Here is a 230,686-nt window from a genome sequence, read left to right on the forward strand (position 1 = left end):
GTATGCGGCGGCTTGCATCGCCGGCGTCCTTTCGATGCGCGATGCGATTTCGCTGGTCGCGATGCGCGGCAGGCTATTCGAAAAGCTGCCCCGTGGTGCGATGCTATCCATTCCGCTTCCCGAGGCGGAAGCGCGGGCATTCCTGTGCGATGAACTATCGATCGCCGCAGTCAATGGTCCGGCCCTGTGCGTCGCATCGGGTCCCGTTCGCGCGATCGCGAACCTCGAGCAGAAGCTATCTGCTGCGGAGGTCGAGTATACGCGCGTCCACATCGATGTCGCTGCGCACTCGGCGATGCTTGCGCCGATCCTGCCGGAGTTCGAACGCTACTGCCGCAAGATTGCGTTCCAGAAGCCGCGGATCCCGTTCGTTTCCAACTTGACGGGAACGTGGATCACAGACGACGAAGCAACCGACCCAACTTACTGGGTTCGCCATCTGCGCAGTACGGTGCGCTTCGACGAAGGCGCGGCAACGTTGTTGCAAACCCGTGGCATTGCGCTGATTGAGGTGGGTCCCGGACGCACGCTTTCGAGCCTCTGCCGGCAGCAGCCGGTAAAGGCCGCGGTCGTCGCCAATACGTTGCGCCATCCTCAGGAGAGCGTGTCCGACGTCGGGTTCCTGCTGGAAGCTGTCGGTAAGGTCTGGGCCGCTGGCGGCGACATCGATCTCAGCCGGTTGGACCGCGGTTCCCGAAGCCGGGTGCCGCTCCCCACGTATCCCTTCGAACGTCAGCGGTATTGGATCGAAAAAGGTCATGCTCCCTCCGCTCAGCCGACGCTGAAACGTAGGAGCGATCTAACAACGTGGTTCTCTGCGCCATCCTTCCATCGTTCTGTTCAGCCCAATCCGCTGTCGACGGAAGAGCTTGGAAAGCCATGGCTGATATTTACGGACGGCTCATCGTTGGCGAGCGCGCTCGTGACACGTCTTCGCCGGTCCGGCGCGACGGTGGCAACCGTGGAGCCCGCACCCCGCTTCGCCGTCCGTGGCGACCTGACCTTCGGCATCGATCCGTCGAATGCTGAAGACTACGCGCGCCTCAAGGTTGAGTTGCGGCAGGAAAACGCGAGCCCTGCACACGTCGTGCACCTGTGGGCTTTGGCGCAGCGTCCATGGCGGCTCTTCAGTTCCCCACCCGACGCTGATCTTGCCGCGTGGGATCGCGACATCGTTCGCTACTACGACAGCCTGTTTCACTTATCGCAAGCGTTTGCCTTGGGCGGGGACAGCTTCCGGCTGACTGCAATCGGCACGGCGATAGAAGCGCTCGAAGGCGAGCACGAGGTGCATCCCGAAAAGGCGACATTGGCTGGCGTCTGCAGAGTCTTGCCGCGCGAAACGCCTGAGGCCTCCTGCTCTGTTGTGGATGTGGTCGTCCCTCAAGCCGGCTCGGACGCCGAAGCCCAACTGGCGGACCGGCTTCTGGCCGAGGTGCAAGGCGACAATCGCAGCCCCCTCGTCGTCCTTCGCAAGAACGGACGTTGGGTGCAACGTTTCGAACAACTGCCGCTTGATCCGGCGCCGACGCCGCGTGCCTGGCTGCGGGAGCGCGGCGTCTATCTCATCACGGGCGGACTCGGCGGCATTGGCCTAGAAGTCATGGAGCATCTGGCGCGGCATGGGAAAGCTCGCCTCATAAGCGTCGGCCGCTCCGCGCTTCCCGAAGAATCGGCATGGGATTCCTGGCTGACAGACCACGGCGAGGATGACGATACCTCGCGCAAGATCAGAGGTGTCAGGAAGCTCCGTGCCATGGGAGCCGAGGTGATGCTGGCCGCGGCCGACGTCACGGATCGCAAAGCCATGGCTGGCGTGATTTCTGAGGCGCGACAGCGCTTCGGCCGGATCAATGGCGTCTTCCATAGTGCCGGCCTGCTGCAGGATCAGTTGATCGCGCTCAGGCCGCCGATTGCCCGCTCGCCGGTTCTCGATGTCAAGGCCAAGGGCGCGTTGGTGTTGCAATCGCTCTTCGGTGAAAGCGAATTAGATTTCCTGGTGCTGTTCTCGTCGGTCAGCTCCGTTCTCGGGCTGCCGGGACAGGTGGACTACACGGCCGCGAATGCTTTCCTCGACGCGCTCGCAAAAGCCCGCTCGGCACGCGGTTGCCGCACGCGCACCATCAGCATCGACTGGAACGCATGGAAAGTCGGCATGCTTGCGACACTGGTTCGCGAGCCGCAACAGCATGGCGCTAAAGCTATTGCCCGCACGGGTCCGCCGCTCGGCGATTGTCTGAGCGACGACGCGGAACAGTCACGTTTCCGCTCAGTGCTGAGCCGCAAGACGCACTGGCTGCTCGGGGATCATGTCGTCAAGGGCGGCCAATCGGTGATGCCGGGCACAGGCTACCTGGAGCTTGCACGCGCGGCATTGGCGCATCGGTCCGAAGACAGACCGATCGAGATCCGCGATCTCACTTTCCTGCAACCGTTCACTGTCGGCGTTGACGAGACGCGTACGTTGAATGTCACGCTGAGCCGCGACGGCGATCATACCTTCACGGCGTTCGGCGATTCCAAGGAGCAACCTTTTGCGACGGCTCACGTCGCGTATTTCGACGCGCCGGCAACGCCCCAGGAATCAGTGGCGGCCATCCGCCAGCGTTGCCCCCGTTCCGCCGAGGTTCCGAACGGTCGACTTGTGCAGCACTTCATGGATTTTGGTCCACGTTGGGCCAACATCCAATCGATCCAATTCGGAGAGAACGAGGCGCTGATCCACATCGCCTTGCCGGATGCCTACACTTCCGATCTCTCAGAAACTGCCCTGCACCCTGGTATGCTCGATATGGCAACGGGTGCAGCGCAGATGCTTATCCCGGGCTTCAACGCCCTCGAGGAATTCTACGTCCCGTTTTCATATGGCCGCGTTCTGGTGCGGCAGGGCCTTACCTCGAAGCTTTACAGCCACGTGAGATTGCGCTCTGCAGACGGCAAAAGCGCGATCTTCGATGCGACCTTGCTCGACGAGCATGGCAACGTGCTCGTCTCAGTCGAGCGCTACATCATGCGCCGCGCACAGTCGTTCGCTACGACCGGCGTCGCGGCTTCAGACGCCGCCGCTTCGACCAAGCCGCGGGCCGCGGAGAGCGCCGCGGAAGGTTACCTGCGTGAGGGCATGACGCCTTCAGAGGGACTGGAAGCGCTCGATCGCATTCTTGCCAACGACATTTCTCCCCAGGTCATCGCCTCAACGCTCGACGTCGAACTTTGGCTTTCGCGGCTGAATACCGGCGCTCATCGCGTATCTGCGGCGCAGACGACCACCGCCCAACCTGCGGCGGACGGTGCACGTATCGACGCCGATATCGTCGCGCCCCGCGACACGGTCGAGCGGGAGCTCGCAGCAATGTGGAAGGAGATGCTCGGCGTACCGCATATATCGATCACGGACGACTTCTTCGAACTCGGAGGTCAATCGCTGATCGCAGTCCGTCTCCTCAATCGGATTTGCAAGCATTACGCGGTCGAGTTGCCCCTATCCGTTCTGTTTCAGGCTCCGACGATTGCCGCGACGGCGGAACTGCTGCGCGGTCCTTTCAAACCGGACGAAGCAGAAGCTTCATCGCAGCCCGCCTTCGAGGACGTACCGCCAGCTACGGATTCTGCGACAAGCATCAAACCGTTGGAAGCGCCGGCCGGGGGTGGTGCTAGAACACAACCCGCGCCGAAGCGCTTCCAGTATCTGGTCAGCATCGCCAAAGGCGGAAACCGACCCGGCCTGTTCTGCGTCCATGGCGCCGGCGGCAACGTACTCAACTTCCGCGATATTTCCCGGGCGCTGCATAAGGAGCAGCCGTTCTTTGGTCTCCAGGCGCGCGGCATCGATGGCACCAACCCGCCGCACGCCTCCATACCGGAAATGGCTGCAGCCTATCTCGAGGAGATCCGTGCACAGCAACCGCACGGTCCCTATCTGCTGGCGGGCTATTCCGGCGGGGGCGTGGTCGCGTTCGAAATGGCGCGGCAGTTGACCGATCTCGGCGAGGACGTACCTCTCGTCGTCTTCTTCGATACCTATCACCCGCAAATGCCCCTCCAGACCGTAGGCTTCGCCCGCAAGGTTTCGCGTTTGCGTAATGAAGGTCTCGGCTACCTCAGCGAGATCGTTTCGGTCAGACTCGAATGGCTCCGGGAAGCACGTGAGCGCTGGCAGATCTCACGCTGTCTCCGGCAAAATAAGATTGTTCCGCTGCACCTGCGCAATCGTCATCTGACGGATAATTTTGGGCAAGCCGCTTCGAAATACCACCCGCAGCCGTGGGCTGGCCGAGCGATCCTTTTCCGGGCGGCAACCGCGAACTACGTCTTCAGCGGCGGAGGACTCTGCTATGGCTGGGACAAAGTGATCATGGGCGGTGTTGAAACCGTGGTTATCCCCGGCAATCACGATACCCTTATGCTCGGAGCCAATTCGCAAGAGCTGATGGGGCACCTCAACAAGGCTCTCGAAAGTGCGCTTGTCCAGCCGGGTGATCAACAGAGCGCGGTTGCGATTTTCGGATTTGGCAGCAAAGCCGAGCTTTCCGATGTGCGCGCGATTTGAGCGAGCTGACGCCGTAGCAGGTCAATGCCTTTCGCGCCGTCGCTCGCGCCACGCGGGAGCGGTGTTGCCTCGATCGTCTTAGGGTGAAGCGAAAGGGTTCTCGGGATCCTGTGCGCCAGCGTAGTCGCGCCTGCACGAATTGGTGACAAGCTGACGCCTTACTGCCCGCAGTACCGGCATGCCCGAGCCATGCAGAAAGGTTGCATAGGCCGGACAGACTTTCTCCTGCATCAGTTCCCGGCAGCCGGCCATGTCGCGCCCGGCGGCGGAATTGGCTCGCTCGCCGTATTGGACAGCATACTGCCAAGCCAGCGTCTGCATGTAGCGGCCCGTCTCCGGGGAGATTGACGCGGGAACAGCGGCGCCCTCGGGGCTCCGGCCAAAGAGAACCGCGTAGTGGACCAGCGCCAGATAGTAACGTCCGACATCGCTCAAATGCACGGTGTCGGAGAAAAGGAGGCGTACACGCGCACCGGGGGAAGTGGCCGCGATGCCCGGCACCTTGCCATCCCAAAGGGCCGCCGCCAATTCTGCCAAGGCGCCTGCTCCCGGCAACACGCGGACGCGCGGAACATCGCCGCGCGCGGGCAAGTCGAGGTTCGCACGGCTCGCGATGCACTCCCACATCAACGAAACCGTCCGCTCGTAATTGATCCAGGGCCAGGGCGCGTCAGGGTCCACGTTGAGCCAGGTGTGATAAAGCAGAACCTCGCCATCGGGATTGCCGGCCAATAGCTGCTTTGCCATCTCGGTCAAATAGAACGCCGTACGCTCTTTGCGCGCGATAGCCGGAAGGTCGTGACGTTCCGTGACAACCAGCACGTCGTACTTCTCGCCGGGCGACAGGCGCCGGGGGGACCGCAGCTCCTCGGCGACGTTCAAGCCTGCACCGTCCCGATTGTGGCCGGCGCTATACCCCGTCCACTCGGAGGCGGATGCCACCTCCCCTTTCGTCCGTTGGCGCAAAAGTGAGTAGCCGAGAACCTGCACCTCGAAATCCAAGCGGTTTCCGAGAGATCGCGCGATCTGCTCGACGGCCTCCGGAACACCGTCGCTGAGGCTGTGGCCCGAATAGAAGGCGCGCACGTGATCCTTGGGCGCCCATGCCTGCGTGCCGGGAGCGCCACGCGCCTCTTCGCTCATGGCCAAGCCTCCGTTGCCAGTGAAGATTATCAGGGCCGCTAGAACGACCAGCCAACCTCTACATGCCTGCCTCACGACGCGGGCTCCGACGTCACGACGACCGCGCTTGCGATATAACCGTCTCTGATGGCGAAGCGTCCGATAAGTCTATCGTGCATCTGGAACCCTGGCACGGCCCTCTTATACGTCGCCGCAAATGTACCGGCTTGAGCGTCGACGTCGACTGCGAAATCGGCGAACTCCAGCATTGCCCCGCTGAGAGGATACTGGCACTTGAAGGCCGCCTCCTTCATGCAGAAGATGAGGTGAGCTGCGACGCCCGGCGTCACACCGCAAATGGCAGCCAGCGTCTCTCGTTCCGCCGAATTGCAAACCGAATCCCATAGATCAAACGCGAGCTCGTCTGCCGGCTCGAGGTCGATGCCGATTGCGACGAAGCCCTGGTCGCGTCGCGCTACGGCCGCAGCCGCCCACCCGCCGGTATGCGTAATGCTGCCGACAAGATCGACCGGCCAGACCGGCATTCGATCGTGCCCCCGGGGCAAGGCCGCGTCCGCGTATCCGAGGGCCGTCATGGCTTTGCGCGCGCAATTCCGGCCGATTGCAAATTCCAAACGGCGGCGCGGAACGGCACGGGCAACGACGAGCGCTTCGCCGGCCTGCAGGTCCGGAGGTTCACCCGTCAGCGGGGCTTCGGCGATCGCAATCCTGGGATCGAGCAACTCTGCGAAGTAATTCACGGCATTAGTCCACACGACGCCCGGAGCGAGCCTCAAGTTCTTGGCGCCGTACCGCCGCGAGGTTGGCCACGGATGCGAGTTCAGCCGCAACGCTGGTTACCTCCGGAAAGCGACGGCGATCGGTGGCAACTAAGTCGAGCGAATTGCTGGCTTTAAGATTGCGGTTCGCGTTTAGCACCACCTGCGAGTGCCCGGGCAAATTAAAGACGTTATCGTTCACGCCCGCATCAAAGCCCCCCCATTCACCCGTTTCAACGTACGCGCGATATTTCGCAACGACACAACGGATTCATTCAAAACCACCGGCAGCGCCTATCGCCGGCGTAGGTGGTAATTCGTAATTTGCCAATTTTCTATCCCAATCCGCAATGCGCTTGGTCAGCTTTTGGCAGCGGGTTTTTCAGGCTTTTTTTTTTCAAATCACCAAGCCAAGCAATGAGTTAATAATTCGACTTTCGCTTTTCAGAGCCTGTGATCGTGAATCGAAGCGAACGACGGATGTTTCCGCATCCGACGCCAGTAATCCCATTGTACTTACGAGACACTGTTCAATTGAGGTGACGGGTGGCGAACCGACAAAGCGCTCAGCTCATATTCGAAAAGACGTCGAAAGAAAAACGACGAGCTATTCGGTTTGGCATCCGAGAGGGAGACCAATTGTCATAGTGCTTTAATCATAGCACCGACTAATGCTTGCGAAATGCCTAACAAAGGCTAAATATCGTCCCCAAAAATAACAGCATTCCCCGACAATTGATCGAGCATCAATTTCCAAGAGAGCGCATCGAGCCTCCTTACGACTCTTCCGATGATGATCTAAGTTTTGTTGTGTGGCGGCGTATATGGCTAACACGAGTGTCCGCGTTGAGCTTGGCGCCCTTCCTCGCCGGCAACTTTCCCGGCTTCCGCGCGCTTGGGCTTCCAAGTTTTCGAAGCTCGATACGTGCGTTTCTGTGTTGGGAATCTTTGAAGCTGCTGCGGTCATCTTGGCGGCAGCTGCTGCCAAATTTCTCTACATCGATCTCTTCATCGGCCGACTGCAGCCGTGGTGGCCATATTTGGCGCCGGCTCCCCTATTGGCGACCACGCTTTATCTATTCTTGAAGCGGGCCGACCTCTACGACACGAGTTCTGTCAGCCAACCGGCCGTGCCATATGGCCGGATCTTCGGTGCGTTGGTGACTTCGTTCCTTCTTCTTCTCGGAATTTTGTACATTCTCAAGGTTGCGGATTGGTACTCGAGAGGGTGGTTTCTCACGTGGTTCGCCATCAGTGCATTGCTCTTGATCACCGTACGGATCGTCGGAATGCATTATGTGCGCCGGATGGTGGCGCAGGGCAGAATTCGGCAGCGGATCGCAATGTTCGGCGATCCCGATTTCATTACCGCCATGAAAGCCAGCGTCGAAATCGCCGGTCCCGCACCCGGGATCGAAGGAATTTATCTGGCGCCGACGAGCGCTCGTTGCGAGGACCTTCATTCCGATGGCGGGCTCGACGAGCTTAAGAACGCGATTGAGCGGAGAAGGTACGATACAATAATAATAGGTTTCCCGGCCGAACACATTCAGTCCATCAAAGCGGCCGTGAACGATCTGGCGTCGTATTCCACGGAACTGCTTCTCTGCACGAAGCTGGAACGCGAACCACACATCATTCGCGGAGCACGACATATCGGAACGCTTCGGGCTGATATCGTCAATCTGGTGCCGTTGTCGGAAAGCAATCGCGTTCTCAAGGCGGCACTCGACTACATCTTGGCAGCGGTCGGCCTTTTCCTCTTGTCTCCCCTCTTCATTCTTATTGCGATCGCCATCAAACTCGATAGCCCGGGACCCGTGTTCTTCCGGCAGCGCCGATACGGTCAGAACAACCGCATTTTCCGGATATACAAATTCCGAACGATGTTCGTCACCGAAGATGGGCAGCACATCAAGCAGGCGGAACGCAACGATCCGAGAGTTACCCGCATCGGATGGTTTCTGCGCCGCACGAGCCTCGACGAGCTTCCGCAGCTGATCAACGTTTTGACTGGAGACATGTCGATCGTCGGGCCCCGTCCGCATGCCTTGGCTCACGATCAATTATTCGATCAGCAGCTCGATCTATTTTCGCTTCGCCGTCGCGTTCGTCCGGGCTTGACGGGATGGGCGCAGGTTCATGGCTTTCGGGGAGAGACAAAGACGACCTTGGATATCAGCAAGCGCGTGGAACATGATCTCTATTACATCGATAATTGGACGATATGGCTCGACGTCGAGATCATGATCCGCACCATTTTCGTTCTTTTTCGCGGAGCGTTTTGACTCCGTAATCGGCCCATCGCTAGCGAGCATCCGTTCCACGATCCAGCATCGAACGATGCGGCGAACCCGATCATCGGGCAAAGACGGCCGTGCGATGCTGCTCGAAGGAAAATTGATCAAGTGTGCACCAGTGGATCCGAGTAGCGGATCACTCGCCCAAGAAATTCGGTCCTCTGTCGATGACAGCGGCCTTGGACTATGCCATGGACCAAGCTAGCCATTGTTCTTTGGGGGAGAAGCACAGCCGATGCACCGCGTTGCTCTAGCAATCTTGCGGGGACCTCGAGCTAGACAGCCGCGCTTGGATGACCCCACTGGCGAGACAGCTCCACGCGGTCAAGTGTTTGACAACGCATTCTCTCCTGTTTGGGACGAAACGATCCTCGACAAGGCCCCATCGCCGGGAAAAGGACCGGAGTGGTGGCGCTTGGCATCGGAAATTCTGCGACGTGGCAGCGAGTATGATGCAGTCGTCACTTGGGGCGAGAGATTAACATTGGCCGTTGCAGCACAGCAGCGATTTGCGCGTAACCGAAAACGGCATATCGCCATGATGTACTACTTCGACAAGCCCAATATAAAATATCCAATGAGGCTGTTCGGGAATACGCTACACGGCGTCGTGACGTGGACGACGGTGCAGCGGAAGGTCCTGATTGACGACCTGCACTTTCCGTCCGAGCGTGCCTACCTCGTCCGGCACTATGTGGATCAACTGTTTTACAGTCCCCGGCCGGCCAACGAGGACATGATCTGCGCGGTCGGCGCGGAAATGCGCGACTACCCGACGTTTATAGAGGCCGTCCGGGGCACGGATCTGCGCTGTCACATTGCAACGGACCACGTGCGTATCCCAGGCAAGGTTCGTCTGATCAATGATCGGCGCTTGCCGATCAGCGACATCGTTGCCCAAACGGACGCGCAAATCACTTCAGGCCGGATGTCTCTACCCGAACTCCGCAAACTCTATGCGCGGTCGAGATTTGTCGTCGTACCTCTGCTCCCGTCTGATAGCGACAATGGCGTGACGGTCATTCTCGAGGCAATGGCGATGGGGAAGCCCGTCATCTGTTCTCGGACACGCGGACAGGTTGACGTCATCCAGGATGGAGTAACGGGCCTCTATGTGCCGGTTGGCGACGCGGCGGCGTTGCGCGCGGCGATGCTAGCCCTCTGGAATGACCCGCAGCGTTGTCAGGAGATGGGGCGTCGGGCTCGAGCTTATATCGAAGCGCACCACACGCTGGAGATGTTTACGTCCGGCGTGAGATCGGCAGTCGAAGCGTCGCTCGACGGCCGCCCTGCACCCGATACATGGTGGAAATGAAGGCCACTCTCGATCGGCGACGAACACGTCACGTGAAGTCCATCCTACTTCAATTTTACGCGCCACAAACCGGCGTTAAGGTTCGTCGAATAAAGAAAATGTCTGGTCGCATCTAGATGGAGTTCGGCGCCGCCGTTGCGCATCAGCGGGGAATCCATGGCGCTGAATTCGGCCGACGGATCTTCCGCTGCAAAGAAATAAGGTCGATACGGAGCGGCGCCGGGGGAATAGGATGGATAGGCTCGGCTGATGTAGAGGGTCTTGCCGTCGCCGATCAGCCCCATAATCAAGTTGCCCGAATTTGGGAGCGTGGTCCAGTTGGCACCATCGGCGCTATGCATCACGCCATTGGCCGTTCCAAAGTAGAACTCCATGTCTTTGGATCGATAAAGCTGACCGACGCCGTGCGATATGGATGCGCCGAGAACCCGTTGCCAAGACGCGCCGCGATCGACGGAGCGCCATAGGCCATTACTTTCCGAACTAAAGATCCATGTTTTGGCATTGAGAACCTGAAACCTTGTGCCTTCCGAGCCTTGCCACGATGCATCGCCATCGCGCATCTTCCAGCTATCTCCGCCATCTGTGGTTTCGGCATAACAAACTTTCGGATGCGGCGGAGGACACTCAGCGTGCCATCCGACGAGCAAGTGGCGCGCGTCGTCCGGATCGATGGAAACAGCTCCGATGAACCCGCCATAAGGCGCTACGCTGGTGATATTGGGCGTCAATATTTGATCCCAATCGACGCCACCGTTTGTGGATTTGAACAAGCCGCTCTGACCGTACCCCTGATTAGTATAAATAACTTTAGGGTTGCTGGGATCGATGACCATGGTCCAGCTACGTCCGCTGCTCATCGCTTCCGCGTTCCGCCCCGTGCTGATTTTCACCCAGCTCGCTCCGCAGTCGGTCGATTTGTAGATGCCACCCATCGCGCGACCGACATAGACCGTCGAAGGATCAGTCGGGTCTAGCGCCATCGCTTGCATGCCGAAAAAGTCACCTGTCGTCAGATCGACCTGGGACGGCGTAATATTTTTCCAGACACCGGTCTCGCTGCTGTTTGTGGCGCAGCCGGCTACCGGCTCTTGCACGACCAGCGCTGTACTCACCGGGTGCTCCGGGTCAGCTCGCGCAGTCGATACTATGTGGTAGGTGCCGCCCGTATTCGGCGCGGTGTAGACCCATTGCGGACCGGTATGTTGGGCGTCGGGATAGGTCGACGACAAGGCAATCGAACCACCCGCCGATCCCTCTTGCAAATGCCACGTGACCGTTTCGTCGGCCTTGCCGTTGACCTTCGCGGTCAGAAGAATTTTCTGTCCCGGCAAGACGACGGAGCTTGTCGCTTCGACCTCGATCGCCACTGCGCCTTGCTCGGATCCGGCAGTTAGCTTCCGAGTCAAGACTGCGGCTACAGCCAATGCTGTGGCAATCAGCACGCACACAAATCTGGCATGTTTCACGGAACATATCTTTCAGGATTGAGGGACCTCGAACTTGATGCGCGCGACCGGCATTAAACTTGGCCGCTCTGTTAGTCAGCTCGTCAAAGACCCTGATTACCAGAAAATATTGCGACTATTGCTGGGGTAATCCCCCCCCGATATGGTAGTCGACGGCTTATTGGCCCATTGCAAGTAATGGTTCCCCGAAAAGCCGCCTTGATAAATCACTTTCGTCCTCCCTACCGATAATGAGTAAATTTAACAGCGTTTATTGTCGGCGTTTGGGCTTTCCAAGCGAACGCTCAACTCAAACATACGCATTCGCCTAACGACAGTGGCCAATTGGCATGAGGTGACAATTGCAATCCTCTACAAGAGCTGCATGCAGCATATCGACCGCGGTCCTCATAGCGCTATTGGTAATACTTCAACTGTTCAGGACAAATATGTTGAGTGAGCCCCGCGTCACACTCGACATGTATCTCGATGGGGAGGCCCATCGTCCATTCGCATATAGGGTTTTGGTTCCGACCGTAATCCGGGAGCTAGACAATATAACTCCATCCTTTGTCTCTTCGCAGCTCGATCAGATCGCAACAAAACTCGAGGCATCGACCAGCGTTGCCGCAGGGATCACAAATAAGAATCCTCGCGCAATCCTCTGGCTCGGCCTCATACTCACAGTCTCTTTGGTCGGTTATGTGGTGGCCGGGCATCGGCTCTATTCTGAACTGTTTCCCGGCAGCGCGTCGCTTGCGTGTCTCGGAACCCTACAGCTCGCGATTATAGTGCCGTTTCTCGGCCAAAAGCTCGGGCACGTCTACGATTTCACGGTTCTATTTTTCATGATGATGCTTTTGCTGGCGATGCGTCTCGGCAACCGGCCATTATACATTGCCGTTTTCGCATTGGCTTGCTTGAACAAGGAAACAGCTATTCTCGCTGTGTTTGCGTACGGAGCCGTCTATTGGGGAAAGATTCCGTTTCGCCGATGGATATTCGATATTTCATGTCAATTGCTCGTATTCGCAATAACATATGGGATGGCCCGATGGATATTTCGGGATAATCCAGGTGCAGGCATGACACCATGGCTGTCCGATCAACTTCCCTATTACCGCGACCATATTGGCAGATTTTTTGTATTCGCTGCACTTGGGGTTTGGCTTGTATTTCGCTTGCCGGAATGCCCGTCATTCCTGCGCCGGGCCGCGGTTGCGATGATCGCACCTCAAGTTGTCCTGGTGCTCCTCGGAGCGAAACCCGGGGAGGTTCGAAACCTGTACGAGATATTGCCCATCGTCAGCATCGTCGTAATGCGAGACGTTGAGATCGCGATCTGTCGTTTAAGATATCGGCTTGATGCGGCGAAGTCATAGCAGGGCCGCTTCCGCACTATTTCGAACTCGGCAACGTTACAGTTCGACCGAGCTACTTGCTCGCTCCGAGCAAGATCAGTCCGAGTAGGATGATGCCTATGGCAAGTAAGCGCGAACCCGATACCGCTTCACCGAGCAGGAACCAACCGCCTAGCGTCGTCAGTACGATCCCAAGCCCGACGAACGGATAAGCCAGCGATACAGGCGTTCGACTCAACACGACGAGCCAAGTTCCTGCGCTCAACCCAAACAGCAGAAGTCCCGCAACGATATAGGGCGACCAGATCAGGAGATTGAGCTTTTCCCAAGCGCTACTCGATTTGGTCATTTCAGCTGCGAGCGATGTGTGCAGCATGCCGGCTCGTACGATGAGTTGGCTGCTGGCTGTCAAGCATACGCTCAGAATTATCGCCCCAAAGTTCCAAGCTTCTCCCTTCATTCGCGAAATCTACCTTTCGGTTAGGATGCACTTTCCGGTTGGAGCCCGTTATGGGCGGGCGACATATTCCTTATTGCAGCTTAACTGGCGCAAATCGCGTAATCGCAGGTCCATTTTGACGAAGCCAGAAGCAATATAACTGCGGTCACGAGGCATGTTATCCAACTTACCCGATCTTTGACGGCAAACACGATGGGATCGTCGTGAATGATCTTCCGCTGAGCCAGTGTAATTAAGCGGAACAGCCAAAAAATCATGATCGGGCATAACAAGTATAGAAACTTTGGATGAGCGTAGAGTCCCGCCGCACTGCTCGATGACAGGTAAAGCGCGAAGACCGTGACGGCATTCATGCTGGATGCCGCCGCAAGCGCGGTGACGGTTCCGACGTCAGAGGCGTAATAGCCCCTCGATGGGTAAGGATCTTTGCCCAAATGCGCATAGTCAACAAGTTCGATTGTTCTTTTTAGGAGTGCGAGGGAGGCAAAGACAAAAATTGAAAAGTACAGGAGCCACTCGGAGATTGGGACAGCTATGGCCACAGCCCCGCCGATTACCCGGATGGTATATAGCATGGCGAGTAGGACGACATCAGCAATGAGCTTTCTCTTTATGACGAACGTATATGCGGTCGTCATGACAAAATAGGCGGCGATAATTAGCGCGAAGAGTCCCGATATCGACAGCGCTATCCAAGCCGATGCGGTCAACAGAACCGGAATCGCGGCGAGTGCGTCGCGCACCTTAATCTTTCCGGCTGCGAGAGGCCGAAACTGCTTGGTTGGATGAGCGCGATCTGCCTGCAGATCCCACCAATCATTTAAAATGTACACAGCTGACGCGCACAACGAAAAGGCAGCGGCCGCCAAAAAGCTGCTTCTCAGAGCGTCGGCATTGAATTCATGAGCTGTGATCACCGGCACAAAGACAAGCAAGTTCTTGACGTACTGATACACGCGCAACTGCCTCAACCAGATGCGCAATTGTCTGCCAAGCTGGTGCGAAACCATCATCTAGGGAAATGGTGACCGAGATTGTTATGCCCTGATGATACTACTTGAAGTCGCGCCCTAGGCAAATCTATCAGCGTACTGAGGTTAAGCGGGCTCGTAAACGTCGTTCTTAATATTTGCGCCAATCGGGGCGCGAGGCGGGATCTGCTGGGGAGATCGACGCGGTTGCCAGCCGAAATCTGGTGGCGAGATTGAGCCGAGTTTGCAAGTAATGATTTTGGGGTCTTCGCAATCTAAATGAGAAAAACGATAAGACTGCGAAAGGCGAACCTGACACGACACCGCGTACCGTCGCGGCCGCCGAACGACTTCGATAAGACCGCTTAACTCTCCCTCGAATTAGAGATAGAGCCGGCGAATAACCAGATTCGATTTAGACATTGGGGAACAACGACCGATCAGGGCGCTGCTGCTCCGCCGACGACCAGAGCGGTGGCTGGGCCACCACCCCCGAGAATTTGAGCGCTTGTCAGGACAGTCGCGGCATTGCCGACGTAACCGGCTGCAGACGCACTCCAGAGGGTCATGTAATTAAGTGCCTTCCCGACCTCAACGGAATCCGCGTTGGCGACGTAGAGGATGTCCTTGTCCCGCATCTGGAACTTCTGGGCCATGAAGAAGGCCGACGGATCTCGGAAATTCACTCTGTAAACAGTTGGTATCAACTGTTGGTCGGGCGCGAACTTACTGAGGTTTACATCCAATTTCTCGAGCGTCTGACGTCGCTCTCCGCGGTAGACGAATATCTGCGATGGATTTGCGCGCTCGTCCAAGAGGCCGCCCGCCTTAGCAACCGCCTCGCTGAGTGCCAACCGCTCTTGACCAAACTGGAAGATGCCATCCAGTCCGGATACATCGCCTCCGCCGACTGTCGTCCCGCCCGTAGCATTTCCTAACGCGCCAAACGCTACGAACGTTCTTGGCCGTCGATGAACGTAAATAACGTCACCGGCGTTGACGAATATGTTTTCGCTCGGATTATCGATGATGCTCGATAGACGGACAGTTCCAATCCGATTTTTACGCTGTAGCGTTACTTCCAGGTCATATGGCGCAAGTTTGCCGCTACCTCCGGCTCCGGCTCCGCCTGCGCTACCTGCTTTCGAAATCATGTCCAATATGCGCTCGCCAGAGCCGGTCAGCTTAATTCTGCCTTGTCCAGCGTCGCCAATAACGATCGCCGCATCCGAATTTTGCTCGGTTATATTGATAACGACCTGAGGCTCGATAGCGCGAGTGGCAAGCTTAGCCTCGATATCTCGCTGAATTTCGTACGATGTTCGCCCGGCAGCTTTAACTTGGCCCGCGTAAGGGATCGAGATTGTCCCGTTGCCGGCGACTGTTTGGGGCGGGAGCGTTACGTAGTTGCCCACACGGCCTGTCGCATCCCCGGAAACAAAAAGGCCGCCTGCTGACGATTCAAAAATGGACGTCTGCACAACATCGCCTACCCCGACCCTAATCACAGGCACTGGGCCGCGCTGCGTACCAAATGTTCCGTGGAATGAATCCGGCGAAATTCCACTCAGGACACTTAGAACGGGCGGATTGAGATCGATGAGTGCGTAATTGAAATCCACTGCGTCCCGGCTCGTGTAGACCAGGAGCGGGTCTCGGCCATTGGACAATGTTGTGGCTGCACCACTCTTGATGTCGCGATAGCTGGGTCCGACCACGGGCAACTGGGTGCAACCGGACAACATGCCGACGATGGCAATTACCCCAACAGGCAGGATGATCCTCGGCCAGCTAATGATCATCGCCCCCTCTCGAACTTACCTATTGCGAACAAATACTAGAATGCGCGGCACGCAAGCCGGGCATAAGCTAGCCCCGATATAAATGATTCGACTACTGGGAATGCGGCTTTGACCGGATTGCGGCCAAAGTGTTGCTCAGAGGCGTCACAAGCTTCGAGCGGGGCGGCCGCCATAGCTGACCGACGCACAACCAAGGCCGGTCAGCTATTGCTGAATTGTATGTTTGTTTTCAATTCAGTACGGACGGATTTAAGATCCGATATTCCTTTGTAAAATCGCTACAACGCCGAGTGAGGCGTGGCGACTATGCTACCACCATGCGTTAACCGGATGCGTGCCGATCATTGTTAACAGATTGTTAAGAGGCGATAGAGGCTTCGAATGGAGAATCTCAATTCACTGAACGATATTCAGTGACGATTTCTCACTCTACGAAGTACTCCGCAATCCTCCGGCCTTTGTAGGATTCGATCGTACGCAGTGTGGCCGGGTCCGCCTTGTTGAGGATCATGCACGAAATACGATCGCGAATAACATCCGCTTCGGAGAGAGCTTCTTCGACAAGACTACGCTTCGTTTTTCCCCACTCGATGACGAAGATAAATTTATCGACCAGATGCTCAATCATCTTGATGTCGACCACTGACACGATCGGTGCAATCTCGATGATGATGAAATCGTAATTCTCGCGGGCGACAGCTATCAGTTTCTGCATCTGGGCCGAACCCAGCAACTCGGCCACGTTCGGATTACGTTCGGAAAGCGCGCACGGCAACACGTCCACCCCCGATCGCTCTCGTTTGGAAATATACTTTTCCAATTGAGAAGGGTCGTCCAAAGCTTCCAATAGGCCTTGGCGTGCGTCCGGCGCCAACTCGGCTGTGAGGTTACGCCGGTGCAGGTCGCAATCGATAATCAGCGTTTTGCATTTCGAATACGCACTCAAGAGAGATGCGAAATTATGGGCAACCGTCGTCTTGCCTTCATTCGCGACCGACGAAACGACACCGATTACCTTGTCGGCATTTGGACTCGGATAGGCTCGCATCGATGCCCGGACTTTGCGAATTGCCTCGGTATATCGCGAGTATGGCGCGTCGAGAACGTAATCGTCGAGACGCCCGCGTTTACGCATGTCGACTGTCGGAAGGATAACGCAATATGCGCCGGTATCCCGCGTCACCTGCTCGGGGGTGCGATACACACCAGCCGCCCATTCGCGCCCTATGACCAATCCGATGCCCGACAAGAACCCGAACACGATACCGCCGCCCAGCACCAGCATTGACTTATTGGAGTCCTTGCGCAAGGGCGGAGCTCCCTTGGTAATGATATGGGCGTCCTCGGTGTCGGGGCGAGTTTGGTTCAACTCGTCGAACTTGCGCAGATCGGTATGATACAGAACTCGCAACGTGTGCGCGGTGAAATCGAGATCCCGGTACTTGGCCTGCGCCGCGCTATCCAACTTTTGCAAACGAGCACGAAGCTCTTCGCTGGGCGCAGCCGGTGCAAGGTCCTCTTCGATGTTATGATATTCGGCTCTTGGGTCGACTATCGACAATTCTTCGGTCCCGCTAACCCGCTCTGTTTCTGCGCGGATCGCTGCATTCAGGGCATCCATTTGCTTGCGAAGCTTCGCAACCGCCATATGGTCCGGCCCGACGGCTTCGGCTATGTCGTTTGCCTTTCTCTCCAAGTCCACATACTCGGAACGCAGGCGTGAGATAAGTGGATTATCGACCGTCGCTACGCCCGTTAAATTGTTAGCTGCTTTGAATTCTTGCAGCGCCCGGTCCGCATTGATGGACTGCTGCTTCGTTTCCAGCAGCCGGTCCTCAAGAAATTGGTTGACCAGCTTGTTGGACGCAACTTTGCGCTCACCGGACTGCTCAATGTAGGTGGTCGCGATGGCGTTGGCTATTTTTGCGGCCTTCGTCGGATCTTCCGAACTGAAGCTGATGCTGATTACGTTATTGACGTCTCCCCGTTCGATCCTGAGCCGGCGGAGAAACGTTTCGGCAGCTGTCCTCTCAAGCAAGGTCTCCGGATCAAGTGGGGAGGCGGTCCTCCAACCGATCAGCCGCTTGAAGAAATTTTTCGCCTCGCCGATGGCGTATGAAATGCACGGACCACCGAAACTCGTTGCACACGGATTTTCGTCGGCTTCGCCGGCGGCGGCGCGCAGGGCAGACCGGCCAACAAATTCCGGGTCTCGAGTCAAATTCAACGAGCGGATGACCGGTATAATAATACTATCTGATGACAGAACGTAGAACTGGCCCGCCATATCAACATCGTCGAGAGTCGGCTGATCCAGAATTTTGGTGGATTGCAAAAATCGATTCACGCTCCGGTCTACGAGAATACGAGCCGTGCTCGTGTAAAGCTGCGGCATGAACGCCACAAACGTAAGAGCCAACATCAGCCCGATGAGCGCTCCAGCTATGGGGAACAGCCAACCTCGTCTCAGTATCCAGCGAATATCTGAGAGGCCAAACGGACCGATGCTCGACTTATGAGATTCCATCGGGATCGAAAAATTGTCGTCTGTTGCAAGCATGATGTCGGGTCTACCCTGGAAGCCCAGTGAATTGACTCGTGGCATTAGCGATTAAATCTCTATGTTTCTAGAATAACATGTAACAGTGGTTTACGTATAGAGCGGCAAATGCTCGAGCGGCCGCCCAAATAATTTCCTTCGAGTGTTTCGCCACAATCCACGCCGCATCGTCTTCGGACGGCTTCGGAATCAGCAGGACGAAGACGGCAAAGTTTTGGAAGCATATTTTTAATGGTTTTGTGATCGCGGGCCGCCCAAGTGCGATCATGTGATTTGTGTACCGCGCATCCGCGTAGCGCCCGCTCAGCAACCCCACAATAGGTTGTCACCCTGATCTACGCGGTGCCTCGCCCCTATGGCTAGGCCACTGATTTTATGACGCGTGCGGGCTGTCCGGCAGCAAAAGATCGAGGAGGGATATCGCGGGTGACCACACTTCCTGCGGCGATCACGCTATTGGCTCCGATCGTTACGCCGCTGAGCACGATTACACGTGCGCCGAGCCACACGTTCTCCTCCAGCACGATCGGCGCGGAGCTTGGTCGAATCCACCGTTTGTGAGGGTCTACCTGATGGAAATCGTTGTCCATCATCAGCACCTCCATCCCGACCTTGCAATCGGGGCCGATGCTGACGAGCTTCGTAGCCAAGATTGAGCACCCATAATTCATGAATGTGCGCGCACCAATTTCGAGCCGGCCATCTGGCTCGGTGGTGAGTTGAATAGGAATGGCTCCGGAGATCAGGCTCACTCGCTGATCAATTATCAGACTGCCTTCGTTACGAATTACAGGTCGTCCCCACACGCGGACCCGCTCGCCAACCGAAGTGGCGTTACGCAGATGCCATCGGGCCCGCGCCAGCGAGAGTGCGTCATCCCAGAGTTGCGTGGCCGACTTCTTTTTTCCAATCGCTTTCCTCGCCTCGGGAAGGATGCGCTCCGGGAGAGGGGTCATACATTCTTCCTTAGAGCGGAGGGATTGGCGGACATTTGGGCGGGCACTGCATCCCTCCGGCAAGCAAAGCCTACGCAAGATGTAGACGCCTGCACAATATGCAGGAGTGTCTCAGTCAGCTTATTTTCAGCTCATCACAGACGACGTCAATCGGACCCTCACTTATCTCCCCTTCCCCGTTTTGCGTCAGGCAGAACACTACAGAAAACGTCGCCGGCCTGCCGATCAGCTTCGAGAACGGCGGAGCTTCAACCGCGCAAAAGTCGTCGTTGCCGTCCCGGCATAATTACGCAACCAGGTTAGCGCCATCTCTACGTCCTTCGTCGACATTAATCCTGTGACCAGGGCAACCAAGGGGAATGCCACTGCAAAGAGCGGGGCAAGGATCCAAAGCTCGATGTGCGAGACGGTCGAGAAAAGAATCGCGATTAGAATTGAAGCTCCGCATGAGCGCAAAAGCGTAATTGGTATAGTCCAACCGACCGAACCGCGCGGCAGAAAGGCGGCAAATGCAATCAACACCCCTATTTCTGCAACGCCTGCAGTAATGACCAGGGCAATCGCTCCGTTGCCATAATGCGCTTGAAAAAACGGGATGCTGATCCAGTTCAAAATAGCGCCGACTAAGATGGCGGTACCGGTCACATACGCGATTACCATGTTTCTTCCGACGACCGTGAGCGCAGTCCCCATCAAAAATCCAAGAAACAGCAAGGGCAAGAAGAGAGCAGAGACTTTCAGAATCACGGCGGTCTGCTGGAAACGGTCGTATCCAAACATGATACCGACAATGTGATCGCTGAAGACATAGAGCGACGAGGAGGCGAAAGCGGCGGCGAGCAGCAACAGCTTTGCCATCGAACTCATCATCTTTTCGAATTCGGGAAGCGATAGCGACGCGCGGGACAGTTGAGGCAGCGAGGCTTGCGCCAGTATCAACGCCGGCGAAAGCACGATACCAAATATTGTGCGGGACGCGCCATACCAGCCGACGACCACCGGCTGGGCCAGAGCCGATAGCACCATCACCTCAACAAATGGCTGGAAATTAATTACTACCGAGAAAAGAAAAATCGGGAGTCCCGCCCTCGTCAGCTCTGAAACGATGGCTGAATTCGGTGGCCGAATTGTTATTCCGAGGCGCGCGGTGAAAAATATCGCCACCGCCACCATGCCGATGCCGCCGATAGCATTTGCAGCGATAACCTCCGCCACGCCTCCGCCGAGGAGAAGGGCTGCAAAAATCCCAGCAAGCGTCAACGCCTTTCCGACAACGGTCGCCACGGCGTCGAGATCCATTCGATCCGTTCCGCGGAAAACAAATCCGAACGCCAAATAAAGAGTGCTTGGCAAGCCGACCAGCATTCCCAAAACAATTAAAAAAACGATTCTGGAGTCATATCCCAATATCACTGCAATAATCGCAGCGATAACTGTGGCGCAAACCAATGCAAATGCACGCATTGATAATGCCGTTCCGAGCAACTCGGGTTGATCGGAGCGACCGCGAGCGACCTCCCTCACTACATAGTAGGTCTGGCCCCAATCCACCACGGTGCCCATAAATCCGGAAAAGGCGACGACAATATAGAGGACACCGAAATCCGAGGGCCCCAAGTACCGACTTGTGGCGACCGTACCCAAAATGCCGAGCACAGTAGTGGCAATTTGCGCTGCGCCCAGGTGCATAATATTTCTGAGCACGACGTTGGAGCTTCCGAGATTCACACGCGGCCTCTTCCAATAAGGCAAACAAAATGCGGGCTTCGCGGCGAGTGCGCTACGGGCACCGGCGACCTGAGCAGTCCGTAATTTGCTGCGTGCGGATGATTTTCCGACGGCCTGCGTTGCCTGTGCATTCGATGGTCTCGATCTAAAGAGGATGCGCGGCAGGGCGGCTTGAAGCACAGGCGCCCACTGATCGGCTTCGGCTAAAATCCCATTCGCAGCACAGCTTACGAATTCGAGACTGCCCGCGCAATGCCCGCACAAGCGTCATCGCGCTGCCAAGAAGTCGCTTCCTGCTGCGAAAGCAGTATTCACACATTGCTCCATACAACGCGTATCTTAGCGGGGCTAACCGTGTTAGATGAGTGTTGTCGCTTATCTGCATTTGCCGTCTATAATAAACAGAGGTGTTGGGCTGAATTTCGATATTGGGCCCCGTTTCCGTCAAAGATACTCCCATGAACTGCCGGAAGAACTATTAACTCCGTTCACGACGACCATTCAAAATTGTCGCCGCAATGTCGTGCTGACTGCTAACGCAAAGAAGGTTCATTGAATGTCGAAAAGGATACTGGTGACGGGCGGCGCTGGCTTCCTGGGCTCTCATTTGACGGAGCAACTGCTGGAAGCAGGTCATGAAGTGTTGTGTGTAGACAATTTCTTTACGGGAACACGCGGCAACATAAAGCATTTGCTCGGGCACAAAAACTTCGAAGTTCTCCGCCACGACGTAACAATGCCCCTCTACGTAGAAGTCGATGAAATTTACAATCTGGCTTGTCCTGCATCCCCCATTCACTATCAGCACGATCCCGTACAAACCACGAAGACCAGCGTTCATGGCGCGATCAACATGCTGGGCCTGGCAAAGCGGCTCAAGATAAAGATATTTCAGGCGTCGACTTCCGAGGTTTATGGCGATCCTTCCGTCCACCCGCAGCCGGAGGAATATTGGGGGCATGTCAATCCCGTAGGCGTGCGGTCGTGCTATGACGAAGGCAAGCGCTGCGCTGAAACCTTATTCTTCGATTATCACAGACAGCACGGGCTCAAGATCAAGGTTGCCCGGATCTTCAACACATACGGTCCGCGCATGCATCCGAACGACGGCCGGGTGGTTTCGAACTTCGTCGTTCAAGCTCTTCAAAATGCGGACATCACAATTTATGGCGATGGACTGCAGACAAGGTCATTCTGCTACGTCGACGACCTCATCGACGGCTTCATCAAATTAATGGGCTCGAGTGATAGCGTGACCGGCCCGATAAACCTCGGCAATCCCGCCGAGTTTACAGTGCTTCAGCTCGCACAGAAGGTCATCGAAATCACGGGGTCGCGCTCCAAGCTTGTCTTCAAGCCAATTCCGCATGACGACCCCAGACAGCGTCAGCCTGATATTGCAAAAGCGCGCGCGTTGCTGGGATGGGAGCCTAAAGTGCAGCTGACCGATGGCCTCGAGCGAATGATCAACTATTTCGAGCAACACCTTAAACAATACGCATGACGAATCGCGCTTGAGGCAGACGGAGTTCGCTGCGTGGCCCGCACCAGTTGTTTGACGATCCCTTGGCTCTTGCATCTGCGGCCGGCGCCATGAACGATCGAACGATCGCATGCGTGATGGAGCAAACGCTCGGCAATATCACGCACTATCTCAATCTGCGACGCCACGAAGACGCGTTGGCAGGTTTCGCACCACGCTGGCTCCCGGTAGAGTACAGCGCTGGCCCGATTGCGCGGGTCCCATGGACCGTGACAGGTGGCTTGGCGGCTCGGCGGGCGCTCAAACCCCACCTAAAGGACGTGGACGGCGTTTTCATTCACACGACTACGTTGGCCTTGCTCAACGCCGACAACTTCCGACGCAAACCAACGGTATTGTCTACGGACGGTACCCCTATGAACAAGCGCCACATGCGCGGAGACTACGGGCTCAAATCAGAGTCGAGTGCGCAAGAAAAAGGCAAGCGCCTGCTATATCGTCAACTCTTCGGCCAAGCGAGAGGGTTCGTCGGCTGGTCGAATTGGGCGAAGCAAAGCTTCGTCGAGGACTACGGCTGCCGTGATGAAGACGTCGTCGTCATTCCGCCAGGCATAGACCTCGATCAGTTTGTAGTGCCGGAGCGCAAGAACGAGTTGCCGCGCATTCTCTTCGTCGGGGGCGATTTTGAGCGCAAAGGCGGCGATCTGTTGCTGAACGTGTTCCGCCGGGGGTTGCTTGGCAAGGCTGAACTCGATCTGGTCACTCGCAGCAATATAGCTCCCGAACGGGGCGTCCGCGTTTACAATGACGTGGCGCCGAATTCTGATGCGCTGCTTAAGCTCTACCGTGACGCAGACATATTCGTTCTGCCGACGCGAGCCGATTGCTTCTCGCTCGTCTGCATGGAGGCGCTCGCCTCCGGCCTGCCTGTCGTCACCACCAGGGTCGGGGGCATTCCCGACATGCTGGAGGAAGGAAAGACGGGACACGTGCTCGATGTTGACGACGCCGATGCTCTGGCCGACGTTCTGACAGAGCTCGCCGAAAATCCGGGTAGGCGCCGCGAGATGGGATTGCTCGGCAGGCAAGCCGCGGAGACCCGCTTTGATGCTCGACAGAACGCGCGAGCATTGTTCGAGTTTGTCCGGTCGCGCTGCTGCTAGAAGCTGTTTCGTGCGGCCGTCGCACCATGAAGGTGCCGCTCCTCCTCGTTCAGTTGGCGAATGGCGACAGGGCCAGGATGTATGCCGCCTGATAGGCGGTGCTCGGCTCGGTCACAGCCCACGAATTTGCGGGCCAAGAATCATTGAACTGGAGGTAGGACTTGCTGGCGGGTTGATCCAAGGGCGGCGAGTACCCGCGACGGCACAGCGAAAAGGCAGCGGACATGTAGCATTTGTAGCTCGGCGTTCCGGACGCAGAAAAGCAACACGGGTCGACCGAATAGGAGGGATTTGCCCCCCCGACGAGATAGCCCGGCGCCGGGCCCGGATTTATTCCGCTGACTCTCGACCAGCGGCGGGAGCTGTTGGAGAACCAGGCGTGGTACATCGTTGCCGCCGAATTCTCGGCACCCGCAGCCTTCATATTCGTCAGGTAGACGAGCCCGAGCGGGTTCACGCCGTGGATGTAGTGAAGATATTCAGCCGCGGCGGATTTCGCGAGCGCCGCCACCTTCGGGTCGGGTGTGAAAGACGCGAGTAGTTCGTACAGTCTCGCCTGCGTTGCCTTGGATTGATTGCTACCCCAGGTAAAATCTTTCATCGGGGACCGGTACGGGTCCTTCTTGTCGATGACCATCGGCAACTGATCGGCGTTTTGCGTCATTCTGGTGACGAATTGCGAGATGATCGCCGATTTGACCACGTTGCTCGCATTCGGCAGTCGCGCGTAATGCAGCAAGACTTCCTGGCCGACGGCATCCCACTGCGATGGCCCCCATTGAGGCACGACGGAGGTGAAGTTTGCTTCCGCGAACTTTCCGTATTCCTCGTCGCCCGTGATTTCGAAGAGATAAACAGCGGCTTCAAACCGCGCGGCCAGACGATGGGCGTCATCCATTTCCTGTTGGCCGGATGCGAGACCCTGCGAACCGGGCTGCCTCGCGTTGTCGTTGTTGTAGTAGAGAACCTGCGGATTGGCCGTCGCCCAGGCCCATGCCGATTTTGCTCGCTTGGCGAGGTCCGCCGCATACGCTTGCAGTTCCGGTTCGGGGCGCGCCGAAAGCACTTTGGACGCGTAGGCGAATACGGCGGCTCCCATGAGGGTGGCGCTGGTGGTCGGCGGACCGTAAAAGCTCGGTCCCGTCGCCGCCGACGGTGGGCTCGCTTCAGACAGCGATTGAACGCAAAGCAAAGAACCATCGGCATTCTGCATGCGTACGAGCCAATCCAGGCCCCACTTCGCTTCGTCGAGAATGTCGGGAATGCCGTTGCCCGATTCCGGAATTTTATAGTCGTCGCCGAATGCGCTCGGGTTTCCGTCGTAGGAGCGCAGCAGGGAGATAATGTTGCGCGCGGTCCAGCTCGTATATTTGTTGTAGTCACCGGCGTCGAACCATCCACCTCTGAGGTCCTTGACCAGAGACGCGTCATCCTTGGCGAGCCACGAATGGGTATAGGGATCTTGTCCGGGACCGAGATGGCTCGCCCGGTCGGCCCATGATGCGCCGGCCGTCTCCGCCGTCTTTTCCATGCCGGCGCGCTGGTAGAAGAACATCCGGACGGCATGCTTCATGACACGTTGAAAGACATGATCGTCGATGTCGAACTCGGCGGACCGCAACTGACTCTCGACGTCAACGATCGCGTACGTTCCCGGCGTTTCGACGTCCGAAAAGTCGAACCACCAGACTTGATCGCCTGACCCGGCATCCGTCGCGCCGTTGTTCCACGGCGCCGGACTCCCACTTTTTACGATTTTGCCCGTGCTGCGTTCGACCACTTGGAATTCGCGGCCGGGCTTGAAAGATGCGTCTTTATCGTATCCCGCCTGGGGGTTTCTGATGACGGCAACCTTAAGGCTTTTCACCTGATAGCCGAACTGGTCAACGACGATTACGGGGATCGCGCCGTTGACGCCGAGCTTCAGTCCTTGGCTCCAGGACGTGTCGGTACTCGGCTTATCCGCCGATGTGGAGGTTGCAGACTGCGCATCCGTGGCCGAGGCTTCCCGGCTCGCTATGCTCCCAATCGAGATCCACAGCGCCAAACCGGAAAGCATCAACATTCTGGTCGATCTCGAAGTCATGAGCGCTTACCTCGCGAGCCGGCATTCAAGATTTGTCGATAGAAACCTTCGAGCTTCCGGGCCGCGCTGTTCCAGGAGTAGCGCTGTACCGCAAGCTCCCTCGCGGACTTGCCGATGCGCGCCGCCAGGCCGGGATCATTCAGCAAGCGGCCGACAGCGTCCGCGAAGGCCTTCGGCTCATCCTCAATCAAAAGATCACGCCCGGACTCAGCTTCAATTCCTTCGGCGCCGAGTTCCGTCGAGACGATGGCCTTGCCCATCGCCATGCCTTCAACGATCTTGAGGCGCGTGCCGCCGCCCAGCCGGAGCGGCACGATGACCACCGCTGCCGACGCAAGGTGTGGCCGCAGGTCCGGTACGAATCCGGTGAATTCGATCCGGGGCCCGGCCAGCGCCTTGAGCTGCGGCGGAGGGTTGGCGCCGACGATTTTCAGGCGCGCATTGGGATTGGCTTTGGCGATGTACGGCCAGATGTTCTCGACGAAATGCAACACGCCGTCGATATTGGGAACGTAGGAAAGAAGTCCGAAGAAAAGCAGTGTGCGGCCGTCCGACGGCGGGTCGCTCGGGCGCGGCTGGTAGTAGTCAACGTCAGCAGCGTTAGGAATGACTGCCGTGTTTGCGTCCGGAATCTCGGCGAGCACGCGCCGCTCATCTGCGGCGCTGCATAGGTAGACACCGTCGGCGTCGCGGTAGGTTCCAAGTTCCTCTCTTCGGAGCTTCCGCCAGTTGACCCCGGCGTAGAGGCGACGGATCAGGCTGCTGCCCGAACGCGCGTACTGTCTGGCCAGCTCGAAGTCGATGTTGTGCGAGTCCACGACGAGAGCGGGCAGCTTCTCGCCGGCCGGAGCCTGGCGCAGATTGCAATGGCCAAGAAATGAGAATTCGAGATTGACGATGTCAAACCGCTTTGTCCGCAGTGCTCGGTCAAGTGCGGACTGCAGGGCCGGGACCGTGGCCCGCAACCTCTCGAAACTTTGGGTAGAGACCAGCGACTGAAGCTGCTCTATTCGTTTGGTCGGGCCTTCGTGACTATGAGGGTTGGGAATAAGCGCCACCTCACGGCAATAGGCCTGCATGGCAGTGCGGCTTTCATTTGCGTCGAACTCATCGTCGACCAGCATCACTGCCGTAAGATCGTGGCGCTCAGCCAGTTGCGTCATCAGTCCATGTATCCGCGCTTGTGCACCAAAGCGCGGAGGACTGGCTGGCATCTGGGAGACGTAGAGAACGCTGAGGCGTTCTGGATTACTCATCCGGATTCTCGGTCATACGATCTCGGCTGGAAGACTGTGCGCAACTGGCTCGTACAATAGAACGTCAATGTCTTTACGATGAGTGTCAATGAGGTTGCATGACAAACTTCCAGTTGCCCGAATAAAATCCGTAAATACGCTTAAATAGAACGCGGTTCGATATTCGCTATCATTCGCGAGCATGCCATTGCCCACAAAAGAGCGGACATTCATCTAGCCCGCGACTCGGGAACGAGAGATGCCGGCGATGCGGTCTTCTTCATATCCGAATTCGCCCGTCTCTCGAGCTTGATGCGCTTGGCAAGCGCCAAACTCGGCCGCTCGATCAACCACCACATGCCCGCGGAAAACAGGATGCACCCCAGGATCACCACCACCCACCAGAAGGCCTCCGTTAAGGCCGAACGGCCCGTGAGGTCATAGCCGATGCGAAACAGGGCGCCGGAAACAGGATTATGGGTGAGGTATAGAGAGTAGGAGATGAGCCCCAGGAACTGCAACCAGCGCCAATTCAACCAACGATAAATTCCCCCCGTCGTGGTCGCATACCACAAGGCAACCGCTGTCAGCACGGAGGCCAACGTCACGTCGTCCATCCGCACGGCGGCGCTCAAAACGAGTATTGCGACGTAGGAAAAATAATAGACTGCCATCCGTGGGTATTGCCACGTCCAATAAGCCCCGGCGCCGAGCAGGAAGCAGTGCCATAGCGGAAGAAAGCTGCCGCGCCACGGCTCCCAAGTGACGATTCCGAGTGGCCACAGCAAACTGATCAGCGCAGCCACCGCGATGCCCACGGCGGTCGCTCGCCCCTGCATGTTTAGAGCCGGATCATTGCGTGTCACGGCAAGAAGAAGGGCATATATCAGGTAGAACTGGACCTCTTGGCAAAGCGTCCAGAAGATTGGACCGATTTCACGGTATCCAAGCACCTCCTGCAAATAGAAGACGTGCGCAACGAGCTGCCCTATCGAAATCGACAGTGGCTCCTTGGCTTGAATGAAGTGCGCAGAGACGGCGGCCATAGCGATCGTCAGTGCGATCGCGAACCAGTACGGCGGATCCAACCGGACGGATCTGCGAAGCAAAAATCTGCCTACGAGAGGAAATGTGACGGCAACTCCGCGCAACGAATGCGCAATGACAAATCCGCTGAGGACGAAAAAGATTGCGATGCCGAGGTGACCTCGGTGGATAGTCCATTCGACCCAAGCAGGAGCCGCCGCCATCAGCGATGTGAGTTGCTGACCTTCGTTGCAGTGAAAAAGAAAGACCGCGAGGGCGGCGACGCCCCGCAACCCGTCTATCATCGCAAAACGGACTTTGGCCGGTGCGCCGATTGAAATTGCTTTAGTCATGGGCCATGTGGCTGACACTATCCCTCGAATCCGACAGCCGTGGCGGGACAAGATGCACTCCTATTCTTCCTGTCACACAACGGGTATGGCCTTGTCCAGTTTTATGCTTGCCAGCGCTCGACATTTCATGGCGCTTTGCGTGACGGATATTTCGGAAAGGGATTCGGGCTCTGCTCATCTCGTCATGAGTGCGTCATAAGGCTCGCCCAACGCTGGCCGGCGGAATTTACGCGACGATCAGTTTGCGCGCGAAAAATGCTTCTGCATAACGCTCAGCTGCTCGACACTCTAAGCCCCGCAATCGCGCAAGCCCCCGAAACGTCTCGTCGTCAAACCAGTGCTTGGAACGCTGCGTGCCGAAATGCTTCATGAGAAGTTCGATTTTGCGGGCCAAGACGCCCGCCTCGAGAGGAACGTAAAGGTTCGGCTGGCCTAGATCGCCGTCCCACTTCGGGATCTCGTACTCGAGGATCAGGTGGTCGCGAAATGTATTCCACGTGTGACGGCAGACCTCCCGATGATCCTGATGTGCGTCGTCGCGCCGGTGCGTCAAAATCAGATCCGGACTGAAACGCGATTTCAGCGTTTCAAACATTTCCTTGATTTGCTCTCCCTGTGTAGGGAAGAACCCGTCCCTGAACGACATCACCTCGATGTTGCTGCCTGCCGCACCTTGCAGAAAAGACTCAGCCGATCCTCGTGCTTCGTCCGCCCGATCACCACTCGCGCTCAAGACGCACCAAATAATGTTCAGCCTGGCGCCTTCGGAAATCCATTGCAGCAGAGCGCCACCTGCGCCGATCTCGATGTCATCGGAATGCGCGCCAAGGCACAAAACGGGGAGCGGAGGCCCTGAGGCCGGCAGCTTGAGCGGAAGCATCTGGTGTCCTACTCGGCGGCGTTCGATTGAATACGCCAGGGCATGCTACCCTTCTCGACCATCTCTTCAAGCACGCGCTTATCCTGCAGCGTGTCCATGGCCCGCCAGAAACCTTCATGCTTGAAAGCGATGAGCCGCCGCTCCGCAATCAAACGATTGAACGGCTCTAGAACCAATTCGTCCCCGTCTTGTATGTAGTCGAAGATCTTATTGGAAAATACGAAGTATCCGCCATTGATCCATATGTCGCTTTGCTGGTTCGACCGCATGCGGTTGACCAAGCCGTCGTCGCCGAATTCCGCAAGGTGAAAGTTGAACGGCGGGCGAACGGCCACGAACAATCCCACGGCGCCACTTCTTTTCAAGCGATCGATCATTTCGGGGATCGGAGCGTCTGTCAGGCCGTCGCTGTAGTTTGCCAGAAAATATTCTTCGTTCTGAACGAGGTGCTTCACAGCCATCAAACGCTGCCCGATGTTGCGCCAAATCCCCGTGTCGACGAGTGAAATACGCCAGTCGGGCGGTCGGGGTCCGAGGACTTCGACTTTTTTTCCGAACTCCGAGATGATGCAGTCACTGTAAGCGGAGGGGTCGAAATCGCGAAAATATTCCCGGATAACGTTCGCCTTGTAACCGAGGCAAAGGACGAAATCGCGATGCCCGAAATTGCTGTAGTACTGCATGATATGTAATAATATCGGCTGATGGCCGACCGGGATCATCGGCTTCGGAATCGCTTCCGAATAGTCGCGGATGCGCGTGCCGAGCCCGCCGCAGAAAAGAACGACTTTCATTCTTGCCGCCCGCTTTTCGTAAGCATCTTTAAGCCTTCGCCTTCGCCCAACGATTTCACACCGGAACTAAATTCATCAGGCCGCGATCTTGAGCCGATCATCCAACCAGGTCTCGCCGCGGAAATGGCGATACTGCTCAGCACGCAGCCTATCCGCCAATCGATCCGGCGGCAGGATCACGTCATCGTAAGTCAGGACCTCATCCTTCTGGATGTCGCGTTTGAGCTTGCAGCCCTCGACCAGTCCTTCCGGCAGATATCTTCCACGGCTCATCTCATCGACATTCACCGCCTCGCCGTAGGTCATGTACATGCCGTAGCCGTCGAGCTCGGCGCCGGTTTTGAGATCCTGCTTCGCGACTGCGCAAACCTCGACCACGGGGCCAGCCAGAGGTGGCGCCAGTGAATCCCGGAAGAGAACAGCCCGAGCAATCGCATTCGGGACCTCGAAATGCACGAGATGATAGGGAACGAAGAAGGAGTACAGCGGCCCCTCACCCATCTTGTAGAGGTTCAGATAGTGCTGCTGCTTGAGGTCAGTGTGCTCCGCCAGAACGTATACTTTCGTCAGAGGCGTCCCAACCACGTAGTCGATAATACCGCCGATCTCGCGGATCTCGTCGATGTCGTAGATCTTGCCGATCTGCATGATGTCGCCACGGTATTCGAGACCGCGCGACATCCCGCGGGACTTCACCTTGAAACCCGTCGCGTTGGCGACGATCGTCTGTTCAAAGCTGATTTTCGACCCGTCGGCGAAGCTCGTCACCATCGCCGCGTTTTGACCCCAACGCTCGGCGAAGCCTTTCTGCGTCGTCGGATTGCGATAGGGATCTTGAAGGCCTTTGACATTCCCGATAACGCGCGGGATCAAACCAAGTCCGACGACCCAACGATAGAGATTCATCTGGACGCCGGGCTCGTCACCGTCGCAGGCGGAAAGCACAACGTTGTATTTCTTGGCGTAGACCTGGAGGATCGGACCGATCGTTGCGTCGACCTCGGCGTTCATCAGCACGACGTCTTTGCCGTGCTTGAACGCTTCCAGAATGACCCGGGCTCCAAACTCGACGGCGCCGGTCACCTCCACAATGACGTCGATATGAGGCGAACGAGCCAGCAGCATCGCATCTTCGGTTGCAGCCGGTATACCCGCCTCAATAGCCTCGTCGAGCTTTCGCTGTGTTTCGACGATCGCCGGGTTTTCGCGGCCGGAGTAGCGGAATACGTCGACGGCTCTGTTCACTTTGCGATTGGAGATCGCGACGACACGCATAGCCGGGACGCTATTCGTAATCTGGTTGGTCAGCCCCTGACACATGAAGCCAGCGCCGACGATGCCGACGCGGATCGGGCGTCCTTCCGCTTGCCGCTGTTTCAGTGCAGTATCGATAAGATACATGTGACCTTTCCTCCATCGCCGCCGTCGACCGGCTGCGAACTCTCCGATCTCAGCGCCGAGGTCAGGCTACATTCATCCGCTTCTTTACAGTCGCCTCGACGTCGTCGAAGGCTGCGAATTTCCGATCCTTTTCCGAGATAACGCTGACTTCCAGCGGCCATGACAAGCCCAACCGCGGGTCATTGTACATCAACCCGGACTCGTTTTCCGGCGAATAAAATTCGCCGACTTGATAACTCGTATCCGTGTTGTCGCGTAGAACCTGGTAGCCGTGCGCAAAGCGCTCCGGAACATAGAGCGCACGCTGATTGTCATCGTTCAATTCCACGGCAATATGCTGGAGGAATGTGGGGCTTTCCGGCCGTAGATCGACGATGATATCGAGAATGGCACCTCTCGTCGCGCGAACGAGCTTTGTCTCCGCGGCAGGCGGAAACTGGAAGTGCATGCCGCGAAGCGTTCCCTTTTTGAGATTCGAGGCAATGTTGGCCTGCGCGATATCCGGCTTCAGGCCGTGGTTTTCAAATTCCTTCCGGCAGAACCCGCGCGCAAAAAAACCTCGCGAATCCTCACGGCGCTCCAGATCGATGATGAACGCGCCTTTGAGCTTAGTTTCCGTGAAGATCATCCGTAATTCCCTCGGATCGCGACCGATAACCTGTTCCGAAAAGCGATGAACCGCCGTGCATTCCGGCCCCAGATCGCTCGTGCTGATTTATTGCGCCAGAGCCGTGTTTGCGTTCACATGGCGAAGGTCTTGATTAATGATGCCGTCCGCCAAGAGCCGTCTAATATGCGCGATGCGCTGGTAGCGCGGCCCCTCGAACTCTTCGAGGGTCAGGCGAGATTCCTTGAACGCCTCGTAAACCTGTTGAGCTCCAGCCCGCGCCGTCCATTGCGGTTTGAAATCCGGCAGCGCGCGGGTGATTTTATCAAAGTTCACACGGTAGCAGCGCTTGTCGGGACCTGCATCGGCCGCATATTCGACGCGGCAGCCCGGCACCACCTCGGCGACGATGTTTGCGATCTCGCTGATCCTGTAGTTTTCGGACGTGCTACCGACATTGAATGCTTGATTGAAGATCTTTTCTGCAGGTGCAGCCAGCGCGGCAACGAAGGCTCGCGAAATATCCTCTATATGCACGATCGGGCGCCAGGGTGTGCCATCCGACTTCAGGTAAATCAGTCCCTTTGTCACTGCCCAGGCAACGAGATTGTTGAGGACGATGTCGAAGCGCATTCTTGGCGAAAGTCCGTAGGCGGTGGCGGGGCGCAAGAACGTCGGGCAGAAATCGTCGCTCGCCAACTTCGAGATGTCGCGCTCGGACCAGACCTTCGATTCGCCATATGCCGTTACAGGATTGAGCGCAGCGGTCTCGTCAACGAAATCGTCGCCCGCCAATCCGTAATTGCTGCACGAAGAGGCCATGACAAAGCGGCCGACCCCTGCGTTCTTGGCAATCTGAGCAACGTGCACGCTGCCATGGTGATTGATGGCATACGTCGTATCGCGGTTGAGATCGCTCAACGGATCGTTGGAAAGGGCCGCAAGGTGAACGACGGCGTCGAATCCAACCAGGTTGCTCGGTTCAAGATCGCGGATGTCCTTTCGGATCGACGGAATATCGACGATCTTTCCACCGTCGGCGAACGTACAGCGCTCATAAAGATCGCTGTCGCAACCCGTAACACTGTGTCCTGCAGCGAGCAGGGCCGGCGTCATCACTGTGCCGATATAGCCCTTATGGCCGGTCAAAAAGATTTTCACGTTATTACTCTGGTACACTGATCGATGTTTACAAATGTCGTACCGTCCAGCCATGCAAATAGAATGCCGCCTGACGCTCGCAATAACAGCAGTAATGCCTTCCCGGGCCTTTACTCCCAGTTATAGATACCCTCCCGGGGCCGCGCCCGCGGAACCAGCGAGCCGGCAGCAACAAGCAGATCTTTCATTAAGCCTGGCGAGTAGCGCGCGACCCAGTGCACCATGCTCGCGCCGCAGCGCAGCTTCTCCCGCAACGGGATCGGCGCCGTCGCGATCGCGTTGCAGAAGCTGAACAGCTCGAGCCAGTTCGGGAACGAGACTTTGCCCTTGGCTTGCGGGTTGTACCAAGCCATCCGGTCCCGCCAATTCCCGACCCAGTTCTTCGGGTGGTAGCGCTTGTAGAACAGCGGCCGGTCGATGGACACGAAGGGCCCGCGGAACGCTAAGCGGCACAGGAACACCTTGTCGCCGTCGATGAAGTTCTCCATCGGCGGCACGCTGCGCAGAACGTCGCCGCGCATGACGCCATAGATGGCATCGCAATTGTGGTCGCGAAAAAGCAACTCGCGGAAGCGGCGCGACGGCGTGTCGGCCGTACCGCGCGTGGAGCGGTACCGTTTGTCTTCGACGCCTTCCTGGTCGATCACGATGGTGCCGGTGAAGGCGATGACGGCGTCTGGCCGCTGCTCTAGGACAGCAATACACTCTTCTATATGGGACGGCGCAACCGTGTCGTCGTGAGCCGAGAGCCGAATGTAGCGACCGCGAGAGAGCTGACAGGCGATCTCCTGGTTGCGGGCCCCACCGACGTTGCGAGCGTTACGGTGATATCGGACGCGGGGGTCGGCGGCGGCGAACCTACGACAGATTTCCTCCGTCCGGTCCGTGGATGCGTTATCGGTGATAATCAGTTCAAAGTCGGTGAACGTCTGCGCGAGCAGCGACTCGATCGCCTCGGCCACGTAATTCTCACCGTTGTAGACCGGCAGACAGATGCTGACGGTCGGCGCGGCCTCATCATATACGCTCATCGCTTCCGCTCGCCTCCCATTGCGTTGCAGCCGCCTCACCGCCTGGGCATTTTGCCGGTGCCCCACGACCGTGTTTTGAATTCGGCACGCCCGGCGGGTCGACGCGCTCCAGCCATGCCTCTCGCCAATACGGGTAGATCTTCCTCGGGCAGAAGAAGCGCCCAGTGCTGCGCTTTCCCGAGCAGACAGCGTCCTCCAGCTTGATGCATTCATTGCGGAAGCGCAGCATGCGGCCGGTATGCTCTTCGATGATTTGGGTGACTGTCCCCCGCACTTGCATCACTTGGTTGCAGAATGGAACCATCTCGATATCGAAATGTAGCCCGCGGTTGTTGCCCGTCGTCGTGAGCGTCGCCTCGATTGCCTCCTGTGACTTCACCCGCACCCATTCCCCGGGTTGCAAGTTCAGCGGCTCCGGCCGCGGCGGCGACTTCACGTTCGGCCCCTTGGGCCAGCGCAGGATCTTGAAGCGATGCATTGGCTGCATGTACGCCGCCCGCAACATAACCTCGACGAAGGTCAGTGGTCCGACGTTGCCCGAAAGAAGTTCGTTGAAGTAGGGACGTGGGTCGGTGTTCGATAGCGGCGCTGACGCTCTGTTGGCCTCGGTCACCTGGCACTTCCAGCGGACGTCGTCGCCTTCGCCCTCACCGGACGCCCTGACGTTCGGTTCAATGCGCGCCCGTAGTGCGGCGATGTCAGCAGCGTTCTGCGCGACGGCCGGAGCGCTGAGCTTGTCGACCTTCTTCAGCCACGCCTCTTTCCAGTAGATGCGGCACTCGGCCTGACAGCCGCCGTGAGCGGTCCCGTCGCAACGCAGGTCGTCGAGCAGCACGGTGTCGGTCATCCGCCGGCTCCGCAGCGTGCTGCCGATCGTATCGCAGATTTTGTCCGCCCGCGCCGAAACCGTGAAGCGTCGACCCAGGTAGGGTATCATTTCGGGCATGAAGGACATCGCGCCGAGCGCCCCCTGCTCGTCGAGCGTGGCGAGTATTTCGCGGCTGCTGCGCACTTCGACGATGTCGCCTCTGTACAGACTTCCTTCTTGCATGCCGTTGCCTCCTGACACCGTGGTCGATGATGACGGCCAGGAAAAATCAGGGCCGTCTACTCGACCTTTTAGGCGCCACTCCTCCCGGCTACCCAGGTCCGCATCGATGCGCCCAAGGCCGCGCAGCCGGAAGACTAGAGCTCGTCGTCGTCACGAGATTAATAGAAATTCGCCCCGAATTCGGCTGCTTATTTGTTATAATCCGACGATACGGCGTGTGCGTTTTTGAGTAAAGCCCGCCCCCAGAATATTGGTAACCGCGCCCGTTTCCTTTCGGCGTCGAAAATCTGTAATGGCGGCAATGCGTCATTTACATTTGCAGCATCATTCCGCGAATACGCCTTGAAACAAGGGTTTGCGCTGCACCACGCGCTGACCCACAAGGTCCCGCTGATGATTTGGCTCATTAGGCTTTCCAATGAGTTGTAGCGGACAGTGAATTATATACGCCACCTTTGGAATGCGCAGAGAAGATCTGCCTTAAATCAGTTTGCAAATGACTCGATCGGGATGGCACCAGATAACTATGCTCTTTCGACGACGAGGACCCAGTCGGCTGAACCGTCCGGATGGGCTTCCGGAAACGGGATTGGGCGGGTTTCCATTGCGGCTTCGGATTCAGAAATAAGGTAATATTTGCCGGTCGTTGGATCATACCAACTCAATTTCACGCTTATCGGCCCCGCAATCACAGTCGTATCGACCGTTACCGGACGCCCCGTCGGAAAGTAAGCAACCGCGGCGCGTTTCGAATATCCGGACGCGGCTTTCGTGTCGCCATCGCCAATGCCCAACTTGACGAAGTTGCCGTCATCGCGGCTCCAAGATGGATCGGCGACATACTTGTCGATCAAGGACCAAGCGTATTTGGCCTGAAGCTGCGGCGCTTCGTCGAGAATTTCGAGCCACCCCGCGCCACCATCGTAGATGCCGGCTGCACCAAACGGCCACCATTTTTCATGACCGAAATTGATCCCAATGCCGCCGCCCAGGAAAACCGAATAATTTCTTTCTCGGTACTGCTGGTCTTTGTTGCCGCCATAGTGAGGCGAATTGACGTAAGGTGGTTCGATGTCAATGACCCCGTATTTGCCGGCTCCTGCTTCTCCATATACGGCATCGAACAATTCAACAGAATTGCTGCCGTAGTTGTACAGCGTGTTGGCGCTTGGCTTGAACCACTGGTAGCCACCCTCTCCGTCTTGCGAGACAATGAACTGTTGGTAGCCGGTCAATCCGCCATGCTGTTCCGCGATCTGCAAGCGGTGGTTTGAGCCTTCCCCATCCGCTATGCCGTGGAATACCGCGTCAACTTGCCGACCCATCGGATCGCTCGCATACCATTCGAAATCGCCCATGACGTGCCAGACAATGTTGCGATACTTCGCGTATCGCAAAGCGAGCGTTTTGCCATAGTCGTAGGCTCCGGCTGAACCTGCACTGATCAATTCCGATGCCGTTCCGGTATCTTTAAAGCTAAGGAACATCGAAAACACGACGGTCATGTGCAGCCGCGTCGCTTCCTCGACGATCCAATCCATGGACGCCCAGGCCGGACCAAAAGACGATGCATATGGCGCGCCTAAAAAAAACTTCTGCCCTACATCGTTCACATAGCGGTCGCCGAAGGTGTTGTTCAAATGCACGCCGAACGGAGCCACGGTGACGGCGTTGAAACCGAGCGATTTCAATCGCTCCAAGGCGCTTGTAATCGCGGAGTTGGGGCATCTCTGCGCCAGCGCCCATGATGACATTGTCTTCAGCAGATAGACATTTCCGTTCTGGTCGACGAACCGGCGGCCGGATGCCTGAACTGGATAGGAGAAGGCCTTTGCATCTTCTTGGGAAGGCCGATGATCAGGTCTCGCGGCGGCCATCACTGGGCTGCATTCAACAGCAGAAAGTCGAAGGGCTATTCTAGATCCGAGGTTCATTACCCGAGTGGGTATGTTCGAGAGCAGCAACGAACACGCGGCAAAGGCGGCCAATAAAGCGATACAGTTTCGCTTATTTATCCAGCCACAACTAAGGCCGAGAGACATTTCTCTTTTCCCTCAACTATCAGCCGATCTTCCCACCCTCGTCCCGTCGCCGGACCGCTCAATCGCGAGCCCGGTGTTGAACCAATGGAATTGCTATAAGGGGCGTCCACGCCCCGCTGCTCCCCCAGGTATTAATTTCCGGGACATTATTCGTGCAGCTGCTCCTCCCGGAAGCGCACGCCTCCCAACATAGCCACTGGTTCGCGCCCGGCTGCCTCTGTTCTTCGCGAAAGGCGGCTCGCTAACTGCTGCCGGATAACGTGTGGTCTCGGCGACGACTAGCACGAAGAGAAGCCACAGCGCCTCATTTGTTCCCAACCACACGGTTTCGATCAAATTCGTGATGATGACGTAGAATGCCAATGAAAGCAGTATCCAAGCACGAACCGGGTCTCGCCGCCTTACGCGATCCAATGCGAAAAGCGTGGCCAGAATGAAAATAATGAACAACGTATAGCCAATCCTTCCTGTCTCGACTTTCACGTCGAGATAGCCGGAATGACTGCCGATAATGTGCTTTACCCAATACGGGGCCTGCGCCACGCTCGGCGCATCAGGTCCCACTTGCCAAAAGGAGTGGAACCCCCACCCGAACCAAGGCCTTTGCAAATATTGGCCCTGCACAAAATCCCAGATCACGGTGCGGTTCGACAGAGTAGAATCGCCATAGAACATATAGGAAATGCGGCCCGTCAGGTCGCTATTGGCGACCATGGATGCAGCAAAGAATGCTGCCGGGATGGCGGCGAGCACAATGAGCAAGGAGATGCGTAGCTTGCTGCTAACAATGATCGCCAGTCCTGCGAGAACTGGAGCAACAAGCGCAAATGCCAGTGCACCCTTCGATTGGCTGGCGAATATCAGGTAGACGGATGCGGGTATCACGATGAAGGGAAGGCACCGCCGCCAACCCCGAAATAGCAATTCGTAAAAAGACAATAATATTGCGACCGAGGCACACTGTCCAAGCCCTTGCTTGAACGAGAAAAGACCGAAATACGCGAAAATACTCCCGTCCGCATTTAGCGCTGGAGCTTGGATTTGGACGGCAATGACATTGGCAAAAATCGCGAATGCGTACCACAGATATGCCGTTCGCACGGTGTCCGTTACCGGCGATACTTGGGCGAAAGGCAGAATTAATGGCAGAAGAACCATTATCTGCAGGCAAACCCTGTTGAATGCTGCCTCCTGGCTATACGCCCAGGTGATGCTCGCCACGGCGAAGAGCATGAACGCAGCGAGAGCGACGATGGGAGGCGACGACCAGAGTCGCCTCATGTTCAATCGCGAGCGATTCACGATGGCGAGAGATAGCGTGGTCAATAGTAGGAGTAAGAGGAATATTCGGTTTTGCCAATCAGCTGCAGGCAGTCCGCCACCGCCCCCCACTACTGTAACGCCCGGGACGCCTTTGAGACCGGTTTCAGTCGAGCCGATCGTGTCGGCCAGTGAATGAATAACCAAGCACCAGCCGAGAAGGACGAAGGGTATGGATGCGAATATCCTGCTTGCCACCGTGGCGGGGATCGCGCGTCGCGAAGCTGTCACGCGATTTGCGCGCCCTGGCATTTTAGCTGCTCCCGACCAGCGGAGATTCATCCGTCAACTCTAATTTTCGCAGAGGCCCGTATAACGCGGTTATTTCCATAACAGCATAAAATTCCGTTCCCACAAGCGGAGTGTCTCTTTGAATTCTAAGCCCAAAGTACGCGCCTCCGCACCCGACAAGGCGAAGACCGGCAGAGTAGCTCAATTCATGAGGCGCCGACTCGTCCGGCCTCATCAAAGGTAAAGATAAACGGTCAACGCGCGCGATCGTGCGTGATGTTCATCTTCTTGTGCCCCCTATTCCGGCCATTCGACAACCCGTAGCCTAGATCCATTCTTTTTGGAGATGGTGACAGAGTGCTTCGTATTCTCCCTCGTTCAGGCGCGGGGCCTGAACATAGCGCAGGTTTTCGCTAAGATGACGCTCGGTGTGCATTCCGAGCAAAGTTACGCCGACGCCGGGCGTCGCACGGCAAAACTGTAGGGCAGTTTCCAAAACCGGCCGGCCGAAGCTTTCACTGAGCCTGCGCAAGGTCAGGATACGTTGCCACTTGGGTGTAGCAGCCTCCAATTGCGCTTCGTTCAGACCATCCTTAAGGAGCCCGCCGCCAAAGCAACCACGTGCGATCACGCCCAGGCCGCGCGACTCCGCGGCTGCTAAAATGCCCTGATCCAGCGCCTCGAGGTCGAGAAGTCCGAATCCAAGCTGCAAAGAGCCAATTCCGGGAGCCGACAAGCAAAGCTCAGCTTGCTCGGCCGCCTCGACCGCGACCCCGTAAAAGCGAAGCTTTCCCTGTGACTTCAGCTTCTCGAGTGTTTCGAGTGCCTCACCGAAAGCATCGCTGTGCAAGAAAGCCGGCGGAGGACTGTGCAGCTGGTAGATATCAATATAGTCCGTTTGCAGACGTTTCAGGCTCGCCTCCAGGGCCGCCGTCAAATACGACGGCGAGAAGTCCTGCGACAGAGCTCCGGAAACAAGCGAGGGCAATTTCGATCGCTTCAAGCCCAGCGCATGCACGATCGGGCGGACCAAAGGTTTGATACGCTGCATTAGCTTGCGCTGAGCTGGAAGGCAGTATCCGCCCTTTGTTGCCAGGACGACCTGCTGCCGCCGGCCCCGGAAGGCTTTCCCGATCAGGGCTTCGCTTTCTCCCTGCGCGTACATGTCGGCGGTATCGTAGAATGTGATACCCGAATCCAATGACTCCGGGAGAACCTTCAGCGCTTCCTGGCCGCCGTTCTTATTTGCGAAAAACCCGCCGATCCGCGATCCGCCAAAGCCGATCTCGGAAACTTGCATACCGGTTTTGCCGAATTCATTGATCTTCATGCGATGAAATCAGGTGTGCTTCAGATCGCGAGCGAGTCGCGTTGCCGCCCGCGCCGCAATCGCCATCACTGTCAGGGTTGGGTTCTTTTCAGCGGCCGTCGTGAAGCAAGCAGCATCGCAGACGAGCACATTCGGAGCGCGATAAACGCGATTCCAGGCATCCACGACGCCGTACTCCGGCTTTGCATGCATCCGGGCCGTTCCGCCATAGTGAGCGACGGTTCCCGGGAACAAAGTCGGGACGACATCTCCGATCGTTGCGCGGCAACCCGCCTCCTCCAACACCTTGAGGAGATGCTGGCGAGCACGCACGACATTGTCCACTTCGGCATCACTGTAGCGAATGCAAACATCGAGGACGGGAAGTCCGAATTCATCCTTCTTCGTTGCCGAGGGTTTCGCGACGCACGCCTCCGTCGGGATCATCGTCCCGATCATCTGTACGCCGACCGTCGTTCCAGTCTGACCGAAGCGGCTTCGAACACGATCACTGAGATTAGCCACCCCCAGTGTCCACGAGGTCGCCATGAGTGGCGGAGAGGTATCGTAGGGCAAGCGCGTCAGGTAAGCAGGAGGAGAGAGAAGCTTGCGGGGACGCTCCATCTCGAAGGCCCACCATTCACGCGGGTGATCGTGCAGGAAGCGTCCAAGTAATCCCTCCGAGTTTCCCAGCCCTTCCGGGAAGTCCTTGGAAACCGAGTTGTGTAAAAGCTTTGCCGTTCCGAGCGGACCGCACGCAACTATCACGGCTTCCGCTTCGATGCGTTTCGTCTCGCCCGTATGACGGTCGTGATAAAGCAGGCCGTCGACCTTCCCCTTTTCCGGAGACCACTCAAGAGACAAGGCGTGCGCGCCGATCACTAGCCGAAAATTCGACGACTTGAGCAGAGGGGACACAATGTTGGTGAAGCTATTGAAGGCCGTTCCCCGGCGGACGAGCATCGTCGGCGGGCCGTCCGCGAGAGGATAGACCGTGAAGCCCTGGCCATGGCGGTTCGCCGCCCGTTCCACAACTTCCCAATCCTCCGGGATGCGGCGGTCATAAGCAGCATACCCGCCGGGCAGCTGAGGCTTATCCCGGCGATCGGCCGTGATGTCGAGCGATCGCTCGACCTTTTCGTAATAGGGCGCAAGATCCGTGTATGTGATTGGCCACCGATAGCGTTCGTGCAGCCTCTCACCTTCGGTGAAATCCTCCGCAGCAAAGCGCGGCACCGCGCCGGTCCAGCAATTGGAGAGCCCTCCCGGTGCCAGCTTCGCAAAGCACAAGGTTTGCGGATCACCCGACACCGAATGGCCGGCCTCCTCCTGCAACGGGGGGGTACGACGGTAAAGATTCTTACCGCCCGACCGCACGAGCAGACCAGGCTCAAAGCGCGTGCCGGCCTCCAGCATCGTCACTGAGATTCCGGCTTCCACAAGTTCGCGGGCGGCCGCCGCGCCCGCCGGACCGCTGCCGACGACCACGACCTGTCGTTCATCCTGCATGGCTTTTGCTTAGTACTCTTTGTCCACGAGCGAACGGGCAAAGCGCAGCGCAGAATAGGTTACGGGCACCTTTACGAACAACTCCTCGCGAATTCGTCCCGCTCTGGTCGGCTTGAACCAGTTCGGGAGGAATCGGATCTTCCCACCGTCGGCTGCAAACGGATCTTCGAGGTTGTTGCCGCCATCCTCCCAAGTCATGGCGAGCATCGGGCGCGGAACCGAGGTGTGGTTCGCTGTCCCGCGATGCCATACGTTCGAGGTTCGAACCAACACGTCGCCCCGCTTCAACGGAACGCGCACGGCGTTGCGTGCAACACGCTCCAGGACGAACTGGGTATACTTATAAAATCGCTTGTGCGTGCCCGGGATTGCCTCCATGGCGCCGTTCTCGATAGTCGAGTCGACGACCGCGACGTTGGCGATCATGAAGTCGCGCGTGAACGGACGGTCGAGGTGGTAATGCTGCGTGTGGCTGCCGGGCAGATTGAAGTTGCACCCCACATTCGGCATGCGAACAACCCTGGGATCGATCTCCTTGATCAGGTCTATGATGCCCTTATCTTGCAGTGTGTCGTAGACGAACCGCGCACCTGCGCCAGGGAAGCAGTTGAGATGGCCGCTCTTGAGACCGCCTCCCGAAAACAGGGCGCCTGACTTCGATGCCGCGTCGAATTCCTGCTCGAGAGATTTGTGCAGTTCGGCCAGCCGCTCCGGCGAGACGACATTGCGAATGACAAAATAGCCGTCGCGAGCAAACGCCTGCTTCAGATCTTCTTTTTCAGCTGCGGTGAGTGGATTAGCTTTTTCACTTGCCGGGCGCGCACTGTCGTCAACTGTCAGCATCGTGGACCTCCATCAACTCCCAACGAATTCGGAATATTTCGTAATGCTTCGCCTCTGGAAGCAGCGACGATATTTTCGTAGCGCATCGCCACTTCGCGACATTGCTGGCGCGGCGAAAAACGCAGGCGGATCGTTTGCCGGGCGCGCTCTCCCAATCGCCGGCGGAGTTCGGGATCGCCCATCAACGTGGCAATTTCCCTCGCGACCGCCTCGGCATCGTGTTCCGGCACGAGCCGCCCGTCCACGCCATGCGTAATGATTTCGGGAACGCCTCCGGTGTCACAGGCTATGACCGGCTTTTGCATCGCCATCGCCTCGGCGATCGCCAGACCAAAGGGCTCGCCATACGAAGGATGAACGAACAGATCGAACGCGCGAAGAAACGGCCGGACATCCTTCTGAAATCCGCCGAAATGAACGCGGTCCGCGATGCCACCCTCGCGCGCCATCTTTTCGAAGTCGCGCCGGACGTCAGGCACATCGGAGCCGAGGATCATGATGTGCAGGTCGGGATGGGTTTCTCGCAGTCGCGCTACTGCGCCGATAAGCTCGAGCTGTCCCTTCCAGGGATTCATCCGCGCAGCAATGCCAAGGAGCGGTGCATTTTCAGGAATGCCGAACTCAGCGCAAATGGCCTCTGGGCTTTCAAGTTCTCTTTGCGGATCGAAGTGATCGGTATCGACCGCATTATAAATCGTATGGATCTTATTCAGATCCAATCCCATACGACCCAGTCCATTTCTTATGTAGTCTGAGATGGCGAATATCGCTTTGGCATTGCGCATTCCCCAAAGTGTCGGGCGCGTGTGATAATCGCCCAAGTGCGAATGCATATGTACGACAGACGCCGCCCCGGTCACACGCCCGAGCAGGCTCGCGTAACTGGCATCTCTCGGCCTGTCGGTGGCGTGAATGATTTGTATGCGGTTGCGCTTGATGAACGCGACAGCCTTCGCCAATGACGCAGCGCTCGGTCCATAGGCAAACGCTTTGCCCAGCATATTTCTGCTCGCCAGCGCGCCGGCCGGCTTTCCGAGCGGCAGAAACGCGCTCGAAACATGAGGCATTTCAGCGAAGCGAATTCGCATTTCGTCTGCATCCGCCGCCTCGCTGTTGGACAGAACAAAGACCTCAGCTTCGTCGGGAGCGAAGTTGGCCATGAGCATCAGATGCACAGCAACGTCCGCACCGCACTGATCGCGAGTATTTAAGAACAGCACACGGATTGGCATATACAGAGTCCGGCCGATCGATGAGTTTGGTTATTCCTATAAGACGTTTTCTTGACATTCCCTCAGCAGCAATGACGGTCTGCCTTGCGACTTCCCATCCGCCCGACGATAGCAATCTTCCGACCCGCCGTCGCCCCAATTGCGTTGGAGATGGTTGTCGAATGTCTTGTAGGTTTTTGCAGACGGCGGCGGCGTCAGATCCGCCAAGTTGCCAATCCAGCAGGCATCAGGCCACCAAATCCTATTCAGCGATACGCTCGCGAATCCAGTCGATGATTTGAAGTCTGATGATGGAACGAGAAATCCCGCTCCTTATTCTTCCAAACGCTTTTGCGGATTTCCTCTCCTCGTCGGCAGTTAGCAGCAAAAAGAATGAAGAAATGACTGTAAGCCCAATTTGCGGCGCCAAAGCGCCATTTCCTTCTGGAAAGTTAATTGCCCCAATGTCTGATCCTGGGCAGGGAATTCCAGTTTTTTAAGGGGCGGAGCCGGCAAGCGTCGCGGCATTACGGTGCGGTGAATAGCCGGTGCGATATGCAATGCCTAAAAGCAAAACCGGCGCGTTACGGCTCGACGTAGCGCCATAGTCCCGCGGCCCACATCGAGCCGACGAAGATGTTGTGCGTGCCGTCGGACGTGACCGCGACGCTGTTCGGGCCCCAGACGAGGCCCTCGGGCAGCGCCGTTTCCTTGGTCCAGGTGCCAGGATCGCCTGGCTGCGGTGCCATCTGCAGCTGTGGACCTCCCTCCTTGAGCCCACAGCTTGCACATGCCCAGCCCCACATGGCGTAGAGATTCTTCGCCGAGCCCCAAACGATGGCGGCGTCACCACTGGCAACGCGCGTCCAGTTGGCGCCGAGATCGACGCTGCGATAGACGCCGTAGCCCGCGGACGGCCGCCAGCCACCGATGAGCAGCGTTCGGCCCGTCTGGTGGAGCTGTGAACCACCGTGCGGATGCGTCAAGCCTTCGATGCCCTTGGGCGTCGTCCAGGTCGCGCCGCCGTCACTGGTCATAACGGCCGAGCCGCGGTCCTGCGGGATGGCGAACCAAGTCTTGCGTGTCGTCGCAGCGTCCCCCGTCTCGACGAAGAACGGGAACCACGATACGCCGCCCGTTGGCCAACCGGCGCCTGACACGAACCTCCATGTTTCGCCGCCGTCCGTCGACTCCGCGAGGCGGTCAGCTTCATGGAAACCCGTGATCAGGTGTGACGGATCGTGGGGGTCGACGACGATCGAGTAGAAGCTTGGATCGTATTTTTCCGGCAGCGATCCCGTGAGCCCAAATGTCAGGCCGCCGTCGATCGACTTGAACACTTTCTGATCGCCATGGACGTTCGCCATCCACAGCGTCGCGGGTGTCGTGCCCGCTACAGCCAGCACATGGCCAAGCGCCAGATACGGCGGGTTGGGCCGGCTGGGAAGCTGCGCCCAGGTCTTACCATAGTCCGTCGATTTCCAGATCGATCCATAGCCGCCGACGTAAAGATCGCTCGGCCGCGCGGGATCGACCACGATGTTGCCCACACCGAAGCCGTCGGTCCCTGTGAACAGCGATGCCGGCATCTCCGGCGAAGTCACATTCTCCCAGACGCCGCGCGCGGTCTGCGACTTCCCCTGACACGCGGTGACCCCGAAACAAATGAAGAGAATTGCCAGCCGCTGGATCAGGCGAGCAAATCGGTAATTGGCCATTTTGCTCTCCAAGAAGCGGACCATGAGTACGTGCTTCGATAGAACGTAGTTCTCGATCGTGACGAGAGCAATCAAGGCGCCGGGCCTAAGCCTCGAGGCGGCGCTCTGAAAACCCAAAGCAGATTGATGAAAAAATTGATGACGAACGCGGTACCGATGCCGATCACTTTAGAGGGCATCGGCGCGATGCCGATCATCGTGGCGCAGATCACCGTAACGCCGACGTTGATGGAAAGACCGGCGGCGGCGCCAAGCAGAAACTGCAGGAATCTGCCTCTGCTTGCGGCCTGCTCGAAGACAAACCGGCTCGTCAGGTGATAATTGACGAACGCGGCGATGAGCCAGCCGAGGCTTGCGGCAATTGCGATCGGAAGTCCTGCATTCAGCAGAACGTGAAAACCGGAAACGTCGACGATGGCTGCGACCCCTCCGGTTCCGATATAGCGCACGAATTTGGAGATCATCCCGACGGCCGATCGAAAAGAGGTGCGAACAGCGCATCCGAGTACGTCGAGAAGCGGAGCCAGCCGTCGAGCGGCCGGGCGGAACGGATAAGGGCCGTCGCTCCGGCGCGGCGTGCCGCTGCGCCATCTCTCTCGATCCGGTCGCCGATGAGGATCGTCTCGGCGGGGCTTGCTCCAGCCGCTTTCATGAGCACTTCGAGGCCCCGAGGATGTGGTTTAAGGATTCCGACATTGGCATCGCCCGCCGCAACCACGTGGTCAGCAGTAAGCTCCATCGCGCTCAGTTTGCTGATCGCAGGATAGTCCGAGAGGATCCCGATTGTCTTCCCCTTGAGATTCAATGCTGAGAACAACTCGACAATGTTCGGATAGCGACAGGCGCGAATGTGTGCGAGGGGGCGCTTCTCTATCCACTCGGCGACGATGGCGCGGACCGTTTCCGGGGCGACCCCGTTCGCCTCCGCCGTACGAGCGACCAAGACGTCATCGAAGCCGTCGATTTCATCATCGCCTATGCTCTCACGAAGCCGGCGATACGCGTGAAGGACGCGCAATGCCTTCAGGCTTCGCGTCTCAACCACGTTGCCAGCGATCTCGCGTAACATGCGCAAGCTCATAGCCCTCTGGTCGTATAAAGTTCCATCGACGTCGAAGGCGACGAGACGGATAGAACTCCAGTCGATCTTTGCGTCCATCATTGCAGCGTGATGTAGCGCTGTTGGGCGAGTTCTTCGAGGAACGGGATGTCGACAAAGCTCGTGAATACGAACATTGCGACCAGGGCCAATACGATCGCAATCAGGCCGGACTCCCGGAAAAGCTTTTCGGGCTTTTGAGCCGACGATCCCGGCAGGGTCGACATGGAGAGATAGGTTGTGAACAGCAGCACGACGATCGGGACGATGAGCACGAATTCGATGCGGTACTTCACAAGGAAGACGGTCAGAAAGAAGACCGAGAGCAACGAATAGGCGAAGCAAGAGGCGGTCAGCAATACTTCTGTATACTGAGCGAAGCTCGCACGATAGCGCACCAGGAGATTGACGCCGTGAGACGCGACGATTTCGCGATACTCGGAGAGGCGTTTCGCGGCCATGAGGAAGGCACCGCCGAACCAATACGACAGGATGATCGATCCCGGAGGCAGCGACGTCGGATCGATGATCGCCCAACCGATCACGAGACGGATGGGATTGTTGATCGATTCCGAAATCACATCGAGGTAGGCTTTATCTTTGCTTCTGAAAGGAGCGACATTGTAGACGATCCCCTGCAGAGCAAAGAGGCAAGCGACAAAGAACATGAGCTGGCTCGACAGCGCCGCGCAAGTGAGGCCGACCGTGACGAGGAGAGCCCATTCGACAGCGACGAGCTGGCCGCTCATGGCGCTTTGCACGGCCGAACGCTTCGACTTGTCCGGGTGGTGCTTGTCGAAATCGCGATCCAGCCACTCGTTGATGACGTAGTTGGCCGAGGCGATGCAGATCGCGGTCGCAAAACCGAGCACCAGGGACAGGAGAAGGTGATCTGTCCGGACTCCTCGCAGCAAGTACGCAAGAATGATGCCCGGCACGATGAAGATGTGCTTGGTGCTATGATCGAGCCGAGCGATCGCAAGGTATTCCCTGAAACCGGCCCGTTGCGGCGCGTCAACCGGTGAGCTTTCCGACAAGATCATGGATTGACAACTTTCCTTTCGTGCGCCGCTGAAGCCGATGACTGCCGTCATCGCGTCAGGCCAACGCCTCGGATGATCTAGGTCTTGAAGTGACAGTGCCTCGCCGGCTCAAGAGAGTGTCGACTCCGAACGCCGCCATAATCGTCAGCAACGGCAGTATCGGTACTGAATAGCGCCCCAAAGGTATCAACGTCGCCACGAACACGTTCATGACAACGATCGGAACCCAAAGCAGCCAGGCCGGCCGGCCTTCGCTGTGGGACCTCCGCCAACCGATGAACGCAAGCAGCCAGCCGATGATGGCCAAAGCGGCGGGCACCAGCGAATTCGGCAAGGATGTCATCTCGTACCAGAACGTGAAAAGTCCGACGGAGATCTTGCGGGCCGTGTCGAGGGGCTGGGTTGCAATCATATGCTTCACGACACGCTTGTTATTCTCCTCGTCGACAACCTCGTCGGCTTCCCATGTGGTTCCGGCGTCGCGGGCGATTTGCTCGAACCACGCGTTCGACTCGTTTTCGGCGTCGGTGAACGGAGGCTTTTGCAGCGTGGCGAACTCCATGCGCGTGAAGATGTAACCACGCAGGAAAGAGTCACTGAACCCCGGCGTCAGCAGAACAAACTTGCCCCCCGTAACTTGATAGTTCCGGTACGTCCAAGGTGCCAGAAGAAGCGCCATCGTCACAAAAATGGCGCCGACAGCCACGACTTCTTTCACCGAACGCCGCTTGATGGCGAATACCAAGCTGATGATGCCGAAGACGGCTACGAGGGGTAGAATCACCCCCTTCGTCAGCGTCCCGATCATGCCAACTGCACCGAGCAGGATACCGTTCACCACGGTTGGGTGTTCGTGAAAGCGAACGGATAGCCAGACCATTAACACGCATAGGAACGTTACGAGCGTTTCCATATGCAGGTCTGCCACGTAGCGCAAAAGCATTGGATGCAGAGCGCAAATCAGGCCGGCCAGCAATCCCGTTCGCGCGTTGTAGAGACGCTTGCCGAGCGAAAATGCGAGCAAGCACGTGCCCAGGTGCAGGAGACACTGCAGGAGCACGACCGTGAAATTGCTGCCGCCAAGCCGATAGACGACAGCGATGGCCTCCACGTAAAGCGAGGCGCCCCTGCGGGTCAATTTCGTGAACCCATGGTCGACAAGCGCGCGCGCGTATTCGCCATACTGATATGGGTCGCCAGCATTCGCGACAAAGGTTTGCAGGCGGAAGATGCCGAAGGCCATGGCCAGCGACGCAGCCAGCGCAACGACGGCAATGATGAATGGGTAATTGGCGTACAGGGGCCGGGTGTTCGTCGTGGCTATCATATCCATTTCGATGTTTCGACGATGCGTATGACCTCTGATGTCCGATACGTTTCCGGATCCTAAGACATCCGCCAACTTAAGGTCCCTTTGTCACAAGAATGAAACGCTTGCTAAGCGGGGCATTCATGAGCAATGCCCGCGACGGCTGCCCGTTTCTCAGCTCCGTTGATTATATAGGCCACGCGCTAGGCTATCGCCCGAGCAAAAGTGCAATAGCGTAAATAATTGTTCAGATTCAAACCCAATCGGCTCATTGCCAAATGGCCAGTAAAAACGCGCAAATGACTGCTCGAATTCACGGGCGCAACATCATTTACTTTGGCGATAAGACACGCAGATCCGCGTGTATAGACAATCGCCGCGGATCGCGCCGTTTACAATACGAGCGGACGACATGAGCGGAAGATGGGCAGAGTCAGCTCCGATCGGTCCTGACCCAGGTTGTAGCTCGGCTTCCCGTCAAAATGCGGACGTACTGGATCAGCTTCGAGTAAACGTAAGGAATTATCGACAGCAACGATCTCGGCGGCAACGCATCGCGGCCGTAGCGGAACCAGGCAATCACGATGCTCAGTGTCAGGGCCGCAACGGCAATGCAACTGATGTAAAAAGGAACGGCTGATTGGCCCGATGCGGCTGCCGTTGCGGTGATCGCGAAAACCGCCGACACCAATAGAGCGAGAAGGAAAATGGGCGGCACGGCCAAGTCCAGGGCCATCGCCATCAATCGCAAATCACGGCGAGAAATTGCTGACCACAAAACGCGTGGAACGGTCGAGAAAATCAGCTCCCGGTGGCCCTGCTCCCAACGCTGCTGTTGCGTATTGCGTCCCTGTGACGACGCAGCGAAGTGGCTTGTTACAACGGCCGACGGACAAAATAGCGGTAAGTGGCCTTTTAATGCGAGGTCGAGCCCGAGCTTCAGATCCTCGGTCAACGCGCCGGTTGCGAGATTGGCCGAGTTCAACGCGCTCCACGGAAATGCCATGCCTGTGCCCACCAACTGACACGGCAGACCGAGGTTCGCGAGACCAAGTGGACGCACCCAGTTCTTCAAGCGCCACGTAAATTCCGATACTTGATCGTTGACGGATGAATCATCCGGCGCATGCATCAGATAAAGGGCTTGAATTGGCCGGCCGGTCGAGACTGCACGTTCGGCCAGAATATCGACGACGCCCTTTTCCAGACGACAGTCTGCATCGACTACAATCACGACCTCGGGGGCTGCCGCTCCGAGATGGCGAATTCCATAGTCAAGCGCGTGGCCTTTTCCGCGGTTTTTGTCGTCTTGACGTTCGATGACTTCAGCCCCTGCCGAACGAGCGACCGCAGCCGTATCATCCGAACAATTGTCTGCGACGACCAGCAGGCGATTGCGCGGGCCGATCTCAGCCAAAATGTCAGTCAATGTCGGAAGAATGTTCGTTCCCTCATTGTGAGCGGGAACGAGTACGGCCAGAGAAGGGCTAATGGAATTGGGTTTGCGCTCGGCATTTCTTCTCGGAATGGCCGCGAGAACTTCGGTCAGAAGAACAAGGACGGGAATGCTTACGAGCAACGCAATCGCGCCTAAGGCTCCCGAAACCAACGCATTGGCGGCTACAGACATTTCGGGAAAAACCATCAAGCGCTATTCATTCACAAAGCCAGTGTACATATTATTTGCAAAGAGCCTAGAGCGAACGTTTCGCAATCATGAGCGAAATCGCGGACTCATCATTTGCGCGACGACGAGGCCGAATATTTTCGGGCATTTAACCAGGTATCGCTTCGCGAGGCGCTTGGGATCCGATAACAGGCGATGCGCCCATTCGAGCCCCCAATGCTGAACCCATAACGGCGCCCTCTGCTGTTTCCCGGTGAGAAAATCGATCGAAGCACCGATGCAAAGAGCCACTCCCCTCGCCTCCGGATTCTTAAGGAGCCGGTACGCCAAAATCTCCTGTTGCGGCGATCCAATAGCCAAGAACGTGATGTTCGCGCCGACACCCAATATGAACGCGATGCACTTCTCCACCTCGGCGTCGGAGGCAATGAAGCCCATCGGCGGCGTGTACGAGGCAATTTCGAGGCCGGGAAAACGACGGCCGACAATGGCGCAGTCCGAAGCGCTCGGCCCGACAATTGCGATTTTCCGTCCAAGTTCGGATGCTCGCGCTAAAAGGCCGGCGGTCAGATCGCTGCCTGTTACGACATCGAGCTTCGCCCCGCACAATCTGGCCAATTTCCCGAGCACGCGGCTATCGCAATAGGTTCGCCATGCCGCGGCATATTTGGCCCTTAGTACTTCTCCCTGCTCGTGAATTTCGACGACATGCTGCACATTCGGCGTCACGACGTATATGAACGGCGTTGCATTGGCGCCCAATATTTCTTCGATTGCGGTCTCGGTCGAACCACCGTCGAATTGGAGACCGAGAAAAGCCGCTCTGTTGGGCGCCGCCATACGTCTCCCCCACACGACGAATCGGTTATTTCTTCGCCTTTTCCCGACAAATTAACAAGAAGAAGATGGCTTTAAAATTGGCGACTTGCGCGACAGGTTAATTGGCCCCCGATGCCGGGCAATCCCGTTCGACATGAGGCTGCCGCAATAGAAGCGGCGTTTACGGAGCAAATGCCGGGCGGTTCGGATGTTTTTTGAGGGTTTATAGAGCGATCGCGCGCTATTTTCGTTTGGCGTCGCAACTCGGCGGATTGATCCGTGCCGGCGCGGCCATAAGATCTCAATTCAGCAAGCGCTGCACATACGCGGCAATTGCCAGCGCCGACGTGAGCCCGGGGCTTTCGATACCGTAAAGTCCCACGAAGCCTGGAATTCCGTGTTGCTGTTCACCGTGGATCGCAAAGTCGGCGGGCGGCATGCCATTCGAATAAATCTTCGGGCGGATTCCGGTATACGCGGGGACGAGCGCGCCTTCGGGGAGCGCCGGCCAATACCGCTTTATCTCTTTCGCGAAAATCTCGCGCCGCGCGTCCACGTCGACAAACGTGTAATCGATGTCGTCCTGCCAAAAGATGTCGGGCCCAAATCTTGCGCCGCCCGATATATCGAGCGTCAAATGGATGCCAAGGGCATCGGGCGTCGGCATCGGATAAATGAGATGCTTGAAGGGCGCCCGCGCCGGCAGTGCGAAGTAATGGCCTTTTGCCGGATAGAGGCCCGGCACCACGTATTCGGACTTCGTGGGCTCGAGCATTCGTCCGACGCGTGTCGCGCTCAATCCCGCTGCATTGATGAGGCGAGCACAGGAGAGTTCCGAGACCTCGTTCGCCGATAGGATCGACAGCCGGAATTCGCCATCCGTCATCGCTTTTACGCCGACGACTTCGGAGTTGAAGGCGATTTGGCCGCCGGCGTCGAGAAGGCGGGTTTCGAGCGCCGCCATGAAAAGGTGGCTATCGATTACTCCGGTCGACGGCGACAAGGTGGCGGCGACGCAGCGAATATCCGGTTCGAGCCGATGGGCTTCTGCTGCCGTCAATGGGGTGAGATCGTGGACACCGTTGCGGGCGGCCTTCACTTCGATGGCCGCGAGCTGTTCGATCTCCGCTTCGCTCGTTGCGACGAGAAGCTTGCCGCAGCGATTGAACGGCACCTTGTAGTCTTCAGCGAATGCATAGAGGCGCTCGCGGCCCTCGACGCAGAGTTTGGCTCGCAGCGACCCTTCCGGATAATAAATTCCGGCGTGGATCACCTCGGAATTTCTCGAAGACGTCTCAGTGCCGAACGTGTGGTGCCGCTCGAGGATAAGAACGTCCTTTCCGAGGCTCGCGAGTTCGGCTGCGATGGCGAGACCGACGACGCCGGCTCCGACGATCACCGTTTCGACTTCGACTGGCATTCTAGAAATGCCTTTCCCCGCTGCTCCGAACTGCCGCCGGATCGTGGATGGATTTGCTCGGGAATACAAACGGCTTTCGCGACTATCGTGAAGGGCGCTGATTCAAACCCAAAAACCAACGCTCAGGCGGGTCTGCTCCATCCACTTCATGCTCATGCTCATGCTCGCATTCGTCGCAAAGCGCACAACAACACGACGAGCATGTGCAGGCTCTTCTCGAGGCCAACTTCAGTCAACAGGTTTGCCGTTCAAAAACTTGAGGTGACCGTATCGATGAACTAGAAAAACAGCATCGACTTTTCACAGGTCGGACCGCACTCCACACTCACTGCACGAGAAATGTGAAACATGAAAATGCACGACGCCGACCTGATCCTTTTTCATGGCATGAAGCGCAGCGGCAATCACGCGGTGCTCGATTGGATGACGGACAACGTCCACGGAATCAGGCACTTCAACAATGTGTTTCCGCTTCGGATTGAATTAGAACAGCCCGGCTTTTACGAGTTCCCTGTGGCCCTTGGAGATTTCCTTCGCGAGCAGAAGCGGTGGTCGGACGTCTTTGCGAAAGCGCCGGCACACACGATTTGCAGCATCGAAGACTGGAACTTCGGCCACGAGTATTTTTCCGGCGCGGAGCGCACGCTCAACATTTTATTGCTGCGGTCGGCTGAAAACCTATTCGCGAGCCGGATCCATAAGGCATTCAAGATGCGCATGGCGGCTTATCCTCGCGAGTTGGACCACGTGATGCGCCGGGCGATGAACGTATGGGTCGATCACGTCGAAGCGTTGCTCGAAAATAGCGGTCAGCCTGATTTCGTCGTGATCGTGTTCGATGATTGGGTGACGAAGCCAGCGTATCGCGAGGCAGTCGCCAGCCGGCTAGGCTTCAAAGCCGTCGCGCAACCGAGAGTTTCGCGCGCCAAGGCGGGAGGCGGAAGCTCGTTCGACGGTCACGCGCATGTCGCCGGAACGGACCCAAGCTCACTCTTGCGACGCCCTGACCGGTTGGGCCCTGCGGAGCGCGATTTGTTGGAGCAGGTTCTGGCGGACGCGATGATCGTCGAAGCCCAGCGCAAGTTGGATGCTTTCCTGCCGAGCCAGGAATACCTCAAGGAGACGACGAGCGCCTGAGGTCGCGCACATGCGGTCGCGTCGAAATGGCTAGGAACAGGGCGGAGCCGTCGCGAGGATATTTGGCGCCGGGGGTTCTTCGTTCAGCCGCCAATCGACTTTCGCCAAAGGTTCGGCTTTCTGAGAATGTATTTGCGGTAGACCCTCGTTAATCGGCGCGAGAGCTTTGCCGGCGCCTCTGACAGGCGCCGGCGCGAGAGCTCCCATTTAGAGGAGAAAACGATCCTGCGAACCGCGTCGCGCAGTTCTTCGTGCCCAGCCCAATCGCCGCCACTGTCCAGAATGTCTCGATAGAGGGTCAAAACCGCCGGCTCATCGATTGCGAGGCGATCTATCTCCGAAGGCGTCGGCAAGTCACCCAGGCACGGAACGCGGCCAATCCCGGCGGCTATAAAATTCAGCTTCGTCCGGATGCACTTTTCGCAGCGGCCGCAGTTATGACCGTCTTCCGGACCGTGATAACACACCCTGAGATTCGAAAGGACGACCGAGTTGCCGCGGAATGCCTTCGCCTTGCTTGTCCTTGTATAGCCCCCACCTACATACTCGATCGGAAAGCCCGGATGGCTCATGAACGGGTTCGTTATGCTGTTGCCACCGCAGCCGGGAATTTCTCCATCGTAGGCTTCGTCTGAGGCGATTACGGCGCGCGACACGACACTGGAAAACTGGTGCATCACGCCAGACAGCGCGAACATGTAGACGGTGAACCAGGGCAGGCCGCGGATATCGCGCCAATTCGTTCGAACGATCGTCAGAGGCAGACCGTAGGACTCGAGGATTTTCGCACCAAGCTCGGATGACTTGCTGAAGATATCCGAACGATTCAACGGCACATCGAATCCGTGGACCATCACCCCTGCGCGCAGATTGTTCTGGCGGCGGCCTAGCAGGCCCTTGCAGTGCGCGTGAAGGGCGAACGTCGCGTCCAATCCGCCAGAGTATGCGAGTACAGCGTCTCGGTTCGCCGGCGGAGCGCTGTCGACTTCATCCTCGGCAAAAATCGAGATCTTGCGGAAGAGATCCGGGCGCCACATGACCCAGGCGTCCTGCGCTTCTTCAAGCCGTGCGAGCTGCTCGCGGAAAACTCGCCCCTCGCAACGCATATCAGCGCCGACCTTCATCGCGTGCGGTAACAGTGCGACAACGGCAAAGTCATCCGTCGACGGGGCGGAAGGCAAAAACCCGCCGGAAAATTCGTAAAATAAGGAAAAGTTCTCGCCTGTATGACCGCGAAATTTGATCGTCGAACGAACCCCATTCGACGTTTCGTCAAACGCGGTCCCGATCACAATTTCCTTTGCCATTTATTCCCTCTCACGCATTCCGCAGTCTCGTCGCATGTGTAGAAAAAATGCTCACGTGCTTCGTTACACGACTTTTTTTTGCTGAGCGACCGGAGGTCCGGCAGCTTGTCGGGACATGTCACGCGGACAGGGGCGCGGGTCTATGTGAAGCGAACGGAAAAACAGCGCGAGCAGGCCGCGATCAAGCGGCGCGCATCTGTCGATTCCTGAACGAGAGGGAACAGTGAAAACGGCCACGCGAGCGTTGCGTGGAAATGGCCTCGAAGCGCCGGCCTAAGTCATTGAAAATATTGGCTGGGATGCCAGGATTCGAACCTGGGAATGGAGGAATCAAAATCCTCTGCCTTACCACTTGGCGACATCCCAACGCGGAGACGGGGCGATAGCAGTGTTTAAGCCGGGTATCAAGGTGCAGTTGCGGGCGGCCATTTGATGCACAACGGGCAAACAATGCGATCCCGCGCCCGGCCGGTTGTTCAATCGTCCTCTACCGCAGCTGCACGCATGATCGCGGCCCTCTAGCTCGGCCGCGGTGGACCTATGGCATGATCATGTGCACGGGCTCCGCCGGAGCTTTTGACGCTGGTGGCCGCGAACCCTGGCTGTCGTTCAAGATGATTATTTTTTCCACACGGGCAGGGTCGCCGGGTTCCAAGACGATGACGTGATTCCAGTTCTTCAACAGGCGGGCGAGGACGTCCTTGAAGCTTCCTTGAAAGCTTCCGGTCATTGGTTCCGCTTTGGAGACGTGCTCGATGCCCTCGGTCTCGACGCCAAATTTCGTCGCCAACGCGTCGATGGTGTCGGCGAGGGGTTCGCTCTCGATGCTGACCTCGATTTCGCTCTGGTCATCGCCCTCGATGACGACTGCGGCCGAAGCGGGCTGATGCCCCATCAAGAGGATCAGAAGAGCGCACGCCAGTCCGATGGCTGCGAGCATCGAGCTCTTTCGGGCTCTCGCGACCGGCGCCGGCGCGAGGCGGAAGCAATCCGGATTTTCTGACACGATCACGTTCGTCACCCCGAATAGCTGGCCGAATAGCTGGCCGAATAGCTGGCGTGAAATCCGGTCTCAAAATCCGGCTGGCGAAGCATCCCTCGGTTACTTGACCGGCTTGACGTTCATGTCCCAGGCAGCAGGCTGCGGCGCCAACGAATGCATCGAGGCGCGCACCGCTTCGGCAACGTTGCTCGCGTCGCCAGGGTTGCGGATCACGCTCGGCCTCAGGAATATGACGAGCTCAGTTCTGGAGCGCGACCGTTCCGTGTTCGCACCCAGGACGTCGCCGAGATACGGGATCTTATCGACAACAGGAACTCGGCTCTTTTGCTGATCCGCCTGCTCGCTGATGAGGCCGCCAAGAACCACCATCTGGCCGCTTTGAACGGCAATCGTGCTGGTAATGCGCCGTTGCGAGATGGTCGGCGTCAGCGTGTCGCTGCTCGTCGAACGGGCGACCGCGCTGATCTCCTGCTCGACTTCCATCGTCACGAGACCATTCGAATTGATGCGCGGCGTTACATTGAGGATCACGCCGGTGTTCTTGAATTCGATTTCGTTGACGACGACCGGATCGGAAGCCGTCAAGTTGGTCGCCGACTTGGTCGACACAGGAACCTGGTCACCGACTTGGAGAGTTGCCGGCTGATTGTGCAGAACGACGACCGAAGGCGACGACACGATACGCACCGCCGTCTCTTTGGCGAGCGCGTCGAGAATGATCTTGGGGTTGGTCGCAACCGCTCCGACGATGAAGTTCAGTCCGGGGACTGCCGGCGCTATATCGATCGATTGCCCGTTGGTGAAGCCCAGCGCGCCGTCGAGCCCCTTGGTCTTCTGCAGGAAGAACTGCACGCCGTATTGCAGGTTGTCGTTCAGCGTCACTTCCGCGAGCGTAGCGTTGATGAGCACCTGCATCGGCGCGCGATCGATCTTGCGGAGCACCCCGAGGATCTCGCGGTATTTCCGGCCGGACGCTTTGATCAGCAGCGAGTTGTTGCGTTCGTCCGCCGTGATGCGGACGCCCGAGGCGTCGTTGCCGCCGCTCAATGTTGTATTGGCGTCGGAGGTATGGCCGGCATTGTCGTTGCGTGAGGATGCGAGCAGTCCGTCGGACGCAATACCCGAGCGCTTTTCGAGCGGACCGGCGGCGGCGCCGTCTCCGTTCAGGCTGGATTTGTTCGACGCATTGTTGAAATTGCTCGATGAGGACGTCTGCGATGCCGCCAAGGTTGGGGCAACCTCGCTTTCCTCCGCCGGCCTTTCCGTCGATGCTCCGCTTCCACCGGCAAAGGATGCGGTGAGAAGCGCCGCCAGATCCTTCGCGCGACCGTTTTCGACGCGATAGACGTAATACCCTTCGGCTTCCGCACCTCCGCGGTCGAGCCGCTGGACCCACGTAGCGGCATCCCTCAGGAGGGCCGGCTTATCGCTGAGAGCCAGAATCGCATTGAGGCGCGCGATCGGCTTGAAGCGAATGAGGCCCTTACCCTGTTCTTCCGCCCTGAAGACCTGCTGAAGCTCGCTGATGACTTCATCCGGCGCGGCGTTCGCCAGCGTGAAGATGGCAGCCGACTGGTTCTTCATCCAGTTGACGTCAAACGTCGCAGCGAGTTCGAGAAGCTGCTCGCGCTCCGCGGCCGTTCCCCGGATTATGAGCAGATTGTTGAAGATGCTTGCCCGCAAAACGTCCTGACCCGAGGACAACTGCTCGAGCATGGTCATCATCGTATCGGTCGAAACGTAATTGAGGGCCATGATCGAGACACCGTATCCGGGTCCGATCTCGCTGCGCTCCTTCTTGTAGTCAAAAATCGAAACGTTCTGCGTCGACTTCTCGGAGTCCGGAACGATCCGGTAGAGCGTGCCGTCGCTGATGAGAGCTGCCCTGTTCATCTGCAGCACAGCCTCGAAGACGGCAAGCAGCTCGTTGCGGGCCACCGGGCCGCCCGTTGAAATCGTCACGCGGCCCTGTACGCGCGTGTCGAACACGTACGGCTTATTGAGAGTGTCGCGAAAGATGACCTTCGCCAGCTCGGAGAGCTCGGCGTCGGCGAAGTTGAGCTCGTAATAGCCGTCTCTCGCTTCCGAAACGCCGGTGAACGCCTTTCGCTGCACCGGCACACTGGGGCTGCCGGGATAGATGTCGGTGCGCGTTTCGGAGCTCGGGGGGCGATCGCGGCCATTTATGCTCGCGGTCATGGGCGCAGCGGGACCGAGATCGGCGTTGGCCAACTGCCCCATCAAGTCAGGCGGCTCGAGATAGGGCGCTTTCGGGATTCCTTGCGAGCAGCCTGTCAGCATAAGGCCCGCGACGGACACGCAAAATACCAGCCAACACCAGCTTCTTGCCTTCATAACTTCTGCAGTTCCGCCGTGTGTAGGGCCCCTGGCTCAATTACCTGAAGCGAGCCAAGTAAACTGAACTCTGATTCTCGTGATCCGCAATATATCTGCGATTAACGATCAATAGCGCGCGGACATGCACCAATATTCCCGAAATAACATGCCGAGAGAGAACAACCTGGGCGCAGAGAGAACAGGCCTTGATCCGCATGGTCGCGCGTCCTTATTTCGCGCGTGTAAACAGTATATTAGCTCGTCGCATTGCAAAGCCTCGTAAGGGAATGGCTTGCTTGCACGGGTTCAACCCGGACCGTATGCTATGGATCACGACCTCTATATATATGTCCGTCTTCACTCCGGTTAACTTCACTTCTGCGTATAAGTCTTGAGTATTACTAAGATGAACATCGCTTATACGCCGACACTTGAAGAATACTTGCTCGATCGAAGTCTCGTTACTCGACCCCTCCTGGATAAGGTCGAGCGGCTGAAAAAGGAGACGGGATGCTCGACATGCTCCGCACTCCGGCGCCTGTCTGCGCTTCCGCCTGAGGCCTTGCTGAAGGCACTTTCCGATTTTCACGGCATACCTGTCTTGCAAGAGGCAGACTGGCAGCAACAATCGCCGCTGAGCGGCTCCATTGCGCCTGCATTCCTCCGGGAATGCCAAGTCTTCCCGGTCAGCGAGACTGCCGAAGGCGTGGTCCTCGCCATGCAGGATCCCGAAGACGCCTACGCCATCCAGGCCATTGCGCTCGCGCTCGGCCGGACCGTCATTCCGCGGCTCGCGTCGGCTGAGGATATTCAGTCTGCAATCGAACGATCGCTCCGCGACCGGGACGTGCCGAGCGTTTGGTCCGATGCCTCGGCGCCGGAAGCCAGCTCCGACGATATCGACGATCTTCGCGATATGGCGCTCGGCGCCCCGGTCGTGCGTTTCGTCAATCAGCTGATCCAGGACGCCGTCCATTCCCGCGCAACGGACATCCATATCGAGCCGTTCGAAGGACGCATCGCGGTGCGTTTGCGCGTCGACGGAATGTTGCGCGACGTTCCACCTCCTCCCGCCAGCAACGGGAAAGCGATCGCCTCACGCATCAAAATTCTCTCGGGCCTCAACATTGCCGAACGGCGCGTCCCGCAGGATGGCAGAGCGCGCGTCAGGATCAATCAGACCAAGCTCGATCTTCGCGTTGCGACGATGCCGACCGTTCATGGCGAAGCGATCGCCATTCGTCTTCTCGACAACGTGCGACGATCTCTGGACCTTGAAAAGCTCGGCTTCAATGCGCGCGACAAGGCCATCATCGGCAATCATCTCGCGGCTCCCTACGGTTTGATCCTTGTCACGGGCCCGACGGGCAGCGGAAAGACGACGACGCTTGCGACGGCGCTGGCGCTTCTCAACGGCGGCCAGCGCAAGATCGTGACCGTCGAAGATCCGATCGAATACGAAATCGACGGCGTGAACCAATCGCAGGTGAAGCCCGCCGTCGGGCTGACATTCGCATCTGCATTGCGCTCATTTCTCCGCCATGACCCCGATGTCATGATGGTTGGCGAAATGCGCGACGGCGAGACCGCCAGCATCGCCATTCACGCCGCCCTCACCGGTCACCTCGTGCTCAGCACGCTGCACACCAATACGGCGGCCGGCGCGGTGCCGCGGCTTCTCGACATGGGCATCGACGCCTTCCTCCTCGCGTCATCTCTGAGATGCGTCATCGGACAGCGGCTCGTCCGCGTCCTTTGCAATCATTGCAAGCGCCAGGTGGAAGGAGAGCCCGATCTCGCCCTCGTCCGGCGCATGGGCCTCGATCCGGCGAGCCGTGAGGCGCGGCTACAATGGCAACGCACCGGATGCGATCGCTGCTTCGGCACCGGATATACCGACCGCATCGTCATCTCCGAGGTGCTCGACATCGACGATACGATCCGATCTCTCATTCGCCCCGATGCGAACCCGGCGGAGATCGAAGCTGCGGCCTGCCGCAAAGGCATGACGCCCATGATCGTCGATGGCTACGACAAGTGCCTCAAAGGGCTGACGACGCCCGAGGAAGTCCGGCGGGTGGCGCTCGATGCGTAACGTTCTCAGCCAATCACATCGCGCACCGCATCCGCCGCGAGCTGTTGAAATATAACGGGCAACAGCAGCACGATGGCACGATATTCCTATACTGCAATCAGCCGAAGCGGCTCCCAACTCGCTGGCGAGATGGAGGCGGCTGCGCGTGAAAACGTTATCGATGCGCTCGTAAAGCTCGGCCATCTACCTGTCGAAGTGCACGAACGTTCGCAAACATCCGGCACCGCTGCGGGCGGCAAGGGCGGGCTTTTCTCGCGCCCGCCCTCCTCCAAGCAGATCACGCTCTTTACGCGCGAACTCGGCATCCTGCTCGCCGCCGGCCTGCCGATCGACCAATCGCTGGCGCTTCTCGAACAGGACAGCGTATCTGCAAAAATGCGCCAGCTGCTCGGCGCGATCGCCGCGCAGATCCGCGACGGCAAAAGCCTTCACGAGGCGCTCGCATCGCAGCCCGCCGCTTTCCCGCCCGTCTACGTCAACATGGTGCGCGTCGCTGAGACGAGCGGGACGCTCGAAGCCGTGCTGCTGCGGATCGCTCAATCGCGCGAGAAAACCGAAAAGCTCGCGAGCAAAGCGCTGTCGCAGATGCTTTACCCTTGCCTGCTCATACTGATGGCGATCGCTGCCGTCACGATCATGCTGACGTTCGTCGTTCCGCGCTTCAAAGACATGATCATGCAGCAAGGGAACGAAGTGCCCGAGCAAGCGCGCCTCGTGATCGGGGCATCCGATTGGCTGATCGCCAACGGCCAATTCATTCTCATCGCTCTTGCCGCGTTCATTCGTCTGATTTCGGTGGGCTGGACGCGCGGCTGGGGCCGCGAGGCTATCGAGAACGCGATCCTGCGTCTGCCGTTGATCGGTCATGTGGCCCGCCTGAATTTGACCGTCCGGTTTTGCCGCGTTCTCGGCGCCCTGCTCGAAAACGGCGTCGAGCTGCATTCCGCGATCAAGCTCGTACGCGACGTCATCGGCAATCAACTCGTCGGGCGCGTTCTCGACGAGTCCTACGACGCGTTGCGCAAGGGGCGCAGCTTTCTCGAGCCGCTCGCAAACTCAAAGCTCTTTCCTGCGGTCGTCATCAGTATGCTCCGCGTCGGCGAGGAAACGGGAAATCTCACGAACGCGTGCTCACACATGGCGGACATGTTCGAAGACAAGATGGAAACCGCAATACAGCGCACGTTCACGATCGTCGAACCAGCCGTGATCCTTCTTGTCAGCGCGTTCATCGGAGGGATCGTCGTTTCGATCTTCGGCGCCATCATCAGCATGAACGACTTGGCGATGTGAAGCGACACGATGCGAAAACGACACGATACGAAAACGACTTGGCGAAGTCAGAAACAATGGGAGGAATTTGAAGTGCGGCCCGTCGAACTAAGTGCGCTCGCTTCGCGATTGAAGGCAAGGATTTCCGCATCTCACCGCGATCGCCGGGGTGAAGCGGGCTTCACGCTCATCGAACTCCTGGTCGTCATGGTCATTCTCGTGCTGCTGGCCAGCCTCGTGGCGCCGCGCGTGATGGGCTATCTCGGCGGATCGCGGACAAAGGCCGCCAAAGTTCAGATTGAAAGTCTGGCGACGTCGCTCGAACTCTTCAAGCTCGACGCGGGCCGCTTCCCGACATCGAACGAGGGACTGGACGCACTCGTCAAAGCGCCTGCCGGATTGCGGAACTGGAACGGTCCCTATCTCAAGAAGTCGCAGGTTCCAGTCGATCCTTGGGGCCATCCCTATCGCTACCGCTATCCCGGCCAGAAAGGCGAATACGACATCTTTTCGCTCGGCGCCGACAATCGCGAAGGCGGCGACGGCGAGGACCGAGACGTTGCGAGCTGGCAGTGATACCGGCGGCGTCTTTAATCCCGCCCAGGGCCCGGCGGCCCAAAGAGGCGGGATTCACGCTCGTCGAAATTCTGGCCGTCATGTCGGTCGCCGTCGTCGCGGCGGGCGCGATCTCTTTCGCCTTCAGGAACCCGTCCCCGGGTCTCAAGGTGAAGAACGCGGCGATGATGACGGCATCGCGCTTGCGGGATCTGCGCGCGACGGCCATGGCGCGCGGCGAGGAGCGTGTGGTTCAGATCGAGCCAGTCCATCGTCTGATCCGCTTCGACGACGGACGTCCGGATCTTCGTCTCGATCCATCGATCGACATCGCGGTCACGTCGGCCGACGGCGAGCGAGGCTCGGCACAATCCGCAGGCATACGCTTCTTTCCAAACGGGAGTTCGACGGGCGCGACCATCAAGATGGGCTCGCAGAAAACGGTCTACGAGCTTCGCGTGAATTGGCTCACGGGTCGCGTATCGATGAGTGCACTGTGATGAGAGACGCCATCGACATTGCTCCGCGCGGCGATGGCGGCTTCACGCTTCTCGAGACGCTGACCGCCCTCGTCATCCTCGCGATCGGATTGACGGCATTGCTCCAGTCTCATGCCGGCGCCGCGCGCGTTACGGGCACGACCGAGGATTACGCCTATGCCAGGCTGATCGGCGAGAAAGTTCTCTCTGAAACACTCGGCACGTGGCGCGGGGGAACTTACGGCGCGAGCGGCACCGAGGGACGTTACGGCTGGGTCGCGGAAATCAAACCGGAAGCGGCGCCGTGGGCAAAGACGTCGACCGAAAAAGGCTGGGCGCTCTACCGGGTGGACGTCAAGGTCCACTGGCCCGGAGGCCGCAATCTGCAATTGGCGACATTGAAGCTCGGAGCGGCGAAATGAGCAGCGCCTTCGCCGGGCCGCGGCACGACGAAGCCGGCTTCACCCTCATCGAACTCATCGTCTGCCTGACGATCCTCGCTGGCATCCTCGCGCTTCTCGGCGGCGGGCTCAGATCACTATCGCACGGCGCGGACCGCAATAACGAGCGTATCCAAATGCTGGATATGATCTCGCGGGCGTTCGACATCCTGAAGCGCGACGTCAATGGACTGCAACGCATCGCGATCAACGACGGGACGAGCGGGCGCTATCTGTTTTCCGGAACGTCCGAGCATCTGCGTTTCGTGACGATCGAGCCGCCATACCCGGCCGCGGAAGGCCCCTATGTCGTCGACTACTCCGTTTCCGGGAAGCCGCAGAGCGTGCTCATCCGCGGGCGCGCACCATTGCAACCGGGGCAGTTCACCTATTCCGGCGCAACGCCCGCCAATCGCGTCAATCTACTCGAAGGACGCGTGAGCTATCGCTTCCGCTACGGAGCAAGGTCGGACAAAGGCATGAAGTGGTACGACACGTGGCCCTTCGCGACGCGCCTGCCGCAGGTCATCAGCCTCGACATCATCGACACGCGCACCAACCTGCCTGCATCTCCCGCCTTCTTGGTGCAACTGCGCGCCAATGCCGAAATCGGATGCCTGGACGAGACGCCGACCATGTGCTCGGCCAATCCCAATGGAGAGCTTGTAGCAACCGCCGATGGGAGCCAGCTCTAGTCGTGGAACGGCACAGCAGACATCTGCCCGAGGCGGCGAATAACGGAGAGCGCGGGTTCGCTCTCCTCGTCGTGCTGTGGGTCATTGCGACCGGCACTTTGCTCGTCGCAGCCTTCAACACGACGGTGCGGAGCGGAGCGTCCTTCATGTCTTCCGAAACGCAATTCTCGCGGGCGGAACATCTTCTGGATGCGGGACTTGAGATCGCTGCGGCGCGCCTCATCGACGAATCGTCGGCGCGGTGGCGTCCGGACGGAAAACCGCGCGCCATCTCGTTCGACGGAATGACCCTTCAAATCAACGTCAGCGATCCGAACGGGCTCATCGATCTCAACAAATCAGATGAAAAGTTGCTTGGTGAGTTCTTCCGCGCATTCGCGTCCGATGCGGGGGCGGCGGCGACCATCGTGAAAGGAATTCTCGACGCGCGCATAAAAGCCTCGGGACAATCGGGCGCCCCGGACTCGCGAAGCGGCGGAGGCTCGCCGGCCTTCGTCGATATCGGTCAATTACGCAAGGTCCCGGGCGTTTCGATGGCATTGTTCCGCCGCGTTCTCCCGTACGTGACCGTCCATAGCCGAGACGGGTCCGCAAACCTCGAGACGGCTCCTGCCGAACTGAGGGCTGCTTTTGCCAGAGCGCGCGGCACTCGCGACTTTCCCGGGCAACAGCATGCGATCTCAAAAAGCAACGGCGCCGCCGACGAGGACGACGAAGATCAATTCGGTCCCGCCTACATCGTCTCGGTCAAGGTGTCGGCGCCGAACTCGAAACGTACGGCGGCGAAGATTTACGTGATCGCGGTCGGCTTGGACGATGCCGCGCCTTACCGGCTTCTCTCACAACGACCGAGTGCCTGATCCAACCAATGCTCATTCGAAGAACACGGCCATGACCCCAACCGACCGCGCAAAGCAGTTATATTCGTGGTGGATCTCGTCCTTAAGCGAGATGCTGACCCGGCGCGGCGCACTCGGCGCGCGTTGGAGCACGCTTCTGAAACACACGCCGCAGGGTCTCGACATCTTCGTTCGGGAGAGGCGCGAGGCCAAGCTTATCGGTACTCTGACGCCCGACGCCAGCGACGAGCAGGCCGCCGTCCTGAAAACGATGCTGGAAGCGCACGCGAAGCGTGATCCGACGCGCATCGTGCTCCGGCTTTCACCTCAGGACGTGCTGCAACGGCCCTTCCGGATTCCGGTCACCGCGAAGGATGTCGTCGCGCAGATTCTCGAAAACCAAATCGATCGCATGGTGCCGTGGCCGCGAGAGGAAACACTGCACGGCCATCGCATCATGGGCGATGTCACGCCCTCAGCCGAGTTCGTCGACGTGCACATCGTCACCACCCGCACTGAAATTCTCGACGCTCTCTTGAAGCGGGCCAGCATGCTCGGAATAGCGCCCGCCGTCGCCGACTTCGCCACCTCGGACGACGAAGAGCCCGTCGAGATCAAATCGTTTCTTCCCGACGCGACGCGCAAGACCGCATCGACCATTCACGTGGCACTCATGTTTCTTGCGGGCTTCAGCCTCCTCTCCGCCGCGAGCGGGGTATATTTCGCCTGGAGCCGTCACCGCGCGTTGACTGAGCTCGAAGCTCGGTCAGATGCCGTGCGCGAGCGGCTCGCGACCCTGAGCAAGCTCGCCGCTGAAAACGACCACCTCCGCGGGCAACATGGCCTGCTGTTGCGCAAGAAGCAGGACGAGCCTCCCGTCATGTTTCTTCTCGAAGGCTTGAGCCGCGCGCTGCCGGACGCCGCCTATGTGACCGAACTCGAAATCCATGGGCGGGATGTTCGCATCGTGGGAAAATCCTCGAATGCAACGGGCCTCATTACGGACCTCGAAGCCTCACCGCAATTCGAGGGCGTTCATTTTTCGGCTCCGACGACTCGCGAGGCCAACGAAACGGTGGACTCGTTTGCAATCGTCGCCCGCGCCGAAGGCGGCGCCAACTTCGATCCAGACCAATGAAAGCTTCACCCTCGACACAGCGGAACATCGCCGCCGCGCTCCTGATCGGCGTCATTGCGATTTCGGCGGCGCTCGCAGCACTGCCCTGGGCTCAATGGTACGCGTTTGGCCAGGATGAAAAGATCCAGCAGAGCGAACTCAAGAGCCTCTTGTCGCAAACCAAGCGCGAGGCAGACTTGCGCAAGGAAAACGAGCGTCTCATTTCACCCGAGCAGTCCGCCGGCCTTCTCATCGCGGGCGATACGATGGGCATCGCGGGCGCCAATCTGCAGCGCCTGATCAATACGGTCGTGCAGACGCACGGCGGGCAGGCGACGAGCCTTCAGGTGCTTCCCGCAACGGAAGAAAGCAATCTCGTGCGAATGTCGGTGAGCCTGTCGATCAGCGCCGACATCGATAGCCTGCGCGGAATTCTCTACGAACTGGAGACCGGACAGCCGCTCGTTTTCGTCGACAGCATGTCCATCGCAACTTCGGACACCCTGTTCGGCTCAGCGAATCTTCACTACCTCGGCCCCCTGGAGGTGACGCTTCAAGTCAGCGCGTACTCCGCAAGAAAAGAACAGCCGCAATAATGTCTCAACTTCGCATCATCGGGCTGCTGCTGCTTTGTGTAGGCCTCGGCTATCTCGTTTGGCTGGACAACACTGCCGGCGGCGATACGGCGGCGAGCGTGACCACGGACGCGACCGCGACCGCCGGTGCGCGATCGGGGAATGGCGAGATCACCGGCTTGGATGATGACACTCCGGCAAATGAAGGTGAACTCGCTCATGTACGCGATGAAGAATCAGATCCGCCCGCACCTGAGGACGCAGAGGATCAAGCGGATGCCGAACCGGAGAACTTGAATCCGCTCAAGAGGATCGAGATCGACATTCTCAGCGATACAATCGAACGGCCTATCTTCGCCTCGAGCCGTCAACGTCCGCCGCAGGAGGCGAAACCGGCCTCGACGTCTGAAAATTCGCTCGCGACTTTCGAACTTGTCGGCGTGGCGCGCACGGGCGCTCGCGCAACCGCCGTGCTGCGCAAGCAGCCTCAGGGAGATCTCTTTCGTGTCGAGGCTGGCGATACATTCGGCAAGTGGCGCGTGAAGGCGATCGAACCACGATCGATTGTGCTATCGGATGGCAACGGCAACGAAGAAACCATCAAGTTGCTTCGCCCTTGAGCCATTCCCGGCCCGCGCGCAGCGTGATGTCAACCTGCTTCAGTAGCAGTCGCGCTCTAGCATGCAGTTGGTGTAACGCCAGTTGTCCGAGCCCCAGCTTTCATACTTCCAGCCGCCGATGCCTCGCCCATTCACAAAAATGCATCTGTGATGAACTTGCAGGCAGCGCTTATAATTTTCGCAGATGCCCGCGTGAGAATGCCGTCGAAAAATTCCGCTGCGCGGCTCCCAACCCAACTCGGGCCGGCAGTGAAATCCGTGCACCTTTTGGATGAGTGGTTGCGTCGTCTGCAACTTCACCGATCCTATCGCGTGAGCTGCGCCGGCGAATGGCAGAAGACACGTTAAACATGCGGCCATCGTCAGCTTTGAAGTGAAGCGGTGTCTCACATAACCTCCGTTGTTAAGCTGCGCACCGTATTGTTTCGAAGCACCGCGAGCAACGAAGATCTACTGTGTGATCCAACAGTTCGACTCAGTGCATCCAACATATTTGTGCTGCGGCATTCGCGTTCGTTGGCTATGGTGCCGGCGAAAGAAAACACGACGCTGACGAAGCGAAACACTGCGAGTGACTCGATGGAGCGATACGCCGATACGCCGACGGATCTGGTCGTCTGGGACACAGAATATTTTCCATCAAGACAAGCTCTGGATGTTTACAACAACGGAGTTCGCACGTCGTGCTTGCCTTGGAGCAATGACCTCACGGCGTCCTCCCAATTCTGCGGAAGAATCGAGTCGCGGCCGCACAGCTCGGGAACGATAAATCGCGTTCGCGTTACACCGCATTTCTGTCTGCGCTCAGCAGCCGACGTTCGCATGTCGTCGACGGAATGCGTTTACGCGAGCTACATCCTCGGCGGCGATGTGCAGATCGAGCAGGCTGGGTGGCAGACGACCGCTCGCAAAGGCGACATTGCTCTTTACCGGAGCGACCTACCAATCAGCATCAAGCTCCAACCCGATGCGCCGCACCAGGTTATGGTCATGCTGGTATCGAAAGACGCCGTCGACAAGGCGTTCCGCTCCGACAGCGACTATACGAACGTCGTTATACCGCGCGAGAAAATGGCGAAGCCTCTCGCCGCTTGCGCGTCGTTCCTTGCGCGCCAGTATCGTGTCTCGAAGCGCGAAGAACTCGATTCCGTCATTGACGCGTTGCTCCAGCTGCTGCCAACGGGGACCTCCGAGTCACAGCTTCGCGGGGAGGACGCAATCGATCTCGTTGACAACCCGCTCCGCACGAAGCTTGTCGCATTCGTGGAGGAGAATATTCAGAGCCGCAGCCTCACGCCGAGATTGGCAGCGGACCATCTGAATGTCTCCACGCGCTACATTCACAAGATGTTCGCGGCTACGGGGCAAACGTTTTCCACGTATGTCGCGTGCGAACGGCTCAAGCACATCGGTCGAGAGTTGGCCTCGGGAAGCGAGCAACGCCAGCCCATTTCATCGTTGGCCTACCGTTGGGGCTTCGACAGCATCTCGACGTTCAATCGCGCCTTCAGGCGGCATTTCGGCTGCTCGCCGAGCAGCTACAGAGAGAAGGCTTTGGGCCTGATTGCGTTCCTCTCGGCCGGCCTCCCCAGCGTCATTCAAATTGGCGGAATCTGCTTTTAATGTGCAGTAGCCTGAAGCCCGACATTCACTTCGACGAAATGACCATCGGCCCGGAAACCGTTTCGAAGGGAAACACTTTCGACGTCTTCCAGGAGGTGGTCGCGGACTTTCCCGTCCGCTGCACGTTCGAATATTCCGGCAGCGATCCATTCCAAACACAATGGATCAGCACCCAGTCGGGCAAAGGGTCCGCAATCCGGTGGTCGTGTGCGGCTCACACCACGAGGCGCACGGAAAACGATATCGCGGATTCGATTCCCTCGGGGTACGGCATTCTCTTTGCGGTCTCCGGAGGCGCGATGCTCACGCATAAGCGCGAAGAGATCCTGGTATCTCCCGGAAATGCCGTACTTTACAATCTGGATCAGCCGATGCAGGTCGACATGCTGAAGGCGGCCAAGCGGGACTTCCTGCTGATCACACTTCCGCATGACATCCTACCGGAGCCATTTTCGTCCAACGATGGCAGCTTTTCTCCCCGGCTCTTGTCTCACCATACGCCGCTCTTGCAGTGCGTCGATCATCTCGCGTGCATGATCGCCGAGAAAAATGCGGATGAGTTCCGTCACGTATTTCGTGCGTGCGAGCGGCTGATCACTGCCGAACTTCTCGCTAGAGATCACGCCGGTTTGGAGGCTGCACAACGTCCGTCGGTCGCGAACGATCTGTTCGAGCGGATTCTCAGCGTTATCGAAATGGAGATCGGAAACCCGGAGCTTTCTCCACAATGGCTCGCGGATAAATTCGGCATCTCGGTCCGGTATATCCACAAACTGTTCGCGAGCAGGGATCTTACCTGCCAGGGGTACATCACCACCGAGCGGCTCTCTCACGCGAAGCAGGATCTATCGGCCTCGGCCAATACCATCAGAATTTCCGCCCTCGCCTATCGATGGGGCTTTTCCGATTCTTCGTCGTTCGGACGCGCGTTCAAAAGCCGCTTCGGCTTGGCGCCCGGTCAATACCGAAGCAAACGCCGGGCATAGAGCCGTCTCTCGGCGCCGCCGAGCGTAGACTCTGCGACGCGCCTTTCCAGGCGCGTCGCATACCGGTTCTCGAGAGAACCAGAACTCACTTCTTCTGGTCCTTGTCGAGGCCGTACTTCTTCAGGAACCCGGAGACGAAATCTGCGATCTGCAGGCTGTTCGTGTCGAGGAACAGGAAGTGCGTGTTGCCACGGATTCCCCGCTCCTTGGTCCAGATGAACTGGGCCTTGCCGCCATTGGCGTTCAGAGCGTTCACGAAGCTGCGACCCTTCTCAGGGTTGAGCTGATGGCCGTCGCGGATCAGGTTCGGCATGGGGCAGGTGACGGTATTGTCACCGTACATGACGAGAATCGGAACCTGCGTAAGACGCGTGAAGTTTGCAACGCTCGTTGCCGAGCCCTGCGCGACGTCGTTGCCGGCACAGTTCTTCAGCGGAGCCGGAACATTGTTCTCGGGGAACACATAGCCACCCTCGAACGTGATGATGCCCTTCACCTTGTCAGACTTGTAGCGAGCCATCCAGCCGTGGATGCCCGACTGCGAGTGCGTCACGAGAATTGCCGGGCCGATCTTGTCGAGCAGCGCGACGATGCTGTCGGTGATGATGTCGTTGTTGTCACCGAACAGAGGAACGTTGCCCTGCAGGAAGTCGTCCATGACCCCAGCCGGGAACTTGGAGTTCGGGTCAAGGTTGGGATAGCTGGTCGTGCCAAGGCGCCAGCTGTAGTAGGCCTGCTTGTCGCCGACTGCAAACGACGTGGACGGGCCGATCTGCTGACCGTCGAGATCGCCGAGAGGACCAGTGAACGTCGGGATACCTGCGCGGCCGCGACGCGGGAAGTCGACGACGTAGGTCGGATGACCGCGACGTGCGAACTCGACTGCGAAGCCTTCACGGCCATCGGGAGTCGTTTCCCAGACCTTACCCGTGCCCGCGCCGCCGTGAATGAACACGATCGGGAGCTTCTTCGAGCCCTTCGGCTTCAGGTACTGCGCGTAGATCTGATCGATCTGGAAGCACTGGCCCTGGTTGCGCGAACCTGCGCCTGGGACGGTCGGATCGAACGCGCCCGGCGCGCAGACCTTGCGGCCGCCAGCGGTCAAGCTGCCGATGGCATCGAGCTGCAACGCCTTCTGGACGTTGTGGTGGCCATGGTGGCCATGGTTGCCGTCGTTGCCTGCCATGGCTGCGCCGGTCATGGCGGCCATGCCGACGAAGAGCGCCGCGGTTGCGGTACTCAGACGTGATTTCATAGGCGTTTCCTCCTGATGCCCTCAGGTTCGATCCCGAGGGCTTTGCTTTTTGCAACGGAGGAAAGCTCGCAGCCTCAGCTCGCATCAGCAATGATCGGACGTGCACAAGTTGCGCGTTCAGCGAACGCATTTGCGATCGCATCTCAGGCGGGACAAAAAGATCCGCAGGCGGCGCGATAAAAAAAACCGCGATCCTTACGGACCGCGGCATCAAGGTTCGGATGACTAATTGTTATCTTCTGGAGTTGGAGGCCTTGTAGGGGCTCTTCTTGTTCAGCCACTTGATGAGGTAGTCGGCAACCTTCAGGTTGTTCTTGTCCTGCATCAGCATGTGCGTGTGGCCGACGAGTCCGACGTCCGCGAGCTTGACGATGTCCGACTTCCCGCCGGCTGCGTTGATCTTATCAACCGTTACCTTGCGGCCGTCGTAGCGGCTTTGCCCGATGCCGGCGGTGCTGTGGAGGTTATCGCCGAACACGTCGATGGTCGGAATTTTCGTGTAGGCGGCGACCTGTGGGTTCGTCGGCGGGAGCCCTTCAAAGCCTTCGACATTGATGACTGCCTTCACGAGATTAGGCCGCGCCTCGACGACCGGATCAGGGAACGGACCCGATTGCGAGTGAACAACGAGGATCGCCGGGCCGATCTGATCCAGAAGATCGATCAGAGCTTCGGCGCCCCAAACGAAGGAGTTGCGGTCGGTGATCGTGCCGTCGGTGCTGTTGAAGCCCTGAGCGATCAAGCCGTCCATGGCTTCAACCGGGAACGCCGTGTTCGGAAATTTCACGCCGTCAGACGGACCGAAGCGGAAGGCCGGCCAGAGACGCTCCGCGCCGCTGCGCGAAAAGGTAGGAACGCCAGCCCAGTTCTGATTGTACCGCGCTTCGTGAAGTCCCGTCGGGTCAAATCCCGCACGGCCGCGCGTCGGGAAATCCACGACGTAGGTCGGGAAGCCCTTGCGTGCGAAGTACGTGGCCCAGCCCTCGCGGCCATCCGGCGTCGTCTCGTACGACTGGCCGGTGAGGCCACCGCCATGCACGAACACGATCGGATAGTTCTTCACCGTCGCCGGAATGCGATAGTGAACGTACATCTGCTCGACCATGATCGTCGCGGGTGCCGGAAGATTGGCTCCCGGCGTCACCGGACCTGTAAACGACGAGGTCTTCCTCTTGCCGTGCACGTAGAACGTGCCTTCGTCCTTGAGCGTGAGCTTGCCGCCCAACGACTGCTTCGGCTTTGCGACCTGCGCTTCTGCTGCCGAGCACACGGCGAGAGCCGCGAAGCCAACAGCGATGTTACGAAGAATGCGTTTCCCGCCCTGTAGTTTTGTTATTGTCATTGACTTACCTTTTTTTAGTGCACTTCCGGGGCGATCTTAAAATGTGGGTGGAGCAAATTGGTCGCAGAACTCTGCGCAAGGAGTGAACTTACTGGGCGCGGGAAGAACTTCCCCGGAGCGTTTCGCGGATGTTTACCAAGCATTCCGAAATGTGATTTCCAGACCCGCGATCGCTGCACGCGGCACCGTCGTTCTGATCGGTCGCGCGCGGCGCTCGTTTGAAGTTGCGGCCCTGCGCGCCGAGTGCATTCGCATCGCGCTACGAGCGGCGCCCATTGATGGGAACCTCCCACTTGCCGCCGAGTACTAGTCCGGCGGTCGCGACGCTTTGATGTTCCCTTGTGCCGCCCCCCAAAAAAGCTGTCCTGGTCGTTGCATGAGGAACCTGCAACATTCCGCGAAGAGGCGCTTGCGGGACGTGATCGGGGTCGCTATAACCCCGGTCTCCCTGGTGCCCCTGCGGTGCCGGGGGAAGCCTTTATTAGGCTGACGGTCGGGCGGAGCGTAGCGCAGCCTGGTAGCGCACTTGCTTCGGGAGCAAGGGGTCGGAGGTTCGAATCCTCTCGCTCCGACCAGTCTCCTTCGAACCATCCATATGGGTTCGTAAGATCGGCTTGCTGTGCGGGCCTGATGGGCTTTTCGGACCTCATTTATATCGTCGCGTGGCGGCTGCGATCCCCAGTGCGCGGTTTGCCTCCCCCTATCGGTGAATATCCGCATCTCACGTTGGCCGGTTCCGGGACGATCGCCATTTCTCTGTGATACCGTGAATACCGGCATACCCGCCGGGCCGCGCTAAGGATCACGCATGAGGGGGTTGATTTCCCGCCTAGCCCGGCAACTGCGCGGCCGGCGAAATTCGTGCGTCACGGTTTGCCTGATCATCAAGGATGAAGGCCGGTATCTACCGGAATGGATCGCTCACTACCTCGCGCTCGGGTTCGATCGCATCGTCATCTATGACAATAATTCCAGGCCCGAGACGCTGGCCATTGAACGCGTCTGCGCTCAACAGGACGCGCGGATCACCGTCATCCCCTGGCCCGACGTTCCGTCGCAGTTCGCGCAAATAGCGGCTTACGAAGATGCGCTCCGGCGCTGCGCGACCGATTGGATTGCGTTCTTCGACACAGACGAATTCCTCGTCCTCAAAAAGCACGCCTCGATCCAAAGCTATCTCAAATGTGCTCCGGTCGATGCCGGGGCTGTCTGCATCAACTGGGTCATATTCGGCTCCAGCGGAGAAGCTCGTTACCGGCCCGAGCTGGTCGCTCGACGGTTCCGCCGATGCTCACTGACGGCGGACATCAACCGACATGTCAAATGTATCGTGCGAAGGGCGGGCGCAAAGCGCATGTCCCATCCCCACTCGCCCAAATTGAGGAAACGCTACACATACGTCGATAGCGACCTGAAGCCCATCACGCTCGATCAGCGCGCTTTCAATGCGAACTACACGTACGAGACGGCGCAGCTCAATCATTACGTCTTGAGATCGCGTGAAGAGTACCAGTGGAAACTGGAACGCGGGACCCCAGAGCCGCGAGAGGGCGGATTCAAGAACCGAAAATTCGCCGATCCCGAGTCCTTCTGGGCGAAGCACGATTTCAACGACACCCTCGACCGATCCATCGATGTCTGGGTCGACAGGGCGAGCGAACTCAGGTCGACGTTCAGCAAAGTGCTCGGCGAGCAGGATCATGTCACCGAAGGACGCGCTGTTCCAATTTCCACTTAGGTCTTCCCGTGCGGGTTCGGCGCCCCTCTGCTTCTCGCGCGGTATCACGGGGAATTGGAAGCGCTCCTATGTCATATTTGGCAGCTTGATCCCAATTTCTTCTGCCGCCGCGATCAATTCTGAAGCACTTGCCGATCTGGCGGCGTTGAACCGTTGCGTTGCTCAGCGTATCGTCCACCCCGATTGTCAGGGGGAATACGCACACGATGACTGCACCGGTCGCGAAGACTTCGGCCAATAACGACGCCCTCCTAGAAGATTTCGTTCGGCTCCCCGGTTGCGAGCTTTTTCCGGGAGAAGGTGAAATTCGCGTCGGCTACCGCAGCTACGCCAATCCAGGAACAATAATCAGACCCTTTACCCAGATAGGCCGCTATTGCTCAATCGGCCGAAGGTGCTCGATCAATGCTGGCGCCCATTCTGTCGATCGGCTCTCTACACATCCATTTGTCAGTGTCGTGAACCGAAAGCCGTCTCCGTCTCCGTCCCCATCGCAACCAATTCCCCCTCGAATGACGCTGAGGATTGGGAACGATGTCTGGATCGGTGACCACGCCGTCATCGTATCTGGCGTCACGGTTGGCGACGGTGCGGTGATAGGAGCCGGTGCAGTCGTCACAAAAGATGTTCCTCCCTATGCAATCGTCGGCGGCATTCCCGCTCACATCATCCGGAAGCGGTTTTCCGATGCTATCATCGAAGATCTCTTGGAAATTAAATGGTGGGATTACGAGGAACGACTTTTTACGGACATCCCGATGACAGACATCACAAAAACCATCGATGTCCTGAAAGCGCGAGTTGCTACTGGCGATTACAGCAAGATCGCGCCTCATCACGCGCTTAAGCAATAGACGGTAGATTGAACCCGATCGATGCCGCTGCCTGATTGAGATTTCCGACCGCAGTTTCCAGGACCGATGCGTCTATGTTATTCAATGCGGCGATGCACTCGGCCTCGGTGAAGGTTCTCGATGGCGCGCCAACCGGATATTGCCGCGCGAGCACATCATACAGCTCCACTTCATTCGCGATTCTGGAGAGCCGGTCTGCCGGGTACTCAGTCACAAACGCACGCGCCGCGCTCGACCATGCTTTCGTCTCATCGCCTGCTACAATCCAAAACCAGTTCCTCGGATCAAATTCTGACATGCTGCCTCACTTATAAAGACCGTATGGGGAGTTTCCGGCGTTCGTGCCTGTTCCCGCGGTGCTACCGGGGAAATAGCTAGCGCCGCCGCCGCCCGTATTCAGGACGCCGTGATCGTTCGCATCGTATCGCTTTCCGGTCGCGGTATAAGTTCCCGCGAACACCAAGCTGAAGACATTTGCATAAGAGTTGCGCTGAGAAACGATGAACGTCGTGAACGCAAGAGTGCCGGATAGGGTCAGCGTTCTGGCTGCTATATTGGCCGTTGAGCCGTTTAGTGAGACGTGCTGATTAGCTCCGCCCGAAATGGCATAGTCAGTAGCCGTCCCGATCGACGAATAGTTTGAAGCGACCATGTGCCCGCCCGCACATGCGCCAAACTCCATATTGCTGTGAGTTATCGCGGCGCCGTTTTCGGCGGCAATGCAGTTGCCGCTCGTCGTCGTCTCAAGCTTGAATCCGTTGACGGTCAACGTTATCGGCACGGTCACGCGGATGGCGCTCGCCGATGTCGTGCTAATAATGCAATTGCCCGGCGATGACGCGTTGCCGACGAGAGTGACAAGACCGCCGACGGGCGGGGCAGCGATGAGCAAGCCAGTCGTATATGTCCCATCAGCGACCCGAATGGCCACCGTGAACCCGTTGAGGTCGAGCGTTTTAATTACGTCATAGGCCTTCTGGATCGTCAGAAACGCGCCACCCGTGGTGTTCGCAAGGCCTGTGTTGCTGTCGCTGCCATCGGTGCGGACGTAGTAGCTCCGGCCGGCTGTCAAAACTTCGCGCGGACCGCCCGATTGCGGGAACGAGACTTTTCCCGTGTTGCGATCGATCTTTATGGCTTCGCGCCACGTCGATCCGTCGGCGCTGACCTTGAAGTGAAAGTCGTCGTCGCCGGTCAGGCCAATTTCGGCGCGGCCCGAATAGTTCGTTTGATAGAGCTGGCTCGCCGTGTCGCTCGCTGCGGCCTTGTTGATTTTCTGCTGATGTCCGTTGCCGGCGTTATCGAAGAGGCTGGCCGCGCTTTTAATGGCGAGCTTGTTCGTTGCATCCGCGGTCGCGTTAACGCCGACGAGCGGGACATTGCTCAGGTCTTGCCACGTCCCATCCTCGCGTAAATATTTGGCAGTTCCGGCGGTCGCGCCGGGTGTGGGGACAAGACCTTTCTTGTGGCTCGCGCCGGAGCCCGTGAAGACATCGAGAAGTGCCGTTGCCTGCGCCGCGCTCAGGTCTTCCGGCGAACCGCTTCCGGCGCTCGCACGGCCCTTGATCGTGCCTGACGACACATTGGCGAGATCGGCGTTGGCGACGGGTCCCGTGAGGCCGCTGCCGCCGCCTGAACCCGCAAACAGCGACCAGGCCCCTGCGTCGTAGATAACGAGCGCGCTTTCGTCGGCGACCCAGGCGATCCAGCCGTCCTTCGGCCGATAGAAAGCCCACGCGCCGTCCTGAAATGCCGCGATCTCACCCGCATGGCCGGACCATGCGCCGGTCGGCGACACGGCTATCAGGAACCTGTCGCCATTGGTCGGGGCCGACGGCGGCGCCGTCAGCGCCCGGCTTTCGACGGATAGCTGAACGAGGCAATCGAGCGCGCGAATCGCCTCGTTGTGCGTGACATGCTTCTGCGCCTGGGCGGCAAGGATATAGGGCAGTGCGAGGTTCGGCGTATCGTTCATGTTCACGCTAATGTCTGCAACGAAGCTCCCACGCAGGAAGATAAGGGCCGGCCAATGGGCGGGGATAAGTTTTTTGAAGAGAGAGAGTTTTTGTTTGGTGCCGGCGACTCCCCTGCGGGGAGCCGGCCGCCGGCGCGGCGTTGTGGTGGCCGCGGCCCGGCGTTAAGGTTTGGGCATTGGGCGTGATTGACAGATTCAGCGGACCTACTAAACCGGGCTGTCGCTATCTCCCCGAGCCAGAAATCAGACAAGGATTCGCTCGCCAATGAAGTTTCTGGTCACTGGCGTTGCCGGCTTCATCGGCTATCACACGGCGGTTCGTCTGCTGGACCGCGGCGACGAAGTCGTCGGCGTCGACAACATCAACGGCTACTACGATCCGGCCCTCAAGAAAGCGCGATTGGCGAAGCTCGGGGGCCGAGAGGGCTTTTCGTTCCTGCATCTCGATATTGCCGATCGAGCGCCCATGAATGAGCTGTTCAGGGTGCAGCGGTTCGACAAGGTCATTCACCTCGCGGCACAGGCTGGCGTTCGCTACGGCAGCGAAAACCCGAGCGCGTATATCGATTCCAACATCGTCGGCACACAGAACGTTCTCGAAGGATGCCGCCATAACGGCGTGCAGCATCTCGTGTACGCGTCATCGAGTTCGGTGTACGGCGCCAATGCCAAGCTGCCGTTCAGCACGCACGACAATGTCGATCATCCTGTGAGCCTCTACGCCGCGACGAAAAAAGCCAATGAGCTTGCCGCGCACGCGTATGCTCATCTCTACCGCCTTCCCGTCACGGGCCTTCGCTTCTTCACGGTCTACGGGCCGTTCGGGCGGCCGGATATGGCGTACTTTAGCTTTACGCGGAAAATTCTCGCTGGCGAGCCGATCGAGGTTTTCAACAACGGCCATCATGCGCGCGATTTCACGTATATCGACGACATCGTGGAAGGCATCGTTCGCACAGCCGATCGGATTGCCGAGCCCGACCCGAATTGGAATGCCGTGCTCCCCGATCCCGCCAGTTCGAATGCGCCCTACCGGCTCTACAATATCGGCAACAACAATTCCGTCGGGCTGATGGATTTCATCGCCGCGATCGAAAAGGCGACAGGTCGCGAGGCGAAGAAAGTCTTTCTGCCGATGCAGCCCGGCGACGTCGCGAAGACGTACGCCGACATCGACGATCTCGCGCGTGATGTCGGTTTCCGGCCCTCGACACCACTTGCCGAGGGCATCGGCCGCTTCGTCGATTGGTATCGATCGTACTACGGCGTGTAAGCCGACGCTTTCGCCTCACACCGTCATGCCGACGGAGGTGCATACGCCAGAAACAATTGTCATCCCGGGCGAGCCTTCTTGCGAGACCCGGGACCCATCGTGGTCGCAGGTATTTGCGGCCCTGGGTCCCGGCTCTGCGCTACGCTCCGGCCGGGATGACAGCTGGCGTATCACAGGTTCGTACCGCCGGAGACTTCGAGGCGCTGAGCCGTCATCCAGCGGTTCTCGTCAGCCAGCAGCAATGCGATCATCGGTCCGATGTCGTCGGGAACGCCGACGCGCCCCAGCGCCGTCACCGATGCGATGTGCTTGTTGATATCGGCATTGTCTCGCACGAGGCCGCCGCCGAAATCGGTTTCGATTGCTCCCGGCGCCACCACGTTGACGGCGATGCCGCGCGGTCCGAACTCTTTCGCCATGAAGCGCGTCAGCACTTCGATCGCTCCCTTCATGGCAGCGTAAGCTGCGAAGCCCGGCATCGTGAAGCGCGCGAGGCCCGAGGACAGATTGACGATACGGCCGTTGTCGGCCATCAGCGGCAGTAGCTTCTGCGTCAGGAAGAACACGCCCTTCAGGTGAACATTATAGAGCTCGTCGAAATCGGCTTCCTTCATCTCCGCGATGGACCCGATCAACCCCATGCCGGCGTTGTTCACGAGATAATCGAACGTGTCCCGGCCCCATTCAGCCTTCAGCGCCTTGCGGACTTCGGCGACGAAGGCATCGAACGAGGCGACGTTGCCGGCGTCTAGTTGCAGGGCGACCGCCTTGCGGCGGCGCTTTTCGACTTCCGACACCGTCTTCTCGGCTTCTGCGCGATTGGAACGATAGGTGAAGATCACATCGACGCCCCGCTCCGCGAGGCTCACCACGGTGTTCTGTCCGAGCCCGCGGCTGCCGCCTGTGACGATGGCGATCTTCTGACCCGATGCGCTTTTTACCTGTGCCATTGCTTGCTCCTCAAACGAATATTTGTGAGCGGACTATCTATGCCGCGACGGCCGTTTCCTGAATACCGGAACTCTCAAATTTCTTGCCTAATCCTCCAAACGGGCTTGGGCCGTGGTCTCTCTTGCCCTAAGTTAACCTGCAGCCCGGCACGATATCGTCTGCAGAGGGAGAAGCTTCGAGATGCTCAATTTGAAGACGGCGCTCAGCACCTACGCCGATGCGAACGGTGGCGGCGAAGGCGTTTTCGACACGCCGATCCCGGGCTTCACCTTCATGCGCACGAGCCGCGCCACACTTCCGCGTCACATGGTCTACCGGCCATCGCTGTGCATCGTCGCGCAGGGCGAAAAGCAAGTTCTGTTCGGCGAAGAGACCCTCACCTACGGCGAGATGCAGGCGTTGGTCTTCAGCGTCGAAATTCCAGCGCTCGGGTGGGTCTCGAAGGCGAGCACGGAGAAGCCGCTGCTCGGGCTCATCCTCGAACTCGATCTCGGCATCATGCGCGAGGTGATGGAAGAACTCGAAACGCCGCCTCAGCCCAACGACGATGGCGGCGTCGGCGTCTTCGTCAGCAATCTCGAAGGACCGCTTTCCGATTGCACGGCGCGGCTCTCACGGTTGCTTGCGACGCCGAACGCCATTCCCGTTCTCTATCCCACGATCATGCGCGAGATCTCGTTCTGGCTGCTGACGGGCGAATACGGCGGCGAGTTCTGCAAGCTTGTCTTGCCCAACAGCCGGACGCGGCGGCTCGCTGAGGCGATCCAAGTCTTGCGCGAGGATTTCTCTCGTCCCATTCGCATCGAGCAGCTCGCGTCCGTCGCGCGAATGAGCACGTCGTCGTTTCATGCGCATTTCAAAATGCTGACGTCGATGACGCCGCTGCAATATCAAAAGCAGCTTCGGCTTCTCGAAGCGCGACGGCTTATGGCGGCTGGCGACATCAACGTCGCGGGCGCGGCATATCAGGTCGGCTACGAGAGCGCCTCTCAATTCAGCCGAGAATATGCGCGCATGTTCGGTACGTCACCAAAGCGCGACGTCGTCGATATCAAATCGTTGGCGCTCGGGAGCCCGGTATGATCCTTGAAGCGGGCGCTGCGCCTGTTCCGGAACCGTCAGAAAGCGAAGAGGACATGGCGGCGAACCGCGAGATCCACACGACGTGCGCCATCGTCGGCGCGGGACCTGCCGGTCTCATGCTCGGCCTTTTGCTCGCGCGTGCAGGCGTCGATGTGACCGTCGTCGAAAAGCATGGCGATTTCCTGCGCGATTTTCGCGGCGATACGATCCATCCGTCGACGTTGCAGGTGATGCACGAGCTCGGTCTTGCGGATGAACTCCTGAAGCTCCCGCACACGGAAGCGCGCACGCTCCATGCGGAGGTCGAGGGCAAGGACATCAAAATCGCGGATTTCTCCTGGCTGCCGACGCGGAACCGCTTCATCGCGTTCATGCCGCAATGGGACTTTCTCGATTTCCTCGCGCGCGAAGCGAAGCGTTATCCGAATTTCCGTCTGCTGATGCAGAGCGACGTGACGGACCTCATCATCGAAGGCGACCGGGTCACGGGGCTTCGTGCGGCGACAGCCGAGGGACCGCTGACACTCCATGCGTCGCTCGTCGTCGGCGCCGACGGCCGCAATTCGGTGACGCGCAAGCTCGCAGGGCTCGAAGTCGAAAGCTTCGGGAACCCAAGCGAAGTGCTCTGGATGAAGCTTTCGCACGCCGCCGGCGATCCGGTGCAGACCATGGGTCATGCGGGGCCGCAGCAGGGCTTCGTGATGATCGATCGCGGCGACTACTGGCAGTGCGGATATATCGTTCGCAAGGGAACCTATGAGGATATCAAGGCTGCGGGAATCGAGGCATTCCGCAAAACGGTCAGCGCGGTCTCGCCGCTGCCGCCGGAGCGGCTCGATGAAATTCGATCGTTCGACGACGTGCATCTTCTGAGCGTCAAGATCGATCGCTTGAAGCACTGGTGGCGGCCGGGCCTTCTCTGCATCGGCGATGCGGCGCATGCTATGTCGCCGATCGGGGGCGTCGGTGTTAACCTCGCCATTCAGGATGCGGTTGCGAGCGCGAACATACTGACGGCGCCGCTGAATGAACGACGTCTTTCCAATGCGCATCTCGCGGCTGTGGAAATGCGCCGCACGTTTCCCACCAAGGCCACACAAAAGTTGCAACTAATGATGCGCCGAGATCGTAGGAAGCGGGAAGCCGACGAACGTACGAGATCCGGTCCGCCGGGGTTTGTGCTCGGCATCGCCCGATGGCCGATCCTTGCGCATCTCGCGGGCCGTTTGATCGGTCTCGGGTTCCGTCCGGAACATGTGCGAAATCGCGCACGGCATTAACCTGCGTCGAATTTCGGGGTATTCGTCGTTTGCCGGTGTTCCCTATAAGCGGGCCATAATTCAACGAGGGGTCACGGGGTTTGGATTCACTTAATTTCAAAACAGAGATGGCATTCACCTACGGCGTACCGTCGCCGATGGGACCGGGGGTCATTCGCCTCGTCGCCGACAATCCGAGCCCTTTCACTTTCAAGGGCACGAACACTTATCTCGTCGGCTCAACGTCGCTCGCCGTCATCGATGCCGGACCCGATAGCGCCGAGCATCGCGCGGCCATTCTGAAAGCTGCGGGCGGCCGGCCGATCACGCACATCTTCTCGACGCATGCCCATCGCGACCACGTCGACGGTATCGCCAAGCTCAAGGCGAAAACCGGCGCCGTAACCGCCGCCTATGCGCGCGATCCCTCCACGGGGAAAATGGCGCTTGAGAACAGTCCTTCGGGAAGCTACTTCGTCGACTACGACTTCATGCCCGATATCGCGCTCAATGGCGGCGACACGATCGCGGGGGCGGATTGGGCGCTGACTGCGATCCACACGCCCGGGCACGCGCCGGATCATCTCTGCTTCGCGCTCGATGGCCGCCGCGTCGTCTTTTCCGGCGATCATGTGATGGCGTGGAATACGACCGTCATCGCGCCGCCCGAGGGGCGCATGGCCGACTACGTCTCATCGCTCGAAATTCTGCTCGATCGCAACGACGACGTCTTCCTGCCGGGCCACGGCGACCGTCTCAACGATCCGCAGCGGACCGTGAAAGCCTATCTCCTGCACCGGACGTGGCGCGAGAAATCCGTGCTCGATGCGCTAACCGGCGGCGCGACGACTATTCGTCGAATTGTCCCCGAGATTTACCGCGGCCTTGCCCCCCAGCTGATCCCGGCTGCGACGCTTTCCGTTCAGGCGCACGTCGAATATCTGATCGAGAAAGGTTTGGTCGCTTCCGATCTGCCTTTGACGCCTGACCGCGACCTTTCTCCGCTTTGAGCTTGTTCTTCTTCTCGACGGCGGCTTTGGTTTCCTTGTCGACGTCGGGAACGGAAGCTTCGAAGCGGCTCGCAACTTCCTTCAGGATCGCGCGCACGTGCGCGGCGTTGCGGCCGAAGTCGTTCGAGCCGTAGCGCGATGCCGATCTGATATCGACGCGAGACGCACCGTCCTCGCCCAGCACGCGAATGACGATGTCGTCGACGAGGCCGAGAACGGGCGATTGGTCGGCCAGCTCGATGAAGCCCGGCGCGTCCTGCTCGTCCTCCGGCGGGACTTCGAGCGTCGTCTTCAGCTTGAGCTTGGCGAGCGCCTGCAGCACCAGTTCGTAGCCTTCCTCGGTCGAGCGCGGAAGGATCAGGCTTTTGAGATCGGGATAATGTTCGCGCTGGAGCGCCGCGAACTCGTCTCCCGGATATTCGGTCGGATTGGCGTCGGCCGCGCGCTCATCCTTCGCCTCGGTGAACTCCGGCGGCTCGGCGAGATCGGTCGAGACGTCGTTGATCGGCGGCCACTTGAAGCTCATCGCCCAAACGCCCGCGGGAATGGCGAGCAGCCCCAGCGCCACGATCGCGCCGCAGAACACACGCGCCGCGCCGAGCCTTCCCGTCACCCAGATATCGAGACCGGCGACGAACGCCATCAGGAGCGACAGCCCAGCGCAGAAGATGACGATGTAGGCGATCGTCAGGGCGACCGGAGTCGGCAGCAAATGGAGGCGATGCAGAACCGCCGTCACGAGGGCCGCGACGGCTGCGAAGAGCGCGATGCGGCTCGTCCATTTCGCTAGAAAGGACGGCGGCCGACCGGCGGCGTAGTAGATCCGCGTCGACTGATAGCGGTCGCGCACCCGCCTTCTCGGGCGGCGTTCGTCGATGCGATCCGTTACCATTCAAGCCTCAAAACTCGAACCTCGCCACCGTACTTCCTTATGGCACAAGCGCTGCCTTTTGTGGTCACTCAAGGATAGAGCCGGGTTTTCTGCCAGGAGTCGCGCGGGGCGTCGCGGCGGAAAACGATGCGATCGTGCAGGCGATACGGCCGGCTCATCCAGAATTCGATCTCCACGGGAAGCACGCGGAACCCCGACCAGTAGGCGGGGCGCGGAATCGAATCTTCCGGGAACTTGGCTTCGAAATGATGAACCTTGGCTTCGAGGACGTCGCGCGACGACAGCGGCCGCGATTGATGCGACGCCCAGGCGCCGATGCGGCTCAGCCTCGGCCGCGTCGCGTAATAGGCGTCGGCCTCACCGTGGGAGACGAGGGAGACGGGACCACGAATCCGGACCTGCCGCTCCAGGCTCTTCCAATGAAAGAGCAGCGCGGCTTTCGGGTTTGCGAGCAGCTCGCGGCCCTTCGCGCTTTCGAAGTTCGTGTAGAAAACGAAGCCGCGATCGTTGCTCTCCGCCCCATCGAGGCCCTTCAGCAGCACCGTGCGCACGTTCGGCATGCCGCCGGCGTCGACGGTTGCGAGCGCCATCGCGTTCGGATCGTTCGGCTCGGATTTCTCGGCCTCCGACATCCACGCTTCGAACAGCAGGAACGGATCCTCGGCCGCTGAAAAATCCGGCGCCGCGATTGGGGACGCTGCTGGGGCCGATGTGGAGGCGCTTTCGCTATCACTCATGTTGCATGCTCAATGCTTGATCTTCGTTTCCGCGGCGCGCCGTTACAGCACACAACGATTGCACGTGTTTAGTACCTTTTAACCATACTGAGGCAGAGTACCCTTATCGTCTTGTTGGGCGAAAGATCGAGTTCAGTCCGCGTAAGAAAGTAGCGTCATGTCCACAAATGCGTCTCTTTTCTCACTAGCCGCGGCCGGCGCAACGGCTTTCGCGCTGGTTGCGGCGATTTTCGTACCTTACGGGCTTGCCTGGGCGGGAGACCAGCCCCTGGACCGGGCTCTCGCAGCGGCGGCTTGTCCGAAAACCGGCGAGACCGCCGAAAAACCCAATTTCATGGACGTCAAGGTCGCCCTCAATCAGGACGACGAATATGCGGCGCTCGAGAGCGTGCAGTTCGCCCTGACCGAGGTCGCAGACGGCTCGAGCTATGTCTGGCACCGCGCGCATGGCCGCCTCTCCGGCGTCGTCAAACCCATCTCGTCGTTCAAGGACACGCGCGGCAGCGTTTGCCGCCATGCCGTCGTCTCGCTGACCGGCCTCGACGCGACGAAGCAGACCGAAATCGTTGCCTGCCGTTTGCCGACGGGCATCTGGCAGCTCGAATCCTGAGTTTCCCCAAACTACGTTTACCGATCCTCCCAAACGAGAATGAAAAAGGCGGCGCAAGCTGCCTTTTTTGTTTGGCGCACGGCGACTCCCCTCCGGGGAGCCGGCCGCCGGCGCGGGCTTGGGGTGGCGTTCTGCGGAAATCAGCGTCGAGAGGAGGCGTGGAAGCTCGGGATGAAGTGATGTCCGGCGCGGCCGCCGGTGACGGCGTTGGCGATGAGCGTTCCGAGTACGGTGACGATGACGCCTATGACGATCTGCGAGAACCAACCCTGCATGGCCCGACGATGCCCGCTCAAAGTGCCCATTGTCCCAATTGCGCGCCCGGTGTTGAACCGGCGGCGACCGGGTTTCCGTCGCACGGCACGCGTGCTTTTGCGCGGCCGCGTCGCGGCGGAATTCGGGCACCCCTATTGGCGCGGGTTCTTCCGGCGCGGTTTATTCCGGCGCGTCTATTCCGGCTCGGGGGCCGCCGGCTTGCAGACGAGATCGATCTGCGTACACGTCGCGTTGCGCACGTCGATCAGCGGCTTGCACTCGGCGGCCGACTGCTCCTTCGTGCATTTCAGAGCCTTCGCCGTCGCTTCCTTGCAGAGCGCCTTCATGTCGTCGCAGCCGTCGGCGCGGGCCTCTCCTGCATGGAGCGCCAGCACTGCGATTGCCGCGAAGAGCGGCCGGGACCACTTCGTCTGCATTGCGCGTTCTCCCTCCCGTTGCTGCTCGTCAGCGGAGATTGGATTCGCTGCGCCCTTCAATTCGGCCGACCGGATCCAGCCGAATGGCCATGCGAGGCATTCGGGCCACTCGCGCGTTGCCATTGGCGCTGGCGAATGGGGATAACGCGGGGCGCGCTTGCGGAACGAGACAAGAACGTGTAGCGTACATACATGATTTGTACCGTCATTCAGCGGGGGTCCGATCGGTGGTCAGCGTTTCGGCCTGCGGTCCCCGCGCAGCCAAGGAAGGCTTGAGACGAAACGCGATGCTTACCGAGAAACAGAAAGACCTCCTGCTCTTCATCCATGCGCGCATGCAGGAACGCGGCGTGCCCCCATCCTTCGATGAAATGAAGGATGCGCTGGATCTGAGGTCGAAATCCGGCATTCACCGCCTGATCACGGCCCTGGTCGAACGCGGCTTCATCCGCCGGCTGCCGCACAGGGCGCGGGCGATCGAGGTCATCAAGCTGCCTGACAATCAGACCGGCGGGCAGACTGGCCAGAATGGCGGGCAGAACGTTGCACCAAATGCCGGCCAGCACGCGGGCCACAATTCAGGGGCGTCAGTCGCCTCAATGCCGCAACGCGGCGGCTTCCAGCCGAGCGTGATCGAAGGCTCCGGGCCGCGGGCGAGCGTTTCTCCCCCGCCGCCGTCGCACATCATCGATGCGCGGACGGTATCGATCCCCGTCATGGGCCGGATCGCTGCCGGTACGCCGATCAGCGCCATTCAAAACCACACCCACGACATCGCCGTGCCGCCCGATATCCTGACGAACGGCGAGCATTTCGCCCTCGAGGTCAAGGGCGACTCGATGATCGAGGCGGGTATCCACGACGGCGATACCGTCATCATCCGCCGCTGCAATAACGCCGAAAACGGGGACATCATCGTTGCTCTCGTCGAGGGCGAAGAAGCGACGTTGAAGCGGCTTCGCAAGAAGGGCTCAACGATTGCGCTCGAAGCGGCCAACCCCGAATTCAAGACGCGCATCTTCGGACCCGACCAGATCGACATCCAAGGCCGGCTCGTGGGGCTGTTGCGGCGCTACTGAGCTACTTGGCTCTAGTTGCGCGGGCGCTAGAGCACCCTACGGGGCGTCGCCGGCGACTGGCACGGCATTCGTGGACTCGGGCTCAAAGTCCGGCTCCTCGCCCGGATCGCTCTCGGCAAGGGTTCGCGGCTCGGCTTCGGCTTCGACTTCCGCAATTGACCGCGATGGCGCCCCGGCAGGTGGCGTTGCTCCGGGTGTCTCCAGGATGCGGGGTTTTGGAAGGCCGCCGGGCGTTTTCCGTTCGGGCATGACGCTCCACGGCCGCTCGCCGCGGTGGGATGCGACCGTCACAAGGTGCACGCGCGGCTCGGGGTTATCGTCGCTTCGATCGATGTAGAGGGCGTAGGCGCCGTTCCGCCAACGGTCGAAGACGTCGATGACGGTCGCCGGCACCGCGCAGTCCTCGGGCTTCGGGTCATTGATCACCAGCACATCGGCGTTGAGGCAATCGTCGGTCACGGCTGCCGGATGCCGGGCGACAGCAACCGTTGCGCCTTTGACGTGGGCAATGCAGCCGACCGCGTCACACGAGAACGCGTCACCGGACTGCGCCTCGCGCGCCGTCCGGCCGTCGCCGTCGTATTCGAGCCAGCGGTCCAGATCGTATTTTGCGCCCTTGTTCGGCAGTGCGGAGAGTTTTCCGGACGTATCGCGCACGGCGATCAGCCCTTTCTGGCCGATGAGGATATCCGGGCGTGACATCAAGGGCGCTCCGAGCACGCCCAGAACACAGAGCGCAATGCCGAAGAGCCGGATTCGCGTTTGCCAGAGCGAAAGCCAAATTCCGCCGGCGAGCATGAGAATGAACGCGAATGCCGGAATTTCCGGAAGGTGGCCGACGGCACCGGGCAGCGCGCCGACCTTGTTCGCGCACCAGGCCATGCCTTCGATGCCCCAGCCCATCGGCATCAGGGCGAACCATTCCAGTCCGAACGGCATCAGAACCATCGCCAGCAGGGCGGAGGGCAGGACGATGATGTTGCAGATCGGGATGGCGATCATATTGCCGAGCACGGCATACTGCTGACTCTGGTGAAAGTTGTAGGCGGCGAGCGGAGCGACGGCCACGCTCGCGATGAGCGTCGAGGCGACGATCTCGCCGAAGAATTTCAGCACCTTCATCGCCGGGTGCGGCCTCGACTGACGTCCCAGAAAATTACTCAACGTTTCGTGCGACGCGATCAGGGCCGTGACCGCCGCAAAGGACATCTGAAAGCCGGCGTCGAGCAGGCTTTCCGGATAGACGATGAGGATCAGGAATGCGGCGAGAGCGACGTTTCGCAACGCCAATGCAGGGCGATCGAGAAGGACGGCTCCGAATATGATGAGGATCATCAGCGCCGAACGGACAGTCGCAAATTGTCCGCCGGAAATGGCGAGGTAGGCAATTGCGCTCAGTATTCCCGCTACCGCCGCGATCTTCTTGATCGGCATCGTCAGCGCGATCAGTGGAACGGCCGCAAGCAGCAGGCGGACCGAATAGAATACGGCTCCGGCCGCGATCACCATATGCAGGCCCGATATCGACAGGATGTGAAAGAGGCCCGAATTCTTGAAGGCGTCATTCGTCGCGGTGGTTATCCCTCCTCGCTCTCCCGTGATCAGCGCCAGCGCGATCTCGCCGGTTTCTCCCGGCAGCGCCTGGCGAATGCGCGCGGCGATTGCTTGGCGAATGTTTTCGATTGAGCGGCGGTACCATTGTGAAAGCGTGCCGCTATCGCTCTGGCCCTCGATCTGAGGCGCTGCGAATGCGTAGCCGACGGCGCCGACGGAATCGAACCATGCCGTGCGGGCGTAGTCGAAGCCGCCGGGAAGCGGTGGTTTCGCGGGCGGCGACAGGTTTGCCTTTATCCGGATGAGGTCGCCGGGCGCCGCGGGCGAACGCGCCGACATCGTGCGCACGCGAATAACGGCCGGCGTTTGCTCGGGCGCGAGGCCTGCGATGCTCGGCGATTTGATCGTGAGGCGCTGGCCGCGCGGGATCTTCGCTTCGACCATCGTCACGGTGCCGGTGATCTCGACGCCGTGGAGCGCTTTCGTCAGAACCGGCGCACGCACCGCTTCGACGCGCAGTTTCGCGATTGCAAATCCGGCTCCGGCCAAAACGAAAGCCGTCACAATCGTTGCGGCCAGCGTTCCTCCGCGGACGGCCAGGCGCAAGATGAGCGCCAGCACGAACGGCACGCACGCGATGATCGTTGCAGGCTCGACGGGTAATGCGAAGTAGGCCGCGATGCCTACGCCCAGGCAAACCGGAGCCCATAGAAAAAAGCTTTCCCGCTCGGCTTCGAAAAGAAGCGCAGCGCGGCTGGTCCCGTGCTCGGGGAGCGCCGGAAATCCGGTCTCTCTTCCCGCGTCCCGACCTAATTCCGGTCCCGCCGCCTCGACCGACATGCCCCGCCCAACGCGCTGCCGAAGGCCGGTATTTCCGCCCTCTTAACTTGTCCCACCTCACATGCTACGAGCGGAACCTCATTCCCTCAATGGCAGGCGAGCAAAAAGGTCCAATGTCCGTGACCACTACACCGAGTGCGCCCATCGTACGATTTGCACCCTCTCCTACTGGGTATCTGCATATCGGGGGGGCCCGCACGGCGCTTTTCAATTGGCTCTACGCCCGCGGCCACGGTGGACGGTTCCTTCTGCGCATCGAGGATACCGATCGCGAGCGCAACAACGAGGCGGCGGTTGCCGCGATCCTCGACGGCGTCAAATGGCTCGGCCTCGACTGGGACGGCGATGTCGTTTCGCAGTTTTCGCGGGCCGACCGGCATCGCGAGGTTGCGAACGAACTCTTGAAGCGCGGGGCAGCCTACTACTGCTATTCATCGCCTGCCGAGATCGACGCGGCGCGTGAAAAGGCAAAGGCCGAGGGCCGGCCGCAGATCTTCCTTTCGCCCTGGCGGGATCGCGATCCGCAGGATGCACCAAAGGAGGTCAAGCCGACGATCCGCCTCAAGGCGCCGCGCGAGGGCGAGACGATCGTCAACGATCACGTGCAGGGCCGCGTCGCGTTTCCGAACAAGGATCTCGACGACCTGATCATTCTCCGATCGGACGGCAATCCGACGTACAATCTCGCCGTCGTCGTCGACGATCACGACATGGAGATTACGCACGTCATCCGCGGCGCCGATCATTTGACCAACGCCGCACGCCAGACGCAGATCTATCAGGGCATGGGGTGGACCGTTCCGGAATTCGCGCACGTGCCGCTCATTCACGGTGCGGACGGCGCGAAGCTCTCGAAGCGTCACGGCGCGCAAGGCGTCGAAGAATACCGCGATATGGGCTACCTGCCGGTCGCACTGCGCAATTATCTCGTGCGCCTCGGCTGGAGCCACGGCGACGACGAGATCATCTCGACCGACGATCTTATTCGCTGGTTCGACATCGACGGCATCAACAAGAGCCCGGCGCGGCTCGACTTCAAGAAGCTCGACGATCTGAACGGGCACTACATCCGCGCCTCGGGGGACGAAGAACTCGAAGCGCACGTGCGCGGAATGCTGCCTCATCTCAATTTTAAGGCGCTCGTGGAAATCCCGTCCGATCCGAAAGCGCCGGCACGCCCCGACATCGCACTCGCGCGCGAAGTGTTGCGGCAGCTTCCCGCCGTTTCGACGGGCAAAGAACTCGCAGATCTTTTCGCCGCCAAGGGATGGGGAAAATTCACGGCGGCCATTCCGTCCCTCAAAGAGCGCTCGAAGACTCTCGCAGAACTCGTTGGCGGAGCACTATTCATCGTTGCGGAGCGGCCGCTCAAACTCGAGGACAAGGCAGCGAAGCTTCTCGGGCCGGAAGGCCGCGCGTCGAACGCCGAAATTCTCAAGCTGCTTTCGGCCGTCTCGGAGCAGGAATGGTCGGCGCCCTTGCTGGAAGCGAAGGTAAAATCCTTCGCCGAGGAAAAGGGTTTGAAACTCGGCAACGTCGCGCAACCGCTGCGGGCAGCACTCACCGGACGCGCAGTTTCGCCGCCGGTATTCAATGTCCTGGAAGTGCTTGGCCGTGACGAGAGCCTCGGCCGCATCGGCGACGCCGCCGGTTAACCCGGAATCCGGATGTCTTAACGATCCCTTGCCGCACCGCAAAAAATCCGTTAAATCCTTCAATAGCCGACTGCTTTTGTGAAGGCCGCCGAACATTCTGCGGGCCGCCGACATCGCGACCTATATGACGGGGGAAGGCGATAGTTACTTCAGGCATCGGCGGTGTCTTCCGGGGCGAAGGTGGCGATCATGAATATTCACGACAAAGCTTCAAAGGGCGCGACCAAGCCCAGCGCGACATTGACGGTCGACAACAAGCAGGTTCAGCTCTCGGTGCGTTCCGGTACCATCGGCCCTGACGTCGTCGACGTCGGCAATCTCTACAAAGACACCGGCTGCTTCACGTACGATCCCGGCTTCACCTCGACGGCGAATTGCAAAAGCTCGATCACCTACATCGACGGCGATAAGGGCGAGCTGCTCTATCGCGGCTATCCGATCGATCAGCTCGCGGAAAATACCAATTTCCTGGCGGTCTGCTATCTGCTGCTCTACGGCGAGCTGCCGACGAACGGCGAGTTCATCAATTTCCGCAAGACCATCACGAACCACACGATGGTTCACGAGCAGATGACGCGGTTCTTCACCGGATACCGGCGTGACGCGCATCCCATGGCGGTCATGGTCGGAACGGTCGGCGCGCTGTCATCGTTCTATCACGACTCGACCGACATCAACGATCCGGCGCAGCGCGAAGTCGCGAGCCAGCGCATGATCGCCAAGATGCCGACGATGGCGGCAATGGCCTACAAATATTCGATGGGCCAGCCCTTCATCTATCCGCGCAACGATCTCGACTACACATCCAATTTCCTGCAGATGTGCTTCGCCGTTCCGTGCGAACCCTACGTCGTCAATCCGACCATCTCGCGGGCACTAGATCGTATCTTCATCCTGCATGCCGATCACGAGCAGAACGCCTCGACGTCGACGGTGCGGCTGGCCGGCTCCTCCGGCGCCAATCCTTTCGCGTGCATCTCGGCCGGCATCGCTTGCCTTTGGGGGCCCGCGCACGGCGGCGCCAACGAAGCTGCGCTGAACATGCTGAAGGAGATCGGCACGGTCGATCGCGTTCCTGAATTCGTGAAGCGCGCGAAGGACAAGACGTCCGGCTTCCGGCTCATGGGGTTCGGCCATCGCGTTTACAAGAACTACGATCCGCGCGCCAAGGTGATGCAGAAGACCTGCCACGAGGTGCTCGATGCCCTCGGCCACAGGGACGATCCCCTGCTCAAGGTCGCGATGGAGCTCGAGCGCATTGCGCTTCAGGACGAATATTTCATCGAGAAGAAGCTCTACCCGAACATCGACTTCTATTCCGGCATCACGCTCAGGGCGATGGGCTTCCCGGTCGATATGTTCACCGTGCTGTTCGCTGTCGCGCGCACGGTCGGATGGATCGCGCAGTGGAAGGAAATGATCGAAGATCCGGAGCAGCGCATCGGCCGCCCGCGCCAGCTCTACATCGGGCCGCCGCGCCGGGATTTCCCGGCCGCCTGACCCGCGACAACCGAAAGCACGACGTTAGCTGCCGCCTCGCTCGGACTCGAGGCGGTGAGGCGAAGCTTTTCCGGCGCCAAGCTTAGTCCATCGAGTTGCGCCGAGCGGGCATCGGTATCACCCAGAAGCGGCTCGATAGCGTTTGCCAGATTTTCGGCCGTGCACGCTTCCTGGAGATATTCGGGATAGACGTTCTTGCCGATCACAAGGTTGGCCAGAACCACGCTCGGCACTTTCAACAGGAATCGCAGGTTCGACATTATCGCGTCGACCTTGTAGGCGACGACCGATGGCGTGCCCGCGAGCGCAAGCTCGAGCGTTACGGTGCCCGATGCCGCGAGCGCTGCGCGCGCGAGGCGCATGGCGGCGTATTTATCGTCCGCGTCGATGATGTGCGGTTTCGGCGTCCATGTAGACGTCTTCGCGGCGATGCGGTCTCGCAGGTGGCGGACGGCCGGGATGACGACCTCGATCGGGCCCTTGGCGGATGAGACGCGCGCGACGGCCCCGCCGAACACGTCGATCAGCCGCTCGACCTCCGATGTCCGGCTTCCGGGCAAGACGAGAAGAACTGGGCGATCCTGCGCGATACCGAGGCGCGACGCGAGGCTGCTCGCATCGGCATTCTGGATATCATCGAGCTTCTCGATCAGCGGATGGCCGACATACGTGCACGCGGGGCCGCCGAGACGCGCGTGCGCTTCGGGCTCGAACGGCAGCAGCGCCAAAACATGATCCACGTAGGGGCGCATTTTCTTCGCGCGTCCCGGCCGCCAAGCCCAGACGCTGGGACTGACATAGTCGAGGATCGGAATGTTCGGTGCGCGCTTCCTGATGCGCTTCGCAATCGGGTGCGTGAATTCAGGGCTGTCGATGATGACGACGACGTCGGGCGCGAATGCGACAGCCGCGTCGACGGTCTGATAGACGCGCCGCAGGATGCGCGGAAGCTTCGGCAATATGGACAGCGGGCCCATGACGGCCACGTCCTCGATGGGAAAGAGTGAACGGACGCCCTGCTCCGCCATCTCCTCTCCGCCGACGCCTGAGAAGTCGATGGGACCCGAATGCTGCTTCTCGAGTGCGCCGATCAGCTTGGCGCCCAACGCGTCGCCCGAGTGCTCACCCGCCACGAGAAAGATTTTCAATGGCTTCGGTCCTGATCCGAGGTTTGAAGTGGCAACGAACATCGCGGACCTGTTTGCCAACTGAATGACTGGGGAAGATTTTCCGAGACCGGAGCCGTTCGCCGTGATTGCGAGCCCGATCAGGTGAGCGCGTTGAGCTGCACCGATCAGTGCTTCATCGAGCTGGTGCTCTGGTCCGACGACCAAGACGCCACGGCGTCGCGTATTGGTGCCGCGAAGCGTTCGGACGCGTTCGACGACGGTCGTCGGTTCTTCCGAGGCGCCGACTGCGAGGATGCGTCCGCCATCGATGACGACAGCCGAGCTGCCGCCGAACGATGTGAGTGCCGATAAGACGCCGCTCGCTCGTGCGATATCGGCTTCGGCTGAAGGATTGATTGGATGTTCGCCCGCGGCGCGGACGCCGAGCTTCTGAGCTTCCCGGGTGCCGGGCTTGGTTTCCTCGGCCCGTATGCCCTGGACGAACAACCCTCTCTCATCGGCGAGCGCGATCATCTCAGAACGGTTGGCGGTGAGGACGTGATCGGCCATGACGGCGATGCCGCAAAGCCCGGCTGCATCGGCCTGGGCGACCGTATTCGGTCCGATCGCCGGCAGATCGACGCGAAGATCCTGGCCGGGCTTCGGACGCTTGACGAGAACGCCGTAACGTTCGCGATCGCCCCTCGCGTGGCGCGCTTCGGCGACGCGCTTCAGCATGCGGTCAGTACCTTCGGCGCCTTCGATCGCCTCGATGCGGCCGCGGCTCACCACCACCGCTTGGCCGATATCGTACCGGCCGAGTGCGGCGACGAGATCGAAGCCGCGTGCGATGTCAGCTGCGTTTTCAGCCGAGGCGGAGGTTTTGGTCAGATTGCCGTCGCCGACGAGCAGCTCCGGCGCGACTTCATCGACGCCGACGATGCGAAGACCGAGCGCTTCGAATTGGGCGAGAACCCCGCGCAGTACGGCGTCGTCGCCGCCCGCTTTCAACAGCTTCACCACTGCCGGAGCGAGACGCAGAAAAGCGAGATCGGGGCGCGCGGTCAGAAACGAAGGACGGCGATAGCCGCCGAGCAGCAGCGCGTCACTGATGCCGGCCCGCCTGAACGCCGCCATCGCGCGTCCGGGCTGAGCCCAGTTGACGACCGTATGTGGAAACGCGCTGAGCGCCGGATCGGCGGCGCCCTCCACCATGACGATGTGAACCTCGCCGCCGCGGCGCGTAACACTTTGGGCGACTTCAAGAGGAAGCGAGCCTGCTCCAGCGATGATCCCGATGCGGTTCATCGGATCGACCATGGGCGGTTTCAGCTCTCTTCGCCGTTCTTCGGCGTGCACAGCGATCGCTTGCCGCCCTGGCGAATGAACGCGAGGATTTCCTGCACGGAGGCGTGGCCCGCGAACTCCTCGGCGACGTCTTCCATGCGCTCGACCAGCGTGCCTTCAGCGGCGAACAGCAGCCGGTAGGCGCGGCGAAGATCGTGAATATCGTTGCGGGAGAAGCCACGCCGCTGCAGGCCAACGATGTTGAGGCCCGAAAGATAAGCGCGATTGCCGAGCGCCATGCCGTAGGGAATGAGATCGTTCTCGAGGCCCGACATGCCGCCGACGAAGGCGTGATGGCCGACGCGGGCGTACTGAATGACTGCGGCCCCGCCGCCGATGATCGCGAAATCGCCGACGTTGCAATGGCCCGCGAGCATGACGTTGTTCGAGAAGATCACCCCGTTGCCGACGTGGCAATCGTGGCCGACGTGGCTGTTGGCGAGAAATGCGCAGCCATCGCCGACGACCGTCACCGAGCCGCCGCCGGCGGTGCCCGGGTTCATCGTCACGCCTTCGCGAATGATGCAGTCCGACCCGACAGTCAGCGAGCAGGGCTCGCCTTTGTATTTCAAATCCTGCGGCTGATGGCCGATCGACGCGAAGGGGAAAATGCGCGTGCCCGAGCCGATCTCCGTCGTTCCGGCGACGACGACATGGCTCACGAGCTCGACGCGCTCGCCGAGCGTGACGTCGCGGCCGACGACACAGAAGGGCCCGACCTTCACGCCTGCGGCTATCTTTGCCCCGTCTTCGACGACGGCCGTCGGATGGACTTCCACTTCAGCCATTTTGGCTCGCAAATGCGCGCGCGTCGGCGGTGTCTGCCAGCATGGCGCTGATTTCGGCCTCGGCCACGGTCTTGCCGTTGACCTTCGCTTCGCACTTGAAGCGCCACACGCGGCCGCGATTGCGGACCTTGCGTACGTGGTAGTGGAGCTGGTCGCCAGGGAGCACGGGTTTGCGGAACTTGGCGTTATCGATGCCCATGAAATAGACGAGCTCGGCCTTGTAGTCGTGGCCGACGTTCGAGACGCAGAGCGCGCCTGCCGTCTGCGCGAGGCCCTCGATGATGAGCACGCCCGGCATCACGGGAAACTGTGGGAAGTGACCTTGAAAGAACGGCTCGTTGATCGTGACGTTCTTGACGCCGACGCAGCTCTCGTCGGCATCCATATCGTACATCCGGTCGACCAGAAGGAACGGATAGCGATGCGGCAGGAGCTTCATCACCCGGTTGATATCCGCGGTGCCCAGGGTCTTGACCGCCGTTGCCTTGCCTTCCATCGTCGTGTGCTCCAAAAAAATTATGCTCGACCGATCGAGCCTGCCGGGCGTCAGCCTTCTTCAGGCTCCGGCGTACCGTCCTCATAGCTGTCTTTATCGCGCGCGACGAGCCGCTTGATCATGGCCTGTTCACGGGCGGATTCGCGCAGCGGCTTTGCCGGAGTGCCGAAATAACGGGCGCCCGGCGGCACATCGTGCGTCGGGTGCGAGGCCCCGCCGACTTGTGCGCCGCTTCCGATCTTGATGTGGCCCACAGTTCCCGATTGGCCGCCCATGACGACGAAGTCGCCAAGTTCGGTCGAGCCCGAGATGCCGCACATCGATACGATCACGCAATGGCGACCGATGATGACGTTGTGCCCGATCTGGACGAGATTATCAATTTTCGAGCCCTCGCCGATGATCGTATCCTTAAGGGCACCCCTGTCTATGGTTGTATTTGCCCCAATTTCCACGTCGTCCTGGATGATGACCCGGCCGATCTGCGGCACTTTGAGATGGCCCGTGCGCCCCATGGCGAAGCCGAAGCCGTCCTGGCCGATCCGGACGCCGGAATGGATGATAACCCGGTCGCCGACGAGCGCATGGGTCACGGTCGCCAGCGGGCCGATGAAGCAATCACGCCCGATTGTGACGCGCGCCCCAATGACCGCGCCAGCCGCGATGCGCGTTCCGGCCCCGATCTGAGCCTCACGGCCGATAACGGCCCCAGGCTCGATCATTACGCCTGCTTCGAGGACCGCCGTCGGATCGACCGGCGGTGCGCCGGCGGTCGCCACCATCGGCTGCATGGCGGCCGGATAGAACAGCGCCAGGGCGCGGGCAAAGCCGTGATAGGGCTGCTTGGTGATGAGCGCCGTCGTTCCGGCCGGAACGCGGTCCGCGATCGCCGGAATGACGAGACAGGCACCGGCCTTCGTCGCGTCGAGCTGGGTCAGATATTTCTTGTTGTCGATGAAGGAGATATGGCTCGGGCCTGCTTCGAAAAGCGGGCGCACGTCATCGATCTTGACCGCCGGGTCCGCGCCGTTCGCGATTTCCGCGCCTGCAGCCGTTGCGACTTCCGAGAGTGCATACGGCCCGGCACGTTCAAAGAATCCGGGATGCTCCATAACGCCGCCTCCGGTCCGCTTTTGTTTCAGATCTGTCAATTTTGGAAGCGTTGAATGAACGACGCGAGGGATGTTGGCAAGACCCTCAGGCAAATAGCCAGTTCAAGTAGGTGATAACTCAATGAAAAAGAGCGGCGCTTTTGACGCCGCTCTTCAAAACTCAAGTCGCTCGGCCGTTAGGCTCAGACGTTAGAACTTCGTCTGGGCGCCGAAGCGGAAGAACTGCGTCTCGTCGTAAGCCTGCTTCGTCAGGACCTTCGCGAAGTCCATGCGCAACGGGCCGACAGGCGAGTTCCACATCAAGCTGCCGCCAACCGACGAACGGACGGAGTCGCTGTCTCCAAGGATGTTGGGATCAGTGCCGAGGGCCTTCTTGGCACCGCCTGTCGCATCCCACAGCGAACCTGCGTCAGCGAAGACCGCGGCGCTGATGCCGAGATCGTCAGGAACGTAGGGGATCGGGAAGCGGACTTCGGCAGTCGCACCCCAGTACTTCTGGCCGCCAAGCGCGTCTTTGTTTTGTGAACTCAAGTCGCGCGGACCGTAGCCCGACCGGTCGAAGCCGCGGATCGTCTCGCCGCCTTTGAAGTAAGCGTCGAGCAGTCGAACATCCTCGCCACCCCAACCCTGAACCACGCCGCCTATCGCGCGGCCGACGAAGGTGATCTTTTCGGTGATCGGGTAGTAGAAGCGACCTTCCGCATTGACGCGCCAGTACTGAGCGTCGCCACCGAGGCCAGCGAAGTCGTTGGCGACCTCGATATAATAGCCGCGCGTCGGGTTCGCTCCATTGTTGCGCTTGTCGTAGCTGATCGTGGTGCCGACCAGCGACGTCCAGTAACCACTGTCGCGGCAGTTAGGAGGGCTATTAGGTGTGAGATCGGCGGCACCGCAAGCTTCCTTGATCGCAAGTGAGGCATTGTTCTGCACGTCGAAGATTTCGTCACGCGAGATCGAGTACGCCGTCTGCATCCAGAGGTTTTCGGCGATCGGGAAGCCGAGACGAACCTGACCGCCCATCTTCTTCTGCTGGAAGCCGGACTGCTGGGTGTAGTCGAGCTGTTTATAGAAGAGGTCGAAGCCTGCCGACAGGTTGCGGTCGAGGAAGCGCGGCTCGGTGAACGAGAAGTCCGCCTGCATACGCTCGAAGGAGCCTGCGAGTTTCAGTCGAACGAACTGGCCGTTGCCGAACAGGTTGCGCTCGGTGATCGACACGTCGCCGATCACGCCTTCACTCGTGGAGTAACCGGCGCCGAACGAGAGTTCGCCTGTCGACTGCTCTTCGACAACCACATCGAGAACGACGCGATCGGGTGCCGATCCGGGACGCCGCTTGACGTCGACGTTCTTGAACAAGCCGAGCGACTGCAATCGCTTCTTCGCGCGGTCGACCATGAGGCTGTTGAAGGCGTCGCCTTCAGCCAAACGGAATTCGCGACGGATGACGAAGTCTTTGGTGCGCGAGTTGCCGATGACGTTGATGCGCTCGATGTAAACTCGCGGACCTTCGTCGACAACGTAGGTGATCGCGATCGTGCGGCTCGCGGCATCCGGGATCGGGCGAGGACGAACACGCGCAAAGGCATAGCCCTTGTCCGCGATGTTGAGCGTCAACCTCTCGGACGTCTTGTCGATCTGCGAGGCGTCGTAGACGGCGCCGGCTTGCGTCAGCAGGTCACCCGTAAGCGAGCTGCCGTCGATGTCGGGCAAAGAGCTTTCGACGTTGATCGCGCCGAAGGTATATGGCTGGCCTTCGTCGATCGCGAACGTGATCAGGAAGCCCGAACCATCTGGATCGATCTCAGCATTAGCGGCCGTGACGGTCGCGTCGGGATAGCCGTTCTTGAGATAGTACTGACGGACGAGCTCGCGATCGAGATTCATGCGGTCAGGATCGTAGACCGAAGTGCCCTTCAGGAAGTCGAACCAGCCGACCTGCGTCGTCGAGATGATGTCGCGCAGCTGGCTATCGGAGAACGCGTGGTTGCCCACGAAGTTGATGCCCTTGACCTTGGTCGCGTTGCCTTCGTCGATTTCGAAGACGAGGTTCACGCGGTCTTGCTCGAGCTGAATGATTTTCGGCTCGACGCTGGCAGCGAAGCGGCCCTGCCTGCGGTAGACGTCCAGAATACGCTGCACGTCGCCCTGCGCCTTGGCGCGGGTGAAGACGGAGCGCGGCTTCAGCTGGACTTCACCAGTCAAGGTCGCGGTGTCGACCTCGCTGTTGCCTTCGAAGGCAACCTGATTGATGACCGGATTTTCTTTGACCGTGATAACGACGGTCGAGCCCTTGTAGTCCATCGAGACGTCGGCGAAGAGGCCGGTCCCGAACAGGGCTTTGATCGACGCGTCGATCTTCGAGGCGTTGTATGCGTCGCCTGCACTGAATTGCAGGTACGAGCGCACCGTTTCAGGCTCGACGCGCCGATTCCCGACGACCTCGATGTTCTTGATCACGCTTTGGGCGGACGCAGCACCTGAAATCCAGGCGGCGTCACCCATGGCGACCACCGGCGAGAGGACTAGAAGCGCCAAAACAAGGCGCAGTCCCGCCAAGATGATCTTAAATTTCTGCATACGCGGAATAGCCCCCGTGTGCCGCCGACCCCCAATTTCACATGCGCGCTGTCGGCGGCAGCGTCACACTCATGCGTAGTGTTGTTTTTCGAGTTTTTCTTGTTCTTGTCGTTCGTTTCTTATGGTCGTTAAGGCTCTTAGGTCCCACCGCAGCCCATCAAAGACTTCAACTCGGCCCCCCGATTCGAAGACTTAACATGCTGCGCACCATACCGCTTTTAACGATTCAGAAAGCCTCCGGAAAGTGGTAAGTTTACGTCACTCTACAGGGAATCTGCAGGCGTTCAACCGGTGCCGACCAAACGTCGCCAAACGTTCAAAATGTCGTTGAAATTGACGAAAACCATCAACATCATCAGCAGCGCCAAACCGACCTGGAAACCCATCTGCTGAAGGCGCTCGCTGGCGGGCTTTCTGCGGATCGCTTCGAAGGCGTAGAACATAAGGTGACCACCGTCGAGAACGGGAACCGGCAGCAGGTTCAGAAAACCAATGTTTGCCGAGATGAAGGCGATCCATCGCAGCATCGGCTCAATGCCAAGCTCGGCGACCTTGGCAGTCACCTCGGCCATCATGATCGGACCGCCCATTTGCTCGGCCGACTGGCGCCGCGTGACGATGTCCCGCAGCCCGGCGAGCGTCTGCGTTAAATTGCCATAGGTTTCGGAAACGCCGAGCGCTACCGCTTCCGGCAGGCTGACCTGGACCGTCTTGACCTTGTCCGGGGAAATCGCGCGCTGAATGCCGATAAGGCCACGCCTAAACGTCCGGCCCATCGCATCTTTTTGCTCGTCCACGTTTGGCGTCGCATTGAGCGTAATCGTGTCGCTGCCGCGTTGCACCGTAAACTTCAGCTCTTCGCCGGCGCTGGAGCCCACGATGCGCTGGAGGTCGTCGAACTTGTCGATTTTGGTGCCGTCGATCGCGAGGATCGTGTCGCCCGACTTGAAGCCTGCCCGCTCGGCCGGAGAATTGGCGACGACGGCATCAACGAGCGGAGGCAAAATGCGGATGCCGACCGTGGCGTTGATTGCCGAATAGAGCACAATGGCCAAGAGGAAGTTGGCGATCGGTCCGGCCGCGACGACAGCGGCACGTGCACCGACGGATTTCGAGTGAAAAGCCCCTGCCCGCTCGGCCGGTTTCAGTTGCTTCTCGCCGCCGAAAGACGACGCGTTTTCGTCGTCGATGAACTTGACGTAGCCGCCGAGGGGAATCCACGCGAAGCGCCAGCGCGTTCCGTGCTTGTCGAAAAACCCAAAGATTTCAGGCCCGAAACCGATCGAGAAGGTTTTGACAGTGACGCCGCACCAGCGCGCCACCAGAAAATGCCCAAGCTCGTGGATGAAAACGACGAGCGTCAGCACCAGGAGGAACATGATCCCGTATTGCCAAATCCCACCGGCGAGCGACGACAAAAATTCCATTTGAAAATCCCTTGAGTGCTGGTTCGAACAGCGGAAAACCCGACCCTAAGCGCGAGCCGTCCTAATAGCCACTGAGTTTGTCTTCCGAGAGATAGCGAGCGAGCTCATCCACGGCCAGTATATCGTCCAGTGTTTCTGCTGGGCAAATGGCACCCTGACGCTCTGCCGCATCGAGCGTGTCTTCGACCAGGGCGGCGATGTCCAAAAACTTGATCCGGCGGTCGAGGAAAGCCTTAACGGCGATCTCGTTTGCGGCATTCAGTACCGCGGGGGCCGTGTCGCCTCGCCGCATCGCTGCGCGGGCGACGCGAAGGGCCGGAAAACGGGTTTCATCGGGTGGCTCGAACGTCAACGTCGCGAGACGGGCGAGATCAAGCTTTTCGGTCGGCGCGATCATGCGGTCGGGCCATGCGAGTGCGACGGCGATGGGGGTGCGCATGTCTGGCGCGGCCAACTGGGCCAGCACCGATCCGTCGACGTAGCTCACAAGGCAATGAACGATCGATTGGGGGTGTACGATGCAATCGAGCGCATCGACCGAGACGGGGAAGAGGTGAAATGCCTCGATCAGCTCAAGGCCCTTGTTCATCAGGCTGGCGCTGTCGATGGTGATTTTCGCGCCCATCGACCAGTTGGGATGCTTCAAAGCCTGCTCGGGCGTTGCCGTCGCTATCTGTTCGTGGGTCCAGTTGCGAAAAGGGCCGCCCGACGCCGTCAGAACGATCTTCTCGATCGAATCCGGGTCGGCTCCCGCCAATGCCTGGAAGGCTGCAGAATGTTCGCTGTCGACGGGCAAAAGCTCAGCGCCGGAGCGCGCGACCGCGGAGGTGAAGACGTGGCCGGCGGAGACGAGACATTCCTTGTTAGCGAGTGCGACGCGGGAGCCCTGGGACGCGGCTGCAAATGTCGGCCGCAGCCCGGCCGCGCCGACGATTGCCGCCATTACGCAATCGGCTGGCTCCAGAGCCGCTTCCACGAGCGCCGAGGCGCCGCCCGCTGTCCGAATGCCGGTTCCCGCGAGTGCCTCCCTGAGCTCGCCCAAGCGGCTTTCGTCGCCGATGACAGCGAGCTTGGCTTTGTGAAGGCGCGCGAGGTCCGCCAGTTCCTGGGCGTTCGATTGCGCGGTCAGAGCGACGATCTCGAAGCGCTCCGGCGTGCGGCCGACGAGATCGAGCGTGCTCTTCCCGACGGACCCTGTGGCGCCGAGAACGGTTAGCCGCATAACCCCTGACGCGGCGGCCGAACCAAGTCGAGCCGCTGACGCTTTCTCAGGCAACCGGTAGGGAACGCTCGTTGTCACTGCCATTCGCTTATGACCCGTAAAGAAGAGCGCGCGCCGGCGCATAGGCATCAATCGCAAGGCCGATCAGGGCCGCCAGGACGCTCGCGGTCACGATGCCGTCCATGCGATCCATGAACCCGCCGTGGCCAGGTATCAAGCCGCCGGAGTCCTTCAATCCGAAGTGCCGCTTCAAGGCCGATTCCGCCAAATCACCGCACTGGGCCACCAATCCTGTGGCAAGACCGAGGCCCGCGAGCCAAAGCGGCGTGCCGGAACCGGTGAAAAACGAAAAAAGCAGGCCAGCAAAGCCAGCGGCGGTGATGCCGCCCAGAAGGCCCGACCAGGTCTTGTTCGGAGAAATCTCCGGCCAGAGCTTCGGTCCGCCGATCGTCCGCCCCGAGACGTAGGCTGCGATATCCGTCACCGCGACGGCGATCAAAACGAATAGCGTTGCGAGAAATCCCAAAGGTTCGTCCGATCTCAGCCAGACGAGCGCAACGACCGGCAGCGCTGTGTACATCACGCCGGCGCCAGAGAGCCGCGCCCGGCCGGATCCTATCGCCAGGGCCGCGACGACGGCGGCGCCTACGACTGCCGTCAGGACGCTCAGGCCGGCCATATCGTTGGTCACAAGGACAGCCGCGATGAAAACCGCGATGATGTGGACGACGAGGGCGCGGTCCGGCATTTCGCCTCGAACGATGCGGCCCCACTCCCAGCTCATCGCCGCCGCGATCAGAAACGTCAGCACAGCGAAGGCGGCGGGACTCCAGTAGAGCATGGCGAACGCGACGACGCCGATGGCGACGCCCGACGCGATGCGCAGCCTCAACTCGTACGGGATGAAATCGAGCGCGCCTCCGAGAAACGGCCGTTGATTGTCGGGATTATCGGCCGGCATTTTCCAAACCCTCAAGCTGTCGAGCGTTTGGACAAGCCGCCGAAGCGACGTTCGCGCGAGCGAAATTCTGCGAGGGCGACTTCGAACGCCGCCTTGTCGAAATCCGGCCAATAGCAGTCCAAAAACACAAATTCTGAATACGCCGTCTGCCACAGCAGGAAGTTGGAGAGGCGCATTTCGCCCGACGTCCGGATCAACAGGTCGGGATCGGGAATGCCGGACGTATCGAGCGCATTGGCGATCCGCTCGACGGTGATGTCGGAGGGATCGAGTTTGCCCGCCGCTACTTGCTCGGCGAGCTTTCGCGCCGCTCCCGCGATCTCGGTGCGCGAGCCGTAATTGAAGGCGATGACGAGTGTCAGAACATCGTTGCCGCGGGTCAGCTCGACGGCTTCATCGATCAACGTCGTCAGTTCGCTGTCGACGTGCTGGCGCTGGCCGATGACGCGAATGCAGACGCCCGCCTCATGCAGTTCGGCAAGATCGCGGCGGATGAAGCGCTTCATCAGCCCCATGAGATCGTCGACCTCTTCGACCGGCCGGTTCCAGTTCTCGGAAGAGAAGCTGAAGATCGTCAGGTAAGTGATTTTGAGTTCGATCGCTGCACGGACGGCGCGGCGAACGGCCTCGACGCCTTGGCGATGGCCCAACGCTCTCGGCAGCCCGCGCTCCCGCGCCCACCGCCCGTTTCCGTCCATGATGATCGCGACGTGACGCGGAGGGGCCAGTATGCCGGACCCATCGTCGGTAGGCTTCGCTGCTGGCGCCACTGTCGAATGGCCTCTGGGATCAAAATCTCAAAATCATTTACACGACTTACTGCGCCCAAAAGGGGCGGCAGATCAAACCTTCTGAATTTCGGCTTCTTTTGTGACGAGCGTAGCGTCGATCTCCTTGATGAGGCGATCTGTCAGCTCCTGGACCTTTTCGGAATTACCCCGATGGTCGTCCTGGCTCATTTTGCCGTCTTTCTCAAGTTTCTTCAGAAGGTCCATTGCCTCGCGCCGGACGTTGCGGATCGAGACCTTGCCCTGCTCGGCATACTTGTGCGCAAGCTTGACCAATTCCTGGCGGCGGTCGGCCGTCAGCGCCGGGATCGGAAGGCGGAGAATCTGGCCGTCAACAATCGGATTGAGACCGAGATTGGCTTCACGGATGCCCTTATCGACAGCCATGACGTTGCTGCGATCCCAGACCTGAACGCTAATCATTCGCGGCTCGGGCACCGAGACTGTCGCGACCTGATTGAGCGGCATCCGCGAGCCGTAGACCATCACCTGGACAGGGTCGAGCAGGTTGGCGCTGGCGCGCCCAGTCCGAAGCCCTGAAAACTCGCGCTTCAACGCGTCGATCGAGGCGCGCATGCGCGTTTCGATTTCTTTAATGTCGTGAACTGCCGATGCCATTTTCCTATTCCTCCCAGCGCGCGAAACCTCAAACCACAGCTGCCGTCAACCAGGCGGCGCGAGGATGGGTTTTCAGCGGCGTTCAACCGGTTCCCTCGATAAGGGTCTGGCGAGCTTCTCCGCGCAGAGCTTTCAAGAGGTTTCCCGGTTCGTCGATTGAAACCACAATTAGCGGAAGTCCATTATCCCGGGCAAGGGCAATGGCCGCACCATCCATCACTTTGAGATCCTTGGCCAAAACCTCCGAATAAGTCAGCTGGTCGTAGCGGACTGCGTCCTTGTGCTTCTTCGGGTCGGCCGAATATACGCCGTCGACCTGAGTGGCCTTCAGAACCGCGTTACAGTTCATCTCGATGCCGCGCAGAACGGCCGCCGTATCGGTCGTGAAAAAGGGGTTTCCGGTGCCTGCCGCAAATATGACGACGTTGCCTCGGCCGAGGTATGACAGGGCCTTCGGGCGAACATAGCTTTCGCAGACCGTCGGCATCGGAATTGCCGAGAGGACGCGCGCCTGGACGCCCCGATGATCCAGCGAATTCTGGAGGGCCAGCGCGTTCATCACGGTGGCGAGCATGCCCATGTAATCGGCCGTCGCGCGGTCCATCCCCTTGGCCGCACCACTGAGGCCGCGGAAGATGTTGCCACCGCCCACGACGATCGCGATCTCGGCGCCTTCAGCGACGGCCGCCGCGATATCGTTCGACAAGCGGTCGGCGACGCCCATGTCGATGCCATAGGGCTGCGCGCCCATCAGAGCTTCGCCGGAAAGCTTCACCAGCAGCCGCTTGTATTTGAGACCCTGCGCTCCACGCATCGGCGTCACTCCCATAGGCACTTTCCTTGGCACGACAATCTGAGATGGCACAAAAAACGGCCGGTCGCGAGGACCGGCCGGCTGATACCTAACGCTCTAGAGCGATTCCAGCTAGCGTCTAACCGGGCCATTCGGCCCGGCAAGAGCTTAGCCGCCGCTTGCGAGCTTGCGGACTTCCTCGCCGAAGTCCTCTTCCTTCTTGTCGATGCCTTCACCGAGCGCGAAGCGGACGAAGCCTGCGACCTTGATCGGAGCACCGGCCTTGCCCTCGGCTTCCTTGACGGCCTGTGCGACCGTCTTGGTGGTGTCGTGGATGTACTGCTGCTCGAGCAGGCAGTTTTCCTTAGCGAACGCCTTGATACCGCCGGAGATGATCTTCTCGAGAACGTCCGGCTTCTTGCCCTGGTTCTTGTCGGCGAGAATGGCTTTCTCGCGCTCGATCACGTCGGCCGGCACCTCGGAAATGTCGAGTGCGACGGGGCTTGCGGCCGCGACGTGCATCGCGATCATGCGCGCCAATTCGAACAGCGTCGGCTCATCGCCGGCACTTTCGAGAGCGACGAGAACGCCGATCTTGCCGAGGCCATCGGCCACGCGGTTATGGACATAGTCGGCGACGACGCCTTCCTTGACGGCAACCGCTGCCGTCCGGCGAACGGTCATGTTCTCGCCGATCGTCGCGACGGCTTCCTGGATCGTCGTTTCGACGCTGTTCTTGGTGCCGGGATAAGTTGCAGCCAAAAGCGCCTTGAGATCGCCCTTGGCGGCCGGAGCCAGCGCGGCGATCTCGCGGACGAGCGTCTGGAACTGCTCGTTACGCGCAACGAAGTCCGTCTCCGAGTTCACTTCGACAACGGCGCCCTCGCGGCCCTTCGCGACGATGCCGATGAGGCCATCGGCGGCGACGCGGCCGGACTTCTTCGCGGCCTTCGAGAGGCCCTTCTTACGCAGCCAATCGACGGCGGCTTCGATATCGCCGTTCGTCTCGGTCAGCGCCGTTTTGCAATCCATCATGCCGGCGCCGGTCATATCGCGCAGCTTCTTCACATCTGCAGCGGTGATCGTCGTCATTCTCTCACCTATGAGGTTCGAGGCGCCACGATGGGCGCCTCATATCAGTTCATTCACAGTCACGCTTCAGCAGCACGACAGTTCGATGTCGGACACCAACGCCGGAATTAGACGGTGGCTGCCTCAACGAGCTTCTTGGCCTGAGCGACCCAGTCTTCCTTGGCGATCTGCCCCCTCAGCTTCAGCTGACGGTCGAGCGACTCGACGTAGTCGGGCGTGAGGTCGGCGATCTGCCAGAAGTGGTAGACGCCGGCGTCGTTGAGGCGCTGCTCGATCTTCGGGTTGATGCCCGTGATCCGCTTGAGGTCATCAGCTTCGCCGCGCGGCGCTTCGATGCCCTTGAAGACGACCTTCGGCAGCTCTTCTGCCGGCGGCGTCTCGGATGCACCGATGTCGACGCCAGATGCGCCTTGCGAACGCTCGAGACCGTCAAGAGCTGCGCGAGCCATCAGATCGCAATAAAGGGTGATTGCGCGGCCGGCGTCGTCGTTGCCCGGAACCGGATAGTCAACGCCGTCCGGATCGCAGTTGGTGTCGACGATCGCGACGATCGGGATACCAAGCTTGCGCGCCTCCTGGATGGCGATCGCTTCCTTGTTGGTGTCGATGACAACGAGGAGATCGGGCGTGCCGCCCATGTCCTTGATGCCGCCGAGCGACTGGTTGAGCTTGTCGCGTTCGCGCGTGAGGTTCAGGATTTCTTTCTTCGTGCGGCCCTGCGGGTCGGCCAGGATCTCATCGAGCTGGCGGAGACGGCGGATCGACTGCGAAACGGTCTTCCAGTTGGTCAGCGTACCGCCGAGCCAACGGTGGTTGATGAAGTACTGGGCGCTGCGCTTTGCAGCGTCGGCGATGCCATCGGAAGCCTGGCGCTTCGTCGCGACGAAAAGAACGCGACCGCCGCCGGCGACCGTGTCGGAGACCTTGAGCAGCGCCTGATGCAACAGCGGCACCGTCTGCGTCAGATCGAGAATGTGGATTTTGTTGCGCGACCCATAGATGAACGGTGCCATCTTGGGGTTCCAGCGGTGTGCCTGGTGGCCGAAGTGAACGCCAGCTTCCAATAGCTGACGCATGTTGAAGGCAGGAAGTGCCATCGTATCGTTCCCTTTTCCGGTTAGACCTCCGCGAGACTTAAGAAGAGATTTGCCAGCCATTTCAGAGGCTTGAGCTAATCTCCACCGGAGCGCGATGCGGGGCTTTTCATCCGCATTGCGCGAGCGTCTCGCGTGTGAGATGGCGGCTATATACGGGGGATTGTCCGAATGCGCAACCCACGAGGATCATTTGGGCGGCCCTTGCATCCGGCGCGGGAGGACCGAGCCACCCTCCCCTCCTGTAAGCGGCCGAAAAGCAGAACGCACTGCAACCGGCCGACGTGGGGCGGATGGCAGTGCGTCCATGATTTGTCAGGGCATTTTATCAGCCGGCGCAGATCGCTCGCTGCGCTACCGGCTGCGTCTTCAGGTTTTGGCTGTTACTTGCACTTGCCGTCGAGCAACGCGACAGCCTCGTCCATCGCGCTTGCTTCAGGAGAACCGTCGGCCGCGTCCTGGCCTGCATCCCAGGCGTTCTCGAAATCGTCGCCAAGCGTTTTGAAGTAGCCGTCGATTTCGTCGCCAGCGGCTTCAGCCTTCTTCTCATCGTCGCCGATCTCGTCCATCTTTTTCGACATCGAGCAATAGGCTTTGAGCTTCGCGGGGTCGGATGCTGTCGCTTCGAGGTTCTTCTTGATATCGGGCGCGGCCATTTTCTGGTCGGCGGCATAAGCAGCGGGGGCAAGCAGCAAAGCAGCGACCAGGGCGGCGTAGAATTTCGACATGTTTTGCCTCTTATTTGGCTAGCTCAAAGGAGCGGAGCTATGGACGCAAACTGGGTCAGAAGAAGGCAGCGCTCGCGCGCTACCTTCGGTCGAGTTGCGGGCGCTTAGCGCCAAGCGCAGTGACGGTGACCATGACGGTAGCGGCAGACCCACTTCTTGTGGTGCCTGTGGTGGTGCGCATTGTAATGCCGCTTGTGATACCGCTTGTAGTACCGCTTTTTTCTGTAATCGACCTGTTCGATGACAGATTTTTCAGCGTGCGCGCCGATGCCTTTCAGGCCGGCACCGGCAACGCCGGCGTTAGCGCCGCCAGCAAGGCCGAGGGTGATAGCTGCGAGGGTCGCTGCAGCAATCAAGCTCTTTTTCATTGATAGGCTCCTATCGAAACTAGACGCGTCTCTCACGTCTGGTCCCTTAACGCCTATCCGAGGACAAAGCCGTCGCTAATTCGATTAAAATCTTCATTGGCCGGAGCAAGACAGCCAATCCGCAACCGCTGGTTTTAAATTTCAATGATTTCCGACACGATTGGCAGCGCTTCAATGCGAAGTGATTCGCGGGGAGAAACGTCATATCTGCCGGGCAAGACAAATTCCATTTCGCGATTGCGATCATCCAGCGCAAGCACAATGCGAATTTCGCCACCGCGCGCATTCGGCTTCAAATATTTTCCGACATCTGAAACCGGCGCAGCTTTTGCGACAACCGACCGGCGATCAAGCACAAGCTTCAGATTGCGCGGAACGGCGGCCGCGGCCTTGTCGAGTTCTTCGATCGATTGCACACGCAGTTTCATCGTGTCGCCATCACGCTCGGCTTCGACCGAAACAATGACGGGCGTTCCTGGCTCGAGAAGATGGCGGCTCGCTGCCAGCGTGTCCGAGAAAATGATGGCTTCGAATTGTCCGGTCGCGTCGGAGAATGTGGCGAACGCAAACTTGTTGCCTTTCTGGGAGCGCCGCTCGCGCGCCGCAATCACGATACCGGCAAGGCGCCCAGCGCTTGCTCCGCGCATCACCAGCGCCTCGAACTCGCTCACCCGCTTCACGCCGAGCTTCCCCAGCACCCGGTCGTACTGATCGAGGGGATGGCCGGAAAGATAGAAGCCGATGGCTTCGAATTCAGCCGACAGCTTCTCCATGCTGGTCCAGGCGGGCGTCGCCCGGAGCACCAGGTCGGCGGGCTTGCCGCCCGAGCCAAAAAGATCCGTGATGCCCTGCGCCGCGTCGGCGGTTCGGCGCTGAGCGGACGCAAGGATGGTGTCGGCGTTGGCTGCAACGAGGGCGCGATTGGAATTCAGAGAATCGAAAGCTCCGGCTTTGGCCATTGTTTCGACGGCGCGCTTATTCAAAGCCTTGGCATCGACACGGCTCGCGAAGTCGCCGAGGCCGCTATAGAGTCCACCGGCGGTTCGCTCGCTGACGATGGTTTCGACCGCGCCCGAGCCGATGTTCTTCAAAGCCGCGAGCGAATAGCGGATAGCGCCGAATTTGGAATCGCCCGACGGCGGCTCGACACCGAAATCGACACCCGATTGATTGACGCACGGGGGCAGCATCTTAATGCCGGACTTTCGCGCTTCGGACGCAAACATCGCGAGCTTGTCGGTATTGCCCATATCGAGCGTCATCGAGGCAGCAAAGAATTCCTCGCGGAAGTTCGCCTTCAAATAGGCGGTGTGATAGCTGACGAGCGCGTAAGCGGCGGCGTGCGATTTGTTGAAGCCGTAGCCCGCGAATTTATCGACCAGTTCGAAGATGTAGATCGCGTCTTCTTTCTTGACGCCGTTGGCGAGCGCGCCCTCGACGAAGCGCGCTTGCTGCTTCGCCATCTCGGCCTTGTCTTTCTTACCCATGGCGCGGCGGAGCAAGTCGGCTTGTCCGAGCGTGTAGCCGCCCATCACCTGAGCGATCTGAATGACCTGCTCCTGATAGATGATGACGCCGTACGTCTCCTTCAGGATGCCTTCGAGCATCGGATGGAGGCAGTCGACAGGCTCTTCGCCGTGCTTGCGGTTGATGTAGGTCGGGATGTTGTCCATCGGGCCCGGGCGATAGAGCGCCACCATGGCGATGATGTCCTCGAAACGGTCGGGCTTCAGCCGCTTCAAGCTTTCACGCATGCCCGTACTTTCGAGCTGGAACACGCCGGCCGTATCGGCCTTGGCCAGCATCTCGTAAGCCGGTTTATCGTCGAGCGGCAGTGCCGCCAGATCGATATCGATGCCGCGGCCGCGCTTGATCAGTTCGAGCGCCTTGGCGAGAACCGTCAGCGTCTTGAGGCCGAGGAAGTCGAACTTCACGAGGCCCGCCGCCTCGACCATTTTCCAGTTGTACTGGGTGATCGGGAAGTGGGACTTCGGATCGCGATAGAGCGGAACGAGCTCTTCGAGCGGTCTGTCGCCGATCACCATGCCGGCGGCGTGGGTCGAGGCGTGGCGATACAGGCCTTCGAGCTTCTCGGCGATTTCGAGCAGCCGGGCGACGATCGGTTCGCTGTCGCGCTCTTCCTGAAGCTTCGGCTCACCGTCGATCGCCTCGCGCAGCGTCACCGGATTAGCGGGGTTGTTCGGTACGAGCTTGCAGAGCCGGTCGACCTGACCGTAAGGCATTTGCAGCACGCGACCGACGTCGCGGAGCACGGCGCGGGCCTGCAGCTTTCCGTGCGTGATAATCTGCGCGACGCGATCGTCACCGTACTTCTTCTGCACGTAGTCGATGACGCGATCGCGTTTTTCCTGGCAGAAGTCGATGTCGAAGTCCGGCATCGAGACGCGCTCGGGATTGAGAAAGCGTTCGAAGAGCAAGCCGAAGCGAAGCGGATCGAGATCGGTGATGGTCAGCGCATAAGCGACGAGCGAGCCCGCGCCCGAACCGCGGCCCGGTCCGACCGGCACGCCGTTGGCTTTCGACCATTTGATGAAGTCGGCAACGATCAGAAAGTAGCCGGGGAACTTCATCTGCGTGATGACGTCCACCTCGTAGGCGAGGCGCTTCTCATAATCCTCGACCGTGAAGCCCTGCGCAGGACCGTGTGCCTCAAGGCGTACTTTGAGGCCCTCGATCGCCTGCCGCTTCAGCTCCGCAGCTTCGAGGCGAAAGTTCTCGATTTCGCTCAGACTATCGTCGGCGGCAACGAAGCGCGGCAGGATCGGCTTGCGGCCCTCGGGCCGGTAAGCGCAGCGGATGGCGATTTCGACGGTGTTCGCCAAAGCCTCGGGGAGATCGGCGAACAGTGCCGCCATCTCGTCTTCGCTTTTCAGATAGTGCTCGGGGCTCGCACGGCGGCGATTATCCTCGACCACGTAGCGCCCGTCCGCGATGCAAAGAAGCGCGTCGTGCGCTTCATAGTCGCCGCGCACCGCGAAATAGCATTCGTTCGTTGCAACGATCGGCAGGTTGCGCGCATAGGCGAGTTCGATGAGCTGCGGTTCGACTTCGGCTTCTTCCGGAAGGCCGTGGCGTTGCAGTTCAACGTAGAGCCGGTCGCCGAAAATCTTCTCGAGCGTCTTCAGTCGTTCGACGGCCTGCTCGTGCTGGCCGTCACGAAGGGCTGCATCAATCGGACCTTGCGGGCCGCCGGTGAGCGCGATGAGCCCCGCGGACAGTTCCTCCAGGCGCGCGATTTTGACGTGCAAAGGCTCATCCGCCGACGGTTCGAAATTCAAAGATTTCGAAAGGCGCATGAGGTTGGCGAAGCCTTCGGCGTTCATGGCGAGCAGCGCAATCTTACCGGCCGGCTTCACGCGCGGTTCGTTGCTCATCGCCTTGAGCACAACCGTACCGTTGTCTCGATTGTCGCCAAAATCGATATCGAGCGTCGTGCCCGAAATCGGCTGAACGCCCGCGCCCCACAGCTTCTCGGAAAATTCGAGAGCGCCGAACAGATTGTTCGTATCGGTCAATCCGAGCGCGGGAAGATTCATCGCTGTCGCGAGCTTGGCGAGCTTCGTTATCGGAAGCGCGCCTTCGAGCAGCGAGTAAGCCGAATGCACCTTGAGGTGAATGAACTTCGGGTTTCGCGCGGGTGGCCGAATCGGGTGTTCCATGTGCCTACGTTATGTACACGACGGCATGCCGCAAGTTAAACGCGCCGACGCCGCACAGCTCGGAACGAGCCGTGTTCTGCAGACCCGCAAATCCGTGGATTTTCAGCGCGTTTGTGCCAGCGAGATCTCGACAAGGCGGCCCTCATGAACCTGCAGAACGCGGTCCATGCGGCTTGCGAGCTCAAGATTGTGGGTCGCGATCAACGCTGCAACCCCTTGGCGGCGGATAACATCGATCAGCTGACGGAATACATGCTCGGACGTGTGCGGATCGAGGTTTCCGGTCGGCTCATCGGCGAGCAGAAGCCGCGGGCTGTTCGCCAGTCCACGGCAAATCGCGGTGCGCTGCTGCTCGCCGCCAGATAGTTCCGCGGGACGGTGCTCGGCTCGTCCGGCGAGACCAACACTTGCGAGAAGCTCGCGCGCGTGTTTGTCCGCCGCCTTACGGCTCGTGCCGAGGATCAGCTGCGGAATGACGACGTTTTCGAGGGCGCTGAATTCCGGTAACAGCTGATGAAACTGATAGACGAAGCCGATCTCTTTGCGACGGAGTTTCGTGCGCTCGGCTTCGGTGAGTGTCGCGCAGTCATGGCCGTTGATGATCACGCGGCCGCTCGTCGGAGATTCGAGCAATCCCGTTATGTGCAGAAGCGTAGACTTGCCCGCGCCGGAGGGTCCGACGAGCGCCACGGCCTGACCCGGCCATAGAACGGCGTCGACGCCCGTTAAAACCGTGATCTCTTTTTCGCCTTGGCGAAAGGATCGCGTGACGTTCTCGAGCTGCAGAATCGGAGCAATGGGTGTGGTGTCCATGGGTCTCACTCGTACCGCAAAGCTTCAACGGGATCGAGCTTCGAGGCTTTCCACGACGGGTAGAGCGTTGCGATGACCGACAGCACAAGCGCCATCAAGACGATGCCTCCCGTTTCGTGGACGTCGATCTCAGCGGGCAACTTCGTCAGATAATAGACGCTCGGATCGAAGACCGTCGTACCGGAGGCCCACGATACGAAGTTCTTGATGTTCTCGATGTTCCAGCAGAAGACGACGCCGAGCACCAATCCGGCGAGCGTGCCGACGATGCCGATGGATGCGCCGGTGATCAGGAATATCCGCATCACGGCGCCCTTGGTCGCGCCCATCGTCCGCAGGATGGCGATGTCGCGGCCCTTGTCCTTCACCAGCATCATCAGGCCGGAAATGATGTTCAACGCCGCGACGAGCACGATCAGCGAGAGGATGATGAACATGACGTTTCGTTCGACCGCGAGCACGTTGAAGAACGTCTCGTTGCGCTGACGCCAATCGTTGATGGTGATCGACGGCCCCGTTGCCTCCTGGATCAGCCTATTGTAACGATCGACATCTTCAGGATTATCGACGACGACTTCGACGACGTCGACTTCGCCGTTCTTCGAGAAATATTTCTGCGCTTCGGCAAGCGGCATGAAGATCATCATGCGGTCGTATTCGGACATGCCCAATTCGAAGATCGAGGTGACTTGATACGCTTTAGATCTCGGCGCCGTTCCGAACGGGGTCGCTGCACCGCGCGGCGAGACGAGCGTCACCGTATCGCCGAGACCGACGCGCAACTGGTTCGCAAGGCGCACGCCCATCGCGATGCCGGTCTGGTTGTCGAAGCCGTCGAGCGTGCCGGCGCGAACGTTGCTCGCAACGAGCTTCAACGATTTCAAATCGTTCTCTCGAACGCCACGCACGAGACCACCGAGCGCCTGCGAGGTCGAGGAGACCATCACCTGGCCCTCGATGACGGGCATCGCCGTCACGACGCCGGGCACGCGTGCAATCGTGTTGGAGATATCCGTGTAGTCGGTGAATGGGTCGCCGAGCTTCTGGACGATGACGTGGCCGTTGAGGCCCATGATCTTGCCGAACAGATCGTGCCGGAAGCCGTTCATCACCGCCATGACGATGATCAACGTCGCGACGCCGAGCATGATGCCGAGAAACGAGAACCCGGCAATGACGGAGATGAAGCCTTCCTTCCGCCTTGCGCGCAGATAGCGGCCGGCGATCATCCATTCGAAGGCGGAGAATGGCTTCGTCCCGCTGGACGCTGCCCGTTCGCCTGAAAATCCAGCCGACGCCTCGCTGTGCCCTGAAACAGTCATCGTGGCCTCACCGCCGTTACCCCAATCGCGCGCCGCATCGCAGCTCCCTGTGTCGCAGTTAAGGCCGATCGACCGAATTCCAGCCGTTTTAGTATGCGCGTGCGATCAACACGTATTCCTTCGCCGCTTCACCCGTGAAGAGACACGCCCCTGCGACCGCCTCCTGCGCCAGGGGCGCGTTGCGGATGGTGAGCTTCAACGCCTTCAGCCGATCGGCGATGGCGTCGAGTGTTGCACCTTCCGGACGCGACCATGGCACGCGCACCCAGCCCTTGAAAGCTCCGGCTTCGTCATCGCCTTCGGCGGCCGGCCCGAAGTACTCTTCGAGTTCCTTGAACGACTTAATGTTCGTGATGATGTTGCTGTCGAGGCGAGCCTTCGCCTCGCTATAGAGCGTCGACTGAATCTCTTTCAGAAGTGCCAGCGCCTCAGCCACGAAGTCGGCGCGCGGCTTTGTATCGGAGATGACTTTGTCGCCGTCGCGCAAGCGGTCGCGGCGCATGAACGTGACGTTGCCGCCGGTGGCATCGCGACCGCCGATCTCGACAATGACCGGCGCGCCACGGCGCACCCAGTTCCAGCGCTTCTCGGCGGACTTCGTCAGTTTCAAATCGACGAGCGTGCGGATGCCAACCGCCTTCAGTTCTTTTTCGAGCGACTTGCAGTATTCGATCAGCTCAGCATCTTCCGGCTTCTCGCGGAGCATCGGCACAATGACGATCTGACGCGGAGCAATCATGGGCGGCAAGCGCAGGCCGTCGTCGTCGCCGTGGGTCATGATCACGCCGCCGATCAGCCGCGTCGAGACACCCCAGCTCGTCGTGTGGCAATGCGTGAGCGCGCCTTGCGCGTTCTGGAATTGGATGTTCTGCGCTTCGGCGAAGTGCGTGCCGAGATAATGCGACGTTCCGGCTTGCAGGGCTTTACCGTCCTGCATCATCGCTTCGATCGAATAGGTGTTGTCGGCTCCGGGGAAGCGCTCGTTCGGCGGCTTCTCGCCCGCCACGACCGGCATCGCCAGCACGTCTTCCGCGAACGTGCGATAGACTTCGAGCATCTTCAGCGTCTCGGCAACTGCATCGTCGCGGTCGGCGTGGGCCGTATGGCCTTCCTGCCAAAGAAATTCGGTCGTGCGCAGGAACAGACGCGTGCGCATTTCCCAGCGCACGACGTTGGCCCACTGATTCACGAGCAGCGGCAGGTCGCGATAGCTCTTGATCCAGCGCTGGAACGCGTCGCCGATGATCGTCTCCGACGTCGGGCGGACGATCAGCGGTTCTTCGAGCTTGGCGTCGGGATCGACCACCAGCTTGCCGTCTTCGTTCTTCAGGCGATGATGGGTGACGACCGCCATCTCCTTAGCGAATCCCTCGACGTGCTCAGCCTCCTTGGCGATGAAGCTCATCGGGATGAACAGCGGGAAATAGCAGTTGTCGTGGCCCGTATCCTTGATGCGGGCATCGAGCTCGGCCTGGATGCGTTCCCAAACGCCCCAGCCCCACGGCTTGATGATCATGCAGCCGCGAACGGGGCTCGTCTCGGCCATGTCGCCGTCGCGAACGATTGCCTGGTACCAGTCCGGGAAGTTCTGCTCGCGGGTGACGGAAAGGGCGCGCTTGCTCATCGTGCCACCCCCGGCGCGCATGCGCGCGTGTGGGATGGATTGCACGGGAAGGCCTGTGAAATTCGCATTGCGAGCTCGCTCGTTAAATTCGCGCGGGCGAGCCGCGCCTCAAGTCTCTCGGCAGTCAGGAATTTAGCCCAAGCCGAATAGCCTTTTCATGCAAGCGTTGCAACGGAGCAAAGCCGGCGAGCAAAGGGATCATCCTCATCGACACTTGCGGCATCGGGCCCACGAGATCGATAGGGCGCAATAGCGGGTCGGCGCTAGCGTGGCAATCGGCGGTCACGTTGAAGTTGTGGGCATCGATCCCTGCGTGTGGGGATCCGAGACTGCGGATGATCTCAGATATTCGCGATCACCGCATAGACGCCTGCAAACGTGACGGCCGCGACCACCGTATTGACCCACAGAAGCTTGAAGACGTTGATCTTGTGAGGCGCGCTTTCAGGAGTACCGGGAATGACGTCGCCCGCCTCCTCCTGAGTTTTCGCGAAGAAGGGCAGCACTGCGAACAGCGTGATGAACCAAAGGCAAAAGAATGTTGCCACCGCTACCGACGTACGCATTACACCGCCCCTTGTTTTCTAGGTTTCGCCAGGGCCTCTTCAGACCTGCTCCAACTCCACGAGGGTGCCGCAGAAGTCCTTCGGATGAAGAAACAGCACGGGCTTGCCGTGCGCACCGATCTTCGGAGTGCCATCGCCGAGCACGCGAGCCCCCTGAGACTTCAACTGGTCGCGCGCCGCGATAATATCATCTACCTCGTAGCATACATGGTGAATCCCACCGTCGGGAGATTTTTCGAGGAATTTCGCGATCGGCGAACCTTCGCCGAGCGGTTCGAGCAGCTCGATCTTGGTGTTTGGAAGCTCGATGAAGACGACGGTAACGCCGTGCTCGGGCTGAGCCAGAGCGGGACCGACGTTTGCGCCGAGAGCATTTTTATAAACCGCCGAGGCCTTGGCGAGATCTTTGACGGCTATGGCGACGTGGTTAAGGCGTCCAATCATGCTTCGGTCTCCAGCACGGCAAGGGCGAGCGAATTGTTGAGGCGATCAGTTTCTGCCATCCACCACGGAGACAAGCACTTTGACAACCGGCTTCTTGCCCCAGGCCTCGTTGATGGCGGAGCGCACTGCGCGGAGCACTGCGTCCTGAACCATGCCGTGGTCGCCGCGCCGCTTCGGCGGAATTGAGCGGAGCGTTCCGTCGATGGCGTCGAGCACGATTTCGCGCATCGATTCGCCGTCGCGGTCGGCTGCCGGGATGCCCTCGAGGACCACGCCCGGTTCACCAATGATTTCGCCGCGCCGCGACAGCGCCATCGCTACCACCGCTATGCCGACGAACGACAGTTTACGGCGGCTCTTCACTGGTCCTTCGGCGTCCGGAACGATGAGGTTGCCGTCGCGATAGAGGCGGCCGACCGGCGCTTGATCGATGACGGCTGCAGGCCCCGGCCACAGCTTCAAGACGTCTCCGTCGACAATCGTGAACGTTTCACCGACACCGCAAGCTCGGGCGAGTTTCGCGTGCTCCCTCAGATGCCGCGCCTCGCCGTGCATCGGAATGGCGATCTTCGGGCGGATCCAGCCGTACATATCCTTGAGCTCATCGCGACGCGGATGGCCGGTGACGTGCACGAGCGCTTCGCTGTCGGTGATGATGTCGACGCCGAGGCGAGCCAGTCCGTTCTGGATGCGCGAAACGGCTTTTTCGTTTCCGGGAATGGTGCGCGAGGAAAAGATGACGATATCGCCCTTGTCGAGCGAGATGTCCGGATGTTCGTTTTCCGCGATGCGCGCCATCGCAGCGCGCGTCTCGCCCTGACTGCCGGTGCACAGAACGAGGACTTTATCGCGCGGCAGATCGGAAAACCGCTGCTGGTCGAGATACGTGAAACCCTTCGGGAGGTAGCCCGTTTCGATTGCTACCTCGATGATGCGATGAAGCGCCCGGCCGGCGACGACGAGCGTGCGGCCCGCGGCATGGGCAGCCGACGCGATCGAGGCAACGCGCGCCACGTTCGACGCGAAGAGCGTGACGGCGACACAGCGCGGCGCGTCGGCAATGAGCTTACGCAGCGTCTTGGCGACATCGGTTTCCGAGGCGGATCGGCCTTCCCGCATCGCGTTCGTCGAATCGCCGACCATCGCGAGCACGCCTTCGTCGCCGAGCGCCTCGAGCCTTCCGGCATCGTGCGGACGGCCGACGACCGGCGTCGGATCGAGTTTCCAGTCGCCGGTATGGAAGACGAGACCTGCGGGCGTTCGGATCGCGAGACCATTCGGCTCGGGGATCGAATGCGTGACGCTGACGAACTCGACTTCGAAGGGGCCGGCATTGAAGCGGCCGCTGAGCGGCACTTCCTTGATCGGCAGCGAGAGCGAGCCGCCATATTCACCGACCTTCATCTTCAACATTCCCGCCGTGAACGGCGTCGCGAAGATCGGGCATTCGAGTGACGGCCAGAGATCGATGATGGCGCCGACGTGATCCTCGTGCGCGTGGGTCAAGACGAGGCCGACGAGGTTTTTGCGTTCGGCAGTGATGAAGCGGAGGTCGGGCAGCACGACGTCGGCACCCGGCTCGCTTTCATGCGGAAAGGTTACGCCGAGATCGACCATCAGCCAGGAGCGCGCCCGCGGCGGCCCGAAGCCGTAGAGATAGACATTCATGCCGATCTCGCCGAGACCGCCGAGCGCCATGAATACGAGTTCGTCTGGTCTGGAACTTCCCGATCGCGAAGAGGGTGCGCGTTCGCTCATGGAGTTCCATCGCGCGCAATCTGGCCGACGAGCAAGACGTCGCCGTAGCTGATTTCTTTAATGGTGCCACCAACGTCGGCACGCAGCGCGCCGGTTTCGGAAAGGCCTTGATAGGTTGCAGATAGCTGGCCGGCGGCGGTGTTTATCGCGATGCGTTCACCCATGGCGCCTGCTCGCTCCATCCACGCCTCGCGGATCGCGGCGAAGCCCTCCCCCGCCTGCCAGCGGTCGAGCCAGAACGCGACCTTTTCGGCAAGCATCTCGAGGAAGACGAGCGGCTCGGGAGATTTGCCGTGTTGGCTGAGCGCCGTGACGGCACGACCGAGGCTGTCAGGTGCGCTGATCAAATTCAATCCAAAGCCTAATATTGCTAAAAAACCAGGGCCAGCACGAACGGAAGTGCTCTCGACCAGAATCCCCCCGGCTTTGGCGCTTCCGATCAAAATATCGTTCGGCCATTTGAGGCGAAGTTCGGTTCCCGGCGCAAGATCCATTGTGGCGCGAACGGCGTCTATCACCGCAATTCCAGCGAGTAGTGACAATTGGCCCGCCTTTTCCAGCGGGGCATCGGAGCGGAACGCGACGCTGGCATGAAGGTTACCGGGCTCTGATACCCAGGCCCGGCCGGAGCGTCCCCGGCCGCCGGTCTGAGTATCGGCGATCACCCAGAGGGGAAGCTCCTCGCCGCTCAGGCCGAGACGCATGGCGTCGGCGTTCGTCGACGCGGTCTCAGCGAGATGGACGATGCGCGGCATGATCAGGGATGGGCCGGCACGAGCACCGAAGCTGCAGCCGTTGCCGCGTCGACCACCGTTCCGCCGACGAAGGGCAGAACGAACGCCACGACGAAGGCCGCCGAAAGCGCCATGACTGCAAAGGTCCGGCCTTCAGGCGGCGAGAAGCCCTCAGCCGTCTCGTCGAAGAACATGATCTTCACGACCCGCAGATAGTAGTAAGCGCCGACGACGCTCGTTACGACGCCGATGACGGACAACGGATAGAGACCCGCCTTGATCGCCGGCAGGAAGACGTACCATTTCGCCCAGAAGCCGGCGAGCGGCGGGATACCCGCGAGCGAAAACATCAGAACGGCGAGGATCGTTGCGAACGTGAGGTTCGTTTTCGCGAGGCCCGAAAGGTCGGAGATGCTCTCGACGTTGCGGCCGTTGCGCTGCATCGCGAGGACGCAAGCAAACGCGCCGAGCGTCATCGCGACGTAGATCACGAGATAAATGAGTACGCCGGCGGTGCCTTCGGTGTTGTTCGCGGCAAGCCCGATCAAGGCGAAGCCGACGTTGCCGATCGACGAGTAAGCGAGCAGGCGTTTGATATTGTTCTGGCCGATCGCCGCGAAAGAGCCGAGCACCATCGAGGCAATCGCGAGGAAGATGACGATCTGCTGCCACTGGGGCGCAATGCCCGGAAGCGCTGCCTGTGTGAAGCGCAGCAGAAGCGCCATGGCGGCAATCTTCGGTGCGCCGGCGAAGAACGCGGTGACGGGGGTCGGCGCGCCCTGGTAGACGTCGGGCGTCCACATGTGGAACGGCACGGCTGCGACTTTGAACGCCAAGCCGACGAGGACGAACACGAGCCCGAAGGTCAGGCCGATATTCGTCGACATTTCCGGGATCGTCGCCGCGGCTGCTATCGTTGCGTAACTCGTCGAGCCGGTGACGCCGTAGAGCATCGAGGCGCCGTAGAGAAGCATGCCCGAGGACAACGCTCCGAGGACGAAATACTTGAGGCCCGCTTCGCTGGATTGCACGTCGTCGCGCTTGAACGCAGCGATGACGTAGAGCGCGAGGGACTGCAGCTCGAGGCCCAGATAGAGTGCGATGAGGTCATTCGCCGAGACCATCATCAGCATGCCGAGCGTCGCGAGCAGCACGAGCACCGGATATTCGAACTGCAGAAGCTTGGCGCGGCCGAAGTTGTCGAACGTCATCAGAAGCGTCAACGCCGCGCCGATGAGGATGACGATCTTCAGGAAGCGCGTGAAACCATCGGAGACGAACGCTCCGCCGAAAACAAGCGAGCTGCCGCTGCCCTGGAAAACAGCGATGGCGGTCGCGATCAATACGGCGATCGAAAGCCACGTGACGGTGCGGCCCGCCGCTTCGCCGTTGGATGTAAAGACGCCGAGCATCAGCAGCGAAATGGCGCCGATCGCGAGTATCAGCTCCGGCGCGACGACATATAGGACCGAGCTATCCATTATTGGGTTCCTTGAGGCGCCGCCGATGCGGCCGCCGTCCCCTGGGCGGATTGATAATTCTGCACGAGGTTCTTCACCGATGTCGCCGTCACGTCGAGGACGGGAGACGGATAGACGCCGTAGAAAATCGTGAGCAGCACGAGGGGCGCGAGGATCGCGATCTCGCGCGGAGAAAGATCGAGCAAGCCTTTAAGGTTTGCCTTTTCGAGCGCACCGAAAATGACCCGGCGATAGAGATAGAGCGCGTAGGCCGCCGAAAGAATGATGCCTGTCGTCGCCAGGATCGCGACCCAGGTGTTGGCCTTGAAGGCCGCCAGCAGCGTCAAGAATTCGCCAACGAAACCGCTTGTCCCGGGCAGGCCGACGTTCGCCATCGTGAAGACCATGAAGGCGACGGCGTATTTCGGCATGCGTTCGACGAGGCCGCCATAGGCCGCGATCTCGCGGGTATGCGTGCGATCATAGATGACGCCGACACAGAGGAAGAGAGCGGATGAAATGATGCCGTGCGACAGCATCTGGAAGATCGCGCCGTCAACGCCTTGCTGGGTCGCTGTGAAGATGCCCATCGTCACGAAGCCCATGTGCGCCACCGAAGAGTAGGCAATGAGCTTCTTGATGTCTTCCTGCACGAGAGCGACGAGCGAGGTGTAGATGATCGCGACGATTGAAAGCGTGAACACCAGAGGCGCGAGGTCGGCCGAGGCGTTCGGGAACATCGGCAGCGAGAAGCGCAGGAAGCCGTAGCCTCCCATCTTCAAGAGAATGCCGGCGAGAATGACCGAACCTGCAGTCGGCGCCTCGACGTGGGCGTCGGGAAGCCAAGTGTGGACGGGCCACATCGGCATCTTCACTGCGAACGATGCGAAGAACGCGATCCAAAGCCACCACTGCATATCCGGCGGGAATTTCGTCTGCAGAAGGGTCGGGATATCGGTCGTTCCGGCGTGCCAGTACATCGCCATCATGGCGAGCAGCATCAGCACCGAGCCGAGCAGCGTGTAGAGGAAGAACTTGAAGCTCGCGTAGACGCGCCGCTTGCCACCCCAAACTCCGATGATGATGAACATCGGAATGAGGCCGCCCTCGAAGAAGAGGTAGAAGAGAACCATATCGAGCGCCGAGAAGACGCCGAGCATCAGCGTTTCCAGAACGAGAAACGCGATCATGTATTCCTTGACGCGATCCTGCACCGACACCCAGCTCGCCAGAATGCAGAGCGGCATCAGGAACGTCGTCAGAATGACGAACAGCATCGAAATGCCGTCGACGCCCATTTTATATTTCAGCGGACCGAGCCACGCGTGCTCCTCGACGAACTGGAAGCCAGCCGTGTTCGTGTCGAAGTTGATCCAGATGAGAAGCGAGACAGCGAACGTGACGAGCGTCGTCCAGAGCGCGATCCAGCGCGCGTTGCCCTTGGCTTCCGAGTTGAGCGTCGCGATCAGCAGCGCTCCAACGAGCGGCAGGAACGTGGTGACCGAAAGAATGTTGCTCATTTGAGCACCCCGCCAAAGAGCCCGTTGTAGGTGAGCCATGTCAGGATGGCCGCGACGCCGATCAGCATCGCGAAGGCATAGTGGTACATGTAGCCCGTCTGCAGTTTGACGACGCGATCCGTAACGCGGACGACACCCGCCGCCGTGCCGTCGATGGCGCCATCGATGACGGCGCCGTCACCGCCCTTCCAGAGGAAGCGGCCGATCGCGAACGCGGGCCGCACGAAAATCAGATTGTAGAGCTCGTCGAAGTACCACTTGTTCAGCAGGAAGAGGTAGAGCGGGCGGAACGTGCGTGCCGTCGCCTCCGGCAGCCAAGGGGCTCCGATGTAGTAGACCCAAGCAATCGCAAAGCCCGCGAGCATCGCGATCAACGACGAATAGGGGACCCATCCCGGCACTTCGTGCATCTCGTGCAGGATATGATTGTGCTCGCCGCGGAAAATCGAAGCGCCCCAGAATTCACTCTGGTCATGCCCCATGAAATACGGCGCGAAAACGAGACCCGCGAGAACGGCTCCGAGCGACAGGACCGCAAGCGGCACCATCATCGTCGGCGGGCTTTCGTGGGCGTGGTCGAAGGTGTGATGGTCGGCGCGTGTTTCGCCGTAGAACGTCATGAAGATGAGACGCCAGGAATAGAACGACGTCATCAATGCCGCGACAACGAGGAGCCAGAAGGCGTAGTTGTTCGGCGTGTTGGCGGCATAGGCCGCCTCGATGATGGCGTCCTTCGAATAGAAGCCTGCAAAGCCCGCGAGATGCGGAATGCCGACGCCGGTCAACGCGAGCGTTCCAATCAGCATTGCAGCGAACGTCCACGGTATTTTCCGCCGGAGGCCGCCCATCGCGCGCATATCCTGCTCGTGATGCATGGCGTGAATGACGGAACCCGCGCCGAGGAACAAGAGCGCCTTGAAGAAGGCGTGCGTAAAGAGGTGGAAGATGCCGACCCCGTATGCGCCGATGCCGCATGCAACGAACATGTAGCCGAGCTGCGAGCACGTCGAATAGGCGATGACGCGCTTGATGTCGTTCTGGACGAGGCCGACGGTCGCGGCGAAGAAGGCGGTAATCGCGCCGATGAACGTCACGACGATGAGCGCATTGGGCGCCAGCTCGAAGATAGGCGACAGGCGAGCGACCATGAACACGCCGGCCGTCACCATCGTCGCGGCGTGGATGAGCGCGGAGACGGGCGTCGGGCCTTCCATCGCGTCAGGCAACCACGTGTGCAGCAGGAACTGAGCGGATTTGCCCATCGCGCCGACGAACAGCAACAGCGAGAGCGTCGTCAGGATATCGACTTCGTAACCCGCAAAGCTGAAGGTCTTGCCGACGGCGCTCGGCGCTGCTGCGAACAGCGCGTCGAGGTTCACGGTGTGAAAGACGAAGAAGAGGCCGAAGACGCCGAGCGAAAATCCGAAGTCGCCGACGCGGTTGACGATGAAGGCCTTGATGGCGGCGGCGTTGGCTTCGGGCTTCTTATACCAGAAGCCGATCAGCAAGTAGGACGCGAGGCCGACGCCTTCCCAGCCGAAGAACATCTGCACGAGGTTGCCGCTCGTGACGAGCATCAACATCGCGAAGGTGAAGAGCGAGAGATACGCGAAGAACCGCGGCCGCGAGTCATCCTCGTGCATGTAGCCAATCGAATAGAGATGCACGAGCGAAGAGACCGTCGTCACGACGACGAGCATGACGGACGTCAGCGTATCGATCTTGAGCGCCCATGAGACGTCGAGTTCGCCCGACGTAATCCAGCGCATCAGGGTGATTTCGCGGGTTTCGTGTCCGAGGCCGACCTGGACGAACACGACCCAGGACAGCACGGCGGCGATCATCAGGAACGCGGTCGTGATGATCTCGCTCGGGCGATCGCCGATGACACGGCCGAACAGCCCGGCAATCAGCGCGCCGGCAAGCGGCAGAAAAACGATGGCGGCGTAAATCATTCCCGCCTCACCCCTTCATCATGTTGATGTCTTCGACCGCGATGGAACCGCGGTTGCGGAAGTAGACGACCATGATCGCGAGGCCGATGGCGGATTCGGCCGCGGCGACGGTCAGCACGAACAGCGCGAAAATTTGCCCTACGAGGTCGCCGTTGAAGTGCGAGAACGCGACGAGGTTGATGTTGACTGCAAGCAGCATCAACTCGATCGACAGCAGGATGACGATGACGTTCTTCCGGTTCAGGAAGATGCCGAAGATGCCGAGCGTGAAGAGACACGCGGCGACGACCAGATAATGTCCAAGACCGATGGTCATTCCGCAGCCTCCGGATGTTTGGCGGGTGGCGGGATGACCGAGCCGCCGCTCGGGACTTTGACCACTTCGAGGCCGGTCGCCGGTCCGCGCGCAACCTGCGCGCTGATAGACTGGCGCTTGACGCCTTTGCGGTGCTTCAGCGTCAGGACGATGGCGCCGATCATTGCGACGAGCAGGATGAGGCCCGCTCCCTCGAAGTAGTAGACGTACTTCGTATAGAGAATTTCGCCGAGCGCGCGGGTGTTGGTGATGCCGGAGTCTGCCGCCGGCACGGGCGACGACGGGCTCATTACGGGCGAGACCGCGAGGCCCTTATAACCGACGAGCGCGAGAAGCTCGACCAGAACGAGACCGCCGATCAGTGCGCCGATCTTGGCGTTCTTGATGAAGCCGGCTTTCAGTTCGGCGAAGTCGACGTCGAGCATCATGACGACGAACAGGAAGAGCACGGAGACCGCGCCGACGTAGACGATGACGAGCAGCATCGCCAGGAATTCGGCGTTGAGCAGAACGAACAGACCCGCAGCGTTGAAGAACGCCAGGATCAGGAACAGGACTGCGTGAACCGGGTTCTTCGTCAGAATGACGGAAGCGCCCGATGCCACCGCGAGCACAGAGAAAAGATAGAAGAAGAGAGCCGATGCCATCGCCTTGCCTTCTATCGATACTTCGCGTCGAGCGCGATGTTCTTTGCGATTTCGCGTTCCCAGCGGTCGCCGTTCGCGAGCAGCCGGTCCTTGTCGTAGAAAAGTTCTTCGCGCGTCTCGGTCGCGAACTCGAAGTTCGGCCCTTCGACGATGGCGTCGACCGGGCAGGCTTCCTGACAGAGCCCGCAATAGATGCACTTCGTCATGTCGATGTCGTAGCGCGTTGTGCGGCGCGTACCGTCGTTGCGGCGCGGGCCGGCCTCGATCGTGATCGCCTGCGCCGGGCAGATCGCCTCGCAGAGCTTGCAGGCGATGCAGCGCTCTTCGCCGTTCGGATAACGGCGGAGCGCGTGCTCACCGCGGAAGCGCGGCGATAGCGGGCCCTTTTCGTAAGGATAGTTCAGCGTCTTCTTCGGCGAGAAGAAGTAACGCATCGTCAAGAAGAACGCCGAGACGAACTCCAAGAGGAAAAGCGATTTTGCTGCGCGCGCTACGCTCATGAGAGGAAGCCTCCGAATTGGAGCACGGCGGCCGTGATGACGACCATGACGAGCGACAACGGCAGGAACACCTTCCAGCCGAGGCGCATCAATTGATCGTAGCGATACCGCGGCACCATCGCCTTCACCATGGCAAACATGAAGAAGACGAATACGACTTTGATCAGGAACCAGAAAATGCCCGGGACGGCGTTGAGCGGCCAGATGTCCAGCGGCGGCAACCAGCCACCCAGGAAGAGGATGGTCGTCATCGCGCACATGGCCGTTATCGAGACGTACTCGCCGAGCATGTAAAGCAGGTAGGGGGTCGAGGAATATTCGACCATGAAGCCGGCGACGAGTTCGGATTCGGCTTCGACGAGGTCGAACGGGGGCCGGTTCGTTTCGGCGAGCGCCGAGATGAAGAACACGACGAACATCGGAAAGAGCGCGAACCAATTCCAGTCGAACAGCGAGTTCGTCAGGCCGATGTGCGTGCCGATGCCGGTCTTCTGCGAGTTGACGACGTCGGTCACGTTGAGAGAGCCGACGCACAGCAGCACGCAGATAATGACGAAGCCGATCGAGACCTCGTAGGAGACCATCTGCGCGGCGGAGCGTAGCGCGCCCATGAACGGGTACTTCGAGTTCGACGCCCAGCCGCCCATGATGATGCCGTAGACGCCGAGCGACGAGATCGCGAGCAGGTAAAGAATTCCGACGTTCATGTCGGAAATCACCCAGCGGCCCCAGCTGTTCTCGTTGACGGGGATGACGGCCCACGACGCCAAGGCGCACGTTGCCGTTGCGAGCGGCGCCAGCAAGAAGACGACCTTGTCGGAGCCCGATGGGATGATCGGCTCCTTCAGGACGAACTTCAGAAGGTCGGCAAAGGATTGCAACAGGCCGAATGGTCCGACGACGTTCGGGCCGCGGCGCATCTGGACTGCGGCCCACACCTTGCGATCCATCAGGAGCAGGAAAGCGATGATGACCAGGAGCACGACCAGCAAGAGCAGGGAAAAGCCGATCAGCACCAGCAAGTTCCAGCCGTAGTCGTTCATGAATGTCTGCAGCGTGTCGAGCATGTTCCCTATTCCGCTGCGCTGAGTTTCTGTTGGTGTGACGCTCGAAGCGCGCTCATGCCGGCCATTACGGCGGAAGATCGCGCGATCGGGTTCGTCATATAAAAGTCAGCGATCACCGGAGCGAATGGCGCTGATGACGGTTGTGCACCGAGCTTCGCAAGCGTCTCGAGCCCGGATACGGCGCGGACTTCGATCGTATCCAGGGCTGCGAGCTGCGGGCTCGTCCGGTACATCGCCGCGCGAAGCTCTTTCAAGCTATCGTAGGGCAGCTTGGTGCCGGCACGCTCAGAAAGCGCTCGGATGATCGTCCAGTCTTCCTTCGCGTCTCCCGGTGGAAACACGGCTTTCAGCGTCTGCTGCGCGCGGCCTTCGGTGTTGACGAAGGTTGCGCTCTTTTCAGTATAGGCGGCGCCGGGAAGAATGACATCGGCCCGTTCGGTGCCTTTGTCGCCGTGCGTTCCCTGATAGACGACGAACGCGGACGGGCTCACCTTCGACAGATCGCATTCATCGGCGCCGAGCAGATAGACGAACTCTGAATCGGGCCCGAGAATTCCGGCGGCATCCTTGCCGCCCTTCCCTGGAACGAAGCCGAGATCGAGACCTGCGACCCGGGCTGCTGCCGTGTGCAGAACGTTGAAGCCGTTCCACGCCGCGTCTTTCCCCGCAGATGCTGCGAGGACGATGCGCGCTGCGAGCGACAGCGCAGCGAGACCGTCTGCACGGGCGAAGGCGCCCTGCCCGACGATGACCATCGGCTTGCTCGCGGCTTTCAAAACTTCGGCGAACGGGTGCTTGCCGTTCGCGATCTCGGCCAAGGTATCGGGCCCGGCGCCCAGATATTCATATGGGTACGCGAGATCCACCTTGGTGCCGACAAGCGCGATTTTCGTCGGCGCACTGCGCCAGCGCTTGCGGATGCGTGAATTGAGAACCGCGGCTTCGAGGCGTGGGTTGGCTCCGACGATCAGAATCGCGTCGGCCTCCTCGATGCCTTCGATGCCGGAATTGAAAAGGTAGCTCGCACGGCCAAGCTTCGGATCGAGCTTGTCGCCTGCCTGGCGGCAATCGAGAGACGTTGCGCCCAAGCGCGTGAGAAGGTCCTTCAGCGCGAACATTTCCTCAGCGCCCGCGAGGTCGCCCGCGATTGCGCCGATCTTTTCCGCCGGCGCCGCTTTCAATTTCGCGGCAACGAGACCCAGCGCTTCATCCCAGCTTGCGGGTTCGAAGCGGCCGTTCTTGCGGATGTAGGGCTGATCGAGGCGCTGCGTTTTCAGGCCGTCGGCGACGTGACGCGTCTTGTCGGAGATCCACTCCTCGTTCACGGCGTCGTTGTTGCGCGGAAGGATGCGCATGACGGCGGCGCCGCGCACGTCGGCGCTGATCGAGGAGCCGACAGCGTCCATCACGTCGATGGTCTCGAAAGTTTCCATCTCCCACGGCCGGGCGGCAAAGGCCCACGGGCGATGCGTCAACGCGCCGACCGGGCAAAGATCGACGGCGTTGGCGCTCATTTCGGAAAGGATGCCTTGCTCGAGATAGGTCGTGATTTCCGCGTCTTCGCCGCGGCCGATCAGTCCGAGTTCCTCGACGCCTGCAACTTCCGTCATGTAACGAACGCAGCGCGTGCAATGAATGCAACGCGTCATCATCGTCTTGATCAGCGGACCGATGTGCTTTTCTTCGACGGCGCGCTTGTTCTCGGTATAGCGCGAGCCGCCCATGCCGAACGCCATCGCCTGATCTTGCAGATCGCATTCGCCGCCCTGATCGCAGATCGGGCAGTCGAGCGGGTGGTTGATGAGCAGAAACTCCATCACCCCTTCACGCGCCTTCTTCACCATCGGAGAGGCGGTGTTGACGACCTTCGGCGAGCCGTCCCTGTTCGGCGGCAGATCGTTGACGAGCATGGCGCAGGACGCGACCGGCTTCGGCGAACCCTCGACCTCGACCAGACACATGCGGCAGTTGCCGGCGATCGATAGCCGCTCGTGATAGCAGAAGCGCGGAATGACTGCGCCCGCCAATTCACAGGCGTGCATCAGTGTCGTGCCGTCCTCGACCTCAATCGGCTTGCCGTCGACAATAAGTTGCTTGGCCATCGTTTTTTTCCGCAGCCTACTCTGCCGCCATGCGTGAATGTTTTGCCTGGTAATCGTCGATACGTGCTTCGATCACCGAGCGGAAGTTGTTGATCAGACCTTGAACGGGCCATGCCGCCGCGTCGCCGAGCGCGCAGATGGTGTGGCCTTCTACCTGCTTCGTGACATCGAACAGCAGATCGATCTCGCGCTTTTCAGCTTCGCCGCGCTCCATACGCTCGAGGACGCGCCACATCCAGCCGGTGCCTTCGCGGCACGGCGTGCACTGGCCGCAGCTCTCGTGCTTATAGAAATAAGCGATGCGCCGGATTGCGCCGATGATGTCGGTCGATTTGTCCATCACGATCACGGCGGCCGTGCCGAGACCCGAGCCGAGCTTGCCCAGCGCGTCGAAATCCATCGTCACCGCTTCGGCCTGCTCTGCCGTGATGCAGCGGACGGACGATCCGCCCGGAATGACGGCGAGCAGATTATCCCAACCGCCGCGGATGCCGCCGCAATGCCTGTCGATCAGCTCTTTGAGGGGGATCCCCATCTCTTCTTCGACGACGCACGGGCGCTCGACGTGACCTGAGATCTGGAAGAGCTTGGTCCCGGTGTTGTTCGGCTTGCCGAGAGCTGCGAACCACGCCGATCCGCGACGCAGGATTTCGCCTGCGACGGCGATGCTTTCGACGTTATTGATGGTCGTCGGAGCGCCGTAAAGGCCGACGTTCGCCGGGAACGGCGGTTTCAGGCGCGGCTGGCCCTTTTTGCCTTCGAGGCTTTCGAGCATCGCCGTTTCTTCGCCGCAGATGTAAGCCCCGGCGCCGTGGTGCACGAAAATGTCGAAGTCCCAGCCGTGAACGTTATTCTTGCCGATGAGCTTGGCGTCGTAGGCTTCATCGATGGCGCGCTGGAGCGCTTCGCGCTCGCGGATGTATTCGCCGCGCACGTAAACGTAGCAGGTATGCGCGCGCATCGCGAAGGAGGCAAGCAACGCGCCTTCGATCATAAGATGTGCGTCGTGCCGAAGGATCTCGCGGTCCTTGCAGGAGCCGGGCTCGGATTCGTCGGCGTTGATGACGAGATAGCTCGGCCGCACATCGGCCTTCGGCATGAACGACCACTTGAGGCCTGTCGGGAAGCCCGCGCCACCGCGGCCGCGCAGACCCGACTTCTTCACCTCGTCGATGATGTAGTCGTGACCTTTGTCGATGAAGAACTTGGTGCCATCCCACACGCCGCGGCTCATCGCGCCTTTGAGACTGACGTCGTGGAGGCCGTAGATGTTGCGGAAAATGCGGTCGCGATCATGCAACATGCGCGCTACCCTTTCGGCCTTTTGCCGGCTTTGCTTTCCGGACGCGATCCGGATGCGAGCTTCTGCGCCTGCTCGATCCATTTGTCACGCGTTACGCGACCCATGAAGCCATCGAACTGGACTTCGAACCACGCGACGTTCTGCGGCGTCCACTTGGCGATCTGATCGAAATGCCAGATGCCCATTGCGCCAAGCTTATCGCGTAGGTCGGCGGTGATACCTGAGATCAGCGTAAAATCGTCGGCTTTGCCGCCGCGCGGCGCTTTCAAAAGCTCGGGCTCGACGGATCGGCTTGCGGCTGCACCCGCAATCGCCCTGTCGCGGATCATGTCCGCCTTGATCTTATCAAGTTCGCCCGCGGAAAGCGCCTTGCCGCCGCTCCGCTCTTCGAGCTCCTTGACGAGCCCGGCGTTCGCCATCGCGGTCAGCGCTGCAGGGTGAACCGGCGCAGGCTTTGGAGCCGCTGCTCCTCCCGGCGACGCCGGCGATGTTTCGTTGGCCTTGTCGGGGGCGCCCGACGTTTCTTCAAAACGCTTCTTCCAGGCGCCGATCGTCGAGCCATCGTAAAGCGCCGGATCGGTCAACGTGGTTGGGCCGGACACCGGGCAAGACGCAACGCGGCCGATCTGAGATCCGGCCTTCGGCTGCTTACCGGCAATGAAGCCATCAATAATCTTGTTCAGCTGCTCTGGCGTCAGGTCTTCGTAGGTATCCTTGCCGATCTGAACGACCGGAGCATTGGCGCAGACGCCGATGCATTCAACCTCTTCCCACGACGCCGTGCCATCGGCGTTCAGCGTGTGCGCATGCTCGTCGATCCGGCTCTTGCAAACGGCGATGAGATCGCGCGAGCCGCGGAGCATACACGGGGTGGTGCCGCAGACCTGAACGTGGAGTTTTGTTCCGACCGGCGAGAGCTGGAACATCGTATAGAAGGTGGCGACCTCCAGACCGCGAATGTGGGCCATTCCCAGCATATCGCAGACCAGTCTGATCGCGGGCTCCGGCAGCCAGCCGCCCGCCTGCTCTTGCGCACGCCAAAGCAGCGGAATGATCGCGGAAGCTTGCTTGCCTTCGGGATATTTCGCGATCACCTCGCTCGCCCACGCTAGATTTTCGGGCGTGAAAGCGAACTGTGCAGGTTGCACTGGATTTAGTCGGCGAACGCCCATCCACGGCTCCTCGAACGTCGGTCGTATGGCGCCGAATACACAACGTGGCCATGTCACAAACTGTGATTCGGCACGTCACGCAGCAATGTCGACTCTCAGAGTGACATTAAACCCTCAGCCACCAACGCGGTCCAGTACGAGGAATGCCGCGCCAAAGCAAGCATTTGCCGATCCCTATGAGGGAGCAAGCGCTGTTCGCAGTGGAGATTTAGGTGCGACGAAAAGCGCGAAGCTATGGAGCGGATTTCGGCGGCTGCGTTGGCGACGTCACGCCCGCATCCGGCGCGAGAATTCCGCGGCGCTGAAGTGTTTCGGAGGGGCGCTCCGTTGCCCACCTGCGTTCGGAAAAGCCGAGTGGCACGGCGAGCCAGCCGAGCAGCAAAAGAAACGTAGCGATAGGCGCGAGAAACAACGCAAGCTGCGAGCCGACGCGGAGAAAACCCGTCCAAAGAGCGGCGAACAGCAAACCCAGCGCAATGATCATCCAGCCGCCGTCGTCGGCGCCGCGCGCCGTCGCGAACAGCAAGCCGGCGAACAACCCGCCAAGCCCGATCAGAACCGGAATGAACGGCATGTCGGCTTGCAGCGCGCCCATCGGCCAGCTCCGCGTACGGGCGAAAAGCCTATAGGTCGCAAGGCTCAAGCCCCAGCCGACGGCGGCCACGGCGAGCAGGAACAGGTTGTCGACCATCGGCGCAGCACCGGGAAGCATACTCGGCTCCTTTGATTTGACGCTCGGCCCCGACCGCAATCTGCCAGGGCTTCGTGACAAGCGCCAGCGCGTTTCGCGGCGGCAACTCGGGCCACGACGACAGGCCGAAATGTCCGCTCACCGATTGGCAACGGGCCCACCACAAGTACGCCCTTATGGTGTGTCACGGCCCTAAAAACTGAAGGGGGACAGCCGCTTGCAAGCCGATATCACTATCGTTGCGACCCGCCGTCCCGAACTTCTACGGCAGATGATCGCAAGCTTTTCGAAGAACGTCTTTCCGAAGTTGGATATCGGCCACGTCTACGCCAACGTAGACCCGGCCTTCGGATCCAAAGACGATCAGGCGGAAGCCGTCCGCATCATCCGGCAGCGTTTCCCTACGGCGACGGTGTTCGAACCCGAGACACCGGGCTTCGCCGCAGCAGTGGTCCGCGTCTGGGCCGCGACCAGCTCCCCTTTCGTGCTGCATGCGGAAGAAGATTGGCTCGCCATCAAAGATGCGGGAGATTTCTGTGCGCCATTCGCCCGCCATCCGACGCTCGCGCAAGTCGTCCTCTCGATGCCCTTCCAGGAAAAGCGGTTGGGGATACGGCGCAAGTTCAAGTCCCGAAGGCTTATCGGACTGACGGTCCCCTTCACTCGCAAACCGTGCAACCATATCGGCACGTCGCCCGGCCTTTTTCGTGGCTTGTTCTGCCGCGAGGCGGCCCGAATGATGGACCCGGCACTCGATCCCGAAAAGCAGTTTTGCGGCGGCCACAACCCGCCGCTCGAGCAATATGCGAGAGGCTTCGACAGCTTCATTCATTCGCCCGACGGCGACTATGTTCTCGCCGATCTCGGCCGCGATTGGATGAAGGCGCACGGCCGCCGGAAGCAGATCGTCAACGGCGTCGTGAGTTGGCCTGAAGTATTGGCCTGAAATATAAGAGCCCGCCTGTGCCGGGGATAACCGAAGCGCTCGCCAGCGCGTTTCGCGGCAACTCCGTCCTGCCGTTACCGACCTTCGGACTTTGCCTTCAGCGCTTCGTTCATGGCTCGAAATCCGCGTTCCGTGGCGTCCAGAACACTGCCGACGAAGGGGATAAGCAGCCCTGAAAACTGTTCCGAATGCTCGAAGCGGGTGCTCGAACCGTCCGCGCTGAGGGCGAACCGATGCACACCGACAAAGAGACCTGGAATTGGGAGCGATCCGCGCCAGGAGAAAACCCGCTCGGGCTCGACCTCGACGACGACAGGCCGAAACGTCTGCGCTTTGAGCCCTGGGGGCTCGATACCGACCTCGAGCCTTGCACCCGTTCGCTGTTCACCCTTGATGGTGCGGATGAACGGGTTCCATGCGGGGTAGCCGTCGAAGTCCATCAACACGGACCAGACGCGCGAAGCGGGCGCCGCGATCAAAATCGATGTCTCGATCGCGCGGGCCATAGGCGTTTTCAGCGATCGATTTCGCCGAAGACGATGTCGAGGGATCCGAGGATCGCGGAGACGTCCGCCAACATGTGACCGCGGTTGATGAAATCCATTGCCGCGAGATGGGGGAATCCGGGAGCGCGGATCTTGCAGCGATACGGCTTGTTCGAGCCATCCGACACGAGATAGACGCCGAACTCGCCCTTTGGCGCTTCGACTGCGGCGTAGACTTCGCCGGGCGGCACGTGGAAGCCTTCGGTGTAGAGCTTGAAGTGGTGGATCAGCGCCTCCATCGAGCGCTTCATCTCACCGCGCTTCGGCGGCACGACCTTCTTGTTATCGGCGACGTGCGGGCCCTGGCCGCGCGCGGATTTCAGAAGCTCGCAGCACTGCTTCATGATCTTGGTCGATTCCCGCATCTCCTGCATCCGGATGAGGTAGCGGTCGTAGCAGTCGCCGTTCTTGCCGATCGGAATATCGAAATCGAGATCGGCGTAGCATTCGTAAGGCTGGGACTTGCGCAGGTCCCAGGCGGCGCCGGAGCCGCGGACCATGACGCCGGAAAAGCCCCAGGCGAAGGCTTCATCCAACGAGACGACGCCGATATCGACGTTGCGCTGCTTGAAGATACGGTTTTCCGTCAACAGCGCGTCAATGTCGTCGATGACTTTGTAGAACGGGTCACACCAGGCGTAGATGTCGTCGATCAACGCCTCGGGCAGGTCCTGGTGGACGCCACCCATGCGGAAGTATTTAGCGTGCATGCGCGAGCCTGAGGCGCGCTCGTAGAAAACCATCAGCTTTTCGCGTTCTTCGAAACCCCAGAGCGGCGGGGTCAACGCGCCGACGTCCATGGCTTGCGTCGTGACGTTCAAGAGATGCGACAGTAAACGGCCGATTTCCGAGTAGAGCACGCGGATCAGCTGGGCGCGGTAGGGGACTTCAAGCCCCAGCAGCTTTTCTGCAGCAAGGCAGAAGGAGTGCTCTTGGTTCATCGGGGCGACGTAATCGAGACGATCGAAGTAGCCGATCGCCTGCATGTACGTTTTGTGCTCGATGAGCTTCTCGGTGCCCCGGTGAAGAAGGCCGATATGCGGATCGACGCGCTCCACGACCTCGCCGTCGAGTTCGAGAACGAGGCGAAGCACTCCGTGCGCCGCCGGGTGCTGCGGCCCGAAGTTGATGTTGAAGTTGCGGATTTCAGTCTCGGCCATGGTTCAAACGGTCCCGCGGGTAATCGGTGCAAGTCTGGCGAGCTTCGCCTTGTCGTTCACTCGCTGCTCGAACTTATCCCAGTTGACGATAATACGCTGATGCTCGCCCTCGCCGATTAAATCAATCCCATCATGCGCTTTGACATGAAAGAAAAGCCGGCGGCCTGCGACCTTCGTGCACTCGGCGTCGACGGTGACCGTCTGCCCCGGCACGGTCGCGGCGGCGTGTGAAACATTGACGTGTACGCCGAGCGAGCCCTCTCCGTCGTCGAGGTGCGGCGCTATGATATGCAGGCAGGTCCATTCCATCAGCCCGACCATGAAGCCTGTGGCAAAGACGGTCGGCATCAGCTGGAATTCGTGCGCCTCGGGATAGAGGTGCGGCACAGTCTTCGTCGCCGGCACACGATAGGAAAATTGCGTTCTGGCGCCCGCGTGAAGCGTGTCTTTCACGGCCTCAGTCCTTACAGCCGGTCTTTAAGGTTGCGTATCGTAATATAGAGGCTCGAAGCGGTGCCCGCGACGGCAAAGAGACCGAAGAAAAAGCTCCAGAAATGCGGCTCCGTCGTGCGGCCGAACCAGGGATAGAGCAATTCCGCGGCACCTGAGACGAGGATGACGCCAACCGGAATGAAGATCGTTCCATAGGGCAGATACCGGCAGACGATGCCCAACGCCAGCCCTGCGACCGCACGCGGCCAATCCAGAATGAAGGCTCCGACCATGATTGCTGTCGCGATTGCGACGCTGACCTCGAATTGCATTGCGATTCTGGCCCCACGACTAAATCTGATTTCCCGGCCGACGCACCATTGAACGGCGACGACCCGGCGGGAAGCGAAGGTCGCGCCGAACCCATTGCACTCAAGGCCGATTCCCTCTTCGAATCATCCCCTTCGAACGACATCCCGCGTACGCCCGGCATACCGGCACCAGGAAAACGGGTTCAGAGGCCGTGCGCAGACCTACGAAAACTCACGACTTCGGGCCGGCTTTCTCGTCGCCCGGCAGGACGTGGCTCGGGCTCTCCCAAGGGCTCTCGAAATCGAAATCCCGAAATTCCTGCGTCAGCTTCACCGGCTCGTAGACGACGCGCTTCTTTTCATCGTCGTAGCGCACTTCGACGTAGCCGGTGAGCGGGAAATCCTTCCGCAACGGATGGCCCTGGAAGCCGTAGTCGGTCAGGATGCGGCGAAGATCGGGGTGGCCCGTGAACCGGATGCCGTAGAGGTCGTACGCTTCCCGCTCGTACCAATTGGCGGCCGGAAAAACGTCGTTGACGCTCGCGACGGGCGTCGCCTCGTCGGTCGAAATCTTGACCCGCAGCCGCTGGTTCAGGCGCGGCGACAGCAGGTGGTAGACCACATCGAACCGTTCGGCGCGTTCGGGATAGTCGACGCCGCAGATGTCGATCAGGACTTCAAACTGGCATTTCGGATCGTCGCGAAGCTTCGTGAGGATTTCGACGATATTTTCGCGGGCGACGGTAATCGTGAGCTCGTCATAGGAGACGCTGGCCTGTCGTAGGGCTCCGCCCGCGATCGCCTTCGCAGTGTCCTGCAGCGCGGTTAACTCCGTCATCTAGCGGCGATCTCCAAGAAACAGCTCGACTTAGCGCTCGATCGTGCCGGTGCGGCGTATCTTCCGCTGCAGCAACAGAATTCCGTAAAGGAGCGCCTCGGCGGTCGGCGGGCATCCAGGGACATAGACGTCGACCGGCACGATGCGATCGCAACCGCGCACGACAGCATAGGAATAGTGATAGTAGCCGCCGCCGTTGGCGCAGCTTCCCATCGAGATAACGTAGCGCGGCTCCGGCATCTGGTCGTAGACCTTGCGGAGCGCCGGGGCCATCTTGTTGGTCAACGTGCCGGCGACGATCATGACGTCCGACTGCCGCGGCGACGCGCGGGGAGCGAAGCCAAACCGCTCGACGTCGTAACGCGGCATTGATGCCTGCATCATCTCAACGGCGCAGCAAGCAAGGCCGAACGTCATCCACATCAGCGAGCCCGTCCGGGCCCAGGTGATCAGATCGTCGACGCTCGTGACGAGAAAGCCCTTATCGGCCAGTTCGTTCGAAACGTCGGTAAAGAAGGGGTCGGCGGCGGGCGCTACCAGGCCTGGCGAGCCTTCCTGAGCACGGTCGAAGACGCGATCGAAGAGAAGGCCACCCGGACGCTCGTCCTTAAGGATCAATCCCATTCCAGCGCGCCCTTCTTCCATTCATAGATGAAGCCGATGGTCAGCACGCCCAGAAACACCATCATCGACCAGAAGCCGAATACGCCGATTTCCCTGAACGCGGCGGCCCACGGGAAGAGAAATGCGATCTCGAGATCGAAGATGATGAAGAGAATCGACACGAGATAGAATCGCACATCGAATTTCATGCGCGCATCGTCGAAGGCGTTGAAGCCGCACTCGTAGGCGGACACCTTCTCCGGATCCGGGTTCCGAACCGCGACAAGAAACGGTGCAACCATCAGGGCGCCGCCAATGAACAGCGCGACGCCGATGAAAATCGCGATCGGAAGGTATTGGGAAGTAAGATCCATCATCGCCGTCAATCCGCTAGCGTGGGGAGACTCCGAGCGCTTTCGCAGCTACGGGGGTGTTAGCCCACGGCGTTCTAAGGCGCAACTCCCCACCCGCTCCTCTCCATCTGAAGACTATGGGAAGCGCAAGTGCCAACTTTTAGTCCCCAAGCTTAGCACCCGAGCCTGATGGCAATCTGTCACACGGCGGGGGTTGGCGGTGCCGGTGCCGTCACCGGGTGAATTGCCGGATAGGTCGCGGTTCAAATTGGGGCCGGCACCGGGCTCGTTGCACGGCGCGCCAAGTCACCCGACGCTCCGTCCCGGCTTTCTGGAAGAGGCGCGCCAAATGCGATTTGATGGCCGGGCGCGCGATCGCGCTCGACTCAGTTGCGTCCTTCTGGGACACGCCCCCCAACAAGTCGCCGTTAACAGTCCGCCCTCCGCGCGGGTGATCCCAGCGCAAAGCTTGCCGCCTCGAGTCTTCGGGATGACCAGCTCCATCGGGAAAGCACGCATCCGTCGCGCCGATTGTCCGAATGCAGACTGTGATGCGCACGGACTAGATCACAGTGAGATTGCGGGTATCAGTGTTGCGGAGCGGATTCATCCAAACGGCGAGTTTCATTCAACGCGACAAGCGCTATCGGATCGATCTCATTATTCTCCTGCAGGGACAATTCGCATTCGCGTGCGATAATCCAATGCGCGCCAATAAATGTTTCGCTGAACGTTTCGCCGAACGCCGTCGCAATAACTATGTTTTGAGCAATATTCTTAATACGGATCATCTCCGTCAACTTGACGTCATTCGTTCAGCATCCATTCACGGGTGGTGGCGCTTTTTAAATCGACTTCTGCAGGGAGCATTTTCATGAGAAATCTGATTTATGCACTTCCCGTGCTCGCCTTGGCGGCCTTCACGCCCCACGCGTCGAAAGCGGCGGATTTCGGCGGCGAGTGTTGCGAAGGACGTCCGGCCGTCGTCGAAGGTCCGCCGGTCTATCGAGACTATTACGAGGATGAACCCGTTTATTACGGCCGTCCTTATTACGGTCCCGCTTATTACGGTTATTACGCCCCGCGATATTATCGGCCATTCCCCTATCACGCTGGATATTACCCCTACCGTTGGGGACCGGGGCCAAGATGGTATGGCCGTCGCGGCGGCTGGGGCGGATGGCACGGCGGGTACGGACACCGGTTCGGCGGTCATCGCGGCTGGCGGTGACGGCCATTCAGGAGTTCGTCTGAACGAGCGCTTGACTGAAAGAATTCCCCGCGGGTTCTCCGTGCCGTGCGGGCGGCACGGAGAATGTCAGCGAATGAGGACGCTCATCCCCTCTTCTTTGCTGCCTGGATTGCGTTTTCGAGCGCCTGCAAAAACTGCGACCTGTCGCGTGGCGTGAACGAGGGATTGAAGCCGCGGCTTTCGCCGGTTTCACGCAAGTGGCGCTGCATCTCTCGCATCGCGACCGCCATGCCGATGTTGGCATCGCTGAATGCCTTGCCCGTCGGGCCGATACATTGCGCCCCTGCTTTGAGACAACGGGCAGCGAGCAAAATATCCGCGGTTACGGCGATGTCGGACGGACCGATGCGTTCTGCAATCCAGTCGTCAGCCGCGTCGGGGCCTTCTTCAACAACGACGAGTTTGACCAACGGGCTCGCGTCAATCCGCATCCAGCTGTTCGACACCATCTGCACGGGGAGGTCGTGCCGGGCGGCCACGCGCACCACTTCTGCTTTTACCGGGCAGGCGTCCGCGTCGACGTAGATTTGCATCGTGCATCATCTTTCCAAGCGCCGCAGCGCTCGACGCGCGCGCGGGATCGTTTTATTCACGAGTTGAGCTTAAGCGAGCCGTGAATGGCGAATCGGTGTGGAAATGATCGGATCCATCGGGACGGCCTCGCTCTTGCCCAGACTTTCGGGGTACGAGGGAGGTATGGACCATCTCTGCGCTACCGGGAACCAAGGGATGTACATATCGTGCCGTCGCGCACCGGAGTTCCGGGGGGAGCGGACGCGCGGATTCAAACGGATATCCCGGTTTCACGCTTATTCCAAAATGCCCATGGATCGCATGAAAGCAGCGCTGCTCGCAGCGCTCACCTGTCTCGTACTGATGTCGAATTACAGCCATGCGCAGCAACCGGCAAATGCGGACGCGAAAGCGGTAGCGGGCGCGGCGGCGGGTCAGATAGCCGACTTCTTCAGTGAGGTTGGCGATCAAATCTACGAAGACTGCATCTTCGAATTATCGCAGGAGCAGATTGAAGTTCAGCAGGCGCTGATCCTCGCCTACATCAAGGCGGGGGCCGAGAGCTCGGTTGCCCGTCGCTTAGCGGTGAAACAGATTCAGCCGCCGAAAGTCTCTGCCAAATGCGAGCAAATCCGGCACCTGCCGAAGGTCATCGCACCGGTGGTTCCCGATTTTCAGCCCCCGGTCATCCAGAAGCCGACGGTCGCGGTCGTGCCGCCGTCAAAAACGGTGCCTCCGCCGGTCGTCGTTGCGAACAAGAAAACCCTGCCGCAATGGGACTGCGCGCCCGGTGTCGATTACGTGACCATCCAGCTCAACGGCTATCCGCGAAAGCTGACGGGGGGCGAAATCTGCAACCCCTTCGATGATGTCGTCCACGAAGTTCCGCCGAACGTTCAGCGCTTCCGCCTCGGCTATACGATCCGGACCGGCCGGCTTTTCATCATATCCGATGACCCGGGTGTGCGTGGGCAAACGATCACCTGGGCAATTTCGGGCAGAGACGTGTGCAGGAACAATCCCGATCCCGACTGCCTCGCGACGCGCGCCGTCGGGCCGCTGCCGCCGGGCGAATATTCGTTCGGGTCGGATAAGGGCCCGCGCATTACCTGGGGCCCGAAGACGAAGCGCAACGTTGCAGGAATCTACCTGACGAAGCTCTGGAATAGAGACAAGTTCAGCCCGCAGCAGACGGCTCAGATCCTGGCGCGCGGCAACATTGCCATTCACGAGCGTCTCAAGGGCGAGATGTCGGAAGCGTGTCTCGGGCTCGAGCCGAAGGGCTGGGCTTACGTCGCATCGCTGATCAAGGAGATGCGCGCAACGGGCGTCAGCGTCTATATCGACGAACCCTATCCGCAGGTCGCTGAAAACCCGCCCATCGTGGTTGCGTCTTCATTCTCTCTTACGTCGCTGTTCAAGTGATCGTTTCGATCTCATGACGCAATAGGCGCGAGCGAACGCACGATCTCGAGTCGTTTCGCGTAATCCGGGATGATCGCATAATCAGCGCAGTATGAAAGATCCTCTTCAAGATCATCCCACTGCATGGCCTTGAGTTGATCGCGCGTGAACAGATCGCGGACGGAAGGGTCACCCATTTGAACAACCGGGTTGCATGCGCCAGCGGCCAACGACGCTGCTTTCGCGCCTTGCTCGCTCAATAGAAAACCGAGAAATGTCTCGACGACCGCGAGCGGCGCGCGTCCATCCTTGAGATGTCCATTGACCTCCACGAAGGCCACGGCTCCTTTGCCCTCGATGGGGCCGCTGCTTGGCGTGACGGCACGCACCTCGAGGTGGCCTGCAAGCCGCGCGGGCGAAGCCGTATAAATTCCACCGCTGATGTAAAAATCGATCTCTCTGCTGACGAGCGCGGCGTTCATGCGGTGATGATCGCCGGTGATGAGCCGCGCCGATTGAAAAATGGTCGCGGCCGTCCGGCGAAAGGTCGACTCCGCCTCATCGTCCATCGTCACGAACGGGTTCAAACCGGCAGCTATGGCAATGTGCATGACATTGAAATCCTCGTACGCGAGGATACCGAACCGGCCCTTGAGGCTCGATTCCATCGCGAGACGGAAACCTTCGTCCCTTGCGGTCGCAACCGACAATCCGTTTTGATTGACGACGAGATTGAACGGTCCACAGCGTTGCGGCAGGCCGATGAGCTGATAATCGGGGTCGCGCACTGCCGCTTCGAAGCGACTGAAGGGCGTCCTCAGATTGCTCACACGCTCGGAGAACGATGAATTCAGCGGGCGAATGGCGCCCGCCGGGTGCAACACGTCTCGAACGAACGGCGTGTTGATGTTGATGACGTCCCAGCGGCCGCGCTCGTCGAGGATCCTGCGGCTTGCCGCATCATCTGAAAGATGATCCTCGCCCGTTACCCTGAAGCCGCTCGCGCGAAGAAACGCCGACGGAAGGTCGCCCGCTGCGTAGCCTTCCCAACCGAGACACCGGAGATTCGTATCGCTGCGTGTTTCGCGTTTGACGGCGGCTTCCATTCGTTATCCTTATAGCTCCACGTCAGTTTAGCAGGCCGGCCGGCAAGAGGTCATTGCGCCGCTTCGACTAGCCCTTTCAACACGGTTGCGAGGTCGGTCGTACCTCTTTGCCGTGTTGACGGGCTGCCCTCGAACTCGATCCATCCTTCGTTGAAGCCATCGAGCATTTGGATGCGCGGGATTGGGTCCTTCATGCCTTGGGCTTTGAACCGCGGCCCCCAAGTGTCGCGCGGCACGACTTCCGCATTTACCGGATGACCGAGGATTTTCGCGAAAGTCGCTGCGACTTCGCTCGGAGTGTAGCGCTTCGCTGCTTCGAGTTCGACAACCCGCTTGCCCTGGTATTCGTCTTGTATGAGCGCCGCCGCCAAGCGACCGATGTCTGCCGTCGCGATCATGGGAAAGGCTTTGTCGAGCGGCTGAAGAAAAGACGCGATGACGCCGTTGTCGCGCGCGGACGCCACGTCCCATGAAAAGTTTTCCATGAACCAGGCGGGGCGCAAGAACGTCACCGGCATCGGTAGGCGACTTAGCTCCTTCTCCATGATGGTCCGCTGCGTGAGAAGATTGGGTTGCGCCGCCTGCGCACCGATCGTTGAAAGGCTTACGACATGGCGGGGTCGCGATTTTTCGAGAGCCGCTTTCACCGCGTTGATGACGGCTCGCGCCTCGGGAAAGCCAGGTGATGGATCGAATTCGCTTGGCGGCAAGATGAACACGCCGTCGGCGCCCCGGAAGGCTTCAGCGAGCGCTTCGGCGTCCAACATATCCGCGATTGCGATATCGCAGCCTTGCGACGCCCACGTTTTCCCCGTCACGGCATTCCGAACGACGGCGCGGACGGGCTTTCCGGCGCTCAGCATCGAGCGGGCGAGCGCTCCCCCGACTTGGCCGGTTATTCCGGTGATTGCGTACATTGCTGTTCTCCTGAGCCGCTTCTCCTGGATCAAACTCGATCATGGCGGCCACAACTTCGCATCGCGCCGAAGTTGACTGAAGTGCGTTCGTGTCCACATATTGATGACTGAAGATCAACTATGGGCTGGCCATGGCTTTCGACGGGCGGCTGCTTTCCGGCGTGACGGTTCTTTCCGCGGTTATCGAGGGCGGCAGCTTCGTGCGTGCCGCGGACTCGCTCGGCATCACGACGTCGGGGGTAAGCCGTGCGATTTCGCGGCTGGAGGAGCGGCTCGGCGCGCGCCTCCTCGACCGGACGACACGTTCGGTTTCGTTGACCGATGAGGGCCGGCGTTTCTACGAGAGGGTGAAGCCAAGCCTCGCCGACATCGAGGATGCGGCGACGATTGCTTCAGGCGCCGCCAATGTCGTGCGCGGGCGATTGCGAGTGAATATCGATCCGGTCGTTTCGCAGCTCATCTTGCCCGGGCGGCTCGGTAAGTTCCTGGAACTCTATCCGGAACTCTCGCTCGACTGTGTCACGCGCGAACAGGTCGGCGATCTCGTGGGTGACGGCATCGACGTTGCGGTGCGATTCGGCGAGCCTCCAACTTCGTCGCTCATCATCCGCAAGCTCGCGGAACTGCAGGTCGTTACCGTCGCCGCGCCGAGCTATTTGAAGCGCCGGGGGCGTCCGGAGCATCCGAACGACCTCGCCGGACACGCGTGTATCGATTTGCGCGATCCGCTTACGCGGCGGCCCTACGCGTGGGAATTCCACAAAGGCCGCAAGGTTCTTTCGGTGAAAACCGAGAGCCGGCTGCTATTGAGCGATGCCGGAACCATGCTCACGGAGACATTGGCCGGCACCGGGATCGCTCAGGTTTTCGAAGTGGTCGCCAGAGATCTCATTAAGAGCGGCAGGCTCGTCGACCTTTTTCCAGCGTGGGCCGACGAGCGATTCCCGCTCTATGCCTACTATCCTTCGCGGCACCATCCCGCAGCTAAGGTTCGCGCTTTCGTCGATTTCATTCTGACCGCGGTGCGCTGAGCGAGGCACGAGCGGTGCGGTGCGGCGCCATCCGGTAAATCCGGGATCTCTCGCTCTCCAACTGGACGCGGTCAGCCGCGCGAGTCGCGATTACGTACAGACGGCCTCTCCGCACGAGGCGTTGCACAAACGAAAGCCGCCGCACGGGGGCGTGCAGCGGCTATTCAGCTGGGCGTTGAGAGAGATCAAACTCCAGCGTCCTCGGCCGCGTGAGAGCGCGGCCGAAAGCTCGTTACGGAAGCAGGTTCACACCTGCCGAGAACACGAAGCGGGCATCGGAAAGGCCAGGGTCGATACCGGCCGAGCCAATGTCGGTGTCCGAATAGCGGAAGTCCATGAAGAACTTGTCGACGTTGACCTTAACGCCAGCGTTCCAATACGTGTAGGACTGCACACCATTCCAGTAACCGGATTGTGCGCCACCGTTATAAAATGCGTTGTCGCCTGCGTCCGTGTGACCGACCAAGGCCGTGAACTGCGGAGCGAACTGCGCGAACTTCGGAAGGTCGTAGGCAACTGTGCCTTCATACGAAATGTTGCTGGTGGCTGCAGCGCCCTGGTCCGGCGTCAGAAAGATGTTAGCACCCACCGTCAGGCCTTCGCGAAGCGTGGTCGTCGCGCCGATCTTGAATTCGAAATAGTCGATATCAGACGACGAGCCGTCGCGGTTGCCATAGGTGTAGTACAGCGCCTGCAGATCCCAATTGACCGGGCCAGTTACCGGACGAATACCGACATAGATATCCTGCTCCCACGGACCGTATGCCCCGTTATTGATGTTGGAGGTCCACGCCGCCGCATAGAGAATGCCGTAGCTGAGTTCCTGATAAGCGTTGACTGTCGGACCATTGTCCGTGAACGAGATACCGCGGAACAAGTAATCCGAAGCACCCGTGAGCGTCAGCGCGTAGCCGAACTGCCTGTCTTCTGCGGAAGCGATGCTGGCGGAGGCAAACAATGCCAAAGCCGCTACACAAGCCCCACCCGTGACCTTACGTCCGAACATCTAAATCCCCTATTCTGCAGAGGAAGCGGCCCCGCGCCCTCTGTCCCCGAATTCACCCATCACCCCGGACTGCGTATCGCCTTGGCGACTCGCCCCAGACCCGACATACTTTTTTGTAATGGTACGGGTGTCCCATTCAATCAAATAGTATGAATGTGCGTTGCACTCGGTACAGAGTGTGACGCCTCTGCAACAAAGCAGGTTCTTTTGCCTAAATACCGTTCGTTTTGCCCGCGTTCAGAGCCCAAAAGCAGGTCGCTTTGAGGGGTGGGAGCGCCCTCCGCGAATGGCGGCGCAGATCGGATTTGCGTGGAGGCGGGCTTGATGACCGCGTCCCAATATGTTCGACTGTATACTGATTATTAGCGACTCGGGGGGTCGCCCCCGATAACGTTCAGCGGTTCTTTTATTGCCCGTCAGGGCCGTCACTTGGTTTGCGCGATAGCCTCTTCTTTCGAGCGGCTTGGAATTAGCACTCATTTATTTCGCCAAGAGAACAAATGGATCAGTCATTTATTCGACCAGAAGGCGCAACTGCGGTCCTTGACCTGCTGGCTAAAAGCCTAGGTGGCCTAACGCCCGAACTGAGGAAGGCCGCCACGCACGTTCTGGAGCACTCCAACCTCATCAGCGTCAGCTCCATTCGCGAGATGGCCGAGCAGGCGAACGTAAAGCCAAACACCCTCGTGAGGATGGCCCGAGCCATTGGCTTCGAGGGATACGAAGATTTCCGCAAGCCATTCCGGGAAAAGGTCATCAAGGGCCAGGAAGATTTCCCCGACCGCGTCCGCTGGCTTCAATCCCTCGCTCAAGACGGCAAGCTCGCGGGGCTTTATTCCGAGATCGCCACAGCCTCGATCGCCAACATCGAACGGCAATTTTCAGGGACGACATCAGTCGCCATCAAGGCCGCGGCAGACGATATCGTCCATGCGCCAACGACCTACGTTTTGGGTACGGGGATGGCCAATTCGATTGCCGCGTATTTCGCCTTCATCGCGAGCGTGGCCATCGGTAAAGTCACCGCCATCCCGCGTGATGGCCTGCTGCCTGCTGATGGCCTGGCTCGGGCGGCGACGAGCGACGTGCTCCTTGCCATGGCATTCAAGCCCTATCAGCACGAAGTCATCGACGCCGTGGAGCTGGCGGTTTCGCGGGGCATCACGGTCATTGGCATTTCGGACAGCCCTGCCTCCCCCATTCTGGCGGGGGCGGGTCACCGGTTCGTCGTTCCGATGATTACGACGCAATTCTTCGCTTCGAGCGTCGCGCTGATGTCGCTTCTGGAAACGATCATTGCGTTCGTGATCGCGGCGGCCAGCCCGGAAGCCGTCAAGACCATCGACATGCTCCAGCACCGGCACGAACTCCATCGCTCTTGGAGCGACGGCGAGCGATGATTGATTTCTTCCGTTGACCGCCACCAATGCGCACGACCGGTCGACGGGTGCCAACTTGGCAAAGCCATGCGTGCGGCTTCGAACGGAGATCTAAGCTTTCGCGGTGTCGGGATGGTCTTGGGCGGCTCCACCGAGGGGCTCGCCAGGATTGAAGCGCCATCTCCATTCAGAAAGGAAATGGCGCGAGAGACGGGACTTGAACCCGCGGCCTCCGCCGTGACAGGGCGGCGCTCTAACCAACTGAGCTACTCCCGCAATCCAGAAAGTGACGGGCGCCGAAGCGCCCGCCGTCACGACGCTGGGAATACGTGATGGCCGTCCGGCCGTCAAGCCGGAGATCGCATTCCAAAGACAACAAAAAATCGCGGTTCGGCCCTGCAGTTGCTCACGTTCGGCCGAGAAAATCCCGCTTGCCTACCTCGAGGCCGTTGTGTCGCAGGATGTCGTAGGCGGTGGTGCAGTGAAAATAGAAATTCGGCAATGCGACGTGGAGCAGGTAATCGCGCCCGCTCAACGTCACATCGGCGCCGCCGAGCTTGAGCGTCAATTGCTTGGTATCGGAGCCTTCGAGCTGCTCGGGCTTGTAGGCGGCCAGGAGAGCCTGGATCTTCGCGATGCGCCCCTTGAGCTCGGGAAGCGTCGTTTCCGTATCAGGGAAGCTCGGAACCTCGATACCGGCCAGCCGGGCCGGCGCCGCCTTGGCGAAGTCGGTTGCGAGCTGCACCTGCCGGGTGAGGTTGAACATATCGGGATAGAGCCGCGCGGCGAGCAGCACCGCGATATCGATTTTTTTTGCCGCGGCGTAGGCCTCGGCTTTGTCGAGAATCGCATCGAGGGCGCTCAGCTGCTTCTGAAACGTCGGGATCGCAATGTCGTACATCGAGACGGACATGGGTGCTCTTTCTTCGTTGGACGGGACGGACGCACGGAATACGCGAGTAGCCGCTTCACTTGGGAGGTTTAGTTCGAATTAAAAGATGCGTGGCGACGCGCAGCTGAAGCGAGCCGTGGCGCTTTGCGCCGCTGTTATCCACCTTATCTGATCGAACGAACATCCACCGACCGGCCTAGTAACGTGCCGTTGTGCGGTGGAGCGCAAAAAGTGCCCGCAATTACGGGACACATCGAAGCCGACAGCAATTTCATTGAAAACATGGTGGGCGGTGAGAGGGTCGAACTCCCGACATCCTCGGTGTAAACGAGGCGCTCTACCACTGAGCTAACCGCCCGAAGCGCCTTTGCTAATCGGTCTGCAAAGGCCTGTCAAAAACAAACACGCGCGCCGCTCACGCGACGCGCGCAAAAAAATTGCCGATGCGGCCTAGTTCAAGTTCAGCGCGTCCTTAAGACCCTTTGCCGGCGTGAACTTCGGCACGCGCGAAGCCGGGATCTGAATGGTTTTGCCCGTTGCGGGGTTGCGGCCTTCGCGCGCCTTACGGGCTGCGACCTTGAAGGTGCCGAAATCGGGGATGCGCACTTCGTGGCCATCCTTCATCGCCGCGCGAATGTGTGCGAGAACGGCGTCAACCACGCCACCCGCCTTTTCTTTCGTCAGCTCGCAATCTCTCGCAACGGCATCAATCAAATCTTTCTTGCTCATCTCGTCTTTCCTCTAATGTGGGAGATGGGTTTCAGCTCAGGGCGCGAAGCCCGAGGCGGCCACATCGGGGAGTAGCCGGCCGCGCATGTTCGGCTAGAAGCGCCCAATCGCCCCTTCCGTCAAGCAGAAAACGCCCGTGTTTCCGGACAAAAGCACATCAAAGTGCTCAATCGGTGCCTAAGAAAATGCCCCTGCACGGTTACCGCGCAGAGGCTTCTATTTCGATAAATTTTTCTGTTCAGGGGGCTTAGTGGGCGGTGATCCGCGCACTGGCTTTTCCTGACTCCTTCGCCTCGAGCGCCTCGGCTTCCGCCGCCTCGTCCCAGGTAATGGGTTCCGGCACGCGAACGAGAGCGATCTTCAAGACTTCATCGAGACGCGAGACCGGGATGATATCGATCTTGGTCTGCACCTCGGCCGGAATTTCCGCCAAATCCTTGGCGTTTTCTTCCGGAATGATGACCGTCTTGATGCCGCCACGGAGGGCCGCAAGGAGCTTTTCCTTGAGGCCGCCGATCGGCAGCACGCGACCGCGCAGCGTGATCTCGCCCGTCATCGCCACATCCTTGCGGACGGGAATGCCGGTCAAAACCGAGATGATCGCCGTCGTCATTGCGATACCTGCGGAAGGTCCATCCTTCGGCGTCGCGCCTTCCGGCACGTGCACGTGGATGTCGCGCTTCTCGAACAAGCTCGGATGAATGCCGAAGTCGATCGAGTGCGAGCGCACATAGGCGTTCGCGGCCTGAATCGATTCCTTCATCACATCGCGCAGGTTGCCGGTGACGCTCATTCTGCCTTTGCCCGGCATCATGACGCCTTCGATCGTGAGCAGCTCGCCGCCGACCTCGGTCCAGGCAAGGCCCGTCACGATACCGACCTGATCCTCGAGCTCGGCTTCGCCGTAGCGATACTTCGGCACGCCGAGGAAGTCGTGGACGTTCTCGGCCGTGACGACGATCGAGGTCTTCGACGACGTCAGGATTTCCTTCACCGCCTTACGTGCAAGCTTGGCGATTTCACGCTCGAGAGAGCGCACGCCTGCTTCGCGCGTGTAACGGCGAATGACTTCCTTCAACGCTCCGTCTTCGACCGACCACTCGCCCTGCTCGAGCCCGTGAGCAGAGTACTGCTCGGGGATCAAGTGGCGCTTGGCGATCTCAAGCTTCTCGTCTTCCGTGTAGCCCGCAAGACGAATGATCTCCATACGGTCCATCAGGGCCGGCGGGATGTTGAGCGTGTTGGCGGTCGTCACGAACATCACGTTCGAGAGGTCATAGTCGACCTCAAGATAGTGATCGTTGAACGTGCCGTTCTGCTCGGGGTCCAACACTTCGAGCAGCGCCGCTGCCGGATCGCCGCGGAAGTCCTGACCCATCTTGTCGATCTCGTCCAAGAGGAAGAGCGGATTGGTCCGCTTTGCCTTCTTCATGGACTGAATGACCTTGCCCGGCATGGAGCCGATGTAGGTCCGGCGGTGACCGCGGATTTCCGCTTCGTCACGAACGCCGCCAAGCGACATGCGCACGAACTCGCGACCGGTCGCGTTCGCGATCGACTTTCCAAGCGACGTCTTACCGACGCCGGGAGGCCCGACGAGGCACAGGATCGGCCCTTTCAGCTTATTCGTACGCGCCTGCACGGCGAGATACTCGAGGATGCGTTCCTTGACCTTCTCGAGGCCGTAGTGCTCCTGATCGAGAATCGTCTGGGCTTCGGCAATGTCCTTCTTGACCTTGCCCTTGATGCCCCACGGGATCGACAAGAGCCAATCGAGGTAGTTGCGAACGACCGTCGCTTCAGCCGACATCGGCGACATCTGCTTGAGCTTCTTCAGCTCAGCCAGCGCCTTGTCCTTGGCTTCCTTCGACAGCTTCGTGTTCTCGATCTTTTCCTCGAACTCGGCGATGTCATCGCGTTCGTCGGAATCGCCAAGCTCCTTCTGAATGGCCTTCATCTGCTCATTCAGATAGTACTCGCGCTGCGTCTTCTCCATCTGGCGCTTGACGCGCGAGCGGATCTTTCTCTCGACCTGGAGAACGGAAATCTCGCTCTCCATGAGCGTGTAGACGCGTTCCAGCCGCTCGGAGATGCTGGCGGTTTCCAGCACGTCCTGCTTCTCGGAGATCTTCACAGCGAGGTGCGAGGCGATCGTGTCGGCGAGCTTCGCGTAGTCCTCGATCTGGCCGACGTTGCTCAGAACCTCGGGCGAGACCTTCTTGTTGAGCTTCACATAGCTCTCGAACTGCGTGACGACGGAACGCGCAAGCGCCTCCAGCTCGTCCTTTGCGCCCGGAACTTCCGCGACGCGCTCGACTTCGGCTTCGAAGTAATTGGCGTTGGTGGTGTAGCGCACGATTTTCGCGCGCGCGTTGCCCTCGACGAGGACCTTCACGGTGCCGTCGGGAAGCTTCAAAAGCTGCAGCACGGAGGCAAGCGTGCCGATCTCGTAAATGGCGTCGGGGGCCGGATCGTCGTCGCCTGCGTTCTTCTGCGCGGCGAGCAGGATCTGCTTGTCGGCGCGCATGACTTCTTCGAGCGCCGCTATCGATTTCTCGCGACCGACGAAGAGCGGCACGACCATGTACGGGAATACGACGATGTCACGAAGCGGCAGAACCGGAAACAGCTCTTTGCCGCCGGCTTTCTCTTTGGTCTTTTTGTCTTCGCTCATTTCACTACCTATTCGCCGTGCGACGGAAGACTGTCATAGCCTTCCGATGCATTCCACACTCGTTCCACTTAGGAGCCACGCTTCCCGCCCCTTTTGTGGCGGCGGTCGGCATGCTCGTGAGCGCGAGCGCGGGGTGAGACCCAAGCTCAAGACACCGGTTTCAGGATTTCCTCGGCTGGCCGCTTGATGCCACTCCCTCCGAACAAATGGGGACCGGCGTCCCGCAAACAAGTCCCGGGACCAAGCCCCCGGAAGGCCGTTATTGTCGCGATGGGCTAAGCCGTCGAGCCCTTTTCCTCGGCGCGGTCGGAGTAAATTCTGAGCGGCTTGGCCGAGCCTTCGACGACTTCCGGCCCAATGACAACCTCTTCAACGCCCTTCAGCGTCGGGAGATCGTACATCGTGTCGAGCAGGATGCCTTCCATGATCGACCGGAGACCGCGAGCACCCGTCTTGCGCTCGATTGCCTTGCGCGAGATGGCCCTCAGTGCGTCGAGCGTGATCGTCAGCTTCACATCTTCCATTTCGAAGAGGCGCTGATACTGCTTGACGATGGCGTTCTTCGGCTCGGTCAGGATCTGGACGAGGGCTGCCTCATCGAGGTCTTCCAGCGTCGCGATGACGGGCAGACGGCCGATGAATTCGGGAATGAGGCCGAACTTCAGCAGATCTTCCGGTTCGACGTTGCGCAGGATTTCACCCGTGCGACGTTCGTCGGGGCCTGTGACCTTCGCGGAGAAGCCGATCGACGAGCCTTTGCCGCGACGTGAGATGATCTTCTCGAGACCGGCGAACGCGCCGCCGCAGATGAACAGGATGTTCGTCGTGTCGACCTGCAGGAATTCCTGCTGCGGATGCTTGCGGCCACCCTGAGGCGGAACGGAAGCGACCGTGCCTTCCATGATCTTCAGAAGCGCCTGCTGCACGCCCTCGCCCGATACATCACGGGTGATCGAGGGATTGTCAGACTTGCGGCTGATCTTGTCTACCTCGTCGATGTAGACGATGCCGCGCTGCGCCCGCTCGACGTTGTAGTCGGCCGACTGCAGGAGCTTCAGTATGATGTTCTCGACATCCTCGCCGACGTAGCCCGCTTCCGTGAGCGTCGTCGCATCGGCCATCGTGAACGGCACATCGAGGATGCGCGCCAACGTCTGCGCGAGCAGCGTCTTGCCGGAGCCCGTCGGGCCGACCAGCAGGATGTTCGACTTCGCGAGTTCGACGTCGTTGTTCTTCGAAGCGTGGTTGAGGCGCTTGTAGTGGTTGTGGACCGCGACGGAGAGAACGCGCTTCGCGTGGAACTGCCCGATGACGTAGCTGTCGAGCACGTTGCAAATCTCTTGCGGCGTCGGAACGCCGTCGCGAGATTTCACGAGAGTGTTCTTGTTCTCTTCGCGGATAATATCCATGCACAGTTCGACGCATTCATCGCAGATGAACACCGTCGGACCGGCTATTAGTTTACGGACCTCATGCTGGCTCTTGCCGCAGAAAGAGCAGTAGAGAGTGTTCTTCTCTTGAGCCATTTGTTCTCACCTTCCGTGCAAGACCCATCAATGCGATGTTCTTGCTTTGGCCCGCCATTCACGTCCGGCACTGAGCCGATTCTACGGCGACGTGAACCTCATAACCAATCTGAGCACGCTAACGTTCGCGAGATCAAGATTGGATTAATGGAGCCCAGGCCGCCATGGGCCGCAAGCGGCGCTATTGCCACAGTTGATAAATGATCAGGCAACTACGCCAATTCAATGCGATAATTTACCTAAACGCCCCAGCGGCGTGCCGCGTTTGTTCTTAGCCGTCCCGGCGTGCGCTCTGTCCAAAGAACTCTGCGCACGCGACGGGCGACTTAAGTGTTGTCGCTGCACTCGTCAACCTGACGATTTGCTCTCGAATACGCCGGCGTCGACCTCGTCGCGGTTTTCGAGGACCTTGTCGATGATGCCGAAATCGCGGGCCTGGTCGGCGGTCATGAAGTAATCGCGGTCGAGAGTTTTATCGATCATCTCGTAGGTCTGACCTGTGTGTTTCACATAGGTCTCGTTGAGACGGCGCTTCATCTTGATGATGTCCTCGGCGTGGCGCTCGATATCGGACGCCTGCCCGGAGAACCCGCCCGACGGCTGATGCACCATGATGCGCGCGTTCGGGAGCGCATAGCGCATACCCTTCGCACCGGCGCAGAGCAGAAGCGAGCCCATCGACGCAGCTTGACCGATGCACAGCGTTGCGACCTGCGGCTTCACGAACTGCATCGTGTCGTAGATCGCCATTCCCGCCGTCACCACGCCACCCGGCGAGTTGATGTACATCGAGATCTCTTTTTTCGGGTTCTCGGATTCGAGGAACAAAAGCTGCATGCAGATCGATGCAGCCATGTGGTCTTCGACCGGTCCCGTTACGAAGATGATCCGCTCTTTCAAGAGGCGCGAAGGCAGGTCGTAGCCGCGCTCGCCGCGCGTCGTCTGCTCGACGACCATCGGCCAGAATGTATTCGTCAAAGTACTTACCGGATCGCGCATCGCCTTCGTCTTTCCTAATTTCGGCCGGCCCGTTCAGCAGACCGGCCAGACTCGCACGCTTCAGTCTCTAGCTTTCACCGCTCTGCAGATGAAGGCAATCAGCGTTCGGTCGCTTCTTCGACGGCCTTCAACAATTCGTCCCGCGTGACTTTCTTCTCCACCGGCTTTGCGGTTTCGATGACGTGGTCGATGACCTTGTCTTCGAAGATCGGAGCGCGAAGCTCGGCCAGGGCGCCCGGCGTCTTCTCGTAGTATTCGTAGACCTGCTTTTCCCGGCCCGGGTAGCGCCGAGCTTGCTCTACGAGCGCGCGACGCAACTCATCCTGGGAAACGGTCAGATTGTTCTTTTCTCCGATCTCGCCGATCACGAGGCCAAGGCGAACCCGGCGTTCGGCAATACCACGGTACTCGGCGCGAGCCTCGTCCTCGGTTTTGCCTTCGTCGGCGAGCGTCTTGTTCGTGGCTTTGAGATTGTTCTCGAGCTGTGTCCATATATTGTTGAATTCGAAATCAACAAGAGAGGCGGGAAGCTCGAACGTGTGCGCCGTATCGAGGGCGTCGAGAATCTCACGCTTCAGCTTCGCCCGCGACGCTTGGTCATACTCGCGCTTGATCTGCTCGGTTACGAAACCGCGCAGCTGCTCGAGACTTTCAGCGCCCAGGCCCTTTGCGAAGTCTTCGTCGATCTCCGGTGTCCGGGGCTTCGCGACCGCCGTCACCTTCACGTCGAACTGCGCCGTTTTTCCGGCCAACGCCTGCATCGGGTAATCTTCGGGGAACGTCGCGTCCACGACCTTCTCGTCGCCGGCCTTCAGGCCGACGAGGCCTTCCTCAAAGCCCGGAATAAACTGCTTTTTCCCGATGACGAGGCTTTGGCCTTCGGCGGAACCGCCTTCGAAGGCTTCGCCATCGATCTTGCCGACGAAGTTCATCGTCACGAGGTCGCCCTCGGAGGCTGCGCGGCCATCTTCGGGATCGTAGGCCGTGTTGCGCTCGGCGAGGCTCGTCAGCGCCTTCTCGATTGCGGCATCATCGACTTCGGCGACGAGGCGCTCGAGCTTCAGCGACGACAGGTCTGCGAGCGGAATTGGCGGCAGAACCTCGAACGACATTTTGTAGGCGAGATCGCCTTCGCCGTTGGCGATCTTCTCGAACGTCTGCTCGTTGAAATCGACAAGCTCGACCTTCGGCTGTTGCGCCGGGCGCTCGTTGCGATCCTTGATGGCCTGAGCGCTCGTGTCGTTGAGCGTCTGCTCCATCACTTCCTGCATCAACGACTTGCCGTAGACCTTTTTCAGGTGCGTCAGCGGGACCTTGCCGCGACGAAAACCTTTGATCTGCACACGGTCTTTGAGTTCATCAAGGCGAGATGTGAAGCGCTCGTTGAGCTCTGCGCGACCGACAACCACCTCGAGGGTGCGCTTCAATCCGTCTCGTGCCGTTTCCGTGACTTGCATCGCCGTATCCTATTGCAGGTGCAGGCCACTGCACCTCGCCGTTCAACTATTTGGGGAGACGCCGGCGCGTCTACAAAGCGCTAGCGCCGCCGGCTGCGCAATACCGGTGCGGGCAGACGTTGCCCTCCAGCTATTGCGTTGAATTTGCTACGTTTTTTAAACCACCGCGTGCCGCGGATTCATAACAGTCCCTGGAGGGGTGCCAGCATCGCGCGCCTGGAAGCCTAAGGGAGGCCTTAAACAGCCTTTCAGCGAGATTGGCAATACGCTGTCGCGATTGCTTCAAATTTTGAAGTCCGCGCCCGATCGCGGCACGGATCGACGGTGACCAATCCTCCTCGCCGCGGCCGGTCGCGTGATCACGGAGATGTAAAAAGTTTTATGTAAGACCCAGAGGATACTAGAAATTTTTCGGCAACCTTCCCCGTTTCTGGTATGTTGTTCATGCACGACGGCGTTTTGCACGCATGAAACGGAGTGCCGGCATGACTCTGACACGCAGAGGCTTCATCAAGCTGTCCGGCGCGACACTCGCGTCATCGAGCATGAGCGCGATGGGTTTTGGGGGCTGTGGCGCTGCGCTTGCCGAATCCGTCCGGCCCTACAAGCTCGCCGCCGCCAAAGAGACGCGTAATACTTGCACCTACTGCTCGGTCGCCTGCGGCATTCTGATCTACACCTCAGGTGACGGCGCCAAGAACGCGCACTCCAACATCATGCACATCGAGGGCGACCCGGATCACCCGGTGAACCGGGGCACGCTTTGCCCCAAAGGTTCAGCACTCCTCGACGTCGTGCATTCGCCCGGGCGGCTGCAGGTCCCGAAATATCGCGCGCCGGGAAGTAACGAATTCAAGGAAGTCACGTGGGACTTCGCGCTCGATCGCATCGCCCGGCTGATGAAAGACGATCGCGATGCGAATTTCATCGCCAAGAACGAGAAAGGCCAGACCGTCAACCGGTGGCTCACGACCGGCATGCTGGCGGCCTCGGCCACATCGAACGAAACCGCGCTGTTGACATGGAAGGTGGCCCGATCCTTCGGAATGCTCGTCTTCGATAATCAGGCGCGTGTCTGACACGCGCCGACGGTAGCCAGTCTGGCTCCAACATACGGCCGCGGTGCAATGACCAACACTTGGCAGGATATCAAGAATGCCAATCTGGTCCTCGTCATGGGCGGCAATGCCGCCGAAGCGCATCCGTGCGGTTTCAAGTGGGTGATCGAAGCCAAGATCCAGAACGCCGCCAGGCTGATCGTCGTCGATCCGCGCTTTAACCGCACCGCTGCGGTCGCGGACTACCATGCGCCGATCAGGCCAGGAACGGACATCGCGTTCCTGTCGGGCGTCATCCGGTATCTGTTGGAAACAGACCAAGTGCAGCACGAATACGTGCGCGCCTTTACGAACGCGAGCCTGATCGTCAAAGAGGGCTACAGTTTTGCCGACGGTCTTTTCAACGGTTACGATGCCGAGACCCACAGCTACGACAAGACGGATTGGGCCTACGAACTCGACGATCAGGGCTTCGCGAAAATCGACGACACGTGGCAAAATCCGCGTTGCGTCATCAATCTCATGCGCAAGCACGTCGACCGCTACACGCCCGAGATGGTGTCGCGGATCTGCGGAACTCCAATCGATAAATATCTGTACGTTTGCCAACAGATCGCGTCGACATGCCTTCCCGACAAGGCGATGACGAGCCTCTTCGCGCTCGGCTGGACGCAACATTCCATCGGTTCGCAGAACATCCGCACGATGGCGATGGTTCAGCTTCTGCTCGGCAACATTGGCGTTGCGGGCGGCGGCATGAATGCCTTGCGCGGTCATTCCAACATTCAGGGACTTACCGACGTCGGGCTGCTATCGAACCAGCTACCCGGCTATCTGACGATGCCCAAAGATGAGGAGCAAACGTTCGACGACTACATGAAGACGCGGCAGTTCAAGCCGCTGCGTCCGAACCAGATGAGCTACTGGCAGAACTATCGCAAGTTCTTCGTCAGCTTCCAGAAGACGATGTTCGGCGACGCCGCGACGGCCGAGAACAACTGGGCTTACGATTACCTGCCCAAGCTCAATCTTCCAATGTACGACATCATCAGGGCCTTCGAGATGATGGTCCATGGCGAGATCAACGGATATATCTGCCAGGGCTTCAATCCGCTGCAGGCGTTTCCGGAAAAAAACAAGATCCGGCGTGGGCTGAGCAAGCTCAAGTATCTGATCGTCATGGACCCGCTCGACACGGAGACGGCGCGCTTCTGGGAAGACGTCGGGCCGCTCAATCCATCCGACCCGTCCAAAATTCCGACGGAAGTTTTCCAGCTGCCGACAGCGTGCTTCGCCGAGGAAGACGGATCACTCGTCAATTCCGCGCGCTGGCTGCAGTGGCACTGGAAAGCGGCGAACTCACCGGCCCAGGCAAAATCCGATATCTGGATCATGTCCGCGATCTTCCACCGAATCCGGGAGCTATATCGCAAAGAAGGCGGCGCCTTCCCCGATCCCATTCTCAATCTCTCGTGGAAATACACCGATCCCACGAATCCAAGCCCTGACGAATTGGCGAAGGACTTGAACGGTAAAACTCTCGCCGACATCAAAGATCCGTCTGGAGCGGTTGTGCTCAAGGCTGGCCAACAGCTCGATAGCTTCGGGCAACTTCGCGACGACGGCACGACCGAAAGCGGCTGCTGGGTCTTCACGGGTTGCTACACGGAGAAGGGCAACATGATGGCCCGCCGCGATACGTACGATCCGCGCGACCAGGGCATCACGCCGGATTGGGCGTGGGCTTGGCCGGCCAACCGCCGCATTCTCTACAATCGCGCCAGCGCCGACGTTGCCGGCAATCCGTGGAACCCGGCCAAGCCCATCATCCAATGGAACGGCGATCGCTGGGTCGGTATCGACGTTCCCGATTACGGGCCAACAATCAAACCGTCCGAAGGCGTTGGCCCCTTCATCATGAACGCCGAGGGCACGGGCCGTTTCTTCGCGCTCGATCAGATGGTGGACGGACCATTCCCCGAGCATTACGAGCCGTTTGAATCGCCGGTGGAAAATCTTCTGCATCCAAAGGTTCAGAACAACCCGGCAGCCCGCGTCTTTCCGGACGATCGCGCCGACTTCGGAACGTCCGCGGACTTCCCGTATGTGGGCACCACCTACCGGCTGACCGAGCACTTCCACTTTTGGACGAAGCACGCGCTGATCAATGCGATCCTGCAGCCGCAGGAATTCATCGAGATCGGAGAAGTGCTGGCGAACGAAAAAGGTATCGCGAACAACAGCTGGGTACGCCTCAGCTCGAAGCGCGGATACATGATTTGCAAGGCTTTGGTGACCAAGCGGATCAAACCGATGATGGTCGCGGGAAAGCCCACGCACGTCATCGGCGTTCCGATCCACTGGGGTTTCACGGGTCTGGCGAAGAAGGGCTATGGCGCCAACATACTCACGCCGTCAGTCGGCGACGCCAACACCCAGACGCCGGAATTCAAGGCGTTTCTCGTAAATGTCGAGCCGAGCAACGGACCTGAAGGCGAGGTCTGACGGAGTAGCCGATGACGAACTATCAATCGCAGAACTACATCCGGATCTCGGCGACGACGATTACGCCGCCTGTTGCACGCAACTACGAAGCTTCCATGGCGAAGCTCATCGATGTCTCGCGGTGCATCGGCTGCAAGGCGTGCCAAGCGGCATGCATGGAATGGAACAACCTTCGCCAGCCGGTCGGGTTGTTCGACGGCACGTTGAAGAACCCCCCGGACCTCGATCCCGAAGTTTGGACGCTCATGAGGTTTGCAGAATATGAGGACGACAAAGGCAATCTTGAATGGCTGATCCGGAAGGACGGCTGCATGCATTGCGAAGATCCCGGTTGCCTCAAGGCCTGCCCCGCGCCCGGCGCCATCGTCCAGTACGAGAATGGCATCGTCGACTTCATCAGCGAGAACTGCATCGGCTGCGGCTATTGCCTGAAGGGGTGCCCGTTCAACATTCCACGCATCAGCGAGGTCGATCTCAAGTCGTATAAATGTACGCTGTGTTCGGATCGCGTAGCCGTCAACCTGGAGCCTGCGTGCGTGAAAGCTTGCCCCACTGGCGCGATCCTGTTCGGCACGAAGAAGAACATGACGGACTGGGCCGGCGAGCGCGTCGAGGATTTGAAATCGCGCGGGTACGAACATGCCGGCCTCTATGATCCGCCGGGCGTCAGCGGTACGCACGTCATGTACGTTCTGCAGCATGCCGATAAGCCGACGATCTACTCGAACCTGCCTGACAATCCCAGGATCAGCCCGACGGTTGATTTCTGGAAGGGGCTCATCAAACCGGTTTCGCTTGCTGGAATAGCGGCTGCCGCCATTGCGGGCTTCATGCATTGGGTCATCGCCGGTCCGAACGAAGCGCAGCCGGAAGATGAAGACGCAGCCGAGCACCTCATCGAAGCCAAGGCGAAGTCTCCGCCACCGCCCGGAGGCGGCGGGAAACCGCAGCGGACAGAGCCAGTGGAGCCTCCAGTATGACCAGACCGCCCGGAGCATTGACGCGAAACGATACAGTGACGCGGATCAACCACTGGATCACCGCGGCCTGTTTCATATTATTGACGGTTTCCGGACTGTCGATGTTTGATCCGCTGCTCTATTGGATGTCCAACCTGTTCGGAAGCGGTCAATGGGCACGCGGTGCACATCCGTGGATTGGGATCGTTCTGTTCGTCAGCTACACCGGCCTCGTCATCCAGTTCTGGCGCGACAACATGTGGAACAGAGACGATATCGCCTGGATGAAGAAGATCGATCGTGTTCTCGCCAATGACGAGGAAGATGTTCCGGAAGTCGGGCGCTTCAACGCCGGTCAGAAGTTCGTCTTCTGGTCGATGGCGCTGTTGATTCCCATCCTCCTCATTACGGGCCTCATCATTTGGCAAACTTATTTCTGGACATGGACGTCCATCCCGACCCAACGTGCCGGCCTCCTCATTCATTCGTTGTGCGCGATCGCCGCGATCCTTATCTGGATCGTACACGTCTACGCCGCTATATGGGTCCGCGGATCGATGCGGGCGATGACCCAAGGCTACGTGACGCCCGGCTGGGCGTGGCGTCATCATCGCAAATGGTTTCGTTCGCTGGTGGCAACGGGGTCCAACGGGCCAAGGCCGAACGTGGTAACGCGAGAGACGCGCGAATGAGGTTGCGTTCATGAAACAAGGTGGAACGCCGCCAACCGGCAAGTGGGTCGGCAACCCGCAGGGCGGCGTCAAAACTCCCGAGGCGTTGTTTTTGCCCAATCCGATGTTGCGTTTTTCCGCAACTGCCGATCGGCTGAGAGCGTTGTCGGGCGATCATCCCATGGCCGAATGGCTGACGTTCATGGCCGATCTTTCGGATGCGCAATACATCGCGGCGACGGCGCTCGCGCCAATGGCGCCCATCGACCGCTCGCTGATCGACCGCTCGGTGGCGGGGCGGATTCCGCCACTCGCTGCCGACGGGCATCACCGCAATTCAGCGTGGCGTGACGGTCTGGCGCTCATGCTCGATGCGCTCGAAGGAAGCTCGCTTCCGGCGCCCGCGCGCGAGACGATCATCAAAGTGCGCAGCTCGACGACCGAGACAATCGAAGATCTGGCGGATGGTTTCCTTCGCGATACTGTCCGCGGCGCCGACGCCGGCCCCGCTCTCTATGTGGCTGCGGCACTTCAAGTTTATTTCACGCGGCTCGCAGGGTCACTCGACGCTTCGGCGTTGCGACTCCTGCCGCAGCGTGGGCTTTGCCCGTGCTGCGGCTCGACGTCCGTTTCGGGATTGATCACTGCATCGGGAGACGCGCCCGGAATTCGCTACCTCTATTGTTCGCTGTGCTCGACGGCCTGGAACCACGTGCGCGCGATATGCATCACCTGCGAGAGTTCCCGCAAAGTTTCACTCCAGGAGATCGAGGGCGGCCCGGGCATTGTCAAAGCAGAGGTCTGCGACGACTGCCAGACGTATGCAAAGATGATCTATCAGATCAAGGATACGAAGGCCGATCCTTACGCCGACGACCTCGCGACGCTCGGCCTCGACATCATGGTTTCCGAAGCGGGCTGGGCACGGCACGCACCCAATCCGATGCTTCTCGTCGGGTAGATGAATCTTATAATTTGAGACTTATAATTTGAGGCCGGCGGCAATCAGTCCGGCGATGATGCCAAACACGACGACTCCGCCCGCCACCGTGAGAAGCGTTTGCGTCCGGAACGATCCGCTGACCATCGCGAGAGATGGCAGGCTCACCGGCGGCAGCGTCAGCAACAGGGCCGCTGCGGGTCCCGCCCCCATGCCGAGCGCGAGCATGGCTTGAACGATCGGCACCTCGCCTGCTGTCGGGATCACAAACAGCATTCCGGCGACCGCGAATGCCACGATCCAACCGATGTTGTTGTCGACGGCGGGGCCGATCTCGGGAAATAGCCATGCGCGGGCCGCTCCCAGCAGCAAGACCAGGATTATGTACTCCGGGATCAGGCGCACCGACATCCGCACGAAAATTTCTATCCAGCGGACGAACGCGTTCGGGCCCGTCGATCCCGATGTCGCCGAGTTGGCCGTCAGCTCTGCAATGCGCGCTTCGGCTGCTGCGGCCTCCTTCGGCGTGACCATCAGATTGACGAGGTAGCCGAGACCGAACACCATAGGCACCCCCAAGAGGATGCGGAGAGCTGTCCAATTCCAGCCGAGGACAAACCCCATGAACACGAGCGTCGCGGGATTGAGCACCGTATTGCCGAGCCAAAAGGCGATCGCCGCGCCGGGAGACGCCTGACGTTCACGCAGTCCGACGACGACGGGGGCCGCACAGCACGTGCACATCATGCTCGGCACTGAGAGTATTCCGGCGGTCGCAACAGTGCCGAAGCCTGTCTTGCCCAGCACGCGCGCCACCCAATCGGCCGGCAGGAGTGCTTGAATTGCCGAGCCTAGCAGAAGGCCGAGCACCATGGCCTGCCAGATGGCTTTGCCGTAAGCCAAGGCGTAGCTGAACGCCGCGTCCCACGATGGAGCGGGCGGTGCCGCTGCCGTTCCCATCAATATTGAATTTCCGATCGAATGGTTCTCCGCCGCGACGAACGCACGGTTATAGTATGGAAACCATTTTACGTAGAAAAGCCCAACGACAGCCAACGTCAGAAAGATGATCCACCTCAGCGTCATCTCGGATTGGCGAGTGGCGTTCATCCATTCCTCCAACTGACATTTCGGTTGGCAATGCGGGTGACGTAATTCTGCCGTGGCGTATACGGATCGTCTACCTATATCCTGGCATGAGGCAAACAGTTTTGTGTCATATTCGGTTTTCCTATGAACCTGCGCTCCGCAACGAGGCATGAGACATGCTGGGTCCCGTAATTCGCTTGACAGATCTGGCGCATGGCGGCGGCTGCGGGTGCAAGCTCGTTCCTTCCGTCCTCCAGCAGCTGCTGGCTGGGCAGCCGGGAGCTGGCCCGTTTGCGCAACTGCTCGTCGGAACGGAAACCGGCGACGACGCCGCCGTCTGGCGTGTCGACGACGATCAATGCGTTATCGCGACGACCGATTTTTTCATGCCGATGGTCGATGATGCGCGCGACTTCGGCCGCATCGCCGCGGCCAATGCCATTTCCGACGTATACGCCATGGGCGGGCGGCCGATCATGGCGCTGGCGATCCTCGGAATGCCGCTCGACAAGCTTCCCGTCGAGACCGTGCGTGAGATCCTTGCGGGTGGCGCGTCCGTTTGTGCGGAAGCAGGAATTCCCGTGGCCGGCGGCCACTCGATCGATACGCCGGAGCCGATCTATGGGCTGGCGGTGATCGGGCTCACGAAGCATCAAAACGTGCGCCGGAATTCCGGCGCGATGCCGGGAGATGCGGTCATCCTGACGAAGGGGATCGGCGTCGGCATCTATTCGGCGGCTTTCAAGAAGCGCTCGCTGCCCGCGGATGCCTACGCCGAAATGATGGCGTCGACGACCTTGTTGAACCGCATCGGCCAGACGCTCGGCGAAGTTCCGTCCGTGCACGCCATGACGGACGTGACCGGCTTCGGACTTCTCGGACACGCTCTCGAGGTGGCGCGCGGGAGCGGCGTCAGCATCGATATCGCGTATGATCGCATTCCATTTCTATCGTCCGCCGAAGCCCTGGCGGAAGCGGGGTTTGCAACGGGCGCATCGGCGCGCAATTGGGCAAGCTATGGGCACGAGGTTGTTCTGCCGGCGAGCCTGCCGGCTACTGGACGAACGCTGCTGAGCGATCCGCAGACGTCGGGCGGCCTCTTGATCGCATGTGCCGACGAGCATGCCGAGGATATCCGCAGCACGATCGAAGAAGCCGGTTATCCATCGGCGCGCATCATCGGCCTGGTCAGAACCGGCGAACCGCGGATCAATATTTTCTAGTGCGATTGCTGGTGCGATTTCGGGCTGGCGTCACGGGTGCTTTTTCGGTGATGTTGGCGGAGGCGAGTGGGAGTCGAACCCACCTGGGACAGGCTCGCTGCCCCACTCGGATTTGAAGTCCGAACGCCCCACCGGGGACGCTTCACCTCCGTGCACGTCAGTCGACGAAAGCACGACACTTCCGAACAAGTCCAGCCGATGGACGTTCATGCGTCTGAGATCGCCCTTGCGCAGCGTCACGCCATGCCGGTCCAGGAACTCCAGAATCTGGATCGCGACCTTGCGCCCGTTGTCGAGGCGATCGCGGAGGTCGGCGGCGTTGAACGATTTGCTTTCTGCCCGCGCCGCTATGCCGGCCGCGATGGCCACGATCTCGCGGATGGTCTCTCGCAGGAAAAAGTGGTCGTGCGCCACCTCATCGACCCATCCCAGCCGGCCTGCGAGTTTCAGCAGGCGGCGAACGTCGCGCTCAGGGTTTCCCGTCGCCGCCGCGATATCGCGCACGCGCGGCGGACGAAAGCGCTCATCGCCGCCAAGAAGCTCCGCGGTGGCAATCCAGGCCGCCTCGTCGCCGGGCGCAAGGCGGACGTTGTGGGACGTGAGGCGAACGAATGCGCCGTCGAGCGCGATGCCCCCTGCCTCCGACAATTTCTGAAGTGCCACTGCGGATGCCGGCTTGCCGAGACGCGGCTGCAGCATGAGGCGGAGCTGCTCGCGTCCGATGCCCTGGAGATCGGGGTTCGCAGCGTGATATTCCGCGACCTTCTCGCTCAGGCTCCCTGCAAACAACTTCCATCGAAGCGGCGACAGGGCCGTGCGGGTATCACGGGATTCCAGGATCGTCAGTCCGAGGCTGGAAGCGAGCCGTCCCATTTGCACGCTGGAAAGCGCCCTATCGCGCGCGAACGCCGTGAGCTCGACAAAAAACGGCGCCACTTCAAGAAGCGCAGATAGCGACGCCGACGGATCATCTATCGCCGATGCTTCGCGTTGCGCATGCCGTTCCGGCGTTCGCCGCTTTCGGGACGGCGCGCGGAGATCGATAAACCTGCCGCCGCCGATGGTGCGTCGTGCGGAGACATCCCGCAAAACGAAGCGATCGTGCACACCTGCGGCGATCGGCTGATCGAGAACGAGTTGGACGTCGGCTGCGGCTCCGGGCTCAAGAGATTTGTCGTCGAGCAGAACGATACGTGCCCCGACTTCGGTTGCCGCGTGATGCAAACGCACAGGAAACCATTGTCCAATCGGCTTTTCTTCCGACGGCAACACTCGCAATACCGCGTCGATGCGATCGGTCGGCGCGTGCAGTGCCGGGTCGAGCACGACGTCACCGCGATGAATTGCATCCTTGGAGATATCCGCTCCGCTCAGGTTGAGCGCGCTGCGGTCGCCGGCTTTTGCGAACTCGGCGGGTGTGTTTTGAGCGTGTATCGAACGTACGCGCGCCGGTAATCCCGATGGGCTCAGTTGCACCTGATCGCCGAGGCGCACGATGCCGGAGAGCACGGTTCCGGTTACGACGACGCCGACGCCCGGCAATGTGAAAACGCGGTCGACTGCGAGGCGAAAGCGCCCTTCTGCCGATCGCGCATGGATCACAGAGGCCGCTGCAATAAGATATTTCCGCAGTTCGCCGATGCCGCGTCCGGTGATGGCCGAGACGGCCATGACATCGGCATTCGCGAACGCCGTATCGGCAATCATCTCTTTGATTTGGCCCGTGACTTCGGCTATGCGCTCGTCGCTCGCGAGATCGGCCTTCGTTATAACAGCGACGCCCTTGCTGACGCCGAGGAGATCGAGGATCGCAAGATGTTCGAACGTCTGCGGTTTGCTCCCGTCGTCGGCGGCGACCGTGAGCAGAGCAAAGTCGATGCCGCTTGCGCCTGCCAGCATCGTATGCACGAAGCGCTCGTGACCGGGCACATCGATGAAGCCGAGGATTTGTCCCTCCGGAGAAGGCAGATATGCGAAGCCCAGATCGATCGTGATCCCGCGCGCTTTTTCTTCCTTCAGGCGATCGCCGTCGACGCCGGTCAGCGCTTTGACCAGCGCCGTCTTTCCGTGATCGATGTGGCCAGCGGTGCCGATGATCATCTGTTTTATCGGCTGCGTTGCCCGTTCCCGGATTGGGCCGGGGCGCTGCGGTCGAGGGTATTCAAAACAGATAGAAATGCGGCTTCATCGGTCAAGCATCTGAGATCGAGAATGAGGGCGCCGTCGTCCAATCTGCCGATGACGGGGCGAGACAAGCCGCGCAACGCAGCTGCCAGATGCTCGAGCGCACTGCCCCCGGCATTCGATGCGATGGCGAGGCCCGCGCTCGGTATCGTATCGAGCGGCAGCGCACCTGAGCCGATCTGGCTTTCGCATTGGCAAATAGTCACGGTGAAGGCTCGTCCGACTGCGCGCCCCACCGCAGGCAGAAGACGCCGCGCTTGATCTTCGATTTCAGAGCGCGGGCGCGCGAGCAGCCGGAGCGTCGGCATGCGTTCGGCAAGGCGATCCGGATCGCGATAAAGCCTCAGCGTCGCTTCGATCGCCGCAAGGCGGATCTTGTCGACGCGAAGCGCACGTTTCATCGGGTTGCGATTGATCGCTTCGATGAGGGCGCGCTTGCCCACAATGAACCCCGCTTGCGGGCCACCGAGAAGCTTGTCGCCAGAGAACGTGACCACGTCCGCGCCTTGCGCGACGGCCTCGCGCACCGTCGGCTCCTTCTTCAGGCCGTAGCGGGACAAATCCACGAGCGTGCCCGATCCGAGATCGTTCATCAGCGCGACGTTTGCCTCCGCCGCAATGCGGGCGAGTTCAGCGCCGCCGACTTCGGACGTAAATCCGAGAATGCGATAGTTCGAGGTGTGGACCTTCAGAATGACGCCGGTCGCTTCGGAGAGGGCGGCCGTATAGTCCTTCGCGTGCGTGCGGTTGGTGGTTCCGACTTCGACGAGCGTTGCGCCGGCTCTGGCCATGATGTCCGGCATGCGGAAAGCGCCGCCGATCTCGATCAACTCGCCCCGGGAGACGATGGCTTCGCGTCCGCCCGCAAGGGTGTTGAGCGCGAGGAGAACGGCGGCGGCATTGTTGTTGACGACGGTTGCATCTTCCGCGCCGGTCAACGCGCAGAGAAGCTCTCTCACGTGATCATCGCGCTCGCCGCGTTTGCCGGTCGCCAGGTCGAATTCCAGAGCGACCGGTTCGCGCATCGCTTCGATTGCGGCCTCGATCGCGGCTTCGGCGAGTACCGCGCGCCCGAGGTTGGTGTGGAGCACGGTGCCGGTGAGATTGAAGAGCGGGCGCAGACCGGAGCGATCCTCGTCCGCGAGGCGCGCCAGCGCCAGGGTTGCCACCTGTTCGACCGTCGGGACGACTGATGAGCCGGATTTGAGCGCTACCCGGGTTTCCGCCAGCACGCTGCGGATCGTCTCGGTCGACGCGGCACGTCCGAAACGCTCCACGAGCGTCGCGGCGGTCACGCTATTCAGAACGGCATCGACGGACGGTAATTCGCGGAGGGCTGCACTCGAAATTTCCACTTGGACCTCAAGGGAAGAGATTCAACATCCGCCCGCTGTTAATCCGTCAGCCGTCGAGCCCGAAGCGGCCGGAGGCGGTGGCTTCCAAGGCCGCGACGATGGCTTCAACATCCCGCGGACCATCGAAACGCTGCCCATTAACGAACAAGCAGGGGGTTCCGTTCACGCCGCTGCGGACGCCGCCGCGAAAATCGCGCTTGATATGATCGGCAAAGCGGCCGGCGAACGCCTGTTGGACGGCGCTGTCGCTCAGCCCAATTGCGCTGGCGTCAACCAGCAGGTCGTCATCCGCGAGCGCCTTTTGGTTCTCGAAGAGAATATCGTGCATTTCCCAAAAGCGGTCGATCGCGCCGGCGGCTTCAGAAATTTCGGCCGCGTGCAGCGCGTGCGGGTGAAGCCGAATGAGCGGGAAATGCCGGTAGACGAACCGCAGCTCGTCGCCCATGGACTCTTGCACCGCCTTGATGACCGAATAGGCGTCACCGCAGTAGGGACATTCGAAATCACCGTATTCAACCAAGGTCATTGGCGCATTCGGTGAACCTTCGATGTGATCTTCGCCGGAAACCGGTACGGATAATTGGCCCATGATTTGCCTCTCATATGCCAACGTTCAGTGGACTGCACTTCTGACCAGTAAAGCGCTTTCGCAATCGCAAGACAACAGAGCACCCGCGCCTAACACGGCGTTCACAGGTCCACGGCAATTCGGGGCCGACCGTTAACGATTTTGGGCTGATGGCGAGCGGCGCGCGCTATTTGCGGGAAGCTGCAAGGCGGCCTTGCCACAGGCGTTTGCCTTCCGCGAAGTGCCACGCCAGGAGACCCGGAACGCCGGAGATTATCTCGCGGGCGCGTTTCAACAGCGATAGGGCAAGAGCGACATCGGGGCCGAGCCCGAACAGCGCGCCGACAACGACATAGCCGCCCTCCTGCACACCCGCAGCCCAAGGAACAATGAAGGCCGCCGTTCGAAGCGCGAAGACGAGGCTTTCGAGAGCAAGGACGTCTCCTGCCGAAAGCGTGTGGTTCATGAACCAAAGAGCGATCCACGTTTCCGCTGCACCCGCGAGCCAGCCCAGCAGGTGCAGGAAGGTCGACGCGATCACCGCCCCCTTCTTGCGATAGATCGCCTGGACCGCTGCGTGAACGCTGTCGCTGTCGGAGAGTCCTTCCCAGGCGCGCGTGAAGCCAAGCTTTGCGGGTAACGTTTCGAGAAAGAGTATCAGGCCCTTGTTCTGCGCGATGAGGAATCCGACGACCGCGATGGTTGCGATGCAAAGTCCGGCGGCCGCCCACCACGCGGCGGCTTCATCCGGATGGTAGAGAAAAAGCAGCGCCAGCCCCATGAACGTATAGATGAGCTGGCTCAGCATCTCCGTCGTCATGTCGGTAATGGTCGTCGCGGCCGCAACGTTCACCCGCAGGCCGTGCTTGCTCAATTCCCGAGCGCCGGCAGCCTCGCCGGCTCCGGGTATGATGGCGAGCAGGTTGCCGATGCTGTCGCGGATCCAGCGCGCCCATAGGAATAGGAGTCCGCTGTGCGCGGGAGGGCTCTCGACCAGCAGCACGCGCCAAGCCCACGCGCAGAACACGAGCGAGGCGAGATAGGCCGCGAGGATTGCCGCCATGCCGCGCAAGCCTGCCGTCGCGATGGCGTCCCAGACCCCGGAGATGCCGAAATAAACGACGAGGGAAATCGCGACTGCAATTCCCGCCATCGCGGCGATGAGAAACGCGACGCGCGAGCTAGGCGGACCTGAGGCCGGCTCGGCGCTCATCGCTTGTCTCCGAGCGATACGGCCTCGCGATTAGAGCCGGCGGCGCGGACGTTACGGCCGTCGGCGATGAGTTTTCGGAAGGCTTCGTAGGTGAAGATATTCTTACCCCAGCGCACTTTGTTGCCGAACAGGCCGAAAGCCCACGCGAAGAAGCAGACGCATTCGCGCAACGGGACCAGCCAAGGCTGAGGCGGCGTGTTCATCCGGAAGCTTTGGCGGACTTGGTAATGGAGCGCGATGCGAAGCGCTATCTCCAAGCCGATGATCGAAAGTCCGACGATGGACGGCCACGGAAGCAACAGAACGAGAAGCAATGGCAGCGGCCAGGTGATCACCGACATGAAGTGGTCGGCCGGGCGGCAGAAGCGTTCCATCCGCTGCCACAGGATTTCGTGGCGGAACAACTCGCTGAAACTCGTCTCCGCGACGATGGTGTCGCAACAATAGGATGACAGAACGACCTCGTAGCCGCGCTGAGCCGTGAGGTTTCCGAGCGCGAAGTCGTCGGGAAAGAAATTGGAGAGATGATCGAAGCCGCCGAACGAGTCGAGAGCCTCGCGGCGAACGCTGCACATCGCGAATGCGAAATCGATACCGCGAAGCCCGACGTCCACCAGGACCGACGGCGCGAACCAGTCGCTGATATTCAGGGTACCGAAATCGGCGGCTGCGGCTCCGCCATAGGGAAGCCCTTTGTAGATGGACGCAACCGCGCCCACCTTCAGATCGACGAACGGCGCGGCCATCGACGCGATGCAATTCCTGTCGACGCGAAGGTCGGCGTCGGCGACAAGCAAAATGTCGTAGCGCGCGGCCTTGTAAATGTTGGCGAGGTTGGACGCCCGCGGATTGGGTCCGACGAGATTGGCATCGACGACGAGCCTGAGATTGCGATCGGGGAACTCGGCGATCAGGCGCTTGACGACCGCGACGGCCGGATCGCTCTCCGAGTGTGCGCCGAATATGACCTCGTACTCCGGCCAATCCTGATCGCAGAACGTGCGGAGGCAATCGTAAAGGAATGGCTGGGCGCCGTGGACAGGCTTCAACACCGAGACAGGCGGGCGCCAGCCTTCGACCGAGACCGGACGTTCACGGAAGCGCCGCGTGAAATACAGCGCGAGTACAAGATAGGCCAAGGCCGCAAGACCCAGGATGATACCGGCGATCACCGCGGGATTGAGGACCACGATTGGCAAGTGCATGCGGTAGAAGTCCCCCCAGGCGATGAGATCAGGCGGCTAACGCGCGGCGACGATTATTTCCGCTCGGCGTAGCACATGCTGCAGCTTTCGACACCTCAGGCCGAGAAGGCTGCTTTGAATGTCAGAGGCTGCAACCCAAGGGCTGCAACTTTGGCGCGGACAACCGGGCTGACCATTCCACTGTATTCCTCGGCTGAACCGTAGGTTTGGGGCTGATTTTCCATGCGCTTCGCGGGGTGCGCATAAAGCTCCGTCACGCCATCGGGCAGGTGGTCGAGGTAGGCCAGAATGCGCTTTTCGGTCATGGCGCCCGTGTCGTTTACGCCGAAGATGTGATCGTTGAGCTTCAACCCGGCGCTCTTAAGCTTTCGACGCATCCTTGATGTCAACCCGGCATAGAGCGCCCAGTTGAAGAGCCGCCGAACAGGTTTGTCGGCGCCCGCTTCCCACGATGGAAAAAATGGCTCGACCGGATATCTAACCGGCGGCGATCCGTAGCGCGGGGCGAACTTCGCGATGGCATCCGTCACGGCGGGGTGCATGTGGAAATGGTGATGGCCATTGATGTGATCCATCACGAGGCCGGTGCCTTCGAAACGCTGGAACTGCGCTTCGATCTCGGCTTCGGCCTGACGCCGCATCTCGCCCGAGAAGTACAGATTGAAGCCGAACCACTCAGGGTTATTCGAGAAGCATCCGTCGCGATCGACGAGCAGCGGTATCTTTTCGGGCGGCAGGACCGGGCGACTGTCCACCAAGTGGATGTGCAGGCCGACGCCGAGGTTCGGCAGGCGCTTCGCGCGTTCGACGGCATCGGAAAATGCATCGCCTCCGCACATCAAGCTCGTCGCCGAGAGAATTCCGTCGCTGTGGGAGGCTTCGATGCCTTCGTTGACGGGAATCGACATTCCGAAGTCGTCGGCCGTCACAATCAATGATTTCATGCGGCGGCCTCCTCTCATCCGGTCAGCGCTTCGACCGTAGTTAACGCGGAGCTAATCGAATCTTCCATGCCCACATAATCCCATAATCCATACCGGCCGATGGGATGAATTCCTGCCGCGTTCAGCCGCGAGAGAATGTCGCGCACGAGCTGATCGCGTTCCGGCGTGTGATGAACGTAGGCGCAGCGGATGACATGCGCCACCGTGCAGACGATGTCTTCGCTTTTCACCCATCCGAGTTTTTCAAGCGCCGCGATGACGTCGGTCTGAAGTTTACTCGCGATGTCGGTGCGGTCGATGTCCTCACCCGGCACGCCGACCTCGACGTATACGGCGTTATAGCCGTTCGAGCACATGGCCGCGCTGATGTTCGAATAGCAGCCGAACCGATAGAAAGGGACGTCGCGGTCGGGAACATAGACCCAATGCGCATCCTTGAGTGCGCCCGGCAATTTTCCCCGAACGCCGAAGTTGAAGCTGATGGTGGAGCTGTGGCTCAGCCGTTCGGCCGCCACCGTCAACTCTCGGTCCCGCGTCAGCTTGCAGAGCGCCTTCAGAGGAATGCTCGGCAGCATGTTTTCCCATTCGACGCTGCGGCCCGCGCTCGTCGTGACGACGCGGCGTTCGAGATCGATGCCGATAATCTCTTCGTTCGTCGCAACGCTCTTTAAACCTTGGGCGAGGCCGCGTGTCAGAACATCGATGCCGCCGCGCTTCGGATACCAGAACGTCGAATTGTACTCGGCGGTCTCCACCGCTTCGTTCGCGAATCCGGCGCGGATGCGCTTTTCGTCCGGCAGCGGGAAAAATCTTTTGACGGCGCCGATCGAGAGACGGCCGAGCGGCGTCGCCATCGTCTTCTCGTTTTGCGGAATGAGAAACCGATCGGCAACGGCCTGGCCGAAGCCTGAAACAATGAACTCGCGAAAGCCTTCGATTTTGTCGCCGGCTGCGGGTCTCGCGTCGTAGGATGTCTCGCACTCTTGGCGCAGCTCGTCCGGCAATTGGCCGAGATGGTATTGGATGGGCGCATCGACGAGACGGCCACCCGCGTAGAAATAGGACTTCCTCTCGACCGTCTCCCAGTCCTCGTCGTTCAAATGGGCATGGGGAATCTGCGATGGCGATGGAAAGCGGCGAAGATGAAGAAAGTGGCCGGTGTAGTCGAAGCAGAAGTCCTCGACTTGCGTCGTGCGCGTCAGGCCGCCGACAGCGGGGCAGCGCTCGAGCAAGAGGTAATCGAGGCCTCTCTCCTGGAGAGCTTGAGCTGCCGCGAGACCCGAGATGCCTCCCCCGGCTACGAGCCATTTACGAGACATCTCAGTCAGTATCCGAAGTTGTTGGTCCGAGAGTTATTGGTCCGAGGCTGGCGCCGACGCGAGGCATCAATCGAGAGCGATTTTCGCGTTTGCGTAATGGGGCGGCAGAACGGGCTCCCTTTAGATGCGCAGCAGCAAATCTGCAAGCATGCAACGCTCAGGTTGAAGCAATTGCCGAAAGGTGGCGTTTTTTCAGCGCTCAAAAGAAAAGCTGGTGCGGGCGGAGGGATTTGAACCCCCACGACTTGCGCCGCTGGAACCTAAATCCAGTGCGTCTACCAGTTCCGCCACGCCCGCACGTGCTTCCAACCATCGAGACTTATCCCGCCGGCTGGTTGCGAAGGGCGTCTCATACTGAAAACTGCATCCGAAAACAACGCGTAAACGGATCGCCCCCAATGCGCAGATGCCGCAAAATGCGCCAGCGGCTTGCCGTTGCATCAGCCCTGCTCCAATTCGCCGCTTCAACTTGCGGGCGGGCCAAGATTTGCCTATGTGCTTCAGGCCGCAAAACAAAGCCGTGATCAGCAAACCGTGGGAAATTTCCTTGCCTGTGACAGCGAAGAACTGGATCGTTGAGACGGATTGGCTCGCTGAGCACCTCTCCTCGCCCGATTTGATCATCCTCGACGGCAGTTGGCACCTTCCGACTGCCAACCGCGACGCGAAGAAAGAGTATCTCGCCGAGCACATTCCCGGCGCCTTATTCTTCGACATCGACGATCTGTCGGACGAAAAGTCACCGCTGCCCCACATGCTTCCGTCGACCGTGAAGTTCGCGTCGCGGATGAAGAAGATGGGCATCGGCGACGGCGCCCGCATCGTGGTTTACGATACGACCGGCATTTTTTCGGCAGCCCGCGTGTGGTGGACATTCCGCGCCATGGGGCATCGCGATGTAGCCGTTTTGAACGGGGGCTTGCGCAAGTGGAAGGCCGAAGGGCGGGCGCTTGAGGATGGGCTGCCGCCGAAGCGATCGGAACGGCACTATTCACCGCTTCAGAACACCGAGATCATCCGCGACCTCGACGATATGAAGGCGCTACTGAAGAAGAACGGCGTCCAGCTTGTCGACGCGCGTCCCGCAGGGCGTTTCGAAGGCACCGAGGCCGAGCCGCGTCCCGGCTTGCGTCAGGGGCACATTCCCGGTTCGAAGAACATTCCCTCGCAGCAGCTGCTGAACTCAGACGGCACGTATAAGTCGCCGGAGGAGATCGTCACCCTCTTCAAGAATGTCGGCATCGATGTTTCGAAGCCCGTGGTGACGACGTGCGGATCGGGCGTGACGGCCTCGATGCTGGCGCTCGCGCTTGCCGTCGTCGGCCAGACGAACGCGTCCGTCTACGACGGCAGCTGGGCGGAATGGGGCCAGGAGAACGGACTTCCCATCGAGACGGGGCCGGCGAAGTAACGTTGGTCCTACGGAGACGCGCGTCGCGCCATCGGCGTCTGATGCGCGTCTGCCACCTATTCCCCACACACCATCGGTGCGGACTTAGGCCGACGCCGGAAAGTGCTGATAGAGCCACGTCTCGGTCAGGGCGGTGTCGCCTTTGCGCAGATAGGCGCGGAGATCTATCGGTTCGGCTCCCTGCTCCTTGAGATCGAACATCGCGCGCCAGCGATGGCGCTGGCCGACTACCGGGTATGTCGCAATGCCCGAAATCGATCCGCGAGAGCAATTGACGATGAGTTCGACGCCGCTGTCGCGGCCTAGCCCTTCGAATACGTCTCCGGCAAAATCGATCACGAACTTCCGCGTCGCTGCCGGGCGCGCGTTGAAGCTCAACCCCGGAGGTCCGCCAATGCCGGACCAGGTTCCGATCGTGCGTCCGAGCGTGGCGGGAAATGGAATGTCGTCCAGCCACGAAAGGCGATAGCGAAACACGCGGCGTTGGCCGGCCTTGCATTTTTCTTTCGGCACCCAGCAGGCGACGATGTTGTCCCAGGTCTCCGTATCGGTGTGCAGTTCGACGAGATGCACGGCGCCCTCGCCCCAGGCATCCAGCGGTTCGACCCAAACGGACGGTCGCCGTTCGTAGAAAATTCCGTCGTCCAGATAGTGTACGAAATCGCGGTCACGTTGGAGCAGCCCGAAGCCTTTCGGGTCGCGATCGGAAAAGGCGTTCGTCATGGCGTGCGGCGGATTGATGATCGGCCGCCAAATGCGTTCGCCGTTGCCGGTCAGAATAGCCAATCCATCGCTGTCGTGAATTTCCGGCCGCCAGTCGCGCGGTTCGATGTGCGAATCTTCGCCGTACCAGAACATGCTCGAGAACGGCGCTATGCCAATACGATCGATATCTGCACGAATGTGCAGGCGCGCCTCGATTTCCATGTCGCAGCGATATGAGCCGTTGGGCTGCGTCACGCGCTTGGTCGCCATGCGGTAAGCGCCAGCGATGCTTGGCCCATCGAGCAGCGCATATATGACGACCGGCCCATCGGGCTCGGGCGATGCTTCAAGCCAATAATGCGTGAAGCGTGGAAATTCCTCGCGCTTCGACATCGCCGTGTCGATGGCGATGCCACGCGCCGACAATCCGTATTGGTTGTAGGGACCGGAGCTTCTGAAATAGGAAGCGCCCATGGCGGCGAACCAATCGGTCTTGCGATCTTCGGCCATGATGCGAAAGCCCGCGAACCCAGCCCCCGCGCGGAGCCCTTCGGCCGGATGGCCTGTGGGGATTTCGAACAGATCCTGATTGTAGATGAGCTCGCGTGCTTCTCCGCCTTCCACAAGACTGATGCGGACAGGATCGGACGCGTATTTGTTCATATGGAAGAACTGGACCGGGTAATGTCCCGCGCCGTCGAGATCCACGGTGCGGTCGGTCCGGTAGCGGATGCGTTGAGATTGATCGTAATCTATTTCGGCCAGGACGTTCGGTGACGGCGTGATCGGCGGCTCGTAGCTGTAGCGGGCGAGGCGCTGCGCTTCCTGGTCGAGGATATCGAACGAGAATGGTTCCGGCGCCTTGAACTCATTTTGAGGAATGCCGGAGGCGGCCATCGCCTTGAGCGGGTTGCCGGCGAGCACCCAAGCCAGCCCCAACCCTCCTCCGGACTTCAAAAGTGAACGGCGGCTTGTCATCATTATCCGCCCTTTGCGATCGTCTATCGGTGTCATTTGCGTTCCTGCCCTTGAACCGGGCCTGAACACCAACGCGCGACGATCAATTTAGTGCGGTCGAAACAGAAACTTTTTTCTCAAGCGCTTTCTCAATCCAGGAGATCATTTCGGCGGATGTGGGCGCCAGTTTGGCCGGAAACGAACGCAGCAGGTGGCCATCGCGGCCCACGAGATATTTGTGGAAGTTCCAGGCGGGCGTGCCAGCGGGTCCCATGACTTCGGCCGCCCATTTGTAAAACGGATGCGCCTCCGGCCCGACGACGGAGTGTTTGGCAGTCAGCGGAAACGAGACACCGAACACGCCCTGACAGAAGGTCTGGATCTCGCCCTCGAGCGCCGGTTCCTGTTCACCGAAGTCGTTCGACGGAACGGCAATGATGGTGAGGCCTTCTTTCTCGTAGCGCGTCCACAGCTCCTGCAGTCCCGCGTATTGCTTGGTAAAGCCGCAAAGCGATGCCGAATTCACAACCAGCAGGGCCCGGCCTTGCCAATCAGAAAGCTTCATCGGGCTGCCATCGATACTGACGAATTCAAAGTCGTAGGCTGAGCCGGCCACATCCGCCACAGGTGCTATGCTCGGCGGCGCCCGCCAGACCGACCAGAGATTGCGACCGGTCTTCCAAAGATTTCGCAACTTGTGTGCCTCACGATTTCAGGTGCTTACTGATGTTTTGATATAGTGCGCCATACTACTACCCGGATACCTGCCATCAAGAGTGCGCGACATCGTGGGCTCGTGAATGGCGTGTTCCGCCCGTAACAGCCTTCGGCGCTCATCGCGCCTAGGTTGCCTCCATCAACTCACGAGCCCTGAGGCTCACCCAAGGAGGAATTGGCAATGTCGAAATTCAGCTTCACGTACGCCGCGGGCGCAACTTTCGCCATTCTGGCCGGTGCGATTTCGTTCAACACCTCGGCCGCATATGCCGGCGGCGGCGCGAAAGAGGTCTTTGTTCAAGACTATAATTTCTCGAAGCCGATGCACGGCTATTCGGGACACTCGGGCAATTACTATTGCGATTATCAGCGCCTTCCGACCCGCAAGTGCGTGACGAACGCCAATGGCTCCGAGAGCTGCAAGATCGTCGGCTGGACGCTCCGCGAAATGTGCCAGTAGGACGTCGGCTCAGCGTTCAAATACTTCCCCCGACTGCGATACCAAAAGCTCCGGATATTTCCGGAGCTTTTTTCGTCTCCGCTCATGTTCTCGTTGCTGGATTTGAACTGCTAAAATCCATCAGCGCTCCGCCTATGATATTCACCGAATTTAGGCCCTGTTCCGCCCGAAACAGCAAAGACGGGATAGGATCGATAGTGTCGCTCGTGATGTTGGTGCGGATTCAAGCTCCGGCCAGCTTTGCATTTTTAAGGAGGACTATGACATGAGCACTGACGAAACCTATCACCCGCGCAGGGGAGGCTTTCTCGGGAAGCTTCTCTTTCTGCTCGTTGCGGTCGGCATCGGCGCGTTTGGCGCAATCGCCATCTCGCGCAGCGATTTGCTGGATGCAAAGACCGACACCAGCGACACCATCAAAAACGAGGAAACAGCGGCAAAAATCGACTGGGTGGCCGCAGCGCCCGGCCGGATCGAGCCGAAGTCCGGACTTGTGCGCGTCGGCGCTCAGCTTCTCGGCCGCATCGCCGAGGTCAACGTAAAGCTCAACGACAACGTCGAAGAAGGCGAGCTTCTGATCCGGCTCGACGACGACGAAGCACGGGCTCGCTTGCAGGCTGCCGAGACGGAGGCCGCGTCCCGCAAACGCGAGCGCGACGCCCAGCCTCTCGACAAGGCCCGCGATGACCTTCGCAACGCGGAAGACAACGTCTTCACCGCCGAACGGGCGCTGACGAACGCACGCTTCGGGCTTGAATATGAACTTCAGGCCCAGCGCCAGGGCAACGGAAGCGCCGACCGCGTCAACGATGCGCGCAAGTATCTGACCAAGGCGAAAGCCAAGCTGCAAAAGGAGCGGGCCACTTACGCTTCGGCGCAGTCGAAGGCCGATATTCCGGCGCCCAATCGCCTTGAATCGGCGTTGCAGGCGGCGCGCTCGGACGTCTCGGTTGCCGAGGCATTGCTCGAAAAAACGCGCATTCGTGCGCCGGTTGCCGGAACGATTCTGCAGCTTCCGGCGAAGGCCGGCGAGATGGTTGCGCCCTCTCCCGACCAGGCTCTCGCCGTTCTCGGCGATATGTCGGTGGTGCGTCTCAAGGCCGAAGTCGACGAGACCGATGTCTCGAAGATCAAAGTCGGAAGCAAGGTGACGGTGAAGAGCAACGCCTATCCAGGCAAGGAATTCGCAGGCACGGTTGCGGCGCTCGCTCCGTCGCTGTCTTCGCCGCAGTTCGCACTTCGCGGTGCGCGCCGTCCGACCGACGTCGAAGTTCTTGAAGTCACCATCGACCTCGACGGCAATCCTCCGCTGCTGCCTGGAATGCGAGCCGACGCTTTTTTCAAGTGAGGGGGAAGACGAATGCTCCTGAGGGAAAACGCCGGCGCGTAATGCTCGCGAAGGACTTCTAAAAGCGGAGCCCAGGAAAGACCAGCGGCGGCCAGCTTCCTCCTTAGTGAAGCCGTCGCCGGTCCTGAAGGCGGGGAGGAATGTGCTGAATGGGAATGCGGTCCCGATCAGCACGCCTCCCCGCCGGCGTTTCAGACGTTCGTTTTCGGCGCCGCCGATAGGCTCGCTGCGACCCAAACTTTCTCTTCCACAAATATTATCCGCGTAAGTCGTGTCTCGCTAGGAACAGCGTAGAATCAATACTTTTTGCATGATGCAGACATTGGACAGCAACGCCGCCAAGGCTCACTCAGGGAGAGACGAATGTACGGAGAGATCAAAAAATTCCGCCGCGATCTCGGAGTCGGGGTCATTCGCGCCGAGGATGGCCGTGCCTATCGTTTCGAGGGCACCGACATTCGCAATCGCTTCGAAGATCTCGAAGGGCAGGAAGTGCACTTTCAGCTTGGTGAGCTCAAGGCTCGCGACATCATCGTGCTCGCGGGTTCGCCATGGTCGGCTTTCGGCAGCATCGGCATTTGATCAGCGTGTGAGGAGAAAGTGTCATGCGTGCGAACATCGATCTCGCGGACGTACCGATGGTCGAAGCGAGAGAGCTTCACTTCGTCATGGATATGCTGATCAGAAGCGGGCAAGGACTGGCGCTCCTCAGAGGTCTCAAAGAGGAAGAGATCCGATCCCTCGAAGCACGCATCTGGGCTGACTTCGAAGGCTCGGACGTTGCCCGCCTGGCTGTCGCCTTGCGCTTTCGCGCGCTGCTCGACGTGTTTGCCAGCCGGCGTCTCAAGGCTCTGTTCCTCGACCGCGGCTTCCGCCTTCTGGCATCGGCGGCGCGGGAAGCTGCACGGCGTCCACTGAACATCCGTTTCGGGTTCAATGCGCAGCAATTGCTTTTGGCGCTCGACGCAGGAACCGCTGCCACGCTCAGCGGCGTTGGCGAAGACACGTTGCTGGCGATGGCTGCGTAATCGGGATCGAAAAAAGCGAGACCGTGCGCGGGAAGCACTCGTGCCGCCATCCAACAAGTCATTGATTAACCTGCCTAAAATCTAAAAATCCCGAAGCCATCTGCACTGTTCCGGCAGGAACAGCCGCAGACGGGGCGATGAGGCATTCTCCTCTCATAGCCGGTGAGGACCGGCGACGAGATAGAAACAAAAGATCACCGCTGGAGGCTCACATGACCAAGATCGCTTTCGCCCTCGCCGCCGCCGTTCTGGCCGGCGCGACGATGACTAACGCAGCGAATGCCGGCGTTCGCCTCGGCTTCGGTTTCCCACTCGGTTCTTTCGTCGCGCACTCGAATGAGAATTACGGCGGCAACGACTATCGGCGTAGCGAGCGTCCCCGCACTGTGCGCCGCGATTATCAGGATGATGCTCAGGCCCGGAAAGTTGCAAAGATCAAGCGCGCTCCGAAGGTTGAGGTTGCGGACGCGCCGGTGGTGAAGGCTCCCGCCGCCCCGGCCGTTCAGACTGCTAAGCTCGAGGACAAGCTCTCTTCCGATCCCGCGACGACAACCGAGATCGAGAAGACGCCGGCATCCACGTCGGCGAACGAAACGACGACGGGTTCGATCAAGCAGGCTTCGACGACGACGGACAAGACCGACACTTCTGTGAAGGCCGATACCGGGACGACCGCTGCTGCCACCGAGACGAAGCACGTCTGCCGCCGCTACTCTGCGGCCATTGCCGGGCTCGTCGATGTTCCTTGCGAATAAAGCCTAACGACATTCGCCAGGGCCAGCCAACAGCTCGGCCCTGGGAAAGCTGAAAACGAGACGCTATCGTTGAAATCTCGACCATTGCCTCAAGGAGGGGAAAAGGGTCATGGAACTTGCAGCCTCAGCGCCCGCACTGGCGAAAGCGCGAACCGCGAAGTCACCCCGCCCCCGGTCGGGCAAGCGCACAGTGCCGATGGTGGTCAAGCTCGCTTACCGCAATCTCTTCCATGACCGCTTGAGCTTTTTCGTTACCGTCGTCGGCATCATGTTCTCGGTCGTGCTCGTCGCCGTGCAATCCGGCATCTATCTCGGCTCTGCGAACAAGATCGCTGCCATCATCGATGCGGCGCCTGCTGATCTTTGGGTGGTTCCGCTTGGGACGAAGAGCTACGACGATCCGTCGTTTCTGTCGGGCCGCGAGCGCTACATGGCATTGTCGGCGCCGGGCGTCGCGGACTCTGAAGATATGCTCGTTTCGTTCGCCCGTTGGCGCAAACCTCTCGGCGGAGAGACGACGGTTCTGCTGATCGGCACCGCCGGCGAGAGCCCGAAAGCGCTGCCGCTGAATATCACCGACGGAAGCCGCGCAGCGCTCGAAGCGCCGAACACGGTCGCAATCGACCGGAGCTATTTCAACGATCTCGGTGTCAACGAGCTCAATGACGTGGCCGAACTCAACGGCACGACGGTCAAGCTCGTTGCGATCACCAAACGGGTGCGTTCGTTCACCACGCTGCCTTTTGTCTTCACGTCGCTCGAAGAGTCGCGCCGCCTCGCTGGCGCCAATCAGGATCAAGCGAGCTATCAGCGCGTTACGCTCCTGCCCGGTGCAAATATCGAGACCGTGCGCAAGGAAATCGAAGCGCGACTACCCGACACGGAGGTATTGACGCAGGCGCAATTCCGCACACGCAGCCAGGATTATTGGCTGAAGCAGACAGGCGCGGGTGCGGCACTCGATGCAGGCAAGTTGCTTGGTCTGATCGTCGGTATTGTCATCGTTGCCCAGACGCTTTATTCGAGCACCAAGGATCACATCAACGAGTTTGCCACGTTGCGTGCGCTCGGTGCCGGAGCGGGCTACATCGTCAAAGTCATCCTCATCCAGGCCATTTTGTCCGGCCTTATCGGCTACACACTCGGCATGAGCCTGGCACTCATCGCCATCCAAGCCGCACAGGATACGAAGCTGACAATCATCATGACGACGCCGCTCGCGGTGCAGCTCTTCGCGATCACGATCGGCATGTGCATCTTCGCTGCGACTAGCGCCATCATCAAGGTCGTCCGTATCGACCCGGCCGTCGTGTTCAGCCGCTAACCGAATTCTGGAGACCAAACATGACCGAGCCGAGCAACAGCAAAGTGATCGTCGAGGCCGAAGGCATCGTGAAGGTGCTCGGGACGGCGCCGAATGAGATCAAGGTTCTCAAAGGCATCGACCTCGAGCTTCAGACCGGCGAGTTGACGCTGATGATGGGCCCTTCGGGTTCCGGCAAGACGACGCTGCTCTCGATCCTTGGGTGCATCCTTTCGCCGACGCAGGGACAGCTGACGGTCGCGGGCCTCAAGACGCAGAACATGAGCAAAGAGCAGCTCGCCAATCTCAGACGCAAGCACGTCGGGTTCGTGTTCCAGTCGTACAATCTCGTCCCCACCCTATCGGCGGTCGAGAACGTCATGCTGGCGCTCGATCTGCGCGATATCAACGGTCCGGGCGCATACGACCAAGCCGCCGAGGCTCTCGAGTCCGTCGGCCTTGGCCATCGCATCAACGCCATGCCCTCGAAAATGTCGGGCGGCGAAAAACAGCGGGTTTCGATCGCTCGCGCCCTGGCGGGCTCGCCCTCGGTCATTCTGGCCGATGAGCCGACGGCGGCACTCGACGCTAAAAACGGCATGGCGGTCATGGAGTTGCTCGCGCAAGTCGCTCAGGACACGCGTCGCGCCGTTCTCGCGGTCACCCACGACCACCGCACGCTCCAATTTGCCGACCGCATCATAACGATCGACGACGGGCGGATTGCGGGCTCGGAAAGGCCCAAGATTTCCGGCAAGGCGGTCGAGATGGCCGCTCACTAGGCCCTGGAGCCCGATTCCGGCACACGAAACGGCCCCCGGGGCGCCTCCGGGGCCCAGGCCCTGCCCCCGGGCCAATGGCCGCGCATTCAACCCAACCGGGCATCTGGACCAGGAGGGGCATTTGTGTAGGATGCGCCCAAACTCACCAATCCCAAATTGGAATAATTAAGGAAATAGCGCCCATGGCGGGGCCTCAGCCGAACACGTCCATTTCCCCAGGCCAGCTGATGGCGGGCAAGCGCGGCTTGATCATGGGTGTCGCGAACAACCGATCGATCGCCTGGGGCATTGCGAAGGCCTGTGCGGCGCAGGGCGCGGAAATTGCCCTGACATACCAAGGGGATGCCCTCAAGAAGCGCGTCGAGCCGCTGGCCGCCGAATTGGGCACGAAAACCGTTCTGCACTGTGACGTGACCGATGGCGCATCTATCGACAACGTGTTCGATACCCTCGCCAAAGAATGGGGCAGCCTGGACTTCCTCATTCACGCCATTGCTTTTTCCGACAAGAACGAGCTCGACGGCCGCTACGTCGACACCACGGAAAAGAACTTCACGCAGAGCCTGCTGATCTCCTGCTATTCGTTTACCGCGCTCGCCAAGCGCGCCGAAAAGCTGATGCCCAACGGCGGGTCGCTGGTAACGCTGACCTACTACGGCGCCGAAAAGGTGATGCCGCACTATAACGTCATGGGTGTCGCGAAGGCGGCTCTCGAGGCGAGCGTGCGTTATCTGGCGGCCGATCTTGGCCGTACGGGCATCCGCGTCAACGCCATCTCGGCGGGCCCCATCAAGACGCTCGCCGCGTCCGGTATCGCGGACTTCCGCTACATCCTGAAGTGGAACGAATACAATTCGGCGCTTCGGCGCAACGTGACGATCGACGACGTCGGTAACGCCGGGCTTTACCTCGTTTCCGATCTATCGCGCGGCGTGAGCGGCGAAATCCATCACGTGGACAGCGGCTATCATATCCAGGGCATGAAGAACGAAGACGCCCCGGATATCTCTGTCGTCAAGAGCGACGAAGCTTGAGCGACGGGGCGCCAGCTACTGTCTCGTTGAAGCCCGGCATCACGCTCTATTTCATTCGTCATGGCGAGACCGATTGGAATCGGGAATCCCGCTATCAGGGCCAGCGCGACATCCCGTTGAATGAGACGGGGTTGGCGCAGGCGCGCCGTCACGGCGAAGTCTTGAAAGAAATCCTGCCCTCCGTCGCCGGCTTCGATTTCGTATCGAGCCCGCTTGGGCGCGCCGTCGAGACGATGCGGCTGACGCGCTCGGCGCTCGGGCTTGATCCCAATGACTTTCGCATCGCTCCCGAGATCTCCGAACTCAGCTACGGCCATTGGGAAGGCGAGCTTGCCGCCGAGCTTCCGGCAAAGGATCCTGAAGGCGTCGCCGGAAAGTCGTCCGACCCTTACGGATGGCGCCCTCGCGGGGGCGAAAGCTACCACGACCTCGAGCAGCGCGTTTCCGCTTGGTTGGCTCGCCTCACGACCGATACCGTCGCAGTCAGCCATGGCGGCGTCAGCCGGGTCGCCCGGGGCGCGCTTCTCGGCATCGAGAGAGGCATCGTGCCGTTTCTCGAAGTTCCGCAGGACAGGATCCTGAAGCTTTCCGGCGGTCGGATGCAGTGGCTCTAAGGGTTTCGGCCTAGATCGCGAGCTTCGCCCAAATGACGGATGAGCCGCGAGCACCAGGATGCGTGTCGCATCCACCGTCATGCCGACGCAGGCCGGCACTAGGCAACGATCCGCACACGCGATACCGAAGCCCCTCTCCAAGCATCGTCATCCCCGCGAAGGCGGGGATCCGTCCAGACGTCCGTCCATTATGAATTTCCGGCTCGGATGGATCCCCGCCTTCGCCGGGATGACGGAACAGGGATCGGCCTTCGCCGGGATGGCGGGAGCGGCGAGAGTCGGCCGATGCGGAGCGAAACGAAAAAGAGCCGGAGATGCGGCTCTCCGGCTCTTCCACACTCAATCAAGAGTGCATGATGAAAGACCCCTCGACCACGGACGCTCAATCCGGGAAGAACGGTCTTTTAGGAGCCTGTAGCGGACTTCTTGCGAGACGACGCGACACGGCTTGAGACCGCCGTTCAATGAGAACGGATGATCCGCATTGCCGCCACCTGCGATCTCTCGATGCGCCGCGAGCTGCGGTCGGGCAGCGGACGCGGGCTCGGCCGAGTTGTCGATCCAATACGGATACGTTGGTCTCGCCTTGTCCCGTCATCAGCTGAAGGACGTACCGGCGAACGCGTACTGTGGCTGAGTTAATCTGCGTCGCCGGAGCTTGTCACGTAGCTTTGCGGGCGATGCGGTCTTGCCCCCTCCCGCGACCGCTCCTAAGAAGAACGGTGACGCAGCCCGGCAACAATCGTTGCAGAGCCACCAAATTCGCTCATCGGGCACCACTCCGAATATTCAGGCAATGTCTCACAACACCTTCGGCCATCTTTTTCGCGTGACGACCTGGGGCGAAAGCCATGGTCCGGCTATCGGCGCTGTCGTCGACGGTTGTCCGCCAGGCATCGGGCTCGAAGAAGCAGATATCCAGGCCTACCTCGATAAGCGTAAGCCCGGGCAATCGCGCTTCACGACCCAGCGCCAGGAAGCCGACGCCGTCAAAATTCTTTCCGGCGTCTTCCCGGATGCATCGGGCAAGCAGGTGACGACCGGCACGCCGATTGCGCTCGAAATCCAAAATACCGATCAGCGCTCGAAGGACTACGGTGACATCAAGGAGTCGTACCGGCCGGGTCATGCCGACTTCAGTTACGACGCGAAGTACGGCATTCGCGACTATCGCGGCGGTGGACGTTCGTCGGCGCGCGAGACAGCATCCCGAGTGGCCGCCGGTGCCGTCGCGCGCCGGATCATTCCCGGCGTCAAAATCCGCGGCGCGCTCATTCAGATCGGGCAGATCAAAATCGATCGCGCCAACTGGAATTGGGACGAGGTCAACAACAATCCGTTTTTCTCTCCTGACGCGACGGCTGCCGGGCATTGGGCGGATTATCTCGACAAGATCCGCAAGTCCGGCTCGTCCGTCGGCGCAATCATCGAGGTGGTTGCCGAGGGCGTTCCGGCGGGTTGGGGCGCGCCGCTTTACGGCAAGCTCGACCAGGATCTTGCCAGCGCGATGATGTCGATCAACGCCGTCAAAGGCGTCGAGATCGGCGCGGGCATGGGCGCCGCAGAGCTGACCGGCGAACAGAACGCCGATGAAATCCGCATCGGCAATGACGGCGCTCCGGATTTTCTGTCGAACAATGCGGGCGGCGTTCTCGGCGGCATCTCGACCGGACAGCCCGTCGTTTGCCGCTTCGCGGTGAAGCCGACCTCGTCAATTCTCGCGTCGCGCCGGACGATCGACCGGCAGGGACACGAGACCGAGATCATCACCAAGGGCCGGCACGATCCGTGCGTCGGCATCCGCGCCGTTCCAGTGGGCGAAGCTATGATGGCGATCGTGCTTGCCGACCATTTCCTGCGGCACCGGGGGCAAATCGGCGTTTAGCCCGGAGGCGACACCATCGCGCGTTTTCGGAACATCGTCGTTCTTACCGGCGCGGGGCTTTCGGCGGAAAGCGGACTTTCGACATTTCGCGATCCGGACGGCATCTGGTCGAAGTACGATTTGCGGGATGTCGCGACGCCAGAGGGCTTCCTGCGCAATCCGATCCTCGTCCACGATTTCTATAATGCCCGCCGGCACGCGCATCGAGACATCAAACCGAACGCCGCGCACATCGCGCTCGCGCGCCTCGAGGCGGAACACGGCGGCGTGACGATCGTCACGCAGAACATCGACGCGCTGCATGAAGCTGCAGGTTCGAAGTCGCTGATCCATATGCACGGCGAGCTGCTCAAGGCGCTTTGTACGTTTTGTTCCCATCGCACGATGTGGCGGGACGATCTTCGCGTCGACATGGCTTGTCCGTTTTGCGGACTTCCCGGCGGCATGCGGCCGGACGTCGTCTGGTTCGGCGAGATGCCGTACGAGATGGGGCGGATCAACGCTCTGCTGGCGAAAGCCGATTTGTTCGTCTCGATCGGCACGAGCGGGAACGTCTATCCGGCGGCCGGTTTCGTCGCGGAGGCGGCGGCGCATGGGGCGCATACGGTCGAGCTCAATCTCGAACCCTCCGAGGGCGCAAGCCTTTTCGAGGAAGCGCACTACGGGCGCGCGACGGAAATCGTTCCGGCTTTCGTCGACCGCATTCTTCGCGACGGCTAGCGGCGGAAAATCGCGACGACCTCGACGTGCGCGGAATAGAGAAACTGATCGATCGGCGTGACGGATTCGATCTTGTATCCACCGTCGACGAGATGGCGGGCATCGCGTGCGAGAGTTGCCGGATTGCAGGACACGGCGACGACGGTTTTCACTTTCGATTTCGTCAGTCTTTGCGACTGCGCTTCCGCGCCAGCGCGTGGCGGATCGAAGACGACGGCGTCGTGCTCGTTGAGTTCAAGCGGCGAGAGCGGCTCGCGAAAAAGGTCGCGAACGGTTGCCGTAATCGGCTTCAGGCCCGACGTCTTTTTCGCGGCCGATGCGAGTGCGGCGACGGCGGCTTTGTCTCCGTCGAAGGCCGAGACGCGGGAGCGCGCGGCCAAGGGGAACGTGAATGCGCCCATGCCGGAGAAAAGGTCCGCCACTGCTTTGGCCTTGCCGATGGCTGCAACCACGCGGCGCGCGATCTCTGTTTCCGCTTCTTCCACCGCTTGCACGAAGACGCCGGGCGGCAAGATCACATCCGCCGTGCCGAAGGTCATGAACGGATGGAGCGTTTCGACAACGAGTTCCGTGCCGACGATGAGACGCGAAAGCTTCATATCGCTTGCCTTCGACGCGAGCACGCTTCTTACTGCGGGCGTCAATTGCCGCTCGGTTCCGGTGATCTCAACGTCGAGGCCGGATTTCGTCAGCGTGATCGCGACGCGCGCTTCCCCGCGCTTCGAGAGGAGCGGTGAAATCAGGTTGCCGATGTCGGGAAATGCCGCAACGATCTTCGGCTCTAGAACAGGACATTCCTCGATCTCTACGAGGTCGTGCGACGAGGCCTCATAGAAGCCCAAGGCAACACCTGATGGCGTGCGCACTGCGCGCATCACGGCGCGGCGGCGTTTGCCTGCCGTTCTTTGCAATTCATCGACGACGGGTTCGAGGCCACGCGAGCGAAACGCATCGACGACGAGATTCCGCTTCCATTCGGCATAGGTGTCGGACGCCATATGCTGAACGCTGCAGCCGCCGCACTTGCCGAAGTGCTTGCAGACCGGTGCGATGCGTTCCGGGCTCGGCACCAACACACGCTCCAGGCGTGCGCGTTCGCCATCGACTTCCGCTTCGATCCGCTCTCCCGGCAGCGTAAACGGCACGAAGACGGGCTCACCATCGAGGTCAGCTACTCCGTCGCCTTGCGCGCCGATGCGGCGGATCAAGAGTTCGCGCGCGTTAGTCATTGCGAAGTGCTCCAAGTAGAAATTCCGAATTGCCGGAGCCACCGAGAATGGGCGACGGCATCTCACCGACGACGGTCCACGCGGGCTGGCTTTCGATCCACGCGCGAACGCTTTCAAGTGCGCCCTGACGCGCTGCCTCATCGCGCACGATGCCGCCGCTGCCGATGTTGTCGCGTCCAACCTCGAATTGCGGCTTCACCAGTACGACCATCCACGCGCCCGGAGCCGCGAGTTGTAGTGCCGGAGCCAGCAGCTTCGTGACGGAGATAAAACTGACATCGACGGTGATCGCCGAGATCTGATCTGGCACTTCTGCGGGCGACAACCGGCGCGCGTCGAAATTTTCGAGCGAGACCACACGAGCATCGTCTCGCACGCGCGCGTGGAGCTGCGCCGTGCCAACATCGACGGCGTAGACGCGAGCGGCGCCCCTTTCGAGCAAAGCTTCCGTAAAGCCGCCGGTCGAGGCTCCGACATCGAGACAGGTGCGCTTCGAAGGGTCGAAACCAAAGCGATCGAGCGCCGCCAGAAGCTTTTCCGCTCCGCGCGAAACGTAGGCTGGAGCTGCGGAAGAAATCTCGATCGTCAGATGATCTTTCACATCCTGCGCCGGCTTATCGCAAACGCTGCCGCCAACGTGCACGAAGCCGCGCTTGATCAGATCCTGCGCACGGGCGCGCGATGGCGCCAGTCCGCGCGTCACGAGCATCTGATCCAAACGCATGATCCTTTGCCAACCTAATTGACGTCGCCCAGCATCGGCCCCATCTCTGTCGACGGGAAACGATGGAGAGCACACACATGAAACCTGCAATCTTCGCAGCGCTCGTTGCGCTGACGCTGCCGATGGCTGCCCTGGCGGACAGCGGGCGCACGCCGTCTCCAGCGGGTGCGAAGGTCTTTATCATCGAGCCGAAGGACGGCGCGACCGTTTCGAGCCCGGTTACCATAAAATTCGGCATCGAGGGCATGGAGGTTGCTCCTGCCGGCTCCGAAACGCCGAATAGCGGCCACCATCATCTCTTGATCGACGCGGCGGTGCCCGACGTTGGCGAGGCGATCCCGAAGGACGATCACCACGTTCACTACGGCAAGGGCCAGACGGAAGCGTCCGTCGAACTCAAGGCCGGGAAACATACGCTGCAGCTCTTGCTCGGCGACAAGAACCACATTCCGCACGATCCGCCGGTGAAATCGGACGTCGTGACCATCACGGTCGAGTGAGAAGCAACGCGGGGCCCGGCTTTCAGTCGGGCCTCAGCGCGTAACGGCCGGAGCCGTTGGCGAAGAGCAGCAAAAAGCCGCCGGCCATGCAGATGTTCTTCATGAAGTTCGTCGCCTGGGCCTGATCGGCAAAATTGAAGTGAAAGATGAAGGCTGACGCGATGCAGAATGCTGCGAGTGCGAGGCCTGCCCATCGCGACAAGACACCCAAGAGAACGGCGAGGCCGCCAATCACCTCGAGGGCGATGACGAGAGGAAGAAGGCCGCCGGGCAGGCCGTGAGATTCCATGTAGGCCTGAGTGCCCTCGTAACCAGAGATCTTGTTCACGCCCGCCGTAACGAAGATTGCCGAGAGAAGTATCCGCGCAACAAGGCTCACGATCGAATGCATGTCATTCCCTCCGAGTCCGTCCCCTGAGCCGTTGCGGCCCGCTTCTAATTCTACGCGCGTTCTCCCACGGCAGCGGCACGGCCGAGAGCGGCGAAAACCGTCTCGACGATGCCTGACGCATTAAGGCGAGCTGCTTCGTACATGGCTTCCGGCTTGCCGTGATCGATGAAGACATCCGGCAGCACTTTCGAGCGCACCCGGAGGCCGCCATCGAGCAAGCCTTCGTCGGACAAGAACTGCAGAACGTGGCTGCCGAAGCCGCCAATGGACCCTTCTTCGACGGTGACCAGCACCTCGTGTTTCGTGGCCAGCTCGCGGATCATCTCTCCATCGAGGGGCTTGGCGAAGCGCGCGTCGGCGACCGTCGTCGAAAGCCCCGCGGCCGCGAGTTGATCGGCAGCCTTCAGGCATTCTGCAAGCCGCGTTCCGAGCGAGAGAAGAGCGACCTTCGATCCCTGGCGGACGATGCGGCCCTTGCCGATCGGCAGCGGTATGCCCTCTTCGGGCAACTCGACACCGACGCCTTCGCCGCGAGGATAGCGGAGCGCGCTCGGCCGGTCGTCGATTTGCGCTTGCGTCGCAACCATGTGGACGAGTTCGGCCTCGTCTGCCGCGGCCATCACGACAAAGTCCGGCAGGCAGGTGAGATAGGCGACGTCGAACGATCCGGCGTGCGTTGCGCCGTCCGCGCCGACGAGGCCCGCGCGATCGATCGCAAAGCGCACCGGCAGCTTCTGAATTGCGACGTCGTGAACGACCTGGTCATACGCGCGCTGCAGGAACGTCGAGTAGATCGTCGCGAAGGGTTTGTAGCCTTCGGTCGCGAGACCGGCGGCGAAAGTCACTGCGTGCTGCTCGGCGATGCCGACGTCGAAGGTGCGATCGGGGAATTCTTTCCCGAAGTGGTCGAGACCCGTACCCGACGGCATCGCCGCCGTGATCGCGACAACGCGTTTGTCTTTCCGGGCTTCCGCGATCAGAGCGTCAGCGAATACCTTCGTGTAGCTCGGCGCATTGGGCTTCGGTTTGACCTGCGCGCCGGTGATGACATTGAACTTGTTGACGCCGTGGTACTTGTCGTCAGCGGCTTCCGCCGGTGCGTAGCCCTTGCCCTTCTTCGTCACGACATGCACCAGGATCGGGCCCTGCTGGAGATCGCGCACGTTTTTCAAGACGGGAAGAAGCTGATTCAGGTCATGGCCGTCGAGCGGGCCAACGTAATAGAAGCCCAACTCTTCGAACCAAGCGCCGCCTTGCCAGAGGTGGCGCGTATACTCTTCGACGCGCGCCGCACGGCGTTCCCACGCCTTGGGCAGAAGCTTCGCGAGTTGTTTTGCATAATCGCGCAGATGCACGTATGTGCCGCTCGACGTGACGCGCGCGAGGTAAGCGGAGAGCGCTCCCGTCGGCGGGGCGATCGACATGTCGTTGTCGTTCAGAACGACGATCAGCCGCTCATCGCGAGCGCCGGCGTTGTTCATCGCCTCGTAGGCCATGCCCGCGCTCATCGCGCCATCACCGATGACGGCGATGACGTTGTTCGATTTGTTGCTGAGATCGCGCGCGACGGCCATGCCGAGCGCGGCGGAAATCGAGGTTGATGAGTGTCCCGCGCCGAACGGATCGTAGGGACTTTCCTCACGGTTGGTGAAGCCTGCGAGACCGCCCGGCTGGCGCAGGGTGCGAATCCGCTCGCGGCGCCCCGTCAAAATCTTGTGCGGATACGCCTGATGACCGACGTCCCAGATCAGGCGGTCGTCCGGTGTATTGAAGACCCAATGCAGGGCGACCGTCAGCTCGATTACGCCGAGGCCCGCGCCCAAATGGCCGCCGGTTTCCGAAACTGCGCTGATCGTCTCGTCGCGAAGCTCCGCTGCAAGCTGCGGCAGCTGATCTTCCGTCAATCGGCGCAGATCGTGCGGCGTTTGAATTCGATCAAGTAACGGTGTCTGGCTCACGGTAATACCTTGATGCGGCGGCTATTAATTGCCGTTGTGGAAGCGTGCGGTAAACAATGATCCCTCAAAGCACGCTTGCCTTCATAACGCCTATCTTCGATCGCCCCAACTGCGTAGGCTCGTAGATGACATAATGCGCTTGCGTGCCGCAGAGTAGTTAATGCCTGGCGTTGCCCCTGTCATCGCCGTGGCTCGGCAGTGTCAGGCGCCCTCATCAGGCGCCGTTCGGCTCAAAAGGGCGCATTTCCGTCCTTGTCCAGCGGCGTCGTGCCCGTCGGTGCGCCGTCGGCTCCGAGCGTCAATTTCTCGACCTTGGCCTCCGCCGCCTTCAACAGGCGATCGCAATGGTCGCGAAGCGCTTCCCCGCGCTCGTAAATGCTGATGCTCTCCTCGAGCTCGACATCGCCGCGCTCAAGCTTGCCGACGATGGCTTCAAGCTCTTTCAGCGCACGCTCGAACGTCATGTCCTTGATGTCGGCGAAGTTTTTTTCCGGTGCTTTCGTATTCATATTGTCCTGCTTCCGGGCGTGTGGATCGGTTTGCCGCTCAATGGCCTCGGTCAATCAACGCCTTTACGTGGGCCGCAACGGATTGAGCAAGCCCCGTGAGATCATATCCGCCCTCAAGCATTGAGACTATTCGCCCTTTGCCATGGCGCCGAGCCACCTCTGAAAGGGATTCGGTCGCCCATTGGAAGTCCTGTGCGACAAGATTGAGCCCGGCGAGCGGATCTCGCTGATGGGCGTCGAAACCTGCCGAGATCAATAGCACGTCGGGGGCAAAGTCGTGCAACGGCCCCAGGATCCGGCTCCTGAACGCTTCCTCGAACTGTTCGCGTCCGTCGCCCGCACGCAGCGGCGCGTTGAATATATTGCCCACGCCGGTTTCCCGCAACGCACCTGTGCCGGGATAGAGCGGCATCTGATGCGTCGATCCGTAGAACAGATCCTTATCGGACCAGAAGATTTCCTGCGTACCGTTGCCGTGGTGCACGTCAAAATCGACAACGGCTACGCGCTCGGCTCCATATTTTTTCCGCGCGTAATGTGCGGCGATCGCCACGTTGTTGAAGATGCAAAAGCCCATGGCCCGCTCGCTCTCCGCGTGATGTCCAGGCGGGCGAACCTGACAGAAGACATTCGCGGCCTCGCCGGTCAACACCATATCGACGGCGTCGAGCCCTGCGCCGACGGCTCGGCGGGAGGCTTCCCATGTGCCCTGCGATGCGACCGTATCGGCGTCGAGGTATTTATGGCCCTGTTCGATGTGCTCGATCGCCCCGGTGAGGCCGGCGATATGCTTCGCGCCGTGCGCCATGGCGATGTAGATCTTGTCATCTTCCCTGAGCGGCGCTTCCCGGCGTTCCAGGAGCGCGAAGCTCTCATGCGACAACGCCTCGTCGATGGCCCGCATCCGGTCTGGCCGCTCGGGATGACTATTGCCGGTATCGTGATTGAGGAAAGCGTGATGGGTGATCAATGCTGTCGTCATATGCTTCCGTCACCTGCTTCCGTCACCGCTCTGGTGTGAGCCTCACGCCAATTCCGACAGCCGTGCGATCTGAACGCCAGGAGGCGGCTTGCTTTCAGCCGGGACAAAGAAGTCCGGCGCCAACGGCATCGACTTATCGACGCGATAGCTCTCAAAATCGCGCACCGTCCCGGTCTCGTAAAGAAACGTATCATCGATCAGGAAATGACCGGAGAACGTTTTCGCCCGTTGACTGAAAACGAGATATGCGGCGTCCGCGACGATATCGGGCGTGCGGCTCATCCGCATGAGCTTGTCGCCGCCGAGAATGTTCTGCACGGCCGCCGTCGCGATCGTCGTTCGCGGCCAGAGTGCGTTGACGGCGATGCCGTCCTTCTTCAGTTCGTCGGAAAGCCCCAGAACACAGAGGCTCATGCCGTATTTCGCGATCGAATAGGCAACGTGCCCGGAGAACCATTTGGCATGCATGTCGAGGGGCGGCGACAACGTCAGAATGTGTGGGTTCTCGGCGCGCTTCAAATGCGGCAGGCACAGCTTGGACGTCAGGAACGTGCCGCGCGTATTGACCGCGAACATCAGATCGAAGCGCTTCAGTTCCGTTTTCTCGATCGGCGTCAACGAAAGCGCACTGGCGTTGTTGACGCAAACGTCGATGCCGCCGAAGCGTTCGACTGTTTCCGCGACGGCGCGCTCGACTTCGTCCTCGTTGCGAATATCGCACTCGAGCGCGAGCGCGGCTCCGCCCGCGTCCTCGATCTCCTTGGCGGCGGAATGGATCGTGCCTTCGAGCTTGGGATTTGGATCGACCGTCTTGGCGGCGATTGCGATGTTCGCGCCGTCCCTCGCCGCTCGCTTCGCGATCGCCAGCCCGATGCCGCGGCTCGCTCCAGTGATGAAGAGGGTCTTGCCCTTGAGTGACGCCATTGCCGCTGCTTTCATTCCATGCCGGACAGGGAGGTCACCCTAATATCTTGACCGCGATTACGTAAGGGGCGTCTCAATCGGGTATAGGAAGCGCACCGGACCAGCTATACCGATTTGTTGAAATTCGGAGTACGTTTTTCGAAAAAGGCCGTGAACGCTTCGATCGCTTCAGGAGACCGGAGCCGCTCACGAAAAACAGCCACCTCCTCGTCGGTCCGCTTCAGCACCTCGGCTGGATCGCCGCGCATCAGGCGTCGCGCCAAAGCCAATGCTTCGGGTGGCTTCTTTGCCAAGCGGCGCGCCGCATCGAGCGCCGCCTGTTCGAGATCGGCGGCCGGAACGATCGCATTCACAAAGCCGGCGGCGACCGCGTCATCAGCCGACATCGGATCGCCGAGTGCCAGCATTGCGAAGGCGCGCGCGTAGCCCATCCGCTGCGTCATGAGCAGGCTGGAGGCTGCCTCTGGCGTCACTCCGAGATCGAGAAAGGGCGTCGCAAACATCGCGTCAGGCGCTGCGTAAACGAGATCGCAATGAAAGAGCATCGTCGTGCCGATGCCAATCGCGTTGCCACCGACAGCCGCAATCAACGGCTTCTTGATGACGGGCAACAGCTTGATGAAACGCACCACGTCCTTGCCGAGATCGCCGGTGCCACGCGACGTCGCGAGAAAATCGGCGATGTCGTTGCCTGCGGTGAAAACTCCGTCCGATCCCGTTACAATGTGGGCAGCGATAGAACCGTCTGCGTCGGCGGCTTCGAGCGCGTCGCAGAGTGCCCGATACATGGCGCCGGTCAGCGCGTTCTTCTTCTCCGGCCGCGCGATGCGAAGAACTTGAACACCGCCGTCGCGCCATATTGCGATTTCAGATGTCATGCGAACACCGCGCCATGGGCATCGACGAGCACCGAGTCGGCGCCGTGCTGGACGGATTCCGAGAGGCTTTTGACTTCCGTCAGCAGATTTTCGGCGAAGAACCGCGCAATCGCGACGCGCGGCGACCCTTCGGGTTCCGTCAGTGCGCCCTTCGCCAAATACGTGCCGCCGGCCGTCAAGCTCATGAGGCGCAGGAATGGCGTTGCCGATGCGAGGGCCTTTTCGGGATTCCCCGGCAGCGTTTGCGCCATCCACAGTGTCGCTGACTGCAGACCACTCAGGGCTTCCGTCAGGCGTTCGGCTGTATGGCCAAAATCGCTGCGTCTCGCGGCGCGCACCTTGGCGATCGTCTCGCCAAGTCCCGCGAGAAACGCCGTCACCGTCGTGCCGCCATCGAGCGTGAGCTTTCGCGTCACGAGGTCGATGGCCTGAATGCCGTTGGTGCCTTCGTAGATCGGCAGAATGCGCGCATCGCGCAGATATTGCGCGGCGCCCGTTTCTTCGACGAAGCCCATGCCGCCGTGAACCTGGACACCGAGGGACGCGACTTCGTTGGCGATATCCGTCGAGAATGCCTTGGCCAGCGGCGTCAACAGCGCGGCGCGATTGAGAGCGTCCTTGCGCGTCCTCTCATCGCTACCTCGATGGCCGATATCGAGTTCTTTCGCCGTCGCGTAGCAGATCATGCGCGCGGCTTGGGTGAGCGCTTTCATCGTCAACAGCATGCGCCGGATATCGGCGTGCTCGATGATCGGGCTCATGCCGCCTGTCCCATTCGCCGTAAAGCTCTTGCCCTGGCGCCGCTCCTTCGCATAGGCGACTGCGTGTTGTGTCGCCCGCTCGGCCACGCCGACGCCCTGGGCGCCGACGCCGAGGCGAGCCGCATTCATCATAATGAACATGCTTGCGAGACCGCGGTTTTCCTCACCGACGAGATAACCCGTCGCGCCGCCATTCTCGCCGAATTTCATCACGCACGTCGGGCTCGCCATAATGCCGAGCTTATGCTCGACACCGGCGCAAATGACGTCGTTGCGATCGCCGAGCGATCCGTCCCCGTTGACGAGGAATTTCGGAACCAAAAAGAGCGAAATGCCGCGCGTTCCCGGCGGGGCATCGGGCAAACGGGCGAGGACGAGATGGACGATGTTCTCCGCCATATCGTGCTCGCCGTAGGTGATGAAGATCTTCGTGCCGGTGATGCGGTACGTTCCATCGGGCTGGCGCTCGGCGCGGGTCGAAAGTGGCCCGAGATCGGAGCCCGCTTGAGGTTCCGTCAAATTCATCGTGCCGGTCCACGCGCCTGCGACCATTTTCGGCAGGAATTTGGCCTTCAGAGCCTCGCTGCCGCCGGCCTCGATGGCGTGGATCGCGCCCTGCGTCAAAAGCGGACAAAGCCCGAACGAGACGTTCGCTGCGTTCCATATCTCGCCGACCGGCGTTGCAACGAGTTCGGGAAGGCCCTGTCCGCCATACGTGCCCGAACAGGGGAGCGCGCTCCAGCCGCCTTCGACGAACCGGCGGTAGGCGTCGGCGAAGCCCGGCGGGGTTATCACTTTTCCGTCAGATAATTTCGAGCCGATCCGGTCGCCGATCGCGTTCAAAGGTGCTAGGACCTCGGCGCCGAACTTTCCCGCCTCTTCGATGACGGCCACGACGGTGTCGGCGTCAAGCTCCGGGTAGAGTCCGCTCGTTTCCATTCCGTCGAGGGCAGCCACGGTCTTAAGCGCAAAGACGATGTCGTCTACTGGAGCCTGATAGGTCATGGATCGTCTCTCAATATTTCTCGGGAACTGGCTGCGGACACTATGCCGAACAGAGGTGCGAGCAAACCGGGTGGAAAATTAATGCAGGGCAGGATTGTCCCCGCCAACGCCGAATGGATCGCCGAAGCGGGACAAATGATCAGGTCGGGTGCGCTCGTCGCATTTCCCACCGAAACAGTCTATGGCCTCGGCGCAGACGCGACGAACGGCGAAGCTGTCGCACGTGTATTCGAGGCGAAAAACCGGCCGACGTTCAATCCGCTCATCGTCCATGTTCTGGGGCTGGAGCAGGCCATCATCATCGGGACGTTTTCGCCGGTCGCACGGCGGCTGACCGAGGCTTTCTGGCCCGGCCCGCTGACGCTCGTCGTGCCGCGCACAGCGAACTCCGAGGTCAGCGATCTCGTCTCGGCCGGCCTGCCGACGGTTGCGCTGCGTTCTCCCGATCATCCCGTCGCGCGCGCACTCCTCGCGGAGGCCCAGCGCCCGCTCGCGGCGCCATCGGCCAACCGGTCGGGTCATGTGAGCGCGACACGCGCCGAGCATGTTGCGGCGGACCTCGGCGGCAAGGCCGCGCTCATTCTCGACGGCGGCCCCACGACACTCGGTCTTGAATCGACGGTGATCAGCCTTGTCGATGACACACCTGTGCTGCTCCGGCCGGGTGCGGTGACGGTCGAGGCGATCGAAGAGGTTCTGGGCACCCGCCTCGCGCGCGAGGACGGTTCAACAGACCGGCCCATGTCCCCTGGCCAGCTGCAGAGCCATTACGCACCGCGTGCAGGTTTGCGGCTCGACGCGTATGACTGGGGGCCGGACGAAGCGGTTCTGGCGTTCGGTGGAATTGCCGGAAAACCGGCGCGAACCTTCATCAATCTCAGCCCGTCGGGCGACTTGGTCGAAGCGGCGGCGAACCTCTTTTCGGCGTTGCGCACGCTCGACGCCTCCGGCGCCTCGACAATCGCCGCGACGCCGATTCCACGGCATGGCTTGGGTGAAGCGATCAACGATCGGTTGAAGCGGGCAGCCGCGCCGCGCGAATAGGCTGGCGCGCTCTCGAAACTTAGAGGGCGCTGGTGACGAGGATGATCTTATTCAGGAGCGGACCGAGCATCGGGCTTTGCATGACGAAGCCTTCGAAACCGGCCCGGATGGAGTCCAGCAGGTGCAACGATGATGGGGTGAAGGCATAGGCCGCGCCGTAAAGGACCGCCGTCGTCACGCCGTTGACAATCACGTATCGCTGCAACATGTCCGCCTCAACGCCCGTTTACGCTTCGTTAAGGAAAGCACGGACGCGGCGGCAGGCTCAAGGTCTTTCGGCAGACCTTGGTGAACGGAGCGGGGAAAGACCGGTCAAATCAGGTTGCGGGCAGCGGCGCAACCGGCTCGCGCTTCCGCAGTCTCGCGGTAATCAGCGATCTCAGCTTCATGGCCGGTTTCTCGATCACGATCCACGAGACGATGGCCGTCGGCAGGACGATGGCGAAGGCTACGAGGGACAGCCATACGGGTGGCAGGCCTGGCATGAGCCACAGCAGCGTCTGCTGCGTCGGGCCGGCAAAGATGTAGATGCCGTACGAGGCGTCGAATTTGTTGCAAACGGCCCGCAGCAGTCCGAGCGCCTTGGTCGCCAGCCAGAGGGCCGCGTAGCCAAGAAAGAGCGCGGCGCTGATTTCCGCCAGGGGCGTTTTGGCCAAGCAAACAAAAAGAACGGCCAGAGGCGCAAGCGCGGCACCGTGGATAATGAGATGCCTACGGGCGATATACGCAAGCACGCCGCTGAAGAAGAAGACGATGAAGTAGCGAAGATTGTCGGAGAAGCCGTAGGCTTCGGCTTCGGCGGGCAGTCCCAGCGTCACGGTTCCCACGAGAACGGCGAGACCGGCGATCGCGAGCTTGCGCCAGCGCTCTTCGAACAGGCCCGCGACGCCCAGCGCCGCCAGGATGACATAGCAAAGGACCTCGTACTTCAACGTCCAGAGCGAAGAGTTGACGTAACCGGCGTACGGCAGAGTTTCGAAGACGCCGGGCAGCGGTGCTGCGCCAGTCGTCAGAGCGAGCGTTTTGGCGACGTACGCATAAAGGCCGATGTCGGCGAAGTATTCACCAACCGTCAGCCGCGAGACCATCGGTCCGAGAACGAACGCTGTTACGGCGACGCAGACGATGAGCGCCGGAAAAATTCGAAGCACGCGGGCGGCTGCGAAGTTCAGAATGCTGCGGCTGCGGTCGAAGCTTTGAGCCACCAGCACGCCGCTCAAAATGAAGAATACCTGCACGGCATATTCGCCGAGCGACCGGCCAAGCCACGGCTGCAGCGGCTCTGCGGCGTCGGTTCCGGCGGCATACAGATAGCTGTGGGAGATCAGCACGAACGTCGCCATCAGCAGGCGCAAAACGCCGAAGCTGTTGGCCTCGGGCGACATGATATCCGCGAGACGCAGGAAGGGGCGATGTTGTGATTGCATGGCGAAAGGTGCTGGCTTTCCGACGGGATGACGCCGCACCAATTAAGCCAAAGGGGTAAACACTAACCTCTCAGTCATGTTAACGAACGATTGCGCCGAGTGTCCGTTTGAAGCGGCCCGTCGCTCAAGCACCGGCTTCCTTGAGGCGCTGCTCTTCGGCCGCGACCGTTGCTTTCGTCGACGGCCAACTGGCGCTGATCCAATCGTCGGTTCCAAAAAGCCAATACATGAAGCGATGGCGGCGATGATACCGCTCGATGATGAAGCGGTTCGTCGCCTCCATGTGATTGTTCAGCGCGGCGAGCGTTTCAGCGGGCAAGGCGGCGTCGCGATCGATGCCCGCCAGACGGTTCAGGATATTGGCGACGTCGGTCGCCGATTCCGTGCGCCACTGATCCATGGAGCCAGCGAGGGTGTGTTGGTTCTCGTTGACCTTCAGAAGGGCCTCGTGGACTTCGGTGAGGTCGTGCGCGTACGCTTGGTGCTTCGCGGCCGCCGTTTCGATCTCGGCCGCGACGGCGCGTTCGACCTCGCTCATGCGTTCGGCGAGACCGACGGCGAGTTCATTCAACGATCCGTTGTGCGTATCGAGCTTGCTCGACAAGCCGTCGATTTTATCGAAGCCGCCGAGCAACGCATCGGCTCTTCCGGCATCCGTCGACGTTGCGAGCACCCGGCCGATATCATCCTCGAGTTTCGCGAGCCGGTCGGCGAGGTCGCCGATGCCGCGATGCTGATCGTGGCCGAGCACCGCCTCCTCAATGATGTCGAGACGATCGGTGACGGGCTTCAGATCCACGCCATCGGGCACCGGACGCGCCCGCACCGATGCCTCGAGTTCCTGAAGCCGGGTCGAGAGGACCGCCCAGGATTGCGACATCTCCTGGAGGCGAAGCTCCAGCGCCGCTTCGATGTTCTCAAGTTTTGAAACAAGTGGAAGTGTTTCGACTGAGCCGGCTCCGCCGTCGCGGAGCGCCGCTTCGAGGGCTCCGATGCGCTCGATCAACACGGCCTGCCCGCGCCCCTGATCATCCTGGTGCGCGAGCGTATCGCGGGTCAGATCGCGGATGAGCCCGGTGATGATGTGGCGCTCGTTCGAGAAATCGTGGCTCAGTCCCCGCAGCATTTGCTCGAGTGCATCGATGCGGGAATTCTGGAGTGCGTCAGCCGGTGTTCCCAAATACTCGTTGCGATAGGCGGGCCGCCCGTAGTCGGCGGAATAGCGGAGGCTGCTTGGCTGATAACGGCTATCGGCGCGCGTCAACGGCGGCAGAGGCTCGGGCATTTCTCTCGGCATGTCCCTCGGGCCGACGCGCGAGGAAAAGCGGAAAAGCAATTCGGACTGTGCGAAATCCGATCTCTGATCGGACAGCACATGCAGGAGGTCGTCGACGCTGACCGCAGCATTTCTTCGCGCAGCGAACGACGCCGAGAGCCGCAGGAGTTCCGCCAATTCATCCGAGCGTCGCGGTGAGACGGCGCCGCTTCCAGGAGCAGCCGGAATGTCGCCTGCGATGATGGTCGCGGTCTCGCGCTTCAGAGCGACAACGCGCACGCCATGCGTCTCGAGCGCAACCGCGGCCGGGTCGACGCGGGTCATCGCGTTCAGCAGATGCTCGACGCGGACTTCAATCGCGCGATGCGCGGATGCGATGTCGTAAGCCTGGTTGAAGCAGGCGAGCACCGTATCCTCGACGAGAACCGGTCCTGCCTGAAAGGGTCCGCGCTTGCCGTTCGAGGATGGGGCGTTGGGCTCTGACGAAACATCAGCGGGCGTCCAAGTCTGCTGCGTTCTGAGGTCGAGATCCTCGCCGTGATACGCCATCGCGCTCTCCCCATATGTCCCCTTGGCGCCGACCGGGCCCAAGCCACGCGGCCGCAAAAGCCGGCCGTTCCCTTGCTAGCTATCTACACTTGGATAACAAATAGGTCTTCACTTTAAGGGTAATCTTTAGGTTAGCGCCGATTTTGGACCGTTACGAGCGGCGCTGAACGGGCTGCTACAGCAGCGTCGAAAACTCCGGCTGTTGGAGTTCCGGTCCCTCCGCACGCGCATCGTTTAGCTTGGGATTAACGGCGGTCGCGGAGAGGCGCCCGGCGCCATAAGGTTTGAGAAGGTCGAGCACACCTTCGGCGGATCCCGGCCGGCAGTCGAGCCAACGATCGAAGTCCGCTTGGTCAAGGATCACCGGCATGCGGTCGTGCAGACGCGCCATCTCGTCGTTCGCGGCGGTCGTCAGGATCGCCATCGTCTCGATCTCGCTGCCATCGGCGCCGAGCCATCCTTCCCAAATGCCAGCGAGCGCAAAAAGCTCTTGGTCTTTCAGTCGGATGAGGTGCGGGCGGCGGGCGCCTCGCTGACCGGTCCATTCGTAGAAGCCGGTCGTCGGCACAAGGCACCGGCGATGGCGCATGCCACCTCGGAAGGCGGGTTTCTCGGCTGCCGTTTCAGCCCGCGCGTTGATCAGCGGCGAGCCCAGTGTCTTCGGATCTCTCAACCAGGACGGGATGAGGCCCCAGCGCACCAGCTGCAGCTCGGGGCGGTTATGCACGTCGTTTCGGGCAATAAGGACCGGCTGCGACGGCGCAATATTATAGCGCGGCGGGAAATCCTCGACGCTCGGCGCCCTGAAGAAAGCCCGTACGGCCTCGGCCGGAGAGGTCAAACTGTATCGTGCGCACAAACCCGGTTGGTCCTTTTGATGCAGAACGAAACTTGAATATAAGCGTTCGCTGCTCGGCCGCCCAGAATCTGGTTTAAGCAAGTCGACATGGGGCCGACATGAGGCCGACACGAGAAAGCCGGACCGAATAGTGGAACGTCGCACACCCTACATTTGGCGAAATCTTGGGTCGCCTCTTCTGGCCTTGATGATGCTTTGGGCAGCCGCCAGCGGTCCGGCCATGGCCGCATCCGACTCGAAGCCCTACGACGACAGGCTGCTCCGGCTGTCAGAGATCCTCGGCGCCGTTCACTATCTCCGCGAGCTTTGCGGCGCCAACGAAGGCCAGTATTGGCGCGACCGCATGCGCGACCTTATGGACGCGGAAGGATCGACCGCGCTCAGGCGCGCGAAGCTGACCCGCGCGTTCAACCAGGGGTATCGCAGCTATAGCCGCACTTATAATACGTGCAGCCCCTCGGCCCAGACGGCCATCAATCGATTTCTCTCTGAAGGCTCCGAACTCTCGGACGGCCTCTTGAAAGCGTTTCCAAACTGATCCCGCGAAATCTCGCTTAACGCCGGGCCGCTCCTTTTCACAAGGTTTACTGTGAATAGTGGCAGCTTCGACCTATCGCAAAAGGTCGTGCTAGGTGACAACCGGTGGGAGCCGCTCGGATAAGCGACGGCCAGGGATGAGGGAAGATTGGGACCGGCATGGAGTGCTTCGAGGACATCGATACTAAGAATCCGACACTGAAGGCGCTGGACCTCATCCTCGCCGCTTGGGACGAGGGCGTCGATACGGGGGTCGAGCCGCAGCAGATGGCCTACGCTGCACTTTTCACCGCACTTACCGATCTGGTGGCGATCTACGGCGAAGACGCCGTTATCCATTTGACGCGCGGATTGGAAAAGCGCGTCGTCGAGGGCGAATTCACGCTGACGCGCCGCGACCAATAATCAGTCGCGGCTTCCGCTAGAAATTTCCGGATTTCATGATGACTTCGGCGATCAATACGCCGCCGAAGAGGGCGAGCAGCAAACCCGCCACCCTGTTGACGATCTGCAGCACGTGCAGGTCGATGCGGTGCCGATAGCGGCTGATGATGTTCGACAGCGTAATCCACCACAGCATGCTGCCAGCGATGATGGCCGCAACCAGCAGCAGGACGTCGATCGTCGAATGGACTTCGACGAATGTGGTGACGCCGCCGAAAACGGCGAAGAGACCGAGGACGGCCCCGGGGTTCGTAATCGTCAGGAAGAATGTCTGCGGGATATCCCAGACGAAGTCCTTCAGGCGGGCGGTCTGCGCATCCGCCTCAGACGTCATCTTCAAACGGGGCGCGCTGTAGTAGAGGCGCAGGCCAAAGGCGATGAGCGCCAAGCCGCCGATGACCTGGATTGTCGCGCGATGTTCCTGGACGACACCGGAAACCGTGCCGACGCCCAGGCCCGCGCAAAGCGCAATCAGGCCATCGCCCATTACCGAACCGATCCCGGCTGCGACCCCGCCCCAGAAGCCGCGCTCGATGGCGCGCTGGATGCACAGGACATTGACAGGCCCGACTGGGGCGGCAATGAGCATCCCAACGATCAGGCCAATCGGGATGATGAGAGGGTTCGGGATATAACTCAGCAATGGGTATGAGCTCGGTGTCGGAGTTGGGAGCATGTTGTGCTAGGCGGCGTTCGCAAATTCACCAGTGCTCCTGGCAACACGGCCATTGGCGCGACGGCTACAGGGATCAACGGAAGGCGCAACTGCAATGTGGGAAATCCCTCGAGCAACATGCAAAAGGCGACTTAGGTCTGTCCGGCAGGTGCTCCTTCAGAGAACGGGCCTGCTTGGGATACTCATAGTACTCGTAGTGGCGGGAGCCGCACTTGTCCACGTTACAGCGGCGGGGGCCAATGAAGCCGGCAACAACGTGAAGCTGCCGCCTCACGTCGAAGACCTTCGCGATGTGATCCTGACGGCTGCCCATTCGGGCAATATCGAGGAACTCAAGACTGCGTTTGAAGTCAGCGGGGTCGTACCGGACCTCGGCTTCGACGCAGCGGGCGATCCGATCAAAGCGCTGAAGGACCACTCAGAGGATCACGAGGGCCGGGAAATTCTCGCGGCGCTCATTCAGGCTTTCGAGATGCCGCCGGTTGCCCTGCCGCTCGGCGACGATATCGAGAACAATCTGATCTATGTCTGGCCCTATCTTGCCGAGCGTCCGATCGACAAGCTCACGCCTGCCGAGGAAGTCGATCTCTACCGTCTCGTCACGCCAGCCAAGGCTGCCGAAATGCGGGAAAAAAAGCGCTGGTTGTGGTGGCGCCTCGTCATCGCGGCTGACGGGTCTTGGACTTCGTTCAAAAAAGCAGACTGAACTTCAGCGCATTGCTCCGATGCGTTCGTCTTGCATCGCCAATTGCCGCAGCTGGGTATTCAAGCTCCGACGGAAAGGGTTATTCCGCTCGTTACAAGTTAAACGAAGAGCGAGGGATTTCGTCGATGAAGAGTATGTCGCTTTTGGCAGCAGCCGTTCTGAGCTGCGCCATCGCTGCGCCGGCTTATGCCTTTCATCCTTCCGAAGAGAGCTACGGATACGTCGCCCCCAAAAAGCTGGATCGCAAGCAGCGCGAGAGTGCCCGCAGAGACGGGCAGCAGCTTTTCGGAATGGGGTGGGATTGGGATTGGCCCCAATCGAACCCCGTCGAACGCAAAGCCCCGAGCCTTTTGACGGGCGGCGGAACACCTCGCATCGCTCCCAAAGCGCCGCCGACGGTGACGTTCAATAGCGGCTACGAACCCGGCTCGATCGTGATCGATACCGCGGGACGGCGTCTCTACTACGTGCTCGATGCCTCGACGGCCTATCGCTATCCGATCGCCGTCGGCAAGCAGGGTTTTGCCTGGACGGGCACGGAAAAGATCACGCGTAAGGTTGCGTGGCCTGACTGGATTCCGCCGGCGGAAATGCGCAAGCGGAAGCCGGAACTGCCGCTCCGGATGTCGGGCGGCGTCCGCAATCCGCTTGGAGCGATGGCGCTTTATCTCGGTGATACGCTCTACCGCATCCACGGCACGAACGAAGCTTCCTCAATCGGAACGGCGACATCATCGGGCTGCATTCGCATGACCAACGGCAACGTCATGCACCTTGCGAGCCTCGCCGAGGTCGGCACGACCGTCTACGTGCTGAAGCAGTTGCCGCCGGACCTGTCGCGCGTCGCCAAAACCGGCAGCGAAGGCTGACCGGCAGCAGGTTCAGCATCAGTTTTCGGCCTCAGCCGGCGAAGCCCTCGAGAAAACCGACGGGCTCTCCGCCGGCTGGGCCGATGATCTCCCCCTCCCACATCACCTTCCGGCCGCGAACGATAGTTCCGACCGGCCAGCCCTTGACCTTCACGCCGTCGTAAGGCGTCCAGTTGGCGCGGCTTTCGATCCATTTGTTCGTGATGGTTGCCGTCCGGTGCAGATCGACGACGGTCAGGTCGGCGTCATAGCCGACGGCGATGCGCCCCTTCGAGCGAATTCCGAACAGGCGTTGCGGGCCGTGGCTCGTCAGATCAACGAAGCGCTGCAAGGACAAGCGTCCCGCATTGACGTGATCAAGCATGATCGGAACGAGCGTCTGCACCCCGGTCATTCCGGAATGGGTGTCGGGATAGACGTGATCCTTCTCCTCACGCGTATGCGGCGCGTGATCGGAGCCTAGAATGTCGACGACCCCTGACTGGAGCGCGGCCCAGATTGCCGAGCGGTGCCGCGCATCCCGAACGGGCGGGTTCATCTGAACGTAGGCACCGAGGCGTTCGTAGCACTCGGGTCCTTCCAGAGTCAGATGATGGGGCGTCACCTCGACCGTCGCGTAAGTTTTGTGATCCCTCAGGAATTCCATCTCCTCGGCCGTCGAGACATGCAGCACGTGGACGCGCTTCCCGTGTTTCTCGGCCAAGCCGACGAGCCGCTTGGTCGCGATGAGGGCCGCCTCCGGATCGCGCCATTCGGGGTGCGACGAGGGATCGCCCTTCCGCCGCAAATGCATCCGCGACTTGAGCCTTGCTTCGTCTTCGGCATGAAAGGACGCCCGGCGCGAGATCTTGGCGATGATCCGGTCAAGGGTCACGCCGTCGTCGACGAGGAGGTCGCCCGTAGACGACCCCATGAACACTTTCATGCCCGCCGAGCCTTCGAGCTTCTCGAATTCGGGGATGTCCTCCACATTGTCTCGCGTTCCGCCGACGAAGAACGCGAAATCGCAGAACATGCGGTGGCGCGCACGGCGAACTTTGTCGGCGAGGGTTTGGGCGCTCGTCGTCAGCGGCTTCGTGTTGGGCATCTCGAAGACTGCCGTCACCCCGCCTGCGACGGCCGCCCGGCTGCCGGTCGCGAGGTCTTCCTTATGCTCAAGGCCGGGTTCACGGAAATGCACTTGCGTATCGATGACGCCGGGAAGTATGTGCAGGCCCTTCGCCTCGATGATCTCCGGGGCTGAGGCCGAGCTGCCGAGATCGCCGACGGCCGCGATCCTTCCGCTCCGAATTGCGATATCGCGGACGCCTTCTCCATCATGGTTGACGACCGTCGCGCCCCTAATAATGACGTCGAACGTCTCAACCATCTTGCGGTGCTCCTTAGGCTTGCATACGAGAAAAGCCCCGCATACGTAACTCTTCCCCCATTTGCAACCGAGGCGTGAATTTCATGTCTGCCGCAAAGCTAGTGCGCCTTGCAGATCGTGGTGTTGTCAGCGTAACCGGCAAGGACAGCGAAAAGCTGCTGCAAGGGCTGGTGACGAACGATATCGAGGGCCTCGCCCAAGGTGAAGCGCGTCACGCGGCGCTCCTTTCGCCGCAAGGCAAAATCCTTTTCGACTTTTTTGTCGTCCGTCACGGGGATGGATTTCTTCTCGATGTCCTTCGCGCGAGCACCGGCGATCTCGTAAAGCGGCTCTCGATGTACAAGCTTCGCGCCGATGTCATCATCACCGACATTTCGGAGTCGTTTCGTATCGAAGCCGCTTGGGGCGACGGTACGACGAGTTTTCAACGCAATTCCGCCATGCATTTTTCGGACCCCAGGCATTCACTTCTAGGCGTTCGCCACCTCATCGACGCCCGATCGGCCGACGATTCCGCGACCGGATTCGAGCTTCGCGATTACGATGCGCTTCGCGTTTCGCTCGGCGTGCCTGAGGGCGGACGCGACTACAATTTCGGCGACGCATATCCGCACGAGGCGGATTTCGATCTGCTCAACGGGGTGTCGTTCTCCAAGGGCTGTTACGTCGGACAAGAGATCGTTGCGCGGATGCAGAACAAGACTGTCGTACGCAAACGCGCCGTCAAAATTTCCGGCGCATCATCTCTCACATCAAACGACGATGTGCTGATCGGAGACGTTGCGATCGGACGCGTCGGCACCGTCGACGGTCGCGATGCGATCGCCATGCTTCGGCTCGACCGAGCGCTCGAAGCGCAGGAAAAAAATCAGACGCTCACGGCGGGCGGCGTCGCGATCACTGTCGACCATATCGCGCTCGAGAATTACCGCGCATCGGCAGCGGCGCGATCGTCAGCGGCTCTACCTTCGTCATGATCACATCAAAGGAGATCGAACGCTGCCCGTGGGCCGGCGCGGACGCCACCTACATTCGTTATCACGACGAAGAATGGGGCGTGCCGATGACGGATGATCGCGCGCTCTTCGAGAAGCTGATGCTCGAAGGTTTTCAAGCTGGACTCTCGTGGATCACAATTCTCCGCAAGCGCGAAAATTTCAGAAAGGCGTTCCACAATTTCGACGCGGCGCGCATCGCCTCGTACTCAGCGCGGGACATCGAGCGCCTACTCAAAAACGAAGGCATCATCCGGAACCGCGCCAAGATCGAGGCGACGATCTCGAATGCGAAGACCTATCTCGAAATTTCCGAGCGGATGCCGTTTGCCCAATATATATGGGGTTTTGTCGAGGGTCGCCCGATTATCAACGCGCTCGCGTCAACGAAAGACATCAAGCCCGAAACCGAAGTTTCCAAGAGAATGAGCAAAGCACTCAAAGCCGACGGCTTCCGCTTTGTCGGGTCGACGACGCTCTACGCATTCATGCAATCGACGGGCATGGTCAACGATCATCTCGTCTCGTGCTTCAGGCACGGCGCATGTGCCAAACTTCAAAAGAAGCTGAAGATCGCAGGACTATGAATCCATCGCGCACGAAAATGCCGAGAGCCTGGCAGCGCATGCTGTCGGGACGCCGGCTCGATCTACTCTCGCCGGAGCCTCGCGACATCGAGATCGAGGATATCGCGCACGGGCTCGCGCGCGTTGCGCGATGGAACGGACAGACGAAGGGCGACCACGCTTTCTCCGTCGCTCAGCATAGCCTCGTCGTCACCGACATCTTCGAAGCGCTGTGGCCGGAGTCGACATCGAATGAGCGTCTCGCTGCGTTGCTTCACGACGCGCCCGAATACGTCATCGGCGATCTTATCAGCCCTTTCAAAACTGCCATCGGACTCGACTACAAAGCGTTCGAACTCAATCTGCTCGACGCGATCCATCGGCGGTTCGGTGTTGGGCAATTAAGTGTCGCCGCTGCGGCGGCAATCAAGGATGCGGATACGGTCGCGGCCTACTACGAAGCGACGCTGCTCGCCGGCTTCGAGACAGCCGAGGCGGAAATGTTTTTTGGAATTCCAAAGCTGCCGAGGGAACTTCATAGCGCGCTCTCCGTTCTCCACCCCGTATCGGCGAAGGATGCTCAAACTCAGTTTCTTTCGAGATTTGAGAAATTGTCACCGTACTGACAATCTGGCAATTTTGGGGCTACTTCGCGGTTTTCATTTGGGGCGCCTATCTGAAAATCGCCATGATCGCCCTCTAGCTCGCCTCATGGGGAGCACGGGGAAGACAAACATGAACATGGAACTTTCTGGCAGGAGAAAACCGACGCCTGAAAAGTCTCAACTCGCACCAGAAGACGATCACGAGTTAGAGCCTTCTCTCGGCATCGGACTAAATGCGGCGATCGTCGCCGTATCCGATAACGAACCAGTCGCACTTGTCGTCCGGGGCGATCCGGACAGCATGGGCGCAACAGATGTATTGCCGTTCGGGCCTTTTAATCCGCGCGAGCACAGAACATTGGAGAGCGGCTTACGAGCCTGGGTTCAAGACCAGACCGGTTTGGACCTCGGCTATGCCGAGCAACTTTATACATTTGCTGATCGCGGCCGGCACGCCACCCCAGGCGATGCTGCGCCGAATTATGTTTCCATTGGTTATCTTGCATTGACGCAGGCCGTCGGACACCATGGATTAACCAATGGTCTCTGGCGGAGTTGGTACCAATATTTTCCTTGGGAAGACTGGCGTCGCGGGCGGCCCGAAATCATCGCCCGGGACATTGAACCCCGTCTCAAAGCATGGGCCGAGAAGCCTGCGCTGACGACGACGGGCACCCAGCCTTCGATCGCCCGAGGCGATCGAGCACGTATCTGCTTTGGCCTAGACGGCACGGCGTGGGACGAAGAGAAAGTTCTCGAGCGTTTCGAGCTTCTCTACGAAGCGGGTCTTGCCGACGAAGCTGCACGGGACGGACGCAACGGCGCCGACGAATGGACCGACAGGCCCAAACTCGGTCTACCGATGCAAGCCGATCACCGTCGGATACTTGCGACTGCGATCAGCCGCACGCGTGCCAAGATCAAATACCGGCCCGTCGTCTTCGAGTTGATGCCCGACGAGTTCACACTCTACGAGCTTCAGAAGACTGTCGAAGCCATTCTTGGTCCGCATCTCCATAAGCAGAACTTCCGACGACTCGTCGAAGGCGCAGGCCTCGTCGAACCGACTGGAGAAGTCAAAACGCGGACAGGTGGACGCCCGGCGAAACTTTTCCGTTTCCGCCGCGAAGTCCTTCTCGAGAGACCGGCACCCGGCGTCAGGGTCTCGGCTCCTCCGAGCCGTAGCTAACGACCAGTGGTCGAAATTCCAGGGCGGAACCTCCGCCCTGGAAATTTGTTCGAACTTCCACTATTTTATCAGTGTTCAGGAGTGCTCGCGGCGAGCATTTCGATGCACGGTGTGAGCGGCGAATGTGCCGGCGTAATCCACACCCCGAATATGCTCGAAACGAGCATATATGGAGGGCGACTACAATGGCTGTTTCTGACTCAGGCTTGGCGACGCCGGTTTCGCCCCGTGTTCGGGCGAAAACGGCGCCCCTGTTCACTTGGTCCCCCGCTCTCGAGGCGGAGATGGCGCCTCTTTATGCCCGAGTTAAGCACATCATCACCCCGATGGAGTGGCCGCACTACGCGCCGCTCATCAAGTCGATCAATGCGCTGAAGGCGCAGCGCAACGCGGTCATACTGGCGCATAACTACATGACGCCGGAGATCTTCCATTGCGTCGCCGATTTCCGCGGGGACTCGCTGCAGCTCGCCAAGGAAGCCGCGCGCACCAACGCGAAGGTCATCGTGCAGGCCGGCGTGCACTTCATGGCCGAGACGTCGAAACTGCTCTCGCCCGAGAAAACCGTTCTCATTCCGGACATGCGTGCGGGTTGTTCGCTCGCCTCGTCGATCACGCCCGAAGACGTTCGCATGCTGCGCGAGGCTTATCCCGGCGTGCCCATTGTCACGTACGTGAACACATCGGCTGCGGTAAAAGCCGAATGCGATATCACGTGCACGTCGTCCAATGCCGTCCAGGTTGTAGAGAGCCTCGGCGTGCCGCGCGTGCTTTGCATTCCGGACCAGTATTTGGCGAAGTGGGTACAATCGCAGACCAAGGTTCAGGTGATTGCCTGGAAGGGCGCGTGCGAGGTGCACGAGCGCTTCACCGGCGAAGAGCTTCGCGCGATGCGCGCCGACGAGCCGGGCCTCAAGATCATCGCGCATCCGGAATGCCCGCCTGATGTGATCGAAGCCGCCGACTTCACCGGCTCTACGTCCGGAATGATAAACTGGGTGAAAGACAAGCGGCCCCGGAAGGTCATGCTCGTCACCGAATGCTCGATGGCGTCCAACGTCGCCGTCGAAGTTCCGGACGTCGAGTTCATCCGGCCTTGCAATCTTTGCCCGCACATGAAGCGCATCAGCCTTGAAAACATCTACGAGAGCCTCGTGCACATGCAGTACGAGGTGACCGTCGATCCGGATGTCGCCGAGCGCGCGCGTCGCGCCGTCGAACGTATGGTCAACCTCACCAACTAGCTCTTCGGGACCACATGCCCCAGGAGGGCAATCTCATGGCCGCATCGACGAAACGTCGCGCCGCTACAGAGTTCAAGGGCTTCAAAGGCGAACCAGGCCCCGGAGACGTCGTCATTATCGGCGCCGGCCTCGCGGGACTTTTCACCGCGCTGAAGCTTGCGCCCCTGCCGGTAACGGTGATTGCCGCCGCGCCGCTCGGCGAAGGCGCCTCGAGCATGTGGGCGCAGGGCGGCATCGCCGCCGCTGTCGGCGAGGGCGATAGCACGGCCAAGCATGCCGCCGACACGATCGAGGCGGGAGCCGGCATCGTCGACCCCGACGTCGCGCGGTTGGTTGCCGAAGAGGGCCCAGACCGCATCCGCGATCTTCTCGCCTATGGCGTGCCCTTCGACCGCGATCTCAAAGGTCACTACATTCTGTCCAAGGAAGCGGCGCATTCCGAGAAGCGCGTCGTCCGCGTGTCGGGCGACAAGGCGGGCGCGGCGATCATGCAAGCGCTTATCGCAGCTGTGCGCGCAACGCCGTCGATACGCGTGCTCGAAGGATACGAAGCCGATGATCTCATCGTTGCGAACGACCGGATTGAAGGCGTCCGGCTGATCCGGCCGACGGCTCTCGGCAATGGCCGGTATGCTTTCGTTCCGGCATCTGCGGTCGTCGTCGCGACGGGCGGGGTCGGCGCGCTGTTCGCGCTGACAACGAATCCCTCTTATGCAAAGGGCGAAGCGCTTGCGATGGCCGCACGCGCGGGCGCGGTGATCGCGGACCCGGAGTTCGTGCAATTCCATCCGACCGCTATCGACGCGGGCATCGATCCGGCACCGCTCGCGACGGAAGCCCTTCGCGGCGAAGGAGCAACGCTCGTCAATTCGGACGGCGAGCGCTTCATGCTGGCGATCGACCCACGGGGCGAACTCGCGCCGCGCGATGTCGTTGCGCGCGGCGTTTACAACGAACTCAACGCAGGGCGCGGCGTTTATCTCGATTGCCGCACGGCGATCGGCGCTAATTTCGAAAAAGAATATCCGACCGTCTGGGGCCACTGTCAGCGCGCGGGCATCGACCCGTCGAAGGAGCTGATCCCGGTGGCGCCGGCCGAGCATTATCACATGGGCGGAATCGCGACCGACGCCAGCGGACGCACGAGCCTCACGGGACTTTGGGCCGTCGGCGAAGTCGCTTCGACGGGACTTCACGGCGCCAATCGGCTCGCATCGAATTCGCTGCTCGAGGCCGTCGTTTTCGGTGCGCGCGTCGCGAGCGACATTCGCAACCTTCTCCCGCACGATCGCGTGGGCCACTTCGTCGTGCCGCACCGTATTCCGGGGAGCGGCCGCGCGGCCGATACGGCGTCGCGGCAAGAGGCCATGGACGCGTTGCGCAGCATCATGACGAAGTACGTCGGCGTTCAGCGCTCCGGAAAAGGTCTGAAAACGGCGCTTTCGGAGCTCAGAACGCTTAGCGCCGCAAGTTCGAACGATCGCGTCCTCTCGAACATGCTTCTCGCCGCGCAATTGATCGCGGCGGCGGCGCTGCTTCGGAAGGAAAGTCGCGGCGGTCATTACCGCACCGATTATCCGAAAACGAACCCGGCGCTTGCGCGACGCACGTTCATCACGATCGCCGATCTGGAAGCGGTTGGCGAAAAGCCAAAAAAAACTCATTGCGAACCACCGGCCCTAGCTCCATGCGGGACATGACAGCCCCCTCTTCTTCGTTCGCGACACTCCTTCCCAATCTTGTTCTTGCCGCCGTACGAAACGCGCTCGAAGAAGACCTCGGGCTCAGCGGCGACATCACCACAGACGCAACGGTTGCGCCGGACGCACGCACGGAAGCTCTGCTTGCGGCCCGCAAGCCCGGCATCGTGTCCGGCTTAGCGTTAGCGGAAGCTGCGTTCCGGGAACTCGATCCGGAATGTGCCTTCACAATCGAGATCGAAGACGGCACCGCGGTGGCGGCCGGCGGCACGATTGCCCGCATTTCGGGGAACGCGCGCGCCATTCTTTCTGCGGAGCGCGTCGCGTTGAATTTCATGGGCCGCATGTGCGGGATTGCGACCCTCACGCGCCGTTATGTCGATGCGGTAGCGGGTACCCGCGCCAGAATCGTCGATACGCGCAAGACGACGCCCGGATTGAGAGCGTTTGAAAAATATGCCGTGCGATGCGGCGGCGGTCACAATCACCGCTTCGGTTTGTTCGACGCGGTCCTCATCAAGGACAATCACATCGTTGCGGCGGGCGGCATCGAAGCCGCGATCAAAGCCGCGAAGGCGACGGCCGGGCACATGACGAAAATCGAGGTCGAAGTCGACACTCTCGATCAGCTTGAAATCGTCATGCGGGAGAAGATCGACTGCGTGCTTCTCGACAACATGGCTCCGGCGGAGCTGCGGAAAGCTGTCGCCATCGTTGCCGGGCGTTGCCTGACGGAAGCCAGCGGCGGCGTTAACCTCGATACGGTCAGAGACATTGCCGCGAGCGGCGTCGACATGATTTCGGTCGGCGCGCTCACCCATTCGGCGCCTGTTCTCGATCTCGGGCTGGATTTTGTGACGCCCGTGAAAAAGTCACCGGCCCGCAAAGCTTGAATTCGCCATAGTCACTGCGCATTTGGCACTGCGCGCTTGCCAGTTCGCATTGGGCCGTTCGCGTCGGGCAACTCGCATTTGGCAGGATGTGCTAAAATAGGAGTGTCCGGTTGGACATGGAGGGAAATTCCATGGCGATGCAGTGGATCGTGCTTTGGGGCGGGACCGCAATCGCCGCTTCAATTCTCGCGGGCATTTTGGCCGGCATCAAAAATCGCGACCTTTCCTACTGGATCGGCTGGAGCTTCGTCGTGCCGCCGGCCGTCATCTGGTTACTGTTCCTGCCGAAGAACAAGGGTCCCCGTCCGCGCCAGCCTCGGCTCGATGAAATCGACCGGCGCGAGAATGGTCCTTACTAGGAAGCCTTCTGTTCGCGGCGCCTTCGGCGAATAGCAGCTTGCGCCGCCGAGAGACGTGCGATCGGCACGCGATAGGGCGAGCAAGAAATGTAGTCGAGGTCGACCGTCTCGAAGAAGCCGATCGATCGCGGATCGCCGCCGTGCTCACCGCAAATGCCGGTCTTGAGATTGGGCTTCGCTGAACGGCCGCGCTCAACGCCGATCTTGACGAGTTCGCCAACTCCCGCCTGATCGATCGACACGAACGGATCGATCGCGATCACCTCGTGCTCGAGGTAGTTCGACAGAATGGGCGCCGCGTCGTCGCGCGAGAGGCCGAGCACCGTTTGCGTCATGTCGTTCGTGCCGAATGAGAAGAAGTCGGCGCCCAACGGTCCAGCTGCGATGTCGGCCGCGCGCAGAGCCGCCCGGGGCAGCTCGATCATCGTGCCGATATCGTAGGGTATGGCGATGCCTGACTCCCTTTCGACGGCCTTTGCCGTCTCGGCGATCACCTCGCGCAAAATGTCGAACTCGCGCCGGTAGGCGATGAACGGGATCATGACCTCGGGCCGGATCGCCTCGCCCGTTTTCTTTCGCGCGTTGACGGCCGCTTCGAAAATCGCCCGCGTCTGCATGCGCGTGATCTCGGGAAATTTGATGCCGAGGCGGCAGCCGCGGAAGCCGAGCATCGGATTGAATTCCTCAAGCTCGGCGACGCGCGCCTTGAGCCGCATGAGATCCATGCCGAGTGCCGCCGCGACTTGCGCCGCCTCGCGATCCTCGTGGGGGAGGAATTCGTGTAGCGGCGGATCGAGCAGACGGATCGTTACCGGCAGCCCGGCCATGATCTCGAACAGTTCCTCGAAGTCGGCGCGCTGAACGGGCAGAAGTTTGTCGAGCGCCTGCTGGCGCCCCTCCTCGTCCTCCGCGCAAATCATTTCGCGCACGGCGAGAATACGCTTTTCCTCAAAGAACATATGCTCGGTCCGGCAGAGGCCGATGCCTTCGGCGCCGAACGATCTTGCCTGGCGCGCATCGCGCGGTGTGTCGGCGTTGGTGCGCACCTTCATGCGGCGCGTGGCGTCCGCCCATTCCATGATCGTCGCGAACGTGCCGGAAAGCTGCGGCGGCAACATCTTCGCCTTGCCGGCATAGACGCGGCCGGTGCTGCCATCAATCGAGACGATGTCACCGGATTTGAACGTGCGCGCACCCGCCCGCATGATGCCGGCATTGGCGTCGATCCTGAGCGTTCCCGCGCCCGATACGCAGGGCCGCCCCATGCCGCGCGCGACGACGGCCGCGTGACTGGTCATACCTCCTCGCGCGGTCAGAATGCCGACGGCCGCGTGCATTCCGTGCACGTCCTCAGGGCTCGTCTCGGAACGGACGAGGATGACTTCCCGGCCTTTGGCTTTCAGCGCTTCCGCCATCTCCGAATGGAACACGATCTCGCCGGACGCCGCGCCGGGCGACGCGGGCAGGCCTTTGGCGATGAGGTCGTGCTCGGCTACGGGGTCGATCGCGGGGTGCAACAGCTGGTCAAGCTGAGACGGCTCAATTCTCAGAATGGCTTCATCCTGCGAGATCAGGCCTTCCGCGGCGAGGTCGACCGCGACTTTAAGCGCCGCTTCCGTCGTTCGCTTGCCCGAGCGCGTCTGCAGAATCCAAAGCTTTCCGAGCTGGACGGTGAACTCCACGTCCTGCATGTCGCGATAGTGCCGTTCGAGGCGATCGAAGATTTTTCTCAGCTCCGTGAACACTTCCGGCATCGCAACCTCGAGCGAAGCCTCGGATGTTTCGCCCGTGCTTTTCTTTGTCAAAGCGTGGGGCGTCCGGATACCGGCGACAACGTCTTCGCCTTGCGCATTCGGAAGATATTCGCCGAAGATTTCCTTCTCGCCAGTCGACGGATTGCGGGTGAAGGCGACGCCGGTCGCGGAGTTGTCGCCAAGGTTGCCAAAGACCATCGCCTGAACCGTGACGGCTGTTCCCCAGGCGTCCGGAATGTCATGCAGCCGGCGATAGGTTTCGGCGCGCGGGTTGTGCCAGGAATCGAACACCGCGGCGATCGCGCCCCAAAGCTGCTCGCTCGTATCTTGCGGAAACGGCGCGCCGTGCTCACGCTCGATCGCAGCCTTATAGTCCGCGATGATCTCGTGCCATGCTTCGGCGTCGAGGTCCGTATCGGCCGCGAAACCGTTCAGGTTCTTGAAATTCTCGAGAATGTCCTCGAACGCCCCGTGATCGACGCCGAGCACGACGTCGCCGTACATCTGGATGAAGCGGCGATAGCTGTCGAACGCAAAGCGCGCGTCGCCCGTCAGCTCTGCCAGGCCCTCGACCGTCTTGTCGTTGAGACCTAGGTTCAAGATCGTGTCCATCATGCCCGGCATCGAGGCTCGCGAGCCTGATCGCACCGAAACGAGGAGCGGACGTTTTTCGTCGCCGAATTTCGCCGAAACGGTGTTGCCGATGGCTTCCAGCGCCTGCATGACCTCGCCCTTCAGGGCTTCGGGCAGCTTGTGGTCCGCGGCAAAGAAGGCTTCACAAACCTCGGTCGTAATTGTGAAGCCCGGTGGCACGGGCAAGTCCAGGGATGCCATCTCGGCAAGATTGGCGCCCTTTCCACCCAGCAGTTCGGCCATGCTGGCGCTGCCCTCGGCCTTACCCGGCACAAAGGCATAAACCCATTTCTTTTTGCCGTCGGCGTTCGGCTGTGCCATCAGACCTCCAATGCGGTCTTCTTGCCGCCTATCATTCTCGTCAGGACTGACCGGCGCAGGGAGAGGTGGCATAGCAAATGAGACCCGCTATTCCTAGCTTGGGAACCAAGTTACCCCGCCGCAGGCCAGCAACCCGGAAAGACTAGCACGATGAGCACGCTTGAAACGGTTCTCGATACCCTCGGCCAATCGAAGTCGGCCGGTCTCGATCGCCTGTTCGAACTTTTGCGCATCGACAGCGTATCGACCGACCCGGCCTACAAGGCGAGCTGCGTCAAGGCCGCGGAATGGTGCGCGGCGACGCTTCGAGACATCGGGTTCGCCGAGGCCAAGGTTGTGCCGACAAGCGGTCATCCGATGGTGGTGGCCCATGATCGGCTCGATCGCGGTCCGAATATGCCGCACGTCCTTTTCTACGGCCATTACGACGTGCAGCCGCCGGATCCGCTGGATCTCTGGAAGACCCCGCCGTTCGAGCCCAGCATTGCCAATGAGCCGGGGAATGGCGACGTGATCGTCGCTCGCGGCGCCGAAGACAACAAGGGCCAGCTGATGACCTTCTTCGAGGCGGCAAGGGCCTGGAAAAAGGTTGCGGGCAATCTCCCGATCGCCGTTTCCGTGTTGATCGAGGGGGAAGAAGAGTGCGGTTCGCCGTCTCTCCCGGATTTCCTGGCCAAGTATGGCGACGAACTCAAAGCAGATCTCGTGCTCGTTTGCGACACCGGCCAATGGGACAAGGATACGCCCGCCATCACGACGATGCTGCGTGGCCTCGCCGGCGACGAGCTCACGATTACAGGCCCGACGCGCGACCTCCACTCGGGCATCTATGGCGGTCCGGTTGCGAACCCCATTCGCGTGCTCGCCAAGGTCATGGCCGCTCTGCACGACGATACCGGCAAGGTGGCCGTTCCCGGCTTTTATGACGGCGTCAAGGAGCCGACGGCGGAACAGCTCGCGCAGTGGCAGTCGCTGAATGTCAGGGCCGATACGTTTCTGGGCTCCGTGGGGCTCAAGGTTCCCGCGGGGGAAGAAGGCCGCTCCGTCATCGAGCAGCTGTGGTCGAGGCCGACGCTCGAGTTCAACGGAGTGGCCGGCGGATACCAGGGCGCCGGCACAAAAACCGTCATTCCGGCCAAGGCATCGGTGAAGATCACCTGCCGCCTCGTTCCCGGCCAAAATCCCGATCACGTGCTGAAGGCCATTCACGACTACGTCGAGAAGCTTATTCCGGCCGATTGCAAAGCGACGTGGCTCGGCCATCGGGGTGGGTCAGGCGCGATCATGTTCGATACCAGCGATCCATCGATGCGGGCCGCGGCGCAGGCGCTCGAAGAGGAATGGGGCAAGCCTGCCGTGCTGATGGGAAGCGGCGCGTCCATTCCCATCGTCTCGTCTTTCCGCGACGCGCTCGGCATGGACAGCCTGCTGATCGGGTTCGGCCTCGATGACGACCGCATTCATTCGCCGAACGAAAAATACAATGTCCGAAGCTTCGAGAAGGGCGCCCGCAGCTGGGCACGCATTCTTGCGGCGCTCGCAAAGCAGTCCGCGTAGGCTGCGGCGCCATCGCCGTGGCGCGACATCGCATGTAACCCGACCGGGACGATGAAATGCTGAGACCGCATATCCTTCTCACGACTTTGGTCTTCGCTCTGCTTGGCGTGTACATCGCGCATTTCGCCCTCGAGCAACGGACGGCGCTGTCTCCCGGCACTGTCACAAGCGGGAACACCGGCGCGAGTAACGGCTCGAGCGGTTCAAACTCGAGCGGTTCAAATAGGCGCGCCGATAACGGAGATTACGGCTCTCGTTCGAACGACAACGGCTACGGCGGGTATGGCCGAAACGTGCCGGGCGAATTCGATTATTATGCGCTCGTTCTGTCGTGGAGCCCGACCTACTGCGCCGGCGAGGGCCGCGACCGGGACGACGACACGCAATGCAATCGCCGCGACGGCCGCCGCTACTCGTTTGTGCTGCACGGCCTCTGGCCGCAATATGAAAACGGCTACCCGTCGAATTGCCGATTGCCGCGACGCCCGTTCGTACCCGACCCTGTCATCTCGAGCATGCTCGACGTCATGCCGAGCCGTGGACTCGTGATCCACGAGTACCGGACGCACGGGACATGCTCGGGGATGGACCCAGCGCAGTACTTCGCGACGGCCCATCGGCTGTTCGACAGCATCAACATTCCCGACCGCTTTCGTAATCCATTCGAGTCGCAGGTCGTCTCGGCCGCCGATGTGGAGCGGGAGTTCCTGCGGGCCAACCCGCAGTTCCGGCCGGATATGATCGCCGTCGTTTGCGGCGGTCCGGGCGCAAGCCTGAGGGAAGTCCGGTTCTGCCTGTCGAGAGACGGCAAGCCGCGCTCGTGCGGCCAGAATGAAACCCGGCGCAAGCTCTGCACGGCCAACCAGGTTTTCATTCCTCCGGCACGTTCGGCGACGGATAGTCAGCCATCGGGCCAGCGGTCGGGATCCGCGAACGGAAGTCCCGCCGGAACCGATCGATCGTCGCCGCTTCCAGGGCCGCGGATGGATTACGACTACGGCCGCCACGCCCAGTGAGTCCGCTCAGCGAAGCTCCATCGAGCGAGGGCCGCACAGTGACGGCGGACTGAGGTCTCTTCCGGGTATCGAAATCCGCGGTCAGGCCACTCTTCGGGCTCGCTCGGGCCGCCATGACCGCGGAGCGTCCGCAATCCAGCCGACGCCGCGGGGATGCTTGAAACCCTCCAGCGTCATCGGATTGAGGCTCCAACCGGCGGCGACGGCAAAGACGTTCTCCTCGGTCGGATGCAGCAGCAGCTGTCCGCCGACATCGCCGTGGCGCTCCGTGATCCCCCTCACCTCGACGTAGGATAGGCCGAGCCGCCGCTCCTCAGACGTCGGCTTCCCCAAATCCCAGATGATCCCCGCCTCGCCTATTGCGAACGCTCTTTTGGGACGTCCCTTGTCCACGCGCGCCCACGCGTAGAAGTCGATGATCGGGAACGACGCGAAGTATTGGACGCTGCGAAACTGCTTTCCGAGATGTTTCAGCAGCGGCGTCATCTTGTCGATGAACGGAGATCCAGCCGGTACCGGCAGCGCTTCGCCAGCGACGATCGTCCAGCCGCGCACGGGGGGCGAAATGAAGAGAAGTCCGTCCGAGACTTCCGGGTCATAGATCGCGCCGATGCCAGAATCCCAGTTTGCGGGACGCAAGCCGGTCAAACCCAGCGCGGCAGCAACGGCGTCACTGTCATCGGTTTGGATGGCAAGCCAAGCCATGTCACGGCCGAATGCGCGCGGCTGGTCAGGCGCATTCGCCAGCCGGACGTGGTGCGTGAGGAAACGCGGCACCAGGACCGTGCCGGCGATCACCGTGGTCAGGATTACGAGCGCGAAGACCGATATGAGCACGGATTGAGCCGCAGATGATCAGGGAACCCTCGCATCAATCTCTGACGTGAGTTGCGGAATTTCTCAAGTCAGGGCGTCAAGGCCGTTGGTGAAAACTTGAGGTTTGAATTGCAACGGCATCCAAACAAAAAACCGGGGCCCGCACAGGCCCCGGCTCAATACTGCGACGGGATTAGGTGGTCCGATTATGGAAGGTTCACGCCAGCCGTGAAGACGAAACGAGCATCCGACAGGTTCGTATCAATCGCGTCAGAGCTGGTGAGGTTCGTATCCCAGTAGCGGAAGTCCATGAAGTACTTGTCGACTGTGAGCTTAAGACCGGCGTTCCAATAGACGTAGTTCTGGGCTTCGCAGGCGCAGATGGAGAAGTTGCCCGCCTCGTTGCGTGAACCCGCTGTGTAACCGACAACACCGCTGATAACCGGTACGAAGTTGTGGAACGTCGGCAGCGTGTAGGCAGCGTTGCCTTCGAACGTCCAGGTCTCGCCGTAGTTGAAGCCTTGATCCGGCGTGAAGTAAGCCGTGACGCCGGTGGTCAGGTTCGTTACAGGCGTGATCGAAGCAGCGATCTTAAACTCGACGTAGTCGCCGTTGTTGTCGGGACCAGGGAATTTCGCACTACCGATCTGGTTTTCCGGATACGTGTAGTACAGGACGCCGAGATCCCAGCTGACCGGACCGGTGACGGGCCGAACGCCGGCATACATGTCGACTTCGAACGGGCCGAACGGCTCAGCAATATTGGATCCCCAGAAATCCAAGTACCACGTCAGGCTTGGCGTTCCGTAGGTGAATTCGATGAACGGCTGGAATGCCGGATCCTGATTGTTGAACGATATACCGCGGAAGATATAATCGCTCGTGCCGGTGATGCTGATCGAGTAGCCGAACTTCCGCTCACCGTCCCCCGCATCGTCAGCAAGTGCCGCCGAGGACATGCCAAGCGCAGCAATCGCCGCGACACCAGCCGCCCCCAAGAAACTTTTGATATTCTTCATAAGACAAACCCCCGTCCCAGATCTGCGGCTCGCAGCACCCGCGCAATGCGGACAACGCGACTCTCAACCGCTTCGATGTAGGAAAACTTTTTCGGACATTCCGCACAAGTCATTATACGTCGCATATTGCGACTTATGCTGACGATGTCACCGTCGGGCAACTCTGCTGCGATAAGAAGCCTGCATGCTGCAGATATGCATTGAATTTGAGCAGGAAGACCCTCCGGCAAAGCGCGGCCGGCGGTAATGTGCTGAAAAGGGTGGCAACTCAAGGTGCGGGATTTTGGCTCGGATTGAGACCAAGATTCGGTCTCGTCGCCGTGTTACGCACCGTGTGCTCAATAAGTCACTATTTCTGACCCGCCTCCCCCAAACTAAACAGAGATCATGAACCAGCCTCAGAACGACTCTTCGACCGCTCTTATCACCGGAGCCGCACGCCGAATTGGCCGGGCGCTTGCCATGGATCTCGCGAGCGAGGGGTGGACCGTCGCCATCCACTATCGAAAATCAGATGACGAAGCCGAGAGCCTCGTTCGCGAGATTGTGGGCAGAGGCGGCCGCGCAAAATCATTCCGCGCCGATCTCGCCGAACCCGACGCCTCGCGACGGCTCATGGCCGACGTCGTCCGTGACCTCGGCCCGCCGACGGTGCTCATCAACAACGCTTCGGAATTTCAACCCGACACAATCCAGAGCCTCGAAGATGCCACTTGGGATCTTCACCTCGGCATCAATCTCAAGGCGCCGATGTTTCTCGCGCAGGCGATGGCCGCGAGCCTGCCGTCAGGTTGCGAAGGCAACATCATCAACATCATCGATCAGCGCGTTTGGAATCTGACGCCGGAATTCTTCTCGTACACGATTTCGAAAGCCGGGCTTTGGACGGCAACGCGAACACTTGCCCAGGCGCTCGCGCCGCGCATCCGGGTCAATGCCATCGGTCCTGGTCCGGTGATGCGAAGCATCCACCAGACCGACGACGACTTCGTTCGGGAGAGCCAGTCGACGCTGCTCCAACGGGGCGCGTCGGCCGAGGAAATTGCGGCCACGGTGAGGTTTATCCTCGCCACGCCATCGCTGACCGGTCAGATGATCGCTCTCGATGGGGGACAGCATTTAACGTAAACCAAACGTTGCGGCCGCTCGCCCCTGCCGCAATCTGACCGCGCATCGTTCTCATTGCTGCCCAATTGGTCCGCGACTCTCGATTCGGGATCCCGCTGGGGGTTTATCAACATTTTATTAACGTTAAGCGTCTACGAACCTTAATGGTTTTGTTGGGCGCCTTTACGGGGGTGCCGCGTGCTCAAGGGTGTATTCATGATTGGCCGTGCTCGGACGCCGTTGGCGTTCGTCATCGCAGCAGCCATGCCTTTGGCTGCCATGTCTCTGCCGGTTCAGGCAGCGGACCTTCCACAGGTTAAACTTAGCGGTAAGAACAAGGTTCCGGCGTGTGCCACGCCGGGACGGCTCATGGGCTTCCTCGAAAGCCGCAACCGCAGCATCGACCCGCGCTTCGAAAAAATCGCCGCGGATTACATGCGCGTCGGCAACGAACTCAATATCCGCTGGGACATTGCGTTCTTCCAGATGATGCTCGAGACGGGCAACCTGACCTTCAAAGGCGACGTCTCGTCCAAGCAGAACAACTTCGCCGGCATGGGCGCCACTGGCAAGCATGTCCCCGGCGAAAGTTTCGCCGACGTCAGCACTGGCGTCAAAGCACATCTCCAGCATCTCCTGCTCTATGCGGGCGAGCACCTCGACGATCCGGTCGCTGAGCGCACGCGCAAGGTCCAGGAGTGGGGCGTTCTCACCGAGTGGCAGAAGACGCTCAACGGACCGATCGATTACACCCAGCTTGCCAAGCAATGGGCGCCGACGTCCCGCCACTATGCCCGCGATATTGCCGCTCTTGCGGAGTCGTTCTACGGCAGCCCGTGCAAGGGTGCCGACCCGCGGCCTGAACTTCTAGCCTATGCGACGACGGGCAACGCTCCGGCCAAGACCGGCGCCGATGCGAACGCTGCGCGCGTGCAGACCGCTTCGATTGAAGACCCGAACAAATCGACTGCCAAACTTTCCGGCGCCGATCTCGCGCGGCGCGCCGTTGAAGAAGCCCGCAAGTCCGGCTCCTTCGTACGCTCGGGTCTTGGTGGCGAATCCCTGATCGAGACAGCGAACGTCACTCCGGCTGTCGGAGAACCGGAAGTCGCGGACCAGACACCCACAGCCTTCAAGATCATCAACGCGGCCGCACCGTCAGACGATGCTTCGTCTGCGACCGATGCGTCGGGTGCGACAGCCGACGCGCGCGGCCCGGCGGACTCAGCTCCCGTCGAGGCTCCCGCGAAGAAAACTTCGACCAAGAAAATCCAGACGGCCGCTCTCGGCGCCGGAACGAAAGCGTCCGTCACGGCGGGCGCCGCCACGAAGTCGGCGATCACGGTTCCGCCCGCCGGCGTCAAACCAAGCTGCAAGGTCTGGACGGCGAGCTATGGCGGCGGTCACTCCGTCATCATCCGCGCACGTGCCGACCATCAAGACAATTATACCGTCCTCGACGTCAACGAAGGATCGGAAAAGCGAGAAGCCGAAGCTTACATCGCAGCCTACGCAAAAGGCGGCGAGACAGTCGGCGAATTCTCCAATCCCTCCCAGGCCCTCGACAAAGCTTTCGAGCTCTGCCCCGACGGCTGAAACCAACACGTAATCTCAAAGGATAGTTGAATGGCGACTAAGTCGCTTGTATCGCGTATTATTGCCTGCACTCTAGCGTCTGCGTCGTTCGCGTTAGCGATCGATGCCGCCAACGCCGCACCGCCCATTCGGACGAGCGAAAGCAACAAAGTTCCCGCCTGCGTTACGCCAGAGCGGCTCATGGCGTTCATCGGCGAACGCAATCCGAATGTCGATCCACGCTTCCGCGAAATCGCGCACTGGTACAAGCACTACGGCGAAGGCTGGGGCGTGCGATGGGACTATGCGTTCTACCAGATGGTCATCGAGACGAACTATCTGAAGTTCCGTCGCGAAGGCGGCAAACGTGGCGACGTTTGGGAAAATCAAAACAACTTCGCCGGAATCGGCGCGACCGGCGGTGGCGTTCGCGGCGAATTCTTCCCCAACATACAGACCGGCGTCCACGCGCAGATCCAGCACCTCGTCGCCTATTCGGGTGAACGTCTTGCCGCTCCGGTCGCCAAGCGCACGCGCGAGAACCAGGACGACATCGCAGCTCAGTCGAAGCGACTCGGGCGGCCGGTGACATTCGGCGATCTCGCACGCCGCTGGGCAGCCGACCGCGCTTACGGCAAGTCGATCGACTTCATCGCCGGCCTCTATCAGAAGCGCTATTGCGATCCTGCGGCGGGTTCCGCCGAAGCGGATGCGGTTCCGGCTCCGCTGCCTATGCGCAGCGAATGGCGGACCCCGTTCCGTCCGCCGTCAGGACTTGGCGGCCCCGTGCCGGACGACCAGGCGCAGGAGAAGCCTGCGGCTGGTTCGGCTGAAAAGAAGCCTGCGGCTGGTTCGAGTGAAAAGCAGCCTGCGGCTGCGGGCGTCCCCAAAAAGGCGGCCGCGAAAGCCGCGAAGCCTGCTTCGAAGCCTTCGGCCGCGTCCAAATCGCCGCCGAAGGTCAAGCAGACTTCGGCACAAGACGCGCACAGCAAGAAGCGCGCTCCCGACAGCTTCTCGCCTCAGCTCATGAACACTTCATGGGCCGGGGTCACCGTTGTGGAGCGGCAATTGCCGGCTCAAAGCGGCGGTCAGGACGATGTGGCGCAAGCGCCGGAGCCGGCGGTTCAACAGGCCGCGGCTCCGTCCAGCCTGTTTTCGATGCCGTGGCTGCCGACGTTCAAGATTACGCCAACTCCGCAAGAGCCTTCGCGTCTTGGCGGACCGCTTCCCGCCGAACTCGGCGCGGCGGCAAAAGCCGCTGCGTCAGCTCCGGCATCGCCGTGCAAAGTGCTGACCGCAAGTTACGGGGGCACCAAGACGTTGCTGATCCGCTCTCACGCGGGTGCCGAAACGCAGTACACCGCACTGACGATCGTAGACGGCTTCGAGAAGTCGATGTTCGACGCGTATGCGCGAACTGAAGCTGTCGGCGCCGAGATCGTCGGAGAGTACGCGACGCCGGAAGCGGCTCTCGTCGACGCCAAGTTCAACTGCCCGGAAAATTGAGGGCTGGCCGCGATCAGCGGACGACGTTGCCTACCAGAAGACATTAATCGGACGCTGGGGCGAAGTACTTGAGGGCGGCGGTCGAAGCCGCGCCACCGACCACGCAAGGAATGCCGGCCACGCCCATTCCCGTTGCAGCAGCCGCGACGCAGCCGAGAGCGAAAACGGTTTGTCCGGTCTGTCCCCACCAGTTGTAGTTACGAAGACTTTCCGGGCCTTTGGCCTTCAACTCGTCGATGGATGCGAGCGCGTCTTTGCGTAGCTTCGTCAGCTCGAGCGTTTCGGCGGCCTCGATGACTTCGGTAAGCGGCTTCCTGACTTTGGGATCGCTGTCGCTCGAAATCTTTTTCAGAAGCAGCAGCAAATCGTCATTACGAGATGCATTCTGCGCCAGCGTCCATTTCGCCATCGCGCCGATCGTCAATAGTTCGACCTTGTCTTTATCTAGCGAGAGTTCGAGCGCGCCCACGATGCGGCGGATGGGTGCTTCCCAGCCCGTGGCAAAGTAATAGCCCCAGTTGAGATCGATGACGGTCGCGTCGTCCTTGATGGAAATCGAGGTGAGGGTCGGCTTATCGCCGAACATGTACTTGTCGATCAAAACCTTCCGGGCCGGCATGCGCTCGACGAACTTCGCCATCGTGTCGCGCCAGCGCGGGAGCCCCGAATAGGCGATAGCCTTGACGATGAGGACCTGATCTTCGGGCGGCAGCGGAAACATCTTCGAGATGAGATCGTCGGCCATCTCGGGATTGGAACCCAGAACACCCGCCACGAAGCCGATGTAAACGCCCGCCTGGTCCACTTCGCGGATAGCGCCCTGCGCCGACATAGCCTTTACGGCTTCGGGAGCCCGCCGAGGCTCGGGATTCTTCCGGTAATCATTGATCCATTTCAGAAGCTCCTGCGAACTCTGGAATGGTTTTACCGGCTTTTCCTTCATCGGCTTTGCCAGCGCCAATGCCGGCAAGACAACAATCAACGCGAGGCCGAGAACGGCGATGACGCGACGCATAACACCCCCCTCGGCGCTACTTAATTCCCCAATGTCCTAAAGAGCTTGCACACCACGCCCCTGACGTGTTGATTTTGTGGCGCAAGACCGATGCCTTGCTTGACCTCGGCGGCAGCCCAACTTTAGGTGCGCCATGACCGAAGAGCCGACAACATTCACATCGCCGCCGGAAACGCCCGTAAAGACGGGGCCGGAAGTGATTACTGCGTATTTGAAGAACCTGCCGCAGAGCCCAGGCGTCTACCGGATGCTCGATGTCGCAGGCGAGGTGATCTACGTCGGCAAGGCGCGTTCGCTGCGCGCCCGCGTCTCCAACTATGCGCGGCTCAACGGCCATACGAACCGAATAGCCCGCATGATCCTTGCGACGGCATCAATGGAGTTCGTCACCGTCCGGACGGAGGCCGAAGCGCTTCTCTTGGAAGCGAACCTCATCAAGCGCTTCCGGCCGCGCTTCAACGTGCTGATGCGGGACGACAAGTCGTTTCCCTACATCCTCATCTGCCGCGACCATCCTGCGCCGGCCGTGATGAAGCATCGGGGTGCCCGAAACCGCAAGGGCGACTACTTCGGTCCATTCGCTTCGGCCGGAGCGGTCGGCCGCACGGTCAACATGCTGCAGCGGGCGTTTCTTCTGCGCTCTTGTTCCGACAGCGTCTACGAGAGCCGGACGCGGCCGTGCCTGCTCTATCAAATCAAACGCTGCTCGGCGCCTTGCACGGGCGAAATCGGTCTCGATGATTATGGGGTTCTCGTCGATGAGGCTCAGCGGTTCCTGAGCGGCGGAAGCCAGACGGTGCGCCGCATGTACCAAGAGCTCATGCAAGAGGCGGCCGACAAACTCGAATTCGAGACGGCCGCCAAATACCGCAACCGTCTCTGGGCCCTCGCTCATGTCACTGCGGATCAGTCGATAAATCCGGAAGGCGTCGAGGAAGCCGATGTCTTCGCCGCCTATCAGGATGGCGGGCAAACATGCATTCAGGTGTTCTTCTTCCGGACGGGTCAGAACTGGGGCAACCGCGCCTATTATCCGAAAGCCGATCGCTCGCTCAACGTCGAGGACGTGCTCGATAGCTTCATCGCGCAGTTCTACGACGATAAGCCGGTGCCGCGGCTGATCCTCTTATCGCACGACATCGCCGAGCGGGAGCTTCTCGCCGAGGCTTTGTCGACGAAGGCTGAGCGAAAGGTCGAAATCCGCGTTCCGTCGCGTGGGACGAAATCGACGATCGTCGAGCATGCGCTCGCGAACGCGCGGGAAGCCTTGGGCCGGAAGCTCGCGGAGAGCTCGTCGCAAGCGCGGCTTCTCGAAGGCATCGCCGAGCGGTTCGGGCTGCCCTCGGTTCCACGCCGCATCGAGGTGTTCGACAACAGTCACACCTCCGGTACGAACGCTGTCGGCGCGATGATCGTTGCGGGGCCTGAGGGCTTCGTCAAAGGCCAGTACCGGAAATTCAACATCAAGTCTCCCGATACGACGCCTGGTGATGATTACGCGATGATGCGCGAGGTGCTGACGCGCCGGTTCAAGCGGATCGCGGAAGCCGAGGTCATCAGCGAGATCGAATCTGAAGTCGCCGAGATCGAAGCGGACGTGGCGGGCGGACCGTTAGTGCCCGTCGTCGTTGCACAGGACGATACCGTCGAGGATCGGGCGTTTCCGGACCGGCCGGACCTCGTTTTGATCGACGGCGGCCTCGGCCAGCTTTCCGTCGCGCGCGAAGTGCTTGCCGGATTCGGCCTGCACGACATTGCGCTGATCGGCGTCGCGAAGGGGCCCGACCGGGATGCGGGCCGCGAGCATTTTCACATTCCAGGCCGCGAACGGCCGATCATGCTCGAGGCCAAGGACCCGGTTCTCTATTTCGTGCAGCGCCTGCGCGACGAAGCGCATCGCTTCGCCATCGGCACCCATCGGGCAAAACGCGCGAAATCGCTTGGCGTCAATCCGCTCGACGAGATCGAAGGCATCGGCCCCACGCGCAAGCGGGCGCTTTTGAAGCACTTTGGCTCAGCGAAGGCCGTATCGCGAGCCGGTATCGAAGATTTGAAGGCTGTGGAGGGCATATCCGCGGACATGGCCAAGAAAATCTACGATTTCTTCCACGAGCGGGCGGGATAGCGGCCATTATTTGAGTCTAGCTGAAAGGCGCCTGCTGCCCTATTTTCGCGGCACTTGGGGGCGAAGGGCCTACTTCCCGATTGTCATTTCGCTGTTGTCATTCAAAGGTTCTGTTTTGCCGATGCTGAGACGTGCATTTGCGACCGTAGCGCTCGCCATTCTTTTTGCCGTTCCGGGCGCCGTTACCGCGCAGGAGGCATGGACGCCGGCCGTCAAACCTGTCGCAGCTCAGAAGTCAGCGACGCCTGCGCCACAGGCTACACCGGCAGCCGCGACTGCACCCGCCGCGGGAGCCGGTGCGGCGAACCCGCCCGCGGCAGCGACGGCGACGACACCGGCGCAGGCGGCACCGGCGCAGGCCGCGCCTGCAGAGCCCGCTGCGGCGAATGCTCCTGCGGACTCCCAGCCTGCCCTCGCTCAAGAGCCTGCAACCGCGACGCCAGAGGCGCAGCCTGCTGCTCCACCGCCGCCGCCGCCTCCGCCACTTCTCACGCCGGAAGTCAGCTCGACGATCAGCAGCATTGTCGGCGACATGGACGGAGCGGAAAAAACTCTGGCGACGATTTCAGGCGTCAACACCGATCTCGGCCGGTTGCGCGACAACATCGACAGCGTGATCGCGAAGTCAACGCAGACGGCCGACGGGCTTCGCCCACGTCTTTCCGATCTCCACGTTCAGATCAAGCGACTTGGCGATCCGCCGGCCAAGGAAGCCGCGCCGGAGCCAGCCGCCGTTGCGGCTGAGCGTGCGCGGCTCGATGTGCAGGAAGCCGAGGTTTCAGGCGCGATTAAGACGCTCGAAGTGACGTGGTGGCGCGCGCGTCAGGCGATCGACAAAATCACCGAGCTCAGGCTGCAGATGTTTGTGCGCAGCTTGACGGAGCAGATCACGAGTCCCCTGCTGCCCGCCTTCTGGAACGATATCGCGCGGCAGCGGGCGAGCGTCCAATGGCGCCTTCAATACAACGCCGAGGACTGGTGGAATTCCATCAAGCGGCAAAAAGGCAGCGTGCTCGTTCTCTATGCGGCAGCGATCGGCCTTTATCTGCTGTTGAAGGCGGTGGTGATGTCGCTGACGCGCTACCGGCCCGGACCCAACGCAACGCCGCCCAGCTTTTTCCAACGTGCAGCATCGGCTGCATGGATCGCGCCGGTGCGCGCCATTCCGGGCATCGCGGCGGTCCTGCTGCTGTATGGCGGACACGAATATCTGGGGCTGCTCTACTACCCGACCGCGGCACCGGTCGGCGCGGCGTTTTTCAGGTACGCACTCGTTTTCATCGCAGTTTCGGCACTGATCGTATCCGTGTTCGCACCGAACCGGCCCGAGCGGCGGCTCATGCAGCTGTCGGATCGCAGCGCAAAGCGCATTACGCTGCTGCTCATACTGCTGGCCCTGATCTATTCGATCGATCTTTTCCTCTCGAGTTTCGGGCAAATTCTTTACTTCCCGCTATCGATGAGCGTCGCCCAGTCGCTGTTTGCAAGTCTCGCTTTCGCGCTCGTTCTGATCGGACTGCTGCTCACGCCGTTCGAGTCGAGCGAAACGACGCTCGCAAGACCCGTCGGACGCGGCGAGCCGATTTGGCTGAAGCTGCCGCTCGGAATCGCCGCGGCCGCGATCATCGGCTGCTCCCTTTTCGGCTACATCGCGATGGCGCGGTTCCTGTCGCAGCAGCTGGTCATGACCGGTGTCGTCGGTCTCGTCGCGGTGCTTCTCTATCTTGCCATTCGCGCGTTCACGCGCGGAACCACGACGTCTCGTGGCCAGATCAGCGTCGTGCTCGAAGAGCGGATGGGGTTTGATGAGGTTCGCCGCAAACAGCTTGCCTGGCTGACCGAAGTTGTACTGACGCTCGGCGTCGCGTTCTTGACGTTTCCGATCCTCCTTCTGCAATGGGGTTTCGCTGCGCCCGATATCCGGGACTGGCTGGAGCGATTGCTGTTCGGTTTCGAGATCGGAGGGATCCGGATCTCGATCGTCAAAATACAGGTCGGGATCGCCATTTTCATCGCGGGCGTGTTCATCACCCGCTTGCTTCAGCGGCGCCTGCGCGAGAACCTTCTCATCGCTCCGAAGATGGATGCGGGTATCGCGAATTCGATCCAAACCGCGGTCGGCTATGCCGGCACGGGTCTCGCCGCCGTTATCGCCATCTCGTATGCCGGCTTCAACATCACCAATCTCGCCATCGTCGCCGGTGCACTTTCGGTTGGTATTGGTTTCGGCTTGCAGTCGATCGTCAACAACTTCGTCTCCGGCCTCATTCTCCTCATCGAAAGGCCGATCAAGGTTGGCGATTGGGTCGTCGTCGGTAGCGAGCAAGGGACGGTTCGAAGCATTTCCGTGCGGTCGACCGAAATCGAGACGTTCGATCGCGCGAGCCTGATCGTGCCGAATTCGGAGCTGATCACGGGCCGCGTTCTGAACTGGACGCACCGCAGCGCTCTCGGGCGCGTGGTGCTGAAATTCTCGGCCGGGCCGGACGTCGACCCGAGGCGGGTGCTGACCATTCTGACCGAGTGCGCCAATCGCCATCCGAGCATTCTGCGCGAACCGGCGCCGATCGCGGTTTTCGAAGGCTATACGAAGGATACGACGGATTACACGCTCAGGGTCCTGCTGCCGGACATCACGCACGGGCTCAGGGTGCAATCCGATCTCAGGGTGGCGGTCTACGAAGCCTTGAGGCGTTCGGGCATCGTCGGCACCTCGGCCCTGCCCGCGGCCGCCTCCGCCTCATGAGGAGTGGTGCGGCTTTCTGCCCGGAGATTCACCATTGAGCATCCAGCGGGCCGTCTAGGGATTGACGGCCCCTCTCCCGTGCGGCTAACCCAAAAACATGGACCACGTCGCGCACCGCTCGCTCTCGACGAGCCTGCCCAATATCCTGACCTATGGCCGGATGGTGGCGGTACCTGTGCTTGCCGGCCTCCTGTTTTTCGGGACGGGCGACGTCGCACGGTGGCTGGCGTTCGCGATCTTTGTCGCGGCATGTCTCACCGACTGGCTCGACGGCTATCTGGCGCGGATCTGGGAGCAGCAGTCGAACCTCGGCCGCATGCTCGATCCGATCGCCGATAAGCTGCTCGTCGGGGCAACGCTCCTGATGCTCGTCTATACCGGCACCATCGGCGGCTGGGCGATCTGGGCGGCTCTCATCATCCTGTCGCGCGAAATTCTCGTTTCCGGGCTTCGCGAATTTCTCGCCGAGCTCAACGTCAAAATTCACGTCACGCAGCTTGCCAAGTGGAAGACGGCGGTTCAGTTCGTTGCGCTTGCCATGCTACTCGTTGGACCGGCGGCGGAAGGCATCCTGCCCGGCACCACGACGGCGGGCGTTTTGCTTTTAT

Annotated in this window: 197 protein-coding genes, 6 tRNA genes and 3 pseudogenes (2 of these 206 cut by a window edge); 74 read left to right on the forward strand and 132 right to left on the reverse strand. The window is 60.2% G+C overall.

Features of this window, described 5'->3' with window-relative positions; genetic code table 11:
• Positions 1–4,549, forward strand: partial view of a type I polyketide synthase gene (locus tag BM399_RS09600; RefSeq protein WP_092867449.1) — the 3' portion only. The gene continues 1,907 nt to the left of window position 1, outside the view; the window shows 4,549 of its 6,456 coding nt (coding positions 1,908–6,456); its start codon lies beyond the left edge, outside the window; its stop codon occupies positions 4,547–4,549.
• 78 nt (positions 4,550–4,627) lie between these two features.
• On the opposite strand, the gene BM399_RS09605 is transcribed toward BM399_RS09600, so the two are convergent.
• Both BM399_RS09605 and BM399_RS09610 read right to left on the reverse strand, forming a co-directional pair.
• Entirely contained in the window at positions 4,628–5,692 is a 1,065-nt protein-coding gene (locus tag BM399_RS09605; protein ID WP_092867451.1) for a hypothetical protein, read from the reverse strand.
• Between the two features lie 71 nt (positions 5,693–5,763).
• On the reverse strand, positions 5,764–6,522 hold the full coding sequence (locus BM399_RS09610; protein WP_092867452.1) for a 4'-phosphopantetheinyl transferase family protein: 759 nt from the start codon (positions 6,520–6,522) through the stop codon (positions 5,764–5,766).
• Positions 6,523–7,274: 752 nt separating this feature from the next.
• On the opposite strand from BM399_RS09610, the gene BM399_RS09615 reads away from it, so the two are divergent.
• Together BM399_RS09615 and BM399_RS09620 are read left to right on the forward strand one after the other, a co-directional pair.
• On the forward strand, positions 7,275–8,738 hold the full coding sequence (locus BM399_RS09615) for an undecaprenyl-phosphate glucose phosphotransferase (protein WP_092867454.1): 1,464 nt from the start codon (positions 7,275–7,277) through the stop codon (positions 8,736–8,738).
• Positions 8,739–9,078: 340 nt separating this feature from the next.
• Entirely contained in the window at positions 9,079–10,065 is a 987-nt protein-coding gene (locus BM399_RS09620) for a glycosyltransferase family 4 protein (RefSeq protein ID WP_177228107.1), read from the forward strand.
• Positions 10,066–10,109: 44 nt separating this feature from the next.
• Here BM399_RS09620 and BM399_RS09625 read toward each other — a convergent pair whose 3' ends face one another.
• The gene (locus tag BM399_RS09625; RefSeq protein WP_143111395.1) at positions 10,110–11,435 is read right to left on the reverse strand and encodes a WD40/YVTN/BNR-like repeat-containing protein; all 1,326 of its coding nucleotides are present in this window, start codon (positions 11,433–11,435) and stop codon (positions 10,110–10,112) included.
• 527 nt (positions 11,436–11,962) lie between these two features.
• Here BM399_RS09625 and BM399_RS09630 point away from each other — a divergent pair.
• Positions 11,963–12,895, forward strand: coding sequence for a hypothetical protein (locus BM399_RS09630; RefSeq protein ID WP_092867460.1), 933 nt, complete (start codon positions 11,963–11,965; stop codon positions 12,893–12,895).
• 52 nt (positions 12,896–12,947) lie between these two features.
• On the opposite strand, the gene BM399_RS09635 is transcribed toward BM399_RS09630, so the two are convergent.
• The 6 genes from BM399_RS09635 to BM399_RS09665 form a co-directional block, all read right to left on the reverse strand.
• On the reverse strand, positions 12,948–13,286 hold the full coding sequence (locus BM399_RS09635) for an SMR family transporter (protein ID WP_177228108.1): 339 nt from the start codon (positions 13,284–13,286) through the stop codon (positions 12,948–12,950).
• 128 nt (positions 13,287–13,414) lie between these two features.
• Positions 13,415–14,347, reverse strand: a complete 933-nt coding sequence (locus BM399_RS09640) for a UbiA family prenyltransferase (protein WP_092867464.1) — start codon at positions 14,345–14,347, stop codon at positions 13,415–13,417.
• 398 nt (positions 14,348–14,745) lie between these two features.
• Positions 14,746–16,107 (reverse strand): polysaccharide biosynthesis/export family protein, encoded by a 1,362-nt coding sequence (locus tag BM399_RS09645; protein WP_092867466.1) that lies wholly within the window; start codon positions 16,105–16,107, stop codon positions 14,746–14,748.
• 424 nt (positions 16,108–16,531) lie between these two features.
• Positions 16,532–18,667, reverse strand: coding sequence for a GumC family protein (locus tag BM399_RS09650; RefSeq protein WP_177228110.1), 2,136 nt, complete (start codon positions 18,665–18,667; stop codon positions 16,532–16,534).
• A 359-nt stretch (positions 18,668–19,026) separates the two neighbouring features.
• Entirely contained in the window at positions 19,027–19,623 is a 597-nt protein-coding gene (locus BM399_RS09660) for an acyltransferase (RefSeq protein ID WP_092867471.1), read from the reverse strand.
• A gap of 225 nt (positions 19,624–19,848) precedes the next feature.
• Positions 19,849–21,327, reverse strand: a complete 1,479-nt coding sequence (locus BM399_RS09665) for an oligosaccharide flippase family protein (RefSeq protein ID WP_143111396.1) — start codon at positions 21,325–21,327, stop codon at positions 19,849–19,851.
• Between the two features lie 580 nt (positions 21,328–21,907).
• Between BM399_RS09665 and BM399_RS09670 the strand changes: the two genes are divergently transcribed.
• Together BM399_RS09670 and BM399_RS09675 are read left to right on the forward strand one after the other, a co-directional pair.
• Positions 21,908–22,855 (forward strand): UDP-glucuronic acid decarboxylase family protein, encoded by a 948-nt coding sequence (locus BM399_RS09670; protein WP_092867475.1) that lies wholly within the window; start codon positions 21,908–21,910, stop codon positions 22,853–22,855.
• Positions 22,856–22,944: 89 nt separating this feature from the next.
• A complete protein-coding gene (locus BM399_RS09675) occupies positions 22,945–23,997 on the forward strand; it encodes a glycosyltransferase family 4 protein (protein ID WP_143111397.1) in 1,053 nt (350 codons plus the stop codon).
• A 49-nt stretch (positions 23,998–24,046) separates the two neighbouring features.
• Here the strand turns inward: BM399_RS09675 and BM399_RS09680 are convergent, their stop codons facing one another.
• From BM399_RS09680 to BM399_RS09790, 24 genes are all read right to left on the reverse strand, one after another.
• The gene (locus BM399_RS09680; RefSeq protein WP_177228112.1) at positions 24,047–26,062 is read right to left on the reverse strand and encodes a glycoside hydrolase family 9 protein; all 2,016 of its coding nucleotides are present in this window, start codon (positions 26,060–26,062) and stop codon (positions 24,047–24,049) included.
• A gap of 17 nt (positions 26,063–26,079) precedes the next feature.
• Entirely contained in the window at positions 26,080–27,339 is a 1,260-nt protein-coding gene (locus BM399_RS09685; RefSeq protein ID WP_092867481.1) for a glycosyltransferase family 4 protein, read from the reverse strand.
• A 209-nt stretch (positions 27,340–27,548) separates the two neighbouring features.
• Positions 27,549–28,697 carry an acyltransferase family protein gene (locus tag BM399_RS09690; RefSeq protein ID WP_092867483.1) on the reverse strand — a complete coding sequence of 383 codons (1,149 nt, stop codon included), beginning with the start codon at positions 28,695–28,697 and terminating at the stop codon, positions 27,549–27,551.
• 226 nt (positions 28,698–28,923) lie between these two features.
• Complete coding sequence (locus BM399_RS09695) at positions 28,924–29,577, reverse strand: PIG-L deacetylase family protein (RefSeq protein ID WP_092867485.1); 654 nt, start codon at positions 29,575–29,577, stop codon at positions 28,924–28,926.
• An 8-nt stretch (positions 29,578–29,585) separates the two neighbouring features.
• Positions 29,586–30,371 carry a sugar phosphate nucleotidyltransferase gene (locus tag BM399_RS09700; protein WP_092867487.1) on the reverse strand — a complete coding sequence of 262 codons (786 nt, stop codon included), beginning with the start codon at positions 30,369–30,371 and terminating at the stop codon, positions 29,586–29,588.
• Between the two features lie 75 nt (positions 30,372–30,446).
• Positions 30,447–31,772 carry an NAD(P)H-dependent oxidoreductase gene (locus tag BM399_RS09705; RefSeq protein WP_092867489.1) on the reverse strand — a complete coding sequence of 442 codons (1,326 nt, stop codon included), beginning with the start codon at positions 31,770–31,772 and terminating at the stop codon, positions 30,447–30,449.
• Positions 31,773–31,833: 61 nt separating this feature from the next.
• Positions 31,834–32,400 (reverse strand): dTDP-4-dehydrorhamnose 3,5-epimerase, encoded by a 567-nt coding sequence (gene rfbC / locus BM399_RS09710; protein ID WP_092867491.1) that lies wholly within the window; start codon positions 32,398–32,400, stop codon positions 31,834–31,836.
• A gap of 87 nt (positions 32,401–32,487) precedes the next feature.
• Positions 32,488–33,594 carry an NAD-dependent epimerase/dehydratase family protein gene (locus BM399_RS09715; protein ID WP_177228113.1) on the reverse strand — a complete coding sequence of 369 codons (1,107 nt, stop codon included), beginning with the start codon at positions 33,592–33,594 and terminating at the stop codon, positions 32,488–32,490.
• A gap of 56 nt (positions 33,595–33,650) precedes the next feature.
• Entirely contained in the window at positions 33,651–34,571 is a 921-nt protein-coding gene (locus tag BM399_RS09720) for a glycosyltransferase family 2 protein (RefSeq protein WP_177228114.1), read from the reverse strand.
• Complete coding sequence (locus tag BM399_RS21155; RefSeq protein ID WP_177228115.1) at positions 34,558–35,622, reverse strand: hypothetical protein; 1,065 nt, start codon at positions 35,620–35,622, stop codon at positions 34,558–34,560. Before BM399_RS21155 ends, BM399_RS09720 begins: the two co-directional genes overlap by 14 nt.
• 524 nt (positions 35,623–36,146) lie before the next feature.
• Positions 36,147–37,499 (reverse strand): apiosidase-like domain-containing protein, encoded by a 1,353-nt coding sequence (locus BM399_RS09725; RefSeq protein WP_177228116.1) that lies wholly within the window; start codon positions 37,497–37,499, stop codon positions 36,147–36,149.
• A 258-nt stretch (positions 37,500–37,757) separates the two neighbouring features.
• On the reverse strand, positions 37,758–39,236 hold the full coding sequence (locus tag BM399_RS09730) for an O-antigen ligase family protein (RefSeq protein ID WP_177228117.1): 1,479 nt from the start codon (positions 39,234–39,236) through the stop codon (positions 37,758–37,760).
• A 304-nt stretch (positions 39,237–39,540) separates the two neighbouring features.
• Positions 39,541–40,545 (reverse strand): aldo/keto reductase, encoded by a 1,005-nt coding sequence (locus tag BM399_RS09735; protein WP_092867502.1) that lies wholly within the window; start codon positions 40,543–40,545, stop codon positions 39,541–39,543.
• 9 nt (positions 40,546–40,554) lie between these two features.
• A complete protein-coding gene (locus BM399_RS09740) occupies positions 40,555–42,033 on the reverse strand; it encodes a GMC oxidoreductase (protein WP_092867505.1) in 1,479 nt (492 codons plus the stop codon).
• A 9-nt stretch (positions 42,034–42,042) separates the two neighbouring features.
• Positions 42,043–42,876: a phytanoyl-CoA dioxygenase family protein gene (locus BM399_RS09745; RefSeq protein ID WP_092867507.1), complete on the reverse strand. Its 834-nt coding sequence runs from the start codon at positions 42,874–42,876 to the stop codon at positions 42,043–42,045.
• Positions 42,870–44,108 carry a glycosyltransferase family 4 protein gene (locus BM399_RS09750; RefSeq protein WP_092867509.1) on the reverse strand — a complete coding sequence of 413 codons (1,239 nt, stop codon included), beginning with the start codon at positions 44,106–44,108 and terminating at the stop codon, positions 42,870–42,872. Before BM399_RS09750 ends, BM399_RS09745 begins: the two co-directional genes overlap by 7 nt.
• A 563-nt stretch (positions 44,109–44,671) precedes the next feature.
• Positions 44,672–45,805: a WD40/YVTN/BNR-like repeat-containing protein gene (locus BM399_RS09755; protein ID WP_143111398.1), complete on the reverse strand. Its 1,134-nt coding sequence runs from the start codon at positions 45,803–45,805 to the stop codon at positions 44,672–44,674.
• A gap of 71 nt (positions 45,806–45,876) precedes the next feature.
• Positions 45,877–46,269, reverse strand: coding sequence for a GtrA family protein (locus tag BM399_RS09760; protein WP_092867513.1), 393 nt, complete (start codon positions 46,267–46,269; stop codon positions 45,877–45,879).
• A complete protein-coding gene (locus tag BM399_RS09765; RefSeq protein WP_092867515.1) occupies positions 46,266–46,967 on the reverse strand; it encodes an HAD family hydrolase in 702 nt (233 codons plus the stop codon). The genes BM399_RS09760 and BM399_RS09765 overlap by 4 nt, the downstream gene beginning before the upstream one ends.
• Positions 46,964–47,947 (reverse strand): UbiA family prenyltransferase, encoded by a 984-nt coding sequence (locus BM399_RS09770; protein ID WP_092868149.1) that lies wholly within the window; start codon positions 47,945–47,947, stop codon positions 46,964–46,966. Before BM399_RS09770 ends, BM399_RS09765 begins: the two co-directional genes overlap by 4 nt.
• A 55-nt stretch (positions 47,948–48,002) precedes the next feature.
• The gene (locus BM399_RS09775) at positions 48,003–49,280 is read right to left on the reverse strand and encodes an ArnT family glycosyltransferase (protein WP_092867517.1); all 1,278 of its coding nucleotides are present in this window, start codon (positions 49,278–49,280) and stop codon (positions 48,003–48,005) included.
• Positions 49,281–49,689: 409 nt separating this feature from the next.
• Complete coding sequence (locus BM399_RS09780) at positions 49,690–50,901, reverse strand: glycosyltransferase family 2 protein (protein ID WP_092867519.1); 1,212 nt, start codon at positions 50,899–50,901, stop codon at positions 49,690–49,692.
• A 69-nt stretch (positions 50,902–50,970) separates the two neighbouring features.
• The gene (locus BM399_RS09785) at positions 50,971–51,723 is read right to left on the reverse strand and encodes a WecB/TagA/CpsF family glycosyltransferase (protein WP_092867521.1); all 753 of its coding nucleotides are present in this window, start codon (positions 51,721–51,723) and stop codon (positions 50,971–50,973) included.
• A 280-nt stretch (positions 51,724–52,003) separates the two neighbouring features.
• Positions 52,004–53,122 carry an NAD(P)/FAD-dependent oxidoreductase gene (locus tag BM399_RS09790; protein ID WP_092867523.1) on the reverse strand — a complete coding sequence of 373 codons (1,119 nt, stop codon included), beginning with the start codon at positions 53,120–53,122 and terminating at the stop codon, positions 52,004–52,006.
• 348 nt (positions 53,123–53,470) lie between these two features.
• Between BM399_RS09790 and BM399_RS09795 the strand changes: the two genes are divergently transcribed.
• Positions 53,471–54,259 carry a hypothetical protein gene (locus BM399_RS09795; RefSeq protein WP_092867525.1) on the forward strand — a complete coding sequence of 263 codons (789 nt, stop codon included), beginning with the start codon at positions 53,471–53,473 and terminating at the stop codon, positions 54,257–54,259.
• Between the two features lie 83 nt (positions 54,260–54,342).
• On the opposite strand, the gene BM399_RS09800 is transcribed toward BM399_RS09795, so the two are convergent.
• The 4 genes from BM399_RS09800 to gspD all read right to left on the reverse strand — a co-directional run bounded on the left by BM399_RS09800 (position 54,343) and on the right by gspD (position 58,924).
• The gene (locus tag BM399_RS09800) at positions 54,343–55,566 is read right to left on the reverse strand and encodes a hypothetical protein (RefSeq protein ID WP_092867527.1); all 1,224 of its coding nucleotides are present in this window, start codon (positions 55,564–55,566) and stop codon (positions 54,343–54,345) included.
• Positions 55,567–55,857: 291 nt separating this feature from the next.
• Positions 55,858–55,932, reverse strand: a tRNA-Gln gene (locus tag BM399_RS09805).
• Between the two features lie 172 nt (positions 55,933–56,104).
• Positions 56,105–56,572, reverse strand: coding sequence for a hypothetical protein (locus BM399_RS09810; RefSeq protein WP_143117792.1), 468 nt, complete (start codon positions 56,570–56,572; stop codon positions 56,105–56,107).
• A gap of 96 nt (positions 56,573–56,668) precedes the next feature.
• A complete protein-coding gene (gspD, locus tag BM399_RS09815; RefSeq protein ID WP_092867531.1) occupies positions 56,669–58,924 on the reverse strand; it encodes a type II secretion system secretin GspD in 2,256 nt (751 codons plus the stop codon).
• Positions 58,925–59,312: 388 nt separating this feature from the next.
• Between gspD and BM399_RS09820 the strand changes: the two genes are divergently transcribed.
• From BM399_RS09820 to BM399_RS09875, 12 genes are all read left to right on the forward strand, one after another.
• Positions 59,313–61,001 carry a GspE/PulE family protein gene (locus tag BM399_RS09820; RefSeq protein WP_092867533.1) on the forward strand — a complete coding sequence of 563 codons (1,689 nt, stop codon included), beginning with the start codon at positions 59,313–59,315 and terminating at the stop codon, positions 60,999–61,001.
• Between the two features lie 72 nt (positions 61,002–61,073).
• Complete coding sequence (locus BM399_RS09825) at positions 61,074–62,294, forward strand: type II secretion system F family protein (protein ID WP_092867535.1); 1,221 nt, start codon at positions 61,074–61,076, stop codon at positions 62,292–62,294.
• 72 nt (positions 62,295–62,366) lie between these two features.
• Positions 62,367–62,849, forward strand: a complete 483-nt coding sequence (gene gspG / locus BM399_RS09830) for a type II secretion system major pseudopilin GspG (RefSeq protein WP_280140546.1) — start codon at positions 62,367–62,369, stop codon at positions 62,847–62,849.
• Positions 62,846–63,328, forward strand: a complete 483-nt coding sequence (locus BM399_RS09835) for a GspH/FimT family pseudopilin (protein WP_244531180.1) — start codon at positions 62,846–62,848, stop codon at positions 63,326–63,328. Before gspG ends, BM399_RS09835 begins: the two co-directional genes overlap by 4 nt.
• Complete coding sequence (locus BM399_RS09840) at positions 63,328–63,729, forward strand: prepilin-type N-terminal cleavage/methylation domain-containing protein (RefSeq protein WP_092867539.1); 402 nt, start codon at positions 63,328–63,330, stop codon at positions 63,727–63,729. Before BM399_RS09835 ends, BM399_RS09840 begins: the two co-directional genes overlap by 1 nt.
• Positions 63,726–64,442, forward strand: coding sequence for a prepilin-type N-terminal cleavage/methylation domain-containing protein (locus BM399_RS09845; RefSeq protein ID WP_092867541.1), 717 nt, complete (start codon positions 63,726–63,728; stop codon positions 64,440–64,442). Before BM399_RS09840 ends, BM399_RS09845 begins: the two co-directional genes overlap by 4 nt.
• Positions 64,443–64,444: 2 nt before the next feature.
• Complete coding sequence (locus BM399_RS09850) at positions 64,445–65,302, forward strand: type II secretion system minor pseudopilin (protein ID WP_177228118.1); 858 nt, start codon at positions 64,445–64,447, stop codon at positions 65,300–65,302.
• Between the two features lie 31 nt (positions 65,303–65,333).
• Entirely contained in the window at positions 65,334–66,419 is a 1,086-nt protein-coding gene (locus BM399_RS09855; protein ID WP_177228119.1) for a PilN domain-containing protein, read from the forward strand.
• Positions 66,416–66,994, forward strand: coding sequence for a type II secretion system protein GspM (gene gspM, locus BM399_RS09860; protein WP_092867547.1), 579 nt, complete (start codon positions 66,416–66,418; stop codon positions 66,992–66,994). Before BM399_RS09855 ends, gspM begins: the two co-directional genes overlap by 4 nt.
• Positions 66,994–67,593 (forward strand): hypothetical protein, encoded by a 600-nt coding sequence (locus BM399_RS09865; RefSeq protein WP_092867549.1) that lies wholly within the window; start codon positions 66,994–66,996, stop codon positions 67,591–67,593. The genes gspM and BM399_RS09865 overlap by 1 nt, the downstream gene beginning before the upstream one ends.
• A gap of 579 nt (positions 67,594–68,172) precedes the next feature.
• The gene (locus BM399_RS09870) at positions 68,173–69,216 is read left to right on the forward strand and encodes a helix-turn-helix domain-containing protein (protein WP_177228120.1); all 1,044 of its coding nucleotides are present in this window, start codon (positions 68,173–68,175) and stop codon (positions 69,214–69,216) included.
• Positions 69,216–70,202 carry a helix-turn-helix domain-containing protein gene (locus tag BM399_RS09875; RefSeq protein ID WP_092867553.1) on the forward strand — a complete coding sequence of 329 codons (987 nt, stop codon included), beginning with the start codon at positions 69,216–69,218 and terminating at the stop codon, positions 70,200–70,202. The genes BM399_RS09870 and BM399_RS09875 overlap by 1 nt, the downstream gene beginning before the upstream one ends.
• A gap of 85 nt (positions 70,203–70,287) precedes the next feature.
• Here the strand turns inward: BM399_RS09875 and BM399_RS09880 are convergent, their stop codons facing one another.
• Positions 70,288–71,457, reverse strand: a complete 1,170-nt coding sequence (locus BM399_RS09880; RefSeq protein ID WP_092867555.1) for an alpha/beta hydrolase family protein — start codon at positions 71,455–71,457, stop codon at positions 70,288–70,290.
• Between the two features lie 232 nt (positions 71,458–71,689).
• Entirely contained in the window at positions 71,690–72,799 is a 1,110-nt protein-coding gene (locus BM399_RS09885) for an alpha/beta hydrolase family protein (RefSeq protein ID WP_092867557.1), read from the reverse strand.
• 498 nt (positions 72,800–73,297) lie between these two features.
• On the opposite strand from BM399_RS09885, the gene BM399_RS09890 reads away from it, so the two are divergent.
• The 3 genes and pseudogenes from BM399_RS09890 to BM399_RS21595 form a co-directional block, all read left to right on the forward strand.
• Positions 73,298–73,374: transfer RNA gene (locus BM399_RS09890), tRNA-Pro, on the forward strand.
• Between the two features lie 233 nt (positions 73,375–73,607).
• Entirely contained in the window at positions 73,608–74,537 is a 930-nt protein-coding gene (locus BM399_RS09895) for a glycosyltransferase family 2 protein (RefSeq protein ID WP_092867559.1), read from the forward strand.
• Between the two features lie 518 nt (positions 74,538–75,055).
• Positions 75,056–75,268: pseudogene (locus BM399_RS21595) on the forward strand (CatB-related O-acetyltransferase); the annotation flags it as partial.
• A gap of 112 nt (positions 75,269–75,380) precedes the next feature.
• On the opposite strand, the gene BM399_RS09905 reads toward BM399_RS21595, so the two are convergent.
• Positions 75,381–75,689: a hypothetical protein gene (locus BM399_RS09905; RefSeq protein ID WP_092867563.1), complete on the reverse strand. Its 309-nt coding sequence runs from the start codon at positions 75,687–75,689 to the stop codon at positions 75,381–75,383.
• Between the two features lie 6 nt (positions 75,690–75,695).
• Complete coding sequence (locus BM399_RS09910) at positions 75,696–77,366, reverse strand: DUF2793 domain-containing protein (protein WP_092867564.1); 1,671 nt, start codon at positions 77,364–77,366, stop codon at positions 75,696–75,698.
• Between the two features lie 265 nt (positions 77,367–77,631).
• Between BM399_RS09910 and BM399_RS09915 the strand changes: the two genes are divergently transcribed.
• Entirely contained in the window at positions 77,632–78,639 is a 1,008-nt protein-coding gene (locus BM399_RS09915; RefSeq protein ID WP_092867565.1) for an NAD-dependent epimerase, read from the forward strand.
• Between the two features lie 170 nt (positions 78,640–78,809).
• Here BM399_RS09915 and BM399_RS09920 read toward each other — a convergent pair whose 3' ends face one another.
• Complete coding sequence (locus BM399_RS09920) at positions 78,810–79,589, reverse strand: SDR family NAD(P)-dependent oxidoreductase (RefSeq protein ID WP_092867566.1); 780 nt, start codon at positions 79,587–79,589, stop codon at positions 78,810–78,812.
• Between the two features lie 181 nt (positions 79,590–79,770).
• Between BM399_RS09920 and BM399_RS09925 the strand changes: the two genes are divergently transcribed.
• The 3 genes from BM399_RS09925 (at position 79,771) to BM399_RS09935 (ending at position 82,942) form a co-directional block, all read left to right on the forward strand.
• Positions 79,771–80,673, forward strand: coding sequence for an AraC family transcriptional regulator (locus BM399_RS09925; RefSeq protein WP_092867567.1), 903 nt, complete (start codon positions 79,771–79,773; stop codon positions 80,671–80,673).
• A 53-nt stretch (positions 80,674–80,726) separates the two neighbouring features.
• Complete coding sequence (locus BM399_RS09930) at positions 80,727–81,953, forward strand: FAD-dependent oxidoreductase (protein WP_092868151.1); 1,227 nt, start codon at positions 80,727–80,729, stop codon at positions 81,951–81,953.
• Positions 81,954–82,060: 107 nt separating this feature from the next.
• Entirely contained in the window at positions 82,061–82,942 is an 882-nt protein-coding gene (locus BM399_RS09935; RefSeq protein WP_244531181.1) for an MBL fold metallo-hydrolase, read from the forward strand.
• A gap of 88 nt (positions 82,943–83,030) precedes the next feature.
• Here the strand turns inward: BM399_RS09935 and BM399_RS21540 are convergent.
• Together BM399_RS21540 and pdxH are read right to left on the reverse strand one after the other, a co-directional pair.
• Positions 83,031–83,834: pseudogene (locus BM399_RS21540) on the reverse strand (DUF1499 domain-containing protein); the annotation flags it as partial.
• Positions 83,835–83,902: 68 nt separating this feature from the next.
• Positions 83,903–84,571 carry a pyridoxamine 5'-phosphate oxidase gene (gene pdxH, locus BM399_RS09945; RefSeq protein WP_092867570.1) on the reverse strand — a complete coding sequence of 223 codons (669 nt, stop codon included), beginning with the start codon at positions 84,569–84,571 and terminating at the stop codon, positions 83,903–83,905.
• Between the two features lie 157 nt (positions 84,572–84,728).
• On the opposite strand from pdxH, the gene BM399_RS09950 reads away from it, so the two are divergent.
• Positions 84,729–85,181 (forward strand): hypothetical protein, encoded by a 453-nt coding sequence (locus BM399_RS09950; protein WP_092867571.1) that lies wholly within the window; start codon positions 84,729–84,731, stop codon positions 85,179–85,181.
• Between the two features lie 140 nt (positions 85,182–85,321).
• On the opposite strand, the gene BM399_RS21500 is transcribed toward BM399_RS09950, so the two are convergent.
• Complete coding sequence (locus BM399_RS21500) at positions 85,322–85,456, reverse strand: hypothetical protein (protein ID WP_280140547.1); 135 nt, start codon at positions 85,454–85,456, stop codon at positions 85,322–85,324.
• Positions 85,457–85,630: 174 nt separating this feature from the next.
• A complete protein-coding gene (locus BM399_RS09955) occupies positions 85,631–85,873 on the reverse strand; it encodes a hypothetical protein (protein WP_092868152.1) in 243 nt (80 codons plus the stop codon).
• Between the two features lie 287 nt (positions 85,874–86,160).
• Between BM399_RS09955 and lexA the strand changes: the two genes are divergently transcribed.
• Complete coding sequence (gene lexA, locus BM399_RS09960; RefSeq protein WP_092868153.1) at positions 86,161–86,952, forward strand: transcriptional repressor LexA; 792 nt, start codon at positions 86,161–86,163, stop codon at positions 86,950–86,952.
• Between the two features lie 36 nt (positions 86,953–86,988).
• On the opposite strand, the gene BM399_RS09965 is transcribed toward lexA, so the two are convergent.
• On the reverse strand, positions 86,989–89,346 hold the full coding sequence (locus BM399_RS09965; protein WP_092867572.1) for a ComEC/Rec2 family competence protein: 2,358 nt from the start codon (positions 89,344–89,346) through the stop codon (positions 86,989–86,991).
• Positions 89,347–89,459: 113 nt separating this feature from the next.
• Between BM399_RS09965 and gltX the strand changes: the two genes are divergently transcribed.
• Together gltX and gltA are read left to right on the forward strand one after the other, a co-directional pair.
• A complete protein-coding gene (gene gltX, locus BM399_RS09970) occupies positions 89,460–91,001 on the forward strand; it encodes a glutamate--tRNA ligase (protein ID WP_244531182.1) in 1,542 nt (513 codons plus the stop codon).
• A gap of 189 nt (positions 91,002–91,190) precedes the next feature.
• A complete protein-coding gene (gene gltA, locus BM399_RS09975; RefSeq protein ID WP_092868154.1) occupies positions 91,191–92,501 on the forward strand; it encodes a citrate synthase in 1,311 nt (436 codons plus the stop codon).
• On the opposite strand, the gene lpxB is transcribed toward gltA, so the two are convergent.
• The 34 genes from lpxB to BM399_RS10145 form a co-directional block, all read right to left on the reverse strand.
• Positions 92,462–94,930, reverse strand: a complete 2,469-nt coding sequence (gene lpxB, locus BM399_RS21545; protein ID WP_342028746.1) for a lipid-A-disaccharide synthase — start codon at positions 94,928–94,930, stop codon at positions 92,462–92,464. The two genes, gltA and lpxB, sit on opposite strands and share 40 nt — an antisense overlap.
• An 8-nt stretch (positions 94,931–94,938) precedes the next feature.
• Positions 94,939–95,745 carry an acyl-ACP--UDP-N-acetylglucosamine O-acyltransferase gene (lpxA, locus tag BM399_RS09985; protein ID WP_092867574.1) on the reverse strand — a complete coding sequence of 269 codons (807 nt, stop codon included), beginning with the start codon at positions 95,743–95,745 and terminating at the stop codon, positions 94,939–94,941.
• Positions 95,738–96,241 (reverse strand): 3-hydroxyacyl-ACP dehydratase FabZ, encoded by a 504-nt coding sequence (gene fabZ / locus BM399_RS09990; protein WP_045835644.1) that lies wholly within the window; start codon positions 96,239–96,241, stop codon positions 95,738–95,740. The genes lpxA and fabZ overlap by 8 nt, the downstream gene beginning before the upstream one ends.
• A 50-nt stretch (positions 96,242–96,291) precedes the next feature.
• Entirely contained in the window at positions 96,292–97,353 is a 1,062-nt protein-coding gene (gene lpxD / locus BM399_RS09995; RefSeq protein ID WP_092868155.1) for a UDP-3-O-(3-hydroxymyristoyl)glucosamine N-acyltransferase, read from the reverse strand.
• Positions 97,354–97,542: 189 nt separating this feature from the next.
• Positions 97,543–99,930 carry an outer membrane protein assembly factor BamA gene (gene bamA / locus BM399_RS10000; protein ID WP_092867575.1) on the reverse strand — a complete coding sequence of 796 codons (2,388 nt, stop codon included), beginning with the start codon at positions 99,928–99,930 and terminating at the stop codon, positions 97,543–97,545.
• A 284-nt stretch (positions 99,931–100,214) separates the two neighbouring features.
• Positions 100,215–101,357, reverse strand: a complete 1,143-nt coding sequence (rseP, locus tag BM399_RS10005) for an RIP metalloprotease RseP (RefSeq protein ID WP_092867576.1) — start codon at positions 101,355–101,357, stop codon at positions 100,215–100,217.
• Positions 101,358–101,418: 61 nt separating this feature from the next.
• A complete protein-coding gene (locus BM399_RS10010; RefSeq protein ID WP_092868156.1) occupies positions 101,419–102,663 on the reverse strand; it encodes a 1-deoxy-D-xylulose-5-phosphate reductoisomerase in 1,245 nt (414 codons plus the stop codon).
• Between the two features lie 4 nt (positions 102,664–102,667).
• Entirely contained in the window at positions 102,668–103,540 is an 873-nt protein-coding gene (locus BM399_RS10015; protein ID WP_092867577.1) for a phosphatidate cytidylyltransferase, read from the reverse strand.
• Between the two features lie 11 nt (positions 103,541–103,551).
• Positions 103,552–104,310 (reverse strand): isoprenyl transferase, encoded by a 759-nt coding sequence (locus tag BM399_RS10020; RefSeq protein WP_092867578.1) that lies wholly within the window; start codon positions 104,308–104,310, stop codon positions 103,552–103,554.
• Between the two features lie 72 nt (positions 104,311–104,382).
• Positions 104,383–104,946, reverse strand: coding sequence for a ribosome recycling factor (frr, locus tag BM399_RS10025; RefSeq protein WP_092867579.1), 564 nt, complete (start codon positions 104,944–104,946; stop codon positions 104,383–104,385).
• Positions 104,947–105,028: 82 nt separating this feature from the next.
• Entirely contained in the window at positions 105,029–105,760 is a 732-nt protein-coding gene (gene pyrH, locus BM399_RS10030) for a UMP kinase (protein ID WP_092868157.1), read from the reverse strand.
• Between the two features lie 147 nt (positions 105,761–105,907).
• A complete protein-coding gene (tsf, locus tag BM399_RS10035; RefSeq protein WP_092867580.1) occupies positions 105,908–106,831 on the reverse strand; it encodes a translation elongation factor Ts in 924 nt (307 codons plus the stop codon).
• A 107-nt stretch (positions 106,832–106,938) separates the two neighbouring features.
• Complete coding sequence (locus BM399_RS10040; RefSeq protein ID WP_092868158.1) at positions 106,939–107,928, reverse strand: 30S ribosomal protein S2; 990 nt, start codon at positions 107,926–107,928, stop codon at positions 106,939–106,941.
• A 380-nt stretch (positions 107,929–108,308) separates the two neighbouring features.
• Positions 108,309–108,653: a hypothetical protein gene (locus BM399_RS10045; protein ID WP_092867581.1), complete on the reverse strand. Its 345-nt coding sequence runs from the start codon at positions 108,651–108,653 to the stop codon at positions 108,309–108,311.
• Between the two features lie 104 nt (positions 108,654–108,757).
• On the reverse strand, positions 108,758–109,021 hold the full coding sequence (locus BM399_RS10050; RefSeq protein ID WP_092867582.1) for a hypothetical protein: 264 nt from the start codon (positions 109,019–109,021) through the stop codon (positions 108,758–108,760).
• Between the two features lie 134 nt (positions 109,022–109,155).
• The gene (gene dnaE, locus BM399_RS10055) at positions 109,156–112,701 is read right to left on the reverse strand and encodes a DNA polymerase III subunit alpha (protein ID WP_092867583.1); all 3,546 of its coding nucleotides are present in this window, start codon (positions 112,699–112,701) and stop codon (positions 109,156–109,158) included.
• Between the two features lie 102 nt (positions 112,702–112,803).
• Positions 112,804–113,514: an ABC transporter ATP-binding protein gene (locus tag BM399_RS10060; protein WP_092867584.1), complete on the reverse strand. Its 711-nt coding sequence runs from the start codon at positions 113,512–113,514 to the stop codon at positions 112,804–112,806.
• 5 nt (positions 113,515–113,519) lie between these two features.
• Positions 113,520–114,836 (reverse strand): lipoprotein-releasing ABC transporter permease subunit, encoded by a 1,317-nt coding sequence (locus BM399_RS10065; RefSeq protein WP_092867585.1) that lies wholly within the window; start codon positions 114,834–114,836, stop codon positions 113,520–113,522.
• Between the two features lie 88 nt (positions 114,837–114,924).
• Positions 114,925–116,460: a proline--tRNA ligase gene (gene proS, locus BM399_RS10070; protein ID WP_092868159.1), complete on the reverse strand. Its 1,536-nt coding sequence runs from the start codon at positions 116,458–116,460 to the stop codon at positions 114,925–114,927.
• A 341-nt stretch (positions 116,461–116,801) separates the two neighbouring features.
• Positions 116,802–117,026 carry a DUF1467 family protein gene (locus BM399_RS10075; protein ID WP_092867586.1) on the reverse strand — a complete coding sequence of 75 codons (225 nt, stop codon included), beginning with the start codon at positions 117,024–117,026 and terminating at the stop codon, positions 116,802–116,804.
• Between the two features lie 39 nt (positions 117,027–117,065).
• Complete coding sequence (gene mce, locus BM399_RS10080) at positions 117,066–117,470, reverse strand: methylmalonyl-CoA epimerase (protein ID WP_092867587.1); 405 nt, start codon at positions 117,468–117,470, stop codon at positions 117,066–117,068.
• 45 nt (positions 117,471–117,515) lie between these two features.
• Positions 117,516–119,228, reverse strand: coding sequence for a ribonuclease J (locus tag BM399_RS10085; RefSeq protein WP_092867588.1), 1,713 nt, complete (start codon positions 119,226–119,228; stop codon positions 117,516–117,518).
• Complete coding sequence (locus BM399_RS10090; RefSeq protein ID WP_092867589.1) at positions 119,225–119,983, reverse strand: biotin--[acetyl-CoA-carboxylase] ligase; 759 nt, start codon at positions 119,981–119,983, stop codon at positions 119,225–119,227. Before BM399_RS10090 ends, BM399_RS10085 begins: the two co-directional genes overlap by 4 nt.
• A 2-nt stretch (positions 119,984–119,985) precedes the next feature.
• Positions 119,986–121,443 carry an NADH-quinone oxidoreductase subunit NuoN gene (nuoN, locus tag BM399_RS10095; protein WP_092867590.1) on the reverse strand — a complete coding sequence of 486 codons (1,458 nt, stop codon included), beginning with the start codon at positions 121,441–121,443 and terminating at the stop codon, positions 119,986–119,988.
• Positions 121,443–122,942 (reverse strand): NADH-quinone oxidoreductase subunit M, encoded by a 1,500-nt coding sequence (locus BM399_RS10100; protein ID WP_092867591.1) that lies wholly within the window; start codon positions 122,940–122,942, stop codon positions 121,443–121,445. Before BM399_RS10100 ends, nuoN begins: the two co-directional genes overlap by 1 nt.
• Positions 122,939–124,897 carry an NADH-quinone oxidoreductase subunit L gene (gene nuoL / locus BM399_RS10105; RefSeq protein WP_092867592.1) on the reverse strand — a complete coding sequence of 653 codons (1,959 nt, stop codon included), beginning with the start codon at positions 124,895–124,897 and terminating at the stop codon, positions 122,939–122,941. Before nuoL ends, BM399_RS10100 begins: the two co-directional genes overlap by 4 nt.
• 7 nt (positions 124,898–124,904) lie before the next feature.
• Positions 124,905–125,213, reverse strand: a complete 309-nt coding sequence (gene nuoK, locus BM399_RS10110; protein ID WP_092867593.1) for an NADH-quinone oxidoreductase subunit NuoK — start codon at positions 125,211–125,213, stop codon at positions 124,905–124,907.
• Positions 125,210–125,860: an NADH-quinone oxidoreductase subunit J gene (locus BM399_RS10115; protein WP_092867594.1), complete on the reverse strand. Its 651-nt coding sequence runs from the start codon at positions 125,858–125,860 to the stop codon at positions 125,210–125,212. The genes nuoK and BM399_RS10115 overlap by 4 nt, the downstream gene beginning before the upstream one ends.
• A gap of 11 nt (positions 125,861–125,871) precedes the next feature.
• Positions 125,872–126,360, reverse strand: a complete 489-nt coding sequence (nuoI, locus tag BM399_RS10120; RefSeq protein WP_045835622.1) for an NADH-quinone oxidoreductase subunit NuoI — start codon at positions 126,358–126,360, stop codon at positions 125,872–125,874.
• Positions 126,357–127,427 carry an NADH-quinone oxidoreductase subunit NuoH gene (gene nuoH, locus BM399_RS10125; protein WP_092867595.1) on the reverse strand — a complete coding sequence of 357 codons (1,071 nt, stop codon included), beginning with the start codon at positions 127,425–127,427 and terminating at the stop codon, positions 126,357–126,359. The genes nuoI and nuoH overlap by 4 nt, the downstream gene beginning before the upstream one ends.
• A 5-nt stretch (positions 127,428–127,432) precedes the next feature.
• On the reverse strand, positions 127,433–129,529 hold the full coding sequence (nuoG, locus tag BM399_RS10130; protein ID WP_092867596.1) for an NADH-quinone oxidoreductase subunit NuoG: 2,097 nt from the start codon (positions 129,527–129,529) through the stop codon (positions 127,433–127,435).
• 16 nt (positions 129,530–129,545) lie between these two features.
• Positions 129,546–130,832: an NADH-quinone oxidoreductase subunit NuoF gene (gene nuoF / locus BM399_RS10135; RefSeq protein ID WP_092868160.1), complete on the reverse strand. Its 1,287-nt coding sequence runs from the start codon at positions 130,830–130,832 to the stop codon at positions 129,546–129,548.
• A 5-nt stretch (positions 130,833–130,837) separates the two neighbouring features.
• Positions 130,838–132,004 (reverse strand): NADH-quinone oxidoreductase subunit NuoE, encoded by a 1,167-nt coding sequence (gene nuoE, locus BM399_RS10140; RefSeq protein WP_092867597.1) that lies wholly within the window; start codon positions 132,002–132,004, stop codon positions 130,838–130,840.
• 232 nt (positions 132,005–132,236) lie between these two features.
• Positions 132,237–132,716 (reverse strand): hypothetical protein, encoded by a 480-nt coding sequence (locus tag BM399_RS10145; RefSeq protein ID WP_092867598.1) that lies wholly within the window; start codon positions 132,714–132,716, stop codon positions 132,237–132,239.
• A 196-nt stretch (positions 132,717–132,912) separates the two neighbouring features.
• On the opposite strand from BM399_RS10145, the gene BM399_RS10150 reads away from it, so the two are divergent.
• Positions 132,913–133,641 carry a hypothetical protein gene (locus tag BM399_RS10150; RefSeq protein ID WP_143117795.1) on the forward strand — a complete coding sequence of 243 codons (729 nt, stop codon included), beginning with the start codon at positions 132,913–132,915 and terminating at the stop codon, positions 133,639–133,641.
• Positions 133,642–133,715: 74 nt separating this feature from the next.
• Here BM399_RS10150 and BM399_RS10155 read toward each other — a convergent pair whose 3' ends face one another.
• From BM399_RS10155 to BM399_RS20915, 8 genes are all read right to left on the reverse strand, one after another.
• A complete protein-coding gene (locus BM399_RS10155) occupies positions 133,716–134,147 on the reverse strand; it encodes an SRPBCC domain-containing protein (protein ID WP_092867600.1) in 432 nt (143 codons plus the stop codon).
• An 8-nt stretch (positions 134,148–134,155) separates the two neighbouring features.
• Positions 134,156–135,346 carry an NADH-quinone oxidoreductase subunit D gene (locus BM399_RS10160; protein WP_092867601.1) on the reverse strand — a complete coding sequence of 397 codons (1,191 nt, stop codon included), beginning with the start codon at positions 135,344–135,346 and terminating at the stop codon, positions 134,156–134,158.
• A 3-nt stretch (positions 135,347–135,349) separates the two neighbouring features.
• Entirely contained in the window at positions 135,350–135,799 is a 450-nt protein-coding gene (locus tag BM399_RS10165) for a thioesterase family protein (protein WP_092867602.1), read from the reverse strand.
• A gap of 11 nt (positions 135,800–135,810) precedes the next feature.
• On the reverse strand, positions 135,811–136,110 hold the full coding sequence (locus BM399_RS10170) for a hypothetical protein (RefSeq protein ID WP_092867603.1): 300 nt from the start codon (positions 136,108–136,110) through the stop codon (positions 135,811–135,813).
• A gap of 211 nt (positions 136,111–136,321) precedes the next feature.
• Entirely contained in the window at positions 136,322–136,927 is a 606-nt protein-coding gene (locus BM399_RS10175) for an NADH-quinone oxidoreductase subunit C (protein WP_092867604.1), read from the reverse strand.
• A gap of 30 nt (positions 136,928–136,957) precedes the next feature.
• Positions 136,958–137,551 (reverse strand): NuoB/complex I 20 kDa subunit family protein, encoded by a 594-nt coding sequence (locus BM399_RS10180; RefSeq protein ID WP_092867605.1) that lies wholly within the window; start codon positions 137,549–137,551, stop codon positions 136,958–136,960.
• Positions 137,542–137,907 carry an NADH-quinone oxidoreductase subunit A gene (locus BM399_RS10185; protein ID WP_092867606.1) on the reverse strand — a complete coding sequence of 122 codons (366 nt, stop codon included), beginning with the start codon at positions 137,905–137,907 and terminating at the stop codon, positions 137,542–137,544. Before BM399_RS10185 ends, BM399_RS10180 begins: the two co-directional genes overlap by 10 nt.
• A 563-nt stretch (positions 137,908–138,470) precedes the next feature.
• Positions 138,471–138,683: a hypothetical protein gene (locus tag BM399_RS20915; protein WP_143117796.1), complete on the reverse strand. Its 213-nt coding sequence runs from the start codon at positions 138,681–138,683 to the stop codon at positions 138,471–138,473.
• A 74-nt stretch (positions 138,684–138,757) separates the two neighbouring features.
• Between BM399_RS20915 and BM399_RS21385 the strand changes: the two genes are divergently transcribed.
• The gene (locus tag BM399_RS21385; RefSeq protein ID WP_092867608.1) at positions 138,758–139,114 is read left to right on the forward strand and encodes a hypothetical protein; all 357 of its coding nucleotides are present in this window, start codon (positions 138,758–138,760) and stop codon (positions 139,112–139,114) included.
• A gap of 104 nt (positions 139,115–139,218) precedes the next feature.
• Here the strand turns inward: BM399_RS21385 and BM399_RS10200 are convergent, their stop codons facing one another.
• A complete protein-coding gene (locus BM399_RS10200; protein ID WP_092867609.1) occupies positions 139,219–139,668 on the reverse strand; it encodes a YaiI/YqxD family protein in 450 nt (149 codons plus the stop codon).
• A gap of 292 nt (positions 139,669–139,960) precedes the next feature.
• Here BM399_RS10200 and BM399_RS10205 point away from each other — a divergent pair, with 292 nt between their 5' ends.
• Positions 139,961–141,073 carry a DUF2778 domain-containing protein gene (locus BM399_RS10205; protein WP_244531183.1) on the forward strand — a complete coding sequence of 371 codons (1,113 nt, stop codon included), beginning with the start codon at positions 139,961–139,963 and terminating at the stop codon, positions 141,071–141,073.
• An 11-nt stretch (positions 141,074–141,084) separates the two neighbouring features.
• Here the strand turns inward: BM399_RS10205 and BM399_RS10210 are convergent, their stop codons facing one another.
• Positions 141,085–142,158, reverse strand: coding sequence for a type 2 periplasmic-binding domain-containing protein (locus BM399_RS10210; RefSeq protein ID WP_092867611.1), 1,074 nt, complete (start codon positions 142,156–142,158; stop codon positions 141,085–141,087).
• A gap of 50 nt (positions 142,159–142,208) precedes the next feature.
• A complete protein-coding gene (locus BM399_RS10215) occupies positions 142,209–143,075 on the reverse strand; it encodes an NmrA family NAD(P)-binding protein (protein WP_092867612.1) in 867 nt (288 codons plus the stop codon).
• 131 nt (positions 143,076–143,206) lie between these two features.
• Here BM399_RS10215 and BM399_RS10220 point away from each other — a divergent pair, with 131 nt between their 5' ends.
• On the forward strand, positions 143,207–144,106 hold the full coding sequence (locus tag BM399_RS10220) for a LysR family transcriptional regulator (RefSeq protein WP_092867613.1): 900 nt from the start codon (positions 143,207–143,209) through the stop codon (positions 144,104–144,106).
• 232 nt (positions 144,107–144,338) lie between these two features.
• Here BM399_RS10220 and BM399_RS10225 read toward each other — a convergent pair whose 3' ends face one another.
• Entirely contained in the window at positions 144,339–145,112 is a 774-nt protein-coding gene (locus BM399_RS10225) for a TorF family putative porin (protein WP_092867614.1), read from the reverse strand.
• A gap of 500 nt (positions 145,113–145,612) precedes the next feature.
• Between BM399_RS10225 and BM399_RS10230 the strand changes: the two genes are divergently transcribed.
• Complete coding sequence (locus BM399_RS10230) at positions 145,613–146,512, forward strand: MurR/RpiR family transcriptional regulator (RefSeq protein WP_092867615.1); 900 nt, start codon at positions 145,613–145,615, stop codon at positions 146,510–146,512.
• Between the two features lie 178 nt (positions 146,513–146,690).
• Here BM399_RS10230 and BM399_RS10235 read toward each other — a convergent pair.
• The 8 genes from BM399_RS10235 to tig form a co-directional block, all read right to left on the reverse strand.
• A tRNA-Asp gene (locus BM399_RS10235) sits at positions 146,691–146,767 on the reverse strand.
• A 130-nt stretch (positions 146,768–146,897) separates the two neighbouring features.
• Positions 146,898–147,404: a DUF1993 domain-containing protein gene (locus BM399_RS10240; RefSeq protein WP_092867616.1), complete on the reverse strand. Its 507-nt coding sequence runs from the start codon at positions 147,402–147,404 to the stop codon at positions 146,898–146,900.
• Positions 147,405–147,666: 262 nt separating this feature from the next.
• A tRNA-Val gene (locus BM399_RS10245) sits at positions 147,667–147,741 on the reverse strand.
• A gap of 92 nt (positions 147,742–147,833) precedes the next feature.
• Positions 147,834–148,112: an HU family DNA-binding protein gene (locus BM399_RS10250; RefSeq protein ID WP_092867617.1), complete on the reverse strand. Its 279-nt coding sequence runs from the start codon at positions 148,110–148,112 to the stop codon at positions 147,834–147,836.
• 247 nt (positions 148,113–148,359) lie between these two features.
• The gene (gene lon / locus BM399_RS10255) at positions 148,360–150,786 is read right to left on the reverse strand and encodes an endopeptidase La (protein ID WP_092867618.1); all 2,427 of its coding nucleotides are present in this window, start codon (positions 150,784–150,786) and stop codon (positions 148,360–148,362) included.
• A gap of 275 nt (positions 150,787–151,061) precedes the next feature.
• Positions 151,062–152,312 carry an ATP-dependent Clp protease ATP-binding subunit ClpX gene (gene clpX / locus BM399_RS10260; protein ID WP_092867619.1) on the reverse strand — a complete coding sequence of 417 codons (1,251 nt, stop codon included), beginning with the start codon at positions 152,310–152,312 and terminating at the stop codon, positions 151,062–151,064.
• 348 nt (positions 152,313–152,660) lie between these two features.
• On the reverse strand, positions 152,661–153,311 hold the full coding sequence (locus BM399_RS10265) for an ATP-dependent Clp protease proteolytic subunit (RefSeq protein WP_092867620.1): 651 nt from the start codon (positions 153,309–153,311) through the stop codon (positions 152,661–152,663).
• A gap of 98 nt (positions 153,312–153,409) precedes the next feature.
• Positions 153,410–154,768 carry a trigger factor gene (gene tig / locus BM399_RS10270; RefSeq protein ID WP_092867621.1) on the reverse strand — a complete coding sequence of 453 codons (1,359 nt, stop codon included), beginning with the start codon at positions 154,766–154,768 and terminating at the stop codon, positions 153,410–153,412.
• 485 nt (positions 154,769–155,253) lie between these two features.
• On the opposite strand from tig, the gene fdnG reads away from it, so the two are divergent.
• Genes fdnG through fdhE form a run of 4 tightly spaced genes read left to right on the forward strand, consistent with a single transcriptional unit; the run spans position 155,254 to position 160,922 of the window.
• Positions 155,254–158,331, forward strand: a complete 3,078-nt coding sequence (gene fdnG / locus BM399_RS10280) for a formate dehydrogenase-N subunit alpha (RefSeq protein ID WP_143117797.1) — start codon at positions 155,254–155,256, stop codon at positions 158,329–158,331.
• An 11-nt stretch (positions 158,332–158,342) separates the two neighbouring features.
• Complete coding sequence (fdxH, locus tag BM399_RS10285) at positions 158,343–159,311, forward strand: formate dehydrogenase subunit beta (RefSeq protein ID WP_092867623.1); 969 nt, start codon at positions 158,343–158,345, stop codon at positions 159,309–159,311.
• Complete coding sequence (locus BM399_RS10290) at positions 159,308–159,982, forward strand: formate dehydrogenase subunit gamma (RefSeq protein WP_092867624.1); 675 nt, start codon at positions 159,308–159,310, stop codon at positions 159,980–159,982. Before fdxH ends, BM399_RS10290 begins: the two co-directional genes overlap by 4 nt.
• Positions 159,983–159,992: 10 nt before the next feature.
• Positions 159,993–160,922, forward strand: a complete 930-nt coding sequence (gene fdhE, locus BM399_RS10295; RefSeq protein ID WP_092867625.1) for a formate dehydrogenase accessory protein FdhE — start codon at positions 159,993–159,995, stop codon at positions 160,920–160,922.
• Positions 160,923–160,943: 21 nt separating this feature from the next.
• Here fdhE and BM399_RS10300 read toward each other — a convergent pair whose 3' ends face one another.
• Positions 160,944–162,011: a permease gene (locus BM399_RS10300; RefSeq protein WP_092867626.1), complete on the reverse strand. Its 1,068-nt coding sequence runs from the start codon at positions 162,009–162,011 to the stop codon at positions 160,944–160,946.
• 155 nt (positions 162,012–162,166) lie between these two features.
• Here BM399_RS10300 and selD point away from each other — a divergent pair, with 155 nt between their 5' ends.
• A complete protein-coding gene (gene selD / locus BM399_RS10305; protein ID WP_092867627.1) occupies positions 162,167–163,213 on the forward strand; it encodes a selenide, water dikinase SelD in 1,047 nt (348 codons plus the stop codon).
• A gap of 54 nt (positions 163,214–163,267) precedes the next feature.
• On the opposite strand, the gene BM399_RS21165 is transcribed toward selD, so the two are convergent.
• The 9 genes and pseudogenes from BM399_RS21165 to BM399_RS10345 all read right to left on the reverse strand — a co-directional run bounded on the left by BM399_RS21165 (position 163,268) and on the right by BM399_RS10345 (position 172,298).
• Positions 163,268–163,363, reverse strand: a tRNA-Sec gene (locus BM399_RS21165).
• A gap of 120 nt (positions 163,364–163,483) precedes the next feature.
• Positions 163,484–165,313, reverse strand: a pseudogene (gene selB / locus BM399_RS10310) (selenocysteine-specific translation elongation factor); the annotation flags it as partial.
• 5 nt (positions 165,314–165,318) lie between these two features.
• Positions 165,319–166,752 (reverse strand): L-seryl-tRNA(Sec) selenium transferase, encoded by a 1,434-nt coding sequence (gene selA, locus BM399_RS10315; protein ID WP_092867629.1) that lies wholly within the window; start codon positions 166,750–166,752, stop codon positions 165,319–165,321.
• Between the two features lie 46 nt (positions 166,753–166,798).
• Positions 166,799–167,341, reverse strand: a complete 543-nt coding sequence (locus BM399_RS10320) for a DsbA family protein (protein WP_092867630.1) — start codon at positions 167,339–167,341, stop codon at positions 166,799–166,801.
• 166 nt (positions 167,342–167,507) lie between these two features.
• Positions 167,508–168,533 carry a lysylphosphatidylglycerol synthase domain-containing protein gene (locus BM399_RS10325; protein WP_092867631.1) on the reverse strand — a complete coding sequence of 342 codons (1,026 nt, stop codon included), beginning with the start codon at positions 168,531–168,533 and terminating at the stop codon, positions 167,508–167,510.
• The gene (gene hpnI / locus BM399_RS10330) at positions 168,530–169,738 is read right to left on the reverse strand and encodes a bacteriohopanetetrol glucosamine biosynthesis glycosyltransferase HpnI (RefSeq protein WP_092867632.1); all 1,209 of its coding nucleotides are present in this window, start codon (positions 169,736–169,738) and stop codon (positions 168,530–168,532) included. Before hpnI ends, BM399_RS10325 begins: the two co-directional genes overlap by 4 nt.
• A 95-nt stretch (positions 169,739–169,833) precedes the next feature.
• On the reverse strand, positions 169,834–170,682 hold the full coding sequence (hpnK, locus tag BM399_RS10335; RefSeq protein WP_092868162.1) for a hopanoid biosynthesis-associated protein HpnK: 849 nt from the start codon (positions 170,680–170,682) through the stop codon (positions 169,834–169,836).
• 14 nt (positions 170,683–170,696) lie between these two features.
• Positions 170,697–172,001, reverse strand: coding sequence for a protoporphyrinogen/coproporphyrinogen oxidase (locus BM399_RS10340; protein ID WP_092867633.1), 1,305 nt, complete (start codon positions 171,999–172,001; stop codon positions 170,697–170,699).
• Between the two features lie 212 nt (positions 172,002–172,213).
• Positions 172,214–172,298: transfer RNA gene (locus tag BM399_RS10345), tRNA-Leu, on the reverse strand.
• 250 nt (positions 172,299–172,548) lie between these two features.
• Here BM399_RS10345 and sseA point away from each other — a divergent pair.
• A complete protein-coding gene (sseA, locus tag BM399_RS10350; protein ID WP_092868163.1) occupies positions 172,549–173,412 on the forward strand; it encodes a 3-mercaptopyruvate sulfurtransferase in 864 nt (287 codons plus the stop codon).
• A gap of 84 nt (positions 173,413–173,496) precedes the next feature.
• Here the strand turns inward: sseA and BM399_RS10355 are convergent, their stop codons facing one another.
• Together BM399_RS10355 and BM399_RS10360 are read right to left on the reverse strand one after the other, a co-directional pair.
• The gene (locus tag BM399_RS10355) at positions 173,497–175,098 is read right to left on the reverse strand and encodes an OpgD/OpgG family glucan biosynthesis protein (protein WP_244531184.1); all 1,602 of its coding nucleotides are present in this window, start codon (positions 175,096–175,098) and stop codon (positions 173,497–173,499) included.
• A gap of 79 nt (positions 175,099–175,177) precedes the next feature.
• Positions 175,178–175,699 carry a glutathione peroxidase gene (locus BM399_RS10360; protein ID WP_244531185.1) on the reverse strand — a complete coding sequence of 174 codons (522 nt, stop codon included), beginning with the start codon at positions 175,697–175,699 and terminating at the stop codon, positions 175,178–175,180.
• Positions 175,700–175,972: 273 nt separating this feature from the next.
• Here BM399_RS10360 and BM399_RS10365 point away from each other — a divergent pair, with 273 nt between their 5' ends.
• The 11 genes from BM399_RS10365 (at position 175,973) to BM399_RS10420 (ending at position 185,720) form a co-directional block, all read left to right on the forward strand.
• Entirely contained in the window at positions 175,973–176,251 is a 279-nt protein-coding gene (locus BM399_RS10365) for a hypothetical protein (protein WP_092867635.1), read from the forward strand.
• Between the two features lie 265 nt (positions 176,252–176,516).
• The gene (locus BM399_RS10370) at positions 176,517–177,599 is read left to right on the forward strand and encodes an HlyD family secretion protein (protein ID WP_092867636.1); all 1,083 of its coding nucleotides are present in this window, start codon (positions 176,517–176,519) and stop codon (positions 177,597–177,599) included.
• 363 nt (positions 177,600–177,962) lie between these two features.
• Positions 177,963–178,181 (forward strand): hypothetical protein, encoded by a 219-nt coding sequence (locus tag BM399_RS10375; protein ID WP_092867637.1) that lies wholly within the window; start codon positions 177,963–177,965, stop codon positions 178,179–178,181.
• A 23-nt stretch (positions 178,182–178,204) separates the two neighbouring features.
• Complete coding sequence (locus BM399_RS10380; RefSeq protein ID WP_092867638.1) at positions 178,205–178,627, forward strand: hypothetical protein; 423 nt, start codon at positions 178,205–178,207, stop codon at positions 178,625–178,627.
• Positions 178,628–178,839: 212 nt separating this feature from the next.
• Positions 178,840–179,382, forward strand: coding sequence for a hypothetical protein (locus tag BM399_RS10385; RefSeq protein WP_092867639.1), 543 nt, complete (start codon positions 178,840–178,842; stop codon positions 179,380–179,382).
• A gap of 109 nt (positions 179,383–179,491) precedes the next feature.
• Positions 179,492–180,706, forward strand: a complete 1,215-nt coding sequence (locus BM399_RS10390; RefSeq protein ID WP_092867640.1) for an ABC transporter permease — start codon at positions 179,492–179,494, stop codon at positions 180,704–180,706.
• A gap of 20 nt (positions 180,707–180,726) precedes the next feature.
• Positions 180,727–181,467: an ABC transporter ATP-binding protein gene (locus BM399_RS10395; protein ID WP_092867641.1), complete on the forward strand. Its 741-nt coding sequence runs from the start codon at positions 180,727–180,729 to the stop codon at positions 181,465–181,467.
• 182 nt (positions 181,468–181,649) lie between these two features.
• The gene (gene fabI / locus BM399_RS10400; protein WP_092867642.1) at positions 181,650–182,501 is read left to right on the forward strand and encodes an enoyl-ACP reductase FabI; all 852 of its coding nucleotides are present in this window, start codon (positions 181,650–181,652) and stop codon (positions 182,499–182,501) included.
• Positions 182,498–183,115, forward strand: a complete 618-nt coding sequence (locus tag BM399_RS10405) for a histidine phosphatase family protein (protein WP_092867643.1) — start codon at positions 182,498–182,500, stop codon at positions 183,113–183,115. The genes fabI and BM399_RS10405 overlap by 4 nt, the downstream gene beginning before the upstream one ends.
• 796 nt (positions 183,116–183,911) lie before the next feature.
• Complete coding sequence (gene aroC / locus BM399_RS10415) at positions 183,912–185,000, forward strand: chorismate synthase (protein WP_092867645.1); 1,089 nt, start codon at positions 183,912–183,914, stop codon at positions 184,998–185,000.
• Between the two features lie 15 nt (positions 185,001–185,015).
• A complete protein-coding gene (locus BM399_RS10420; RefSeq protein WP_092867646.1) occupies positions 185,016–185,720 on the forward strand; it encodes an NAD-dependent deacylase in 705 nt (234 codons plus the stop codon).
• Here BM399_RS10420 and BM399_RS10425 read toward each other — a convergent pair.
• On the reverse strand, positions 185,717–186,949 hold the full coding sequence (locus BM399_RS10425; protein ID WP_092867647.1) for a class I SAM-dependent RNA methyltransferase: 1,233 nt from the start codon (positions 186,947–186,949) through the stop codon (positions 185,717–185,719). The two genes, BM399_RS10420 and BM399_RS10425, sit on opposite strands and share 4 nt — an antisense overlap.
• Positions 186,942–187,673 carry a TlyA family RNA methyltransferase gene (locus BM399_RS10430; RefSeq protein WP_092867648.1) on the reverse strand — a complete coding sequence of 244 codons (732 nt, stop codon included), beginning with the start codon at positions 187,671–187,673 and terminating at the stop codon, positions 186,942–186,944. Before BM399_RS10430 ends, BM399_RS10425 begins: the two co-directional genes overlap by 8 nt.
• Before the next feature lie 77 nt (positions 187,674–187,750).
• Between BM399_RS10430 and BM399_RS10435 the strand changes: the two genes are divergently transcribed.
• Positions 187,751–188,173 (forward strand): DUF4399 domain-containing protein, encoded by a 423-nt coding sequence (locus BM399_RS10435; protein ID WP_092867649.1) that lies wholly within the window; start codon positions 187,751–187,753, stop codon positions 188,171–188,173.
• Positions 188,174–188,195: 22 nt separating this feature from the next.
• On the opposite strand, the gene BM399_RS10440 is transcribed toward BM399_RS10435, so the two are convergent.
• The 7 genes from BM399_RS10440 to BM399_RS10470 all read right to left on the reverse strand — a co-directional run bounded on the left by BM399_RS10440 (position 188,196) and on the right by BM399_RS10470 (position 195,581).
• Positions 188,196–188,564: a DoxX family protein gene (locus BM399_RS10440; protein ID WP_092867650.1), complete on the reverse strand. Its 369-nt coding sequence runs from the start codon at positions 188,562–188,564 to the stop codon at positions 188,196–188,198.
• 50 nt (positions 188,565–188,614) lie between these two features.
• Positions 188,615–190,522 carry a 1-deoxy-D-xylulose-5-phosphate synthase gene (dxs, locus tag BM399_RS10445; RefSeq protein ID WP_092867651.1) on the reverse strand — a complete coding sequence of 636 codons (1,908 nt, stop codon included), beginning with the start codon at positions 190,520–190,522 and terminating at the stop codon, positions 188,615–188,617.
• Positions 190,523–190,752: 230 nt separating this feature from the next.
• Positions 190,753–191,031 (reverse strand): exodeoxyribonuclease VII small subunit, encoded by a 279-nt coding sequence (locus BM399_RS10450; protein WP_092868165.1) that lies wholly within the window; start codon positions 191,029–191,031, stop codon positions 190,753–190,755.
• A 37-nt stretch (positions 191,032–191,068) separates the two neighbouring features.
• Positions 191,069–192,013: a histone deacetylase family protein gene (locus BM399_RS10455; RefSeq protein ID WP_092867652.1), complete on the reverse strand. Its 945-nt coding sequence runs from the start codon at positions 192,011–192,013 to the stop codon at positions 191,069–191,071.
• A gap of 42 nt (positions 192,014–192,055) precedes the next feature.
• Positions 192,056–192,937 carry an SDR family oxidoreductase gene (locus tag BM399_RS10460; protein ID WP_092868166.1) on the reverse strand — a complete coding sequence of 294 codons (882 nt, stop codon included), beginning with the start codon at positions 192,935–192,937 and terminating at the stop codon, positions 192,056–192,058.
• Positions 192,938–193,041: 104 nt separating this feature from the next.
• On the reverse strand, positions 193,042–193,815 hold the full coding sequence (locus tag BM399_RS10465) for a crotonase/enoyl-CoA hydratase family protein (protein ID WP_092867653.1): 774 nt from the start codon (positions 193,813–193,815) through the stop codon (positions 193,042–193,044).
• Positions 193,812–195,581, reverse strand: a complete 1,770-nt coding sequence (locus BM399_RS10470; protein WP_092867654.1) for an acyl-CoA dehydrogenase family protein — start codon at positions 195,579–195,581, stop codon at positions 193,812–193,814. Before BM399_RS10470 ends, BM399_RS10465 begins: the two co-directional genes overlap by 4 nt.
• An 81-nt stretch (positions 195,582–195,662) precedes the next feature.
• Between BM399_RS10470 and BM399_RS10475 the strand changes: the two genes are divergently transcribed.
• Positions 195,663–196,625 (forward strand): L-threonylcarbamoyladenylate synthase, encoded by a 963-nt coding sequence (locus BM399_RS10475; RefSeq protein ID WP_092868167.1) that lies wholly within the window; start codon positions 195,663–195,665, stop codon positions 196,623–196,625.
• A gap of 19 nt (positions 196,626–196,644) precedes the next feature.
• Here the strand turns inward: BM399_RS10475 and BM399_RS10480 are convergent, their stop codons facing one another.
• The 4 genes from BM399_RS10480 to BM399_RS10495 all read right to left on the reverse strand — a co-directional run bounded on the left by BM399_RS10480 (position 196,645) and on the right by BM399_RS10495 (position 200,736).
• Positions 196,645–196,833 (reverse strand): hypothetical protein, encoded by a 189-nt coding sequence (locus tag BM399_RS10480; RefSeq protein ID WP_092867655.1) that lies wholly within the window; start codon positions 196,831–196,833, stop codon positions 196,645–196,647.
• A gap of 109 nt (positions 196,834–196,942) precedes the next feature.
• Positions 196,943–198,052 carry an acyltransferase family protein gene (locus BM399_RS10485; RefSeq protein ID WP_092867656.1) on the reverse strand — a complete coding sequence of 370 codons (1,110 nt, stop codon included), beginning with the start codon at positions 198,050–198,052 and terminating at the stop codon, positions 196,943–196,945.
• Between the two features lie 124 nt (positions 198,053–198,176).
• Complete coding sequence (locus BM399_RS10490) at positions 198,177–199,877, reverse strand: Clp protease N-terminal domain-containing protein (RefSeq protein WP_092868168.1); 1,701 nt, start codon at positions 199,875–199,877, stop codon at positions 198,177–198,179.
• Positions 199,878–200,052: 175 nt separating this feature from the next.
• On the reverse strand, positions 200,053–200,736 hold the full coding sequence (locus tag BM399_RS10495; protein ID WP_092867657.1) for an SOS response-associated peptidase: 684 nt from the start codon (positions 200,734–200,736) through the stop codon (positions 200,053–200,055).
• A gap of 130 nt (positions 200,737–200,866) precedes the next feature.
• Between BM399_RS10495 and BM399_RS10500 the strand changes: the two genes are divergently transcribed.
• On the forward strand, positions 200,867–201,274 hold the full coding sequence (locus BM399_RS10500; protein ID WP_244531187.1) for a TIGR02301 family protein: 408 nt from the start codon (positions 200,867–200,869) through the stop codon (positions 201,272–201,274).
• A 158-nt stretch (positions 201,275–201,432) separates the two neighbouring features.
• Positions 201,433–201,678: a hypothetical protein gene (locus tag BM399_RS10505; protein WP_092867658.1), complete on the forward strand. Its 246-nt coding sequence runs from the start codon at positions 201,433–201,435 to the stop codon at positions 201,676–201,678.
• 16 nt (positions 201,679–201,694) lie between these two features.
• On the opposite strand, the gene BM399_RS10510 is transcribed toward BM399_RS10505, so the two are convergent.
• Positions 201,695–202,360: a LysE family translocator gene (locus BM399_RS10510; RefSeq protein WP_244531188.1), complete on the reverse strand. Its 666-nt coding sequence runs from the start codon at positions 202,358–202,360 to the stop codon at positions 201,695–201,697.
• 229 nt (positions 202,361–202,589) lie between these two features.
• Here BM399_RS10510 and BM399_RS10515 point away from each other — a divergent pair, with 229 nt between their 5' ends.
• Both BM399_RS10515 and BM399_RS10520 read left to right on the forward strand, forming a co-directional pair.
• On the forward strand, positions 202,590–203,099 hold the full coding sequence (locus BM399_RS10515) for a hypothetical protein (RefSeq protein WP_244531189.1): 510 nt from the start codon (positions 202,590–202,592) through the stop codon (positions 203,097–203,099).
• Positions 203,100–203,224: 125 nt separating this feature from the next.
• Positions 203,225–203,968 carry a L,D-transpeptidase gene (locus BM399_RS10520; protein WP_092867660.1) on the forward strand — a complete coding sequence of 248 codons (744 nt, stop codon included), beginning with the start codon at positions 203,225–203,227 and terminating at the stop codon, positions 203,966–203,968.
• 31 nt (positions 203,969–203,999) lie between these two features.
• Here the strand turns inward: BM399_RS10520 and BM399_RS10525 are convergent, their stop codons facing one another.
• Positions 204,000–205,337 (reverse strand): dihydroorotase, encoded by a 1,338-nt coding sequence (locus BM399_RS10525; protein ID WP_092867661.1) that lies wholly within the window; start codon positions 205,335–205,337, stop codon positions 204,000–204,002.
• Positions 205,338–205,420: 83 nt separating this feature from the next.
• Here BM399_RS10525 and ygfZ point away from each other — a divergent pair, with 83 nt between their 5' ends.
• From ygfZ to BM399_RS10565, 8 genes are all read left to right on the forward strand, one after another.
• Positions 205,421–206,314: a CAF17-like 4Fe-4S cluster assembly/insertion protein YgfZ gene (gene ygfZ, locus BM399_RS10530; RefSeq protein WP_092867662.1), complete on the forward strand. Its 894-nt coding sequence runs from the start codon at positions 205,421–205,423 to the stop codon at positions 206,312–206,314.
• The gene (locus BM399_RS10535; protein ID WP_092867663.1) at positions 206,311–206,919 is read left to right on the forward strand and encodes a DNA-3-methyladenine glycosylase I; all 609 of its coding nucleotides are present in this window, start codon (positions 206,311–206,313) and stop codon (positions 206,917–206,919) included. Before ygfZ ends, BM399_RS10535 begins: the two co-directional genes overlap by 4 nt.
• Entirely contained in the window at positions 206,916–207,524 is a 609-nt protein-coding gene (locus tag BM399_RS10540; RefSeq protein ID WP_092867664.1) for an HD domain-containing protein, read from the forward strand. Before BM399_RS10535 ends, BM399_RS10540 begins: the two co-directional genes overlap by 4 nt.
• A 109-nt stretch (positions 207,525–207,633) precedes the next feature.
• Complete coding sequence (locus BM399_RS10545; protein WP_092868171.1) at positions 207,634–208,692, forward strand: NUDIX hydrolase; 1,059 nt, start codon at positions 207,634–207,636, stop codon at positions 208,690–208,692.
• Positions 208,693–208,877: 185 nt separating this feature from the next.
• Entirely contained in the window at positions 208,878–209,936 is a 1,059-nt protein-coding gene (gene nadA / locus BM399_RS10550) for a quinolinate synthase NadA (RefSeq protein ID WP_244531190.1), read from the forward strand.
• Between the two features lie 35 nt (positions 209,937–209,971).
• Complete coding sequence (locus BM399_RS10555) at positions 209,972–211,636, forward strand: L-aspartate oxidase (RefSeq protein WP_092868172.1); 1,665 nt, start codon at positions 209,972–209,974, stop codon at positions 211,634–211,636.
• A complete protein-coding gene (nadC, locus tag BM399_RS10560) occupies positions 211,633–212,529 on the forward strand; it encodes a carboxylating nicotinate-nucleotide diphosphorylase (RefSeq protein ID WP_092868173.1) in 897 nt (298 codons plus the stop codon). The genes BM399_RS10555 and nadC overlap by 4 nt, the downstream gene beginning before the upstream one ends.
• Positions 212,530–212,660: 131 nt before the next feature.
• On the forward strand, positions 212,661–212,888 hold the full coding sequence (locus BM399_RS10565; protein ID WP_092868174.1) for a hypothetical protein: 228 nt from the start codon (positions 212,661–212,663) through the stop codon (positions 212,886–212,888).
• Here BM399_RS10565 and ppdK read toward each other — a convergent pair.
• Entirely contained in the window at positions 212,885–215,596 is a 2,712-nt protein-coding gene (gene ppdK / locus BM399_RS10570; protein ID WP_092867666.1) for a pyruvate, phosphate dikinase, read from the reverse strand. The genes BM399_RS10565 and ppdK overlap by 4 nt on opposite strands.
• 150 nt (positions 215,597–215,746) lie before the next feature.
• On the opposite strand from ppdK, the gene BM399_RS10575 reads away from it, so the two are divergent.
• Together BM399_RS10575 and BM399_RS10580 are read left to right on the forward strand one after the other, a co-directional pair.
• Positions 215,747–217,153 carry a dipeptidase gene (locus BM399_RS10575; protein ID WP_092867667.1) on the forward strand — a complete coding sequence of 469 codons (1,407 nt, stop codon included), beginning with the start codon at positions 215,747–215,749 and terminating at the stop codon, positions 217,151–217,153.
• Between the two features lie 56 nt (positions 217,154–217,209).
• Complete coding sequence (locus tag BM399_RS10580) at positions 217,210–218,169, forward strand: ribonuclease T2 family protein (protein ID WP_092867668.1); 960 nt, start codon at positions 217,210–217,212, stop codon at positions 218,167–218,169.
• Between the two features lie 81 nt (positions 218,170–218,250).
• On the opposite strand, the gene BM399_RS10585 is transcribed toward BM399_RS10580, so the two are convergent.
• A complete protein-coding gene (locus tag BM399_RS10585; protein WP_092867669.1) occupies positions 218,251–219,006 on the reverse strand; it encodes a hypothetical protein in 756 nt (251 codons plus the stop codon).
• Positions 219,007–219,191: 185 nt separating this feature from the next.
• Entirely contained in the window at positions 219,192–220,004 is an 813-nt protein-coding gene (locus BM399_RS10590; RefSeq protein ID WP_092867670.1) for a TorF family putative porin, read from the reverse strand.
• Between the two features lie 387 nt (positions 220,005–220,391).
• On the opposite strand from BM399_RS10590, the gene BM399_RS10595 reads away from it, so the two are divergent.
• From BM399_RS10595 to BM399_RS10605, 3 genes are all read left to right on the forward strand, one after another.
• Positions 220,392–221,132 (forward strand): SDR family oxidoreductase, encoded by a 741-nt coding sequence (locus BM399_RS10595; RefSeq protein ID WP_092867671.1) that lies wholly within the window; start codon positions 220,392–220,394, stop codon positions 221,130–221,132.
• Positions 221,133–221,327: 195 nt separating this feature from the next.
• Positions 221,328–222,707: a glucosaminidase domain-containing protein gene (locus tag BM399_RS10600; protein ID WP_092868175.1), complete on the forward strand. Its 1,380-nt coding sequence runs from the start codon at positions 221,328–221,330 to the stop codon at positions 222,705–222,707.
• A 30-nt stretch (positions 222,708–222,737) separates the two neighbouring features.
• On the forward strand, positions 222,738–224,192 hold the full coding sequence (locus tag BM399_RS10605; RefSeq protein ID WP_092867672.1) for a glucosaminidase domain-containing protein: 1,455 nt from the start codon (positions 222,738–222,740) through the stop codon (positions 224,190–224,192).
• A gap of 43 nt (positions 224,193–224,235) precedes the next feature.
• On the opposite strand, the gene BM399_RS10610 is transcribed toward BM399_RS10605, so the two are convergent.
• Positions 224,236–225,207: a hypothetical protein gene (locus BM399_RS10610; protein WP_092867673.1), complete on the reverse strand. Its 972-nt coding sequence runs from the start codon at positions 225,205–225,207 to the stop codon at positions 224,236–224,238.
• Between the two features lie 133 nt (positions 225,208–225,340).
• Here BM399_RS10610 and uvrC point away from each other — a divergent pair, with 133 nt between their 5' ends.
• The 3 genes from uvrC to pgsA all read left to right on the forward strand — a co-directional run.
• Positions 225,341–227,332: an excinuclease ABC subunit UvrC gene (uvrC, locus tag BM399_RS10615; protein ID WP_092867674.1), complete on the forward strand. Its 1,992-nt coding sequence runs from the start codon at positions 225,341–225,343 to the stop codon at positions 227,330–227,332.
• Between the two features lie 121 nt (positions 227,333–227,453).
• Complete coding sequence (locus tag BM399_RS10620) at positions 227,454–230,078, forward strand: mechanosensitive ion channel domain-containing protein (protein WP_092867675.1); 2,625 nt, start codon at positions 227,454–227,456, stop codon at positions 230,076–230,078.
• 97 nt (positions 230,079–230,175) lie between these two features.
• Positions 230,176–230,686, forward strand: partial view of a CDP-diacylglycerol--glycerol-3-phosphate 3-phosphatidyltransferase gene (pgsA, locus tag BM399_RS10625; RefSeq protein WP_092867676.1) — the 5' portion only. It continues 77 nt past the right edge of the window; 511 of the gene's 588 nt are visible here — the first part of the coding sequence; it begins with the start codon at positions 230,176–230,178; its stop codon lies beyond the right edge, outside the window.

It is taken from the genome of Hyphomicrobium facile (assembly GCF_900116175.1).
GTDB lineage: Bacteria > Pseudomonadota > Alphaproteobacteria > Rhizobiales > Hyphomicrobiaceae > Hyphomicrobium_B > Hyphomicrobium_B facile.

Excerpts from the sequence above, each read along its gene's own strand:
- BM399_RS10220 (WP_092867613.1), top strand. The coding sequence starts at position 143,207 with ATGGCTTTCGACGGGCGGCTGCTTTCCGGCGTGACGGTTCTTTCCGCG.
- lpxB (WP_342028746.1), bottom strand. The coding sequence starts at position 94,930 with ATGGTCGATCCGATGAACCGCATCGGGATCATCGCTGGAGCAGGCTCG.
- nadA (WP_244531190.1), top strand. The coding sequence starts at position 208,878 with ATGGCTGTTTCTGACTCAGGCTTGGCGACGCCGGTTTCGCCCCGTGTT.
- BM399_RS10325 (WP_092867631.1), bottom strand. The coding sequence starts at position 168,533 with ATGAGCGCCGAGCCGGCCTCAGGTCCGCCTAGCTCGCGCGTCGCGTTT.
- BM399_RS10610 (WP_092867673.1), bottom strand. The coding sequence starts at position 225,207 with ATGCGTCGCGTCATCGCCGTTCTCGGCCTCGCGTTGATTGTTGTCTTG.
- gspD (WP_092867531.1), bottom strand. The coding sequence starts at position 58,924 with ATGAAGGCAAGAAGCTGGTGTTGGCTGGTATTTTGCGTGTCCGTCGCG.
- BM399_RS21385 (WP_092867608.1), top strand. The coding sequence starts at position 138,758 with ATGAGAAATCTGATTTATGCACTTCCCGTGCTCGCCTTGGCGGCCTTC.
- BM399_RS10205 (WP_244531183.1), top strand. The coding sequence starts at position 139,961 with ATGGATCGCATGAAAGCAGCGCTGCTCGCAGCGCTCACCTGTCTCGTA.
- BM399_RS10380 (WP_092867638.1), top strand. The coding sequence starts at position 178,205 with ATGCGTGCGAACATCGATCTCGCGGACGTACCGATGGTCGAAGCGAGA.
- fabI (WP_092867642.1), top strand. The coding sequence starts at position 181,650 with ATGGCGGGGCCTCAGCCGAACACGTCCATTTCCCCAGGCCAGCTGATG.
- BM399_RS09725 (WP_177228116.1), bottom strand. The coding sequence starts at position 37,499 with ATGGCCGCCGCGAGACCTGATCATCGGCCTTCCCAAGAAGATGCAAAG.
- BM399_RS10290 (WP_092867624.1), top strand. The coding sequence starts at position 159,308 with ATGACCAGACCGCCCGGAGCATTGACGCGAAACGATACAGTGACGCGG.
- BM399_RS10525 (WP_092867661.1), bottom strand. The coding sequence starts at position 205,337 with ATGGTTGAGACGTTCGACGTCATTATTAGGGGCGCGACGGTCGTCAAC.
- uvrC (WP_092867674.1), top strand. The coding sequence starts at position 225,341 with ATGACCGAAGAGCCGACAACATTCACATCGCCGCCGGAAACGCCCGTA.
- BM399_RS09865 (WP_092867549.1), top strand. The coding sequence starts at position 66,994 with ATGTCTCAACTTCGCATCATCGGGCTGCTGCTGCTTTGTGTAGGCCTC.
- tig (WP_092867621.1), bottom strand. The coding sequence starts at position 154,768 with ATGCAAGTCACGGAAACGGCACGAGACGGATTGAAGCGCACCCTCGAG.
- BM399_RS10300 (WP_092867626.1), bottom strand. The coding sequence starts at position 162,011 with ATGAACGCCACTCGCCAATCCGAGATGACGCTGAGGTGGATCATCTTT.
- ygfZ (WP_092867662.1), top strand. The coding sequence starts at position 205,421 with ATGTCTGCCGCAAAGCTAGTGCGCCTTGCAGATCGTGGTGTTGTCAGC.
- BM399_RS09630 (WP_092867460.1), top strand. The coding sequence starts at position 11,963 with ATGTTGAGTGAGCCCCGCGTCACACTCGACATGTATCTCGATGGGGAG.
- BM399_RS09790 (WP_092867523.1), bottom strand. The coding sequence starts at position 53,122 with ATGCCAGTCGAAGTCGAAACGGTGATCGTCGGAGCCGGCGTCGTCGGT.
- BM399_RS09895 (WP_092867559.1), top strand. The coding sequence starts at position 73,608 with ATGAGGGGGTTGATTTCCCGCCTAGCCCGGCAACTGCGCGGCCGGCGA.
- BM399_RS10075 (WP_092867586.1), bottom strand. The coding sequence starts at position 117,026 with ATGCGTACGTCGGTAGCGGTGGCAACATTCTTTTGCCTTTGGTTCATC.
- BM399_RS10605 (WP_092867672.1), top strand. The coding sequence starts at position 222,738 with ATGGCGACTAAGTCGCTTGTATCGCGTATTATTGCCTGCACTCTAGCG.
- BM399_RS10485 (WP_092867656.1), bottom strand. The coding sequence starts at position 198,052 with ATGCAATCACAACATCGCCCCTTCCTGCGTCTCGCGGATATCATGTCG.
- BM399_RS10435 (WP_092867649.1), top strand. The coding sequence starts at position 187,751 with ATGAAACCTGCAATCTTCGCAGCGCTCGTTGCGCTGACGCTGCCGATG.
- BM399_RS09715 (WP_177228113.1), bottom strand. The coding sequence starts at position 33,594 with ATGGCTGGACGGTACGACATTTGTAAACATCGATCAGTGTACCAGAGT.
- BM399_RS09875 (WP_092867553.1), top strand. The coding sequence starts at position 69,216 with ATGTGCAGTAGCCTGAAGCCCGACATTCACTTCGACGAAATGACCATC.
- BM399_RS21500 (WP_280140547.1), bottom strand. The coding sequence starts at position 85,456 with ATGCAGGGTTGGTTCTCGCAGATCGTCATAGGCGTCATCGTCACCGTA.
- BM399_RS10175 (WP_092867604.1), bottom strand. The coding sequence starts at position 136,927 with ATGACGGAGTTAACCGCGCTGCAGGACACTGCGAAGGCGATCGCGGGC.
- BM399_RS10225 (WP_092867614.1), bottom strand. The coding sequence starts at position 145,112 with ATGTTCGGACGTAAGGTCACGGGTGGGGCTTGTGTAGCGGCTTTGGCA.
- BM399_RS09700 (WP_092867487.1), bottom strand. The coding sequence starts at position 30,371 with ATGAAAGTCGTTCTTTTCTGCGGCGGGCTCGGCACGCGCATCCGCGAC.
- BM399_RS09690 (WP_092867483.1), bottom strand. The coding sequence starts at position 28,697 with ATGACTAAAGCAATTTCAATCGGCGCACCGGCCAAAGTCCGTTTTGCG.
- BM399_RS09800 (WP_092867527.1), bottom strand. The coding sequence starts at position 55,566 with ATGGCAAAGGAAATTGTGATCGGGACCGCGTTTGACGAAACGTCGAAT.
- BM399_RS10320 (WP_092867630.1), bottom strand. The coding sequence starts at position 167,341 with ATGGGCCAATTATCCGTACCGGTTTCCGGCGAAGATCACATCGAAGGT.
- proS (WP_092868159.1), bottom strand. The coding sequence starts at position 116,460 with ATGAGCAAGCGCGCCCTTTCCGTCACCCGCGAGCAGAACTTCCCGGAC.
- BM399_RS09955 (WP_092868152.1), bottom strand. The coding sequence starts at position 85,873 with ATGCAGACGAAGTGGTCCCGGCCGCTCTTCGCGGCAATCGCAGTGCTG.
- BM399_RS10580 (WP_092867668.1), top strand. The coding sequence starts at position 217,210 with ATGCTGAGACCGCATATCCTTCTCACGACTTTGGTCTTCGCTCTGCTT.
- dnaE (WP_092867583.1), bottom strand. The coding sequence starts at position 112,701 with ATGGAACACCCGATTCGGCCACCCGCGCGAAACCCGAAGTTCATTCAC.
- BM399_RS10475 (WP_092868167.1), top strand. The coding sequence starts at position 195,663 with ATGCAGGGCAGGATTGTCCCCGCCAACGCCGAATGGATCGCCGAAGCG.
- frr (WP_092867579.1), bottom strand. The coding sequence starts at position 104,946 with ATGGCATCGGCAGTTCACGACATTAAAGAAATCGAAACGCGCATGCGC.
- BM399_RS09675 (WP_143111397.1), top strand. The coding sequence starts at position 22,945 with ATGAACGATCGAACGATCGCATGCGTGATGGAGCAAACGCTCGGCAAT.
- BM399_RS09615 (WP_092867454.1), top strand. The coding sequence starts at position 7,275 with ATGGCTAACACGAGTGTCCGCGTTGAGCTTGGCGCCCTTCCTCGCCGG.
- BM399_RS10395 (WP_092867641.1), top strand. The coding sequence starts at position 180,727 with ATGACCGAGCCGAGCAACAGCAAAGTGATCGTCGAGGCCGAAGGCATC.
- ppdK (WP_092867666.1), bottom strand. The coding sequence starts at position 215,596 with ATGGCACAGCCGAACGCCGACGGCAAAAAGAAATGGGTTTATGCCTTT.
- BM399_RS10210 (WP_092867611.1), bottom strand. The coding sequence starts at position 142,158 with ATGGAAGCCGCCGTCAAACGCGAAACACGCAGCGATACGAATCTCCGG.
- BM399_RS10115 (WP_092867594.1), bottom strand. The coding sequence starts at position 125,860 with ATGGCATCGGCTCTCTTCTTCTATCTTTTCTCTGTGCTCGCGGTGGCA.
- nuoI (WP_045835622.1), bottom strand. The coding sequence starts at position 126,360 with ATGAGCGTAGCGCGCGCAGCAAAATCGCTTTTCCTCTTGGAGTTCGTC.
- pyrH (WP_092868157.1), bottom strand. The coding sequence starts at position 105,760 with ATGCGTGGAGCGCAGGGTCTCAAATACAAGCGGCTGCTGGTGAAGCTT.
- BM399_RS09880 (WP_092867555.1), bottom strand. The coding sequence starts at position 71,457 with ATGAAATCACGTCTGAGTACCGCAACCGCGGCGCTCTTCGTCGGCATG.
- BM399_RS10455 (WP_092867652.1), bottom strand. The coding sequence starts at position 192,013 with ATGACGACAGCATTGATCACCCATCACGCTTTCCTCAATCACGATACC.
- BM399_RS10085 (WP_092867588.1), bottom strand. The coding sequence starts at position 119,228 with ATGAGCGAACGCGCACCCTCTTCGCGATCGGGAAGTTCCAGACCAGAC.
- BM399_RS09670 (WP_092867475.1), top strand. The coding sequence starts at position 21,908 with ATGTCGAAAAGGATACTGGTGACGGGCGGCGCTGGCTTCCTGGGCTCT.
- rseP (WP_092867576.1), bottom strand. The coding sequence starts at position 101,357 with ATGGAATTTTTGTCGTCGCTCGCCGGTGGGATTTGGCAATACGGGATC.
- BM399_RS09855 (WP_177228119.1), top strand. The coding sequence starts at position 65,334 with ATGACCCCAACCGACCGCGCAAAGCAGTTATATTCGTGGTGGATCTCG.
- nuoF (WP_092868160.1), bottom strand. The coding sequence starts at position 130,832 with ATGTTGCATGATCGCGACCGCATTTTCCGCAACATCTACGGCCTCCAC.
- BM399_RS10265 (WP_092867620.1), bottom strand. The coding sequence starts at position 153,311 with ATGCGCGATCCGGTAAGTACTTTGACGAATACATTCTGGCCGATGGTC.
- fdxH (WP_092867623.1), top strand. The coding sequence starts at position 158,343 with ATGACGAACTATCAATCGCAGAACTACATCCGGATCTCGGCGACGACG.
- BM399_RS09705 (WP_092867489.1), bottom strand. The coding sequence starts at position 31,772 with ATGTATCTTATCGATACTGCACTGAAACAGCGGCAAGCGGAAGGACGC.
- hpnI (WP_092867632.1), bottom strand. The coding sequence starts at position 169,738 with ATGCACTTGCCAATCGTGGTCCTCAATCCCGCGGTGATCGCCGGTATC.
- BM399_RS10390 (WP_092867640.1), top strand. The coding sequence starts at position 179,492 with ATGGAACTTGCAGCCTCAGCGCCCGCACTGGCGAAAGCGCGAACCGCG.
- BM399_RS10505 (WP_092867658.1), top strand. The coding sequence starts at position 201,433 with ATGGAGTGCTTCGAGGACATCGATACTAAGAATCCGACACTGAAGGCG.
- lpxA (WP_092867574.1), bottom strand. The coding sequence starts at position 95,745 with ATGGCTGAAGTGGAAGTCCATCCGACGGCCGTCGTCGAAGACGGGGCA.
- BM399_RS09685 (WP_092867481.1), bottom strand. The coding sequence starts at position 27,339 with ATGAGTAATCCAGAACGCCTCAGCGTTCTCTACGTCTCCCAGATGCCA.
- lpxD (WP_092868155.1), bottom strand. The coding sequence starts at position 97,353 with ATGGAGCATCCCGGATTCTTTGAACGTGCCGGGCCGTATGCACTCTCG.
- BM399_RS10460 (WP_092868166.1), bottom strand. The coding sequence starts at position 192,937 with ATGGCGTCACTCAAGGGCAAGACCCTCTTCATCACTGGAGCGAGCCGC.
- BM399_RS09915 (WP_092867565.1), top strand. The coding sequence starts at position 77,632 with ATGAAGTTTCTGGTCACTGGCGTTGCCGGCTTCATCGGCTATCACACG.
- BM399_RS09825 (WP_092867535.1), top strand. The coding sequence starts at position 61,074 with ATGGCACGATATTCCTATACTGCAATCAGCCGAAGCGGCTCCCAACTC.
- BM399_RS09660 (WP_092867471.1), bottom strand. The coding sequence starts at position 19,623 with ATGACCCCTCTCCCGGAGCGCATCCTTCCCGAGGCGAGGAAAGCGATT.
- BM399_RS09870 (WP_177228120.1), top strand. The coding sequence starts at position 68,173 with ATGGAGCGATACGCCGATACGCCGACGGATCTGGTCGTCTGGGACACA.
- BM399_RS10440 (WP_092867650.1), bottom strand. The coding sequence starts at position 188,564 with ATGCATTCGATCGTGAGCCTTGTTGCGCGGATACTTCTCTCGGCAATC.
- nuoE (WP_092867597.1), bottom strand. The coding sequence starts at position 132,004 with ATGGGCGTTCGCCGACTAAATCCAGTGCAACCTGCACAGTTCGCTTTC.
- BM399_RS09965 (WP_092867572.1), bottom strand. The coding sequence starts at position 89,346 with ATGTCGGTCGAGGCGGCGGGACCGGAATTAGGTCGGGACGCGGGAAGA.
- BM399_RS21155 (WP_177228115.1), bottom strand. The coding sequence starts at position 35,622 with ATGCAAGAAGGAAGTCTGTACAGAGGCGACATCGTCGAAGTGCGCAGC.
- BM399_RS09910 (WP_092867564.1), bottom strand. The coding sequence starts at position 77,366 with ATGAACGATACGCCGAACCTCGCACTGCCCTATATCCTTGCCGCCCAG.
- gltA (WP_092868154.1), top strand. The coding sequence starts at position 91,191 with ATGAATATTCACGACAAAGCTTCAAAGGGCGCGACCAAGCCCAGCGCG.
- BM399_RS10520 (WP_092867660.1), top strand. The coding sequence starts at position 203,225 with ATGAAGAGTATGTCGCTTTTGGCAGCAGCCGTTCTGAGCTGCGCCATC.
- BM399_RS10045 (WP_092867581.1), bottom strand. The coding sequence starts at position 108,653 with ATGTCGAAATTCTACGCCGCCCTGGTCGCTGCTTTGCTGCTTGCCCCC.
- BM399_RS09765 (WP_092867515.1), bottom strand. The coding sequence starts at position 46,967 with ATGATGGACGCAAAGATCGACTGGAGTTCTATCCGTCTCGTCGCCTTC.
- BM399_RS09950 (WP_092867571.1), top strand. The coding sequence starts at position 84,729 with ATGTCCACAAATGCGTCTCTTTTCTCACTAGCCGCGGCCGGCGCAACG.
- BM399_RS09720 (WP_177228114.1), bottom strand. The coding sequence starts at position 34,571 with ATGAGCGTATATGATGAGGCCGCGCCGACCGTCAGCATCTGTCTGCCG.
- BM399_RS10595 (WP_092867671.1), top strand. The coding sequence starts at position 220,392 with ATGAACCAGCCTCAGAACGACTCTTCGACCGCTCTTATCACCGGAGCC.
- BM399_RS10545 (WP_092868171.1), top strand. The coding sequence starts at position 207,634 with ATGAACATGGAACTTTCTGGCAGGAGAAAACCGACGCCTGAAAAGTCT.
- BM399_RS09770 (WP_092868149.1), bottom strand. The coding sequence starts at position 47,947 with ATGATCTTGTCGGAAAGCTCACCGGTTGACGCGCCGCAACGGGCCGGT.
- BM399_RS09640 (WP_092867464.1), bottom strand. The coding sequence starts at position 14,347 with ATGATGGTTTCGCACCAGCTTGGCAGACAATTGCGCATCTGGTTGAGG.
- aroC (WP_092867645.1), top strand. The coding sequence starts at position 183,912 with ATGTCTCACAACACCTTCGGCCATCTTTTTCGCGTGACGACCTGGGGC.
- BM399_RS09780 (WP_092867519.1), bottom strand. The coding sequence starts at position 50,901 with ATGGTTTTTCCCGAAATGTCTGTAGCCGCCAATGCGTTGGTTTCGGGA.
- BM399_RS10555 (WP_092868172.1), top strand. The coding sequence starts at position 209,972 with ATGGCCGCATCGACGAAACGTCGCGCCGCTACAGAGTTCAAGGGCTTC.
- BM399_RS10540 (WP_092867664.1), top strand. The coding sequence starts at position 206,916 with ATGAATCCATCGCGCACGAAAATGCCGAGAGCCTGGCAGCGCATGCTG.
- BM399_RS10065 (WP_092867585.1), bottom strand. The coding sequence starts at position 114,836 with ATGACTGTTTCAGGGCACAGCGAGGCGTCGGCTGGATTTTCAGGCGAA.
- BM399_RS10470 (WP_092867654.1), bottom strand. The coding sequence starts at position 195,581 with ATGACCTATCAGGCTCCAGTAGACGACATCGTCTTTGCGCTTAAGACC.
- BM399_RS10465 (WP_092867653.1), bottom strand. The coding sequence starts at position 193,815 with ATGACATCTGAAATCGCAATATGGCGCGACGGCGGTGTTCAAGTTCTT.
- BM399_RS09820 (WP_092867533.1), top strand. The coding sequence starts at position 59,313 with ATGAACATCGCTTATACGCCGACACTTGAAGAATACTTGCTCGATCGA.
- BM399_RS09795 (WP_092867525.1), top strand. The coding sequence starts at position 53,471 with ATGAAAATGCACGACGCCGACCTGATCCTTTTTCATGGCATGAAGCGC.
- BM399_RS10215 (WP_092867612.1), bottom strand. The coding sequence starts at position 143,075 with ATGTACGCAATCACCGGAATAACCGGCCAAGTCGGGGGAGCGCTCGCC.
- BM399_RS09695 (WP_092867485.1), bottom strand. The coding sequence starts at position 29,577 with ATGCTTCCGCTCAAGCTGCCGGCCTCAGGGCCTCCGCTCCCCGTTTTG.
- BM399_RS10480 (WP_092867655.1), bottom strand. The coding sequence starts at position 196,833 with ATGTTGCAGCGATACGTGATTGTCAACGGCGTGACGACGGCGGTCCTT.
- clpX (WP_092867619.1), bottom strand. The coding sequence starts at position 152,312 with ATGGCTCAAGAGAAGAACACTCTCTACTGCTCTTTCTGCGGCAAGAGC.
- BM399_RS10160 (WP_092867601.1), bottom strand. The coding sequence starts at position 135,346 with ATGGCCGAGACTGAAATCCGCAACTTCAACATCAACTTCGGGCCGCAG.
- rfbC (WP_092867491.1), bottom strand. The coding sequence starts at position 32,400 with ATGATCTTCACGGAAACTAAGCTCAAAGGCGCGTTCATCATCGATCTG.
- nadC (WP_092868173.1), top strand. The coding sequence starts at position 211,633 with ATGACAGCCCCCTCTTCTTCGTTCGCGACACTCCTTCCCAATCTTGTT.
- pdxH (WP_092867570.1), bottom strand. The coding sequence starts at position 84,571 with ATGAGTGATAGCGAAAGCGCCTCCACATCGGCCCCAGCAGCGTCCCCA.
- BM399_RS10385 (WP_092867639.1), top strand. The coding sequence starts at position 178,840 with ATGACCAAGATCGCTTTCGCCCTCGCCGCCGCCGTTCTGGCCGGCGCG.
- BM399_RS10535 (WP_092867663.1), top strand. The coding sequence starts at position 206,311 with ATGATCACATCAAAGGAGATCGAACGCTGCCCGTGGGCCGGCGCGGAC.
- BM399_RS09645 (WP_092867466.1), bottom strand. The coding sequence starts at position 16,107 with ATGATCATTAGCTGGCCGAGGATCATCCTGCCTGTTGGGGTAATTGCC.
- BM399_RS09605 (WP_092867451.1), bottom strand. The coding sequence starts at position 5,692 with ATGAGCGAAGAGGCGCGTGGCGCTCCCGGCACGCAGGCATGGGCGCCC.
- BM399_RS09785 (WP_092867521.1), bottom strand. The coding sequence starts at position 51,723 with ATGGCGGCGCCCAACAGAGCGGCTTTTCTCGGTCTCCAATTCGACGGT.
- BM399_RS10100 (WP_092867591.1), bottom strand. The coding sequence starts at position 122,942 with ATGAGCAACATTCTTTCGGTCACCACGTTCCTGCCGCTCGTTGGAGCG.
- BM399_RS10430 (WP_092867648.1), bottom strand. The coding sequence starts at position 187,673 with ATGCGTTTGGATCAGATGCTCGTGACGCGCGGACTGGCGCCATCGCGC.
- BM399_RS09740 (WP_092867505.1), bottom strand. The coding sequence starts at position 42,033 with ATGCAGGATGAACGACAGGTCGTGGTCGTCGGCAGCGGTCCGGCGGGC.
- bamA (WP_092867575.1), bottom strand. The coding sequence starts at position 99,930 with ATGCAGAAATTTAAGATCATCTTGGCGGGACTGCGCCTTGTTTTGGCG.
- fdhE (WP_092867625.1), top strand. The coding sequence starts at position 159,993 with ATGAAACAAGGTGGAACGCCGCCAACCGGCAAGTGGGTCGGCAACCCG.
- mce (WP_092867587.1), bottom strand. The coding sequence starts at position 117,470 with ATGATTGGACGCCTTAACCACGTCGCCATAGCCGTCAAAGATCTCGCC.
- BM399_RS09840 (WP_092867539.1), top strand. The coding sequence starts at position 63,328 with ATGAGAGACGCCATCGACATTGCTCCGCGCGGCGATGGCGGCTTCACG.
- BM399_RS10050 (WP_092867582.1), bottom strand. The coding sequence starts at position 109,021 with ATGAAAAAGAGCTTGATTGCTGCAGCGACCCTCGCAGCTATCACCCTC.
- BM399_RS09925 (WP_092867567.1), top strand. The coding sequence starts at position 79,771 with ATGCTCAATTTGAAGACGGCGCTCAGCACCTACGCCGATGCGAACGGT.
- gspM (WP_092867547.1), top strand. The coding sequence starts at position 66,416 with ATGAAAGCTTCACCCTCGACACAGCGGAACATCGCCGCCGCGCTCCTG.
- BM399_RS09745 (WP_092867507.1), bottom strand. The coding sequence starts at position 42,876 with ATGCTGACAGTTGACGACAGTGCGCGCCCGGCAAGTGAAAAAGCTAAT.
- BM399_RS10015 (WP_092867577.1), bottom strand. The coding sequence starts at position 103,540 with ATGCCGGCCGATAATCCCGACAATCAACGGCCGTTTCTCGGAGGCGCG.
- BM399_RS09930 (WP_092868151.1), top strand. The coding sequence starts at position 80,727 with ATGGCGGCGAACCGCGAGATCCACACGACGTGCGCCATCGTCGGCGCG.
- fabZ (WP_045835644.1), bottom strand. The coding sequence starts at position 96,241 with ATGGAAGGCAAGGCAACGGCGGTCAAGACCCTGGGCACCGCGGATATC.
- BM399_RS10060 (WP_092867584.1), bottom strand. The coding sequence starts at position 113,514 with ATGGACACCACACCCATTGCTCCGATTCTGCAGCTCGAGAACGTCACG.
- BM399_RS10200 (WP_092867609.1), bottom strand. The coding sequence starts at position 139,668 with ATGCAAATCTACGTCGACGCGGACGCCTGCCCGGTAAAAGCAGAAGTG.
- BM399_RS10425 (WP_092867647.1), bottom strand. The coding sequence starts at position 186,949 with ATGACTAACGCGCGCGAACTCTTGATCCGCCGCATCGGCGCGCAAGGC.
- BM399_RS10575 (WP_092867667.1), top strand. The coding sequence starts at position 215,747 with ATGAGCACGCTTGAAACGGTTCTCGATACCCTCGGCCAATCGAAGTCG.
- BM399_RS10010 (WP_092868156.1), bottom strand. The coding sequence starts at position 102,663 with ATGGCAGTGACAACGAGCGTTCCCTACCGGTTGCCTGAGAAAGCGTCA.
- BM399_RS10490 (WP_092868168.1), bottom strand. The coding sequence starts at position 199,877 with ATGGCGTATCACGGCGAGGATCTCGACCTCAGAACGCAGCAGACTTGG.
- BM399_RS10365 (WP_092867635.1), top strand. The coding sequence starts at position 175,973 with ATGTCGAAATTCAGCTTCACGTACGCCGCGGGCGCAACTTTCGCCATT.
- gltX (WP_244531182.1), top strand. The coding sequence starts at position 89,460 with ATGTCCGTGACCACTACACCGAGTGCGCCCATCGTACGATTTGCACCC.
- BM399_RS10145 (WP_092867598.1), bottom strand. The coding sequence starts at position 132,716 with ATGCTTCCCGGTGCTGCGCCGATGGTCGACAACCTGTTCCTGCTCGCC.
- BM399_RS09750 (WP_092867509.1), bottom strand. The coding sequence starts at position 44,108 with ATGCCAATCCGTGTGCTGTTCTTAAATACTCGCGATCAGTGCGGTGCG.
- BM399_RS10240 (WP_092867616.1), bottom strand. The coding sequence starts at position 147,404 with ATGTCCGTCTCGATGTACGACATTGCGATCCCGACGTTTCAGAAGCAG.
- BM399_RS09730 (WP_177228117.1), bottom strand. The coding sequence starts at position 39,236 with ATGCCAGGGCGCGCAAATCGCGTGACAGCTTCGCGACGCGCGATCCCC.
- BM399_RS10170 (WP_092867603.1), bottom strand. The coding sequence starts at position 136,110 with ATGCAATTCGAGGTCAGCGTCGCAATCGCGACAGCAATCATGGTCGGA.
- lexA (WP_092868153.1), top strand. The coding sequence starts at position 86,161 with ATGCTTACCGAGAAACAGAAAGACCTCCTGCTCTTCATCCATGCGCGC.
- nuoK (WP_092867593.1), bottom strand. The coding sequence starts at position 125,213 with ATGACCATCGGTCTTGGACATTATCTGGTCGTCGCCGCGTGTCTCTTC.
- BM399_RS10040 (WP_092868158.1), bottom strand. The coding sequence starts at position 107,928 with ATGGCACTTCCTGCCTTCAACATGCGTCAGCTATTGGAAGCTGGCGTT.
- BM399_RS09885 (WP_092867557.1), bottom strand. The coding sequence starts at position 72,799 with ATGACAATAACAAAACTACAGGGCGGGAAACGCATTCTTCGTAACATC.
- BM399_RS09775 (WP_092867517.1), bottom strand. The coding sequence starts at position 49,280 with ATGGATATGATAGCCACGACGAACACCCGGCCCCTGTACGCCAATTAC.
- nuoL (WP_092867592.1), bottom strand. The coding sequence starts at position 124,897 with ATGATTTACGCCGCCATCGTTTTTCTGCCGCTTGCCGGCGCGCTGATT.
- BM399_RS10155 (WP_092867600.1), bottom strand. The coding sequence starts at position 134,147 with ATGGCCCGCGCGATCGAGACATCGATTTTGATCGCGGCGCCCGCTTCG.
- BM399_RS09845 (WP_092867541.1), top strand. The coding sequence starts at position 63,726 with ATGAGCAGCGCCTTCGCCGGGCCGCGGCACGACGAAGCCGGCTTCACC.
- BM399_RS09755 (WP_143111398.1), bottom strand. The coding sequence starts at position 45,805 with ATGGCCAATTACCGATTTGCTCGCCTGATCCAGCGGCTGGCAATTCTC.
- BM399_RS09735 (WP_092867502.1), bottom strand. The coding sequence starts at position 40,545 with ATGAAGATCAATGAATTCGGCAAAACCGGTATGCAAGTTTCCGAGATC.
- BM399_RS09680 (WP_177228112.1), bottom strand. The coding sequence starts at position 26,062 with ATGTTGATGCTTTCCGGTTTGGCGCTGTGGATCTCGATTGGGAGCATA.
- nuoN (WP_092867590.1), bottom strand. The coding sequence starts at position 121,443 with ATGGATAGCTCGGTCCTATATGTCGTCGCGCCGGAGCTGATACTCGCG.
- BM399_RS10370 (WP_092867636.1), top strand. The coding sequence starts at position 176,517 with ATGAGCACTGACGAAACCTATCACCCGCGCAGGGGAGGCTTTCTCGGG.
- BM399_RS10375 (WP_092867637.1), top strand. The coding sequence starts at position 177,963 with ATGTACGGAGAGATCAAAAAATTCCGCCGCGATCTCGGAGTCGGGGTC.
- hpnK (WP_092868162.1), bottom strand. The coding sequence starts at position 170,682 with ATGAAATCATTGATTGTGACGGCCGACGACTTCGGAATGTCGATTCCC.
- lon (WP_092867618.1), bottom strand. The coding sequence starts at position 150,786 with ATGAGCGAAGACAAAAAGACCAAAGAGAAAGCCGGCGGCAAAGAGCTG.
- BM399_RS09920 (WP_092867566.1), bottom strand. The coding sequence starts at position 79,589 with ATGGCACAGGTAAAAAGCGCATCGGGTCAGAAGATCGCCATCGTCACA.
- BM399_RS10565 (WP_092868174.1), top strand. The coding sequence starts at position 212,661 with ATGGCGATGCAGTGGATCGTGCTTTGGGGCGGGACCGCAATCGCCGCT.
- BM399_RS10600 (WP_092868175.1), top strand. The coding sequence starts at position 221,328 with ATGATTGGCCGTGCTCGGACGCCGTTGGCGTTCGTCATCGCAGCAGCC.
- BM399_RS10185 (WP_092867606.1), bottom strand. The coding sequence starts at position 137,907 with ATGATGGATCTTACTTCCCAATACCTTCCGATCGCGATTTTCATCGGC.
- BM399_RS09905 (WP_092867563.1), bottom strand. The coding sequence starts at position 75,689 with ATGTCAGAATTTGATCCGAGGAACTGGTTTTGGATTGTAGCAGGCGAT.
- selD (WP_092867627.1), top strand. The coding sequence starts at position 162,167 with ATGCTGGGTCCCGTAATTCGCTTGACAGATCTGGCGCATGGCGGCGGC.
- BM399_RS10355 (WP_244531184.1), bottom strand. The coding sequence starts at position 175,098 with ATGATGACAAGCCGCCGTTCACTTTTGAAGTCCGGAGGAGGGTTGGGG.
- BM399_RS10090 (WP_092867589.1), bottom strand. The coding sequence starts at position 119,983 with ATGCCGCGCATCGTCCATCTCGCTGAGACCGCGTCGACGAACGCCGAC.
- BM399_RS10230 (WP_092867615.1), top strand. The coding sequence starts at position 145,613 with ATGGATCAGTCATTTATTCGACCAGAAGGCGCAACTGCGGTCCTTGAC.
- BM399_RS10450 (WP_092868165.1), bottom strand. The coding sequence starts at position 191,031 with ATGAATACGAAAGCACCGGAAAAAAACTTCGCCGACATCAAGGACATG.
- nuoG (WP_092867596.1), bottom strand. The coding sequence starts at position 129,529 with ATGGCCAAGCAACTTATTGTCGACGGCAAGCCGATTGAGGTCGAGGAC.
- tsf (WP_092867580.1), bottom strand. The coding sequence starts at position 106,831 with ATGACGACGATCACCGCTGCAGATGTGAAGAAGCTGCGCGATATGACC.
- BM399_RS09650 (WP_177228110.1), bottom strand. The coding sequence starts at position 18,667 with ATGCTTGCAACAGACGACAATTTTTCGATCCCGATGGAATCTCATAAG.
- BM399_RS10340 (WP_092867633.1), bottom strand. The coding sequence starts at position 172,001 with ATGTCTCGTAAATGGCTCGTAGCCGGGGGAGGCATCTCGGGTCTCGCG.
- BM399_RS10180 (WP_092867605.1), bottom strand. The coding sequence starts at position 137,551 with ATGGGATTGATCCTTAAGGACGAGCGTCCGGGTGGCCTTCTCTTCGAT.
- BM399_RS10250 (WP_092867617.1), bottom strand. The coding sequence starts at position 148,112 with ATGAGCAAGAAAGATTTGATTGATGCCGTTGCGAGAGATTGCGAGCTG.
- BM399_RS10590 (WP_092867670.1), bottom strand. The coding sequence starts at position 220,004 with ATGAAGAATATCAAAAGTTTCTTGGGGGCGGCTGGTGTCGCGGCGATT.
- BM399_RS09760 (WP_092867513.1), bottom strand. The coding sequence starts at position 46,269 with ATGATCTCCAAATTCGTGCGCTATATCGGAACCGGAGGGGTCGCAGCC.
- nuoH (WP_092867595.1), bottom strand. The coding sequence starts at position 127,427 with ATGCTCGACACGCTGCAGACATTCATGAACGACTACGGCTGGAACTTG.
- BM399_RS10620 (WP_092867675.1), top strand. The coding sequence starts at position 227,454 with ATGCTGAGACGTGCATTTGCGACCGTAGCGCTCGCCATTCTTTTTGCC.
- BM399_RS09935 (WP_244531181.1), top strand. The coding sequence starts at position 82,061 with ATGGCATTCACCTACGGCGTACCGTCGCCGATGGGACCGGGGGTCATT.